This window comes from Streptomyces sp. CB02400, from assembly GCF_001905725.1.
Lineage (GTDB): Bacteria > Actinomycetota > Actinomycetes > Streptomycetales > Streptomycetaceae > Streptomyces > Streptomyces atrovirens.
Genome location: NZ_LIWB01000009.1, coordinates 1 through 225,044, shown reverse-complemented (window position 1 = coordinate 225,044; position 225,044 = coordinate 1). Strand labels below are relative to the sequence as shown.

At 72.9% G+C, this 225,044-nt stretch carries 216 protein-coding genes, 1 pseudogene and 2 riboswitches (1 of these 219 running past the window's edge); of the genes and pseudogenes, 115 read left to right on the top strand and 102 right to left on the bottom strand.

The genetic code is table 11. The features are described from left to right. Positions 1–23: the beginning of an FUSC family protein gene (locus AMK33_RS22735; RefSeq protein WP_073934752.1), read on the bottom strand. It extends 1,465 nt beyond the left edge of the window; the window shows 23 of its 1,488 coding nt (coding positions 1–23); its start codon is at positions 21–23; its stop codon lies beyond the left edge, outside the window. 207 nt (positions 24–230) lie between these two features. Between AMK33_RS22735 and AMK33_RS22730 the strand changes: the two genes are divergently transcribed. The 4 genes from AMK33_RS22730 to AMK33_RS22715 all read left to right on the top strand — a co-directional run bounded on the left by AMK33_RS22730 (position 231) and on the right by AMK33_RS22715 (position 5,220). Then, a complete protein-coding gene (locus tag AMK33_RS22730; RefSeq protein ID WP_073934751.1) occupies positions 231–707 on the top strand; it encodes an Lrp/AsnC family transcriptional regulator in 477 nt (158 codons plus the stop codon). Between the two features lie 20 nt (positions 708–727). Beyond that, a complete protein-coding gene (locus AMK33_RS22725) occupies positions 728–1,423 on the top strand; it encodes an HAD family hydrolase (RefSeq protein WP_073934750.1) in 696 nt (231 codons plus the stop codon). 138 nt (positions 1,424–1,561) lie between these two features. Beyond that, positions 1,562–4,378, top strand: a complete 2,817-nt coding sequence (locus tag AMK33_RS22720; protein WP_073934749.1) for a beta-L-arabinofuranosidase domain-containing protein — start codon at positions 1,562–1,564, stop codon at positions 4,376–4,378. A gap of 92 nt (positions 4,379–4,470) precedes the next feature. Beyond that, positions 4,471–5,220, top strand: coding sequence for a DUF4142 domain-containing protein (locus tag AMK33_RS22715; RefSeq protein ID WP_073934748.1), 750 nt, complete (start codon positions 4,471–4,473; stop codon positions 5,218–5,220). 5 nt (positions 5,221–5,225) lie between these two features. Here the strand turns inward: AMK33_RS22715 and AMK33_RS22710 are convergent, their stop codons facing one another. After that, positions 5,226–5,975 carry a LysR family transcriptional regulator substrate-binding protein gene (locus tag AMK33_RS22710; protein ID WP_073934747.1) on the bottom strand — a complete coding sequence of 250 codons (750 nt, stop codon included), beginning with the start codon at positions 5,973–5,975 and terminating at the stop codon, positions 5,226–5,228. A gap of 58 nt (positions 5,976–6,033) precedes the next feature. Here AMK33_RS22710 and AMK33_RS22705 point away from each other — a divergent pair, with 58 nt between their 5' ends. Together AMK33_RS22705 and AMK33_RS22700 are read left to right on the top strand one after the other, a co-directional pair. Next, positions 6,034–6,432: a DUF5997 family protein gene (locus AMK33_RS22705; protein ID WP_073934863.1), complete on the top strand. Its 399-nt coding sequence runs from the start codon at positions 6,034–6,036 to the stop codon at positions 6,430–6,432. Positions 6,433–6,532: 100 nt separating this feature from the next. Next, positions 6,533–7,021, top strand: coding sequence for a hypothetical protein (locus AMK33_RS22700; RefSeq protein ID WP_073934862.1), 489 nt, complete (start codon positions 6,533–6,535; stop codon positions 7,019–7,021). On the opposite strand, the gene AMK33_RS22695 is transcribed toward AMK33_RS22700, so the two are convergent. Further along, a complete protein-coding gene (locus AMK33_RS22695; RefSeq protein WP_073934746.1) occupies positions 6,987–7,310 on the bottom strand; it encodes a hypothetical protein in 324 nt (107 codons plus the stop codon). The two genes, AMK33_RS22700 and AMK33_RS22695, sit on opposite strands and share 35 nt — an antisense overlap. A 169-nt stretch (positions 7,311–7,479) precedes the next feature. On the opposite strand from AMK33_RS22695, the gene AMK33_RS22690 reads away from it, so the two are divergent. Genes AMK33_RS22690 through AMK33_RS22675 form a run of 4 tightly spaced genes read left to right on the top strand, consistent with a single transcriptional unit; the run spans position 7,480 to position 10,731 of the window. Next, entirely contained in the window at positions 7,480–8,124 is a 645-nt protein-coding gene (locus AMK33_RS22690; protein WP_073934861.1) for a TetR/AcrR family transcriptional regulator, read from the top strand. A gap of 11 nt (positions 8,125–8,135) precedes the next feature. Beyond that, entirely contained in the window at positions 8,136–8,804 is a 669-nt protein-coding gene (locus AMK33_RS22685; protein ID WP_073934745.1) for an ABC transporter ATP-binding protein, read from the top strand. Continuing rightward, on the top strand, positions 8,791–9,585 hold the full coding sequence (locus AMK33_RS22680) for a hypothetical protein (RefSeq protein ID WP_073934744.1): 795 nt from the start codon (positions 8,791–8,793) through the stop codon (positions 9,583–9,585). The genes AMK33_RS22685 and AMK33_RS22680 overlap by 14 nt, the downstream gene beginning before the upstream one ends. A 60-nt stretch (positions 9,586–9,645) precedes the next feature. Then, on the top strand, positions 9,646–10,731 hold the full coding sequence (locus AMK33_RS22675) for a DNA polymerase III subunit beta family protein (protein WP_073934860.1): 1,086 nt from the start codon (positions 9,646–9,648) through the stop codon (positions 10,729–10,731). A 13-nt stretch (positions 10,732–10,744) separates the two neighbouring features. Here the strand turns inward: AMK33_RS22675 and AMK33_RS22670 are convergent, their stop codons facing one another. Further along, complete coding sequence (locus AMK33_RS22670) at positions 10,745–11,992, bottom strand: cation:proton antiporter (protein WP_073934743.1); 1,248 nt, start codon at positions 11,990–11,992, stop codon at positions 10,745–10,747. A gap of 4 nt (positions 11,993–11,996) precedes the next feature. Then, entirely contained in the window at positions 11,997–12,467 is a 471-nt protein-coding gene (locus AMK33_RS22665; protein ID WP_030214560.1) for a cation:proton antiporter regulatory subunit, read from the bottom strand. Between the two features lie 275 nt (positions 12,468–12,742). Between AMK33_RS22665 and AMK33_RS22660 the strand changes: the two genes are divergently transcribed. The 6 genes from AMK33_RS22660 (at position 12,743) to AMK33_RS22635 (ending at position 21,678) form a co-directional block, all read left to right on the top strand. Then, positions 12,743–13,579 (top strand): universal stress protein, encoded by an 837-nt coding sequence (locus AMK33_RS22660; protein ID WP_201263063.1) that lies wholly within the window; start codon positions 12,743–12,745, stop codon positions 13,577–13,579. 52 nt (positions 13,580–13,631) lie between these two features. Beyond that, on the top strand, positions 13,632–14,093 hold the full coding sequence (locus AMK33_RS22655; RefSeq protein ID WP_073934742.1) for an SRPBCC domain-containing protein: 462 nt from the start codon (positions 13,632–13,634) through the stop codon (positions 14,091–14,093). 167 nt (positions 14,094–14,260) lie between these two features. Then, positions 14,261–15,673, top strand: coding sequence for a cytochrome P450 (locus AMK33_RS22650; protein WP_073934741.1), 1,413 nt, complete (start codon positions 14,261–14,263; stop codon positions 15,671–15,673). Continuing rightward, positions 15,648–16,658 carry a (-)-alpha-amorphene synthase gene (locus AMK33_RS22645; RefSeq protein ID WP_107425193.1) on the top strand — a complete coding sequence of 337 codons (1,011 nt, stop codon included), beginning with the start codon at positions 15,648–15,650 and terminating at the stop codon, positions 16,656–16,658. The genes AMK33_RS22650 and AMK33_RS22645 overlap by 26 nt, the downstream gene beginning before the upstream one ends. Positions 16,659–16,856: 198 nt before the next feature. Further along, positions 16,857–19,766 carry an ATP-binding protein gene (locus tag AMK33_RS22640; RefSeq protein ID WP_073934740.1) on the top strand — a complete coding sequence of 970 codons (2,910 nt, stop codon included), beginning with the start codon at positions 16,857–16,859 and terminating at the stop codon, positions 19,764–19,766. 679 nt (positions 19,767–20,445) lie between these two features. Next, complete coding sequence (locus AMK33_RS22635; protein ID WP_235618166.1) at positions 20,446–21,678, top strand: extracellular catalytic domain type 1 short-chain-length polyhydroxyalkanoate depolymerase; 1,233 nt, start codon at positions 20,446–20,448, stop codon at positions 21,676–21,678. A gap of 377 nt (positions 21,679–22,055) precedes the next feature. Here the strand turns inward: AMK33_RS22635 and AMK33_RS22630 are convergent, their stop codons facing one another. From AMK33_RS22630 to AMK33_RS22605, 6 genes are all read right to left on the bottom strand, one after another. After that, complete coding sequence (locus tag AMK33_RS22630; protein ID WP_073934738.1) at positions 22,056–24,014, bottom strand: hypothetical protein; 1,959 nt, start codon at positions 24,012–24,014, stop codon at positions 22,056–22,058. Next, a complete protein-coding gene (locus AMK33_RS22625) occupies positions 24,011–25,171 on the bottom strand; it encodes a VWA domain-containing protein (RefSeq protein ID WP_073934737.1) in 1,161 nt (386 codons plus the stop codon). The genes AMK33_RS22630 and AMK33_RS22625 overlap by 4 nt, the downstream gene beginning before the upstream one ends. Then, positions 25,168–27,501, bottom strand: coding sequence for a DUF5682 family protein (locus AMK33_RS22620; protein WP_073934736.1), 2,334 nt, complete (start codon positions 27,499–27,501; stop codon positions 25,168–25,170). The genes AMK33_RS22625 and AMK33_RS22620 overlap by 4 nt, the downstream gene beginning before the upstream one ends. Beyond that, on the bottom strand, positions 27,498–28,595 hold the full coding sequence (locus AMK33_RS22615) for an AAA family ATPase (protein WP_073934735.1): 1,098 nt from the start codon (positions 28,593–28,595) through the stop codon (positions 27,498–27,500). The genes AMK33_RS22620 and AMK33_RS22615 overlap by 4 nt, the downstream gene beginning before the upstream one ends. 8 nt (positions 28,596–28,603) lie before the next feature. After that, complete coding sequence (locus AMK33_RS22610) at positions 28,604–31,909, bottom strand: DUF4132 domain-containing protein (protein WP_073934734.1); 3,306 nt, start codon at positions 31,907–31,909, stop codon at positions 28,604–28,606. Positions 31,910–32,399: 490 nt separating this feature from the next. Further along, positions 32,400–32,822 (bottom strand): secondary thiamine-phosphate synthase enzyme YjbQ, encoded by a 423-nt coding sequence (locus AMK33_RS22605; protein WP_073934733.1) that lies wholly within the window; start codon positions 32,820–32,822, stop codon positions 32,400–32,402. A gap of 92 nt (positions 32,823–32,914) precedes the next feature. Between AMK33_RS22605 and AMK33_RS22600 the strand changes: the two genes are divergently transcribed. Beyond that, positions 32,915–33,985 carry an NAD(P)-binding domain-containing protein gene (locus AMK33_RS22600; RefSeq protein WP_073934857.1) on the top strand — a complete coding sequence of 357 codons (1,071 nt, stop codon included), beginning with the start codon at positions 32,915–32,917 and terminating at the stop codon, positions 33,983–33,985. Positions 33,986–34,003: 18 nt separating this feature from the next. Here AMK33_RS22600 and mltG read toward each other — a convergent pair whose 3' ends face one another. Together mltG and AMK33_RS22590 are read right to left on the bottom strand one after the other, a co-directional pair. Then, positions 34,004–34,849, bottom strand: coding sequence for an endolytic transglycosylase MltG (gene mltG / locus AMK33_RS22595; RefSeq protein WP_073934732.1), 846 nt, complete (start codon positions 34,847–34,849; stop codon positions 34,004–34,006). 43 nt (positions 34,850–34,892) lie between these two features. Continuing rightward, the gene (locus AMK33_RS22590; RefSeq protein ID WP_073934731.1) at positions 34,893–36,695 is read right to left on the bottom strand and encodes an ABC transporter ATP-binding protein; all 1,803 of its coding nucleotides are present in this window, start codon (positions 36,693–36,695) and stop codon (positions 34,893–34,895) included. A gap of 121 nt (positions 36,696–36,816) precedes the next feature. Here AMK33_RS22590 and AMK33_RS22585 point away from each other — a divergent pair, with 121 nt between their 5' ends. The 5 genes from AMK33_RS22585 to AMK33_RS22565 all read left to right on the top strand — a co-directional run bounded on the left by AMK33_RS22585 (position 36,817) and on the right by AMK33_RS22565 (position 42,298). Next, positions 36,817–37,281, top strand: a complete 465-nt coding sequence (locus AMK33_RS22585) for a MarR family winged helix-turn-helix transcriptional regulator (protein WP_073934730.1) — start codon at positions 36,817–36,819, stop codon at positions 37,279–37,281. A 191-nt stretch (positions 37,282–37,472) separates the two neighbouring features. Then, complete coding sequence (locus AMK33_RS22580) at positions 37,473–39,305, top strand: ABC transporter ATP-binding protein (protein WP_073934729.1); 1,833 nt, start codon at positions 37,473–37,475, stop codon at positions 39,303–39,305. Then, positions 39,302–41,083: an ABC transporter ATP-binding protein gene (locus tag AMK33_RS22575; protein WP_073934728.1), complete on the top strand. Its 1,782-nt coding sequence runs from the start codon at positions 39,302–39,304 to the stop codon at positions 41,081–41,083. The genes AMK33_RS22580 and AMK33_RS22575 overlap by 4 nt, the downstream gene beginning before the upstream one ends. 474 nt (positions 41,084–41,557) lie before the next feature. Further along, positions 41,558–42,028, top strand: coding sequence for a DUF5709 domain-containing protein (locus tag AMK33_RS22570; protein ID WP_073934727.1), 471 nt, complete (start codon positions 41,558–41,560; stop codon positions 42,026–42,028). Between the two features lie 15 nt (positions 42,029–42,043). After that, on the top strand, positions 42,044–42,298 hold the full coding sequence (locus AMK33_RS22565; protein WP_073934726.1) for a type B 50S ribosomal protein L31: 255 nt from the start codon (positions 42,044–42,046) through the stop codon (positions 42,296–42,298). Positions 42,299–42,318: 20 nt separating this feature from the next. Here the strand turns inward: AMK33_RS22565 and AMK33_RS22560 are convergent, their stop codons facing one another. Continuing rightward, positions 42,319–43,113: a metal-dependent hydrolase gene (locus AMK33_RS22560; protein WP_073934725.1), complete on the bottom strand. Its 795-nt coding sequence runs from the start codon at positions 43,111–43,113 to the stop codon at positions 42,319–42,321. A gap of 145 nt (positions 43,114–43,258) precedes the next feature. Between AMK33_RS22560 and AMK33_RS22555 the strand changes: the two genes are divergently transcribed. Both AMK33_RS22555 and AMK33_RS22550 read left to right on the top strand, forming a co-directional pair. Next, entirely contained in the window at positions 43,259–45,772 is a 2,514-nt protein-coding gene (locus AMK33_RS22555; RefSeq protein ID WP_073934724.1) for a DEAD/DEAH box helicase, read from the top strand. Between the two features lie 19 nt (positions 45,773–45,791). Further along, positions 45,792–46,658, top strand: coding sequence for an acyl-CoA thioesterase (locus AMK33_RS22550; RefSeq protein WP_073934723.1), 867 nt, complete (start codon positions 45,792–45,794; stop codon positions 46,656–46,658). Between the two features lies 1 nt (position 46,659). Here AMK33_RS22550 and AMK33_RS22545 read toward each other — a convergent pair whose 3' ends face one another. From AMK33_RS22545 to AMK33_RS22515, 7 genes and pseudogenes are all read right to left on the bottom strand, one after another. Then, the gene (locus AMK33_RS22545) at positions 46,660–47,580 is read right to left on the bottom strand and encodes a DUF6397 family protein (RefSeq protein ID WP_235618165.1); all 921 of its coding nucleotides are present in this window, start codon (positions 47,578–47,580) and stop codon (positions 46,660–46,662) included. 127 nt (positions 47,581–47,707) lie between these two features. Continuing rightward, a complete protein-coding gene (locus AMK33_RS22540; protein ID WP_073934722.1) occupies positions 47,708–48,115 on the bottom strand; it encodes a roadblock/LC7 domain-containing protein in 408 nt (135 codons plus the stop codon). 170 nt (positions 48,116–48,285) lie between these two features. After that, positions 48,286–48,891, bottom strand: coding sequence for a GTP-binding protein (locus AMK33_RS22535; protein ID WP_073934721.1), 606 nt, complete (start codon positions 48,889–48,891; stop codon positions 48,286–48,288). A 106-nt stretch (positions 48,892–48,997) separates the two neighbouring features. Further along, positions 48,998–49,408 (bottom strand): DUF742 domain-containing protein, encoded by a 411-nt coding sequence (locus AMK33_RS22530; RefSeq protein WP_073934720.1) that lies wholly within the window; start codon positions 49,406–49,408, stop codon positions 48,998–49,000. 22 nt (positions 49,409–49,430) lie between these two features. Next, on the bottom strand, positions 49,431–49,802 hold the full coding sequence (locus tag AMK33_RS22525; RefSeq protein WP_235618171.1) for a roadblock/LC7 domain-containing protein: 372 nt from the start codon (positions 49,800–49,802) through the stop codon (positions 49,431–49,433). Positions 49,803–49,864: 62 nt separating this feature from the next. Continuing rightward, positions 49,865–52,466, bottom strand: a pseudogene (locus AMK33_RS22520) (nitrate- and nitrite sensing domain-containing protein). 65 nt (positions 52,467–52,531) lie between these two features. Continuing rightward, positions 52,532–53,305: an MHYT domain-containing protein gene (locus AMK33_RS22515; RefSeq protein WP_073934718.1), complete on the bottom strand. Its 774-nt coding sequence runs from the start codon at positions 53,303–53,305 to the stop codon at positions 52,532–52,534. 150 nt (positions 53,306–53,455) lie between these two features. On the opposite strand from AMK33_RS22515, the gene AMK33_RS22510 reads away from it, so the two are divergent. The 4 genes from AMK33_RS22510 to AMK33_RS22495 all read left to right on the top strand — a co-directional run bounded on the left by AMK33_RS22510 (position 53,456) and on the right by AMK33_RS22495 (position 57,069). Then, complete coding sequence (locus AMK33_RS22510; protein ID WP_073934717.1) at positions 53,456–54,055, top strand: class I SAM-dependent methyltransferase; 600 nt, start codon at positions 53,456–53,458, stop codon at positions 54,053–54,055. Positions 54,056–54,193: 138 nt separating this feature from the next. Continuing rightward, a complete protein-coding gene (locus AMK33_RS22505; protein ID WP_073934855.1) occupies positions 54,194–54,490 on the top strand; it encodes a hypothetical protein in 297 nt (98 codons plus the stop codon). A 138-nt stretch (positions 54,491–54,628) separates the two neighbouring features. Next, the gene (locus AMK33_RS22500; protein ID WP_073934716.1) at positions 54,629–55,501 is read left to right on the top strand and encodes a hypothetical protein; all 873 of its coding nucleotides are present in this window, start codon (positions 54,629–54,631) and stop codon (positions 55,499–55,501) included. Between the two features lie 182 nt (positions 55,502–55,683). Then, positions 55,684–57,069, top strand: a complete 1,386-nt coding sequence (locus AMK33_RS22495) for a tannase/feruloyl esterase family alpha/beta hydrolase (protein WP_073934715.1) — start codon at positions 55,684–55,686, stop codon at positions 57,067–57,069. Positions 57,070–57,073: 4 nt separating this feature from the next. Here AMK33_RS22495 and AMK33_RS22490 read toward each other — a convergent pair whose 3' ends face one another. Beyond that, positions 57,074–57,256 carry a hypothetical protein gene (locus AMK33_RS22490; RefSeq protein WP_030822433.1) on the bottom strand — a complete coding sequence of 61 codons (183 nt, stop codon included), beginning with the start codon at positions 57,254–57,256 and terminating at the stop codon, positions 57,074–57,076. Positions 57,257–57,577: 321 nt separating this feature from the next. Between AMK33_RS22490 and AMK33_RS22485 the strand changes: the two genes are divergently transcribed. Together AMK33_RS22485 and AMK33_RS22480 are read left to right on the top strand one after the other, a co-directional pair. After that, positions 57,578–60,400 carry a DEAD/DEAH box helicase gene (locus AMK33_RS22485; protein WP_107425191.1) on the top strand — a complete coding sequence of 941 codons (2,823 nt, stop codon included), beginning with the start codon at positions 57,578–57,580 and terminating at the stop codon, positions 60,398–60,400. After that, positions 60,397–61,668 carry an SWIM zinc finger family protein gene (locus AMK33_RS22480; RefSeq protein ID WP_073934714.1) on the top strand — a complete coding sequence of 424 codons (1,272 nt, stop codon included), beginning with the start codon at positions 60,397–60,399 and terminating at the stop codon, positions 61,666–61,668. The genes AMK33_RS22485 and AMK33_RS22480 overlap by 4 nt, the downstream gene beginning before the upstream one ends. Before the next feature lie 360 nt (positions 61,669–62,028). On the opposite strand, the gene xylA is transcribed toward AMK33_RS22480, so the two are convergent. After that, entirely contained in the window at positions 62,029–63,195 is a 1,167-nt protein-coding gene (xylA, locus tag AMK33_RS22475; protein ID WP_073934713.1) for a xylose isomerase, read from the bottom strand. Between the two features lie 114 nt (positions 63,196–63,309). Here xylA and xylB point away from each other — a divergent pair, with 114 nt between their 5' ends. From xylB to AMK33_RS22460, 3 genes are all read left to right on the top strand, one after another. Then, on the top strand, positions 63,310–64,755 hold the full coding sequence (gene xylB / locus AMK33_RS22470) for a xylulokinase (protein WP_073934712.1): 1,446 nt from the start codon (positions 63,310–63,312) through the stop codon (positions 64,753–64,755). A 335-nt stretch (positions 64,756–65,090) separates the two neighbouring features. Beyond that, entirely contained in the window at positions 65,091–66,299 is a 1,209-nt protein-coding gene (locus AMK33_RS22465; RefSeq protein WP_073934711.1) for an ROK family transcriptional regulator, read from the top strand. Between the two features lie 271 nt (positions 66,300–66,570). After that, complete coding sequence (locus AMK33_RS22460) at positions 66,571–66,966, top strand: luciferase domain-containing protein (protein WP_073934710.1); 396 nt, start codon at positions 66,571–66,573, stop codon at positions 66,964–66,966. Between the two features lie 21 nt (positions 66,967–66,987). Here AMK33_RS22460 and AMK33_RS22455 read toward each other — a convergent pair whose 3' ends face one another. From AMK33_RS22455 to AMK33_RS22430, 6 genes are all read right to left on the bottom strand, one after another. After that, positions 66,988–67,182, bottom strand: a complete 195-nt coding sequence (locus AMK33_RS22455; RefSeq protein WP_073934709.1) for a hypothetical protein — start codon at positions 67,180–67,182, stop codon at positions 66,988–66,990. A 102-nt stretch (positions 67,183–67,284) separates the two neighbouring features. Next, positions 67,285–68,148, bottom strand: a complete 864-nt coding sequence (locus AMK33_RS22450; RefSeq protein ID WP_073934708.1) for a phosphatidylinositol-specific phospholipase C/glycerophosphodiester phosphodiesterase family protein — start codon at positions 68,146–68,148, stop codon at positions 67,285–67,287. 179 nt (positions 68,149–68,327) lie between these two features. Next, complete coding sequence (locus tag AMK33_RS22445) at positions 68,328–69,404, bottom strand: acyl-CoA dehydrogenase family protein (RefSeq protein WP_073934707.1); 1,077 nt, start codon at positions 69,402–69,404, stop codon at positions 68,328–68,330. Further along, entirely contained in the window at positions 69,401–70,582 is a 1,182-nt protein-coding gene (locus AMK33_RS22440) for an acyl-CoA dehydrogenase family protein (protein WP_073934706.1), read from the bottom strand. Before AMK33_RS22440 ends, AMK33_RS22445 begins: the two co-directional genes overlap by 4 nt. After that, positions 70,579–71,556, bottom strand: coding sequence for an NADPH:quinone oxidoreductase family protein (locus AMK33_RS22435; protein ID WP_073934705.1), 978 nt, complete (start codon positions 71,554–71,556; stop codon positions 70,579–70,581). Before AMK33_RS22435 ends, AMK33_RS22440 begins: the two co-directional genes overlap by 4 nt. A 138-nt stretch (positions 71,557–71,694) precedes the next feature. Then, positions 71,695–72,270: a helix-turn-helix domain-containing protein gene (locus tag AMK33_RS22430; protein WP_073934704.1), complete on the bottom strand. Its 576-nt coding sequence runs from the start codon at positions 72,268–72,270 to the stop codon at positions 71,695–71,697. 77 nt (positions 72,271–72,347) lie between these two features. Here AMK33_RS22430 and AMK33_RS22425 point away from each other — a divergent pair, with 77 nt between their 5' ends. The 5 genes from AMK33_RS22425 (at position 72,348) to AMK33_RS22405 (ending at position 77,067) form a co-directional block, all read left to right on the top strand. Continuing rightward, on the top strand, positions 72,348–73,292 hold the full coding sequence (locus AMK33_RS22425) for an NAD(P)/FAD-dependent oxidoreductase (protein WP_073934853.1): 945 nt from the start codon (positions 72,348–72,350) through the stop codon (positions 73,290–73,292). A gap of 51 nt (positions 73,293–73,343) precedes the next feature. Next, a complete protein-coding gene (locus AMK33_RS22420; RefSeq protein WP_073934703.1) occupies positions 73,344–74,882 on the top strand; it encodes an ATP-dependent DNA ligase in 1,539 nt (512 codons plus the stop codon). Then, entirely contained in the window at positions 74,879–75,343 is a 465-nt protein-coding gene (locus tag AMK33_RS22415) for an NUDIX domain-containing protein (RefSeq protein ID WP_073934702.1), read from the top strand. Before AMK33_RS22420 ends, AMK33_RS22415 begins: the two co-directional genes overlap by 4 nt. Positions 75,344–75,419: 76 nt before the next feature. Continuing rightward, positions 75,420–76,805, top strand: coding sequence for an NADP-dependent succinic semialdehyde dehydrogenase (locus AMK33_RS22410; RefSeq protein ID WP_073934701.1), 1,386 nt, complete (start codon positions 75,420–75,422; stop codon positions 76,803–76,805). A 25-nt stretch (positions 76,806–76,830) separates the two neighbouring features. After that, on the top strand, positions 76,831–77,067 hold the full coding sequence (locus AMK33_RS22405; protein WP_073934852.1) for a DUF6213 family protein: 237 nt from the start codon (positions 76,831–76,833) through the stop codon (positions 77,065–77,067). A gap of 33 nt (positions 77,068–77,100) precedes the next feature. Here the strand turns inward: AMK33_RS22405 and AMK33_RS22400 are convergent, their stop codons facing one another. Next, positions 77,101–77,757, bottom strand: a complete 657-nt coding sequence (locus AMK33_RS22400) for a transcriptional regulator (protein WP_073934851.1) — start codon at positions 77,755–77,757, stop codon at positions 77,101–77,103. Between the two features lie 103 nt (positions 77,758–77,860). Beyond that, a complete protein-coding gene (locus AMK33_RS22395; RefSeq protein ID WP_073934700.1) occupies positions 77,861–79,087 on the bottom strand; it encodes an acyl-CoA dehydrogenase family protein in 1,227 nt (408 codons plus the stop codon). A 173-nt stretch (positions 79,088–79,260) separates the two neighbouring features. Between AMK33_RS22395 and AMK33_RS22390 the strand changes: the two genes are divergently transcribed. After that, positions 79,261–79,902: a TetR family transcriptional regulator gene (locus AMK33_RS22390; RefSeq protein WP_073934699.1), complete on the top strand. Its 642-nt coding sequence runs from the start codon at positions 79,261–79,263 to the stop codon at positions 79,900–79,902. An 89-nt stretch (positions 79,903–79,991) separates the two neighbouring features. Here AMK33_RS22390 and def read toward each other — a convergent pair whose 3' ends face one another. Then, positions 79,992–80,537 (bottom strand): peptide deformylase, encoded by a 546-nt coding sequence (gene def / locus AMK33_RS22385; protein ID WP_073934698.1) that lies wholly within the window; start codon positions 80,535–80,537, stop codon positions 79,992–79,994. Between the two features lie 146 nt (positions 80,538–80,683). Here def and AMK33_RS22380 point away from each other — a divergent pair, with 146 nt between their 5' ends. From AMK33_RS22380 to AMK33_RS22350, 7 genes are all read left to right on the top strand, one after another. Further along, on the top strand, positions 80,684–81,922 hold the full coding sequence (locus tag AMK33_RS22380; protein WP_073934697.1) for a MurT ligase domain-containing protein: 1,239 nt from the start codon (positions 80,684–80,686) through the stop codon (positions 81,920–81,922). A gap of 25 nt (positions 81,923–81,947) precedes the next feature. Further along, positions 81,948–82,679, top strand: coding sequence for a type 1 glutamine amidotransferase (locus AMK33_RS22375; RefSeq protein WP_073934696.1), 732 nt, complete (start codon positions 81,948–81,950; stop codon positions 82,677–82,679). A 199-nt stretch (positions 82,680–82,878) separates the two neighbouring features. Further along, a complete protein-coding gene (locus AMK33_RS22370; RefSeq protein WP_073934695.1) occupies positions 82,879–83,904 on the top strand; it encodes a 6-phosphofructokinase in 1,026 nt (341 codons plus the stop codon). Positions 83,905–84,111: 207 nt separating this feature from the next. After that, positions 84,112–85,062, top strand: coding sequence for a cytochrome c oxidase assembly protein (locus tag AMK33_RS22365; RefSeq protein ID WP_073934694.1), 951 nt, complete (start codon positions 84,112–84,114; stop codon positions 85,060–85,062). A gap of 211 nt (positions 85,063–85,273) precedes the next feature. Further along, the gene (locus tag AMK33_RS22360) at positions 85,274–86,551 is read left to right on the top strand and encodes a PASTA domain-containing protein (protein WP_327379560.1); all 1,278 of its coding nucleotides are present in this window, start codon (positions 85,274–85,276) and stop codon (positions 86,549–86,551) included. 4 nt (positions 86,552–86,555) lie between these two features. Beyond that, a complete protein-coding gene (locus tag AMK33_RS22355) occupies positions 86,556–88,364 on the top strand; it encodes a serine/threonine-protein kinase (protein ID WP_073934692.1) in 1,809 nt (602 codons plus the stop codon). Positions 88,365–88,377: 13 nt separating this feature from the next. Beyond that, positions 88,378–88,566: a hypothetical protein gene (locus AMK33_RS22350; protein ID WP_073934691.1), complete on the top strand. Its 189-nt coding sequence runs from the start codon at positions 88,378–88,380 to the stop codon at positions 88,564–88,566. A gap of 21 nt (positions 88,567–88,587) precedes the next feature. On the opposite strand, the gene AMK33_RS22345 is transcribed toward AMK33_RS22350, so the two are convergent. Genes AMK33_RS22345 through AMK33_RS22330 form a run of 4 tightly spaced genes read right to left on the bottom strand, consistent with a single transcriptional unit; the run spans position 88,588 to position 92,666 of the window. Beyond that, entirely contained in the window at positions 88,588–89,793 is a 1,206-nt protein-coding gene (locus tag AMK33_RS22345) for a sensor histidine kinase (RefSeq protein ID WP_073934690.1), read from the bottom strand. Next, positions 89,790–91,502: a sodium/solute symporter gene (locus AMK33_RS22340; RefSeq protein WP_073934689.1), complete on the bottom strand. Its 1,713-nt coding sequence runs from the start codon at positions 91,500–91,502 to the stop codon at positions 89,790–89,792. The genes AMK33_RS22345 and AMK33_RS22340 overlap by 4 nt, the downstream gene beginning before the upstream one ends. A 20-nt stretch (positions 91,503–91,522) precedes the next feature. After that, positions 91,523–91,882, bottom strand: a complete 360-nt coding sequence (locus AMK33_RS22335; protein WP_073934688.1) for a hypothetical protein — start codon at positions 91,880–91,882, stop codon at positions 91,523–91,525. 10 nt (positions 91,883–91,892) lie between these two features. Then, a complete protein-coding gene (locus AMK33_RS22330; RefSeq protein WP_073934687.1) occupies positions 91,893–92,666 on the bottom strand; it encodes a LytR/AlgR family response regulator transcription factor in 774 nt (257 codons plus the stop codon). A gap of 77 nt (positions 92,667–92,743) precedes the next feature. On the opposite strand from AMK33_RS22330, the gene AMK33_RS22325 reads away from it, so the two are divergent. From AMK33_RS22325 to AMK33_RS22305, 5 genes are all read left to right on the top strand, one after another. Next, positions 92,744–93,247 carry an Lrp/AsnC family transcriptional regulator gene (locus tag AMK33_RS22325; RefSeq protein WP_073934686.1) on the top strand — a complete coding sequence of 168 codons (504 nt, stop codon included), beginning with the start codon at positions 92,744–92,746 and terminating at the stop codon, positions 93,245–93,247. Between the two features lie 123 nt (positions 93,248–93,370). Next, entirely contained in the window at positions 93,371–94,183 is an 813-nt protein-coding gene (ddaH, locus tag AMK33_RS22320; RefSeq protein WP_073934685.1) for a dimethylargininase, read from the top strand. After that, entirely contained in the window at positions 94,180–95,406 is a 1,227-nt protein-coding gene (gene rocD, locus AMK33_RS22315) for an ornithine--oxo-acid transaminase (RefSeq protein WP_073934684.1), read from the top strand. Before ddaH ends, rocD begins: the two co-directional genes overlap by 4 nt. 135 nt (positions 95,407–95,541) lie before the next feature. Next, on the top strand, positions 95,542–98,010 hold the full coding sequence (locus AMK33_RS22310) for a SpoIIE family protein phosphatase (protein ID WP_073934683.1): 2,469 nt from the start codon (positions 95,542–95,544) through the stop codon (positions 98,008–98,010). An 11-nt stretch (positions 98,011–98,021) separates the two neighbouring features. Beyond that, a complete protein-coding gene (locus AMK33_RS22305) occupies positions 98,022–99,251 on the top strand; it encodes a PP2C family protein-serine/threonine phosphatase (protein ID WP_073934682.1) in 1,230 nt (409 codons plus the stop codon). A 5-nt stretch (positions 99,252–99,256) separates the two neighbouring features. On the opposite strand, the gene AMK33_RS22300 is transcribed toward AMK33_RS22305, so the two are convergent. Further along, the gene (locus tag AMK33_RS22300; protein ID WP_073934681.1) at positions 99,257–99,712 is read right to left on the bottom strand and encodes an RpiB/LacA/LacB family sugar-phosphate isomerase; all 456 of its coding nucleotides are present in this window, start codon (positions 99,710–99,712) and stop codon (positions 99,257–99,259) included. 165 nt (positions 99,713–99,877) lie between these two features. Here AMK33_RS22300 and AMK33_RS22295 point away from each other — a divergent pair, with 165 nt between their 5' ends. Continuing rightward, entirely contained in the window at positions 99,878–100,603 is a 726-nt protein-coding gene (locus AMK33_RS22295; RefSeq protein ID WP_073934680.1) for a lysophospholipid acyltransferase family protein, read from the top strand. A 72-nt stretch (positions 100,604–100,675) separates the two neighbouring features. Here AMK33_RS22295 and AMK33_RS22290 read toward each other — a convergent pair whose 3' ends face one another. Both AMK33_RS22290 and AMK33_RS22285 read right to left on the bottom strand, forming a co-directional pair. Continuing rightward, a complete protein-coding gene (locus tag AMK33_RS22290; RefSeq protein WP_073934679.1) occupies positions 100,676–102,277 on the bottom strand; it encodes an alpha/beta hydrolase in 1,602 nt (533 codons plus the stop codon). Between the two features lie 260 nt (positions 102,278–102,537). Continuing rightward, on the bottom strand, positions 102,538–103,167 hold the full coding sequence (locus tag AMK33_RS22285; RefSeq protein ID WP_073934850.1) for a TetR/AcrR family transcriptional regulator: 630 nt from the start codon (positions 103,165–103,167) through the stop codon (positions 102,538–102,540). A gap of 107 nt (positions 103,168–103,274) precedes the next feature. On the opposite strand from AMK33_RS22285, the gene AMK33_RS22280 reads away from it, so the two are divergent. After that, positions 103,275–104,276, top strand: coding sequence for an ABC transporter permease (locus AMK33_RS22280; RefSeq protein WP_073934678.1), 1,002 nt, complete (start codon positions 103,275–103,277; stop codon positions 104,274–104,276). A gap of 118 nt (positions 104,277–104,394) precedes the next feature. Here the strand turns inward: AMK33_RS22280 and AMK33_RS22275 are convergent, their stop codons facing one another. After that, a complete protein-coding gene (locus AMK33_RS22275) occupies positions 104,395–104,682 on the bottom strand; it encodes a type II toxin-antitoxin system Phd/YefM family antitoxin (RefSeq protein WP_073934677.1) in 288 nt (95 codons plus the stop codon). Positions 104,683–104,750: 68 nt separating this feature from the next. Between AMK33_RS22275 and AMK33_RS22270 the strand changes: the two genes are divergently transcribed. The 3 genes from AMK33_RS22270 to AMK33_RS22260 all read left to right on the top strand — a co-directional run bounded on the left by AMK33_RS22270 (position 104,751) and on the right by AMK33_RS22260 (position 106,716). After that, the gene (locus AMK33_RS22270) at positions 104,751–105,386 is read left to right on the top strand and encodes an ATP-dependent Clp protease proteolytic subunit (protein ID WP_073934676.1); all 636 of its coding nucleotides are present in this window, start codon (positions 104,751–104,753) and stop codon (positions 105,384–105,386) included. A gap of 7 nt (positions 105,387–105,393) precedes the next feature. Next, on the top strand, positions 105,394–105,702 hold the full coding sequence (locus AMK33_RS22265) for a hypothetical protein (protein WP_073934675.1): 309 nt from the start codon (positions 105,394–105,396) through the stop codon (positions 105,700–105,702). Positions 105,703–106,049: 347 nt separating this feature from the next. Continuing rightward, positions 106,050–106,239, top strand: a riboswitch (cyclic di-AMP (ydaO/yuaA leader). A 3-nt stretch (positions 106,240–106,242) separates the two neighbouring features. After that, positions 106,243–106,716: a C40 family peptidase gene (locus tag AMK33_RS22260; RefSeq protein ID WP_073934674.1), complete on the top strand. Its 474-nt coding sequence runs from the start codon at positions 106,243–106,245 to the stop codon at positions 106,714–106,716. A 46-nt stretch (positions 106,717–106,762) separates the two neighbouring features. Here the strand turns inward: AMK33_RS22260 and AMK33_RS22255 are convergent, their stop codons facing one another. Continuing rightward, on the bottom strand, positions 106,763–107,224 hold the full coding sequence (locus AMK33_RS22255) for an ATP-binding protein (RefSeq protein WP_073934673.1): 462 nt from the start codon (positions 107,222–107,224) through the stop codon (positions 106,763–106,765). A gap of 212 nt (positions 107,225–107,436) precedes the next feature. Here AMK33_RS22255 and AMK33_RS22250 point away from each other — a divergent pair, with 212 nt between their 5' ends. Further along, a complete protein-coding gene (locus AMK33_RS22250; protein WP_073934672.1) occupies positions 107,437–108,297 on the top strand; it encodes a helix-turn-helix domain-containing protein in 861 nt (286 codons plus the stop codon). A 9-nt stretch (positions 108,298–108,306) separates the two neighbouring features. Further along, complete coding sequence (locus AMK33_RS22245) at positions 108,307–108,531, top strand: DUF397 domain-containing protein (RefSeq protein ID WP_073934671.1); 225 nt, start codon at positions 108,307–108,309, stop codon at positions 108,529–108,531. Positions 108,532–108,584: 53 nt separating this feature from the next. On the opposite strand, the gene AMK33_RS22240 is transcribed toward AMK33_RS22245, so the two are convergent. Continuing rightward, positions 108,585–109,712, bottom strand: a complete 1,128-nt coding sequence (locus AMK33_RS22240) for an 8-amino-7-oxononanoate synthase (protein ID WP_073934670.1) — start codon at positions 109,710–109,712, stop codon at positions 108,585–108,587. Between the two features lie 147 nt (positions 109,713–109,859). On the opposite strand from AMK33_RS22240, the gene bioB reads away from it, so the two are divergent. From bioB to AMK33_RS22220, 4 genes are all read left to right on the top strand, one after another. After that, the gene (gene bioB / locus AMK33_RS22235; protein ID WP_073934669.1) at positions 109,860–111,011 is read left to right on the top strand and encodes a biotin synthase BioB; all 1,152 of its coding nucleotides are present in this window, start codon (positions 109,860–109,862) and stop codon (positions 111,009–111,011) included. Beyond that, positions 111,004–112,284: an adenosylmethionine--8-amino-7-oxononanoate transaminase gene (locus tag AMK33_RS22230; protein WP_073934668.1), complete on the top strand. Its 1,281-nt coding sequence runs from the start codon at positions 111,004–111,006 to the stop codon at positions 112,282–112,284. The genes bioB and AMK33_RS22230 overlap by 8 nt, the downstream gene beginning before the upstream one ends. A gap of 1 nt (position 112,285) precedes the next feature. Further along, positions 112,286–113,002 carry a dethiobiotin synthase gene (gene bioD / locus AMK33_RS22225; protein ID WP_073934667.1) on the top strand — a complete coding sequence of 239 codons (717 nt, stop codon included), beginning with the start codon at positions 112,286–112,288 and terminating at the stop codon, positions 113,000–113,002. 72 nt (positions 113,003–113,074) lie between these two features. Then, on the top strand, positions 113,075–113,776 hold the full coding sequence (locus tag AMK33_RS22220; protein ID WP_073934666.1) for a class I SAM-dependent methyltransferase: 702 nt from the start codon (positions 113,075–113,077) through the stop codon (positions 113,774–113,776). On the opposite strand, the gene AMK33_RS22215 is transcribed toward AMK33_RS22220, so the two are convergent. Both AMK33_RS22215 and AMK33_RS22210 read right to left on the bottom strand, forming a co-directional pair. Then, a complete protein-coding gene (locus AMK33_RS22215; RefSeq protein WP_073934849.1) occupies positions 113,777–114,151 on the bottom strand; it encodes a fic family toxin-antitoxin system, toxin component in 375 nt (124 codons plus the stop codon). 4 nt (positions 114,152–114,155) lie between these two features. Continuing rightward, positions 114,156–114,407, bottom strand: coding sequence for a toxin-antitoxin system, antitoxin component (locus tag AMK33_RS22210; protein WP_073934665.1), 252 nt, complete (start codon positions 114,405–114,407; stop codon positions 114,156–114,158). Between the two features lie 183 nt (positions 114,408–114,590). Between AMK33_RS22210 and AMK33_RS22205 the strand changes: the two genes are divergently transcribed. From AMK33_RS22205 to mug, 8 genes are all read left to right on the top strand, one after another. After that, the gene (locus AMK33_RS22205; protein WP_073934664.1) at positions 114,591–115,418 is read left to right on the top strand and encodes an ABC transporter ATP-binding protein; all 828 of its coding nucleotides are present in this window, start codon (positions 114,591–114,593) and stop codon (positions 115,416–115,418) included. 4 nt (positions 115,419–115,422) lie between these two features. Next, positions 115,423–117,990: an ABC transporter permease gene (locus AMK33_RS22200; RefSeq protein ID WP_073934663.1), complete on the top strand. Its 2,568-nt coding sequence runs from the start codon at positions 115,423–115,425 to the stop codon at positions 117,988–117,990. Between the two features lie 743 nt (positions 117,991–118,733). Next, on the top strand, positions 118,734–119,159 hold the full coding sequence (locus AMK33_RS22195; protein WP_073934662.1) for a GNAT family N-acetyltransferase: 426 nt from the start codon (positions 118,734–118,736) through the stop codon (positions 119,157–119,159). 159 nt (positions 119,160–119,318) lie between these two features. Further along, positions 119,319–120,701 (top strand): hemolysin family protein, encoded by a 1,383-nt coding sequence (locus tag AMK33_RS22190; RefSeq protein ID WP_073934661.1) that lies wholly within the window; start codon positions 119,319–119,321, stop codon positions 120,699–120,701. Next, a complete protein-coding gene (locus AMK33_RS22185) occupies positions 120,698–121,711 on the top strand; it encodes a hemolysin family protein (RefSeq protein ID WP_073934660.1) in 1,014 nt (337 codons plus the stop codon). The genes AMK33_RS22190 and AMK33_RS22185 overlap by 4 nt, the downstream gene beginning before the upstream one ends. Before the next feature lie 58 nt (positions 121,712–121,769). After that, complete coding sequence (locus AMK33_RS22180) at positions 121,770–122,552, top strand: SGNH/GDSL hydrolase family protein (RefSeq protein ID WP_073934659.1); 783 nt, start codon at positions 121,770–121,772, stop codon at positions 122,550–122,552. Between the two features lie 72 nt (positions 122,553–122,624). Then, complete coding sequence (gene purB / locus AMK33_RS22175; protein ID WP_073934658.1) at positions 122,625–124,067, top strand: adenylosuccinate lyase; 1,443 nt, start codon at positions 122,625–122,627, stop codon at positions 124,065–124,067. After that, positions 124,064–124,612 (top strand): G/U mismatch-specific DNA glycosylase, encoded by a 549-nt coding sequence (mug, locus tag AMK33_RS22170; RefSeq protein ID WP_073934848.1) that lies wholly within the window; start codon positions 124,064–124,066, stop codon positions 124,610–124,612. Before purB ends, mug begins: the two co-directional genes overlap by 4 nt. Positions 124,613–124,622: 10 nt before the next feature. On the opposite strand, the gene AMK33_RS22165 is transcribed toward mug, so the two are convergent. From AMK33_RS22165 to AMK33_RS22155, 3 genes are read right to left on the bottom strand one after another with little or no spacing between them, the layout of a single operon-like run. Then, the gene (locus tag AMK33_RS22165; RefSeq protein ID WP_073934657.1) at positions 124,623–125,045 is read right to left on the bottom strand and encodes a hypothetical protein; all 423 of its coding nucleotides are present in this window, start codon (positions 125,043–125,045) and stop codon (positions 124,623–124,625) included. Positions 125,046–125,100: 55 nt separating this feature from the next. Beyond that, complete coding sequence (locus AMK33_RS22160) at positions 125,101–125,826, bottom strand: ABC transporter permease (RefSeq protein WP_073934656.1); 726 nt, start codon at positions 125,824–125,826, stop codon at positions 125,101–125,103. A 2-nt stretch (positions 125,827–125,828) separates the two neighbouring features. Further along, a complete protein-coding gene (locus AMK33_RS22155; protein WP_073934655.1) occupies positions 125,829–126,749 on the bottom strand; it encodes an ABC transporter ATP-binding protein in 921 nt (306 codons plus the stop codon). Positions 126,750–126,857: 108 nt separating this feature from the next. Here AMK33_RS22155 and AMK33_RS22150 point away from each other — a divergent pair, with 108 nt between their 5' ends. The 3 genes from AMK33_RS22150 to AMK33_RS22140 all read left to right on the top strand — a co-directional run bounded on the left by AMK33_RS22150 (position 126,858) and on the right by AMK33_RS22140 (position 129,959). After that, positions 126,858–128,027, top strand: a complete 1,170-nt coding sequence (locus tag AMK33_RS22150) for a sensor histidine kinase (RefSeq protein ID WP_073934847.1) — start codon at positions 126,858–126,860, stop codon at positions 128,025–128,027. Between the two features lie 14 nt (positions 128,028–128,041). Further along, positions 128,042–128,704, top strand: coding sequence for a response regulator transcription factor (locus AMK33_RS22145; protein WP_073934654.1), 663 nt, complete (start codon positions 128,042–128,044; stop codon positions 128,702–128,704). A 97-nt stretch (positions 128,705–128,801) separates the two neighbouring features. Next, complete coding sequence (locus AMK33_RS22140; RefSeq protein ID WP_073934653.1) at positions 128,802–129,959, top strand: ROK family transcriptional regulator; 1,158 nt, start codon at positions 128,802–128,804, stop codon at positions 129,957–129,959. Between the two features lie 308 nt (positions 129,960–130,267). Here the strand turns inward: AMK33_RS22140 and AMK33_RS22135 are convergent, their stop codons facing one another. Together AMK33_RS22135 and AMK33_RS22130 are read right to left on the bottom strand one after the other, a co-directional pair. Next, a complete protein-coding gene (locus AMK33_RS22135) occupies positions 130,268–131,029 on the bottom strand; it encodes a GntR family transcriptional regulator (protein WP_073934652.1) in 762 nt (253 codons plus the stop codon). 160 nt (positions 131,030–131,189) lie between these two features. Beyond that, positions 131,190–132,077: an RNA polymerase sigma-70 factor gene (locus AMK33_RS22130; RefSeq protein ID WP_073934651.1), complete on the bottom strand. Its 888-nt coding sequence runs from the start codon at positions 132,075–132,077 to the stop codon at positions 131,190–131,192. A 163-nt stretch (positions 132,078–132,240) separates the two neighbouring features. On the opposite strand from AMK33_RS22130, the gene AMK33_RS22125 reads away from it, so the two are divergent. The 4 genes from AMK33_RS22125 (at position 132,241) to AMK33_RS22110 (ending at position 137,610) form a co-directional block, all read left to right on the top strand. Beyond that, the gene (locus AMK33_RS22125; protein ID WP_073934650.1) at positions 132,241–133,071 is read left to right on the top strand and encodes an alpha/beta fold hydrolase; all 831 of its coding nucleotides are present in this window, start codon (positions 132,241–132,243) and stop codon (positions 133,069–133,071) included. A 41-nt stretch (positions 133,072–133,112) separates the two neighbouring features. Further along, entirely contained in the window at positions 133,113–134,543 is a 1,431-nt protein-coding gene (pdxR, locus tag AMK33_RS22120; protein ID WP_073934649.1) for a MocR-like pyridoxine biosynthesis transcription factor PdxR, read from the top strand. 117 nt (positions 134,544–134,660) lie between these two features. After that, the gene (locus AMK33_RS22115) at positions 134,661–136,247 is read left to right on the top strand and encodes an alkaline phosphatase D family protein (protein ID WP_073934648.1); all 1,587 of its coding nucleotides are present in this window, start codon (positions 134,661–134,663) and stop codon (positions 136,245–136,247) included. Between the two features lie 97 nt (positions 136,248–136,344). Then, the gene (locus AMK33_RS22110) at positions 136,345–137,610 is read left to right on the top strand and encodes a GNAT family N-acetyltransferase (protein WP_073934647.1); all 1,266 of its coding nucleotides are present in this window, start codon (positions 136,345–136,347) and stop codon (positions 137,608–137,610) included. Positions 137,611–137,889: 279 nt separating this feature from the next. On the opposite strand, the gene AMK33_RS22105 is transcribed toward AMK33_RS22110, so the two are convergent. Then, complete coding sequence (locus AMK33_RS22105) at positions 137,890–139,065, bottom strand: trans-sulfuration enzyme family protein (RefSeq protein WP_235618164.1); 1,176 nt, start codon at positions 139,063–139,065, stop codon at positions 137,890–137,892. A 72-nt stretch (positions 139,066–139,137) separates the two neighbouring features. Here AMK33_RS22105 and AMK33_RS22100 point away from each other — a divergent pair, with 72 nt between their 5' ends. Continuing rightward, a complete protein-coding gene (locus tag AMK33_RS22100) occupies positions 139,138–139,629 on the top strand; it encodes an Lrp/AsnC family transcriptional regulator (RefSeq protein WP_073934646.1) in 492 nt (163 codons plus the stop codon). Positions 139,630–139,661: 32 nt separating this feature from the next. Next, a complete protein-coding gene (locus tag AMK33_RS22095; protein ID WP_073934645.1) occupies positions 139,662–141,350 on the top strand; it encodes a DUF885 domain-containing protein in 1,689 nt (562 codons plus the stop codon). Between the two features lie 6 nt (positions 141,351–141,356). Here AMK33_RS22095 and AMK33_RS22090 read toward each other — a convergent pair whose 3' ends face one another. From AMK33_RS22090 to AMK33_RS22075, 3 genes are all read right to left on the bottom strand, one after another. After that, positions 141,357–142,202 (bottom strand): SDR family oxidoreductase, encoded by an 846-nt coding sequence (locus tag AMK33_RS22090; protein ID WP_073934644.1) that lies wholly within the window; start codon positions 142,200–142,202, stop codon positions 141,357–141,359. Positions 142,203–142,511: 309 nt separating this feature from the next. Further along, entirely contained in the window at positions 142,512–143,024 is a 513-nt protein-coding gene (locus tag AMK33_RS22080) for an immunity 21 family protein (protein ID WP_073934642.1), read from the bottom strand. Between the two features lie 43 nt (positions 143,025–143,067). Then, a complete protein-coding gene (locus tag AMK33_RS22075) occupies positions 143,068–143,544 on the bottom strand; it encodes a rhodanese-like domain-containing protein (RefSeq protein ID WP_073934641.1) in 477 nt (158 codons plus the stop codon). A 94-nt stretch (positions 143,545–143,638) separates the two neighbouring features. Between AMK33_RS22075 and AMK33_RS22070 the strand changes: the two genes are divergently transcribed. Beyond that, positions 143,639–144,085: an Lrp/AsnC family transcriptional regulator gene (locus AMK33_RS22070; RefSeq protein ID WP_073934640.1), complete on the top strand. Its 447-nt coding sequence runs from the start codon at positions 143,639–143,641 to the stop codon at positions 144,083–144,085. Positions 144,086–144,093: 8 nt separating this feature from the next. Here the strand turns inward: AMK33_RS22070 and AMK33_RS22065 are convergent, their stop codons facing one another. Together AMK33_RS22065 and AMK33_RS22060 are read right to left on the bottom strand one after the other, a co-directional pair. Next, positions 144,094–147,087, bottom strand: coding sequence for an AAA family ATPase (locus AMK33_RS22065; protein ID WP_073934639.1), 2,994 nt, complete (start codon positions 147,085–147,087; stop codon positions 144,094–144,096). After that, positions 147,084–148,247 carry an exonuclease SbcCD subunit D gene (locus tag AMK33_RS22060; protein WP_073934638.1) on the bottom strand — a complete coding sequence of 388 codons (1,164 nt, stop codon included), beginning with the start codon at positions 148,245–148,247 and terminating at the stop codon, positions 147,084–147,086. Before AMK33_RS22060 ends, AMK33_RS22065 begins: the two co-directional genes overlap by 4 nt. Positions 148,248–148,669: 422 nt before the next feature. On the opposite strand from AMK33_RS22060, the gene AMK33_RS42230 reads away from it, so the two are divergent. Beyond that, positions 148,670–149,725 carry a hypothetical protein gene (locus tag AMK33_RS42230; RefSeq protein WP_143203852.1) on the top strand — a complete coding sequence of 352 codons (1,056 nt, stop codon included), beginning with the start codon at positions 148,670–148,672 and terminating at the stop codon, positions 149,723–149,725. 67 nt (positions 149,726–149,792) lie between these two features. Here the strand turns inward: AMK33_RS42230 and AMK33_RS22045 are convergent, their stop codons facing one another. From AMK33_RS22045 to AMK33_RS22025, 5 genes are all read right to left on the bottom strand, one after another. Next, positions 149,793–150,974: a PQQ-dependent sugar dehydrogenase gene (locus AMK33_RS22045; protein WP_079194928.1), complete on the bottom strand. Its 1,182-nt coding sequence runs from the start codon at positions 150,972–150,974 to the stop codon at positions 149,793–149,795. Positions 150,975–150,989: 15 nt separating this feature from the next. Further along, positions 150,990–151,184, bottom strand: a complete 195-nt coding sequence (locus AMK33_RS22040; protein ID WP_073934634.1) for a hypothetical protein — start codon at positions 151,182–151,184, stop codon at positions 150,990–150,992. A 207-nt stretch (positions 151,185–151,391) separates the two neighbouring features. After that, the gene (locus tag AMK33_RS22035) at positions 151,392–152,018 is read right to left on the bottom strand and encodes a YigZ family protein (RefSeq protein ID WP_073934633.1); all 627 of its coding nucleotides are present in this window, start codon (positions 152,016–152,018) and stop codon (positions 151,392–151,394) included. A gap of 28 nt (positions 152,019–152,046) precedes the next feature. After that, a complete protein-coding gene (locus AMK33_RS22030) occupies positions 152,047–152,589 on the bottom strand; it encodes a SixA phosphatase family protein (protein ID WP_073934632.1) in 543 nt (180 codons plus the stop codon). Then, entirely contained in the window at positions 152,586–153,311 is a 726-nt protein-coding gene (locus AMK33_RS22025) for a hypothetical protein (RefSeq protein WP_235618163.1), read from the bottom strand. Before AMK33_RS22025 ends, AMK33_RS22030 begins: the two co-directional genes overlap by 4 nt. A gap of 204 nt (positions 153,312–153,515) precedes the next feature. Here AMK33_RS22025 and AMK33_RS22020 point away from each other — a divergent pair, with 204 nt between their 5' ends. Both AMK33_RS22020 and AMK33_RS22015 read left to right on the top strand, forming a co-directional pair. Beyond that, on the top strand, positions 153,516–153,923 hold the full coding sequence (locus AMK33_RS22020) for a CoA-binding protein (RefSeq protein ID WP_073934631.1): 408 nt from the start codon (positions 153,516–153,518) through the stop codon (positions 153,921–153,923). 38 nt (positions 153,924–153,961) lie between these two features. Beyond that, positions 153,962–155,185 carry a 4-hydroxybenzoate 3-monooxygenase gene (locus AMK33_RS22015; protein WP_073934630.1) on the top strand — a complete coding sequence of 408 codons (1,224 nt, stop codon included), beginning with the start codon at positions 153,962–153,964 and terminating at the stop codon, positions 155,183–155,185. 13 nt (positions 155,186–155,198) lie between these two features. On the opposite strand, the gene AMK33_RS22010 is transcribed toward AMK33_RS22015, so the two are convergent. Further along, a complete protein-coding gene (locus AMK33_RS22010; RefSeq protein WP_073934629.1) occupies positions 155,199–155,558 on the bottom strand; it encodes an ArsR/SmtB family transcription factor in 360 nt (119 codons plus the stop codon). Between the two features lie 61 nt (positions 155,559–155,619). Between AMK33_RS22010 and AMK33_RS22005 the strand changes: the two genes are divergently transcribed. Beyond that, positions 155,620–156,648: a cation diffusion facilitator family transporter gene (locus AMK33_RS22005; protein WP_073934628.1), complete on the top strand. Its 1,029-nt coding sequence runs from the start codon at positions 155,620–155,622 to the stop codon at positions 156,646–156,648. A gap of 2 nt (positions 156,649–156,650) precedes the next feature. Here the strand turns inward: AMK33_RS22005 and AMK33_RS22000 are convergent, their stop codons facing one another. The 3 genes from AMK33_RS22000 to AMK33_RS21990 form a co-directional block, all read right to left on the bottom strand. Next, positions 156,651–157,208 carry a YbaK/EbsC family protein gene (locus AMK33_RS22000; protein ID WP_073934627.1) on the bottom strand — a complete coding sequence of 186 codons (558 nt, stop codon included), beginning with the start codon at positions 157,206–157,208 and terminating at the stop codon, positions 156,651–156,653. A gap of 23 nt (positions 157,209–157,231) precedes the next feature. Beyond that, positions 157,232–157,804 carry a helix-turn-helix domain-containing protein gene (locus AMK33_RS21995; RefSeq protein ID WP_073934626.1) on the bottom strand — a complete coding sequence of 191 codons (573 nt, stop codon included), beginning with the start codon at positions 157,802–157,804 and terminating at the stop codon, positions 157,232–157,234. Positions 157,805–157,912: 108 nt separating this feature from the next. Further along, positions 157,913–158,710, bottom strand: a complete 798-nt coding sequence (locus AMK33_RS21990) for an acyltransferase (RefSeq protein ID WP_073934625.1) — start codon at positions 158,708–158,710, stop codon at positions 157,913–157,915. Positions 158,711–158,825: 115 nt separating this feature from the next. On the opposite strand from AMK33_RS21990, the gene AMK33_RS21985 reads away from it, so the two are divergent. Beyond that, positions 158,826–159,356, top strand: coding sequence for a gamma carbonic anhydrase family protein (locus AMK33_RS21985; RefSeq protein ID WP_073934624.1), 531 nt, complete (start codon positions 158,826–158,828; stop codon positions 159,354–159,356). A gap of 93 nt (positions 159,357–159,449) precedes the next feature. Here the strand turns inward: AMK33_RS21985 and AMK33_RS21980 are convergent, their stop codons facing one another. Then, a complete protein-coding gene (locus tag AMK33_RS21980) occupies positions 159,450–160,082 on the bottom strand; it encodes a DedA family protein (protein WP_073934623.1) in 633 nt (210 codons plus the stop codon). An 86-nt stretch (positions 160,083–160,168) separates the two neighbouring features. Then, positions 160,169–160,606 carry a DUF4442 domain-containing protein gene (locus AMK33_RS21975; RefSeq protein ID WP_073934622.1) on the bottom strand — a complete coding sequence of 146 codons (438 nt, stop codon included), beginning with the start codon at positions 160,604–160,606 and terminating at the stop codon, positions 160,169–160,171. Positions 160,607–160,740: 134 nt separating this feature from the next. Here AMK33_RS21975 and AMK33_RS21970 point away from each other — a divergent pair, with 134 nt between their 5' ends. Further along, positions 160,741–161,754 (top strand): hypothetical protein, encoded by a 1,014-nt coding sequence (locus AMK33_RS21970; RefSeq protein ID WP_073934621.1) that lies wholly within the window; start codon positions 160,741–160,743, stop codon positions 161,752–161,754. A gap of 58 nt (positions 161,755–161,812) precedes the next feature. Continuing rightward, entirely contained in the window at positions 161,813–163,111 is a 1,299-nt protein-coding gene (locus AMK33_RS21965; RefSeq protein ID WP_073934620.1) for an MFS transporter, read from the top strand. A 112-nt stretch (positions 163,112–163,223) separates the two neighbouring features. On the opposite strand, the gene AMK33_RS21960 is transcribed toward AMK33_RS21965, so the two are convergent. The 3 genes from AMK33_RS21960 to AMK33_RS21950 form a co-directional block, all read right to left on the bottom strand. Beyond that, positions 163,224–164,069, bottom strand: coding sequence for a spermidine synthase (locus AMK33_RS21960; RefSeq protein ID WP_073934844.1), 846 nt, complete (start codon positions 164,067–164,069; stop codon positions 163,224–163,226). A gap of 97 nt (positions 164,070–164,166) precedes the next feature. After that, a complete protein-coding gene (tuf, locus tag AMK33_RS21955; RefSeq protein ID WP_073934619.1) occupies positions 164,167–165,336 on the bottom strand; it encodes an elongation factor Tu in 1,170 nt (389 codons plus the stop codon). A gap of 306 nt (positions 165,337–165,642) precedes the next feature. Continuing rightward, the gene (locus AMK33_RS21950; RefSeq protein WP_073934618.1) at positions 165,643–166,374 is read right to left on the bottom strand and encodes a DNA alkylation repair protein; all 732 of its coding nucleotides are present in this window, start codon (positions 166,372–166,374) and stop codon (positions 165,643–165,645) included. Positions 166,375–166,423: 49 nt separating this feature from the next. Between AMK33_RS21950 and AMK33_RS21945 the strand changes: the two genes are divergently transcribed. Next, positions 166,424–167,200, top strand: coding sequence for a TVP38/TMEM64 family protein (locus AMK33_RS21945; protein WP_073934617.1), 777 nt, complete (start codon positions 166,424–166,426; stop codon positions 167,198–167,200). Positions 167,201–167,216: 16 nt separating this feature from the next. On the opposite strand, the gene AMK33_RS21940 is transcribed toward AMK33_RS21945, so the two are convergent. Further along, positions 167,217–168,386, bottom strand: a complete 1,170-nt coding sequence (locus tag AMK33_RS21940; RefSeq protein ID WP_073934616.1) for a thiolase family protein — start codon at positions 168,384–168,386, stop codon at positions 167,217–167,219. A 115-nt stretch (positions 168,387–168,501) separates the two neighbouring features. On the opposite strand from AMK33_RS21940, the gene AMK33_RS21935 reads away from it, so the two are divergent. The 3 genes from AMK33_RS21935 to AMK33_RS21925 all read left to right on the top strand — a co-directional run bounded on the left by AMK33_RS21935 (position 168,502) and on the right by AMK33_RS21925 (position 170,332). Further along, a complete protein-coding gene (locus tag AMK33_RS21935) occupies positions 168,502–168,972 on the top strand; it encodes a winged helix-turn-helix transcriptional regulator (protein ID WP_073934615.1) in 471 nt (156 codons plus the stop codon). 167 nt (positions 168,973–169,139) lie between these two features. Continuing rightward, positions 169,140–170,015: an undecaprenyl-diphosphate phosphatase gene (locus AMK33_RS21930; RefSeq protein ID WP_073934614.1), complete on the top strand. Its 876-nt coding sequence runs from the start codon at positions 169,140–169,142 to the stop codon at positions 170,013–170,015. Positions 170,016–170,152: 137 nt separating this feature from the next. Beyond that, complete coding sequence (locus tag AMK33_RS21925; RefSeq protein ID WP_073934613.1) at positions 170,153–170,332, top strand: hypothetical protein; 180 nt, start codon at positions 170,153–170,155, stop codon at positions 170,330–170,332. A 24-nt stretch (positions 170,333–170,356) separates the two neighbouring features. On the opposite strand, the gene AMK33_RS21920 is transcribed toward AMK33_RS21925, so the two are convergent. Next, entirely contained in the window at positions 170,357–171,097 is a 741-nt protein-coding gene (locus AMK33_RS21920) for an SDR family NAD(P)-dependent oxidoreductase (protein ID WP_073934612.1), read from the bottom strand. Between the two features lie 45 nt (positions 171,098–171,142). Further along, a complete protein-coding gene (locus AMK33_RS21915; RefSeq protein ID WP_073934611.1) occupies positions 171,143–171,754 on the bottom strand; it encodes a DUF4291 domain-containing protein in 612 nt (203 codons plus the stop codon). Between the two features lie 94 nt (positions 171,755–171,848). Between AMK33_RS21915 and AMK33_RS21910 the strand changes: the two genes are divergently transcribed. After that, entirely contained in the window at positions 171,849–172,322 is a 474-nt protein-coding gene (locus AMK33_RS21910) for a nuclear transport factor 2 family protein (RefSeq protein WP_073934610.1), read from the top strand. A gap of 78 nt (positions 172,323–172,400) precedes the next feature. Next, on the top strand, positions 172,401–173,966 hold the full coding sequence (gene lnt, locus AMK33_RS21905; protein WP_073934609.1) for an apolipoprotein N-acyltransferase: 1,566 nt from the start codon (positions 172,401–172,403) through the stop codon (positions 173,964–173,966). Here the strand turns inward: lnt and AMK33_RS21900 are convergent. Then, positions 173,890–174,795 carry a Gfo/Idh/MocA family protein gene (locus AMK33_RS21900; RefSeq protein ID WP_073934608.1) on the bottom strand — a complete coding sequence of 302 codons (906 nt, stop codon included), beginning with the start codon at positions 174,793–174,795 and terminating at the stop codon, positions 173,890–173,892. The two genes, lnt and AMK33_RS21900, sit on opposite strands and share 77 nt — an antisense overlap. A 13-nt stretch (positions 174,796–174,808) precedes the next feature. Beyond that, positions 174,809–175,993, bottom strand: coding sequence for an FAD-dependent monooxygenase (locus AMK33_RS21895; RefSeq protein WP_073934607.1), 1,185 nt, complete (start codon positions 175,991–175,993; stop codon positions 174,809–174,811). A gap of 92 nt (positions 175,994–176,085) precedes the next feature. On the opposite strand from AMK33_RS21895, the gene AMK33_RS21890 reads away from it, so the two are divergent. From AMK33_RS21890 to AMK33_RS21880, 3 genes are all read left to right on the top strand, one after another. Then, the gene (locus AMK33_RS21890) at positions 176,086–176,688 is read left to right on the top strand and encodes a TetR/AcrR family transcriptional regulator (RefSeq protein ID WP_201263062.1); all 603 of its coding nucleotides are present in this window, start codon (positions 176,086–176,088) and stop codon (positions 176,686–176,688) included. A 30-nt stretch (positions 176,689–176,718) separates the two neighbouring features. Continuing rightward, a complete protein-coding gene (locus tag AMK33_RS21885; RefSeq protein ID WP_073934605.1) occupies positions 176,719–177,231 on the top strand; it encodes a DinB family protein in 513 nt (170 codons plus the stop codon). Positions 177,232–177,503: 272 nt separating this feature from the next. Continuing rightward, positions 177,504–177,836 (top strand): hypothetical protein, encoded by a 333-nt coding sequence (locus AMK33_RS21880; RefSeq protein ID WP_327379532.1) that lies wholly within the window; start codon positions 177,504–177,506, stop codon positions 177,834–177,836. Between the two features lie 22 nt (positions 177,837–177,858). On the opposite strand, the gene AMK33_RS21875 is transcribed toward AMK33_RS21880, so the two are convergent. The 5 genes from AMK33_RS21875 to fabG all read right to left on the bottom strand — a co-directional run bounded on the left by AMK33_RS21875 (position 177,859) and on the right by fabG (position 182,686). Beyond that, positions 177,859–178,374: a hypothetical protein gene (locus AMK33_RS21875; RefSeq protein WP_073934603.1), complete on the bottom strand. Its 516-nt coding sequence runs from the start codon at positions 178,372–178,374 to the stop codon at positions 177,859–177,861. Between the two features lie 139 nt (positions 178,375–178,513). Next, on the bottom strand, positions 178,514–179,197 hold the full coding sequence (ung, locus tag AMK33_RS21870; protein WP_073934602.1) for a uracil-DNA glycosylase: 684 nt from the start codon (positions 179,195–179,197) through the stop codon (positions 178,514–178,516). 90 nt (positions 179,198–179,287) lie between these two features. After that, the gene (locus AMK33_RS21865; protein WP_073934601.1) at positions 179,288–180,874 is read right to left on the bottom strand and encodes an ABC transporter substrate-binding protein; all 1,587 of its coding nucleotides are present in this window, start codon (positions 180,872–180,874) and stop codon (positions 179,288–179,290) included. Positions 180,875–181,152: 278 nt separating this feature from the next. Then, entirely contained in the window at positions 181,153–181,911 is a 759-nt protein-coding gene (locus tag AMK33_RS21860; RefSeq protein ID WP_073934600.1) for an SDR family oxidoreductase, read from the bottom strand. Between the two features lie 13 nt (positions 181,912–181,924). Beyond that, the gene (gene fabG, locus AMK33_RS21855) at positions 181,925–182,686 is read right to left on the bottom strand and encodes a 3-oxoacyl-ACP reductase FabG (RefSeq protein WP_030865253.1); all 762 of its coding nucleotides are present in this window, start codon (positions 182,684–182,686) and stop codon (positions 181,925–181,927) included. Positions 182,687–182,978: 292 nt separating this feature from the next. Here fabG and AMK33_RS21850 point away from each other — a divergent pair, with 292 nt between their 5' ends. Then, entirely contained in the window at positions 182,979–183,536 is a 558-nt protein-coding gene (locus tag AMK33_RS21850; RefSeq protein WP_073934599.1) for an excalibur calcium-binding protein, read from the top strand. Positions 183,537–183,681: 145 nt separating this feature from the next. Here the strand turns inward: AMK33_RS21850 and AMK33_RS21845 are convergent, their stop codons facing one another. The 4 genes from AMK33_RS21845 to AMK33_RS21825 all read right to left on the bottom strand — a co-directional run bounded on the left by AMK33_RS21845 (position 183,682) and on the right by AMK33_RS21825 (position 187,311). Further along, positions 183,682–184,065 (bottom strand): DUF3037 domain-containing protein, encoded by a 384-nt coding sequence (locus tag AMK33_RS21845; protein WP_073934598.1) that lies wholly within the window; start codon positions 184,063–184,065, stop codon positions 183,682–183,684. Further along, the gene (locus tag AMK33_RS21840) at positions 184,062–184,826 is read right to left on the bottom strand and encodes a HipA family kinase (protein WP_073934597.1); all 765 of its coding nucleotides are present in this window, start codon (positions 184,824–184,826) and stop codon (positions 184,062–184,064) included. Before AMK33_RS21840 ends, AMK33_RS21845 begins: the two co-directional genes overlap by 4 nt. A gap of 392 nt (positions 184,827–185,218) precedes the next feature. Further along, positions 185,219–186,658 carry a sensor histidine kinase gene (locus tag AMK33_RS21830; protein WP_073934595.1) on the bottom strand — a complete coding sequence of 480 codons (1,440 nt, stop codon included), beginning with the start codon at positions 186,656–186,658 and terminating at the stop codon, positions 185,219–185,221. Continuing rightward, entirely contained in the window at positions 186,655–187,311 is a 657-nt protein-coding gene (locus tag AMK33_RS21825; RefSeq protein ID WP_073934594.1) for a response regulator transcription factor, read from the bottom strand. Before AMK33_RS21825 ends, AMK33_RS21830 begins: the two co-directional genes overlap by 4 nt. A gap of 242 nt (positions 187,312–187,553) precedes the next feature. On the opposite strand from AMK33_RS21825, the gene AMK33_RS21820 reads away from it, so the two are divergent. The 6 genes from AMK33_RS21820 to AMK33_RS21795 all read left to right on the top strand — a co-directional run bounded on the left by AMK33_RS21820 (position 187,554) and on the right by AMK33_RS21795 (position 193,024). After that, entirely contained in the window at positions 187,554–188,063 is a 510-nt protein-coding gene (locus tag AMK33_RS21820; RefSeq protein ID WP_073934593.1) for a hypothetical protein, read from the top strand. Further along, the gene (locus AMK33_RS21815) at positions 188,056–189,375 is read left to right on the top strand and encodes a peptidoglycan-binding protein (protein ID WP_235618162.1); all 1,320 of its coding nucleotides are present in this window, start codon (positions 188,056–188,058) and stop codon (positions 189,373–189,375) included. Before AMK33_RS21820 ends, AMK33_RS21815 begins: the two co-directional genes overlap by 8 nt. After that, positions 189,372–190,121, top strand: coding sequence for an ABC transporter ATP-binding protein (locus tag AMK33_RS21810; RefSeq protein ID WP_079194925.1), 750 nt, complete (start codon positions 189,372–189,374; stop codon positions 190,119–190,121). Before AMK33_RS21815 ends, AMK33_RS21810 begins: the two co-directional genes overlap by 4 nt. An 8-nt stretch (positions 190,122–190,129) precedes the next feature. Beyond that, complete coding sequence (locus tag AMK33_RS21805; protein ID WP_073934842.1) at positions 190,130–191,365, top strand: ABC transporter permease; 1,236 nt, start codon at positions 190,130–190,132, stop codon at positions 191,363–191,365. 634 nt (positions 191,366–191,999) lie between these two features. After that, positions 192,000–192,512: a Rieske (2Fe-2S) protein gene (locus tag AMK33_RS21800; protein ID WP_073934592.1), complete on the top strand. Its 513-nt coding sequence runs from the start codon at positions 192,000–192,002 to the stop codon at positions 192,510–192,512. Positions 192,513–192,553: 41 nt separating this feature from the next. After that, positions 192,554–193,024 (top strand): pyridoxamine 5'-phosphate oxidase family protein, encoded by a 471-nt coding sequence (locus tag AMK33_RS21795; protein ID WP_073934591.1) that lies wholly within the window; start codon positions 192,554–192,556, stop codon positions 193,022–193,024. Here the strand turns inward: AMK33_RS21795 and AMK33_RS21790 are convergent. Beyond that, positions 192,999–193,940, bottom strand: coding sequence for a LysR family transcriptional regulator (locus AMK33_RS21790; protein ID WP_073934590.1), 942 nt, complete (start codon positions 193,938–193,940; stop codon positions 192,999–193,001). The two genes, AMK33_RS21795 and AMK33_RS21790, sit on opposite strands and share 26 nt — an antisense overlap. 75 nt (positions 193,941–194,015) lie before the next feature. On the opposite strand from AMK33_RS21790, the gene AMK33_RS21785 reads away from it, so the two are divergent. Then, on the top strand, positions 194,016–194,963 hold the full coding sequence (locus tag AMK33_RS21785; protein WP_201263061.1) for a DMT family transporter: 948 nt from the start codon (positions 194,016–194,018) through the stop codon (positions 194,961–194,963). Between the two features lie 165 nt (positions 194,964–195,128). Here AMK33_RS21785 and AMK33_RS21780 read toward each other — a convergent pair whose 3' ends face one another. Next, positions 195,129–196,466: an aminotransferase class I/II-fold pyridoxal phosphate-dependent enzyme gene (locus AMK33_RS21780; protein WP_073934588.1), complete on the bottom strand. Its 1,338-nt coding sequence runs from the start codon at positions 196,464–196,466 to the stop codon at positions 195,129–195,131. 35 nt (positions 196,467–196,501) lie between these two features. On the opposite strand from AMK33_RS21780, the gene AMK33_RS21775 reads away from it, so the two are divergent. Both AMK33_RS21775 and AMK33_RS21770 read left to right on the top strand, forming a co-directional pair. Further along, positions 196,502–197,182 carry a pyridoxamine 5'-phosphate oxidase family protein gene (locus tag AMK33_RS21775; protein ID WP_073934587.1) on the top strand — a complete coding sequence of 227 codons (681 nt, stop codon included), beginning with the start codon at positions 196,502–196,504 and terminating at the stop codon, positions 197,180–197,182. Next, positions 197,182–197,814 carry an FMN-binding negative transcriptional regulator gene (locus AMK33_RS21770; protein WP_073934586.1) on the top strand — a complete coding sequence of 211 codons (633 nt, stop codon included), beginning with the start codon at positions 197,182–197,184 and terminating at the stop codon, positions 197,812–197,814. The genes AMK33_RS21775 and AMK33_RS21770 overlap by 1 nt, the downstream gene beginning before the upstream one ends. Before the next feature lie 35 nt (positions 197,815–197,849). On the opposite strand, the gene AMK33_RS21765 is transcribed toward AMK33_RS21770, so the two are convergent. From AMK33_RS21765 to AMK33_RS21750, 4 genes are all read right to left on the bottom strand, one after another. Further along, a complete protein-coding gene (locus AMK33_RS21765; protein WP_073934585.1) occupies positions 197,850–198,809 on the bottom strand; it encodes a DMT family transporter in 960 nt (319 codons plus the stop codon). Between the two features lie 225 nt (positions 198,810–199,034). Continuing rightward, complete coding sequence (locus AMK33_RS21760; RefSeq protein ID WP_073934584.1) at positions 199,035–200,036, bottom strand: EamA family transporter; 1,002 nt, start codon at positions 200,034–200,036, stop codon at positions 199,035–199,037. A gap of 46 nt (positions 200,037–200,082) precedes the next feature. Further along, positions 200,083–200,616 (bottom strand): Clp protease N-terminal domain-containing protein, encoded by a 534-nt coding sequence (locus AMK33_RS21755; protein ID WP_073934583.1) that lies wholly within the window; start codon positions 200,614–200,616, stop codon positions 200,083–200,085. A 179-nt stretch (positions 200,617–200,795) separates the two neighbouring features. Next, positions 200,796–201,428, bottom strand: a complete 633-nt coding sequence (locus AMK33_RS21750; RefSeq protein WP_073934582.1) for a PadR family transcriptional regulator — start codon at positions 201,426–201,428, stop codon at positions 200,796–200,798. A gap of 163 nt (positions 201,429–201,591) precedes the next feature. Here AMK33_RS21750 and AMK33_RS21745 point away from each other — a divergent pair, with 163 nt between their 5' ends. Then, positions 201,592–202,401, top strand: coding sequence for a PhzF family phenazine biosynthesis protein (locus AMK33_RS21745; RefSeq protein WP_073934581.1), 810 nt, complete (start codon positions 201,592–201,594; stop codon positions 202,399–202,401). A gap of 54 nt (positions 202,402–202,455) precedes the next feature. Here AMK33_RS21745 and AMK33_RS21740 read toward each other — a convergent pair whose 3' ends face one another. Beyond that, a complete protein-coding gene (locus AMK33_RS21740) occupies positions 202,456–203,256 on the bottom strand; it encodes a CPBP family intramembrane glutamic endopeptidase (protein WP_073934580.1) in 801 nt (266 codons plus the stop codon). Between the two features lie 79 nt (positions 203,257–203,335). Beyond that, positions 203,336–204,853: a glutamate-cysteine ligase family protein gene (locus AMK33_RS21735; protein WP_073934579.1), complete on the bottom strand. Its 1,518-nt coding sequence runs from the start codon at positions 204,851–204,853 to the stop codon at positions 203,336–203,338. A gap of 562 nt (positions 204,854–205,415) precedes the next feature. Here AMK33_RS21735 and AMK33_RS21730 point away from each other — a divergent pair. The 7 genes from AMK33_RS21730 (at position 205,416) to AMK33_RS21700 (ending at position 211,076) form a co-directional block, all read left to right on the top strand. Then, positions 205,416–206,000, top strand: coding sequence for a hypothetical protein (locus AMK33_RS21730; RefSeq protein WP_073934578.1), 585 nt, complete (start codon positions 205,416–205,418; stop codon positions 205,998–206,000). A gap of 314 nt (positions 206,001–206,314) precedes the next feature. After that, a complete protein-coding gene (locus AMK33_RS21725) occupies positions 206,315–206,515 on the top strand; it encodes a DUF5999 family protein (protein ID WP_073934577.1) in 201 nt (66 codons plus the stop codon). A 234-nt stretch (positions 206,516–206,749) separates the two neighbouring features. Then, positions 206,750–207,781: a LacI family DNA-binding transcriptional regulator gene (locus tag AMK33_RS21720; protein ID WP_107425178.1), complete on the top strand. Its 1,032-nt coding sequence runs from the start codon at positions 206,750–206,752 to the stop codon at positions 207,779–207,781. A 31-nt stretch (positions 207,782–207,812) separates the two neighbouring features. After that, positions 207,813–208,208 carry a TOBE domain-containing protein gene (locus tag AMK33_RS21715; protein WP_073934841.1) on the top strand — a complete coding sequence of 132 codons (396 nt, stop codon included), beginning with the start codon at positions 207,813–207,815 and terminating at the stop codon, positions 208,206–208,208. Between the two features lie 165 nt (positions 208,209–208,373). Further along, a complete protein-coding gene (gene modA, locus AMK33_RS21710) occupies positions 208,374–209,174 on the top strand; it encodes a molybdate ABC transporter substrate-binding protein (RefSeq protein ID WP_073934576.1) in 801 nt (266 codons plus the stop codon). Further along, the gene (locus AMK33_RS21705; RefSeq protein WP_073934575.1) at positions 209,171–209,998 is read left to right on the top strand and encodes an ABC transporter permease; all 828 of its coding nucleotides are present in this window, start codon (positions 209,171–209,173) and stop codon (positions 209,996–209,998) included. Before modA ends, AMK33_RS21705 begins: the two co-directional genes overlap by 4 nt. A 4-nt stretch (positions 209,999–210,002) precedes the next feature. Beyond that, a complete protein-coding gene (locus tag AMK33_RS21700) occupies positions 210,003–211,076 on the top strand; it encodes an ABC transporter ATP-binding protein (RefSeq protein ID WP_073934574.1) in 1,074 nt (357 codons plus the stop codon). A gap of 50 nt (positions 211,077–211,126) precedes the next feature. On the opposite strand, the gene gcvP is transcribed toward AMK33_RS21700, so the two are convergent. After that, positions 211,127–214,012 carry an aminomethyl-transferring glycine dehydrogenase gene (gene gcvP, locus AMK33_RS21695; protein ID WP_073934573.1) on the bottom strand — a complete coding sequence of 962 codons (2,886 nt, stop codon included), beginning with the start codon at positions 214,010–214,012 and terminating at the stop codon, positions 211,127–211,129. Positions 214,013–214,186: 174 nt separating this feature from the next. Beyond that, positions 214,187–214,282, bottom strand: a riboswitch (glycine riboswitch). Positions 214,283–214,396: 114 nt separating this feature from the next. Between gcvP and AMK33_RS21690 the strand changes: the two genes are divergently transcribed. Then, complete coding sequence (locus AMK33_RS21690) at positions 214,397–214,771, top strand: PRC-barrel domain-containing protein (protein WP_073934572.1); 375 nt, start codon at positions 214,397–214,399, stop codon at positions 214,769–214,771. 10 nt (positions 214,772–214,781) lie between these two features. On the opposite strand, the gene AMK33_RS21685 is transcribed toward AMK33_RS21690, so the two are convergent. From AMK33_RS21685 to AMK33_RS21640, 10 genes are all read right to left on the bottom strand, one after another. After that, the gene (locus AMK33_RS21685) at positions 214,782–216,173 is read right to left on the bottom strand and encodes a DNA polymerase IV (RefSeq protein ID WP_073934571.1); all 1,392 of its coding nucleotides are present in this window, start codon (positions 216,171–216,173) and stop codon (positions 214,782–214,784) included. 59 nt (positions 216,174–216,232) lie between these two features. Continuing rightward, positions 216,233–216,916, bottom strand: a complete 684-nt coding sequence (locus AMK33_RS21680; protein WP_073934570.1) for a MerR family transcriptional regulator — start codon at positions 216,914–216,916, stop codon at positions 216,233–216,235. Positions 216,917–217,110: 194 nt separating this feature from the next. Continuing rightward, positions 217,111–217,584, bottom strand: coding sequence for a bifunctional nuclease family protein (locus AMK33_RS21675; protein ID WP_004934251.1), 474 nt, complete (start codon positions 217,582–217,584; stop codon positions 217,111–217,113). 84 nt (positions 217,585–217,668) lie between these two features. Beyond that, positions 217,669–218,409: a transcriptional regulator FtsR gene (gene ftsR / locus AMK33_RS21670; protein ID WP_073934569.1), complete on the bottom strand. Its 741-nt coding sequence runs from the start codon at positions 218,407–218,409 to the stop codon at positions 217,669–217,671. Between the two features lie 38 nt (positions 218,410–218,447). Next, on the bottom strand, positions 218,448–219,380 hold the full coding sequence (locus AMK33_RS21665; RefSeq protein ID WP_073934568.1) for an FHA domain-containing protein: 933 nt from the start codon (positions 219,378–219,380) through the stop codon (positions 218,448–218,450). A 61-nt stretch (positions 219,381–219,441) separates the two neighbouring features. Then, positions 219,442–220,341, bottom strand: a complete 900-nt coding sequence (locus tag AMK33_RS21660; protein ID WP_073934567.1) for a DUF881 domain-containing protein — start codon at positions 220,339–220,341, stop codon at positions 219,442–219,444. Positions 220,342–220,346: 5 nt separating this feature from the next. Next, on the bottom strand, positions 220,347–220,679 hold the full coding sequence (locus tag AMK33_RS21655; RefSeq protein WP_003988855.1) for a small basic family protein: 333 nt from the start codon (positions 220,677–220,679) through the stop codon (positions 220,347–220,349). After that, a complete protein-coding gene (locus AMK33_RS21650; protein WP_235618161.1) occupies positions 220,676–221,569 on the bottom strand; it encodes a DUF881 domain-containing protein in 894 nt (297 codons plus the stop codon). Before AMK33_RS21650 ends, AMK33_RS21655 begins: the two co-directional genes overlap by 4 nt. A gap of 126 nt (positions 221,570–221,695) precedes the next feature. Then, positions 221,696–224,191 (bottom strand): mannose-1-phosphate guanyltransferase, encoded by a 2,496-nt coding sequence (locus AMK33_RS21645; protein WP_073934565.1) that lies wholly within the window; start codon positions 224,189–224,191, stop codon positions 221,696–221,698. A 115-nt stretch (positions 224,192–224,306) separates the two neighbouring features. After that, positions 224,307–224,915, bottom strand: a complete 609-nt coding sequence (locus AMK33_RS21640) for a CDP-alcohol phosphatidyltransferase family protein (protein WP_073934564.1) — start codon at positions 224,913–224,915, stop codon at positions 224,307–224,309. Positions 224,916–225,044: the final 129 nt, after the last annotated feature.

The window sequence follows — 225,044 nt, the reverse complement described above, 5'->3', positions numbered from 1 at the left end:
GCCATGAACACCCTCTTCAGCACGTACCGCCCCCTGGGAATTCGTTGGTGTGCGCCGTGGCACGAAAAAGGCGCCACGGAGGTCCGCAGCGCCATCGACCCCTCCATATCAGCATCTCTTCCACCAGTGGCTCAACCGACTCCTGTGGAGGTGGGCCATTGGTACAGTGTTCGCGGCATTCCTACGGCCGTCGAAGTGCCAATGGCCGATACGGGGACACTTCGGATCTCATGGCCGTGGACGAGCTCGACACCCGCATCCTGCGGCTGCTGCTGGAGCAGCCACGCACCAGCGTGCGGGAGTACGCCCGCATCCTCGGGGTGGCCCGCGGCACTCTCCAGGCCCGCCTGGACCGTATGGAGCGCGAGGGTGTGATCACCGGCACCGGCCCCGCCCTCTCCCCCGCCGCGCTGGGCCATCCCGTCCTCGCGTTCGTGCACATCGAGGTCACCCAGGGACACCTGGACGAGGTGGGGGACGCGCTGGCCGCCGTGCCGGAGATCGTCGAGGCGTTCTCCACCACGGGCGGCGGCGATCTGCTGGCCCGGGTGGTGGCGCGCGACAACGCGCATCTGGAGGACGTGGTCCAGAAGCTGATCAGCCTGCCCGGCGTGGTCCGCACCCGCACCGAGGTGGCGCTGCGCGAGCGCGTCCCGCACCGGCTGCTGCCGCTGGTGGAGTCGATCGGCCGTACGGCACGGAAGTGAGCCCTGTCATCCTGGACCCCATGAGCACCCTCGGCACCCTCTCGGTCGTCTTCGATCTCGACGGAACGCTCGTGGACAGCGAACCGAACTACTACGAGGCGGGCCGGCGGACCCTCGCCGAGTACGGGGTGCCGGACTTCTCCTGGGCCGAGCACGAGCGCTACGTGGGGATCAGCACCCGGGAGACGCTCGCCGACTGGAGGGAGCGGTACGGGCTGTCCGCCCCGGTGGAGGAGCTGCTCGCGGTCAAGGACCGCCACTACCTGAAGCTGGCCGGCGCCTCGACGCGGGTGTACCCGGAGATGCGGGCGTTCGTCGAGCTGCTGGCGGCCGAGGGCGTGCCGATGGCCGTGGCCTCCGGTTCCTCGCCCGTCGCCATCGGGGCGATCCTGGCCGGCACGGGCCTGGACGCGTATCTGCGCACCGTCGTGTCGGCCGACGAGGTCGCGCGGGGCAAGCCGGCCCCGGACATCTTCCTGGAGGCGGCCCGCAGGCTCGGCGCGGACCCGGCCGACTGCGTCGTGGTCGAGGACGCGGCCCCGGGCGCCGCCGCCGCGCACGCGGCCGGGATGCGCTGTATCGCCGTCCCCTATGTCGCCGCTCAGGCCGACGCGCCCGAGTTCGCCACCGCCGGTCTGTTGCTGCGGGGCGGGCAGGCGGAGTTCACGGCGCGGGCCGCGCACGCCTGGCTGACGGACTCCGCCCGGCGCCCCTGACCGGCTCCCGCCGTCCGCGCGTCCTCGGCGAACGTCCGGAACCGATCGCTCCCGCACCGTTGACGCCTTTCCGTCCCCTCCCTATCGTCTGGTCGATCATTCGTACAGCGTTCGTGATACCGAACAGAGGAGCATCCCATGGCACGGCCCCTCTCCAGACGAACCCTCTTCCAGGCGGCCGCCCTGACGGCGACCGCGGTCTCCGCCGCGACCACCGGGCGCGCCGTCGCCGCGCCGAGCGCACCGGCCGCCGCTCCCGGCGTGCCGGCCACGTGGACCGTGCGGCCCTTCGGGCTGGAGGACGTGACGCTCGGACCGGGCGTCTTCGCCGGCAAGCGGCGGCTGATGCTCGACCACGCCCGTGGCTACGACGTGAACCGGCTGCTCCAGGTCTTCCGCGCCAACGCCGGCCTGTCCACCCGGGGCGCGGTCGCTCCCGGCGGCTGGGAAGGGCTGGACGGGGAGGCCAACGGCAATCTGCGCGGGCACTACACCGGCCACTTCCTGACCATGCTGGCGCAGGCGTACCGCGGTACCGGCGAGCAGGTCTTCGCGGACCGGATCGCCACCATGGTCGGAGCCCTGACCGAAGTACGGGAGGCGCTGCGCCGCGACCCGGCCGTGCTGAGCGTCGAGGGACGGTTCGGCCGCGCGGCGGAGAACGTGCGCGGCTCGTACCAGTACGTGGACCTTCCGGCGGCCGTTCTCGCCGACTCCCCCGCGCTCACCCTGTCCGCGTGGGTGCGCCCCGCGCACGACGCCGCCTGGGCCAGGATCTTCGACTTCGGCGACGACACCACCCGCTATCTGTACCTGACCGCCCGCAACGCCGGCGGGGTGCCGCGGTTCGCCGTCACCACCTCGGGGCCGGGCGGCGAACAGGGCCTCGACGGCACCGCGCCGCTGCCGATCGGCGAGTGGAGCCATCTGGCGGTGACCCTCGCCGACGGCACCGGCACCCTCTACGTCAACGGCGCCGCCGTGGCCCGGAGCACGGACATCACGCTGACCCCGGCCGCCCTCGGCACCCTCGCCAACAACTGGCTGGGCCGCTCCAACTTCCCCGCCGATCCGGTGTTCGCGGGCGCGTTCGAGGACGTCGACGTGTTCTCGCGGGCGCTGACCGCCGACGAGATCACCGAATTGCAGGACCGCCGTGCCGCCGACGCCTCGACCGGCCGGGGCGATCTGGCGTCGTACGCCTTCGACGAGACGGCCGGGGCGACGTTCGCGGACGCCTCCGGCCGGGATCTCGACGCCACCCTGCGCCGCACCTGGGGCGCGCCCAGCCATCCCGGCTTCCTCGCCGCGTACCCGGAGACGCAGTTCATCGAGCTGGAGTCGATGACCGGCAGCGACTACACCCGGGTGTGGGCGCCGTACTACACCGCGCACAAGATCCTCAGGGGGCTGCTGGACGCGTACCTCGCCACGGACGACGACCGGGCGCTCGATCTCGCGTCCGGCATGTGCGACTGGATGCACGCGCGGCTGTCCGTGCTGCCGGCGGCCACCCTCCAGCGGATGTGGGGGCTGTTCTCCAGCGGGGAGTTCGGCGGCATCGTCGAGGCGGTCTGCGACCTGCACGCGATCACCGGACGGGCCGAACACCTCGCTCTCGCCAAGCTGTTCGACCTGGACCGGCTCATCGACGCCTGCGCCGCGAACACCGACGTCCTCGAAGGACTCCACGCCAACCAGCACATCCCGATCTTCACCGGCCTGGTGCGGCTGCACGACGAGACGGGCGAGGAGCGCTACCTCACGGCCGCGAAGAACTTCTGGGGCATGGTCGTACCCCACCGGATGTACGCGATCGGCGGCACCAGCAGCGGCGAGTTCTGGAAGGCCCGCGACGTGATCGCGGGCACGATCACCGACACCACCGCCGAGACGTGCTGCGCGTACAACATGCTCAAGCTGAGCCGGACGCTGTTCTTCCACGAGCAGGACCCGGCGTACATGGACTACTACGAGCGGGCCCTGTTCAACCAGGTGCTCGGCTCCAAGCAGGACCGGCCGGACGCGGAGAAGCCGCTGGTCACCTACTTCATCGGCCTGACGCCCGGTCATGTACGCGACTACACGCCCAAGCAGGGGACGACCTGCTGCGAGGGCACCGGCATGGAGAGCGCCACCAAGTACCAGGACTCGGTGTACTTCGCGAAGGCCGACGGGTCCGCCCTGTACGTCAACCTCTACAGCGCCTCCCGGCTGACCTGGGCCGAGAAGGGCGTCACGGTCACGCAGACCACCCGCTACCCGGAGGAGCAGGGCAGCACGCTCACCGTCGGCGGCGGCCGGGCCGCCTTCACCCTGCTGCTGCGGGTGCCGTCCTGGGCGGCCGCGGGCTTCCGGGTGACCGTCAACGGGCGTGCCGTGCCCGGCACTCCGGTCCCCGGCCGCTACTTCGGCGTCTCGCGGACCTGGCGCGAGGGTGACACCGTACGGATCTCCGTGCCCTTCCGGCTGCGGGTGGAGCGGACCCTCGACGACCCCGCGCTGCAGGCCCTGTTCTACGGCCCGGTCAACCTGGTCGCCCGGCAACCGGGGCCGGACGCCGTGCGGTTCGGGCTGTACGGCAATGCCGGCCTCTCCGGTGATCTGCTGCCCTCCCTCACCCCGGTCCCGGACAAGCCGCTGCACTACACGCTGGACGGCATCGAGCTGGCGCCCTTCGCGGAGGGGACCGAGGACCCGACGCACGCCTACTTCCGGCGCTCGGAACCGCGTGTGGTCTTCGGCACGTCCGACTCCGGAGTCGCCAACCCGGCCCGGAGCGACGGCACGACGCTGCTCGACGAGATCTGGGCCGGGGCGCCCTTCCGCGGCAAGGGAGCGCTGGTGACACGGGTACGGTCCACCGTGGCCGCCTGGGTGTCCGAGGGTCTGCTGAGCCGCGCGGACGGCGACAAGGTGGTGAGTACGGCGCAGAGGGCCGCTTACGCCGACTGAGGCCGGCCGAAAAATCTTTCCCGGACGGTGATTGTCTCGCGCCTGGCGTCCGTACTCCCTGCTGTTGGGCCGTTCACATCCCAGGAGGCACGATGCGCATCTCGCGCAGCACGGCAGGAACCGCGTTCGTGGGCGGAGCCATGATCCTCACCCTCACCGCGCTCGCCTACCCCACCATGCTGGGCGTACAGAACACATCGACCAAGCAGGACCGGGTGGTGGCCAACACGAACTACGGCCCGCTGACCGAGGCGGACCGCGACTTCGTGGTGAAGGTGCGCGCGGCGGGGCTGTGGGAGCACCCGCTGGGGCTGCTGGCGATGGAGCGGGGGACGACGCCGGAGATGAAGGAGGCGGGCGAGCACCTGGTCGTCGGTCACGGCCGGCTCGACGCGTCCTGCCGCAAGATCTCCGTGGAGCTCGGCATCACGTTGCCGAACGTGGCCTCACCGCAGCAGCAGGGGTTCGTGGAGACCGTGAAGGCCACCAACGGCAAGGAGTTCGACTCCACGGCGGTGAACATCATGCGCGTGACACACGGGCAGATCTTCCCCGCCATCGCCAACATCCGGGCCAACACCAGGAACACCCTGGTCCGGCAGCTGGCCGACCAGGCCAACGACACGGTGCTCGACCACATCACGGTGCTGGAGAAGACGGGTCTGGTCAATCACGAGCAGGTCAACTTCCAGCAGACCAGCCCGCCCAAGATGCCGCGGGAGGCGGTGACGCCGCCGGCGCCGCAGCCGGGTGCGCAGGTCCTCGCGCTGGAGATCCCCAAGGGGCTGGAGGACCTCAACACGGCGTCCCCGGCGCCGTCACCGTCCCCGACGGTCAGGTAGCCGGGTCAGGACCTGCGGCGGGGCTTGCCCCGCCGCGGGTTCTTCGCCGTGCCGCCGGTTCCTCCCCGGCGGCTTCGGCCGGCGGATCCGCCGGCCGGCTGCTGCCGCCGGGCGGCGGGCTTCTTCTCCCCCGCCGGCTCCTGCCTGCGGCCCCTGGTGCTGTTGACGGTCCGGCCGCGGACGATCCCGATGAAGTCCTCGACCCGGTCCGTCGTCGCCGCCTCGGGCCAGGACAGCGCCACGCTCGACTCGGGGGCCCCTTCGAGCGGCCGGTGGGTGAGGTCCTTGCGGTGGTGCAGCCGGGCGAGCGACAGCGGTACGACGAGCACGCCGATCCCGGCCGCGACGAGCTCGATCGCGTCGGCGGTGGTGGCGGGGCGTTCGAGGGCGGGCCGTCCGGGCAGGCTCTCCCAGGTGAGGACGTCGTCGAGCGGGTGCAGCACGATGTCGTCGGCCAGGTCCTCCAGGGACACCGCGTCGGCCGCCGTGACGAGGTGGTCCCTGGGCACCACGACGACCGTCTGCTCGGTGTAGAGGGGGATCGCGCTGAGGACCGTACGGTCGACGGGCAGCCGGACGAGGCCCGCGTCGGCGTCACCGTCCAGCAGCAGCCCCTGCGCCGTGCCGGCGGGGACCTGCGTGAGGACCAGCGGGACGTCGGGCAGCCGCTCGTTCCAGACGCGCACCCATTTGTCGGGCATCACGCCGGGTACGTACACGAGCCGGAACGAGGGGGACACTTCCGAGCCTGTCACCTGGCCAGGTTACCGGCCGTGGTCGGCGGCCGTGCACACGCTCGATACCCTGGACGTCATGACGCAGCACCAGAGCACCCAGACGATGAAGCCCGCGACCGCGGCGAAGAAACTGGGTGTGTACCTCGACGCCACCCCCGCCGACTTCCGGGACGGTGTCGTCTCACGCGCCGAGCTGAACGCGCTCCAGGCGGACCCGCCGCAGTGGCTGCGGGACCTGCGGCGCGACGGCCCCCACCCCCGCCCGGTGGTCGCGGCGAAGCTGGGCGTGTCCATCGCCGGCCTCGCGCGCGGCGGGGTCACCGAGGCCCTCACCACCGAGCAGATCGAGGCGCTGAAGGAGGAGCGCCCCGAGTGGCTGGAGCGGGAGCGCGCCACCCAGGCCGAGGTCCGCAAGGAGGCGGCCCGGATCAAGAAGCGGAACGCGGAGCGCGCGGAAGGCGACGACACCCCCTAAACGCCAGCCCGCGCCACCCTTCCGGTGGATAGAAATATCTACCAGCATGTCCGTACCGCACGCGCCCGCAGCGGCGCAGCCGACCGTGCCCGGGGTGGACATGCACAGCGCCATGTGGAAGCAAGCTGTCGAGTGGCTGGCCGCGGCGGCCACGGACCCGCAGGAGTGCAAGCGCGAGTGGGACCACGGCAAGGGCACGGCGCTGCTCGCGGCGGGCCGGTACTGGGACGTGCTGAGCGTGCCCGACCGGCTCGGGCTGCTCGCCCTGGACATCCTGTGGCGTGACCCCCTGAAGGTGCCCGGGCCCACGCTGGTGGACGTCACGGCCCGCAGAGTGGGGTTCTTCCTGCCGCCCGACCCGGCCAGCGAGTGGGTCGGCTTCGGAGTACGGCACGTGGGCCGTGGGTCCTGGGTCGCCGTACCGCCGCCGTACCGGCCGGCCGGGCGTCTGGAGTGGCTGGTCCCGCCGGACGGCACCGGCACCCTGCACGCCCCCGGCCCGCTCGAACTGGCGCTGCGCGGTGCGACCGGCACGCTCGCCGTGCTGGCGCCGGTCAGCGCGGAGCCGGCGGGTCCGGAGGGCTGGTGAGTTCCTCGCCGGTGCCTTCGCCGGTGTCCTCGGCGGGCGGCCGCAGCAGGGGGACCGGGACGGGGAAGGGCACGGGCAGCACCGTCGCGCGCTCGCTGACCGTGGCGGCGGCGAAGGAGGCCCACAGGCCGTCGCGGTGCTCCGGGACCGTGTGACCCCTGGCCCGCCACTCCGCGACGAGGGCCGTGTAGATCGGCGTATGACCGCCGTACCCGCTGGTGAGTTTGGCGTACAACCGGTCCGCGGCGTCGTGCCCGAGAAGGCGCCGCGCCGTCTCAGTGCTGTCCATGCCGGTCCAACGCGCCCCCGTGCGCCGGTGGTACGCCGGTGGCCGCGGGTCCGCCGGGTCGGGTGAAGCCGTCACCCGTACAGCCGTACAGCCGTACAGCCGTACAGCCGTACACGGGACAGAGGTCCGCCCTGGACACGGGATTGAACAAGCGTTTAACATGCTGTACATGCGTTCAACCCAGGACGACCGGACCACCCGGGCCGTCATCCGTGACGAGGCGTTGCGACTGTTCGCCGAGCGCGGGCCGGAGTCGGTGACCGTACGGCAGATCGCCGGGGCCGCCGGGGTGTCGGCCGGGCTCGTGGTGCACCACTTCGGGTCGAAGGACGGGCTGCGGCAGGAGGTCGACCAGTACGTCCTGGCCGTGTTCGAGGCGATGCTGGGCGAGCTGACCGGTGAGGGCGGGCAGGAGCTGCTCGATCCGGGCGCCGGGTCGGCGTCCCTGAGCGAGGCGTTCGCCCGGCATCTGCCGGCCGGCTCGCCCCTGCCGGGCTATCTGCGCCGGCTGCTGCTCACCGGGGCGGACACCGGGCGGGTACTGTTCCGGCGGCTGTTCGAACTGAGCCGCCGGACGCTGGACGAGCTGGTCGCGGCCGGAACGGCCGATCCCGGCCGCGATCCGGCCGTCCGCGCGGCCGTGCTGCTCGCCAACGACCTGGCCGTGTTCCTGCTGCGCGACCACCTCACCGACGTCCTGGGAACCGACCCGCTGTCCGTCGACGGCATGGCCCGCTGGGCCCCGGAACTGCTCGGCGTCTACGCGGGCGGGCTGAACGCGGCACCGCAAGGAGAGGCGCCCCCACCGCGATAGGGAGATTCCGCATGTCGTCCGGAACCGTACTCGCACCACCCGCGCTCGAAGCGCGTGACCTGCACAAGTCCTACGGCACCCACCGGGTCCTGCGCGGTGCCGACCTCACCGTCGCGCCGGGGCGGCTGGTCGCTGTCGTGGGCGAGAACGGCGCCGGGAAGTCCACGCTGCTCAAGGCGCTGGCGGGCGTTCTCGCCGCGGACCGGGGCGAGGTGGTCCATCACGGGACGCTCGGCTACTGCCCGCAGGAGCCGGTGCTCAACAACAGCCTGACCGTGGAACAGCATCTGCGGTACTTCGCCGCCGCCCGGCGGCTGCCCGGTCTGGAGCGCGGGCACGGGCTCGTCCGGCAGCTCGGCTACGAGAAGTATCTGGGGACCGCGGCCGGTGAACTGTCCGGGGGGACCCGGCAGAAGCTCAACCTCACCCTGGCCCTGCTGCACGACCCGGACGTCCTGCTGCTGGACGAGCCCTACCAGGGGTTCGACTGGGAGACATATCTGCGCTTCTGGGAGCTGACCGAGGAGCTGCGCTCGCACGGCAGGGCGGTCGTCGTCATCACCCATCTCGTCTTCGAGCAGGAGCGCTTCGACCTGCTGGCCGATCTCGTGGACGGACGGCTCGTCACCCGCGCCACCGGCGCCACGGAGGCGGAGGAGGCCCGGCATGCGGACGTCTGACACCGTACGGCGGCCGCCGTACCGGCAGTTCCCCACCGCCCTGCGCTTCTCGGTGCGCGACCAGACCCGCAACCGGCTCGCCGGGCTGCTGCTCGTGCTGTTCGTGCCCGTCTGGTACCTGCTGATGGACGCGATGGCCGGGGGCGAGGTGCTGGAGTTCAGGCTGTACGCGACCGGGGAGGTGCTCCAGGTCGACGGCGGCCGGCTCACACTGATCACGGCCGGGCTCAACTGCGTCACCATGATCGCGGGTTTCGTGGTCTTCGACGCCGTCCGCAAGGCGCTGCTCTTCGACCGGCGGCTGGTGTTCGCCGGTTACGGCCAGGCCGTCCTCGTCGGTGCCAAGACCCTGGCCGTCGTGGTCGTCGCCGCCGCGATCGCCCTCTACACCGCGCTGGCGGTGCTGTTCCTCTGGCGCCCCTCGGTGGGCGGCTGGTTCGCCGTGCTCGCGGGCTTCACGGTCATCGCGCTCACCTACGGCGCGCTCGGCCTGCTGCTGGGGGTGCTGGTCAAGCGTGACCTGGAGGGTTTCTTCCTCATCATCATGGGCGGGCTGATGGACACCTTCCTGCAGAACCCGCTGGGCAATCCGCTGGCCAACGAGCCCGTACTGCGGTGGTTCCCGTCCTTCGGGCCCATGCAGTTCGCGGCGGGCGGCGCCTTCGGGGACACCGTTCTCTGGGGGCACCTCGGGCTCGGGCTGCTGTGGGCGGGCGCGTTCAGCGCGGTGGGGCTGGTGGTGTTCTGGATCAGGACCCGCAGCCGGAACCACGCGCGGTGACCGACCGGGGTTGACCCTCGACCTGGTCGAGGGACCAGGGTCGCGGGTGTGGAGAGCGAGATGCGCAGCATTGGTGAGATGGCCCGGGACAGCGGGCTGGGCGTGAGCGCCCTGCGGTTCTACGACCGTGCCGGTGTCCTGGTCCCCGACCGGGTGGATCCGGTCAGCGGCTACCGCTGGTACGCCCCCGGGCAACTGGAGGAGGCCCGGCTGCTGGCCCGGCTGCGCCGGGCCGGGATGCCGCTGGCGGACATCCGGCTGGTGCTGGCCGGCTGGACGGGCGCCGACACCGATCTCGTACGGCAGCTCCTTCAGGCGCATCTGCGCCGGCTGGAGCAAGGGCTGTCCGACGCCCGCGCCGAGCTCTCCGCGCTCCGAGCCCTACTCGACCACAGGGAGAACCCCATGACCTCGCTCCGCACCGACACCGCCGTACGGCTGTCCCTCTCCGGCCCCGGGCTGGCCGCCGCGCTGGACGCGGTCCGGTTCGCGGCCGGCACCGATCCGGAGCTGCCGATGCTCGGCGGGATCCACTTCGACGTCGAGGGCGACGCGCTGCGCCTGGTGGCCACCGACCGGTACCGGATGGCCGTGGCGCGCGCCGCCGCCGACGGGCACGACGGGTCCCGCGTCCAGGTCACCGTGCCCCTTCCGCTCGCCGACGCGATGCGGGCGCTGCTGGACGGGGAGGAAAGGGTCCGGCTCACCGTGGACGGTGACCGCGTGACCCTGGAGACCGGGGACCGGCAGACGGCCGGCCAGTGCCTCGGCCACGACTTCCCCGACTACCGGCGCCTCGTCCGCCTCCCGGCCGGGCGGCGCGCCGTGGTGGACGTGCCGGCCTTCCGGGAGGCGGTGCGCACGGGTCCCGTCCGCGCGGGCGAGGTGCCCGAACAGGACGGGACGTCCTGCGACCTCAGCGTGCTGGAGGTGGCGGAGGACGGCTCGGTCGCCCTGGCCGGGGACGGTGCCGACGGCCGGGACCTCGTCGCCGTCAACCGCGCGTTCCTGCTGGACGCCCTCGCCGCCGGGTCCGGCGACCGGCTGATCCTCGAGTTCGGCGCCCCCACGGCGCCCCTGGCGATCCGCCGGCCGGACGACGAGCACACGTTCTCGCTCCTGATGCCGGTGCGGCTGGAGAACTAGGGACCCTGGCGGTTCAGCGTTCGGGGCGGCTCTCGTCCACCGGTTCCAGCGTCTCCGCGGCCGGCGCCGTGGCCTGTACGGGCACGGTGTCGGCGGAGGCGGTGCGCCGGGCGGTCAGGCGCAGCGCGATGGGCTCGGTGTAGCGGGCCGTGAGCGGGCCCAGGACGACCAGGACCAGGACGTACGCCGTGGCCAGCGGGCCGAGGTCCGGTTCGATGCCGGCGGTGACCGCGAGACCGGCGATGACGATGGAGAACTCGCCGCGGGCGACCAGGGTGCCGCCCGCGCGCCAGCGGCCCTTGGGGGAGATCCCGGCCCGGCGGGCGGCCCAGTAACCGGTGGCGATCTTCGTCAGCGCGGTGACGACGGCGAGCGCGAGGGCGGGCAGGATCACCGGCGGGATCGACTGGGGGTCGGTGTGCAGGCCGAAGAAGACGAAGAACACGGCGGCGAACAGGTCCCGCAGCGGCGCCAGCAGGTTGTGCGCGCCCTCGGCGACCTCCCCGGACAGGGCGATGCCGACCAGGAACGCGCCCACGGCCGCCGAGACCTGCAACTGCTGGGCGAGTCCCGCGACGAGCAGGGTCAGGCCCAGCACCACCAGCAGCAGCTTCTCCGGGTCGTCGCTGGAGACGAAGCGGGAGATCACCCGCCCGTAGCGGACGGCGACGAACAGCACGAGTCCGGCGACGCCCAGCGCGATGGCCAGCGTGACACTGCCCGCGGCGAGGCTGACGCCGGCCAGCAGGGCGGTGATGATCGGCAGGTAGACCGCCATGGCCAGGTCCTCGAGCACCAGGATGCTGAGGATGACCGGGGTCTCGCGGTTGCCGAGCCGTCCGAGGTCGCCGAGGACCTTCGCGATGACGCCGGAGGAGGAGATCCAGGTGACGCCGGCCAGCACCACCGCGGCGACCGGGCCCCAGCCGAGCAGCAGGGCCAGGGCGGCGCCGGGCAGGGCGTTGAGCGCCATGTCGACGAGGCCGGCCGGGTACTGGGTCTTGAGGTTGGAGACGAGGTCGCTGGCCGTGTACTCCAGGCCGAGCATGAGCAGCAGCAGGATGACGCCGATCTCGGCGCCGATCGCGACGAACTCCTCGCTCGCGCCGAGCGGCAGCAGCCCGCCCTCGCCGAAGGCGAGGCCGGCCAGCAGATAGAGGGGGATCGGGGAGAACTGGAGGCGTCCGGCGAGGCGTCCCAGCAGGCCGAGCCCGAGGATGATCGCGCCGAACTCGATCAGGAAGATCGCGGAAGAGTGCACGCGCTCACTCCCGACCGAGTATCTCGGCGGCGGCGTCGATGCCTTCGCGGGTGCCGATCAGGATCAGCGTGTCACCGCCGGCCAGCCGGAAGTCCGGCGCGGGGGACGGGATCGCCTCGGCCCGCCGCAGCACGGCCACGATCGAGGCGCCGGTGTCGGTGCGCATCCGGGTGTCGCCCAGCAGCCGGCCGTTCCAGTGGGAGACGGAGGACAGTTCGATGCGCTCGGCGACCAGCCCCAGGTCGGTGGTGTGCAGCAGGTTGGGACTGTGGTGGGCGGGCATGAGCGCGTCGATCAGCGCGGCCGACTCGGCGACGGTCAGCCGCATCGAGCGGGCGCAGGCGTCCGGGTCGTCGGAGCGGTAGACGTTGACCGTGCGGGCACCGTCGCGGTGCGCGATCACGGACAGGTGCTCGTGCTCACGCGTGGTGAGGTCGTATTTCACGCCGATGCCCGGCAGCGGCGTGGCGCTCATCCGTGGAGCAGGCACAGCCCGTCCCCTTCCCGGTTCTCTTGTCGATGGTCCGATGCGGGTGCCGGCCGTGCCGTCGGACGGCACGGGTGATCCACCCCCACGGGGCAATGGTGCCATCCCGTCATTCGGCCGGAACATGGGTGTTGTCACGGATGGACAGGGGGCGCGACGGAGCCGAGGATTTCCGGGGAGACCGTATCGCCGCAGTTCGGAAGGGTGGGTACGGGCTCTTGCCCGCGGGTACCCGGAGGAACCGCCGGGGACGGGAGTGAGTGGTGAACGACACGGTGGTCGTAGGAGTGGACGGTTCGCCGTCCAGTCTCGCCGCGGTCGACGTCGCGGCGCACGAGGCCCTGCTGCGCGGCGCGCAGCTGCGGATCGTGCACGCGTTCAGCCGCCCGGCGGATCTCGACCCGATGATCCACGGTGCCCTGGCGGGGGCCGAGCAGCGTGCCCACGACCGTGCGCCGGGGCTGGAGGTGGCCAGGACCGTGGCGTCCGGTGAGACGCTGACGGTGTTGCGGAGCGAGTCGCGGCACGCGGTGCTGACGGTGGTCGGCGGGCGGGGCCGCGGTGGGTTCGGGGATCTGCTGCTGGGTTCGACGGTCGTGCAGCTGGCCGCGCACGGGCACGGTCCGCTGATGGTGGTCCGCGGTCGTCCCGGCCCCGAGGGGCCGGTGCTCCTCGCCGTGGACGGCTCGCCGGCCGGGGCCGCGGCGGCGGATTTCGCCTTCGCCGAGGCCGCGCTGCGCGGGGCGCCGATGGTCGCGACGCATGTGTGGAACACCTGGAGCGAGCCGACGCCGTACGAGGGCCCCGCCGATCCGCTGAACGTGGTGGTGGATCTCGACCGGCTCCGTGAGCGGCACCAGCGGCTGCTGGAGGAGGCGGTGGCGCCGTGGCGGGAGACCCGCCCCGAGGTCGCCGTGGAGCTGCGTCTGGAGCGGGCGCGGGTGCGGCACGCGCTGCTCGACGCGAGCCGGGAGGCCCAACTGGTGGTGGCCGGGGCCCGTGGTCACGGCGGCTTCACCGGGATGCTGCTCGGTTCGGTCAGCCAGGCGCTGCTGTATCACGCCGACTGTCCCGTCGCCGTGGTCCGCGGCACGGAGTGAAAGGGTGTCCCCGCTCCTCGCGGGGGCTTCCTCGTCGCGGCACGATGGGACCATGTACACGACCCGCGCCTCGGGACATGTGAACGCGCCCCGTCCGGCCGTCTACCGGGCGCTGGTGAGCGCGGAGGCGGTCGCGTGGTGGCGGGTGCCGCCGGGGATGCGGAGCGAGGTGCACGTGTTCGAGGCGCGCGAGGGCGGCGGGTTCCGGGTCTCCCTGACCTACGACTCGCCCGGCGCGGTCGGCAAGTCGTCCCCGCGCACCGACACCTACCACGGCCGCTTCGCGCGGCTCGTGCCCGGCGAACTGGTGGTGGAGGTCCTCGAGTTCGAGACCGAGGACCCCGGACTGCGCGGCACGATGACGATCACCACCACGCTCACCGAGGCCGGCGGCGGCACGGATGTGCTGATCGTCCACGAGGGCGTCCCCGACGCGGTGCCCGCCGCCGACAACGAGACGGGCACCCGCTCGGCACTGGCCCGGCTCGCCCGTTTCGTGGAGGCGCACGCCTGAATTCCTGTGCTCCCCCGTGCACCAGTGCGCCCCCTTGGCGACGGCATTCGGTACGTCGGGTGCCGGTCCAGTGTGGGCAGGACGGAGTTCGAGTGCCACATGTATGTGGACTCGTACATGTGGACTCACTGAATTCCGTTTGTGTCGCTCGAGACAGGTGGTATTCGATGAGCAATTGCGTTCATGAACCGGCGTCGGCCTGGAGGTCGGGAATCGCGCCGGGCATATTCCCGTCCGTCGGCCACGGTATCGCCTTGTTCCGGCGCCCGCTGGAGTTTCTGAATTCTTTGTCCGCGTACGGCGATCTGGTGGAGATACGCCTGGGTCCGATGCGTGCCTGGGTGGTGTGCCACCCGCGACTGGTCCACGAGATGCTCAGGGACACCCGCACCTTCGACAAGGGCGGCCCCCTCTACGAGCGGCTCCGGGCCCTGATGGGGGACGGGGTCGTCACCTGCCCGCACGGCGATCACCTCAGGCAGCGCAGGCTGCTGCAGCCCGCCTTCCGCCCGTCCAGCGTCGCCGGCCTGACCGGGGCGATGGGCGAGGAGGCCGAGTCGGTGTGCCGGACGTGGCGGGCGGGGCGGAAGGTCGATGTCAGCGCGGCCATGATGGCCCTGACCACGGGGGCGATCAGCCGGGTCCTGCTCTCCGACTCGCTCGACGCGGCGAGGGCCGCCGAGGTGCGGGACTGCCTGGCCGGGATCGTCCACGGACTGTTCGTGCGTACGGTCCTCCCGGTCGACGCCCTGTTCCGGGTGCCCCTGCCCGCCAACCGCCGGTACCGGGACGCGGTCGCCCGTCTGCACCGGCTCGTGGACGCGGCGATCGCCGAGCGCCGTGCGGGCGAGCCGCGCGACGACCTGCTGGGGGCCCTGCTGGCGGCGGCCGACACCGGTGAGCACGGGGTGACCCCCGGTGAGGTGCACGACCAGCTCGTCTCCCTGCTGCTCACCGGGTCGGAGAGCCCCTCCCTGGGCCTGTCCTCCACGTTCAGCCTGCTCGCACAGCATCCGGAGGCCGAGCGCGAACTGCACGCCGAGGTCGACTCCGTACTGGACGGGCGCACCCTCCCCACCTCCGACGATCTGCCGCGCCTCCCCTACACCCGGGCCGTGATCAGCGAAACCCTGCGCCACTCCCCGCCCGGCTGGCTCTTCACCCGGTCCGCCATCAGGGACGTCGAGTTCGGCGGGCGCCGCCTGCCGCGCGGGGCCACCGTTCTGTACAGCCCGTATCTGCTGCACCACGCGCCCTCGTCGTTCCCCGACCCCGAGCGGTTCAGGCCCGAGCGGTGGCTGTCGGGCGAGCACACCGACCAGCCGTACGGCGCGATGGTCCCGTTCTCCGCGGGCAGCCGGAAATGCCTCGGGGACTCCTTCGCCATGGCGCAGAGCACGGTGGCGGTCGCGACCATCGCCCGGCGCTGGCGGCTGCGGCACCCCCCGGGGCCCGTCGCGCCGGTGCGCCCCGCGGTGACGCTGGGCCCCAGGTCGCTGCGGATGATCTGCGAACCGCGCGGTGAAGGGCTCGGCCGGCGATCCCGAGGGGCGGGTGACAACCTTGTCGACCACACATGAGGACATCACGGCCGGCACCCTGCGCGGAATTCCCGGCTCCGATCTCAGGGACCTGATCGACACCCATCTGCACATGCCGTTCCCGTTCCGGACCAATCCGCACGAACACCGGGTCACGGCGGGCGTCGAGAAGTGGCTGCGGAAAACGGGACTGGCGGACGAAAGCTGGGTTCCGGAAATGATCGCCCGTACCCGCCCGGCCCAGCTCGCCTCCTACAACGGCCCGGAGATGGATTCCGGTCTGCTGCAGATCGTCGCCAATCAGATCGCCTATCAATTCGTCTTCGACGACCGGGCGGAGGAGGTGGGCCGGCAGGGACCCGGCCGGCTGCTGCCCATGCTGGACGAGAGCATCGCCGTACTGCGGGACGACGCGTCGCCGTCGACGCCGCTCGGCGCGGCCCTGGCCGATCTGCACCGGCAGGTCCGCGAGCGGTGCACGCCCGCCCAGGCCGCGCGATGGGCCGTCAAGAGCCGTGAGTACGTGCACGGCCTGCTGTACGAGGCGGTGGCGCAGGCCGACACCGCCCCGCTGCCGACCGGACTGTGCACGTCGATACGGTCACTGACCGCGGGGGTCGAGCCCTTCCATCCGCTGTGCGAGGCGGCCCAGCCGTGCGAACTGTCCGACGCCGAACTCCATCACCCGGTGATGCGGCGGCTGACCCGGCTGTCGGCCGACGCGGCGGTGTGGATACCCGACCTGTACTCCGCGGTGAAGGAACGGCAGGCCGGCGGGATGATCAATCTGGCCCTCGCCCACCAGCGGGCCCACCGCTGCTCCCTGCCGGTCGCCGTCATGCTGGCGATCCGGCAGATCAACCGCACGATCGACGAGTTCGTCGGCCTCTTCGAGGAGATCAGGCCGCGGCTGAGTCCCTCGGCCGTCGGTTACGCGGAGGGCATGGCCGGCTGGATCCGCGGATGCTGCCACTGGTCCCGCACCGTCCCGCGCTACGCCGACACGGCGGCGGCCCCGGCCTGACCCGGGCACCGCCACGGGCCCGCGCCCCGGGCGCGATCCATTCGAATGCCCCTACCCACAGGAGGGATGCCTCAAGCCGTCGCCGCCTTCGATTCACCCGTCCTGTCGTGGTCGTACCGTAAGACGGACACGGTGCGCCGCGGCAGGCATACGCTCGTCTGCCACCCGTTGGCCGAACGACAGGAAGCGGTACGGCACATGGCGATCGAGCGGCGGCAGCATGTCACCGAGTCCCGGCCGTTGCTGGAGCGCCGACGGGAACTCCGGGCGCTGGACGAGGCGTTGGCGGCCCTGCGGGACACCCGGGACGGGGTGCCGCAGGTGCCGCGCGGCGGGCTCCTCGTCTTCACCGGCCCGGGCGGGATGGGCAAGACGGCGCTGCTGGCGCAGGCCCGCTCCCGCGCGCTGGCCCAGGGGGTCACCGTGCTGTCGGGCTGCGGCGGCCAGAACGAGCAGGAGCTGGCGTTCCGTGTGGTGCGCCGACTCCTCCAGCCCTCGCTGGCCGCGATGGACGGCGGCGAGCTCCGCGCCTTCCTGGGCAGCTGGTACGACGTCGTCGCCACCGCGCTCGGCCTGGAGGCGGGGCCCGGCCCCCACGTGCCCGACCCGTCCGGGGTCCGCGAGGGCCTGGACTGGGTCATGACCCGGCTCGCCGCGCGGAAGGCACCCATGGTGCTGCTGCTCGACGACCTGCACTGGGCGGACGTCGAGTCCCTCGACTGGCTCACCTCCTTCGCGCCCCGGGTGGCGGATCTGCCGCTGCTGATCGTCCTCGCCCACCGGCCCGACGACCTGCCGCGCGAGGCGGAGCCGCTGCGCGCCCTGCCGGGCAGTCTCGGCACCCGCCCCTACGCGCTGGAGCCGCTCACCTCCGAGGCGGTGGCGCGGATCGTCAGGGACGAGGTGGGGGACGAGGCCGAGGACGAGTTCTGCGAGGAATGCCGGCAGGTCACCGGGGGAAGCCCGTTCGAGACCGTCGAACTCGCCATCCGCCTGGGCGAACGCAATCTGCGGGGCACCCGGCACGAGCTGCGCGCGATGCGGGACCTCGCCGCGGCGGTCAAGGGCCGCGGACTGGTCGAACGCCTGCGCGCCCTCGGGACGACCACCGTCCGTTTCGCCTACGCCGCGGCCGTGCTCGGCGAGTCCGTGTCACAGGAGCTCGCCGCCACCATCGCCGTGGTCGGCAGTGAGGCGGCCGCCGAGGCGACGGAGCGGCTGCGCGCCGCCCGGATCCTGGCCGAGGACGACGGGAGCGGGGACGGACTCGCCTTCGTCCACCCGCTGATCGCCACCACCATCTACCGTTCCATCGCCCCGGCGCTGCGGGTCGGACTGCACAACGGGGCCGCCGAGGCCATCCGGGCCGCCGGGTTCGGGCCGGCGGCAGCCGCCCGGCACCTGCTGGAGGTGCCCTGCGACGGCCGCGTCGAGGCGGTGGCGTGTCTGCGCGAGGCCGCCCGCGAGTACATGCGGGCCGGCGCCCCGGAAGCCGCCCGGCGGCTGCTGACACGGGCGCTCCAGGAGCCGCCGCCGCCGGAGCAGCGCGCCGAGCTGCTGCACGAACTCGCCTCCTCCACCTTCCTCATCAAGCCCACGGCCACGGTCGCGCACCTCCGTGAGGCGCTGGCGGAGCCCGACATCGACCCGGAGCTGCGGGCGTCCATCGTGTACCGGCTCACGCAGGCGCTGGCGCACATCGACGAGGTGGCCGAGGCCGCGGCCGTCGCCGCCGACGAGGCGCGGCGCACCCCGCATCCCCGGATCAAGCTGCGGATGCAGGCCGACCACTTCGTGTGGAGCTCGTACCGCACCGACGAGCCGGACCCCGCCGCCCGCTCGCGCAGGCTCGCCAGGCTGGTCGCGCAGGTGACCGGCCGTGGCCTGGAGGAGCGGTACATCCTGGGCCTGCGGGCCTGGGAGGCGGTGGTGTGCGGCGAGCCGCGGCAGACGGCCCTGGAGTACGCCGAGCGGGCCCTGCGGGGCGGGCTGAGCTGGACCGACGAGAACCGGGGCTTCGAGGTGCCGGTGGCGGTGGCGATGGTGTTCCTGTACGCCGACCGGCCGCGGCGGGCCGAGGAACTGTTCAGCAAGGGCATGGCGGAGTGCGAGGCGAAGGGCTGGCGCGGCTCCCACCTCGCCCTGGGCCAGACCCTCTCCGGGTACATCCGCTACCGCCGGGGCTCCCTGGCCGAGGCGGAGAACCTGGTCCGGGAGGGGCTGCGCATCGCCGACCGGGTGGAGGGGGCGGTGCCCGCCCAGTGGTTCGCCGTCGGCATCCTCGTCCAGACGCTCCTGGCCCGCGGGCGTACGGCGGCGGCCCGCCGGATCGCCGACCACCACCGCTACGGCGGACTGGTCCCGAACGCCGTCATCTACCCCGACCCGCGCACGGTGTACGCCGAGCTGCTGCTGGCGGAGGGCCGTGCGGACGAGGCCGCCGCGCTGCTCCGTGACGTCGGGGACTGGCTGGACGGGCGGGAGTGGCGCAATCCCGCCTGGTGCGCCTGGCAGTCGGGGCTGGCGTCCGCGCTCGCCCGCAGCGCGCCCGACCTGGCGGTCCGGCACGCGCAGGACGCGGTCAAGCGGGCCCGGGACTTCGGGGCGGCCTCGGCGATCGGGCAGGCGGTGCACACCCTGGCCGAGGTGACCGGCGGGCCGGCCTCGCTCGACCTGCACGCGGAGGCCGTCGGCCACCTGGAACAGTCGCCCGCGGCCTACGAGCTGGCCCGCGCCCTGGTCGGCCACGGGGCGGCGCTGTCCCGCACCGGGCAGTTGCAGGAGGCCGCCGACCGCCTCTACCGCGGGCTGGAGGGCGCCGTGCACTGCGGCGCGGAGGCGCTGGCGGGACGGGCCAAGGACGAGCTCGCCGCGGCCGGACTACGACCGCTGCCCCTGCGCTACGCCCAGACGGACACGCTCACCGCGCCCGAACGGGAGGCCGCCGAGCTGACGGTCCGGGGAGCGTCCACGGCGGTGATCGCCGGGAAGCTGCGCCTCACGGAGCAGGGCGTACGCCATCTGCTCTCGTCGGTCTACCGCAAGATCGGCACGGACGCCTCCGGCCTGGCGGCCGCACTGGAGTCGTTTCCCCGGCCCCGGTCCTGAACAAGCCGCGGCCGAACGGGGCTTCCGTCTCGGCCGACTCGCAGCGGGACGGGGGGCGTCGCCGCCGCGCACCCCCGCGGTCGGGAAGGCGTCGCCGATCTCGAACACCACTTCCAGGTCGGGACCGCCGCTGTACGGCACGACACCGGTGCCGAGTTCACCGACGCCGATGAGCGCCTCCTCCGCCACCTCGGACAGCCGGCGGCCGCGGACCACCGGGCGGGCTGCCGCCTCGGCGCGAGCCCTGGCAGCGGCGGCACGCCGCATCGGACTCAACGAACCACTGACGGTCTGACCCGCCAGGGCGGCAGGGGGTCTTGACCGGCCTTGACCCACGCACCTGAACCCGGGGCCCAGGTGGCCCGATGACCTCCGAAATCTTTCGAATCCATCACCGAAATGTCTGATCGTCCAGCTCCCGGCAGAGCGGCCAAAGGGACTCATGAAGCGAACCACGTGATCAATTACGAAGTGAGTCACTGCTGTTGACTACCCACAGTCCCACTCTTAACTTATCCGCATCAATTCGACAGCGGGACTGAAACTTTCGAAGTGCTCGAGTTGTCACACCCCTCGCATCGGCCACATCGGTTCCATCGCCCCCTGCGGAAAGGACACTCACGTGAAGGCCAGACGAAAGTTACGGATACGCCCACTCCTGCTGGCGTTGTTCGGCGGGGTGATCCCCCTGCTCGCCGGCTTCCTCCTCACCACGCCGAGCGCACGGGCCGCCTCCCTCACCGAGGTGACCAACTTCGGGAACAATCCCGGCAACCTGCGCATGTACGAGTACGTGCCCACCAGTGCCGGAGCGAACCCGCCGGTTCTGGTCGCGGTCCACTACTGCACCGGCACCGGGCCCGGCTTCTACTCGGGCACCGAGTTCGCCTCGCTGGCCGACCGGTACGGGTTCATCGTGGTCTACCCGGACGCCAACGTCAGCGGCCAGTGCTTCGACGTGTCCTCCCCGCAGGCGCTCAGGCACAACGGGGGCAGTGACCCGACGAGCATCGCCTCCATGGTGAGTTACGTGGTACAGCGCCACGGTGCCGACGCCGGCCGCGTCTACGTCGCCGGGGCCTCGTCCGGGGCGATGATGACCAACGTGCTCCTCGGCGCCTACCCGGACGTCTTCGAGGCCGGGGCGGCGTTCATGGGCGTGCCGTTCGGGTGTTTCGCCACCACCGACGGATCGGGGTGGAACAGCGCCTGCGCCAACGGCCAGATCAGCAAGACGCCTCAGCAGTGGGGTGACCTGGTGCGCGCCGCCCATCCCGGCTACAGCGGGTCGCGGCCGCGGATGCAGCTCTGGCACGGCACGACGGACACGACGCTGAACTACAACAACTTCGGCGAAGAGATCAAGCAGTGGACCGACGTGCTGGGCGTGAGCCAGACCCCGGTGCTCACCGACAGCCCGCAGTCCGGCTGGACCCGCACCCGCTACGGCGCCAACAGCACCCAGGCGCCCGTCGAGGCCATCAGCGTCTCGGGCGTCGGCCACAGCCTGCCCACCTCCGGCATGACCACCAGGGCCATCTCGTTCTTCGGCCTGGACCAGAGCACGCCACCGCCCACCACCCCGCCGACGAGCGGTGCCTGCCAGGTGACGAACGCCGTCAGCGCGTGGAACAACGGTCTCACCGACAACATCACCATCACCAACACCGGTTCGTCGACGCTCAACGGGTGGACGCTGACCTTCACGCTGGGCTCCGGACAGACCATCACCTCCGGCTGGAACGCGGCCTTCTCGCCCACCAGCGGTGCGGTCACGGCCAAGAACGTCAGCTACAACGGGACACTCGCCCCGGGCGCCAGCACCTCCATCGGCTTCCAGGCCACTCACACGGGTAACGCCGGAACTCCGACGGACTTCGAGCTCAACGGATCCGCCTGCCAGTCCGGCTGAGCCGACCCGGCTCCCTCGTCCACGGGCCCGGCCGGACGGACTCCCCGGCCGGGCCCGTATCCGGCACGTACGTCGTCGCACTGGCTGCTCGCCCCCGAGGGCACCCCGCAGAACGATCCGTGACCCCGGCGCTTCGGCGAATCCCTAGCCGAGGAAGCTCAGCCGTACCCGGCGGTCGGGGTTGTCGCGGTTGGTGTCCACCAAACTCCGTTAAGGCAACCCCGAGGATAGCTGGCCTCCCTGTCGGCGCCACCAGCCGCCCGCCCCGCGACTACTCCACGTGGACCCGGCCTGTCCCACCGAACCGAGAGCTGATCGAGGATGACGTGCACAAGATGCTGGGGCTCAACGTGCACGCACCGGACCGTCATTTCCGGTCACGGCGATGTATACGGGCCGGTCCGGTGGAGTTCCAGGGTTGTGGCGAGGCGGATGACGGCGGTGTGCCAATGGGAAGTGGCGGGGGCCGGGCCATGGGTGCGGAGGGTGGTTGTCACGGCGGAGACCTTGTCCGCGGTGGTGTGGAAGCCGGTTCGGTGCAGGAGGGCGGCTGCTGATTCGAGGGCGTCGTGGTCGGTGGCAGTCAGGTTCTTCAGGCCGTGGTGGGCGGCCTCGGCGAGGGCGGCGAGGGCCTGTTCCAGGGCGGTGGTGAGGGGGTCGTCCGGAGGGTGCGGGGCGACGGGGAGGGCGGTGTCGCCGTCGCCGGGGGCGAGGTCGGGGACGAGGACGCCGTGTGAGGTGCGGACGGCGAGAGGGGCGAGGAGGACCCTGCCCCGGTCATGGCGGAGGGAACCGCTGATCCGGTCGGCGGTGCCGGAGGCGAGGGCGTCGGCCAGGGCGTCCAGGGTGCCGGGGCAGTGGGGGTTGTGCGCGGTGCTCAGCAGGGCCTCGTTGCCGGCCGGGTCGTGAAGGACGGCTTCGAGGCGCTGTGCGGCCGGGTCGTACCGCACGGGTCCGGTCTCCGCGACGGCGAGGACGCGCATGGACTCGGCCTCCACCCGAGGGCGGACGAGGCGGGGAGGGAGGGTACCTGGGGCGGGGAACTGTGCGGCGAGGTCGGTGACCAGCAGTCCGGGCGGCAGGTCGTCCCAGGCGGCGCCGACGGGGGTGACGGAGGTGGTGGCGATCCGGCCGCGGGAGATCTCCACGGCACGGCCGGCTGTGCGGGAGGTGGCCTCGCTGACCACGTTGGCGGCGGCAAGGGTGCGCAGGTTCGTACCGAGGATCCTGCGGGAGCCGAGGTCGTGGCCGGTGGGCGCCTGACCGTCGGGCAGCTCCCAGCGTTTGTGCAGAACGAGGACGACACCGGCATCGGGGTGGGCGAAGAAGACGTCGGCGGTGCGGTCGTCGGCGGAGCCGTCGACGTGGCAGCCGAGGGCGACGAGGCGGACTCGGCGCAAGGCCGTGCGGGCCGTCTCGGCGGTGCCGAGGACGGCTGCGGGGTCGGTGGGGGCGGCGCGGTGACGGGCGTGGAGTTCGGCGAGGAGCAGGGCGTGGGTCTCGCGGTCGTGGCGGGCGCCGCGGACGGCGTGCTCGGCGAGCTGGTGGCGTATCCCCTCGAGGACCGCGGCGGGCCAGTGGCGGCCGGCGGCCGCGAGGGCGGCGCCGGCACGGCGGAGGGTTCCGTCCAGGACGGGGCCGGCCTGGGGGACGCCTTCGACGAGGAGTTCGTCGACGAGGTCCATGGCTGCACGGTGGGCGCTGTCGCCGTTGTCCGGGGTTGTTTCCCTTCCTCCGACGGTGACTCGGTCGCTGCCCTCGGTGTCGGCGGCCCGGAAGGCCCAGACGGCGAGCACGACCGTCGCGCCGCGCAGCGGCTCGGCGGCGTCGGTGACGGCGAAGCCGGGGCGGTGGGGCACGGGGAAGCGGACGGTGCAGGCGGGGAGTTCGACGGCGGGAACGGGGTCGGCGGGGGTGGGGCGGTGGATGACGGCCCGGTAGCCGCGGTCACGGGTGCGACGGGCTGCGGTGAGGGCGGGACGGCCGAATGCCTCGGCGAGGGCGGTGTCGTCGATGCTTCCGGGGGACCAGTCGGTGAAAGGCGGCGGGGTGTCCGATGCGGTCGCGGTGCGCTGGTAGGCGAGGACGAGGCCGATGCGGTGGCGGCAGACTCCGTGGGCCTCGCAGCTGCAGCGGGCGTCCTGCAGGGTGGTGCCGGGCGGCAGCCGGGTCTCGGTGCCGTCAGGAAAGCGGCCGTGCACGGTGTGGTCGTCGGTGACGTCCAGGTCGGGGCCCGCTCCGGCGTCGAGGTCCTTGGCGGCGCGTTTGACCAGGCCGCGGTTGGCGAGGGCGGCGAGGGTGTCGGGGGTGAGGGCGAGCAGGTCGGTGCGGGTCATGCCGTTCGTCCTCCGTGGGCCATTCTCCCGGCGACGAATTCGGCGAGGTGGCCGGGGGTCATGGCGCCGATGTGGGCGCCGGCCTCGGCGAGGCGGCCGGCCAGGTCGCGGTCGTAGGAGGGGGCGGCCTCCTCGTCGAGGGCGGCGAGGCCGAGGACGGTGACACCCTGACCGGTCAGGTCGCGGACGGTGCGGGTCAGGCGGTGGGCGTCGCCGCCCTCGTAGAAGTCGGTGATCAGGGCGACGATCGTGCGGCGCGGGTTGCCGACGAGGCCGGCGGAGTAGTCGACGGCGCGGGCGATGTCGGTGCCACCGCCGAGCTGGACCTTCATCAGGAGTTCGACGGGGTCGGTGACGTCGGAGGTGAGGTCGACGACCTGCGTGTCGAAAGCGACCAAGTGGGTGCGCAGTCCGGGCAGGCCCCAGAGGCAGGCAGCGGTGACGGCGGAGTGGATCACGGATCCGGCCATGGAGCCGGACTGGTCGACGAGGAGGATCAGCTGCCACTGCTCGATGTGGCGGCGGGTGCGGGAGTGGAAGTGCGGCTGCTCGATGAGGATGCGGCGGTCCTCGGGCCGGTAGTGGGCGAGGTTGGCGCGGATCGTGGCCCTGAAGTCGAAGTTCCGGGCGAGGGGGGTTCGGCTGGGGCGGCGGGAGCGGGCTCCGGCGAGAGCGCGCCGGATCTCCGGCCTCAGCCGCTCGGTCAGGTCGCGCACGACGGCTTCGACGATGCGCCGGGCGGCGGCCAGAACCTGCGGGTTCATCAGGTGTTTGGTGCGCAGCACGGCCCGCAGCAGGCTGGTGCTGGGTTCCACGCGGAGAAGAACGTCGGGGTCGGTGACGATCTCGTCGATGCCGTAGGTCTCCACGGCGTCGCGTTCGAGGCGTTCGACCGTCTCCCGGGGGAAGAGACGGTGGATGTCGTCGAGCCAGTCGACGACGGCAAGCGTGGAGGGGCCGTCGCCGCCCTCCCGGCCGTCGGCGGTGCCGCGGCGTTCACCACGGCGGGCGAGGTCGTCGTCGCGGCCGTAGAGCCACTGGAGGGCGGTGTCGCGGGCGGCGTCCGGGCCGTCGAGGCCGCCGGTGCGGCGTTCGGCGGGGGCGCCGAGGATCAGCCGCCAGCGTTCCAGTCCCGCGCGGGGGTCGTCGGGGGTCATCGGGGTGCTCCGAGGGCATGCCGGTCGAGCAGGAGGTCGGTGTGTTCCTCGAGGGCCGCGGCACGGGCGAGGAGCAGCGGGTCGGCGGTGGTGCGCAGCAGGGTACGGGCGGAGCCGTGCAGGTTCCGGCGGTCGAGGAGGAGTTGTGCGACGCGTTCGCGTTCGCGGGGCGGGAAGAAGGCGAAGGCCTGACGCAGGGCGGGCAGGGCGTGGAGGAAGACGTCGTCGGTCATGGTGGTGACGACGCCGTCCAGGGTGTCGAGCAGGGACTGTTCGCCCTTCGGGGCGGGCCGCAGGACTTCTTCGCGGGCGAGGGCGAGCAGGCCGGCCAGCCAGTCGCCGAGGACGGCGGGGTCGGCCGCGACGGCGAACGCTTCGGCCTCGCCGGCGGGTTCGGCCAGGGCTCCGAGGGCACGGCGCAGGCCGAGGGCGGCGCCGCGCAGGTCGGCGGGGGCGTGCCGGTCGCGGGCGATGCGGGCGGCGGTCGCGGCGGCGGTTTCCGGGGTGAGAGCAAGGGCGGGTGCGGCGTGGAGGAGGGCGTCGCGGGCGGCGGTCAGGGCGCGCAGGCGGGGGACGTCGACGCCGGGCGGGCCGCCGTGGAGGCCCTCTACGAGGTGGAAGAGCCGGTCGACGGCGTGGTCGAGGACGGTGCCGAGCAGCGGGTCGCGGGCGGTACCGAAGACGCGGTCATGGCGCCAGAGGCCCAGGACCACGGCGAGGGCCCGCCCGAGGGGGCCGGGGTCGGCGGTGGTACGGATCCGGTGGGCGAGGCCGTTCAGGAGGTCGCGGGAGAGGGTTCCGGCTCCGCAGAGGACGGCGTCGAAGAGGAGGGCGGCGGTGGTCCCGGCGTCGGCGGCCGTACCGGTGTCGCGGAGGCGGCGGGCGAGGAGGGCTGTGGCGGCCTCGTCGGGGCGGGCTCCGTAGGCGCCGGCCTCGGTCAGTGCGGCGTCGCGGCCGGTGCGGGGGCAGGGTTCCCAGGTTTCGTGGTCGCGGGGGTCGGCTCCGTGGTCGGGGCCGGTGAGGCGGGTGTGGCCGGGGATGCCGAGGATGCGCAGTTGGTGGAGGAAGCGGCTGCGTTCGAGCCCTCGGGGGTCGGTGAGGTCGAGGTCGAGGGTGCGGTCGCCGTCGAGGCCGAGGCGGATCTCCTCGGCCCTCACGTGGTGGATCAGGGGTGGCAGCGGGGTGTCGGGGTGGAGGCGGCCGGTGCGGTCGCCGGTGCAGGCGACGACCGTTTCGACGACGGCGGGGTGGGCGCCGGGCCTCAGGGGGCCGTCGGTGTTCCAGGGGAGCGGCTGGTCGAGGTCGTCGGTGATCAGTGCGGCGGCGAGGCCGTCCAGGACGTCGACGCGGGCAGGACGGGGGTGTCCGCGGAGGGCGGCGAGGCCTTCGGTGAGGGTGTGGGCGGAGATCAGGGCGGCGGTGGAGGCGGGGAGCCGGCGGGCGCGGAGCCGTTCCACGACGGTGCGATGGAGGATTTTCGCGGCCGCGTCGGGGCCTTCGTCCCACAGGTGCTGGTAGTAGCCGGGGGACGGCATGCCGGACTGGTAGCCGGCGAAGGCGTCCATCTGGCGGAAGGAGTAGGGCACCAGGAAGCTGCCGCCCGCAGCCCCGTCGGGCGGGACGGGCACCGGGGGCCATGCGGCGGGTTCCGCGCCCGGAGACGTGCCGGGGGCGGCGGTGAGGGCGCGCAGGGCGGGCTGGTGGAAGCCGCCGGTCACCACCAGGACCGGCCGGCTGCCGGCATGTGCGACTGCGGCACGGACCCAGGAGGCCATGTACTGCTCGCGGGCGCGGTCCCCGTCGTCGGCCTCGGTGTCGCCGCGCACCAGGGCGAAGTAGGCGTCCAGGCGGTCCTGCAGGCCGTCCGGATCGGCGATCTCGAAGAGGCGGTCCCACAGGGCGTCCACGGTGTCGACCCGGTAACGGGCGCGGAGCCGTTCGGTGGCGCGGCTGTAGCGGGCCTCGGCGTCGGCGTAGCGGTTGGCCGCGCCGTCGGGGCGGTCGGTGAAGGCGCGGTGCCAGGCGGGCAGGTCGATGAACCGGACCTCGGCGCCCGCGGTGCGGCCCTCGGTGAGTGCCACCCATTCCGGGGAGTACGCGCACAGCGGGGTCCAGGAGGTGGCGATCCGTTCGGTGTCGCGGTGGTGGCTGAAGACGGCGATGGGCAGTTCGTGTCCGAGGAGCAGTTCGCCGATCCGGTCGTTCATGTCGGCGGGGCCTTCGACCAGGACGTATGCCGGGCGCAGTTCGCGGATCGTGCGGCGGACGAGGCCGGCGCAGGCCGGTGAGTGGTGGCGCACCCCCAGGAAGGTGACGCGGGCGGTGCTCACCGTTGGTCCAGCAGGTGCCGGGCCTCGTGGAGGGCCTGCCACTGGGGGCCTCGGCGCAGGCGGGCCTGCTGTTCGAGGAAGCGGCGCAGGCGGGCGAGGTCCTCGGGGCTGTCCTTGGCGGCGGTGCCGGCGAGACAGGAGACGATGTCGGCGGCGTTGCCGGCCTCGCCGCGCAGGAACCAGCCGCGCAGGCCGACGGCGTGGGCCGTGGAGACGGCTTCGGCGGTGCTCATCACTGCGGAGGGCCGGTCGCCCTGACCGGGTGCGCCGCGCAGTTCGCGGAAGGTGCCGACCAGTACCTCGAGGACGTCCGGGTCGGGTGCCCGCTCGACTCCGGACTCGCGGAGCAGGGCGGTGGACTCGGCTTCGACGAGGGCGAGTTCGGTGTCGAGGTCGGGTATCGGGAAGACGGTCTCGAAGTTGAAACGGCGTTTGAGTGCGGCGCTCATCTCGTTGACGCCGCGGTCACGGGTGTTGGCGGTGGCGATGACGTTGAAGCCCTGGCGGGCGAAGACCATGCCGTCGTCGCCGTCGAGTTCGGGGACGGCGACGACGCGTTCGGAGAGCAGGGAGAGCAGGCAGTCCTGGACCTCGAGGGGGCAGCGGGTGATCTCCTCGAAGCGGACGATGCGTCCCTCGGCCATGCCGCGGAGCATGGGGGCGGGTACCAGGGAGCGGCGGGAGGGGCCTTCGGAGACCAGCAGGGCATAGTTCCAGGAGTACTTGATCTGGTCCTCGGTGGTGGCCGCGCCGCCCTGCACGGTGAGCGTGGAGGTGCCGCTGACGGCTGCCGCGATGAGCTCGGAGAGCAGCGACTTGGCGGTGCCGGGTTCACCGACGAGCATCAGACCCCGGTTGGTGGCCAGGGTCACCAGGGCCCGTTCGACGAGCGAGGGGCTGCCGACGAACTTGCGGCTGATGCCGGCGTCGGGGTCTCCGACCACGAAGCGGAGGGCGGCACGGAGGCTGAGCTGCCAGCCGGGCGGCCGCGGGTCGGCGTCCCCGGCACGCAGCTCGGCGAGTTCGTCGGCGTGGCGCACTTCTGCGGGCGGGCGCTGCAGGCGGGGCGGGTGCGGGTCGCTCACTGTGGTCATGGCGGGGCTCACTTGGCGGTGATGTCGGTCAGGTCGGCGAGGATCTCGGAGGCGATGACGGGGTCGATCTCGCCGAGGCGGTGCGGGTACGTGTGGCTGCCCCAGTAGTCACCGGGGGCGGTGTCGATCCAGATGGTCTCGAGGGTCTGGTCGGGGAACGCGTCGACCATGCCGACGGCGATGCCGTCGTCGAGGGCGATGACGAGGTGGCGGTCGCGGGTGATCGGGCGGGAGAACCAGCGTTCCACGCCGTTGTCCTCGGGCGTGCCGCGTTCCCAGCCGCGCTTGGTGAGGCCGAGGAGCTTGCCGACGGGGACGGTGACGCCCTCGAAGCGGGCCAGCCGGTGGCCGGTGGCCTCCTCGTCGGTGAAGGCGTGCACGGGGCGCCCGAGCTGCGGGAAGGGCTGGAGGATCTCGTAGTCGGCGAAGAGGTCGGCCCAGGCCTCGAGTTCGTCTCCCAGATGGAGGGGGTGGGCGAGGCGCACGGTGGCGTCGGCGGGGAGGGTCCATGCATCGTCGTGGACGTCGGCGAGGGTGAGGTCCTCGGCGACACGGAACGCGGTCACCATGCCGTCGCCGTCACCGTCGCCGAGCCAGACCAGGCGGCGCACCAAGTGGCGCAGAAGGGGGTGCTCGACGAGCAGTTCGCGGAACTCGGCGGCGGTCCAGGAGCGGCCGGTGACCATGGCTGCCTCCAGGCGGCGCAGCTGGTCGGAGGCAATGGTCCGGACCTCCTTCTTGAGGGCGGCGAACCGCTTGCGCTCGGCGGGGGCGAGTTCCGGGTCGTCCTTGACGCCCGGGGCCGGCAGGGCCTTGCGGAGCTTGCCGCTCTCGTCGCGGACACAGGGGCGGAGCTGTTCGTCGAAGGTGACGGTGAAGCGGCGCGGGCCGTAGTCGATGACCGTGCTGCCGTCATCGGCGAGGCCGAGGTCGGGGACCAGCCGGTCGGCGAGCTGGTCGATGGTGAGGCCGAGTCCTTCGGCGACCTCGTCGATCTTCTCCCGGGCCCGCTTCTTGAGGGCCTTGAACGGCACACGCTGGGAGATGCCGTGCAGATGGCGCAGGGCGGTGTCGGTGCCGATCACGGCGAGGACGGTGAGGCCCTCGACGGCCCGATGGTGGGCGTTCTCACCGGGCCAGGCACGCACGAGGGGGGTGAGACGGCGGACGGTCTCGTCGTCACCGAGGAGGCCGAGGGCGTGGAGGGCCCAGCTGTCCTTGGCCGGCATGCCGTGGAACCGCCACGTCTCGAAGAGGGCCCAGGCGAACTCGGCGAGGGAGCCGGCATCGCACTGCTCGGTGACGGTGGCGAGGCCGGGGTAGACGTCACCGGGCTTGGAGATCTGCAACATGGTCGTCACGTGGCGGACGGCGTCGGCGGGCAGGGCGCCGCGGCCGCCGGTGAGCCGGATCTGCGGGAACAGGGCGGGGTCGGCCCAGACACAGGGGGACGGCATCCTCGCCGGGAGGGCGGCCTCCAGCGGATCGCCGGCGAGGAGGTCGGCGACGATCTCCTCGGCCTCGGCGCCGCAGCCGGCGGCGATCTCCCGCACGGCCTCGGCGCCCACCTCTGCGGCGAGTTGCCGCAGGGCGTGTTCGGCGTGGGTGCGGGGCGTGCCCGCCGGGCCGACGGCATCGGGAACGAGGAAGGCGGCCGCGGCCAGGCCGTGGCGGCGGAGCCAGGCGAGAACCGTGGGCCTCAGCGACTGGCGGCGCACCAGCCACTCGGCCATCTGCCGGGCCACCTCGGCGCTGCGGTAGGGCAGCAGCAGGCCGCAGGCGGTGGCCGGGTAGCGGGCGGCGAGCCGGCTCAGCATCGGCAGGGCGTGCAGGCCGTGGCGGGCGGCGACGGGCCTGAGGTGGCTCTCGGTGTCCCAGACGTGCTCGGGGGCGAAGGCATCGAGCAGTGGGCGTACGACGTCCTCGGGACCGGTGACGAAGAGGCGGGCGGCGTGGATGTTGCCCCGCCATGTCCCCTGCTGCATCTGCTGGATCTCACGGGACCAGTCGTGCTCGCGCCACCAGGGGGTTTCGGCGACGACGGTGGCCGCCCAGGCCTCCTGCTCCCCGGGCTTCCAGGCCACCTCGGCCTGCGGCGCCCCGGGGACGTCGCGGGCCACGCGGGCCTTGCGGCTGGTGCGCTTCCGGGTCCACGGCGGGGCGACCAGCAGGGCGGGGAGCGCCTCCGCAGGCGCTTCTGCGTCCCGTTCGCCCCGCTTCAGCAGCGGGGCGACGACAGCTGCGGACGCTTCGGGCAGGGCGGGCAACGTCTCCTTCGCGAGCTCCGGGTGGGTCACCACGTGCAGGGGCAGCAGCATCCGGGAGAGGGACGCCTGTTCGCTGTCGCCCGCCGCGGCGGCGGAGAGCAGCCGCAGGGCCCGCCGAGGGTAGCGGTTCATGGCGTCGAGCAGGGCGGGGCGGACATTGCGGTCGCCGCCCTGCTTCAGCAGCAGGCGGAAGGCGTCGTCGGTGGGCAGTTCGGCGGCCCAGCCCGCGACGTCCCGGTGTCCGTCGGATCCGTAGGCTCCGTCGAACGCGTCCTCCAGCAGGGATCCGACGTCGGGACCGAGCCGGCTCGCGAGGGTGGCGAGCAGCTGGAGGTTCCAGCCGTTCCAGCCGAGTCGTGCTCCTTCGCCGATGCGGGCGATCTGCTCCGGCCGGTACAGGGAGAGAAGGAGCATGCGCCGCAGGACGGAGTCGTTCGGTATCGGGCCGTCGCAGCACTCGTCGACCCAGGCATGCTCCTCGGGTACCAGGTAGGAGACCACGATGCGGCGCTCGGCGCTGTCCCGGAGGCCGGCGAGGGCCTCGACGGTCCGCCGTCGGGTCTCCTCGTCGACCGCCGCGAGCAGGTCCCGGACACGGGTGGCGGTCTCCCGCACGTGGTAGGTCTGGTAACCGGTCGCTCTCCGCAGCGCCGCATCGTACCGTCGGGAACCTGCCTGCATGTAATGGGGGTTGACACATCCCAGCTCCACGACGGCACGGGCGGCGAACGGCAGGCCGTGTTCGGTCACGCAGGCGTCGACGAGCACGTCCACCATCGTGTAGTGCCAGCCGACGGCGATCTCCACGGCGGCTCCGAGCGGAGAGGGACTGCCCTCCCGGTGGGCCCGGCCCTCCTTCACCAGCTCCGGGTCGCTGTCGGAGGAGGAGAACATCTCCTCGAACCAGGCCGCCTCCTGCGCGTAGCGGCGAGCGGCCTTCTCCACCGCGTCCTCGGCCGGCTTCGCGGCGGCCCGGAGCACGGGCAGGGCCCGCAGCCAGGAGGCGGGCATCTCGAACCGGTCCTCGTCGGCAATGTCCTGGTGCATGGCGCTGTTCCTCCCCGTCACCCGTTGCACGGGGACCTCATGAGCAGTTACCGATCACGTTAGACCTCGGCACTGACAACGGTCGGGCCCGTGCACGCCTGGGCGACGGCGCATCCGCATCGCAGGCCCCTGCCCCCCGAGTTCCCGTTCGCCTCGCCCTACCAAAGCATGCCGACGAAGTGGGGCGGACAGATCCCGAACCCTGTCAAATGCGGCGCTCAGGGCGTGAACACACGCGCCGTCAAGGGCAGCGACGGGAAGTGGCGAATGGAGCCGATTCCTGGTTACCACGTTCCCACGTGGACCGAGTCCTGCGGACGTTCCGCCATGTCCTTCAACCAGAATCGAGTGTCCATGAACGTGTACGCGGGTGCAGGCTGCTGCACCGCCAGCAGACGAGGAACCCGTCGGCAGCCTTGACAGCAGCCTCACTCCGGGGGCAGTTGGTGCGGCCGGACCTGCCATCTACAGTCCGCACCGAGTAGGCGCCCTATCCGAGAAAGCTCAACCGCACCTGACGGTTGTGATTCGAGACGTTCGTGTCGACCAGGCACACCGACTGCCAGGTGCCCAGTTCCAACCGTCCGTCCACCACCGGGAGCGTCGCGTGCGGCGGGACGAAGGCGGGCAGGACGTGGTCGCGGCCGTGGCCGGGGCTGCCGTGGCGGTGCTGCCAGCGGTCGTCGGCGGGCAGCAGGGTGTGCAGGGCGGACAGGAGGTCGTCGTCGCTGCCGGCGCCGGTCTCGATGACGGCGATCCCCGCCGTGGCGTGCGGCACGAAGATGTTCAGCAGGCCGTCCCGGCCGGCCGCCGTCTCCCGCAGGAAGGACTCGCAGTCGCCGGTGATGTCGACGACCCTCTCGTCGGAGCCGGTGGCGATGGTCAGGACTCGGGTGGTGAAGGCATCGGACATGTGCTCCATCCTGGCCCATGCGCCGGGGTTCCCGCGGGAGCACCGACGGGAAGATCCACGGCCTCCGCCTGGTTGGTAGAAACGTGAACAACATGCGCGAGGTCGAGGTAGTCGTCATAGGCGCCGGGCAGGCCGGACTGTCGAGCGCCTATCACCTGCGGCGGACGGGGTTCGAGCCGGACCGCGACTTCGTGGTGCTGGACCACTCCCCCGGTCCCGGCGGCGCCTGGCAGTTCCGGTGGCCGTCACTGACGTACGGCAAGGTGCACGGGATGCACGCGCTGCCCGGCATGGAGCTTGACGGCGCCGATCCTGCGCGGGCCTCCTCCGAGGTGATCGGCGAGTACTTCGACCGCTACGAGCGGACCTTCGACCTGCGGGTACGGCGTCCGGTGGACGTACGGGCGGTGCGCGAGGGGTCCGGCGGACGACTGCTGGTGGAGACCTCGGACGGCGACTGGTCGACGCGGGCGCTGATCAACGCCACCGGTACCTGGGACCGGCCGTTCTGGCCGCGCTATCCGGGCCAGGAGACCTTCCGGGGGCGGCAGTTGCACACGGCGCGCTACCCGGGGCCGGAGGCGTTCGCCGGGCAGCGGGTGGTCGTGGTGGGCGGCGGCGCCTCGGGCACCCAGCACCTGCTGGAGATCGCGCCGTACGCGGCGGCCACGACCTGGGTGACCCGGCGGCCCCCGGTCTTCCGCGAGGGCCCCTTCGACGAGGAGGCGGGCCGGGCGGCCGTGGCGCTCGTCGAGGAGCGGGTACGGCAGGGTCTGCCGCCGCGCAGTGTCGTCTCCGTGACGGGGCTGCCGCTCAACGACGCGATCCGCCGGGGTCTGGCGGACGGTGTGCTCGACCGGCAGCCCATGTTCGACCGGATCACGCCCGACGGTGTGGAATGGGCGGACGGACGGCGGGTGGCGGCCGACGTCATCCTGTGGGCGACCGGCTTCCGCCCCGCCGTCGAGCACCTCGCCCCGCTGCGGCTGCGGGAGCCGGGCGGCGGCATCCGGGTCGAGGGCACGCGGGCGGTCGCCGACCCGCGGATCCATCTGGTCGGCTACGGTCCTTCGGCGAGCACCATCGGCGCCAACCGGGCCGGACGCGCGGCGGTGCGGGACATCAGGCGGCTGCCGGCTCGGGAGGAGCGGGCCGCGGCGTGACGGCCGGGGACGTGCCGCTCACTTCTTCGACGGTTCGCTCGCCTTCTTCCCCTGTGCGTCGGACTCGGCGACGTTGCGCTGGTGTTCCGCGTAGTCGGCCGTGAAGCGGGTGTCGCCCGGCTTGACGGTGACGAAGTAGAGCCAGTCGCCCGGAGTCGGGTTGATCGCGGCGCGCACCGCGTCCTCGCCGGGGTTGTCGATCGGGGTCGGGGGCAGTCCCATGCGCTGGTAGGAGTTGTAGGGGCTGTCGATCTCGGTGTCGGCGGCCGTCGTACGCGGCGCCCCGCGGTTCAGGGCGTAGTCGACGGTGGAGTCCATCTGGAGCGGCATCCCGCGCTCCAGCCGGTTGAAGATCACCCGGGCCACCTTGCCCATGTCGGCCTTGGTGGCCGCCTCCGCCTGGACGATGCTCGCGACGGTGACCGCCTGGTAGACGTTCATCGCGTTGCGCTGCGCGCCGGCGGCGATCGGGGCTCCGTTGAACTTCTTGTCGGCGGTGTCGACCATGCGGGACAGCAGCTTCTGCGGGGTCGCCTTCTCCTTCAGCGGATAGGTCGCCGGGAAGAGGTAGCCCTCCGGGTTGCCCCCGGCCTCGTCGGGCAGCTTCAGGTCCGCCTTGGGGAGGGACTTCTCCGTGGTGCCGGCGGGCAGGTCGAGGACCTTGTCGACGGCGGCGTACACCTGGCTCGCGCGCCAGCCCTCCGGGATCACCAGGGTCGTGGGGCGGGAGTCGTCGTCGCCGTTCATGATCAGCAGCGGCACCGCCACGGCGGTGCCGGCCACGACGGCCCCGAGCGCCGCGAGGGCGAGGCGGCCCCGGCGCGTCAGTCGGATCGTGCTCCGTGACGGAGTGTTCGTCTGCATGCGGGCACGGTAACCCGCATACCGTCACAAACCCGGCATATCTTCATCTTGTCGGCTCCAGTTGGGCGTCCCGGCGTACGAGGGCGGCGTAGCGCCCGCCGCGCTCCAGCAGCTCTTCGTGCGTGCCGCGTTCGACCGCGCGGCCGGAGTCGAGGACCACGATCTGGTCGGCGCTCCGGACGGTGGACAGCCGGTGGGCGATGGTGACCGTGGTGCGGTCGGCCGACAGCGCGTCGATGGCCTCCTGGACGGCGGCCTCGGTACGGGTGTCCAGGGCGCTGGTGGCCTCGTCGAGCACCAGGACCGGCGGGTCGCGCAGGATGGTGCGGGCGATCGCCAGGCGCTGCTTCTCACCGCCGGAGAACCGGTGGCCGCGCTCGCCGACCACCGTGTCGTACCCGTCGGGCAGGGCGGCGATGTGGTCGTGGATCTGCGCGGCCCGCGCCGCCGCGTGCAGTTCCTCTTCGGTGGCGTCCGGCTTGGCGAAGCGCAGGTTGTCCGCGACCGAGGCGTGGAAGAGGTACGTCTCCTGGGAGACGACGCCCACCGCGCGGGCCAGCGTGTCGAAGTCGAGGTCGCGGACGTCGACGCCGTCGAGGGTGACCCGGCCGCCCGTGACGTCGTACAGCCGCGGCACGAGGTGGCCGAGGGTGGACTTGCCGGCGCCGGTCGGCCCGACCACGGCGAGGCTGCCGCCCGGGGGAACGGTGATGTCGATGCCGTCGAGGACGGGGCCGCCCTTGTCGTCGTATCCGAAGGTGACGCCCTCGAAGCGGACCTCGCCCTTGACCCGGTCGAGGTGGACCGGGTCTTCGCGCTCGGTGATGTCGATCGGGAGGTCGAGGTACTCGAAGATGCGCTGGAAGAGCGCGAGCGACGTCTGGATCTGGACGCCGGTGGACAGCAGGCTCACGGCCGGGCGGAACAGCCCCTGCTGGAGCGAGACGAAGGCGACGATGGTGCCGATGGAGACCTCGGGGCCGCCCGTCTGCAGGGCGATGCCGGCCGTCCAGTAGATGATCGCCGGCATGGCGGCCATGACGATCGTGATGACGGCCATGCGCCAGCGGCCGGCCATGTTCGACCGGACCTCCAGGTCGACCAGCCGCTCGGACTCGTCCGAGAAGGCGCCGGTCAGGGAGTCGGAGCGGCCCATGGTGCGGCCGAGCAGGATGCCGCTGACCGAGAGCGACTCGGTGACCGTGGCGGCCATCGCCGCCATCTGCTTCTGGCGCTGGGTGGTGATCTTCTTGCGTTCGTTGCCGACGCGGCGGCTGATCCAGACGAACACCGGCAGCAGGACCAGGGAGACCACGGTCAGCCGCCAGTCGAGCGCCAGCATCGCGACGACGGTGGCGACCACGCTGGTGAGGTTGGAGACCAGGGACGTCGCCGTGGAGGTCACGGTGGCCTGCATGCCGCCGATGTCGTTGGCGATGCGGGACTGGACCTCGCCGGTGCGGGTGCGGGTGAAGAAGGCGAGCGACATGCGCTGGAGCCGGCCGTAGACGGCGGTGCGCAGGTCGTGCATCACGCGCTGGCCGACGGTGGTCGAGATCAGGGTCTGCAGCACGCCGAAGACGCTGGTGAGGACGGCGCTGAGGATCATGCCGAGCGCGAGCAGGCTGAGCAGCCCGGTGCGGCCCTCGGGGATGGCGACGTCGAGGATCGCCTTCAGCAGGAACGGGGTGGCCACCGAGACCAGTGAGGCGGCGCCGACGAGCAGGCCGACGATCGCGAGGCGGCCCCGGTAGGGACGGAAGAGCTTCAGGATGCGCCGCACCTGCCGGGGTTGCTCCTTGGCGCCGGCGGGCGGGGTCCAGGCGGGTTCGTGGTCGGGGTGCATGGTCTCCTTCGGTAAGGGTGCCCGGGTTCGCGGGCGGAGGGTGCCCGGGTCCGCGGGCGGGGTGAGTCCAGCTCATTGTTACCTATACTCACAATGAACGGCATCCTGATATTGTTCCCGTATGACCGCCCCCGATCCCGACGGCCTGCTGGCCGAGCAGCTGCTTCGGCTGACCCGCCGGGTGCATCGCATCCAGAAGCGCCATCTGGCGGGGCGCGAGCTCGGTATCACCCCTGCCCAGTCACGGCTGCTGCGCACCCTCGCGCACTACGGTTCGCCGCCCCGCATGGCCGATCTGGCCGAGCGGCTGGAGGTGGTCCCCCGCGCCGTCACCACGCTGGTCGACGGGCTGGAGGCGAACGGCAAGGTGCGGCGGGTGCCGGATCCGGCCAATCGGCGGGTGATCCGGATCGAGCTCACCGACGACGGGCGCGCGGCCCTGCGGGAACTGCGCGCCGCGCGCCGGTCCGCCGCGGAGGAGATCCTGGCCCCGCTGGGGGACGCCCAGCGCGAGGCCCTGGGCGAGTTGCTGGACACCCTGATCGACGGGACGGTCCCCGCGCGGTGCGGCGACGCGTCCGTATGACCCGTGTGACGTGACGGTACGGCGGTGCCGGCCACCCGGACCGCCGGTTCTGTGCGGTCGTGTGGAAAACCGTTTGCCTCCCGGTACGTAGCGGGGTCAACCTGTCACGGTTTGCTGCCGCCGTCCTCGGACTGCGCGCCTCCGTCTTTCTCCCGTTTCCGCCACCCCCTGATCCGAGCCACTGGGACGTCATGCAGATTCAAGGCCTTCCGTTTCCCGACCCGGGGGTGCCCGACGCGCGCTCGGGTCCCCGATTCCTGTGGTGGCTCTTCCGGAATCAGCTGTCCGGGCAGCTCAAGTCGCTGGCCTGGGGCCTGCTGCACTTCGCCTCCGTGGCCTCGCTGCCGTTCTGCGTCGGCGTCGCCGTCCAGGCCGCGGTCGACCGCTCCGGCGGCCGGCTCGCGCTGGCCGGCGGCCTGATGGCGCTGGCCTGCGCGGGCAACGCCATCGGCGACACCTTCCTGCACCGCGCCGCCGTCACCAACTGGATCACCGCCGCCGCCCGCGTCCAGCAGCTGCTGGCCCGCAAGGCGGCGACGCTGGGCTCCGCGCTGACCCGGCGGGTCGCCGCCGGGGAGGTCGTGGCGGTCTCCACCGGCGACGTCGAGAAGATCGGGTGGTTCGTGGAGGCCCTGTCGCGGTTCACCGCGGCGGCGGTCACCATCGTGCTGGTCTGCGTCGGCCTGGTCGTCTACCAGCCGGCGCTGGGCGTCGTCGTCGCCGTGGGACTGCCGGTGCTGGCGATCGCGGTGCTGCCGCTGCTGCCCCGCGCCACCCGGCGGGCGGACGTCCAGCGCGAGAAGGCCGGCCGGGCCACCGAGCTCGCCTCGGACACCGTCGCCGGGCTGCGCGTGCTGCGCGGCATCGGCGGCGAGGAACTGTTCCTCGACCGCTACCGCCGCGCCTCCCAGGAGGTCCGCCACGCCGCCGTGCGCAGCGCCAGGATGTGGGCCCTGATCGCCGCGATCCAGGTGCTGCTGCCGGGGATCCTGCTGATCACGGTGGTCTGGTACGGCGTCCATCTCGCCCGCGAGGGCCGGATCGCCGTCGGTGAACTGGTCACCGTCTACAGCTCGGTCATGGTGCTCACCTACCCGCTGCGGCACTTCGAGGAGATCGCGATGGCGTACTCCTTCTCGCGTCCCTCGGCGAAGCGGGCCGCGCGCGTGCTGTCGCTGGAGCGGGCCACGGACACCGCGGGATCGCGCGCCGCCGAGGACCCGGCCGGGGACCTGTACGACCCGGAGACCGGTCTGCTCGCCCCCACGGGCCGGCTCACCGCCGTGGTGTGCGGGGACCCGGACGCGGCGGGACGGCTGGCCGAACGGCTCGGCGGGCACGCCTCCGAGCGGGGCACCCCGGTGCTGCTCGGCGGGGTGCCGCTCGACGAACTGCCGCTGGACTCCGCCCGCCGGGCCGTCCTCGTGCAGGACAAGGATCCGGTGCTGCTCTCCGGCACCCTGCGCGAACTGCTCGACGTGCCCGCGTCCGGCGCGGTCGACCCGCGCGACGCGCTGGACGCCGCGCAGTGCGGGGACGTGCTGGCGGCGCTGGTGCAGGGCTCGGTGGACGCCGACGACCCGATGGACGCGCGGATCACCGAGCGCGGGCGGTCCCTGTCCGGCGGGCAGCGCCAGCGGCTCGCGCTGGCCCGGTCGCTGGTCACGGACCCGGAGGTGCTCGTCCTGGACGAGCCGACCTCGGCCGTCGACTCGCACACCGAGGCCCGTATCGCCCAGGGCGTGCGCGAACTGCGGGCGCGGCGCACCACCGTGGTGTTCACCTCGTCCCCGCTGCTGCTGGACCGCGCCGACCGGGTGGTGTTCCTGCACGGCGACACCGTCGCGGCGGTCGGCGACCACCGCGAACTGGTGCGCACCGAGCCCCGGTACCGGGCCGTGGTGACGCGCGAGACCGAGGACGAGGCCGCGTCGGCGGAGGTCCTGGACGAGGGCGGCGTCCTGCGCGAGGACGAGGTCCTGCACGGACTGGAAGAACTGGAAGAGATCGAGGAGACAGCATGATCGGCGTGGCGCCACCGGCCTACGACCCGGCGGCCCCGACCGCGGCCAGCACGCTGCCGGTGGGCGCGCCCGCGACCGTCCGCGCCTACGTGGGCGAGCTGCTGCGCAGGCACCGCCGGGCCTTCGTGCTGCTGATCACCGTGAACACGGTCGCCGTGCTCGCCTCGATGGTGGGCCCGTATCTGCTGGGCGGGCTGGTGGAACGGGTCTCGGACCGGGAACGGGAGCTGTATCTGGGGCTCACGGTCACGCTGTTCGTGCTCGCGCTGGTCCTCCAGGCGGTGTTCGTCCGGCAGGTACGGCTGCGCGGGGCGATGCTCGGCGAGCGGATGCTGGCCGATCTGCGCGAGGACTTCCTGGTGCGGTCGGTCGGGCTGCCGCCGGGTGTGCTGGAACGGGCGGGCACGGGTGATCTGCTGTCGCGGATCACGACCGACATCGACCGGCTCGGCAACGCCATGCGCGAGGCCGTGCCCCAGCTTGCCATCGGCGTGGTGTGGGCGGTGCTGCTGCTGGGCGGACTGGTCGTCACGGCACCCGAGCTGGCGCCGGCCGTGCTGCTCGCCGTGCCGCTGCTGGTGATCGGCTGCCGCTGGTACTTCCGGCGGGCACCGGCCGCCTACCGCTCGGAGGCCGCCGGGTACGCCGCCGTGGCCGCCGCGCTCGCCGAGACCGTGGACGCGGGGCGGACCGTGGAGGCGCACCGCCTCGGCGCGCGTCGTGTGGCGCTGTCGGACCAGCGGGTCAAGGAGTGGACGGCCTGGGAGCGCTACACCCTCTGGCTGCGGTCGGTGCTCTTCCCCGTCGTCAACATCACCCACGTCACCGTGCTCGGCTCGGTGCTGATGATCGGCGGGGTGTTCGTCCTGCAGGGCTGGATCGGTGTCGGCCAGCTGACCACGGGCGCGCTGATCGCGCAGATGCTCGTCGACCCGGTGGGGCTGATCCTGCGCTGGTACGACGAGCTGCAGGTGGCGCAGGTGTCGCTGGCCCGGCTGGTCGGGGTCCGGGACATCGAGCCCGACGCCGGTGACGCCGGTCTTGCTCCCGAGGGGCGCCGGGTGCACGCGGACAAGGTGCGCTTCGGCTACCTGGAGGGCGTGGACGTCCTGCGCAAGGTGTCCCTGGAGGTCTCCCCCGGGACCAGGCTGGCACTGGTCGGTCCCTCGGGCGCGGGCAAGTCCACCCTGGGCCGGCTGCTCGCCGGGATCTACGCGCCCCGGGGCGGGCGGGTCACCCTGGGCGATGCCGAGCTGTCGCGGATGACCGCGGAACGGGTCCGGGAGCATGTGGCCCTGGTCAACCAGGAGCACCACGTCTTCGTGGGCTCCCTGCGCGACAACCTGCGGCTCGCCAGGACGAACGCGGAGGACGCCGAGCTGTGGGCGGCGCTCGGGGCGGTCGACGCGGACGGCTGGGCCCGTGCGCTGGACGAGGGCCTGGACACCGAGGTCGGCTCCGGCGGGTTCGCGCTCACCCCGGCCCAGGCCCAGCAGATCGCGCTGGCCCGGCTGGTGCTGGCCGACCCGCACACGCTGGTCCTGGACGAGGCGACCTCGCTGCTCGACCCGCGTGCGGCACGGCACCTGGAACGCTCCCTGGCCCGTGTCCTGGACGGCAGGACCGTCGTCGCCATCGCCCACCGCCTGCACACCGCCCATGACGCGGACGTCATCGCCGTCGTGGAGGACGGCCGCATCAGCGAACTGGGCAGCCACGACGACCTGGTCGCGGCGGACGGGGCGTACGCGGCACTGTGGCGGTCCTGGCACGGCTGAACATGCGCCGCCCCGGCGGGGGCGGGCCTGCGGGCGAGGTCCCCTCCGGCCTGCCGGGGCGACCTCGGGCCGGCCCGGAACCCCGCAGCCCGGACCGGCGGCACCATGCCGCACCCCTAGCCGGCCGCCGGCCCAGGACATCCGACGCCCCCGACAGCAGTGGGACCGGGGAACGCGGCCCGCACCGGCGGCCGTACCCGTGCGGGGCTTCTGGCCCGGGGACGGTTCCGGGCCGTGGGGCGGGGTATCGGCGGGGGTGCCGGGCGGGGCGGGGTGAGGGTCCCGGGCGCGCAGCCCGCCGGGGGTGTGCCGTTGCGCGGTGGGGAGATCCGGTGGAAGGCTGGAGTCAGGCACCGGCTCGGGGGCGCCCGGGGCCCGGTGGACCGGGCACGGACGGCGCCAGTGCCCCGTGCAGCGGCGACCCGCCGCGGTCCGCGGTGAGAAGGGGCCCGTCCCCACCCCCTGGAGGTACCTGTGAACAGCGCCGACGGATGGGGAGACGACGTCTACCAGCCCGACGGTTCCGAGCAGAGGGAGGACACCGGGCTGCTCGACGCGGAGGACACCCTTGAGTACGACGGGGTCGACGATCCCCTCGACCGGGGCTGGTCCCCGCCGGAACGTCCCTGGGCGGTGGAGCACACCGGCGTGACGGCTGGGGAACGCCACCGGGGCGAGACGCTGGAACAGCGGCTCGCCGAGGAGCAGCCCGACTCCCTCGCACCCGACGGCGACGGCCTGGGCGATTCCCAGGACACCGACGGGGAACTCCTGGACGACGAGGTCGGAGCCGCACGCTCCGGCCGGCTCGTGGCTCCCGACGAAGGGGCGCACGAGGACGAGGAGGAGGCCCTGGTCGCCATGGACGTCGGCATCGACGGCGCGGCCGCCTCCGCCGAAGAGGCCGCGATGCACGTCGTCGACGAGGACAACCTGCCGGGCTGACCCCGAGGAGCACCCATGCAGCAGGACAAGCACCCCGACTACCACCCGGTCGTCTTCCGGGACCGTGCCGCCGGATACGCCTTCCTCACCCGGTCCACCGCGACCAGCGACCGGACCATCGAGTGGGACGACGGCGAGACCTACCCGGTGGTGGAGGTGGAGATCTCCTCGGAGAGCCACCCGTTCTACACGGGCAGGGCCCGGACAGTGGACACGGAGGGCCGCGTCGCCCGCTTCGAGCGCCGGTACGGCGGTGAGGGTTCCGGCTGAGTCCCGGACGGGCGCGTCCCTCAGATCACGTTGAGCGCCGCCGCGCAGCCCACTCCGCCCAGCAGCATGAACACGGGCATCAGCACCTTCAGCTCCACCCAGCTGCCCGCCCGGAACCGCATCGCCTTCGGCGGGCCGATCGGGTACCAGCGCTTGCGGCCCACCGGTATCGGCCACAGGATCGGGCAGCCGGAGACGGTCAGCGCGTCCCCGATGTCGTGCACCAGCGCGCCCAGAATGACCGGCAGCCCCAGCCACAGGTACTCCTGGCCCGGCTCGGTGAACAGCCAGTTCGCGCCGTGGCCCGGCTCGTCCAGGACGCCCGCGAGGATCCAGGCGCTGGTCGCGGCCAGCAGCCACACCAGGACATCGCTGCTGGAGCCGCGCGTCGCCCGCCACAGCAGGCCCTCGATGGCCAGCACCATGTGCACGAAGAGGATGGCCAGCACCGCCCAGCGGCCGCCCGTGATCGCCAGGACCGCGGTGCCGGCACCGATCAGCACCGCCCACAGCCAGGTGTGCGTGAGCGTGCGGTGCCCGCCGGAGCGGCGCGGGTCGCCCTGCTTCTTGGTGGCCTTGTAGACGGCGTAGGACAGCTTGTCGACGATCTCGCACAGCCAGCGGGACAGGGGCCCGAAGGCCCGCGAGATGGTGGCCGCCTTGTGGTCCAGGTCGGGGGCGAGCGCGGCACCGGCGCAGATCAGGGCGCCGGCCAGGAGCACCGGCCAGGGCATGGGGTGTCCGGCCGCGGCCGTCGCCGCGCCGACCCCGAGCCAGGCCGCGGCGCCCGACAGTGAGTGTGCTGGTCCCATCATCGCCGTTGCCCGCCCCATTCCTCGTTCGCCGCCGGCCGGTTGACCCGGTGCGTTGACGCCCCGCCGGCGACACAGCGTAGCGTTCGCGATCTTCGCGCCCACAGCCGATTCCCCCATCGGCCGGGCGGGCAGGCAAGATGGGGGCGTGACCCTCATCGATCAGCTGCCGCCGACCGCCGACCCCGACGCCCTCTACGAAGCCTTCGAGTCGTGGGCCCAGGAGCGCGGTCTCACGCTCTATCCGCACCAGGAGGAGGCGCTGATCGAGGTGGTCTCCGGGGCGAACGTGATCGTGTCGACGCCCACGGGCTCCGGCAAGAGCATGATCGCGGCGGCCGCCCACTTCGCCGCCCTGGCGCGCGACGAGGTCACCTTCTACACGGCGCCCATCAAGGCGCTGGTGTCGGAGAAGTTCTTCGAGCTGTGCAAGATCTTCGGCACGGAGAACGTCGGCATGCTCACCGGTGACGCGTCCGTCAACGCCGACGCCCCGGTCATCTGCTGCACCGCCGAGGTGCTGGCGTCGATCGCGCTGCGCGACGGCAAGGACGCCGACGTGGGCCAGGTCGTGATGGACGAGTTCCACTTCTACGCGGAAGGGGACCGCGGCTGGGCCTGGCAGATCCCGCTCCTCGAGCTGCCGCAGGCGCAGTTCGTGCTGATGTCGGCGACGCTCGGCGACGTCTCCTTCTTCGAGAAGGACCTCACCCGCCGCACCGGCCGCCCCACCGCCGTGGTCCGCTCGGCGACGCGTCCCGTGCCGCTGTCCTACGAGTACCGGTACACGCCGCTCACCGAGACGCTCACCGATCTGCTCGAGGCCCGGCAGGCGCCGGTCTACATCGTGCACTTCACACAGGCGCAGGCGGTGGAGCGGGCGCAGGCGCTGATGAGCATCAACATGTGCACGCGCGAGGAGAAGGACAAGATCGCCGAGCTGATCGGCAACTTCCGTTTCACCACCAAGTTCGGCCGCAATCTGTCCCGCTACGTCCGGCACGGCATCGGCGTGCATCACGCCGGCATGCTGCCCAAGTACCGGCGGCTGGTGGAGAAGCTCGCGCAGGCGGGTCTGCTGAAGGTCATCTGCGGCACCGACACGCTCGGGGTGGGCGTCAACGTCCCCATCCGCACGGTGCTGTTCACGGCCCTGACCAAGTACGACGGCAACCGCGTGCGCACGCTGCGGGCCCGTGAGTTCCACCAGATCGCGGGCCGCGCCGGACGGGCCGGCTTCGACACCGAGGGCTTCGTGGTGGCCCAGGCCCCCGAGCACGTCGTCGAGAACGAGAAGGCGCTGGCGAAGGCGGGCGACGACCCGAAGAAGCGCCGCAAGGTCGTGCGCAAGAAGGCGCCCGAGGGCTTCGTCGCCTGGAGCGAGCAGACCTTCGAGAAGCTGATCGGCTCCGAGCCGGAGCCGTTGACCTCCCGCTTCCGGGTCACGCACACCATGCTGCTGTCGGTGATCGCCCGACCCGGCAACGCCTTCGAGGCGATGCGACGGCTGCTGGAGGACAACCACGAGCCGCGCAAGCAGCAGCTGCGGCACATCCGGCGGGCGATCGCCATCTACCGCTCGCTGCTGGACGGCGGCATCGTCGAGAAGCTCGACCGGCCGGACGCCGAGGGCCGGATCGTCCGCCTCACCGTGGACCTGCAGCAGGACTTCGCGCTGAACCAGCCGCTGTCCACGTTCGCGCTGGCCGCGTTCGAACTGCTGGACCCCGAGTCGCCGTCGTACGCGCTGGACATGGTGTCCGTCGTGGAGTCCACGCTGGACGATCCGCGCCAGATCCTCGCCGCCCAGCAGAACAAGGCGCGCGGCGAGGCGGTCGCCGCGATGAAGGCCGACGGGGTGGAGTACGAGGAGCGCATGGAGCGGCTCCAGGACATCACCTACCCGAAGCCGCTGGAGGAGCTGCTCTTCCACGCGTACAACACCTACCGCAAGAGCCACCCCTGGGTCGGTGACCATCCGCTGTCGCCGAAGTCCGTGATCCGGGACATGTACGAGCGGGCGCTGTCGTTCACCGAGCTGGTGTCCCACTACGAGCTGGCCCGCACCGAGGGCATCGTGCTGCGCTACCTCGCGAGCGCCTACAAGGCGCTGGAGCACACCGTCCCGGACGACCTGAAGTCGGAGGACCTGGAGGATCTGATCGCCTGGCTGGGCGAGACTGTGCGCCAGGTCGACTCCAGCCTGCTGGACGAGTGGGAGCAGCTGGCCAATCCGGAGGAGATGACCGCCGAGGAGGCGCAGGAGAGGGCCGACCAGGTCAAGCCGGTCACCGCCAACGCGCGTGCCTTCCGCGTCCTGGTCCGCAACGCCATGTTCCGCCGGGTCGAGCTCGCCGCCCTCGACCAGGTGGACGAGCTGGGCGAGCTGGACGCCGAGGGCGGCTGGGACGCGGATGCCTGGGGCGCGGCGATGGACAGGTACTGGGACGAGTACGAGGAGCTCGGCACCGGTCCCGACGCCCGCGGGCCGAAGCTGCTGCTGATCGAGGAGCAGCCGGAGAACGGGCTGTGGCGGGTCCGGCAGATCTTCGACGACCCCAGCGGCGACCACGACTGGGGCATCAGTGCCGAGGTCGACCTCACCGCCTCCGACGCGGAGGGCCGCGCGGTCGTCCGGGTCACCGATGTCGGCCAGTTGTGAGCACAGGAGAACCCCACCCATGACGAATCCGGCCGAGAGCCTCGTCGCCCTGCTCGACCTGGAGCAGATCGAGGTCAACATATTCCGTGGCCGCAGCCCGCAGGAGTCCCTCCAGCGGGTCTTCGGCGGCCAGGTGGCCGGCCAGGCCCTGGTCGCCGCCGGCCGCACCACGGAGGGCGACCGTCCCGTGCACTCCCTGCACGCGTACTTCCTGCGTCCGGGCAGACCCGGGGTGCCGATCGTGTACCAGGTCGAACGGGTGCGGGACGGCCGGTCGTTCACGACCCGCCGGGTCACCGCGGTGCAGCAGGGACGTACGATCTTCAATCTGACCGCCTCCTTCCACAAGCCTGAACAGGGGAGTTTCGAGCACCAGCTGCCTCCGGCCCGCGAGGTCCCGGACCCCGAGTCGCTGCCGACGGTGTCGGACGAGATCCGTGAGCATCTGGGCGCGCTGCCGGAGCAGTTGGAGCGGATGGCGCGCCGCCAGCCCTTCGACATCCGTTATGTGGACCGGCTGCGCTGGGATGCCGACGACGTCAAGGGCGCCGAGCCGCGCAGCGCGGTGTGGATGCGCGCGGTCGGCCCGCTCGGCGACGATCCGCTGGTGCACACCTGCGCCCTGACGTACGCCAGTGACATGACCCTCCTGGACGCCGTGCGGATCCCGGTGGAGCCGCTGTGGGGGCCGCGCGGCTTCGACATGGCGTCGCTGGACCACGCTATGTGGTTCCACCGTCCGTTCCGCGCCGACGAGTGGTTCCTGTACGACCAGGAGTCGCCGATCGCCACGGGCGGGCGGGGCCTGGCCCGCGGCCGGATCTACGACCTGGAGGGCCGGATGCTGGTGTCCGTCGTCCAGGAGGGGTTGTTCCGGGCCCTGTAGGTCACCGGTTTCCGCGCCACCACCGGCCCAGCAGGCCGCGGGACGTCCCGCGTACCGGCTCGACGGCTTCCGGCGCGCGCTGGACCGGTTCCGGCCGGCGGGGAGCGGGACGGGGTGCCGGCCGGTGTGCCCGCGCCTCCTCCGTCAGCCGGACCAGATCGGCCTGCAGCCAGGCGACCTCGTCCGGGTCCTGGGCGGTCATGAGCTCTTCCGCCAGGTCCGCGGCCGGTGAGCCGGGTGCGCCGTGGGACGGTGGCGGCCGGCGGAACCCGTTGAGGTGGGAGCGGTCGTAGGGATCCGGGACGGCCTCCGAGACGTGCAGCGGGCCGAGCAGTGACGCCACGGCCCCGGCGCGCGCCCAGGGGTCGTCGGCCCGGCGGAGCATGAAGCCCAGCTGCCGGGTGCGCCAGTTGCGCGGGCGCAGGTCGATGCCGGTGTCGAGCTGGCTCCTGAGGTTCTCGGGCGTGCGCCCCGTCAGCAGGGGTGTGTTCCTGTCGTCGGCCGCGAACAGCCGTAGTTCCTCGGCCAGGTAGAGCCAGACCACGGCGCGGTAGCGGTTCAGGTAGAACTTCACGGGCACCAGCAGCCCCAGCCTCGCGAGGCGGGTGAAACGGGTCTTCGTCACGTCGATGAGGGCGGCGCCCTCCGTGGTGCCCACGGCCTGCACGCTCCGGCGCAGGGCCTCCGGGAACCCCGGCCCGGCGCGGAGCCGCTCGATCTCGGCCCGGTCGACCCGCCGGCCCCCTCCGCCGTCGTCGGGGATCGTACGGATCCGCCCGAGCTGCACGGCGAGGTCGAACTCGGTGTTCTTGAGACCGAGTTCGCGGGCCGCGCGGCCCGGGCCTACCCGGACCTCCCGTGCAGTCGCGGGCCGCTCGGCAATGGTGGTGGTGGCGTGCGTGACGGTGTGCTGTCCGGGCATGTTCGTCTTCCCCCCGTGGAGTGTGGGCGGCCGGCGCCGGGTGCGCCGCCGGGAAAAACCGTAGCCGCTTTGTCACTCTCCGTGGCGAGCCTGTGGATAACTCCGCAGCGGAGGACGAACTCGCAGGTCAGAACTCTGTGCCGGGTTTCTGCCGGCGGGCGTCCACGTCCAGATGCTCGCCGACCCGGTTGACCAGCAGGGTCATCTCGTACGCGATCTGGCCGATGTCGGCCTCCGCCCCGCTGAGTACGCACAGACAGCTGCCGGTGCCCGCCGCGGTGACGAAGAGCACCGCGTCGTCGAACTCGATCATCGTCTGGCGCACCCCGCCCGCGCCGAAGTGCCGTCCCGAACCCTTGGCGAGGCTGTGCAGTCCGGACGAGACGGCGGCGAGGTGCTCCGCGTCCTCGCGCCGCAGCCCCGTGCTCGCGCCCGTCACCAGCCCGTCGTTGGACAGGACCAGTGCGTGCCGTACGTGTTCGACGCGTTGGGTCAGGTCGTCCAGCAGCCAGTCGAGTCCCTGGTTCTGCGCCATGTCGTGTGTCTCCCCCTGGTTCTTCCCCGTGGTCTGCCCCGTGTGCCGTTCCCTCCTGGCGGGAGGGCCCTCGCGCCAGCCTTCCCCACGACCGGGCGCCGGGCAAGGAGGACGGGAGCCAAGGGGCGGAAGATGACCGAGGAACAGTGGCGCGAGCCCGGATCCCGCGGTCATCCCACCGAGTCGAGCAGCCGGGCGGTGTGCACGCGTCCGGCGTACTCGACGAGCTTGATCAGCACCTCCTTGCCCGAGTCGCGCTCGCGTGCGTCGCACAGCACGACGGGCGTTCCGGCGTCCAGGTCGAGCGCGCGGCAGACGTCCCCCGTGTCGTGGCGCCGGGCTCCCGTGAAGCAGTTGACGGCGACGACGAACGGGATCCGCCGGTGCTCGAAGTAGTCCACCGCGGGGAAGCAGTCCTCCAGGCGCCGGGTGTCCGCGAGGACCACCGCGCCCAGGGCGCCCTGCGCCAGCTCGTCCCACAGGAACCAGAAGCGGTCCTGTCCCGGGGTGCCGAAGAGGTACAGGGAGAGTCCCGAGCGGATGGTGATGCGCCCGAAGTCCATGGCGACGGTCGTGGTGGCCTTCTGGTCCACGCCGTCGGTGTCGTCCACCGACTGACCGGCTTCGCTGAGCAGTTCCTCGGTGCGCAGCGGCCGGATCTCGCTGACCGCGCCCACCAGGGTGGTCTTGCCCACGCCGAATCCGCCGGCGACCAGTATCTTCAGCGCCAGCGCGGCCGTCTCGTCACCGGGGGCGTCGGAGTGTTCGGGGACCATCGATCACTTCTCTCTGGAGTGCCGGCCGCGGTCGGCGGGGATACGGGTGTGCCGTGGGCCCGGGAGGAGTCGCCGCGCGGCGTCCCGGCCGGGGGAACGGTGTCGCCTACAGGGCCCTCAGGCCCTCGATCACCTCGCGGAGAACGCGCTCGTCGGGCAGGCGGGCGGGCGGTACGGGACGGCTGACGGTGACGCGGCCGCGCTCCAGCAGGTCGCCGAGGAGCACCCGGACCACGCCGACGGGCAGGTCCGCGCCCGCGGCGAGTTCGGCGACCGACTGCGTCTCCGGGCGGCACAGGTCGATCAGGGCACGGTGCTCGGGACCGAGCGCCGGGTCGTCGGCGCCGGGGGCGGCCGGGTCCAGGGTGACGAGGGCGATCAGGTCGAACCGCACCCCGCCGGGGCCGGGCCCGGTGCGTCCGCCGGTCATGGCGTACGGCCGGACCAGGGGTCCGGCCTCGTGGTCGTACCACTGGCTGCCCGCCGCGCGCGGGACGCCCGTCGTGTCCTCGGTCATCTTCCCGGACCGCTTCCTCGTCTCATCCGGCGGCCGGTGGCCGCGCGCCGGCCCGCGGCGGGGTGTGGAGGTGCTCGCCGACGCGCTTGACCAGCCGTGCCATCTCGTAGGCCACCAGGCCGATGTCGGCGGTCACGGCCGTCAGGAGGGCGAGGCAGGTGCCGTCTCCGGCGGCGGCGACGAACAGGAAGCCGTCATCCATCTCGACCATCGTCTGGCGCACCCCGCCGGCCCCGAAGTGCCGACCCGCGCCCTTGGCGAGGCTGTGGAAGCCGGAGGCGACCGCCGCGAGGTGCTCGGCGTCCTCGCGTCCGAGGCCGCCGGAGGCGCCGACGGCGAGTCCGTCGTTGGAGAGCACCACGGCGTGCCGGACGTCGCCGACGCGGAGCACCATGTCGTCGAGCAGCCAGTCGAGTTCGCCGGACAGCCGGCCGGTCCTCGTGCTCGGTTCCTGGATCATGCGGGGTCTCCTTCGGTGCTGTGCTTCACGGGACCGGGGCCAGGACCGGGGCCAGAACCAGGACCGGCACCGCGGCCGGAGGGCCTGCCGCCGCCGCGCGCCCAGCCGTCGCGGTAGGCCGCCATGCGGTCCCGTACGAGTTCGGGGGTGCGGTCGTCCCGGCCGTCGTGCCGCGCGGGCGCGGGCGTTTCCCGGCGGCCGTCGCGCAGTTGGGGGGGCGAGGCTGGCCTGTCGTACGCGGCGTGGGAGGTCGTCGGAGGCGGCGGGCTCCTCCTCCGGGCGGTGCGGTCGCAAGGCGGCGACTCCTGGGGATCGGTTCGCGGCGGTGCCCCGCGCGGTGTCGGTGGTGCGGTCCGGCGGGCCGTAGCCGGTGTCCGCCATGGCGAGGGTGCCGTCCGCCGTGTCGGCGGCCGGAGCCACCAGGGCGGGCCGGTCGTCCGGTGCGGGGACGGCCTCGTGGCGCGCGATGCCGTCGGGCATCCGCGCGGAGGCATGCTCCTCGTGCCGTGCCTTCGGTGCCGTCCCGCCGCTGGGACGTTCCGTCGCGCCGTCGTCCAGCAGGACGGTGGGGAGCAGGACGACCGCGGTGGTGCCGCCGTACGGAGAGGTCCTCAGGTGCACTTTGATGTCGTGCCGGGCGGCGAGCCTGCTGACCACGAACAGGCCGAGCCGGTCGCTGTCGAACAGGTCGAGCGCCTCGGACTCGGTGATGCGGCGGTTGGCCTCGGCGAGGGTCTCCTTGCCCATGCCCAGCCCTCGGTCCTCGACCTCGACGGCGTAGCCGTTGCCGACGGGTTCGCCGGTGACGCGTACGCGCGTGTGGGGCGGTGAGAACTGGGCGGCGTTCTCGATGATCTCGGCGAGGAGGTGGGTGAGGTCGGCGACGGCCGCGCCGACGACGGACGCCTCGGAGAGCTGCCGTACCTCCACGCGCGCGTAGTCCTCGACCTCGGACACGGCCGCGCGCACCACGTCGGTGAGCGGGACGGGCAGGTGCCAGGCGCGGCCCGGTGCCGCTCCGGAGAGGATGATCAGGCTCTCCGCGTGGCGCCGCATCCGTGTGGTGAGGTGGTCGAGGCGGAAGAGGTCGCTCAGCTCGCCGGGATCGTCGGAGCGGCGTTCCATGCTGTCCAGGAGGCTCAGTTGCCGGTGGACGAGGATCTGGCTGCGGCGGGCGAGATTGACGAAGACGCCGGAGATCCCGCCGGCCAGCTCCGCGCGCTCCACGGCGGCGCGCAGCGCGGCGCGGTGCACCGTGCCGAGGGCTTCTGCGACCTGGCCGGTCTCGTCCTGGGCGGGCGGCCCGGACGGGGCCTCCGCGCGGATGTCGATCTCTCCGCCCGAGCGCAGTTTCCGCATGGCCTCGGGGAGTTTGCGGCGGGCGATCTCCAGGGCGTCGTTGCGCAGGCCGACCAGTTCGACCACGAGGCCCCGGCCGATGCGTACGGAGATGACGAGCGACGCGGCGACGGCGGCGAGGCCGAAGAGCACGGCGGCGCCGGCCGGGGTGAGCAGTCCGCGGGCGAACGGATCGGCCCGGTGGGCGGTGCCGGTGGCCGCGTCGGTCTCGACGCTCCGCATGCCGTCCCGCACACGCGCGTGCGCCGTGTCCCAGGTGCCCCACGGGACCGCGTGGGCGGCCCGGGCGCCGGGGCCGGCGGCGAGGATCTCGTCCTCGGCGGTGTGGAGGACGGCGTAGGCGCGGCTGCCGGCGAGGGCCCGCCACTCGGTGCGGGCGGGGTCGCGCAGGTCGGCGACGGCGGAACCGGTGAGTGCGCGGCGCAGCTCGACGGCCCCGGTGAACAGGCGCAGCCGTTCCCCGCCGAGGCCGCCGTGCAGCCGGACACCGGCCAGGATCGCGTCCTCCTGGGCCAACGCCTCCCCCGCGCGGGAGAATTCGAGCAGCACGCGCGCGTCGGAGCCGAGTTCGGCGTCCTGGATGCCGGTGAGGGCGCCGCCGACGCCGAAGGCCGTGGAGACGGTGCTCGTGTACTGGTCGTAGGTCTGCGTCCAGCCCGCGCGGCCTTCGCTCAGTGCCGTCCGCAGCGGGCCCAGCCGTTCGGCCGCGGTGACGAAGGCTTCGAGGCGGCCGGCCACCGCGCGGGGCAGTTCCTCGCCGTCGGCCACGGTCCGGTGCTCGCCCAGCCGCAGTTCCGCGACCGCCCGGTCGGTACGCCGCGCGAGTTCCGTCAGTTCGTCGGAACGTACCGCCGAGGTGTCGGTGGCGCGGCGCACCGCGGCCGCGCGTTCGGCCTGGAGGGCGGTGACGGCGGCGGAGAGCGGGGCGCGGACCGCGGCGTCCACGCGCTGGACCTGACGCAGCCGGGAGACGTCCTGGGCGGTGGTCACGGTGGCGTACGCCCACAGGGCGAGCAGGGAGACGACCGGCACCATCAGCAGACAGACGATCTTGGCGCGCACGGTACGGGGACCGCCGAACCGGCGTCCCGCGTGCGCGGGTGCCGTGTCCGGGGCCGACTCACCCTGGGGGTGCGGGCCTTCGTCGGCCGGTGGTCCGGCGTGCGCGCGCCGGCCGCGCGCGGGAGGCGGGGGCGGCGCCTCCGCGCGGGCTGTCGGGGTCCTCCGGGGTGTGCGCATGGACTCCTCGCTCGGGAGTGGTGCGTGGGGCGGGCCGGAACGGTCGTCGGCACCGCGGGGCGCGGTCAGCGGGCGGTGTGCCCGGCCGGGCGCTGGGCCGAGGCGGACGCCTCGCGCTCCCCGGCCGTCGGCGACAGCGCCACGAAGGCCGAGGTGATGAAGAGGTAGGACCCGAGTCCGACGGCGAGCGGGAAGATGAACTGCATCGCCGTGGCGCCGGGCAGGGGTTCGCCGGAGGGCGTGACACGCACGCTCACCGCGAACATCCCCGTGTAGTGCATGCTGCTGACCGCGGCACCCATGATCAGGGAGGCGAGGGTGACCGCGACGGGCGACTGGATGTTGAGCGCCGCCCACAGGGCCGCCGTGGCCGCGACGACGGCGATGAGGACGGAGAGGCCGACGAGCACCGGGTCGTAGCTCACCTCGCCGTGCAGCCGCACCGCCGCCATGCCCAGGTAGTGCATGCTGGCGACGCCGAGACCGGTGGTGAGCCCGCCGAGCAGCAGCGCCCGGACCCGGTCGCGGCCGTGGCCGACGGCGAACACGCCGGCGCAGACGACGGCCATGGCGACGAGCAGGCTGGCGAGGGTGAGCGGCACGTCGTAGCGGATGTCGGTGCCGCTGACGGCGAATCCGAGCATGGCCACGAAGTGCATGGTCCAGATACCCGTGCCGATCGCCGAGGCGGCGGTGAGCAGCCAGTTGCGGCGCACGCTGCCGGTGGCGGCGAGCGCGCGGACGGTGCAGCGCAGTCCGAGGGCGGCGCCGGTGCAGGCCATCGTGTACGACAGCACGGGGGTGAGCCACCCCAGGGCGGCGTGGTCCAGGTGTCCCATGGCCCCGGGACGCTAGGGGGCGCGGGCGCGCGAAGGGGACGCGTTTCGAAAGCGGCTGAAATATGACGCAGCGGTGCACCGGAACGACCGCGTCACGCTCGAACGTGCGCACAAGGGCGTCGCCCGTCCCGGTGAGGGATCATGCGGAGCATGAGCGACGACCACACACACGTCCAGGAGTTCTTCACCGCGCGTGCCGCCGGCTGGGACCGCCGCTTCCCCGACGACGGTCCGGTCTACGCCGCCGCGGTCGCCGGGCTCGGGCTGCGCGAGGGGGACCGGGTGCTCGACGCGGGCTGCGGCACAGGGCGCGCCCTGCCACCGCTGCGTGCGGCCGTGGGGCCCTCGGGCGTGGTCCTCGGCGCGGATCTGACGCCGGCCATGCTGCGGGAGGCGGCACGGGCCGGACGGGACCGCGACGGGGCGCTGCTGCTGACCGACGTCGCCGCGCTGCCGCTGCGCCCGTCCGCGCTGGACGCCGTGTTCGCGGCGGGCCTGATCGCCCACCTGCCCGACCCGGCCGGCAATCTCCGGGAGATCGCGCGGGTGGTGCGGCCGGGTGGCGTGCTCGCGCTGTTCCATCCGGTCGGCCGGGCGGCGCTCGCCGCCCGGCAGGGCCGCACGCTCACTCCGGACGACCTCCGCGCGGAGCCGAATCTCCGCGCGCTGCTGTCCCGTTCGGGGTGGCGCATGACGTCGTATGTCGACGAGGACACGCGCTTCCTGGCGCTGGCCGTCCGCGCGGACTGAGCATCCGGCCACGCGCCGGGCGCTCGGTCCGAGTCCCGCACCGGGCTGCCCTCTTCTGCTGTCGGAGCCGCAACTCTACGTTGAGCAGCAGGAGATGAACGGTCAGCGAGGACAACCGTGCCGGGGAAGGTGGACCGCATGTGGGGAAGGGTTCGGGGGATCGGGAGCAGAGTGATCGGCAGGTGGCGCGCGGAGGAGCGGGCCGGGCGGGAGGAGCGTCCGCACAATCTGTTCGAGGCCGCCGCGGCGTACGTCTCGGCCTGCGCGGAGGACGACCAGGACCGGATCGACGAGGCGGCCGGCTGGGTGTCGCCGGAGGCGCTGTCGTTCGGGGTGAACGAGCTGGCGTGCCGGGCGGTGATCGCGCTCGCGCGGGAGCGGGACGAGTCTCCGGGGACGGTCGCGCGGGCGCTGCTGGGTCTTCCGGCCGCCTGAACCGTCCGCCGACGCGTGGTCGATTCGCCCTGTCCGGCCGGAAACCCGCAGCTCCGGGCATGGCCGCGGGGGTCGTGACAAGCGGCTCGGGGTCGGCATAGGGTGCGCGCCGGTGGACGAAGCGATGGGGAGGCTGGGATGGCCGGGACGGACGAGGAAGCCGTCGCCGCCGCGGACGACGCGCTCTATGTGCTCACGGCGGCGCTGCTGACGCCGGCGAAGTTCCCGAGCGTGCTGGGCGACGACTACCCGGAGGCGTGTGCGGCGCTCGGCCTTCCGCCCCTCGCCGACGGGTACGGGCTGGTGCTCGGCCAGGACGGCGAGGGCGCCCGGTGGACCGTCGTCGTCGACGACGTCTCGCTGGTCGCCGTCGCGATCGCGTCCTGGGACTGCGGGATGGAGCACGATCTGTCGCCGGACGAGCGCACGGTCGTCGCCGCACTGCCCGGCTGGCCCCTCGCGGTGGCCGTCGCGGCGCCGAACGTGCCCGCGCCGCACGATCCCGGCCCGGACGCCGCGGACGGGCCCCCGCTGGCCCCGCCGGACGCCGGGGCCTGGGGACCGGCCCAGCGCCGGCTGGGTGCCGACGAGATCGCGCTGCAGTGGGCGGTCTGGCGGGAGCAGGTCGACGACGCGGCGTTCCCGGCGCCGGGCGGCTCGGCCCGGGCGGCCGACGACGCCGAGGAGCCCGCGGAGGACGGCCGGACGGAAGAAGCGGGCGGCCGGACGGACGGGCAGCCGGGACACGGCGGGATCCGGCGGGTGCTGGCGGAGGCGCGCGCGTACGTCGACTCGCCGCCGCCGCTCGGCCGGGTCCGCTCGTCCTTCGCCCCGGGTGGCGCGCGCACCCTGCGCGCCGACGGCCCCGGCTGGTCGCTGGTGGCCCGGACCGACGACATCGCGTTCGTCCTGCTCGACGACGAACCCGGCGAGGTCCTGCCGGTGGGCCGGGGCCCGGAGCTGCCGGGCCTGCTCGAAGCGCTCGACCGGATGGCCGTACGGCCGCTCTGAGCACACGCGGCTTCGAAAGGACCGGGAGCGATGGACGTTAGCGTGTGTTGAAACCCCACGTGTGGACGCCGTTCCATAGGGCGCCAACCCATCGATGACGGCGAGGGCGGGCCCTCACCATGGGGCAGTTCCGCGATCGACCCCATGTCCCCCTTCCGCTGCTCGTCCTTTCGGAGGCCGTCATGCGCCCCTCCCGTGGCGTTCCCTTGCTCGTCGCCGTCCTCGCCGCGGCCGCCCTCACCGCTCCGACTCCGGCCGGCGCGGCCGGGGACGGTCACTGCGCGCGCCAGGAACGCGTGCGTGTGCCGGGCGCCGCCCATCAGCGCAGTGCCTGTCTCACCGATCTGACCACGGCGGGGCTGGCCGGTACGCCGTACACCGACATGGCCGACCAGGCGGGACTGACCGCCGAGGCCACCCGGTCGCCGTCCGGCGTGCCCGGGGTGCAGATCGACGGCTACTTCCCGGACTCGTCCCGCTTCAACAACACCCACGGCTGGCGGCACGACGCCCAGTTCGTGATCCGGCTGCCCGACCGCTGGAACGGCGGGCTGGTCGTCACCGGGGCGCCCGGCAACCGCAAGCAGTACGCGACCGACAAGGCGATCTCCGACCAGGTACTGGCGCGGGGCTACGCCTATGCGGCGACCGACAAGGGCAACAGCGGCGTCGACTTCTACCGTGACGGCAGACGGCCCGGTGACGCGGTCGCCGAGTGGAACGCGCGCACCACACAGCTCACCCGCGCCGCCCGGCGCGCGGTGGCCCAGCGCTACGGGCACGCCCCGCGCCGCACGTACGTGACCGGCGTCTCCAACGGCGGCTACCTCACCCGCTGGCAGCTGGAGAACCACCCGGAGCTGTACGACGGCGGGGTGGACTGGGAGGGCACCCTGTGGGCCGCCGAGGGGCGTCACCCGCTGCTCTCCCTTCCGGTGGCGGTGGCCCGGACGTACGGCAGGGCCACCGACGAGGACATGTACGCGGCGGGCTTCGCACGCGGCTCCGAGTTCCTGTGGCCGTACCACGAGAAGGCCTACTGGGGGCTCACGCAGAAGATCTACCGCGCCGAGTTCGATCCGGACCACGACCCGGGCTGCCCCGGCCCCTCCGCCGGGTCGACGACGGAGCAGATCCTCGCGCCGTGCCCGTCCGACGCCGCCTACGACTACGCCTCGCGCCCCGCGTCCGTGCACCGTGCCGTGGAGCGTGTGGCGCTCACCGGGCGGATCGGACGGCCGATGATCACCCTGCACGGCGATCTGGACGCGCTGCTGCCCAAGTCCGTCGACTCCGATGTGTACGACGGCATGGTCGAGGCGAGCGGACGCGGGCGGATGCACCGCTACTACACGGTGCGGGGCGGGACGCACGTCGACGGGCTGTACGACACCCATCCGGACCGGCTGCGGCCGATCCTGCCCTGCTACCGCTCGGCGTTCGACGCCCTGGTCGCATGGGTGGAGCGCGGAGTCGCGCCGCCCGCGGACCGGACGGTCGGCAGGCCCGCGGACGGCGACGTGGTCGACTCCTGCGCGCTGGGCTCCGGTGAGGCGGTGACGCCGTAGCGCCTCAGCGGCCCAGCTCCTTGCGCGAGACGCGGCGCAGCCTGCGCCGCTGTGCGGGGTCCAGGGCGAGGTACGCGGCGGCCGGGACTCCTAGAACTATCAGAAGGGCGGCCCACCAGGGCAGCCAGATGAGCAGGATCAGTCCGGCCGCCACACCCCCCGCGGCGATCTTGGCGTTCTTCGACATGAGTGTCGCCTCCTTCGCGGCCACTGCCGCTCTCTGCCGTGAAAACGGGCCCGCGCCCGCGGCGGTTCCGGACCGCGACCCTGAGACGTCCCTGAGGTGCGACCCCTAAGGTCTTCGAGAGCCCGTCGTGGGCCTCCCGGGCGGGAGGCCCACGAAGCGCCTCCATGGTGACTCGGCTCACAGCGCAGGCATACCCGGTCGGCGCCGCTCGTGCTGTACCCTCGGCGACTCCGGCTTCACTAGTCAAGTTTGAGGACTCCTGTCATCGCTGCGCAGACGACTCCCCCGGCACCCTCCTCCGCACACTCCGCACACTCCGCACTGGCCGGCTGTCCGGCCGTATTCGTACCGGGTGACCCCGCCCGCACCGGCCGGGTCGCGTTCTGGCGCCCCGACGGCTCGACTCCGCCGGCCGTGGACGCGGGCACGGCGTCGGCCGAGGACCTGACCGTCGTGGTGCCCGGCGACGACGGGATCGAGGCGGTACGTGTGCCCGCCACCGTGCTGCCGGTGCGCGACGCGCTCCCGTTCCTCACACGTGCGCGGGCCGGTGGTGCGGGGCACCGGGCCGCCCGGTTCTGGGGCGCCGCCGCCGTGCACGCCCTGCACCTGGTGGCGCGCGGTCTGCTGCTGCCCGGCCTCTCCCCCGCCGACCACGACGCCTGGCGCGTCGGCCCGCTGGACGCGGAGAACGTCGAGGCGATCCGCCGGCTCGCCGCCGCGATGCCGCCGGAGGCGCACGCGACGCCGCTGGACGGCACCGGGCCGCCTCGGCTGCCCGATCCCGAACGGCTGCTGCGCGCCTTCCTCGACGCGGTCGCCGACACCCTCCCCCGCTCCCCCGCCGCCCACCTCGCGACCGGCACCGCCGCCTTCGCGGCACCGGAGCCGCAACGGCTGCCCGCACTGCGGGCCTGGGCCGCCGACATCGCCGCCGGCCACGACGCCGGCGTACGGCTGTCGCTGCGGATCGAGGCGCGCGGGCTCACGGACGCGGCCGACACCGCGGACGTGTCGTTCCGGGCCGTCCTCCAGATGCACGGCGTGAGCGACCCCGCACTCGTCGCGGACGCCGGCGAGGTGTGGGCCGGGGCCTTCGACGCGGCCTTCGACTCCCGCGCGCGGATGGACGCCCTGCTCGCGCTCCGCCGCGCGGCGCGGGCCTGGGCGCCGCTCACCCCCTTGCTGTCGGCGACCGTGCCGGACGCGGTGGACCTCGCGGAGGAGGAGATCGCCGATCTCCTCGGCGACGGCGGCCGGGTGCTCGCCGGCGCGGGCGTCGACGTGCACTGGCCCAGGGAGCTGGTCCGCGAACTCACCACCCGCGCGGAGGTCGGTCCCGCCGACGACGAGCCGGGGCCCGGAAGGGCCGGGGTCGCGGACGGGCCGTCGTTCCTGTCCGCCGACGCGCTGCTCGCCTTCGACTGGTGGTTCGCCCTGGGCGACCGGCGGCTCACGCGCGAGGAACTGGACCGGCTGGCCGAGGCGAACCGCCCCCTTGTACGGCTGCGCGACCAGTGGGTCCTGATCGACCCGCGGGAGCTGGCCCGGGCCCGTGCGCGCCAGGACCGCAAGATCACGCCGGTCGACGCGCTCGGCGCGGCCCTGACGGGCTCCGTGGAGGTCGACGGCGGCCGGATCGAGGTCCGGCCCACCGGGTGGCTGGCGGCCCTGCGGGACCGGCTCGCGGACCCCGAGGCGCAGGAGCCCGTCGAGCAGCCCGCCGCGCTCGCCGCCACGCTGCGGGACTACCAGCGACGCGGCCTGAACTGGCTGGCCCGGACGACCTCCCTGGGCCTGGGCTGCTGTCTCGCCGACGACATGGGGCTCGGCAAGACCATCACCCTGATCGCCCTCCACCTGCACCGCCAGACCGACCCGGAGTCCGCGGGCCCCACGCTCGTGGTCTGCCCGACCTCCCTGATGGGCAACTGGCAGCGGGAGATCGAGCGGTTCGCGCCCGGCACCCCGGTGCGCCGCTTCCACGGCGCGCGGCGGACGCTGGACGACCTGGCCGACGGCGAGTTCGTGCTCACCACGTACGGCACCATGCGGCTGGACGCCTCCCGGCTCGCCGGGGTCCCCTGGGGCATGGTCGTCACCGACGAGGCCCAGCACGTGAAGAACCCGTACTCCTCGACGGCCCGTCAGCTGCGTTCCATCGGCGCACGCGCGCGCGTGGCGCTCACCGGCACGCCGGTGGAGAACAACCTGTCGGAACTGTGGGCGATCCTGGACTGGACGACTCCCGGCCTGCTGGGCCGGCTCGGCACCTTCCGACGGCGGTACGCGGACGCCGTCGAGGGCGGGCAGGATCCGGCCGCGGCGGAACGGCTGGCCCGTCTGGTACGGCCGTTCCTGCTGCGCCGCCGCAAGTCGGACCCCGGGATCGCGCCCGAGCTGCCGCCCAAGACGGAGACCGATCACGCGGTGTCGCTCACCCAGGAGCAGACGGCGCTGTACGAGGCCGTGGTACGCGAGGCGATGGCCGAGATCGCGGGCGCCGGCAGCATGGCGCGGCGCGGGCTGATCGTGAAGCTGCTGACCGGCCTGAAGCAGATCTGCAACCACCCGGCGCAGTTCCTCAAGGAGGAGCGGCCGGTGGTCGCCGGGAGGTCCGGGAAGCTGGAGTTGCTGGACGAACTCCTCGACACCGTTCTCACCGAACAGGCCGGTGTCCTGGTGTTCACGCAGTACGTGCGGATGGCGCGGCTGCTGGAACGGCATCTCGCCGCGCGGGGCGTGCCGACGCAGTTCCTGCACGGCGGCACGCCGGTCGCCGAGCGTGAGGCGATGGTGCGCCGTTTCCAGGACGGCGAGGTCCCGGTCTTCCTGCTGTCGCTGAAGGCGGCGGGCACGGGGCTGAACCTCACCCGCGCGGAGCACGTCGTGCACTACGACCGCTGGTGGAACCCCGCAGTCGAGGCGCAGGCGACGGACCGCGCGTACCGCATCGGCCAGACCCGGCCGGTGCAGGTGCACCGCATCATCGCCGAGGGGACTATCGAGGACCGCATCGCCGGGCTGCTGGAGCGCAAGCGTGAGCTGGCCGACGCGGTGCTCGGCTCCGGCGAGGCGGCACTCACCGAACTGACCGACGCCGAGCTGGCGGAGCTGGTCGAGCTGCGAGGGGGACTGCGATGACCCGGTACGACGGTGACGAGGCCGGCGTGGAGCGCGTCTTCGCCGCGCTGCCGCCCGCGCGGGGGCGCGGTTTCGCGCAGAGCTGGTGGGGCCTGGCCTGGCTGACGGCGCTGGAGGGTACGGCGCTGGACTCCAAGCAGCTCAAGGCGGGCCGCGGGCTGGCACGCGCGGGCGCGGTCGGCGCGGTGTCCGTACGGCCGGGGCGCATCACGGCGGTCGTACAGGACCGGGACCGTACGGCCCACCGCGCGGACGTGCTGCTGCAGGAGCTGTCCGAGGAGCAGTGGGACCGGTTCCTGGCCATGACCGTGGAGCGGGCCGGGCATGTGGCGGCGCTGCTCGACCGCGAGATGCCGACGCACCTGGTCGAGGACGCGGAGCTGGCCGGGGTCGAACTGCTGCCGGGCCTCGGTGATCTGGAGCCGGAGTGCGACTGCGACGCCTGGGACCACTGCGGTCACACGGCGGCGCTGTGCTACCAGGTGGCCCGGCTGCTGGACCAGGACCCGTTCGTCCTGCTGCTGATGCGGGGGCGGGGTGAACGCGCCCTGCTGGACGCGCTCCAGGCCCGGGGCGACGCGTCCGCCGGACGGCCCGCCCAGGGACCGGAAGGAGTGGACGCGGCCGAGGCGTACGCGGCCGGTGACATCCTGCCGTCGCTGCCGGCCGCTCCCGCGCTCCTCGCGGAGCCGGGGGTTCCGCCGTCGCTGGACACGGAGGCGGAGCCCGCGGCCGGGATCGATCCGCCCGCGCTGGAGTTCCTGGCCGCCCGGACCGCCGTACAGGCCCACCGGCTGCTGGCCCGGGCACTCCAGGACGGGCACGGACGGCAGCCCGTGGAACCGGAACCGGCCGTCGCGCGGGACGCGGTACGGCTGGCCGCCGGGGAGCCGCACCGCGCAGTGACGGAGCGGCTCGCCGAGGGGTCGGGGCGCGGCCGGGAAGGGCTGGCCGTGGCCGTACGGGCCTGGCGGCACGGCGGTACGGCGGCCCTGGCCGTGCTCGACGAGGAGTGGACCGTGGACGGCGAACGGCTGGCACGCGCGCGTGCCGCCCTCGACTCGGCGTGGGACGAGGACGAACGGCCGGTGCTCCGGGCCCGGGCCAACCGGTGGACGGTGACCGGCGCACCCGTCCAACTGCGCCTGGACCGCGAGGGGCGCTGGTGGCCGTACCGCAAGGAACGCGGCCGGTGGGTCCCGGCGGGGGATTCCTCCCAGGACCCGGCGACGGCACTGGCTACGGCGGAGAGCGCACCCGAAAGGTAGCCACCCACCAGATCGTCACCACACCAAAGCCACGACCGGCCCCAGTAGCCGTACCGCAAGGAACATGGTCGCCACGCCAGAGCCACGACCGGCCCCGGCGGCCGTGCCGCTCGCGTGCGCCACACGGTCGTACCGCGCGAGGGCGCACCTGCGGGATGCGTACCGAGCCGGCTGGTACGCACGGTTGCGCGCGGGACGTCGGCCCGGACACGTGCCACCGCGCGCGTGATTCCGCGCGGTCGTCGCGTCGGCCGCACCCGGGTGCGAACCACACGTGGGGCACGGTCGCCCCGGACACGTGTGCGAGGGCGTGCCCGTCCCGTGGCAGGGGTGGGACGGGCACGCCCTCGCGGTCGGGGTTCAGCCCCGGGCGCCCAGCAGGTGGTCCATCGCCAGCTGGTCGAGGCGCTCGAAGGCCATGCCCCGCGCGGCGGCCTCGTCGACGTCGAAGTCCTCGAAGGCGGACCGGTCGTCGAGCAGGGCCTGGAGACCGTCGGCCGCCGTGGGCTGGGCCAGCTGGTCCAGCCGGGCCGCGCGCAGCGCCTCCTGCACCTCGGGGTCCGCGCGGAAGGCCGCCGCGCGCTCCTTGAGGATCAGGTAGTTGCGCATGCAGCCGGCCGCCGAGGCCCACACGCCGTCGAAGTCCTCGGTCCGCGGCGGCTTGAAGTCGAAGTGCCGCGGACCCTCGTACCCGGCCGACTCCAGCAGGTCCACCAGCCAGAACGCGGCGCGCAGGTCGCCCGCGCCGAAGCGGAGGTCCTGGTCGTACTTGATGCCGGACTGGCCGTTGAGGTCGATGTGGAAGAGCTTGCCCGCCCACAGCGCCTGCGCGATGCCGTGCGGGAAGTTCAGCCCGGCCATCTGCTCGTGGCCGACCTCCGGGTTGACGCCGTACAGCTCCGGGCGCTCCAGGCGCTCGATGAACGCCAGGGCGTGGCCGATGGTGGGCAGCAGGATGTCGCCGCGCGGCTCGTTCGGCTTGGGCTCGATGGCGAAGCGGATGTCATAGCCCTGGGAGGTGACGTACTCGCCGAGCAGGTCGAAGGCCTCCTTCATGCGGTCGAGGGCGTCCCGCACGTCCTTGGCGCCACCGGACTCGGCGCCCTCACGGCCTCCCCAGGCCACGTAGGTCTCGGCACCGAGCTCGGCCGCGAGGTCGATGTTGCGGATGGTCTTGCGGAGCGCGTAGCGGCGCACGTCGCGGTCGTTGGCGGTGAAGCCGCCGTCCTTGAACACCGGGTGGGTGAACAGGTTGGTGGTGGCCATCGGCACCTTCATGCCGGTGTCGTCCAGCGCCTGCCGGAACCGCTTGATGTGCTCCTCGCGCTCGCTGTCGCTCGAGCCGAAGGGGATGAGGTCGTCGTCGTGGAACGTGACGCCGTGGGCGCCCAGCTCGGCCAGGCGCCGCACCGACTCGACCGGGTCGAGGGCACGCCGCGTGGCGTCACCGAAGGGGTCCCGTCCCTGCCAGCCGACGGTCCACAGTCCGAAGGTGAACTTGTCCTCGGGGGTGGGCTGGTAGTTCATGCCGCGGCTCCTTGCTCGCTGAGACTATTTCGTCATGGCGGTTTACAAATTAGTATGCAGGAACATTTCTGGGAAGAGACACACCCCGCCAAGGCGCGGAAGAGGGAGAGACCGATGTCAGCAGCCGAGGGTCCGCTCGTCGTCGGCGTGGACACATCCACCCAGTCCACCAAGGCGCTGGTCGTCGACGTGGCCACCGGCCGGGTCGTCGCGAGCGGCCAGGCACCGCACACGGTGACCTCGGGGGCGGGCCGGGAGAGCGATCCGCGCCAGTGGTGGGACGCCCTGTCCGAGGCGCTGCGCCAGTGCGGCGAGGCGGCGCACGAGGCCGCCGCGGTGTCGATCGGCGGGCAGCAGCACGGCCTGGTCACCCTGGACGGGCACGGGGAGCCGGTCCGTCCGGCGCTGCTGTGGAACGACGTGCGTTCCGCGCCGCAGGGCCGCCGGCTGATCGAGGAGCTGGGCGGCGCGAAGTTCTGGGCCGAGCGCACCGGAAGCGTGCCGGCCGCCTCCTTCACGGTCACCAAGTGGGCCTGGCTGGCGGAGCACGAGCCGGACGCGGTGCGCGCCACCAAGGCGGTCCGGCTCCCCCACGACTACCTCACCGAGCGGCTCACCGGGCAGGGCACGACCGACCGCGGCGACGCCTCCGGCACCGGCTGGTGGGCTTCGGGGACGGAGGCGTACGACGAGGAGATCCTCGCCCACGTGGGGCTCGACCCGGCGCTGCTGCCCCGCGTGGTGCGTCCCGGTGAGGTCGCCGGGACCGTGCGCGACGGCCACGACCTGCCGTTCTCCAAGGGCACCCTGGTGGCGTGCGGCACCGGTGACAACGCCGCCGCCGCGCTGGGTCTCGGGGTGCGTCCCGGCACGCCGGTGATGAGCCTCGGCACCTCGGGCACGGTGTACGCGGTGACGCAGCGCAGGCCGGCCGATCCGACCGGCACGGTGGCGGGGTTCGCCGACGCGCGCGGCGACTGGCTGCCGCTGGCCTGCACGCTCAACTGCACGCTGGCCGTGGACCGGATCGCGGCGCTGCTGAACCTGGACCGCGAGGCCGTCGAACCCGGGCGCGGCGTCACGCTGCTGCCCTTCCTGGACGGTGAGCGCACCCCGAACCTCCCCCACTCCTCCGGCCTGCTGCACGGGCTGCGCCACGACACCACCGGCGGGCAGCTGCTCCAGGCCGCGTACGACGGTGCCGTGTACTCCCTGCTGGCCGCGCTGGACCTCGTCCTCGACGAGGACGCCGACCCGTCGGCACCCCTGCTGCTGATCGGCGGCGGCGCCCGGGGAACGGCCTGGCAGCAGACCGTACGGCGGCTGTCGGGGCGGTCCGTACAGGTGCCCCGGGCCAAGGAGCTGGTCGCGCTCGGTGCGGCGGCGCAGGCGGCCGGGCTGCTCACCGGGGAGGACCCGGCCGCGGTCGCCCGGCGCTGGGACACGGCGGCGGGCCCGGTGCTGGAGGCCGTGGAGCGGGACGAGGAGACGCTGGCCAGGCTGGCCGGGGTACTCTCCGACGCGGCCCCGCTGCTGGACCGCGGCACGGACACCGACTGACGACACCGCCGGCCGGCACCGGCGGAGAGGCACCGCCGGGCAGGCACCGGTCTGCGGGCACGGCCCGACGGGCACCGACCCACCGGCACGGACCGGCAGGCACCCGCCTGCCGACACCGACCGGCGGGCACGGGTCGGCAGGCACAGATCGACCGGCACCAGCCCGCCGACACGGACCGCCGACCGGCGCCGCCCGCCGACACCAGCCGGCAGGCATGGACCGACCGGCACGAGCCCGCGGGCACGGGTCGACCGGCACCGGCCCGCCGGCACGGACCGGCCGGCGTCGACCGACAGGTCGGCGACGACCGCAGAGACCGAGGAACGACGGAGGAATGAGCGCACCGCTGTACAAGGCCCGCCCGGCCGGTCCGGGGCGCGCGCTGCCCGACACCCAGCAGGGCATGCGCCGCCGCAACCTCTCGCGGGTGATGCACACCGTCAGCGCCGAGGGGCCGCTGTCCCGGGCCGCCGTCGCCTCCCGCATCGGTCTGACCCGCGCGGCGGTGTCCACGCTGGTCGACGAGCTCATCCGCTCGGGCCTGCTGGAGGAGCTGGGCCCCGAGCGGCCCGGACGTGTGGGCCGTCCCGGCTCGGCGCTCGCCGTCAGCGGGCGCGGCCCCGCGGGGATCGGCGCCGAGGTCGGCGTCGACCACCTCGCGGTCTGCGCGGTCGACCTGCGCGGACGGGTCCGGGCGCGGGCGGTGCGGCACGTCCCGAACCGGGGCCGCTCCCCCGGGCCGGTGCTCGGTGAACTCACCGAGCTGACGGAGCGGGTCGTCGCCGAGGCGGAGGGCGAGGGCCTGTGGCCGGCGGGGCTCGCCGTGGCCGTACCGGGTCTGGTGGCGCGCGACGCCCGGACCGTCGTACGCGCCCCGAACCTCGGCTGGCTCGACACGGACCTCGGCGACCTGCTCCCGGCGGGCCTGCCGCTCACCGTGGCCAACGAGGCCAACTTCGGCGCACTGGCCGAACTGTGGCTCGGCGAGGACACCCCGCGCGACTTCCTCCATGTGTCCGCCGAGATCGGTATCGGTGCCGCGGTCGTCGTGGACGGGCGGCTGCTGCACGGAAACCGCGGCTTCGCGGGCGAGCTGGGCCATGTACCGGTACGGCCGGACGGACCGGAGTGCGCCTGCGGCGGACGGGGCTGTCTGGAGCAGTACGCCGGTGAGGAGGCGGTGCTGCGCGCGGCCGGGCTGGAGCCGGGCGAGGACCGCGTCGGCCTCCTCGCGGGCCGCGCCGAACAGGGCGACACGAACGTACGACGCGCCCTGGAGGACGCGGGAACGGCGCTCGGGATCGCCCTGACCGGGGCGGTCAACCTGCTGGACCCCGAGAGCGTGGTGCTGGGCGGGGCCCTGTCCGGGCTCGCACCCTGGCTGCTGCCGTCGCTCCGCTCCGAACTGGCCCGCCGTACCGCGGGGCCGGCCTGTCCCGTCTCCGTGTCCCCACTGGGACCCGAGGGCCCGCTGCTGGGCGCGGCGCACTCGGTGGTGCGGGGAGTCCTGGACGACCCGGCGGCGGTGGCCGAACGGGCCTGACGTGCGCGAGCCCCTCCTCGAGTCCCGCACGAAGTCGCACAGGGCGTCGCCGCCGGCCGCCCGGGAGGCGATGTCGCCGGCGACCGCCTTCCGGCCGTCCCCGTCGCACACGAGGACGGGAACGCCGTACCAGGTCACGAGCTCATCGACTGCCGTGACATGATCGCGTGTCAGGTTCTCACCGGGCTTTCGGCGGTCTCACCACCTCACCGCTCGATTACGAATCGCCCAACATCTGGTAACCGGACGTTGAGCAGGCAACGATGAGGGCATGACACCGGCGCAACGAGCCATGGAGCGACTGCTCACCTGGACCGATCTCACGGCCTGTCCGGCCGGCTGCGGTACGGGGCAGGCCCTCCGCACCGCCCGTGACGAGATCGTCCACTTCCACTCCGCGCGGGACGTGGACCTCCACCTCACCCGTCGCGCCATCCAGCGCTTCCACTACGACCTGGGCGGGTCGAGCGCGATACAAGTGGTCCCGAATTCGGACTGGGTGACGGTGCATCTGGACTGCGCCACCGACGTGGACCTGCTGCTCAGCCTGGTGAGCGTCGCCCTCAAGGCGCACCAGAACAGACCCCCGTCCGCACCGCCGGCACCGGCGGGGTGCAACTTCCACCGCGTCACCGTGCTCCCGCGCGACGCGGTGTCCGACCGCTGAACCACGCTCCGCGCGGTGGCCTCACGGCCGCAGACCGCCGACGATGTCGGCGGTCGCCGTGAGGCCGCTGTGGATCGTGGGCGCGATGCTCGTGCTGGCCAGGTAGAAACCGAGCAGCAGACAGACCAGCGCGTGGGAGATCTTCAGCCCGCCGTTGCGCAGGAAGATCACCGCAAGGACCGAGAGCAGCAGCACCACAGAGATGGAAATGGCCATCGTCAACCTCCTCCGCCACATCCGTTTCGCGGCGTTCGGCCGCAAGTGTGGCGTAACGGAGGGTTCGTCCGGGCGGCTGGCCTGTCCTCCGAACGTGTGGTGTCACGCCCTCCGGTAGGCGTCGAGGAAGGCTTCCAGGCCCGCGAGGTCGTCGGTGTTGAGGTGGTCGACGTCCGCCGCCACCAGTTCGCCCCAGAGCGCGTCGCGGGCGGGGCCCGGCAGGTCGGGGGTGGCCCAGAACCGCACCCGCTGCCCGCGCGCGTGGGCGGTGCCCACGATGTCGCGGAGTTTCCGGCGCTCGGCGTCCGGGAAGGCGCCGACGCCCTGCCAGGTGAAGTTGAGCGTCCAGTTGTCGCTGATCAGCGGGACGAAGGAGGACGGTGCGGTACTGCCGAGGTCGGTGAGCCGGCCGTCGTAGAAGGCGCGGCGCACCCGCTGGGCCTCCATGGGCGCGCGGGCCGCGCGGTCGCCGGAGATGACGGCGGTGACCGGTCCGGGCAGCACCCTGCCGTGGGCGCAGGTGGTGAACAGGTGCCGGTAGCGGCGCAGACGACGGTCGAGTTCGAGGTAGGTGGACGCGCCCTCGGTCTTGATGTCGATCAGCAGTTGAAGCGACTTGCGGTATCCGCGGTACACGGAGCCGTGGTGCGCCCGGACGCGGGCGGCCAGCGGGTCGAGGTACAGGGACTCCAGCGTGCGGGACGGGTCGAGGTCCTCGGGGTCGTGGGCGACGAGGAGTTGGCCGCCGACCAGGTGGATGTCGGCCTCGACGCTGCCGAAGCGGTGGTCGAGGGCGTCGAGGAGGGGGCGGGGGTGCTCGTAGTCGTTGTGGGCGTGGGCTCGCCACAACGGGCGCGGCCGGTGCTTCTGTTCGCCGGCCAGCGCCTGCGTCGCGGGGAGGGCGACGGTGCCGGCGAGGGCGGCGCCGAGGGTGGTGAGGGCTCTGCGACGGGTGGTGAGGGCCATGCTCTGCCTCCCTGGAAGGGCCGTACGGGACCAGGGAGATTATGAGGTCCATGGGTGGTCAAAGAGCAGTGTGATGTAGGGAGTTGGCCGATCCGCCGTCGGTCGTTCACCTCACCGGGGCAGGGCGCACGGAAGAAGCCCGCCCCCGAAGGGACGGGCTTCTTCCGTCGTTCGACCGGTCAGGGTGCTCTCAGATCGACCAGTTCCGCCAGCGCCTCGCGGTGGGCGCCCGCCGTGCCGTAGGCGATCGAGTCGGCCTTGGCGCGCTTGAGGTGGAGGTGCACCGGGTGTTCCCAGGTCATGCCGATGCCGCCGTGCAGTTGCAGTGCCTCCTCGGCGGCCCGGACCGCGACGGGCGCTGCGTAGGCCTGGGCGACGGTGACCGCCACGCCGGTGTCCTCGCCGGTCGCGAGCGCGTCGGCGGCACCCCGTGCGGCCGCGCGGAGGCTGACGATCTCCAGCCAGAGCTGGGCGAGCCGGTGCTTGAGCGCCTGGAAGCCGCCGACGGGGCGGTTGAACTGCTTGCGGTCCTTCAAGTAGCCGACGGTCTCCGTCAGCGACCACTCGGCGGAGCCGAGTTGCTCCGAGGCGAGCAGTCCGGCACCGGCCCGCAGGGCGCGGGGCACGGCGGTTTCCGCGTCGCCCAGCCTGCGTCCGGGCGCGCCGTCCAGGGTCACCCGGGCCACCGGACGGGTCAGGTCCAGGGAGACCTGCGGGGTGACGGTGGCCGTGCCGGCCTCCACCGCGTACAGCCCGCCGTCGTCCGCCGGTACGAGCAGTACGTCGGCGACGGCGGCGTCCGCGATGCCGGTCAGCTCCCCGTGCAACGCTCCGCTCTCCAGCCGTACGGTGGTGAACGCGGCGCCGGGAGCGGTGTGCAGGCCGACGGCGAGGGCGCCGATCCTGCGCCCGGACGCCAGCTCGGCGAGCAGGTCGCCGGCGTCCCCGCAGGCCAGCAGCGCCTCGGTGGCCACCACGGCGCTGGTCAGATACGGCACGGGAGCGACCGCGCGTCCCAACTCCTCCAGTACGACGGCGGCTTCGCGGTGGGTGGCGCCCTGGCCGCCCCGGTCCTCGGGGACCAGCAGGCCGGCGAGGCCCATGCCGTCGGCGAGCGCCTTCCACAGGGACAGGTCGTGCGGGGTGTCCGACTCGGTACGGGCGATCACGCCCGCCGCGTCGCAGTGGTCGGTGAGCAGGTCCCGGACGGCTGCGCGCAGCGCCTCTTCCTCCTCCGAGTACAGAAGATCGCTCATCGGGCCAGGTCCTTCCATGCGACGTCCTTGTCGGTGCGCGGCTCGGCGGGCAGGCCCAGGACGCGCTCGGCGACGATGTTCAGCAGGACCTCGCTGGTCCCGCCCTCGATGCTGTTGCCCTTGGAGCGGAGGTAGCGGTAGCCGGCGTCGCGGCCGGTGAAGTCGACCAGTTCGGGGCGGCGCATGGTCCAGTCGTCGTACAGCAGGCCCTCCTCGCCCCTCAGTTCCACCTCCAGGCCGCTGATCTCCTGGTTGAGGCGGGCGAAGGCCAGTTTCATGCCGGCGCCCTCGGGGCCGGGCTGTCCGGCGACGAGCTGCTGGCGCAGGCGTTCGCCGGTGAGCCTGGCCACCTCCGCCTCGACCCAGAGCTTCAGCAGCCGCTGGTGCAGGTCGTGGGTGCGCAGTTCCGGCCGTTCGCGCCAGGTCTTCGCGACCGGGCCGATCATGCCGCCCTCGCGGGGCAGCCGCATGCCGCCGATGGCGACGCGTTCGTTGTTCAGGGTGGTCTGCGCGACCCGCCAGCCGTCGCCGACCTCGCCGAGGCGGTGGGCGTCGGGGATGCGGACGTCGGTGAGGAAGACCTCGTTGAACTCCGCCTCGCCGGTGATCTGGCGCAGTGGCCGCACCTCGACACCGGGGTCGGTCATGTCGCACACGAAGTAGGTGATGCCCCGGTGCTTGGGCGCGTCCGGGTCGGTGCGGGCGATGAGGATGGCCCAGCGGGCGAGGTGGGCGCTGGACGTCCACACCTTCTGCCCGTTGACCACCCACTCCTCGCCCTCCCGGACGGCACGGGTGCCGAGGGCGGCCAGGTCGGATCCGGCGCCGGGCTCGCTGAAGAGCTGGCACCAGACCTCCTCGCCGGTCCACAGGGGCTTCAGGAAGCGCCGCTTCTGCTCCTGTGTGCCGTACTGGAGGATCGTCGGCGCGGCCATGCCCAGGCCGATGCCGATGCGGCGCGGGTCGTTGTCGGGTGCCCCGGCGGCCTCCAGTTCGGCGTCCACGACGGCCTGGAGCGAGCGCGGGGCGCCGAGTCCGCCGAGCCCCTCGGGGAAGTGCACCCAGGCGAGCCCCGCGTCGAAGCGGGCGCGCAGGAAGTCGAGGCGGTCGGTGTCCGCGGGCGGATGCGCGGCCAGCAGTTCCTTGGTGCGGCGGCGCAGTTCGGTGGCGTCGGTCATGCGGCGGCTCCGTTCTCCAGCGAGGGCAGCACGGCGACGCGCCCGGTGGTGGCACCGTCGGCGACCCGCTGCACGGCGCCGGCGGCCCCGGCGAGCGGCACGCGCTCGCTCACCAGCGGCTTGATCGCGCCCCGCGCGGCGAGTTCGGTGAGCTGCTCGTGGCAGTGCTGGACCAGCTTGGGGTTCTTGGTGTTGTACAGGCCCCAGTGCAGGCCGAGGATCGCGTAGTTCTTGACGAGGGCGTGGTTCAGGGCGGGGCTGGGGATGGACCCGCTCGCGAAGCCGACGACGACGATCCGGCCCTCGAAGGCGACGACCTTGGCGGACTGGGCGTAGGCCTGGCCGCCCACGGGGTCGTAGATCACGTCGGCGCCCCGGCCGCCGGTGGCCTCCTTCACGGCGGCGACGACGTCCTGCTCACGACGGTCGATCACCACGTCGCAGCCCAGCTCACGGGCGACGGACGCCTTCTCGGCACCCCCGACCACGCCGATGACGGTGGCGCCCGCCGCCTTGCCGAGCTGCACGGCCGCGCTGCCGACTCCTCCCGCGGCGGCGTGGACGAGCAGGGTCTCACCGGCTTCCAGACCGGCCCTGCGGTGCAGGCCGAACCAGCCGGTCTGGTAGCCGATGTGCAGGGCGGCGGCCTCGGCGTCGTCCAGCGCGTCCGGTGCGGGCAGCAGCGCGGCGGCGTCCGCGACGGCGTACTCGGCGAAGCCGCCGTACGGCAGCGCGGGATTGGCGATCACGCGGCGCCCGTCCTCGGTCTCGCCGCAGATCTCCACGCCCGGGGTGAACGGCAGCGGCGGCCTGACCTGGTACTGGCCCCGGCACATCAACGCGTCCGGGAAGTTGATGTTGGCGGCACGCACCTTCAGCAGGACCTGCCCGTCACCGGGCTCCGGCCGCGCCACCTCCGCGAGGCGCATCACCTCGCCCGGCTCGCCGAGCTCGTGCACTTGCCATGCCTGCATGCGGGGCCTCCACGGGAGCGTGAACGTCGGGTTCGCCTGACCGGGTCCATCGCATACTAAGCGGTCGCTTGCCCACTGGGAAGAGACACCGGGAAGAGACCCCTGGAAGGCGCACCGGAAAGGGAACGGTCCCGTCCGTCACCCCTGCTTGGGCCGCGCCCGCACATGCATCCGCTCCCCCTGGGGCCCGAACAGGCTGAGGAACTCCACAGGCCCCTCCCCCGTCGACCCGAACCAGTGCGGCACCCGCGTGTCGAACTCGGCCGCCTCCCCCGCCGTCAGCACCACGTCGTGCTCGCCGAGCACCAGCCGCAGCTTCCCGGACAGCACGTACAGCCACTCGTAACCCTCGTGGGTGCGCGGTTCCGGCTCCAGCCGCCGCTTCGGCTCCAGCACCTTGTACGCCTGGAGGCCGCCGGGCTGGCGGGTGAGCGGCCAGTGGGTGCGGCCGTAGCGCTGGATCGGCTCGGAGGCCCGGATACGAGGATCGCCGACCGGCGGAGCGCCGACCAGTTCGTCCAGCGGCACCTGGTGGGCCTGCGCTATCGGCAGCAGCAGCTCCAGACTGGGTTTGCGCAGGCCGGACTCCAGCCGGGAAAGGGTGCTCACGGAGATGCCGGTCGCCTCGGACAGCGCCGCGAGGGTCACCTCCCGCTCCTTCCTGATCCGCCGCAGCCGGGGGCCCACTTCCGCGAGAACGTCGTCCGTAGTCATACCGGTATTGCAGGTTCGGCAAAGTAGTTTGTCAATACGGCAGTGTCCGGGCGACTGTCGTGGTGGAGGTGGTCACGATGAACGAGACATTCGGAAGCGAGACGTACGACGTGGTCGTCGTCGGAGGCGGGGCGGCGGGGCTCTCCGCCGCGCTGGTGCTCGGCCGGGCCCGGCACCGCACCCTGGTCGTCGACGCGGGCGAGCCGCGCAACGCGCCCTCGTCGCACATGCAGGGCTATCTGTCCCGGGACGGGATGGCACCGGCCGAGTTCCTGGCGCTGGGCCGGGAGGAGATCGCGCGCTACGGCGTGGAGCTCGTCCGGGACCGGGTCACGGACGTCACCAGGGACGGGGACTTCACCGTCGTACTCGACGCGGGACCGGCCGTACGGGCCCGGCGGCTGGTCGTCGCCACCGGGCTGAAGGACGAGATGCCGGCGGTCCCCGGGGTCGCCGAGCGGTTCGGGCGGGACGTGCTGCACTGCCCGTTCTGCCACGGCTGGGAGGTGCGCGACGAGCCGTTCGGTGTGCTCGCGTCGAGCGCGATGAGCGTGCACCAGGCGCTGATGGTGTCCCAGTGGTCGAAGGACGTCACCTTCTTCCTGCACGAGGTCGCCGAGGAGGAACTGTCCGACCTGGACCTGCGCCGGCTGGCCGCCGCCGGGGTCCAGGTGGTGCCCGGCGCGGTCGCGGAGCTGGTGGTCGAGGACGACCGGCTCACCGGGGTGCGGCTGGCCGACGGCACCACCCACGCCCGCTCCGTGCTCTTCGTCGGACCCCGCCCGGTGCCGCAGACGAGCCTGCTGGAGCGGCTGGGCGCCGAGATGAACGAGACCCCCTTCGGCGCGTACCCGGTGATCGACTCGACCGGCCTGACCACGGTGCCCGGGGTCTGGGCGGCGGGTAACGCGATCGGCTTCTCCGAGCAGGTGGTGCACGCGGCGAGCGGCGGTTACCGCGCGGCGGCCGCGATCGTCGGGGACCTGCTGATGACGGACCTGGACGCCGCGGTGGACGGGTAGGCGCCGGACGGCTGAGGTGTGGGTCGCCCGCCTCCGGAGCACTATGACTGCATGCTGCTGTCCCGGCTGGCCCGTGTGTCCCAGGAGATCGCCGCCACCTCGGCGCGGTCCCGGAAGATCGCCCTGCTCGCCGAGCTGTTCCGGGAGGCGGAGGCGGACGACGTGCCGGTCGTCATCCCGTATCTGGCCGGCCGGCTGCCACAGGGTCGTATCGGGGTCGGCCGGCAGGTGCTGAGCCGGCCGGTCGCCCCCGCCGCCGAGCCGTCGCTGACGGTGCGCGAGGTGGACGCGCTGCTCACCGGGCTGGCCAAGGTGTCCGGTGCGGGATCGCAGGCCGAGCGGGCCCGCCTGGTCGGCGAGCTGCTGGGCGCGTCCACCGAGGACGAGCAGCGGTTCCTGTCCGGGCTGCTCACCGGCGAGGTCCGGCAGGGCGCCCTGGACGCGGTCGCGGTGGAGGGGCTGGCGCGGGCGACGGGGGCGCCCTCGGCGGACGTACGGCGGGCCGTGATGCTGGCGGGCTCGCTCCAGTCGGTGGCCGAGGCGCTGCTGGCGGACGGTCCCGGGGCGCTGGAGCGGTTCCGGCTGACCGTGGGCCGACCGGTGCTGCCGATGCTGGCGCACAGCGCCTCCTCGGTCGCGGAGGCGGTGGAGAAGCTGGGGGCCTGCGCGGTCGAGGAGAAGCTCGACGGCATCCGCGTCCAGGTGCACCGCGACGGGGACACCGTGCGCGTGCACACCCGCACCCTCGACGACATCACCGACCGGCTGCCGGAAGTGACGGCGGCGGCGCGGGAGTTGCGGGGCGAGCGGTTCATCCTGGACGGGGAGGTCATCTCCTTCGACGGGGACGGCCGCCCCCGCTCGTTCCAGGAGACCGCCGGACGGGTCGGCTCCCGGGTGGACGTGGCCACGGCCGCGCGGGAGGTTCCCGTCTCCCCCGTCTTCTTCGACGCGCTCTCCGTCGACGGCCGCGATCTGCTGGACCTGCCGTTCACCGAGCGCCACGCGGAACTGGCCCGGCTGGTCCCGGAGCCCATGCGGGTGCGGCGCACCCTCGTGTCGGGGCCCGGGGACCTGGGCGCGGCGGAGGGGTTCCTCGCCGAGACGCTGGCGCGCGGCCACGAGGGCGTCGTGGTCAAGGGCCTGGACGCCCCCTACAGCGCGGGCCGGCGCGGCGCGTCCTGGCTGAAGGTCAAGCCGGTGCACACGCTCGACCTGGTGGTGCTGGCCGCCGAGTGGGGCCACGGCCGCCGCACCGGGAAGCTCTCCAATCTGCACCTGGGCGCCCGCACCGCCGACGGCGGCTTCGCCATGCTCGGCAAGACCTTCAAGGGCCTGACCGACGCGATGCTGACCTGGCAGACCGACCGGCTGCGGGAGCTGGCGGTCGAGGAGAGCGGATACGTCGTGACGGTGCGCCCCGAACTCGTCGTGGAGATCGCCTACGACGGCCTCCAGCGCTCCACCCGTTACCCGGCCGGCGTCGCCCTCCGGTTCGCCCGCGTGATCCGCCACCGCGAGGACAAGCGCCCCGAGGAGGCGGACACGGTCGAGACCCTGTTCGCCGCACACCCCGAGGTGCGGCCGTGAGGGGCGCCCGGAGCGCCGGACTGCTGTTGTTCCGACACACCGGTCAGGGCATCGAGGTGTTGCTCGGTCATATGGGTGGCCCGTTCTTCGCCCGGCGGGACAGCGGGGCGTGGACCGTACCGAAGGGCGAGTACGACCCCGGCGAGCCGGCCTGGGAGGCGGCGCGCCGCGAGTTCCAGGAGGAGCTGGGGCTGCCGCCGCCGGACGGGGAGGCGCTGCCGCTCGGGGAGGTCCGGCAGTCCGGCGGGAAGACCGTCACGGCCTGGGCGGTCGAGGCCGACCTCGACCCGGCGGCGGTCGTCCCCGGCACCTTCGAGATGGAGTGGCCGCCGAGGTCGGGGCGGACCCAGGAGTTCCCGGAGCTGGACCGGGTGGCGTGGTTCCCCCTGGACCGGGCCCGCGAGGTGATCGTCGGCGCGCAGACCGCGTTTCTCGACCGCCTGGCGGAGCACTCGCCCTGAGGAGACCTCCCGCGTTGCGCCGCCCACCACCGCGCGGGAAGGTCGAGAGGCACAGCCCGCCCCAGGGAGGTCAGCGATGCACATCGCCACGGTGAACCCGGCGAACGGCGAGACGGTCAAGACGTACCACCCCATGGACGAGGAGGAGATCGGGCACCGGATCCAGCTCGCGGAGGCCACGTTCCGGACGTACCGGACGACGACCTTCGAGGAGCGTGCCCGTCTGATGCACCGGGCCGCCGAGATCCTCGACGAGGACCAGGAGGCCATCGGCCGGGTGATCACCACGGAGATGGGCAAGCCGGTCAAACAGGCCCGCGCGGAGGCCGCCAAGTGCGCCAAGGCGATGCACTGGTACGCCGACCACGCGGCGGAACTCCTCGCCGACGAGGAACCCGACGCCTCCGACGTGAAGGACTCCGGCGCCTCCCGGGTCCTGGTGCGCTACCGGCCGCTCGGTCCGGTGCTCGCCGTGATGCCGTGGAACTTCCCGCTGTGGCAGGTGGTGCGGTTCGCCGCCCCCGCCCTGATGGCGGGCAACGTGGGCCTGCTCAAGCATGCCTCGAACGTGCCGCAGACCGCCCTGTACCTGGAGGACCTCTTCCACCGCGCGGGCTTCACCGAGGGCTGCTTCCAGACCCTGCTCGTCGGCTCCGCCGCGGTCGACGACATCCTGCGGGACGAGCGGGTGAAGGCGGCCACCCTCACCGGCAGCGAGCCCGCGGGCCGCGCGGTCGCCTCCACCGCCGGAGAGATGATCAAGAAGACGGTGCTGGAGCTGGGCGGCAGCGACCCGTACGTGGTCATGCCCTCCGCCGACCTGGACCGGGCCGCCGAGGTGGCGGTCACCGCGCGGACGCAGAACACGGGGCAGTCCTGCATCGCCGCCAAGCGGTTCATCGTGCACACGGACGTCTACGACGCCTTCGCCGAACGCTTCGTCGCGGGCATGAAGGCGCTGAAGGTCGGCGACCCGATGGACGAGGAGACCGACGTCGGCCCGCTCTCCAGCGAGAAGGGCCGCAGCGACCTGGAGGAACTGGTCGACGACGCCGTACGCGCGGGCGCCACCGTGCTGTGCGGCGGCGAGCGCCCCGACGGGCCCGGCTGGTACTACCCGCCGACCGTCCTGGCCGGCATCGGCCGGGAGATGCGCATCCACCGCGAGGAGGCCTTCGGCCCGGTCGCCACGCTGTACCGCGCGGCGGACGTCGACGAAGCGGTCCTGATCGCCAACGACACCGACTTCGGGCTGAGTTCCAACGTCTGGACCCGCGACGAGGCCGAGGTCGACCGGTTCGTACGGGATCTGGAGGCCGGCAGTGTGTATGTGAACGGGATGACAGCCTCCCATCCGGCGTTCCCGTTCGGCGGGGTGAAGCGGTCGGGGTACGGGCGTGAGCTGTCCGGGCACGGAATCCGCGAGTTCTGCAACATCACCACGGTTTGGCAGGGTGCGTGATGTCCGCGCGGCTACGATCCCGACTGTGAACCGCGAAGTGACTCTGCCTCTGATCGTCGACGACCGCGGGACCCTGCAGGTTTCCGCTGCCGATGTCAGCAAGCTGCTGCGTACGGTGGGTGGGCGGTGGGTTCGGCTTGTCGAGGCGGGGGAGGACGGACTCGATGAGGACACGGTGGCCGCGTTGACCATTGAGCTTGCGAAGTTGGCCGATCGGATCGACGTTGCGTGTATTGCCCACAGCAGTGGGGGTGCGTCGTAGTCGGGTGCGGGTGGTCTGTGGCTTGTCGCGCCCCTATCCGTGTTGCCCCAACGTTGACCAGAACATCACCTCGTGTGTCTGGAGCAGGCGGGCGTACTGGTGGGCGCGGTTCTCGTTCAGGCGGCCCTCGTCCAGCGCTGTCTGGACTGCCTTCGTGGCAGCTTCGTCGAGGCCGGGGGACGGTTCTGCGAAGAAGTCGAAGAAGGCGCAGGACTCGTCGGTGAAGCCGTAGTGGGTGCGTAGGGCCTTCGCGATCGTCGCGCAGTAGCCGCCCCAGGCGGAGAAGTTCGCCGTCAGGGCCAGGACCACGTCGGACGGGTTCGCGTTGAGGGCCAGCCAGGCGACGTACGCGGGGTAGGACTGGCAGCCCGGCAGGGGCTCGTACGCGTCCGCCCGCGTCTCGTCCACGCCGCACGCGGCCGTGAACGTCTTCAGGTGTTCCGCCGCCAGGGTCTCTCCCTCGGCCAGGGCGGTGAAGTACGCGGCCGACTCAGGGTCGGCCCGTTCCGCCAGGTGCAGGAAGGCGCGGCGGTCCGCCGGGATCACCCGGCGTTGTTCCAGGGCGAGCGTGGCCAGGACGGCCCGGTCGGCCTCGCCGCGGGCGATCAGGGGGACCAGGGGGTTGGACCCCGGGTCGGGGGCCAGTTCCCCGGTGGTCGTCTCCAGCAGTTCCCGGGCCGTGCGTGTCATCGCGTCCTCCGTCGCGTCGGTCACGCACGAGCCTTTCCCGGGAGCGGGGCAGGGGTAACCCGGCGGTGCCGCCCGCACCGCCGGGTCGTCCGGGTGGCCGGCCTCAGCGGATGGGCATGCCCGACAGGGTGCGGGCGATCACCAGGCGCTGGATCTCGCTCGTGCCCTCGAAGATGGTGTAGATCGCGGCGTCGCGGTGCATGCGCTCCACCGGGTACTCGCGGGTGTAGCCGTTGCCGCCGAGGATCTGTATGGCCTGGGCGGTGACCTTCTTGGCGGTCTCGCTGGCGAACAGCTTGGACATCGAGCCCTCGGCGGCCGTGAACGGCTTGCCGTTGATCGCCATCCAGGAGGCGCGCCACACAAGGAGGCGGGCGGCGTCGATCCGGGTGCGCATGTCGGCGAGCTGGAAGGCGACGCCCTGGTTGTCGATGATCGGGCGGCCGAACTGCTCGCGCGTGGTCGCGTAGTCGAGGGCGACCTCGTACGCCGCGCGGGCGGTGCCCACCGCCATGGCGCCGACGGCGGGGCGGGACGCCTCGAAGGTGGCCATCGCGGCGTTCTTCACGCGCTCGCCGCCCTGCTTCGCCTTCTCGCGGGCGCGGGCGAGGCGCTCGTCCAGCTTCTCCTTGCCGCCGAGCAGGCAGGAGCCGGGGACGCGCACGTCGTCCAGGATGACCTCGGCGGTGTGCGAGGCGCGGATGCCGTGCTTCTTGAACTTCTGGCCCTGGGAGCAGCCGGGGGTGCCGGGCGGGATGATGAAGGAGGCGTGGCCCTTGGAGCCGAGGTCCGGGTCGACGACCGCGACCACGACGTGGACGTTGGCGATGCCGCCGTTGGTCGCCCAGGTCTTGGTGCCGTTGATCACCCACTCGTCCTTGGCCTCGTCGTACACCGCGCGGGTGCGCATCGAGGCCACGTCGGAGCCTGCGTCGGGCTCGGAGGAGCAGAAGGCTGCGACCTTGACGTCGTTGGCGTCGCCGTACATCTGGGGGATCCAGGTGCCGATCTGCTCCTCGGTGCCGTTGGCGAGGACGCCGACGGCGGCCAGGCCGGTGCCGACGATCGACAGGGCGATGCCGGCGTCGCCCCAGAAGAGCTCCTCCATGGCCATCGGGATGCCGAGGCCGGTTGCGTCGAAGTACTGCTGGGCGTAGAAGTCCAGGGAGTAGATGCCGACCTTGGCGGCCTCCTGGATGACCGGCCAGGGAGTCTCCTCACGCTCGTCCCATTCGGCGGCCGCGGGGCGGATCACATCGGCGGCGAAGCCGTGCAGCCAGTCCCGCACCTCCTTCTGTTCGTCGTTGAGCTCCATGGTGAACTCGGCCATGTCCCCTCCAGCGGCGACGCACGTGCGTGTTACTTGCGGTAACCCCGAGTCTGTTACCGGTGGGTAGGAAAAGTCAACTCCCCAGGGCCGGTCGGCATCCCGTTCGATGACCGGATCGCCTTCAGTGTTAGTTTGCGCAGGCGTCACCGAATCAGCACGGGTGGGGAGAGATCATGAACACCACACAGCGGACCGATCAGCAGCGGTCCGCCGACCGACGCCGGCGCGAGCTGCTGGAGGCCGCCGACCGGGTGGTGCTGCGCGACGGCCCGGGGGCCTCGATGAACGCGATCGCCGCCGAGGCCGGCATCACCAAGCCGATCCTCTACCGGCACTTCGGTGACAAGGGAGGACTCTACGCCGCCCTGGCCAAGCGGCACACCGACGCGCTGCTGGACTCCCTGCGGGCCGCCCTGGACGCCCCGGCGGACCGGCGCGAACGGGTCGAGGCCACCCTGGACACCTACCTCTCGGCGATCGAGGCACGGCCCCAGGTGTACCGGTTCCTGATGCACCCGGCGGAGGAGTCGCAGAGCGACCAGGGCTTCGACGTCGGCAAACACTCGGCGCCGCTGCTGCGCCGGATGGGCGAGGAGCTGGCCCAGGTCATCGGGGAACGGCTGGACCTCGGGCCGGACGGCCAGCGGCTGGCCCGGGTGTGGGGGCACGGCATCGTCGGCATGATGCACGCGGCCGGCGACTGGTGGCTCGGTGAACGGCCCTGCTCTCGGGCGGAGTTGGTGCGCAGTCTGGCCGATCTGCTGTGGGGGCGTCTCGCAGCGGCGGGGGACAAGGTGGGAGGCCCGGGGTTCTGATCTTCACAGGTCGCGTGCGGGCCGTGTGCGGCCGGTCGCGCCCACGCGGCGGAGCCGCACCCCGACGCGGCCCCGCACCCCCGAGGGGTTCAGTCCGCCCGGCGCCAGGAGGCCCGGGCCACCTGCCGCATCAGTTTCCGGTGGCGCCGGCCCGTCAGGTGGTCGGCGTAGATCCGGCCCTCCAGGTGGTCGCACTCGTGCTGCAGACACCGGGCGAAGAAACCCGTGCCGTGGACGGTGACCGGCTCTCCGGCCACCGTGAAGCCCTCGACGACCGCGTGGTCGTACCGCTCCGTCCCCGCCTCCAGGCCGGGCAGGGACAGACAGCCCTCGGGGCCGCGCACCACCACCCCGTCCGTCTCCACCAGCCGCGGGTTCACCACATGGCCCAGGTGGCGGACGTCCTCGTCGTCCGGGCAGTCGTAGACGAACACCCGCAGCGGCTCGCCGATCTGGTTGGCGGCCAGGCCCACACCCTGCGCCGCGTACATCGTGGCGAACAGATCGTCCACCAGGCGTGCGAGTTCCGGACCGAAGTCGGTGACCTCCCGGCAGGGCGCGTGCAGCACCGGGTCGCCGAGCAGGGTGAGGGGCCGTACACGTCCGTGGACGCCGGGGATGGAACCTTGTCGCATGACCGTCAGAGTACGGTCCTCCCAGCAACGCCCGTCTCACGATGGTGCCGCGGTTCTGGAGTGCGAACGGATCTCGATAGGCTGAGGTCTCACCACGTGGCCGTCAGGCACAGACGCGGCGCGTACGCAAGGAGGATCGAGAACTGATGGCAGGCAACTCGGACCCGCTCACGCCGCGGGCCAAGCTGGCCGTGACCGCGGGCAAGGCGGTCGCGGCGGCATCCCGCGCCGCCGGGCGCGGCAGCGGTTCGGTGATCGGCGGCCGGGTGGCACTCAAACTCGACCCCGATCTCCTGGCCCGGCTCGCGCAGCACCTGGACGTGACCCTGGTCTCGGCGACCAACGGCAAGACCACCACCACCCGGCTCATCGCCGAGGCCCTCAAGGCCGCAGGACCGGTCGTCTCCAACGCGCTCGGCGCCAACATGCCGGCCGGCATCACCTCGGCGCTGGCCGGCGGCTCGGAGGCCAGGTTCGGTGTCATCGAGGTCGACGAGAAGTACCTCGCGGGCGTCGCCCGGGACACCGACCCCAAGTGCATCGCACTGCTCAACCTCTCCCGCGACCAGCTCGACCGCGCCGCCGAGACGCGGATGCTCGCGGAGAACTGGCGCGAGGGCCTGGCCGGCTCCAAGGCCGTGATCGTCGCCAACGCCGACGACCCGCTGGTGGTGTGGGCCGCGTCCTCCTCCCCCAACGTGATCTGGGTCGCCGCCGGCCAGATGTGGAAGGACGACGCCTGGTCCTGCCCGTCCTGCGGCGGTGTGATGCAGCGTCCGGGCGACGACTGGTTCTGCAGCGAGTGCGGCTTCCGCCGGCCGACGCCGAGCTGGGCGCTCTCCGGCGACCACGTGCTCGACCCGCACGGCTCCGCCTGGCCGATCCACCTCCAGCTTCCGGGCCGCGCCAACAAGGCCAACGCCGCGAGCTCCGCGGCCGTCGCCGCCGTCTTCGGGGTGCCGCCGCAGGTCGCCCTGGAGCGCATGTACCAGGTGCAGGCCGTGGCCGGCCGCTACGACGTGGTCCAGTTCGAGGGCCGTGATCTGCGGCTGCTGCTCGCCAAGAACCCCGCGGGCTGGCTGGAGACGTTCTCGCTGATCGACCCGCCGCCGACCCCCGTGATCCTCTCGGTGAACGCGCGCGGCGCCGACGGCACCGACACCTCCTGGCTGTGGGACGTCGACTACACCCGGCTGACCGGCCACCCGATCTGCGTCATCGGTGACCGGAAGCTGGACCTCGCGGTGCGCCTGGAGGTCGCGAACCAGCAGTTCCAGGTCTGCGAGAACCTCGACCAGGCGGTGCAGCTGTGCCCGCCGGGCCGGATCGAGGTCATCGCCAACTACACCGCGTTCCAGGACCTGCGCCGCCGCGTCGGCAACTGACCAACGACACCCCAGGGGACTTGAAGTGAGCGACAACCAGCTGCGGGTCGTGTGGATCTACCCGGACCTGCTCAGCACCTACGGCGACCAGGGCAACGTCCTCGTCGTGGAGCGCCGGGCGCGGCAGCGCGGCCTGGACGTGGCGCGGCTCGACGTGCGCAGCGACCAGCCGATCCCGACCTCCGGCGACATCTACCTGATCGGCGGCGGAGAGGACCGTCCGCAGCGGCTGGCCGCCGAGCGGCTGCGCCGGGACGGCGGTCTGCAGCGGGCGGTGGGCAACGGCGCGATCGTCTTCTCGGTCTGCGCCGGCTACCAGATCCTCGGCCACGAGTTCATCAACGACCTCGGCCAGCGCGAGCCCGGTCTCGGCCTGCTCGACGTGGTCTCGGTACGCGGTGAGGGCGCCCGGTGCGTGGGCGACGTGCTGGGGGACGTCAACCCGCAGCTGGGCCTGCCCCCGCTGACCGGGTTCGAGAACCACCAGGGCGTCACCCACCTGGGCCCCTCGGCCCGCCCGCTCGCCCAGGTGCGCTTCGGCAACGGCAACGGCACCGGGGACGGCACGGAGGGCGCGTTCAACGAAACCGTCTTCGGTACGTACATGCACGGTCCGGTGCTGGCCCGCAACCCGCAGATCGCGGACCTGCTGCTGAAGCTGGCGCTCGACGTCAACGCGCTGCCGCCGACCGACGACCGCTGGTACGAGGCGCTGCGGGGCGAGCGCATCGCGGCGGCGCAGCAGCAGCCCGCGTGAGTCTCCGTCCGCCTGCGGACGGCCCCCTGGCACCCCGGCGCGACCGGCCCGTCTGACGGCTGGTCCGCACAGGTGAGCGGGGTCGTCCAGCAGGCGGACGCCAGGTGCGGCCCCGCCCCCCGGAGCGGCTAGGGTGGCGGAGATCGAGCCGGACAACGCGGTCCGGTCCCGGCCCACTTCGAGAAGGTTGTTTCGGGCTATGCGCATTGGTGTCCTCACGTCCGGCGGCGACTGCCCCGGCCTGAACGCCGTCATCCGGTCCGTCGTGCACCGTGCCGTCGTCGACCACGGCGACGAGGTCATCGGTTTCCGGGACGGCTGGAAGGGCCTCCTGGAGTGCGACTACCTCAAGCTCGACCTCGACGCCGTGAGCGGCATCCTCGCCCGCGGCGGCACCATCCTCGGCTCCTCCCGGGTCCGCCCCGAGCACCTGCGGGACGGCGTGGAGCGGGCCAAGGGTCACGTCCGGGAACTCGGCCTCGACGCGATCATCCCGATCGGCGGTGAGGGCACGCTGAAGGCGGCCCGGCTGCTGTCGGACAACGGCCTGCCGATAGTGGGTGTGCCGAAGACCATCGACAACGACATCGCTGTCACCGACGTCACCTTCGGCTTCGACACGGCCGTCGGCGTGGCGACCGAGGCCCTGGACCGGCTGAAGACCACCGCCGAGTCGCACCAGCGGGTGCTGATCGTCGAGGTCATGGGCCGGCACACGGGCTGGATCGCACTCCACTCCGGCATGGCGGCCGGCGCGCACGCCGTCGTCGTACCCGAACGGCCCTTCGACATCGACGAGCTGACCGCGAAGGTCGGCGCGCGGTTCTCGGCCGGCAAGCGGTTCGCGATCGTGGTCGCCGCGGAGGGGGCCAAGCCGAAGGCCGGGACCATGGACTTCGACGAGGGCGGCAAGGACGTCTACGGCCATGAGCGGTTCGCCGGCATCGCGCGGCAGCTCTCCCTGGAGCTGGAGTCGCGGCTCGGCAAGGAGGCGCGGCCGGTGATCCTCGGGCATGTGCAGCGCGGGGGGACGCCCACGGCGTACGACCGGGTGCTGGCGACGCGGTTCGGGTGGCATGCGGTGGAGGCGGTGCATCGGGGGGAGTTCGGGCGGATGACCGCGCTCCGCGGGACGGACATCGTGATGGTGTCTCTCGCGGAGGCGGTTGAGACGTTGAAGACGGTGCCGGAGGAACGCTATGCGGAAGCGGAGTGTGTTCTCTGAGGTACCGGGCCCGGCTCGGTCCGTGAGGTGAATCGCGGACTGCGGGCCGTCGGTGGTTGATCGCGCCCACGCGGCGGAGCCGCATGTCGATACAGCCCCGCGCCCCTGAGGGTGTTCCCCTGACCCCGGTCACAGGTGTGGCCGGGGTCGGTCGTACTCTGAGTGCGGACAGATTGCGTACAACCCCCACGAAACAGGAGCCGGTGGATGGATCACGGCGGGCACGGCATGACCATGGATCTGCCGCCGTTCACGCTGGGGCGAGGGCTCGGCTGGTCGGCGGACCCCTTCTTTCTCGTCGCCTGCCTGCTGGGGCTGGCACTGTACGGCTGGGGTGTGGTCCGGCTGGTGCGGCGCGGTGACAAGTGGCCGGTGGGGCGGACCGTCGCGTTCGTCGCCGGTGTGCTGAGCATCGGGCTCATGATGTGCACCAAGCTGAACGACTACGGCATGGTCATGTTCAGCGTGCACATGGTGCAGCACATGGTGATCAGCATGGTGTCGCCGATCCTGATCCTGCTCGGCGCCCCGATCACCCTCGCCCTGCGCGCGCTGCCGCCGGCCGGACGGGGCCGCAAGGGACCGCGCGAGCTGCTGCTGATGCTGCTGCACAGCCGCTACATGCGGATCGTCACCCACCCGGTGTTCACCATCCCCCTGTTCATCGCCAGCCTGTACGGCCTGTACTTCACCCCGCTGTTCGACTTCCTGATGGGCTCCAAGGTGGGGCACATCGCGATGATGGTGCACTTCCTCGCCGTCGGCCTGGTCTTCTTCTGGCCGATCATGGGTGTGGACCCGGGTCCGCACCGGCCGGGGTATCTGATGCGGATGCTGGAGCTGTTCGCGGGCATGCCGTTCCACGCGTTCTTCGGCATCGCGCTGATGATGGCGTCGACGCCGATGGTCACGACCTTCGAGAACCCGCCCGGCTCGCTCGCCGTCGACGCGCTGTCCGACCAGAACGCGGCCGGCGGTATCGCCTGGGCGTTCAGCGAGGTCCCCTCCGTACTGGTGCTGCTCGCGCTGCTGTTCCAGTGGTACGCCTCGGACCAGCGGCAGGCCAGGCGCAAGGACCGTGCCGCCGACCGGGACGGGGACAAGGAACTCGAGGCGTACAACGCCTACCTGGCCTCACTGAACGCGCGCGGGAACTGAATTCACCGTCTCCCCGATCCCCTTGAACGGGGATTTTCCACCGGTAGCATGAATGCGTCGGGGGGAACCGCAGGGGGGAGCGGTGATGGCACTTCGCGCGTTCACGCACAGGGCGGGAAAAGCGGTGATTCGGAAGATCGCCGTCCTGTCGTTATTACTTCTTGTCGCCAGTGGGTGCGATTCGGGCACACCTTTGTTCGATGTGAAGGCGGTGGCCGCGGGTGCCGCCTCCCTCGCGCCGTTCTTCGACGAGAGCGGCGGACTCGGACGGGACGCCGACGTGCGGTCGCGGCCCGCTCGCGGCGGTCTGCAGCAGGGGGACACGCCCGGCCTGTACGGGGGCACCGACGAGGCGGCGATCTGCGACGTCGAGCAGTTGAAGCGGTATCTCGCCGAGCCGCGCAACGACCGCAAGGCACGGGCCTGGGCCGGGGCGCTGGATCTCCGTACGGATGGGATACCGGAGTATCTCGACGGGCTCACCCCTGTTCTCCTGCGTCACGACACTCTGGTGCGGAACCACGACTACAAAAAGGGAAAAGCTGTTCCCTTCAACGCGCTGCTTCAGGCGGGAATCGCGATTCTGGTCGACGAGCAGGGGATGCCGACGGTGAAGTGCTCGTGCGGAAATCCGCTGCGGCCCTTCGAGGGGGACAAGAGCAGGATTTCCGTCTCGTTCGACGACGGAAACGAGAAGTGGAAGGGGTACGACCCTTCCGAGGTCGTGGTCGTACGGCCCGCGTCCCACGAACTGGAGCGGATCGCCCTCGTCGATGTGGAGGATCCCGACCGGGGTGTCGAACGGCCCGTGGGGACGACGGGCGAGGAGGACACCGCCTTCGACACGAGGAAGCGGCAGGCGGTGCCGTCCCTCATCGGGACCACGTTCGGTGAGGCGAGCCGGCGACTGGCCGGACGGGGGCTGGCGGTCGCGTACGGCGGGAAGGAGCCGCCGCCGGACGGCGCGCGGGTCACGGCGTCCGATCCGGCCGCCGGGGCCGAGCTGCGGTTCGGGGCGCACGTCACGCTGAGCGTGGTGGAGAACACGGGGCGGTCCGGTGGCGGGACCACTCCCCCGGACCCGGAGTCGTCACGGCCGACGACGACTCCCGCATCGTCGTCCTCCCCGTCCGCACCGTCCTCCCCGTCCGCGCCATCCTCCCCGTCCGCGCCATCCCCGCCGTCCACGTCGTCCTCCGGTCCGTCGAAGTCCGAGCGGCCGGCGTCACCGAGCGGGACACCGGAAGCCACGTCCCCACCGGCCGACTCGACACCGCCACCCCTACCGAGCACCGCGTCCGGCCCACCACCTTCCACGCGCTCCACGCCTCCGGAGACCCCCGAGACCACTTCCGCACCTCCCCGCACCGCTCCCCCGCCGCCCACCGGCAGGCCCGCGAGCGGCGCTCCGGCCACGAGCGTGCCCGCCACCTCCGAAGCACCCACCACGAGCGCCCCAGCTGAGCGCCCCCGCCGAACCCGGGAGTGACCGGATGCCCTCATCACCGACGTCGGGAGTGGGCCGGGTCATCGCCGGCCGCTATCTGCTGCTGCACCGGCTGGGCAGCGGCGGCATGGGGCACGTCTGGCTCGCCCACGACCAGAGACTCGCGTGCGAGGTCGCGCTGAAGGAGATCGTGTTCGGCGACCCGGCCGAGCCCGGCCAGGAGCGGGAGGCCCGGGTCGCCCGGGCCCGCGCCGAGGCCCGGCACGCGGCCGGTCTGCGCGGTCACCCCCATGTGGTGACCGTGCACGACGTGCTGGAGCACGAGGGGCTGCCGTGGATCGTCATGGAGTACGTGGCGGGCGCCGTCGATCTGCGGGAGCTGCTCGCCCGGAGCGGTCCGCCCGCCCCCGCCGAGTGCGCCCGGATCGGGCTCGCCGTGCTGGACGCGCTGACCGCCGGGCACGAGCGGGGCGTGATGCACCGGGACGTGAAACCGGCGAACATCCTGCTGGCACCGGACCGCACCGGAGCGCCGTACGGGCGGGTGCTGCTCACCGACTACGGCATCTCGGTGCAGCCGGACACCGGGGAGACGCGGTACACGATGGCGTCCGCGCTGGTCGGCACGGCGGGCTATCTAGCGCCGGAACGGGCCACCGGCGGCCCGCCCACCCCCGCGGCCGACCTGTTCTCGCTCGGCTGCACGCTCTACCACGCGGTGGAGGGCAGCGGCCCCTTCGCGCGGGAGTCCCCGCTGGCCTCGGTCACCGCCGTGGTCATGGAGGACCCGCGTCCACCGGTGCGGGCGGGCGCGCTGGAGCCGGTGCTGCGGGGGCTGCTCACCAAGGATCCGGATCTGCGGGCGACGGCGCGGGAGGTGGAGGCCGAGCTGGCGCGGATCGTGACGCCCCAGACGGAGACCTACGCGCGGACACAGACGGACCTCGGCTCCCAGCCGCCCTGGGCCGCCTCCGCGCACCCGGAGCCCGAGGCGGACGCACGGGGCCCCGCCGCCACCGGCACCCGCCGTCGCCCCCGCCCGCACGCGCTGCGCGCGGTCCTCGCCGGCGGGCTGGGCCTGGTGCTGGCGCTGGGCGGTGCCTGGTACGCGCTGGCCGACCGGGAGAGCGGAGGCGGCGGGACGGCGGTGCCGTACGGGGAGGCGGTCGGGCTGGTCGAGCCGCTGGAGGAGGACGACTGCGTGCTGGCCGACTGGCCCGGTGGCTCCCCGTTCGCCGGCACGCCCCGGCTGACCCTCGACCCGACCTGCGCGGACCAGGCGCCCGACGGGCAGGTCGTGGCGTTCGTCGAGGCCGCCTCGGCCGAGGAGGCGCGGGAGCGGGGTCCGGCCCGCTGTGAGGAGCGGACGCGGGAGCTGCGCGGCCGGCTGGCCGACGTACGCGGTCTGGCCGTCGTACCCACGGCGGACGGGTTCGAGGCGGCCGGGGGGCGTACCGCCTGTCTGGTGCTGGGGGCGCACGGGCCGGTGTACGGGCCGCTCGGGGACCGGCGCCGCCTCGGGACGGCGTTCGCCGACACGGCGACGATGCAGCGGCGGGACTGCCTGGACGTACGGTCCCGCCGGGAGGCGCGGCTGGTGTCGTGCGACGGGACGTACGACGAGCAGGTGCTCGGGTTCACCCGGCTGGGCAGGGACGTCACGCTCGCCGAGGCGCGCACCGAGTCGGACACGGCGTGTGCGCGTGCGGTGCCGCCGCGTGACTACGGTTTCGACCCGTCGGTCCACGAAGCGGGGTCGTGGACCAGTGAGGGGCCATGGAAATCAGGCACACATGTCGTCGTGTGCACCGTAAGGAGGCAGAACGGGGGCACCATGGAGGGAGCCGAACCATGAGGAGGGTGTTGCGATGCCCGGTTCCACGAACGGTTTCTCGAACGGTTCCACGTCGACGAAGACCATGGGGGTGCTCACCGTCGGCGGTCTGGTCGCCGTGACGGCGTACACGGTGGCTCTCGGCAGCAACGGCTGGCTGTGGTTCGGCTGGGTCGTCCTGGGGCTGATCACCTTGGGAATGGTGGCCACCCGCAGCACCTGAGAGGCGCCGGGGCGGCCGGCCTCACTTCGGGGTGAGCCGTCCCGTCAGGTGCACGCCCGGCTGGTACTTCGGCAGCCGGACGGTGATCTTCATGCCCGCGCCGACGGCGGTCTCGATGACGAGGCCGTGGTCGTCGCCGTAGACCTGACGGAGCCGGTCGTCGACGTTGGAAAGGCCGATGCCGCCGGTGGGGCTGACCTCGCGGGCGAGGATGCGGCGGAGCAGGCCGGGGTCCATTCCGGCACCGTCGTCCTCGATGACGACGAGGGCCTCGGCGCCGGCGTCCTGCGCGGTGATCTGGATGTGGCACTTGTCGGCCTTGCCCTCCAGCCCGTGCTTGACGGCGTTCTCCACCAGCGGCTGGAGGCAGAGGAAGGGCAGCGCGACCGGCAGCACCTCGGGGGCGATCTGCAGGGTGACGGAGAGGCGGTCGCCGAAGCGTGCCCGCACCAGCGCCAGATAGTGGTCGATGGCGTGGAGTTCGTCGGCGAGGGTGGTGAAGTCACCGTGCCGGCGGAACGAGTAGCGGGTGAAGTCGGCGAACTCCAGGAGCAGTTCGCGGGCCCGTTCGGGGTCGGTGCGCACGAACGAGGCGATCACGGCGAGCGAGTTGAAGATGAAGTGCGGGGAGATCTGCGCCCGCAGGGCCCTGATCTCGGCCTCGATGAGGCGGGTGCGGGACTGGTCGAGGTCGGCGAGTTCGAGCTGGACGGAGACCCAGCGGGCGACCTCCCCGGCGGCCCGGACCAGGACCGCGGACTCACGGGGCGCGCAGGCGACGAGCGCGCCGTGCACCCGGTCGTCGACGGTGAGCGGGGCGACGACCGCCCAGCGCACCGAGCAGTCGGGGGTGTCGCAGGTGAGCGGGAAGGCCTCGCCGCGGCCGGTGTCGAGGGGACCGGTGAGGCGTTCCATGATCTCGGCGCGGTGGTGGGCGCCGGCGCCGTCCCAGACGAGGACCTGGTCGCGGTCGGTGAGGCAGAGGGCGTCCGTGCCCAGCAGGGAGCGCAGTTTGCGGGCGGACTTGCCGGCGGTCTCCTCCGTGAGGCCGGCCCGCAGCGGGGGCGTGGCCAGGGACGCGGTGTGCAGGGTCTCGAAGGTGGCGTGCTCGACGGGGGTGCCGAGTCCGGCGAGGCTGGCGGGGCGGGCGGTGCGCCGGCCGATCCAGAACCCGGCGGCCAGCAGGGGCAGGACGGCGACGAGCAGACCGGCGAGGAAACCGCTCATGCGGACACCTCCGTGCGGAGTTCCTCCGGCAGGTGGAAGCGGGCCAGGACCGCCGCCGTGCCGGGCGGCACCCGGCCGGGGGTGGCCAGGGACACCAGGATCATGGTGAGGAAGCCCAGCGGCACCGACCACAGCGCGGGCCAGGCGAGCAGGGCGTGCCAGGGCCCCGCGCCCGGGTAGCCGGCCATGGTCGCGGCGACGGCGAGGAACGCGGAGCCGCCTCCCACCAGCATTCCGGCCGCCGCGCCCGGCGGGGTCAGCCGGCGCCACCAGATGCCGAGGACGAGCAGCGGGCAGAACGACGAGGCCGACACGGCGAAGGCGAGCCCCACGGCGTCGGCCACCGGCAGCCCGCCGACCAGGAGGCTCGCCCCGAGCGGTACGGCCATGGCGAGCACGGTGCCGAGCCGGAAGTGCCGTACGCCGCGCGTGGGGAGCACGTCCTGGGTGAGCACTCCGGCGACGGCCATGGTGAGCCCGGAGGCCGTCGACAGGAACGCGGCGAAGGCGCCCCCGGCGACCAGCGCCCCGAGGAGGTCGCCGCCCGTTCCGCCGATCATGCGGCCGGGCAGGAGCAGGACGGCGGCGTCCGCGTCGCCGGTGAGGGTGAGTTCGGGCGCGTAGAGCCGGCCGAGGGCGCCGTAGACCGGCGGGAGGAGGTAGAAGGCGCCGACCAGGCCGAGGACCGCGACGGTGGTGCGGCGGGCGGCGACGCCGTGCGGGCTGGTGTAGAAGCGGACCACCACGTGGGGCAGGCCCATGGTGCCGAAGAAGGTGGCGAGGATCAGCCCGTACGTGGCGTACAGCGGGCGTTCCTCGCGGGACTCGGCGCGGGAGGGCGACAGGGCGTCGTCGGCGCCGCGTCCGGCGGCGGGGACCTCGGCGCCCTCGGCGAAGGTGAGCCGGGTGCCGCCGTCGATGCGGTGGGGTCCTGCGGACAGGCCGGTCTCGGTGCCGTCGAGCTCGCGGCCGTCGACGGTGCCGTCCACCGTGACGGTGAGCGGCTCGGTGAGCCGGAGCACGAGCGTGTCGTCGATGCGGACCACCCGCTGTTCGCGGAAGGCGGCCGGTTCGTCGAAGGCGTGGCTGGGGGCGCCGTCGCTCTGCCAGGCGGTGACCAGGAAGAGGGCGGGGACGAGCAGGGCGGTGAGCTTGAGCCAGTACTGGAAGGCCTGGACGAAGGTGATGCTGCGCATGCCGCCCGCGCCGACGATGACGGTGACCACGACGGCGACGATCACCCCGCCGAGCCAGTCGGGCGCCCCGGTGAGGACGGTCAGGGTGAGCCCCGCGCCCTGGAGCTGGGGCAGCAGGTACAGCCAGCCGACGCCGACGACGGAGGCGCCCGCGAGCCGCCGTACCGTCTGGGAGGCGAGCCGGGCCTCGGCGAAGTCGGGCAGGGTGTAGGCGCCGGAGCGGCGCAGCGGGGCGGCGACGAACAGCAGCAGCACCAGGTAGCCGGCGGTGTAGCCGACCGGGTACCAGAGCATGTCCGGGCCCTGGACGAGGACGAGGCCCGCGATGCCGAGGAAGGAGGCGGCGGAGAGGTACTCGCCGCTGATGGCGGCCGCGTTGAGGCGGGGGCCGACGGTGCGGGAGGCGACGTAGAAGTCGGAGGTGGTGCGGGATATGCGCAGGCCGAAGGCGCCGACGAGGACGGTCGCGAGGGCGACGAGCGCGACGGCGGTGACGGCGTAGGCGGAGTTCACGGTGCTGGAGGTCCCTGGTCTCAGCGGTCCTCGACGAGCCGCACGAAGTCGCGTTCGTTGCGTTCGGCGCGGCGCACGTACCAGCGGGCGAGCAGGACCATCGGGGGGTACAGGCCGAAGCCGAGCACCGCCCACTCCAGGCGGCGGGCGTCCGGGGCGGCGGCGAAGACCAGCGGGAGCGGGCCGATGAGCAGGACGAGGACGGCGAACACGGTGAGTCCGGTGCGCAGCTGGATGCGCATCAGGGAGCGGACGTAGGTGTGGCCGAGGGTGGTCTGCTCGTCGATCTCGGTGCGCGGGCGGTAGTAGCCGGAGGAGCGGCGGGCGCGGCGGGGCGGGCCGGTGACGACCACACGGCGTTCGGTCGGGTCCTGGGGCATGCGTCCTCCCCTAGCTCGTGGTCCGGCGCATCAGCAGGTCCCGCAGTTCACGGGCGTGCCGACGGCTGACCTGGAGTTCCTCGGAGCCGATCAGGACGCTCACGGTGCCCGCGTCGAGCCGGAGCTCGCCGATGTGGCGCAGGGCGACCAGATGGCGGCGGTGGATGCGGACGAAGCCGCGGGAGCGCCAGCGCTCCTCCAGGGTGGAGAGCGGGATCCGTACGAGGTGGCTGCCCCGGTCGGTGTGCAGGCGGGCGTAGTCGCCCTGGGCCTCGACGTGGGTGATGTCGTCGACGGCGACGAAGCGGGTCACGCCGCCGAGTTCGACGGGTATGTGGTCGGGGTCGGGTTCGTGCACGGGGATGCGCGGGGCGGCGGTGTCGCGCTGTGCGGCGGCGCGCAGTTCGACGACGCGGCGGACCGCCTCGGCCAGCCGTTCCTTGCGCACGGGTTTGAGGACGTAGTCGGCGGCCTTGAGGTCGAAGGCCTGGACGGCGAAGTCCTCGTGGGCGGTGACGAACACGATGAACGGCGGCCGGGCGAACCCGGTGAGCAGCCGGGCCAGGTCGAGGCCGTCGAGGCCGGGCATCTGGATGTCGAGGAAGACGACGTCGATGGCCTCGGGCCCGTCGGGTCCCGACTCCAGGGCGCGGTTGATGCGGCGCAGCGCCTCGGTGGCGTCGCCGGCGCCCTCGGCGCTGCCGATTCGGGGGTCGGTGTTCAGCAGGTAGAGCAGTTCCTCCAGTGAGGGGCGTTCGTCGTCGACGGCGAGGGCGCGCAGCATGAAGGTGGAGTGTAGGGGTGATTTCCACGTCTGGACATGCCCCGGACGTGGGCGTTCGCGCTGGATACAGTGCCCGCATGAACAGCAGGCCCGCCTCCTTCGACGAACTCGACCGGAAGATCGTCACCGCGCTGATGGCGAACGCCAGGACGTCCTTCGCCGAGATCGGCGCGGCCGTCGGGCTGTCGTCGACGGCGGTCAAGCGCCGGGTGGACCGGCTGCGCGAGACCGGGGTGATCACCGGGTTCACGGCGACGGTGCGGCCGTCCGCGCTGGGCTGGCGCACGGAGGCGTACGTCGAGGTCTACTGCGAGGGGGCGGCGCCGCCCCGGCGGCTGGCGGAGGTGGTGCGCAACCATCCGGAGATCGCCGCGGCGATGACGGTGACCGGGGGCGCGGACGCGCTGCTGCACGTGCGGGCGCGGGACGTGGAGCACTTCGAGGAGGTGCTGGAGCGGATCCGCCAGGAGCCGTTCATCCGGAAGACGATCAGTGTGATGGTGCTGTCCCATCTGCTGCCGGACAGTCCTGAGGCAGGAGTGAGTCAGCCGGCCCCGGACGGCGCATCAGACCTGCGCTGAACGATGGAACCACGCAGTGTTCCTGCGTGAACACGCAGCTTTTGTTCCTTGTCGTCCGTATCACTCGCTTCCTACCGTGGTCTCACCCCTGTCGAGACCGCGTGGAAGCGGAGGAACCCCTCTGTGCACGACTTCCGTGTGGCGTCCCGGCGGCGCTATCTCGTCTGCGAACCCAGACACTTCGCCGTCCGGTACGCGATCAATCCCTGGATGCGTCCTGACCGTCCCGTCGACGTCGCCCTGGCGCAGCGCCAGTGGCGGACGATGGTCGACACCTACCGCGACCACGGTCATACCGTGGAGACCGTGAAACCCGAGCCCGCCCTGCCCGACATGGTGTTCGCCGCGAACGCGGCGGTCGTCGTCGGGGGCCGCGTCCTCGGCTCCCTGTTCCTGGCGCCCGAGCGGCGCCCGGAGTCCGTGCCGTACGAGGCCTGGTTCAAGGCCGAGGGGTACGAGGTGCACCATCCCGAGTCGGTGTGCGAGGGCGAGGGCGACCTGGTGCCCGCCGGGCGCTGGATCCTCGCCGGCACCGGCTTCCGCACCACCCGTGAGGCGCACCGCGAGGCGCAGGAGTTCTTCGGGGTGCCGGTGATCGGCCTGACCCTGGTGGATCCGTACTTCTACCACCTGGACACGGCGCTGTTCGTGCTGGACGAGGAGAACGTCGCGTACTACCCGGAGGCGTTCTCGCCGGGCAGCCGCGAGGTGCTCGCCCGGCTGTATCCGGACGCGGTGCTCGCGACCCGTGAGGACGCGATGGCGTTCGGCCTGAACTCCGTCTCCGACGGGCGGCACGTGTTCGTCTCCCCGGGGGCCACGTCCCTCGCCGCCCGGCTCGCCGACCGCGGCTACGTTCCCGTCCCCGTCGACCTGTCCGAGTTCCACAAGGCGGGCGGGGGCATCAAGTGCTGCACACAGGAGATCCGCTCATGACTGCTGTCGTCCCCGCGCGTACGTCCGCCGAGCTGATCGGCGCGGAGGAGCCGGTCCTCGCGCACAACTACCATCCGCTGCCCGTGGTCGTCGCCCGCGCGGAGGGCGCGTGGGTGGAGGACGTGGAGGGCCGGCGGTACCTCGACATGCTGGCCGGCTACTCGGCGCTCAACTTCGGCCACCGGCACCCGGCGCTGATCGAGGCGGCGCACCGTCAGCTCGACCGGCTCACGCTGACCTCGCGCGCGTTCCACAACGACCGGCTCGCGGAGTTCGCGGAGCGGCTGGCCGCACTGACCTGCCTTGACATGGTGCTGCCCATGAACACCGGCGCGGAGGCGGTGGAGAGCGGGATCAAGGTGGCCCGCAAGTGGGCCTACGACGTGAAGGGCGTCCCGGCGGACCGGGCGACGATCGTGGTGGCGGCGGACAACTTCCACGGCCGTACGACGACGATCGTGAGCTTCTCGACGGACGAGGTCGCGCGGGCCGGGTTCGGGCCCTTCACCCCGGGCTTCCGGGTGGTGCCGTACAACGATCTCGCGGCGCTGGAGGCGGCGGTCGACGAGACGACGGCGGCGGTGCTGATCGAGCCGGTCCAGGGCGAGGCGGGTGTGATCGTCCCGGACGACGGCTACCTCGCCGGGGTGCGGGAGCTGACGCGCCACGCGGGGTGCCTGTTCATCGCGGACGAGATCCAGTCGGGTCTTGGCCGCACCGGCCGTACGCTCGCCGTGGAGCACGAGTCGGTCGTCCCGGACGTCGTGCTGCTCGGCAAGGCGCTGGGCGGCGGCATCGTCCCGGTGTCGGCGGTGGTGGCCCGGCGGGAGGTGCTCCAGGTGCTCCGTCCGGGTGAGCACGGGTCGACCTTCGGCGGCAATCCGCTGGCCGCGGCGGTCGGTACGGCCGTGGTGGAGCTGCTGGAGACGGGCGAGTTCCAGCGCCGGGCGGCGGAACTGGGCGGCATCCTGCGCGAGGGCCTGGAGTCGCTCGTCGGCAAGGGAGTGGTCGGGTTCCGCTCCCGCGGTCTGTGGGCGGGCGTGGACGTCGACCCGGCGCTCGGCACCGGCCGCGAGGTCAGCGAACGGCTGATGCGGGAGGGCATCCTGGTCAAGGACACCCACGGCTCCACCATCCGCCTGGCCCCGCCGCTGACCGTCACGGCGGAGGAGCTGCAGAGCGCCCTGCACACCGTGGAGAAGGTCCTGGCCCGGCAGGCCTGAGCCCCCGCCGTCCCCCGCCGGGGCCCGGCGGGGGACGGCGAGGGACGGCGTATCCCAGGGAGCCCACATCCCGCCCGAAGGGTGAAGATGGGGACAAGAGGGGGTAGACCACTCTCAGCGACAGAGAGGTCGGCCGTGGGCGGACACAAGGAGCAGGACGTTGCCCGGCAGGGGTTCGATGTGGCCGACGCCGTTCCCCTGTTGCTCGATCCGCACGGCATGGTGTCGAGCTGGACCGGCGGGGCCGAGCGGCTGCTGGGGTACCACGCCGCCGAGGCCGTGGGCCGCAAGTTCGCCGAGCTGCTGGTCCCCGAGGACGCCGAGCGGGTGCCGGACCTGGTCGAGCGGTGCCGCTCGGACGGCGACTGGGCGGGGCTGATGACGGCCCGGCACCGGGACGGGCGGCCGGTCGCGGTGATGGTGCGGATCACGCCGACCGTGGGGCCGCGGGGCCGTTCGTCGCTGCTGGTCCTGCTGTCGGAGCTGGCCGGCTCGCCCGGCTGGGACATGAGCCGCGCCGTGCTGGAGCAGGTGGTCGCCGGTACGTCGATCGGCATCGCGATCGTGGACACGGAGCTGCGCTTCGTGTGGTCCAACGCCGCGCTCCAACAGTACGGCGGCGGGCCGGCCGGGCGGCGCCTGGGGCTGCGGTTCGCGGACATCCAGCCGGGGCTGGACGCCGAGGCCGTCGAGGAGCGGATGCGGCACGTGCTGGACACCGGCGAACGGGTGATCGACTACGAGCTTGTCGGCCGTGCCCGCTCGGCGCCGCTGCGCGAGACCGCGCACATGCTGTCGTTCACCCGCCTCGACGACGACCGGGGCCGCCCGATGGGCGTGTACTACACCGTCGTGGACGTCACCGAACGGCACCGCGCCCGTCAGCGCCTCGCCCTGCTCGACCGGGCCGGCGAGCGCATCGGCCGCACCCTGGACATCCTGCGCACCGCGCAGGAACTGGCGGACGTGGCCGTGCCCGATCTCGCGGACTTCGTCATCGTGGACCTGCTGGAGACGGTGCTGCGCGGCGCCGAGCTCCCGCCGGGCCCGCTCACCGACTCCGACCGGGTGCCGCTGCGCCGCGCGGGCCACCGGTCGCTGTACGAGGACCTGCCGCGGACGGCCGTGGAGACCGGGACGGCCGTGTCGTACCCGGCGGGTTCCCCGCCGGTGCGCTCCCTGGCCACGGGCCGGTCCTGGCGCCAGGAGCAGCTCGACCCGCTCGCCCCGGAGTGGGCCGCGACGCCGGGCGGCCGGGAGTCCACCTTCCTGGAGCTCGGCCTGCAGAGCGCGATGACCGTCCCGGTCCGGGCCCGGGGTGTCACCCTGGGCGTCACCACGTTCTTCCGCCGCCGCCGGCAGAACCCCTTCGACGAGGACGACCTCAGTCTGGCCGAGGACCTCGTCTCCCGCGCCGCCGTCTGCGTGGACAACGCCCGGCGCTACACCCGCGAGCGGGACGCCGCGCTGGTCCTGCAGCGCAGTCTGCTGCCCCGCCGGCTGCCCGAGCAGGACGCCGTGGAGGTGTCCGCCTGCTACCGCCCGGCGGACGAGCTGACCGGGCTGGGCGGCGACTGGTACGACCTGATCCCGCTGTCCGGCGCCCGTGTCGCCCTGGTCGTCGGCGAGGTGCCGGGGCACGGCATCGACGCCGCCGCGGCCATGGGGCGGCTGCGCACCGCCGTACGGACGCTGGCCGCGATCGACCTGCCGCCCGAGGAGGTGCTCGCCCACCTGGACGACCTGGCGTCCCGGCTGGCGCGGGACGAGGGCGACGGGGAGTCCGGGGACTTCCCCGGCCGGTCCGTCGGGTCCGGCTGCCTGTACGTCGTCTACGACCCGGTGACCGGGCAGTGCACGATGGCGGCCGCCGGCCATCCCGCGCCCGCCGTGGTGGCACCCGACGGCACGGTCACCTTCGTCGACCTCCCGCAGGGACCGGCGCTCGGTGTGGGCGGCCCGCCGTTCGAGGCGGTGGAGCTGGCCCTGGCCGAGGGCAGCACGCTCGCCCTGCACACGGACGGTCTGCTGGCCGGCGGGAAGCCCTCGTCCGACGGGAGGCCCTCGCCCGACGGGACGGACCGGGAACGGCTGCGGCAGGCGCTGCGGGGCGCCGCGACCGCGCTCGAGCCGAGCTGCCGCGCGGTGGTCGACATGCTGGTCCCGGCCAGGCCGTACGACGACGTGGCCCTGCTGATGGCCCGTACCAAACGTCTCGACCCCGGACGGATCGCGGCCTGGGACCTGCCGGCGGACCCGGCGGTCGTGGCCGAGGCCCGCAGGACCAGCACCCGGCAACTGGCCCGCTGGGGGCTGGACGAACTGGTCTTCACCACGGAGCTGGTCGTCAGCGAACTGGTCACCAACGCCATACGGCACGCCGGCGGCCCCGTGCGGCTGCGGCTGATCCACGAGCGGGCGCTGGTGTGCGAGGTGTTCGACGGCGGCGCCACCGCACCCCATCTGCGGCATCCCCGTGCGATGGACGAGGGCGGGCGCGGGCTGCTGCTGGTCTCGCAGCTCGCCCAGCGGTGGGGCACCCGGTTCGTTCCCGACGGGAAGATCATCTGGGCGGAGCAGTCACTGACCGCGCCACCGGAATGAGGCGAGGGTCCATGGCGGAGGCGTCGATCGACTACGCGGCGGTCTACCAGGCCCTGCCCGGCATGGTGGCGCTGCTGACCCCGGACCTGGTGTACGCGGACGTCAACGAGGCGTTCGTCAGCGGGACCGGGCGCCCCCGCGAGGCCGTGGTGGGCCGCTTCCTGTTCGACGTGTTCCCGGAGAACCCGAACGACCCGGAGGCCGTGGGCGCGCGGCAACTGCGCGCCTCGCTGCGGCGGGTCCTGTCCACGGGTGAGCGCGACACCATGGCGGTGCAGCGTTACGACGTGGAGAACCCGGAGCGTTCCGGGAAGTGGGAGGAGCGCTACTGGAGCCCGGTGAACACCCCGGTGCTCGGCCCCGACGGGCGGGTCGTGCTGATCGTGCACCGGGTCGAGGAGGTCACCGAGCTGATCCGGGTCCGGGGCGGCGCGGGTGACGGCCGGGGGCGGATTCTGGAGGCCGAGCTGTACGCGCGCGCCCGCGAGCTGCAGGAGCTCAACAACCGGCTGCGCCAGGCGCACGCCCGGGAGCGCGAGGTGGCTCTGGCGCTGCAGGAGGCGATGCTGCCCGCCCGCCGGCAGGTCGGCCACCACCGGGCCGCGGTGCGTTACCGGCCGGCGGTGGGCGCGCTCAACGTCTGCGGGGACTGGTACGACCTGGTCGACCTGGTGGGCGGGCACCGTATCGGCGTGTCCGTGGGCGACGTGGTCGGGCACGGGCTGGCGGCGGCCGGGGTGATGGGCCAGCTGCGCAGCGCGCTGACCGCCGCCTCCCGGGTGGCGGACGGGCCCGCGCAGGCGCTGAACGTGGTGGGCCGCTACGCCCATGTGGTGGACGGCGCCGAGTCCGCGACCGCGGTGACGACCTTCGTCGACTTCGACCGGCACACCATCACCTACAGCAGCGCCGGCCATCCGCCGCCCGTGCTGCTCCACCGCGACGGACGCGTGGAGTTCCTCGACCGGGCCACCGACCCGCCGCTCGACGCCCAGCCGGACCCGGCGCCCCGGCCGGAGGCGGCGACCGGGTTCGAGCCGGGGGCGACCCTGGTGCTCTACACCGACGGGCTGATCGAACGGCGCCGGGAGGACATCGACATGGGGCTGCTGCGGCTCGCCGAGGCCCTGCGCCGGCACCGGACGCAGGATCCCGAGACGCTCGCGGACATCGTGCTGCTGGAGCTGCTGCCGCCGGGCGGCGCCACCGACGACACGGCGCTGGTCGTCGTACGGCTGTAGGCGGGTCAGGCGCCGGTGCGCTCCCGGTCGAGGCGCGCGGTGCGTTCCACGTTGCGCCGGTCCTGCGGGTCGTCGCTGGGCGCGCCGGCGAACCAGGCGTCGAGGATCTCCGTCAGCAGCGGCCCGGACGTCAGCCGCAGGCCGATCGCCAGCACGTTGGCGTCGTTCCAGCGGCGTGCGCCGTCCGCCGTGTAGGCGTCCGTGCACAGGGCGGCCCGGACGCCGGGCACCTTGTTCGCGGCGATCGAGGCGCCGGTGCCGGTCCAGCAGCACACCACCGCCTGGTCGGCGGTACCGGAGGCGACCTCACGGGCCGCCGCCTCCGAGCAGACGGCCCACTGCGGGTCGTCCCCGGGGTTCAGGGCGCCGTGCGCGCGTACCTCGTGGCCGCGCTGGCGGAGTTCGGCGAGGAGGGCGCGGGCCACGGGTGCGTCCATGTCGGAGGAGACGGAGATCCGCATGCGTACGAGCCTACTCGGCCGGCCGTCCGGCACGGCGCCTTCCGGTCGCGTCGAACCTGATGCCGGGGCGCACCGCCCGCGCCTAGACTGGCACCCCACGACGTGCCGGATGGCCTGCCGGGATGCGGCGGCACCGCCCGTCCGCCGGAGTCGAGGAGCGTGTCCTTGTTCTACTACCTGCTCAAGTACGTGCTGCTGGGTCCGCTGCTGCGTCTGGTCTTCCGGCCGCGAATAGAGGGCCTGGAGCACGTGCCGTCGTCCGGCGCCGCCATCGTCGCGGGGAACCACCTGTCGTTCTCGGACCACTTCCTGATGCCGGCCGTGCTCAAGCGGCGCATCACCTTCCTCGCCAAGGCCGAGTACTTCACCGGCCCCGGCCTCAAGGGCCGGCTGACGGCGTTCTTCTTCCACAGCGCGGGGCAGATCCCCGTCGACCGCTCCGGCAAGGAGGCCGGGCAGGCCGCCATCCGGGAGGGCCTCGGCGTGCTGGGCAAGGGGGAGCTGCTCGGCATCTACCCGGAGGGCACGCGCTCGCACGACGGCCGCCTCTACAAGGGCAAGGTCGGCGTCGCGGTGATGGCCCTCAAAGCGGGCGTCCCGGTGGTCCCCTGCGCGATGATCGGCACGTTCGAGGCCCAGCCGCCCGGCAGGAAGATCCCCCGGGTCCACCCGGTGGTGATCCGTTTCGGCAAGCCGCTGGACTTCTCGCGCTACGCGGGGATGGAGAACGAGAAGGCGGTCCTGCGCGCCGCCACCGACGAGCTCATGTACGCCATCCTCACCCTGTCCGAGCAGGAGTACGTCGACCAGTACGCGGCCGTCGCCAAGGCGGAGGACGCCGAGCGCAGGGCGGAGGACAAGCGCCGCTTCCCGCGCATGCCGCTGAGCTGATCCCGGTGGGCGCACGGGCGAGGGGCGGCCGGGGAGTTCCGGCCGCCCCTCGTGTGTCGTACGGCGTGGGTGTTACGGCTTCGGCGTGGCGTGCGGTGCGCAGGTCACGTCGGAGCGGTCCAGCTCGCCGGTGAGCAGGTAGGTGTCCACCCGGTCGTTGACGCAGGAGTTGACCAGGCCGGTGACGCCGTGGGATCCGGCGTCCCGCTCGGTGATGAGGCGGGATCCCTTGAGCCGCTGGTGCAGTTCGACGGCGCCCGCGTACGGGGTGGCCGCGTCGCGCTCGGACTGGACGATCAGCACCGGCGGCAGCCCCTTGCCGGACTTGACGTCCACGGGCGTCTGCTGCTTGACCGGCCAGGTGGCGCAGGGCAGGTTCATCCAGGCGTTGGCCCAGGTCATGAACGGGTGGTCCCGGTGCAGCCGGATGTTGTCGCGGTCCCACTTGCGCCAACTGGTGGGCCACTTGGCGTCGGCGCACTCCACGGCCGTGTAGACGGCGTTGCCGTTCTCCGAGGCCGCGTTGCCCGCCGTGTCGGAGAGGTCGGGGGCGGCGGCGTCGACGAGCGCCTGGGTGTCGCCGGCGACGTACTGGCTGAAGACGGCCGCCGTGGGCGCCCACGCGGAGTCGTAGTACGGGGCGCTCTGGAAGAAGGAGATCAGCTCGGCCGGGCCGACGACGCCACCGAGGGGGTTCTTCTCGGCGGTGGCGCGCAGTTCGAGCCACCGCTCCTGGACCTCGGCGCGGGTGTCCCCGAGGTGGTAGGTCGCGTCGTTCTTCGCGACCCAGTCCTGCCAGTCCTTCCAGCGGCCCTCGAAGGCGACGTCCTGGTCCAGGTTGGCCTGGTACCAGATCTTGTCGCGGGAGGGGTTGACGACGCTGTCGACGACCATGCGGCGGACGTGGCCCGGGAAGAGGGTGGCGTAGACGGCGCCGAGGTAGGTGCCGTAGGAGACACCGAGGAAGTTGAGCTTCCGCTCGCCGAGGGCGGCGCGGATGACATCGAGGTCGCGCGCGGTGTTCGGCGTGGTCATGTGCGGCAGCATCTCGCCGCTGCGCTCGTAGCAGCCCTCGGCGTACTCGCGGGCGAGCTTGCGCTGGGCCCGCTTGTCGGCCTCGGAGCGGGGCACCGGGTCCATCTTGGGCGCCTTGACGAACTCCTGCGGGTCGACACAGGAGATGGGCGCGGACTTGCCGACGCCGCGCGGGTCGAAGCCCACGAAGTCGTACGCCTTGGCCGCATCGGCCCAGACCGGGTTCTTGGCGGTGACCCGGGCCGGGAAGCGCAGACCGGAACCGCCGGGACCGCCCGGGTTGTACAGCAGCGCGCCCTGGCGTTCGCTCTTGGTGCCGGTGTTGCCGATGCGGTCGACGGCGAGCTTGATCTGCTTGCCGTACGGCTTGGCGTAGTCCATCGGCACCGAGACCCAGCCGCACTGGATCGGCTTGGCCAGGTTCCAGTCGGCGGGGCAGTCCTGCCAGTCGATGCCGGTCTCCGCGGCCCGGGCGGCGGCGATCGCCACGCCCCTGGCCTCGCGGTCCTTGCCGTGGTGGGTGTCCGCCGTCGCTCTCGCCGTGGGCGCCGCGACGGCGCCGGCTATGAGCGTCGCCGTGACGAGCACTCCGGCCGGACCGAGCGCGGCCGCCCGCCTCTTCGGTCTGCTGTCCCTCAAGTGGGGCCTCCCCGTACGTCGTTGCGATGGGCAGGGGGGATCCTCGCCGCTGTGAGGTAGCTGGGAACAGGGTTCGAGGCCGTTCTTTGCCAATCCGATAACCGGATATTGACACCCCATCAATCGGACGCACTTTTCAGCAGGCCAAGCGCTTCCGGCCCGTCCGGCGTCTGAGGACGAGGCAGTTCAGGCCGAAGGGGGGTCCGGGGACGCAGCCCCCGGGGTGGGGAATGGAAACGGGCGGCGGGGGCGACCCCCCGTCAGGTGTCCGCCCGGGCAGGCCCCACAGCCATCAGCGCCCGCAACCCCTCCCCCAGCGTCCGCTCGGAGATCCCGCCGAACAGCGCCATCTGAGCGGCGAACCCCTGCACCAGCGCGATCATCGCCCGCGCCACAGCGTCCGTGTCCGCGTCCGCGGACATCAGACCGGCGTCCTGGTACCCCTCGGCAACCCTCCCCCAGGCCCTGCGGACGTTGTCGTACCCCTCACCCAGCACAGCCGCCAGTTCGGGACTGCGCGTGGTCTCCGTCCACACCTGGATCATCAGCCGCGGGAACATCCACCCACCGTCGTCCAGAGTGGCCGGCCGCTGCTCCCTCATCCGGGCCAGGGCCCGCGGAACGAGCACGTCCGGGGTGGGCGGCGGACTCTCCTGGGCGGCCTGTTCGAGGATGCCGCGCACCGTGTCGAGCACATCGGTCACGATCGCGGCGATCAGCTCGTCCTTCCCCCGGAAGTACCGGTAGACGGCGCCCGCGGAGAGGTCCGCCTCCTTGAGCACGTCCTGCATCGAGGTGGCGTGGAAGCCGTTGCGGGCGAAGCAGGACGCGGCGCCGTCGAGGATCTGGCGGCGGCGGGCGTCGAGGTGTTCCTGGGATACGCGGGCCATGACCACAATCTAAAACGAACATTCCTTCTTGACAAGGAGCGGACGGAGCGGGACGGTGACGGTGAACCTAAAACGAACGATCCTTCTTTTAGATCGCCGGAGCCCTCATGTCCCTCTCGACACTGTCGCCGCACCGTCGCGTCGTCGCCGTGACACTGCTGATCCCCGCCCTGGTGGCGCTGGCGCTCTGGGCCTTCGCCTGGCCCGCGGCCCGTACGGCGCCCCGCGACCTGCCGCTCGGCGTGGCCGGCCCCACCGCCGCGACCGCACCGGTGGAGCAGCGGCTGGAGCGCCAGGAGGGCGCCTTCGACCTCCACCACTACGCCGACGAGGCCGCCGCCCGGGAAGCGGTCGAGGACCGCGAGGTGTACGGCGCGGTCGTCGTCACCGGGCAGGGACCGAAACTGCTCACCGCGTCCGCCGCGAGCCCGGTCGTGGCCCAGCTGCTGCGACAGGCGGTGACCCAGCAGACCTCGGCCTCCGGCAGCCGGGTCACCACCGTGGACGTGGTGCCCGCCGCCGAGGGGGACCCTCGCGGCGCGGTCCTGAACACGAGCGTGCTGCCACTGGCCCTGGCCGGGATCGGCGCCGGTGCCGCGGTGACGCTGCTGGGGCTGCGCGGCACCCGCGCGGTGGCCGCGCTGGCCGGATCCGCCACCCTGGTCGGCGCGGTGGCCGCGGCGCTTGCGCACAGCTGGCTGGACGCCGTTCCGGGGAACTGGTGGACGGTGGCCGGTACGTTCGCGCTGGCCGCGCTGGCCATGGGGGCGACGGTCGCCGGACTCGCGGCGCTGCTCGGACGGGCGGGCATCGCGCTCGGCGGCTTGGTGATCATGCTGCTCGGCAACCCCTTCTCGGGGGCGTCCTCGGCACCGGAGATGCTGCCCGAGCCGGCCGGGGCGATAGGCCGGTGGCTGCCGCCGGGGGCGGGCGTGTCGCTGCTGCGCTCGGTGTCCTTCTTCGACGGCGCGGCGGCGGCCGGCCCCGCCCTGACGCTGACCTGGTGGGCCGCGCTGGGCCTGGGCGCCGTACTGGTCGGCGGCGCACTGAAGGAACGTACGAGGAACACGCGGTCCGCGTCCGAGCGCGAACCGGCCCCCGTCGGCTGACCGCGGGCCGGCCCCGTCGGCTGCCATCGGCCCGCTCGACGGCCGGCCTCCGGCCGCGTGGAACGACCGTGCGCCCCCGCCGTAGCGGACGGGGGGTGCACGGTTCTGCCGTAAGGGCTTACGAGGTGGCCGTTCCCCGGTGCTCCGCCGCGATGCCGAAGCGCTGCCGTTCGCGGGGAGCGGACGCGACCTCGCGGACACCGGCCACCGTGCTGACCACCTGCTCCTCGGCGGGCTCCGGCGCCTCCCTGAGTTCTTCGAGTCGTCGCAGGTCATCGGCGGAGACAAGGGCGACGAGGGGTTTTCCGTGCCGGGTCACGACGACGCGCTCACCGCCGTACACCACGCGGTTGATGAGGTCGGCGAGCTCAGCCCTGGCTTGGGTAACCGGAATCTCGTAGGCCATGAACCCATCATAACGTCACGTACGTCCTGTACATTTTTTACAGAGACAACCAGACAGGAGGGGCTCTCATGACCCGACCGTCCGCCCGCCACGTCCTGCCCGAGCTCACCGAACGCACGGCATCGGGGAACCGGACGATGGACCCCTACTCGAAGCTGCTCGAGGAGCGGATCGTCATCCTCGGGACACAGGTCGACGAGACCTCCGCGAACGACGTGATGGCGCAGTTCATGTACCTGGAGCACCACTCCCCCGACCGGGACATCTCGCTCTACGTCAACTCCCCCGGCGGCTCCTTCCACGCCATGTCGGCGATCTACGACACGCTGCGCTACGTCTCCTGCGACGTGCAGACGATCTGTCTGGGCCAGGCGGAGGGCGCCGCCGCGCTGCTGCTGGCCGCCGGCACCCCGGGCAAGCGACTGCTGCTGCCCGGTTCCCGCCTGGTGCTCCGTCAGCCCTCCCTCCTGGAGCCGGTCGAGGGACAGACCAGTGATCTGGCGATCCAGGCCGAGGAGTTGACCCGGATCCGGTCACGGATGGAGGAGATCCTGGTCCGGCACACGGGCCGCACCCCGGAGCAGGTCCGGGCGGACATCGAGCGGGACAAGGTTCTCGACGCGCAGGCGGCGGTGGAGTACGGCCTGGCGGACCGGATCGTGCCCGGCCGCAGGAGCCTGTCCCCCGCCTCCGGCGCGAGGTGAGCCGCGGATGCTGCCACCGGAGCTGCCGCCGCTGCCCGCGCTGACCCGCGCGGAGGCCGAGTTGATCGACCGTTACCTCGAGGCCGTCGACCTGCTCGGCCGGGTCAACCCGGCCCTGGGCGGTGACACCTACCGCGGACTGCGCGCGGCTCAGGCGCTGGTCGGCAAGGCCGTCGCGCTGCGCGACGCGCTGACCCTGATGCACCGGCGCGGCGAGAGCGAACTGCACTCCGACACGCTGGCCCGGGCCCTGCGCGTGCTGGACGGCGAACGGCGCACGGCCAGGGTCACGCTGCCGCCGGCCCGCGGCAGTTGACATCCGCGGACCCCGGACGGCGGCCCCGGCCGACGGTGCGCCTCGGCCGGGGTTGAAACGGACCAAACGGCGTACCCCCGTCCGGCGTAGACGAACCTGCTGTTTTCGGGCGCTCGAAGTTGCGCAGCGCGCGTACCGCACGGACGGAACGGTGCTTTCCGCCCCTGGTCCGGGGCTCCCCCGGGTCCTCGGCGAGGGTCCGAACACGGAGGCGTCCACCCGAACGGGTGGTTGGTGAGTAACAACACAAACCCCACGTTCCGTTGGGATTTCGATCGCGCCATGAGCCAAGATCCCTGACTGACGACAAGACCCCGCCGCCGCGGCGGGGCGATCCGGGCGGACGCCGAGTCCTGCCGCCGCCCGGATGACCGGTCGACAGGAGTGGATCGGCAGGAGTGGAGGACCCAAGCACGACGGGCCGCCGGGACGTCAGTTCCGAGCAGTCCTTGGGGTGAAGCCGCACATGTGCGGCCGGGCCACTTCGCCAGCCCGAATCCGACAGGTCATCCTTCACAGGCGGCTGACGAAGGGTTGCGCATGACTGCGCTCAATCGTGTCCCGTCTCTCATGGCCCGGGCCGGCACGGCCTCGGCCCTCACCCTGGCCGCCGTGGGCGGCTCCATCGTGGTCCCCGGAGCCGCCTCGGAGGCGGCCGCCGCGACCTCTGCCACCAAGGCGCTGCGCATCGCCGCCTCCAAGAAGGGATCGCCCTACAAGTGGGGCGCCACGGGTCCGTACAGGTTCGACTGCTCGGGCCTGACGCTGTACTCGTTCAAGAAGGCGGGCAAGAAGCTGCCGCGCACCGCCGCCCAGCAGTACAACAAGACGCGCCACATCTCCGCCGGCAGCCGCAGGGCGGGAGACCTGGTGTTCTTCCATTCGGGCGGCTACGTCTACCACGTCGGCATCTACGCGGGTAAGGGCAAGATCTGGCACGCCCCGAAGACCGGGGACGTGGTGCGCCTGCAGAAGATCTGGACCCGCAGCGTCTCGTACGGCCGGGTGAGGTGACCGCGGCGGGCGGCGGTGCCCCGGGACACCGCCGCCCGCCGCCCGGCTACCGCTCCTGCCGCCTGGCCGCCGTGACCGCTTCGGCGGCCTGGACGGTCCACGGGAGTTCGACCGACACGGTCTTGCCGCCCTCGCGCGTGGGGCGGATCCTGAGCCTGCCGCCGCATTCCGCGGTCAGCCAGCGGATGATGACCAGCCCGCGGCCGTTGTCCTGCTGGACCGCCGCGGGCAGCCGCTTGGGGAACCGCGGGTGGCTGTCCGTGACACCGATGTGCACCCGTTCGTCACGGACCAGGACGACGTCCACGGTGAACGTGGGCGACTGCCCGAACGTGTGCTGCACCGCGTTGGTGGCGAGTTCGGAGACGATCAGCCGGACGGTGTCGCACAGTTCCGCGTCCGCCGGCATGCCCCATTCCTCCAGCGTGCCCACCACATGGGCACGGGCGGCCGAGACCGAGGCTGGATCGCTCGGCAGAGTGACGGATGCTTCCAGATGGTCTGCCATGGCGACGTCGTCCCTTTCCCACGGGACCGCAGTCCGACACGGAGCGGATGGTTCGAGTACGGTCCCGCACTGGTGCTTCGCCGCCAGACTGCCATCCCCGCACGGCGCAGGACGGCGATCCACCAAGATGTGCATATATCTGTCGCTCAAAACGGTGAACTCTGCGACGGGAGACCGTATCCGGGCGACTCGGAAGGAGTAAGGAGAAGTCCATGCAGCACGGTCCCGCGGTGCGCCGCCGGAAACTGGGCGCCGAACTGCGCGCGCTGCGCACCTCGGCGGAACTCACCAGCGGTGAGGCGGCCCGCCTCGCGGGCTGGCACCAGTCGAAGGTGAGCCGGATCGAGACGGGCACGAGCGGGGTGAAACCGGCCGACGTGCGGTTACTGCTCGACGTCTACGGCGTGGCCGACCCGCAGTTGCGGGAGTTGCTGCTGGTGCTGTCGGGCTCCGGTGACGACGACGGACGGCACCACTGGTGGCACGCCTACCGGGGCGTGCTGCCGCCGACCTACCGGGACTTCATCAGCCTGGAGTCGCAGGCGAGCGCGATGCGCACCCTGGAGACCACGGTGATCCCGGGGCTGCTGCAGACGCCGGAGTACGCGCGGGCGGTGACGGAGGCGGCCCTGGAGGACACGTCGGAGGAGCGCCTGGACGCGCTGGTGGAGGTGCGGCTGGCCCGGCAGGACGTGCTGCGGGCGACACCGCCGCTGGAGCTGAGCGCGGTCCTGGACGAGGCGGTGCTGCGCCGGGAGGTCGGCGGTCCCGGCGTGATGGCCCGTCAGCTCGACCGGCTGGTCGAGGCGGCCCGGCTGCCCCAAGTTCGGTTGCAGGTCCTGCCGTTCAGCGCGGGCGCGCACATCGGTGTGACCGGTCCTTTCGTAATCTTTTCATTTTCGCGCACTTCTGATCTGGACGTGGTTGTTCTCGACCACTTGACGAGTAGCCTCCATCTGGAGCGGAAAGAAGACCTCCGGGTGTACTCGGAGGCCTTCGACGCCCTCTCGGTCCACGCCCTTTCACCCGAGGACTCGTTGGATTTCATCGCCGGCACAGCCGCCGGCGCGTAAGGAGGCACGATGCCCGTACCGCCTCGGACCATCCCTTCCGGCCTCGCACTGCGCGATGTGAGGTGGCTGCGCAGCAGCTACAGCACGGGGGCGAACAACTGCGTGGAGACGGCCCGGCCGGCCGCCGGCCCCCTGGCCGGACTGCTCGCCGTGCGCGACTCCAAGGCCCCGGACGGGCCGGCGCTGCTCTTCTCCCCCGCCAGCTGGACGGAGTTCGTGACCGCGGTCGGCTGACGACCCGACCGGTCAGCCCGTCATCGGGCGACGCACGGCCGTGTCCCGCCGACTCATGGCCGCGTCTCGCCGATCACCCGTACAGCGCGTTCGATCTCCGCCCCGGACAGGTCCGCGCGGGCGGTCAGTCTGAGCCGTGAGACGCCGTCGGGCACGGAAGGAGGACGGAAGCAGCCCACGGACAGGCCGGCCGCCCGGCAGTCGGCCGCCCATCGCACGGCCTGCTCCGGGGAAGGGGCGCGCACGGAGACGACCGCGGCGTCCGGACGCACCGCTTCCAGACCCGCGGCCGTCAGCCGGGAGTGCAGTTCCCGCGCCACCTCGCCCGCCCGTGCCGCGCGCCCCGGCTCACGGCGCAGCAGCCGCAGGGCCGCCAGGGCCGCCCCCGCCGCGGCGGGGGCGAGTCCCGTGTCGAAGATGAACGTCCGGGCCGCGTTGACCAGGTGCTCGATCACCCGGGCCGGGCCGAGCACCGCTCCGCCCTGGCTGCCGAGCGACTTGGACAGCGTCACCGTCACGACGACGTCGTCGGCGCCCGCCAGTCCCGCCGCGTGCGGGGCCCCGCGCCCGCCGTCGCCGAGCACACCGAGGCCGTGCGCGTCGTCGAGCACCAGACCCGCGCCGTGCTCCCGGCACGCCTCGGCGAGCCCGGCGAGCGGGGCGGCGTCGCCGTCCACCGAGAACACCGTGTCGGACACCGCGACCGCGGGCCCGTCGTGCCCGCCCAGCGCCTTGCGCACGGCGTCGGGATCGGAGTGCGCCGCGACCTGCGTCGTACCGCGGGCGAGCCGGCAGCCGTCGATCAGCGAGGCGTGGTTGCCCGCGTCGGAGACGATCCTGGAGCCGTGCGGGGCCAGCGCGGTGACGGCGGCGAGGTTGGCCGCGTAGCCGGAGGAGAAGACCAGGGCCGCCTCGAAGCCGCAGAAGGCGGCCAGTTCGCTTTCCAGTTCGGTGTGGAGCCCGGTGGTGCCGGTGACGAGCCGGGAGCCGGTCGCCCCGCCGCCCCAGGTCCGCGCGGCCCGCGCGGCGCCCTCGGTGACCTCCGGATGCCGGGCCAGGCCCAGGTAGTCGTTGCTCGCCAGATCGAGCAGCGGCGTGTCGGCGGCCCGGGGACGCAGGGTGCGTACGAGTCCGGCCCGGCGGCGCAGTTCCGCCTGCTCGTCGATCCAGCCGAACGCCATGGGTCCTCCGGGATTTTTGTAGGCAGTGCACAGACATTAGCGGGAGGCCGGACGGACCACTGTGTGGCGATACCCACACCTCGAAGTGCCTCTGTTGTACGAACTCTCCTTGGCCCGGGCGGGTCGGGTAGGACAGGATCGGCTCTCATGAACCTGCTGAACACGCTGGTGGACAAGGGGCTTCGGCGTGAGACGCCGACCCGCGAGGAAGCTCTGGCCGTGCTGGCCACCTCCGACGACGACCTGCTCGACGTGGTGGCCGCGGCCGGGAAGGTGCGGCGGCACTGGTTCGGCCGACGGGTGAAACTCAACTATCTCGTCAACCTCAAGTCCGGCCTGTGCCCGGAGGACTGCTCCTACTGTTCCCAGCGGCTCGGCTCCAAGGCCGACATCCTGAAGTACACCTGGCTCAAGCCGGACCAGGCGTCGCAGGCGGCCGCCGCCGGTCTCGCGGGCGGCGCCAAGCGGGTGTGCCTGGTGGCCAGCGGCCGGGGTCCGACCGACCGTGACGTGGACCGGGTCTCCGACACCATCAAGGCCATCAAGGAGCAGAACGAGGGCGTCGAGGTGTGCGCCTGTCTCGGGCTGCTCTCCGACGGCCAGGCGGAGCGGCTGCGCGAGGCGGGCGCGGACGCCTACAACCACAACCTCAACACGTCCGAGTCGACGTACGGGGACATCACGACCACCCACACGTACGCCGACCGGGTGGACACGGTGCGGAAGGCGCACGCCGCCGGTCTGTCGGCCTGCTCGGGTCTGATCGCCGGCATGGGCGAGTCCGACGAGGACCTGGTCGACGTGGTCTTCTCGCTGCGGGAGCTGGACCCGGACTCGGTGCCGGTCAACTTCCTGATCCCGATGGAGGGCACGCCGCTCGCCAAGGAGTGGCACCTCACCCCGCAGCGCTGCCTGCGCATCCTGGCGATGACACGGTTCGTCTGCCCGGACGTCGAGGTGCGGATCGCCGGCGGCCGTGAGGTGCACCTGCGCACGATGCAGCCGCTCGCGCTGCACCTGGCCAACTCGATCTTCCTCGGCGACTACCTCACCAGCGAGGGCCAGGCCGGCAAGACGGACCTGGAGATGATCGCGGACGCCGGGTTCGAGGTGGAGGGCACCGGCGAGGTGACGCTGCCCGAGCACCGCGCGGGCGGCGGCTGCGGCTCCCACGAGGGCGGCGGCGCGTGCGGTCCGGCGACCGCGGACTCCTGTGGGAGTGCACCCGAGGAGCCCCGTACGGACCTGGTCGCCGTGCGCCGCCGGGGAGCCGGAACGGACCTCGCGCCCAATGCCTGAGCGGTCCGTCGCCGAGCTGCTGGATCTCGACCGGCGGCATGTCTGGCACCCGTACGGGCCCATGCCGGGCCGTCAGGAACCGCTCGTCGTGGAGTCGGCGAGCGGGGTGCGGCTGAGACTCGCCGACGGCTCGGGCGAACTGGTCGACGGGATGTCGTCCTGGTGGTCGGCGATCCACGGCTACAACCACCCGGTGCTCAACGAGGCCGCGCGCGGGCAGTTGGAGCGGATGAGCCATGTGATGTTCGGCGGGCTCACCCACGAGCCCGCCGTGCGGCTGGCGAAGCTCCTTGTCGACATGTCGCCGGACGGCCTGGAGCATGTGTTCCTCGCCGACTCCGGGTCGGTGTCGGTCGAGGTCGCGGTGAAGATGTGCCTGCAGTACTGGCGTTCGCTGGGCCGGCCGGAGAAGCGGCGGCTGCTGACCTGGCGGGGCGGCTACCACGGCGACACCTGGCAGCCGATGTCGGTGTGCGACCCCGAGGGCGGGATGCACGAGCTGTGGTCCGGGGTGCTGCCGCGCCAGGTCTTCGCGGACGCGCCGCCGGCCGGGTACGAGGAGGAGTACGCCGAGCACCTGCGGTCGACGATCGAGCGGCACGCCGGTGAGCTGGCCGCGGTGATCGTGGAGCCGGTGGTGCAGGGCGCGGGCGGGATGCGGTTCCACTCCCCCGCGTATCTGCGGGTGCTGCGCGAGGCGTGCGACGCGCACGGCGTGCTGCTGGTGTTCGACGAGATCGCGACCGGGTTCGGGCGTACGGGCGCCCTGTTCGCGGCGGAGCACGCGGCGGTGACGCCGGATGTGATGTGTGTGGGCAAGGCGCTGACCGGCGGTTATCTGACCATGGCGGCGACGCTGTGCACCGCGCGGGTGGCCGAGGGCATCTCACGCGGTGAGGTGCCGGTGCTGGCGCACGGGCCGACGTTCATGGGCAATCCGCTGGCGGCGGCCGTGGCCTGCGCCTCCGTCGAGCTGCTGCTCGGCCAGGACTGGCGCGCGGAGGTCAAGCGGATCGAGGCGGGCCTGCGGGAGGGGCTGGCGCCGGCGGCCGGGCTGTCCGGGGTGCGGGACGTGCGGGTGCTCGGTGCCATCGGGGTGGTCCAGCTCGATCACGCCGTCGACCTGCGGGCGGCCACGGAGGCCGCCGTGCGCGAGGGCGTGTGGCTGCGGCCTTTCCGCGATCTGATCTACACCATGCCGCCGTACGTCACGGGTGACGCGGACGTGGCGCGCATCGCCCGCGCGGTGTGCGCGGCGGCGAAGGAGGGATGACATGCCGGTGATGGTGATCACGGGCACGGGCACCGAGGTCGGCAAGACGGTGGTGACGGCCGCCCTCGCCGCGACGGCGCTGGCGGCCGGCCGGTCGGTGGCGGTGCTCAAAGCGGCGCAGACGGGTGTGCTTCCGACGGAGGCCGGGGACGCCGAGGAGGTCGCGCGGCTCGCCGGTGCGGTGACGACGGCCGAACTGGCCCGGTACCCGGATCCGCTGGCACCGGCCACGGCGGCCCGCCGGGCCGGCCGGGCGCCGGTGCATCCGCACGAGGTCGCGGAGCGGGCCGCCAAGCTGGCCACGGAGCACGACCTGGTGCTGGTGGAGGGCGCGGGCGGGCTGCTCGTACGGTTCGACGCGGCCGGCGGGACGCTGGCGGACGCGGCGGCGCTGCTGGCCGCGCCGGTGCTGGTGGTGGCGTCGGCCGGGCTCGGCACCCTGAACGTGACGGAGCTGACGGCCCGTGAACTGCGCGGGCGGGGGCTGGACCTGGCGGGTGTGGTGATCGGCAGCTGGCCCGCCGAGCCGGACCTGGCCTCGCGGTGCAACCTGCTGGACCTGCCGGACGTGACCGGTGCCCCGCTGCTGGGCGCCGTACCGGCCGGGGCGGGCGCGCTGGATCCCGCCGGGTTCCGGGCCTCGGCACCGCACTGGCTGGCGCCCCGGCTCGAGGGGACCTGGGACGCGGAGACGTTCCGGGTGCGCGAGGCGCCCTGACGGCGAGCAGGGGGGGTGTGGATCGTCGGTTCGGGGGAGAATCGCCGTAGGCCCGTTCCGGGGGAGGTCCTCATGCAGCTACGGTCCGGCCGGTCCACGAAGGTGCAGCGGGATGCCGTGCACCATCCGGTGTTCGCGCGGTACTACGCCCGGCTCAGCGTCGCCGCCGAGACCCGCGCGGGGATGGCCCAGGTGCGGCGCGGACTGCTCGGCGGGCTGTCCGGCCGGGTGATCGAGGTCGGCGCGGGCAACGGTCTGAACTTCGCGCACTATCCGGGCACCGTCTCGGAGATCGTCGCCATCGAACCGGAGCGGGAGCTGCGGGCGCTGGCCGTGGAGGCCGCACTGCGCGCCCAGGTGCCGGTGGATGTGGCGCCGGGTACGGCGGAGGCGCTGCCGGTCAAGAGCGAGGCGTTCGACGCGGCGGTGCTCTCGCTGGTGCTGTGCAGCGTCCGGGACGTGCCGCGGGCGCTCGCGGAGCTGCGGCGGGTGCTGCGGCCGGGCGGCGAGGTGCGGTTCTTCGAGCACGGCCAAGGCGGCGGCCGGGTCATGCACCTCACCCAGCGGGCGCTGGACCGCACGGTGTGGCCGCCGCTGGCCGGCGGCTGCCATGTGGCGCGGGACCCGGTCGGCGCACTGCGTCGGGCGGGGTTCGAGCTCGGCCCCTACCGGCGGATGCTGATGCCGGACAAGGGGCCGGCGCTGCCCACCTCGTACTGCGTCATGGGCACCGCGTGGCGGCCGACGGACGACGCGGCGGCCGACGGGAGCTGATCACTCGCACCAGCGGCGCAGCTCGGCGGCGATGTCGTCCACGGTCGCCTCGCCGTCCTTGACCAGGCGGGCCAGATCGCGCACCTGTTCCGGCGAGGTGACGACCTTCAGACCGCTGGCGACGAGATAGGCGTACGCGACGGCGGAGGCGAACAGGGCGTTGGAGCGCTCCAGCGCGGGGACGTGGATCAGCAGCTGGAGGAGCGAGGCGGCGCGGGCGTGCGGACTGTCGTAGACGGGGACGTCGAATATCTCGGCCTCGTGGCGTGCGACGGCGGCGACGAGGGCGCCCCAGTCGGTGACCTGGGGGTCCCCCGGGGTCTGCCGCTCGGCGAGCATGAGCAGCCACGCGAGGTCGATGCGCAGGTCGTTCAACGGCTCAGCGGCGACCTTCGCGCGTGCCTTCACGCATGCCTTCGCGCTCCTTGCCGAATTCTTCGGCGAAGACGCTCTCGTACTGCTTCATGAAGTCGGCGGCGGCCTCGACGAAGGCGCGACCCGCCTCGCCGGTGTCCTGCCGGACCAGTTCCTCGATGTAGCGGTTGACGCTCATCCCGCGCGCCAGGGCACGTTCCCGCGCCGCGCGGGCGGTGCCCTCGTCCACGCGCACGTTCAGCTGGGTCTTCGCCATGCCTCGAAGCTAGCGCCGGGGTGCTAGCAGCGGCAAGTGCCTCGGCGGGACCGAGGAACGCGAAGAACGTGTCCCTTACATCGGTATCGGGGACCTGCACCCACGGGGGATACCGGCTGTGGGCCGGATCACACTACCCTCGGCGCGACGAGCACGACTGACGTCCACTCGGAGGAGGCGGCCTTGTCCACACCTGCTGCGGAGCACGCCCCGGGCCTCGCGTCGGCCGACGGGATCGCGGCCCGCGCCCGCGGCCTGACCAAGGCGTACGGCTCGGGCGAGACGACCGTGCTCGCCCTGGATTCGGTGGACGTGGACATAGTGCGCGGACGGTTCACCGCGGTCATGGGGCCGTCGGGGTCCGGGAAATCCACGCTCATGCACTGTCTGGCGGGGCTCGACACCGTTTCCGCCGGACAGGTGTGGTTGGGAGACACCGAGATAACGGGTCTGAAGGACCGTGAGCTGACCCGGCTGCGGCGGGACCGGATCGGTTTCATGTTCCAGTCGTTCAACCTCATCCCGACGCTGAACGCGCGGGAGAACATCACCCTGCCCATGGACATCGCGGGCCAGAAGGCCGATGAGAAGTGGCTGGACCAGGTCATCGACACGCTCGGCCTGCGGGACCGGCTCAAGCACCGGCCCGCGCAACTGTCGGGCGGCCAGCAGCAGCGCGTGGCCTGCGCCCGGGCGCTGGCCTCCCGCCCCGAGCTGATCTTCGCGGACGAGCCGACCGGCAACCTCGACTCCCGCGCGGGGCTCGAAGTGCTCGGCTTTCTGCGCGAGGCCGTGGACTCGCTCGGACAGACCGTCGTGATGGTCACGCACGACCCGGGCGCCGCCGCCCACTCCGACCTGGTGCTCTTCCTCGCGGACGGCCGGATCGTGGACGAGATGCGCCGGCCCACGGCGGAGTCGGTGCTGGAGCGGATGAAGCGCTTCGACGTGCTCCGCGCCCCCGCGGACACCGCCGGCGGCGCGGACGAGCCGACGCCCGGGAAGGACTGACGCCGTGCTGAGGGCGACTCTGCGGAGCTTCCTCGCGCACAAGGGCCGGCTGCTGCTGTCCGCGCTGGCCGTCGTCCTGTCCGTGGCGTTCGTCGCGGGCAGCCTGATCTTCTCCGACACGGTCTCCCGTACCTTCGACCGGCTGTTCGCCTCCACGTCCGCCGATGTGACCGTGGCGCCCCCGGAGGACCTGGAGTCGTCGGTGCCCACGGGAGCCGTCCGGACGGTCCCGGCCTCGCTCGCCCAGGAGCTGTCCCGCGTCGACGGCGTCGAGTCTGCGCGCCCGGACGTCGAGGTCGACAACATCACGGTCGTCGACAGCGACAACGAGTCGGTGGGGCCGACCACGGGCGCGCCGACCCTCGCGGTGGACTGGTACGTCAGCGAGCGCAGTGTGGTGGAGCTGACCTCCGGCCGCACCCCGCGCGGCGACGGCGAGGCGGTGCTGGACGCGGACACGGCCGACGTCAAGGACGTCGGGATCGGGGACACGCTGTCCGTGCAGGCACAGCCGGGCACGTTCCGCGTGGAGGTCGTCGGGATCGCCACGTTCACCACCACGAATCCCGGTGCGGCGCTGGTCTTCCTCGATCCCGAGGTGGCGGCCACCAGACTGCTGGGCTCGGCGGACCGGGCCACGAGCGTCTCCCTCGACGCGGCGCCGGGCGTGACCGACGCGGAGCTGAAGCGCCGGGTCACCGCGGCGCTCGGCGACGGCGGCTACGAGGTGAGGACGGCGGACGAGCTGGCCGAGACGGCCGCCGACGAACTCGGCGGATTCCTCGACGTGATCAAGTACGTGATGCTCGGCTTCGCCGGGATCGCGGTCCTCGTGGGCGTCTTCCTGATCGTCAACACCTTCTCGATGCTGATCGCCCAGCGGACCCGCGAACTCGGCCTGCTGCGAGCGCTGGGCGCCGACCGCAGGCAGGTACGCCGGTCGGTGCTGACCGAGGCGGTGCTGCTCGGTCTGGTCGGCTCCACGCTGGGTCTGGCGGCCGGCGTCGGGCTCGCCTTCGGGCTGATCCGGCTCATGGGCGTGTTCGGCATGAACCTGAAGACCACGGAGATGGTCGTCGGCTGGACCACACCCGTCACGGCGTACGTCGTCGGCGTGGGCGTCACCTTCGTCGCGGCGTATCTCCCGGCCCGCCGCGCGGCGGGCGTGTCGCCGATGGCCGCACTGGCCGACGCGGAGACCGCCGGGGTGGGACGGCCGCTGCGGACCCGCGCGGTGGTGGGTTCCGTGGTCGGCGTGATCGGCGCGGCCGCGCTGGTGGGCTGCGTACTCGCCGGTGAGACCTCCTCGGCGGCCTCGCTGCTGGGGCTCGGTGTCGTCCTCACCCTGATCGCGACCGTCATCGCCGGTCCGCTGCTGGTGCGGCCGGTGATCCGGGTGCTGGGCGGGGCCTTCCCCGCTCTGTTCGGCCCGGTCGGCCGGATGAGCCAGCGCAACGCCCTGCGCAATCCCCGCCGTACCGGCGCGACCGCCGCCGCGCTGATGGTGGGGCTCGCCCTGGTCGGCGGGATGTCGGTGGCCAGCGCCTCGATGTCCCGGTCCTTCGACGAGCAGATCGACAAGACGCTGGGCGCCGACTTCGTGCTGCAGAACGCCAACTTCGTGCCGTTCTCCCAGGAGATCACCGACCGGGTGCGGGACACGGAGGGCGTGGGGCTGGTCGTGCGCCAGCGGTTCGCGCCGGTGGCGGTACGGCTGCCGGACGGGGAGCGGATCGAGACCACCGCCGCCGGGTACGACGACCGGGCGGACGAGGTCGCGCGCGTGACGTACGCGAGCGGCGACACGGCGGCCGCGCTGGCGGACGGCAACATCGCCATGGACGCGGACTTCGCCGAGGAGCACGGCGTCCGCATGGGCGGCACGCTCCCGGTCGAGTTCCCCGGCGGCCGGAGCACCGAACTGACGGTGGCCGCCCTCACCGACATGGAGGGCGGTGAGGGCTTCGGGATGCGGGGCGGGCTGGTCTTCGGCATCGCGACGGTCGAGGAGTACGTGCCCGGCGGGCAGGACTCCGCGCTGTACGTCAACGCGGCCGCCGGGACGGGCGTGGACGAGCTGCGCGACCGGCTGGAGACGACGCTGGAGCCGTATCCGCAGGTGCAGGCCCGTGACCAGGCCGACTACAAGGAGCTGGTGCACGACCAGATCGCCGTCCTGCTGTACCTCGTGTACGCCCTGCTGGGGCTGGCGATCGTCATCGCGGTGCTGGGCGTGGTCAACACCCTGGCGCTGTCGGTGGTGGAGCGCACGCGCGAGATCGGTCTGCTGCGGGCGATCGGCCTGGCCCGGCGGCAGTTGCGGCGGATGATCCGGCTGGAGTCGGTGGTGATCGCCGTGTTCGGCGCGGTGCTGGGACTCGCACTGGGGCTGGTCTGGGGCCTGTGCGTCCAGCAGGTCCTCGCCCTCCAGGGCATGACCGCCCTCGCCGTCCCCTGGGGCACCATCGCGGCGGTCGTCATCGGCTCGGCGGTGGTGGGCATCGCTGCGGCCCTCCTGCCGGCCCTGCGGGCGTCCCGGATGAACGTACTGGAGGCCATCGCGCACGAGTAGCTCCGCGCGGGTGCGGGCGTCCTCCGTCCGGGGGGCGCCTCCAGTAACCCCGCGCGAGTGCGGGTACGGGGCCTCCTCCACGGCCGGCGGCCCGGTGAGCCGCAGTGGCACCGCACGCATGCGGGTGCGGGCGCCCCCGGCCGCCCGTCCGGGGCATCTCCCGTAGCCCCACGCGGATGCGGGTACGGGGCCTGCTCCACGGCCGGCGGCCCGGTGAGCCGCAGTGGCACCGCACGCATGCGGGTGCGGGCGCCCCCGGCCGCCTCTCCGGGGAACCGTCTCCCGTAGCCCCGCGCGGATGCGGGTGCGGGACCTGCTCCACGGTCAGCAGGCCGGTGAGCCGCAGTAGCACCGCGCGCGAGCGCGGGGCTTCCGCGCGGTGCGGTCGGCAGGACGAGTCGCCGCGCGGGTCGTGCCGGACTCGCGGCCTCCGCACGGCAGCGGTCGCACCGGCGCACGGTTCGTGTGGACGCGCGGCGCCGCGCGGGAGCCGCCGGGCCAGGGCCGGCAGCGGCCGACCGGCCACCACGCGCCGGTACGCCGGGCACGCCCACGGCGGGTCGCGCCGGACGAGCGCACCCGCAGCCCGGCGCACCCGCGGAGCCGTCGTCGGACACGTTCCGCGCGGGACCCCGGAGACCCGTGCGGAGCGGAGCGGACCACCCGGCACGACGAGACGCGGCCGAGTGGTCCGGATCGTGGAATGTCGTGTCGTGCGGGAGCACGCGTGCTGTGATCACCGCATGACCGAGCTGCGTATACGGGCCGCGACGCCCGAGGATCTCGACACCGTGCTGGCCTTCTGGAAGGTGGCCGCCGAGGGCACGAGCATCAGTGACGACCGGGACGGCGTGGAGCGGCTGGTCGCCCGCGATCCCGAGGCACTGATCCTCGCGGAGAGCGGCGGTGAGCTGGCCGGCACGGTGATCGCGGGCTTCGACGGCTGGCGGTGCCATCTCTACCGGCTGGCGGTGCACCCGGACCGCCGCCGTCGGGGCATCGCCTCCGCGCTGCTGACCGCCGCGGAGGAGCGGTTCGTACGGCTCGGCGGGCGCCGCGCGGACGCGATGGTGCTCGAGAGCAACGAGACCGCCCACCATGCATGGGGCACCGCCGGGTACGCGCGGGAGGAACGCTGGCGGCGCTGGGTGAAGCCCCTCACCGGGTGATCCACAGTCCGACAGCACGCCTTTGCCGATCCTTTACCCTTGGAGGGCCACTCGGTCCTCCATGAAAGGTTGTGTGCGTCCGCCCATGGGCGAGCCTCCCGGTCCGCGACATCGCGCATCTGTTCCCGTCCTGTCCGACCATGGGACAGAGGTGACCCGATGACCGAAGTGCTCCTCCTCCTGGTGGCGATCCTGCTCTCGCTCGCCTGCGGCGCCTTCGTCGCGGCCGAGTTCTCCCTCACCACGGTCGAGCGGGCCGAGCTGGAGCGGGCCGTCGAACGCGGCGAGCGGGGGGCCGCGGGCGCCCTCAAGGCCGTACGGAACCTGACCTTCCAGCTCTCCGGCGCGCAACTCGGCATCACGGTCACGAACCTGGTGGTCGGCATGCTGGCCGAACCGTCGATCGCCGCGCTGATCGCGGGCCCGCTGGAGGACGTCGGCGTCTCCGGTTCGGTGGCGAGCTCCCTCGCCCTGGTGATCGGCACGGCCCTGTCGACGGTGTTCCTGATGGTGGTCGGCGAGCTGGTGCCCAAGAACTGGGCGATCTCCTCGCCACTGGCCGTCGCCAGACGGGTGGGCAACGCGCAGCGCTGGTTCAGCGCCGCCTTCCGCCCGTTCATCACACACCTGAACAACACGGCCAACCGCATCGTGCGCCGCATCGGCGTGGAGCCCGCCGAGGAGCTGGAGTCCGCGCGCGGGCCGCAGGAGCTCGCGGCGCTCGCCCGGCACTCCGCCCGGGAGGGCGCCCTGGAGCCGGACACCGCCGAGCTCTTCGTCCGCACGCTGAACCTCGCCGACCTCACCGCCGAGAACGTGATGACACCGCGCGTCCAGGTCATCGCGCTGGAGGTACACGCCACGTGTGAGGACGTGGCCAACGTGACCCGGGCGACCGGGCTGTCCCGGTTCCCCGTCTACCGCGACACCCTCGACGCGGTCGTCGGCACCGCGCACGTCAAGGACGTACTGGCACTGCCCGCGGAGCGCCGCGCCCGGGTGCCCGTGTCGGAGCTGATGCGCGAGCCGCTGCTGGTCCCCGGGTCGCTCACCGTCGACCGTCTCCTCGACCGGCTCTCCGGGCGGCGCACCATGGCCGTGGTGATCGACGAGTACGGCGGCACGGCCGGCGTGGCCACGCTGGAGGACATCGTCGAGGAGGTCGTCGGCGAGGTCCGCGACGAGCACGACCCGCACGAGACCCCCGACCTGGCCCGGGCCGGCACCGACGAGAGCGGGCGCGCGCTGTTCTCGGCCGACGGCTTCGCGCGGGTGGACCAGCTCGCCCGGGTCGGTCTGCGCGCGCCGGAGGGTCCGTACGAGACCCTCGCCGGACTCGTGGCGGCCGAGCTGGGCCGGATACCGGCCGCCGGCGACACCTTCGAGGTCGCCGGCTGGCGCCTGGACGTGGTGGACGCCACCGGCCGCCGCGCGGCACGCGTCCTGCTGCACGCGCCCCTGGACGACCGGCACGCGACGGAACAGCGGACGACGGAACGGCGGACGGCCGGGACCACGGACGACAGGGGGGCACGGCGATGACCGTCGTACAGCTGCTGATCGGTCTGGCGACGCTGGTCGTCAACGCCTTCTTCGTCGGCGCCGAGTTCGCGCTGATCTCGGTCCGCCGCAGCCAGATCGAGCCGTACGCCGACAAGGGCGACCGGCGCGCGAAGAGCGTGCTGTGGGGTCTGGAGCACGTGTCCGCGCTGATGGCGGCCGCGCAGCTCGGCATCACGCTGTGCACGCTGGTCCTCGGCGTCGTCGCCGAGCCGGCCATCGCGCATCTGCTGGAACCGGTGTTCCACGCGGTGGGTGTCCCGGAGGGCGCGGGGCACGCGGTGTCGTTCGTGATCGCGCTGGCGCTCGCGACGTATCTGCACATGCTGCTCGGCGAGATGGTGCCGAAGAACATCGCGCTCGCCGAGCCGGTGCGCAGCGCCCTGGTGCTGGGTCCGCCGCTGGTGGCGCTGTCCCGCGCGCTGCGCCCGGTGATCTTCACGATCAACGCGTTCGCCAACACGCTGCTGAAGCTGCTGCGGGTGAAGACACGGAACGAGGTCGTCGCGTCCTTCTCGGACGCCGAGCTGGCCCAGATCGTGAAGGACTCCGGCGAGGCGGGTCTCATCGACGACCGCGCGCTCGAACGGCTGCACGACGCGCTGGAGCTGGGCCGGCGGCCCGTGCGGGACGTGGTGATGCCGCTGGAGGACGTGGTCTACGCGAGCGTGGGGGTCACCCCGGAGGAGCTGGAGCGGCTGTCGGCGGAGTCCGGGTTCTCCCGCTTCCCGGTGGTGGACGGGCAGCGGCGCATCGTCGGCTACCTGCATGTGAAGGACGCCCTCGACGCCTCACCGCGGGACCTGCCGTTCCGGCCGGGCGACATGCGGCCCATCGCGCGGGTGCGGGAGAGCACGCCGATGGACGACGTCCTCACCGCCATGCGGAGCAGCCGTACGCATCTGGCGGCCGTCCTCGGGACCGACGGGCGGCTGGCCGGTCTTGTGACCATGGAGAACGTGCTGCAGGAGCTGTTCGGGCAGCGGACCTGAGCACGGGGAAGGGCGACCGACCGACGGGTATGTGCCACGGGATACCATCTGTGTCGCCATGCAGACTGATCCCACTTCCCCCTACAGCAGCCTCGTCGCCCTCGGTGACTCCTTCACCGAGGGCATGTCGGACCTCCTCCCCGACGGCACCTACCGGGGCTGGGCCGACCTCCTCGCCGCGCGGATGGCGGCCACCACGCCCGGTTTCCTGTACGCCAACCTCGCGGTGCGCGGCAAGCTGATCCAGCAGATCGTCGACGAGCAGGTCGAGGTCGCCGCCGCCATGCGGGCCGACGTCGTCACCCTGGTCGGCGGGCTCAACGACACCCTGCGGCCCAAGTGCGACATGGGGAGGGTGCGGGATCTGCTGACCGAGGCCGTGGAGCGGCTGGCGCCGCACTGCGGGCAGCTGGTGCTGATGCGCAGCCCCGGCCGGCAGGGGCCGGTCCTGGAGCGCTTCCGCCCGCGCATGGAGGCGCTGTTCGAGTGCGTCGACGAGCTCGCCGAGAAGCACGGCGCGCTGGTCGTCGACCTGTACGGGGCTCCGTCGCTCGCCGACCCCCGGCTGTGGGACGTGGACCGGCTGCACCTGACCGCGGACGGGCACCGCAGGGTCGCGGAGGCGGTCTGGCAGACGCTGGGCCACGCACCGGAGGACCCCGAGTGGCATCTGCCCCCGGAGGCGACGCTGCCGCCGCGCTGGGTGGCCCGGCGGGTCGCGGACGCCCGGTTCGCGCGGCAGCACCTGCTGCCGTGGATCGGCCGTCGCCTCACCGGCCGCTCCTCGGGCGACGGTCTGCCGCCGAAGCGGCCCGAGCTGCTGCCGTACGAGGGCCTGTAGCGCCGCCTTGTGCTTTCCTCCAGGCCACCCGGTGGCGCCGGCCTGCAGGAATCGCCAGTAGACTCCCTGTACGTGACTGCTGCGCCCGCCAAGCCCCGTATCCCGAACGTCCTCGCCGGACGCTACGCCTCCGCCGAGCTCGCCACGCTCTGGTCCCCCGAGCAGAAGGTGAGGCTGGAGCGGCAGCTCTGGCTCGCCGTGCTGCGGGCCCAGAAGGACCTCGGGATCGAGGTGCCCGACACGGCGATCGCCGACTACGAGCGTGTCCTCGACACCGTCGACCTGGCCTCGATCGCCGAGCGCGAGAAGGTCACCCGGCACGACGTGAAGGCGCGGATCGAGGAGTTCAACGACCTCGCCGGGCACGAGCACGTGCACAAGGGGATGACCTCCCGCGACCTCACCGAGAACGTCGAGCAGCTCCAGATCCGGCTCTCGCTGGAGCTGATCCGCGACCGCGCGGTCGCCGTGGCGGCACGGCTGGGCAAGCTGGCCGGTGAGTACGGCGAGCTGGTCATGGCCGGCCGTTCGCACAACGTGGCCGCGCAGGCCACCACCCTCGGCAAGCGGTTCGCCACCGCCACCGACGAGCTGCTCGTCGCGTACGGCCGGGTGGAGGAGCTGCTGGGCCGCTACCCGCTGCGCGGCATCAAGGGCCCGGTCGGCACCGCGCAGGACATGCTGGACCTGCTCGGCGGCGACGCGGGCAAGCTCGCGGAGCTGGAGCGGCGGATCGCCGGGCACCTGGGCTTCTCGCAGGCGTTCACGAGCGTCGGCCAGGTCTACCCGCGCTCGCTGGACTACGAGGTCGTCACCGCGCTGGTGCAGCTCGCCGCCGCGCCGTCGTCGCTGGCGAAGACGATCCGGCTGATGGCCGGGCACGAGCTGGTCACCGAGGGCTTCAAGCCGGGCCAGGTCGGCTCGTCCGCGATGCCGCACAAGATGAACACCCGCTCCTGCGAGCGCGTCAACGGCCTGATGGTGATCCTGCGCGGCTACGCCTCGATGACCGGCGAGCTGGCCGGCGACCAGTGGAACGAGGGCGACGTGTCCTGCTCGGTGGTGCGCCGGGTCGCACTGCCGGACGCGTTCTTCGCGCTGGACGGCCTGCTGGAGACGTTCCTGACGGTGCTCGACGAGTTCGGTGCCTTCCCGGCGGTCGTGGCCCGCGAGCTGGACCGCTACCTGCCGTTCCTCGCCACCACCAAGGTGCTGATGGGCGCCGTGCGCGCGGGCGTCGGCCGCGAGGTCGCGCACGAGGCGATCAAGGAGAACGCCGTCGCCACCGCCCTCGCCATGCGGGAGCGGGGCGCCGAGCGCAACGACCTCCTCGACAAGCTCGCCGCCGACGAGCGGCTGCCGCTCGACCGCGCGGAGCTGGAGGCGCTGATGGCGGACAAGCTGTCCTTCACCGGCGCCGCGGGCGACCAGGTCGCCACCGTGGTCGGCCGCGTCGACGAGATCGTCAAGCAGCACCCGGAGGCCGCCGGGTACACCCCCGGGGCGATCCTCTGACGCGCTTCACCCAGGAGGAGCTTCAGGCCGCCCGCGACCGTCTCGTACCGGACGTGGTCGCGGACGGCCTGCGCGTGCTGTTCTGCGGCATCAACCCCGGTCTGATGACGGCCGCGACCGGCCACCACTTCGCCCGCCCCGGCAACCGCTTCTGGCCGGCGCTGCACCGCTCCGGTTTCACGCCCCGGCTGCTGCTGCCGTCCGAGCAGCGGGAGCTGCTGTCGTACGGGCTCGGGATCACCAATGTGGTGGCCCGGGCGACCGCGCGGGCCGACGAGCTGAGCGCCGAGGAGTACCGGGAGGGCGGGCGGCTGCTCGCCCTGAAGGTGGCCCGGCTGCGGCCGCGGTGGCTGGCCGTGGTGGGGGTCACCGCGTACCGCGCGGCGTTCGACGACCGGAAGGCGCGGGTCGGGCCGCAGGAGCGGACCATCGGCGACACCCGCGTGTGGGTGCTCCCCAATCCGAGCGGGCTGAACGCGCACTGGACGCCGGCGGCGCTGGCGGAGGAGTTCGGCCGGCTGCGGGAGGCCGCGGCCGGGCGGTGACGGCCGGTGGTCAGCGCGGGGGTGTCTCCGTGACCACCGCCAGCAGCTGGACCGCGTCGCCCGGGTCCCGGTCGGCGACCGCCACGGCGACCCAGCGGCCGGTGCCCTGCACCTCCCACACCCGGGCCACGCCGGCGCGGGCGCCGAGCCAGGCCCACGGCTCGGGCGTCTCCTCCCGCTCGGTGCGCGGGTTCCAGGGGTCGGTGTCCCCCCAGCGGGAGGCCAGCACCTCGTACACGGCGTCGTGGTCCTTCTCGAACCGGTCCACCGTGACCGCCCGCCGCGCGGGGTCCCCGTCCGGGCCGCCATCGGTCTCCAGTACGGCGACATGGTGGCCCGGCCCCCCGAAGCCGACGTCCGACGGGCCGTGCTCCGCCGGGAAGGGGCGGAAGCACAGCTCGTCGATGAGGGCGATGTGCCGGGCGATGTTCACGGGTCCAGTAAACCCGTCGGCACGGCCGGGCGGCGGGGCGTCGGCCGACTTCCGGTCAGGCGTCCCGGCGGCGCAGGCTCCACGCCCCGGCCACCAGCGCGGCGGCCGTCCACAGCGCGGTGACCGCCAGTCCCGACCAGGGGCCCGGTGTTCCGTCGTGGGTCTCGTACAGGACCACCTGTCCGGCCCGGTCGGGCAGGAAGTCGGCGACGGTGCCGGCCGCGTCGCCGATCACGAAGGACACGACGAGGATGAAGGGGATCAGCACGGACAGCGTGGCCGCTCCGCTGCGCAGCAGGGTCGCGAGGCCCGCGGCGAACAGGGCCATCAGCGTGAGGTAGACGGCGCAGCCCACGACGCCCCGGATCTGCTCGGCCGGGGTGAGGCCGCTCGCCGCCTCGCCGAGCCCCGCCCGTGCCACGAGGAGAGCGGCGAGGGAGGTCAGCAGGCTCACGACCAGCGTGGGGACGGCGATCGCCGTGGCCTTCGCGGCGAACCAGCGTCCGCGCCGCGGGACCGCGGCCAGTGAGAGCCGCAGGGCGCCGTTGTGGTACTCCGCCGATACGGCCATGGCGCCGAAGGAGATGGCGGCGATCTGGCCCAGTGTGACACCGGACAGGGCCGTGAACAGCGGGTCGAGGTCCGGGTCCGGCGTGCCGTCCACTCCGGCGATGGCGGAGAACGCCGTGGTCGCGGCGAACAGCGCGAACAGGGCGCCGGGGAGCGAGCGGACGGTGCGGATCTTCAGCCACTCGGCGTTGAGCACGGGTGCGAACTGCATGGTCAGGCCTCCTGGGGCTGTGCGGCGAACTCGGTCTCGGCGGCGGTCAGGTCCAGATAGGCCTGTTCCAGCGTGCCCCCGTCCGCGGTGAGTTCGAGGATCGGCACCCCGGCGGCGGAGGCGAGGCGTCCGATGTCGTCCACGCGCGCGTCCGGCACGGTCCAGTGGCCGCCCGGATGTTCCACGGCGTCGTGACCGTGCCCGGCGAGGACGCTCTTGAGGGCGGTGGGGTCGGAGGTGCGGATCCGGACCGTGGGGCACACGCGCGCGTCGATGAACTCCCGCATCGGGGTGTCGGCGAGGAGCCGGCCCCGTCCGAGGACGACGAGGTGGTCGGCGAAGGAGGCGGTCTCGTTCATCAGATGGCTGGAGACCAGGACGGTCCGCCCCTCGTCCGCGAGCCGGCGCAGCAGGGTGCGGATCCACACGATGCCTTCGGGGTCGAGGCCGTTGGAGGGTTCGTCGAGCATGATCACCTCCGGGTCGCCGAGCAGCGCGGCGGCGATGCCCAGCCGCTGGCGCATGCCCAGGGAGTAGGTCCGCACCCGGCGGCGCCCCGCGGAGCCCAGGCCGGTCTCCTCCAGCACCTCGTCGACCCGGCGGTCCGGGATGCGGTGGCTCGCCGCCAGGACGCGCAGATGGTCGCGGCCGGTGCGGGAGCCGTGCGCGGCCTGCGCGTCGAGCAGGGCGCCGACCCGGCGCAGGGGTTCCGCGAAGGTGGCGTAGGCGCGGCCGCCGACGGTGGCGGAGCCGGACGTGGGGTGGTCGAGGCCGAGCACCAGGCGCATGGTGGTGGACTTGCCGGCGCCGTTGGGGCCGAGGAAGCCGGTGACGCGGCCGGGCAGGACGCGGAAGGTGAGGTGGTCCACGGCTCGCCGGGTGCCGTACTCCTTGGTGAGGTCCTGGACGTCGATGCTGGTCATGGCAGCAGCGTGACGGCTCGTACCGGGGCGGGGCCTCCCCCGCCGGTGGAGATCGTCTCCCCCGTGCGGGGGAGGTCCGTCGCCGGTGGCGGCTGGCACGATGACGGCATGATCCGCTTGCTGCGCCCGTTCGGCCGGACGGTGACGTACACACGGTTGCTGCATCTGTTCATCGCGATCGTGTGGCCGTCGCTGTGGCTGTTCCTGGAGGAGGCGTGGTGGACCTGGGTGGCGGCGGGCGTGGCGCTCCTGCCCGTCGGGCTGGTGCCCGCGATGCGCACCGTGGAGGGGTTGCAGGCCAGGCTGCTGCTGACCGGTCAGCGGCACGACAGCGACAGCGCCGGCATCGTCGTCGCGCCGTCCGCCTCCTGGAGCGACCGGGGCAGGCTCGTCGTATGGCTTCAGGCGCGGCTGCTGATCGGCTGCGCGACCTCCGTGTTCACCGCGAACCTGCTCATGGCCGTGGTGGACCTGGTGGCGGCGGCGTTCGGCGGGGACACGGCCTCCGGCGAGTCGTTCCTCCTCGAAGGCCACAGCTGGTGGCACGTCCTCCTGCTGCCCCCGGTGTCGGTGACCCTGGCGGCGACCGTGGTCGGCTCGGGCCGGCTGATCACGGCGCTGGCCCGCCGTCTGCTCGGCCCCTCCCCCGCCGAGCGGCTGGCCGCCATGGAGGAACGCACCGAGCAGCTCCTGGAGCGCACCCGTATCGCCCGGGAACTCCACGACTCCATCGGCCACGCCCTGACCGTGGCCGTCGTGCAGGCGGGCGCCGCCCGCGCGGCCGGCGATCCCGCCTTCACCGAGCGGGCGCTGGACGCCATCGAGGAGACCGGCCGGGCCGCGCTGGAGGACCTGGAGCGGGTCCTCGGCGTCCTGCGCGAGTCCGGGAGGCCGGTCAGCGGCCGCCCTGCCCTCACGGACGCCGACCGGCTGCTGGAGTCCGCGCGGGCTTCCGGCGCCAAGGTCGACGTCGCCATGACCGGGCCCCTGGACACCGTGCCCGGGCCGGTCTCCCGCGAGGGGTACCGCATCCTCCAGGAGGCCCTGACCAATGTGCTGCGGCACGCGGGTGCCGTCCCCGTGCGGGTCCGTATCGCGGTCGACGACGGCTCGCTCGGCCTGGAGGTCCGCAATCCGCTCACCGGGGCGATACCCGAACCCGGCCGGGGCAGCGGTCTGCGCGGCATACGCGAGCGCGCGGCTCTGCTGGGCGGACGGGCGCACACCGGTCCCGACCGGGGTGACTGGCGGGTGCGGGTGGAGCTGCCGTTGCGCTGATCTACGCTGGCCGCATGCCGGTCACCGTTCTGCTCGTCGACGACGAACCCCTCGTACGCGCGGGTCTGCGGGCCGTGTTGGAGGCGCAGCCGGACATCGAGGTCGTCGGGGAGGCGGCCGACGGTGCGGCGGTCATTCCGCTCGTACGGCAACTGCGGCCGGACGTGGTCGCCATGGACGTACGCATGCCGCTGCTGGACGGGATCGAGGCCACGCGCGCACTGCTGCGGACGGTCGACGCGCCGCCGAAGATCCTCGTCGTGACGACGTTCGAGAACGACGAGTACGTGTACGGGGCGCTGCGCGCGGGCGCCGACGGGTTCCTGCTGAAGCGGGCGCGGCCCGCGGAGATCGTGCACGCGGTGCGGCTGGTCGCCGAGGGCGAGTCGCTGCTGTTCCCCGCCTCGGTGCGCCGGCTCGCGGCCGAGTACGCCGACGGCGACGGCAACCGCGCGGCGCGCGACGTGCTGGAGCGGGCGCGGCTGACCGACCGCGAGGGGGAGGTGCTGCGGCTGATGGCGCGGGGCCTGACCAACGCGGAGATCGCCGCGCGGCTGGTGGTGGGGACGGAGACCGTGAAGTCCCATGTGAGCGCCGTGCTGGCGAAGCTGGGGGCGCGCGACCGGACCCAGGCGGTGATCGCGGCCTACGAGTCGGGCTTCGTGGCACCGGGCTGAACCCGCGTCCCCGGGGACGGCCGTGCCCGGAGGTCGCCGGGGTCGGCGGCGCCGAGTACGATCCGCCCAACATGCGCACGAGCTGGGAGGACGGACGGTGGGTCGGCTGACCGGCGGGGACCCCTCGCTGCTGCGAAGGATCAACTCCGCGGTGGTGCTGCACGCGTTGCGGGCGACGGACTGCGCGACGCTGACCGAGGTGACCCGGGTGACGGGGCTGTCCCGGCCGACCGTCGAGGGCGTCGTGGAGGGGCTCATCGAGGCGGGTCTCGTGGTGGAGACGGCGGCCGAGGAGGGCGCCGCGCGGCGGCAGGGGCGGCCGGCGCGGCGGTTCCGGTTCCGGGCGGAGGCCGGGCATCTGCTCGGCCTGGAGATCGGCGTGCACCGGGTGGCCGCGCTGCTGGCCGATCTGGACGGCAAGGTGATCGGCGCACAGTCGAGGGACGTCGACGAGACGGTCGACGCCGACGAGCGGCTGGAGCGGCTGCGCACCGCCATCGCGGAGCTGCTGCGGCGGGCCGGTGTCCCGCGCGGCTCGCTGCGTGCCGTGGGCGTGGGCACGCCGGGGATCGTGGAGGCGGACGGCACGGTGCGGCTGGGCACGGCGCTGCCCGGCTGGACGGGCCTCGGCCTCGGCGAGCGGCTGAGCCGGTCCTTCAAGTGTCCGGTGCTGGTGGAGAACGACGCCAACGCGGCGGTCGTCGCCGAGCACTGGAAGGGCGCCGCACGGGGGACCGACGACGTGGTGTTCGTGCTGGCCGGGCTGAGCCCGGGCGCCGGCTCGCTGATCGGCGGGCGGCTGCACCGGGGGTACGGCGGGGCGGCCGGCGAGATCGGGGCACTGCATCTGCTGGGCCGGGAGGCGACCCCGGAGACGCTGCTGTCCACCACGGACGAGCCGCTGCACCCGCTCGACGAGCAGGCGGTCGCCGAGGTCTTCGCCCAGGCCCGCGAGGGCGACCAGCGGGCGCTGGCGGCCATGGACCGGTTCATCCGCCGGCTCGTCCACGACGTGGCGGCGCTGGTGCTGGCCCTCGACCCGGAGCTGGTCGTGATCGGCGGCTGGGCGGCCGGCCTGGACGGCGTCCTGGAGCCGCTGCGCCGTGAACTGGCCCGCTACTGCCTGCGCCCGCCGAAGGTCACCCTGTCCCACCTCGGCGAGGCGGCGGTCGCCACGGGTGCGGTGCGTCTGGCCCTCGACCACGTGGAGGAGCAACTCTTCGCGGTGGAGGGCACGGTGACGGCCCGTCGGTAGCGGGCACGCCGTATCGGCGCCCAGCGCCCCGGGGGTCCCGGCTCGCCGCGTCCCCGCGCTCCCGCTCCCGCTCCCGCTCCCACGGGCAGTCGTGCCGCAGGGCGGCACGGGTGGGCGCGACGGCACCCCGCTGACGCCGGGCTGCGTGACACCCCCCGCTCAGTGGACACCCCGGCGGCTGCTGGGCGGGGGTGGGTCTGCGCTCGCCCCGCTGGAGGGGTGCCGCTGCGCCCACCCGTGCCGCCCCAGCGGCACGACTGCCCGCAGCGGCGGCGGTGCGGCTGCCCGCGGTGGGGACCTGGGTGGGGTCAGGAGGCGCGGCGTTCCGGGCCGTGGTGGATCTCGACGCCGCCGGAGTCGCCGAAGGTCAGGCGGCAGGTGTCCGCGCGGTACGTGGCCACGGAGAGCGCGGCGGTACGGCCGCGGGCGATGAAGCGGGTGGTGACGACGAGGACGGGCGCGCCGGGCAGGCGGTCCAGTTCGCGCGCGTCGTCCGCGCGGGCGGAGCCGAGCTCCACCGCGTTCTCCTGCCGCTCCAGCTCCAGGCGCTGCAGTTCCCGCAGTACCGCACGCGCGCGTGCCGTGCCGGACGGCGCGTCGATGCCGGACAGGTCCGGTACCGAGTCCGCCGGGATGTAGAGAAGTTCGGCGGCGACGGGCTGGCCGTGGGAGACGCGGGAGCGCCGCACGACGTGCACGGACTCGTCGCGGCCGGTCACCAGCGTCTCGGCGACGGCGGCGGGCGGCACCTCGGGCGCGCAGTCGAGGGTCTGCCAGGCGTCGTGCGGCCCACCGGGCCAGGCGTGCTGTGCCGTGCCGACGGACACGCCCATGCGCGGCGGGGCGACCGTCGTGCCCACACCGCGGCGGCGCTGCAGCCTGCCTTCGAGTTCGAGCTGTTCCAGGGCCTGCCGGAGCGTGGCGCGGGCGACGCCGAAGCGGGCGGCGAGGTCGCGCTCGTTGGGCAGGATCTCGCCCACGGAGAACTCCGAGTCCAGCGCCTCGCTGAGCACGGTCCTGAGGTGCCAGTACTTCGGTTCCGGCACCGTTTCCAGCTGCGTGGTCCCCACCCTGTCCTCCACGATCGCCGTGTCCGGCCGCGTTTTAGCGCCCTTGTTTATTAAAGGTTGTTTCACTTATCTGCGACGATAAGGCGCCCCTCACCCTTGGTCAATACCAATCGGGCACGACGACGGGCCCCGTCGCGACGGGGGCTTCGGTGCGGGGCTCCTACCGGACCTCGGCGAGCGAACGCAGCTTGTCGGGATTGCGGATGACGTACACCGTCCGGACGCGCCCGTCGGCGACGTCGAGCTGGACGACGGAGTCGGGCTTGTCGCCGGACAGGACGAGCACCGCGGGGCCGCCGTTGAGCTCCAGGAAGCGGAAGGAGAGGTCCGGCACGCTCTTGCGGGCGACGCCGAGGAGGAAGCGCCCCACGTGGTCGGCGCTCTCCAGGACCCGCAGCGGGGCGCGCGACTTGCCACCGCTGTCGCCGACCAGACGCGCGTCGGGGGCGAGGAGTTCCAGCAGGCCCTCCAGGTCGCCGTCGGCCGCCGCGGCCAGGAAGCGTTCGGTGAGGTCGCGGCGCTGGGCGGGATCGACCTCGTAGCGCGGGCGGCGCTCCTCGACGTGTTTGCGGGCGCGGCCGGCGAGTTGGCGCACGGCCGGTTCGCCGCGGTCGAGCATGGCCGCGATGTCGGCGTACGGGTAGCCGAACGCCTCCCGCAGCACGAACACCGCGCGCTCCAGGGGCGACAGGGACTCCATGACGACGAGGACGGCGAGGGAGACGGAGTCGGCGAGGACGGCCCGCTCGGCGGCGTCCGGGACGGTGTCGCCGAAGTCGGTGACGTAGGGCTCGGGAAGCCACGGGCCGACGTACGTCTCGCCGCGCGCCTTGATCTGGCGCAGCCGGTCGATGGCGAGGCGGGTGGTGACGCGCACCAGGTAGCCGCGCGGTTCGCGCACCTGGGCCCGGTCGCCGCCCGACCAGCGCAGCCACGCGTCCTGCACCACGTCCTCCGCGTCGGCCACCCGGCCCAGCATGCGGTAGGCGATCCCCAGGAGGACGGGGCGGTGTTCCTCGAAGACGTCGGTCACGGTGTCGGTGGTCACGGCACCATCCCAGCCGACCCGCGCGGCCGTGTCCAGGCGGCACCGGCCGGCGGGCGGCGGGACGCACAGGCCATGGGGCTACCCGTCGGTAGCAATTGCTGACAAGCTGTCTACGACGCCGGGCGGCGTCCGTTTCCGCGAGTCCCAGACGAGGAGCACCCTCATGTCCGCGACCGTCTCCTTCAAGGTCACCTCTCCCCTCGGCCCGCAGTCCGTGACCCTGTCCTACGCACGCGTGGGCCGCGGCGAACCGCTGCTCCTGCTGCACGGCATCGGTCATCACCGTCAGGCCTGGGACCCGGTGGTGGACATCCTGGCGACCGAGCGCGAGGTGATCGCCGTGGACCTGCCCGGCTTCGGCGCCTCCCCGTCGCTGCCCGGCGGCCTCGTCCACGACCTGCCCACCATGAACGCCGCCCTGGGCGCCCTGTGCGAGGAGCTGGAGCTCGACCGGCCGCATGTCGCGGGCAACTCGCTCGGCGGCCTGCTGGCCCTGGAACTCGGCCGGGAACGGCTCGTACGGTCCGTCACCGCCCTGTCCCCGGCGGGTTTCTGGACGCAGGCAGAGCGGCGGTACGCCTTCGGCGTGCTGATCGGCATGCGGCGGATCGCGGAGCGGATGCCGCTTCCGCTGGTCGAGCGCCTCGCCCGCTCCGCGGCCGGCCGGGCGGCACTGACCAGCACCATCTACGCCCGTCCCGGTCGCCGCTCCCCCGAGGCCGTGGTCGCCGAGACGCTCGCGCTCGCCGGGGCCACCGGCTTCGCCGAGACCCTCCGCGCGGGCACCGCCGTACGGTTCACCGACGACGTGCCCGGCATCCCGGTGACCGTCGCCTGGGGCGCCCGGGACCGGCTGCTGATCCCCCGGCAGGGCGTCCGCGCCAAGCGGATCATCCCCCGGGCCCGGCTGGTCCGGCTGCCCGGCTGCGGTCACGTCCCGATGAACGACGACCCGGCGCTGGTCGCGCGCGTCATCCTCGACGGCAGCCGCTGAGGGCGGGGCCGTATCCCCGAACGGCCTAGTGTGGCCCTGTCATGACGTCACCGCAGACCGGCCCCGAGGGACCCGCCGCCTCCTCCGCCTGGGAGTTGCTGCTGCCCGCCGCCTCCGCGCCGGCACGCGCGCGTGGCCGTTCGCTGCAGGCCGCGCTGCGCGAGGCGGTGCGGTCGGGGCGGCTCGCACCGGGGACCCGGCTGCCGTCGAGCCGTGACCTGGCCGCCGACCTCGGTGTGTCGAGGGGGCTGATCACTGAGGCGTACGAGCAGCTGACGGCGGAGGGGTATCTGCGCTCCGGCCGGGGCGCCGGGACGTGGGTGGGGGCGGCGGTACGGGCCGCCCGCCCGCGCGCCCACGACCTCGCCCCGCGCACCCCCGGCGTCCGCGCGGACTTCGTCCCCGGCACCCCCGACCTGTCGCTGTTCCCCCGCGCGGCATGGGCGGCGGCGCAGCGCGGTGTGCTCGCGGACCTTCCGCACCAGGAGCTGGGTTACCCCGATCCGCGCGGGCTGCCCCGACTGCGTACGGCACTGGCCGGACTGCTCGCGCGGCGCCGGGGCGTGGTGGCCGATCCCGAGCGGATCGTGGTGGTCTCCGGAGTGGCGCAGGCGACGGCGCTGCTCGGATTCGCCCTCCACGCGCGCGGGTTGCGCGCCGTCGCCGTGGAGGACCCCGGCAGCCCGCAGCACGAGTCCCTGTACGCCGCCGCCGGGGTCACCGCCGTACCCGTACCGGTGGACGGCGAAGGGCTCGCGATGGAGCCGCTGCGGGCCTCGGGGGCGCGGGCGGCCGTCGTGACGCCGGCGCACCAGTTCCCCACCGGCATCGCGTACTCCGCGCGGCGTCGGGCCGAACTGCTCGACTGGGCGCGGTCCGTGGACGGGATCGTCCTGGAGGACGACTACGACGGTGACTTCCGCTACGACCGGGCGCCCGTCGGCGCCCTCCAGGGGCTCGACCCCGAGCACGTGGCCTACACCGGCTCGGTCAGCAAGTCCCTCGCCCCGGGGCTGCGGCTCGGCTGGCTGCTGGTGCCGCAGGGGTGGGCCGAGGAGGTGGTGGAGCGCAAGCGCACCATGGACCTCGGTCATCCCACCCTGGACCAGGCGCTGTTCGCCCGGTTCCTGGAACGCGGCGACTACGACCGTCAGCTGCGCCGCTGCCAGCGCGCCTACCGCGAGCGGCGCGACGCCCTGGTCTCCGCCCTCGGGGAGCACTTCCCGGGCGCCGGGGTGTCCGGGATCGCGGCGGGGCTGCACGTCATCGTCACGCTGCCCGGACGCTACGGGCCGCAAGAACGCTTCCTCGCGCGGGTGGCGTCCGCCGGTGTCGCGGTGCGCCCGCTCACGGACCACGCCCACCACGAGGAGCCGGAGGAGGGCGTACGGCTCGTGCTGGGCTACGCGCATGTGACGCCCGCGCGGATCCACGAAGGTGTGCGTCTCATGGCGGAGGCCACCGCCGGATAGGCGCCCGCTCGCCCGCGCGGGCGATCGATTGTTCACTTGGGGTTGGTGTGCGCGCCGCGCCGCCCGAGTAGTTGTGGCTGCGCACACTGGCCGGATCCCGTCCCTGGAGGCGCATCCATGTCACACCGTCCGCTCCCCGGCCGTCGCGCCGTGCTGCGCGGCTCGCTCGCGGCCTCGGCGGCCCTGACCCTGCCCACCGCGCTCGGCGCGGCGCCCGCCTTCGCCCTCTCCGGGCGCCCGCGGGCCGAATGGGGCGTGCAGACCGGCGACGTCACCCGTGACTCGGGGCTGGTGTGGGTGCGCTCCGACCGTCCGGCGCGGATGATCGTCGAGACGTCGGCGACCGAATCGTTCCGCCGCCCGCGCAGATGGCACGGTCCGCTGCTCGGCGCGGGCACCGACTTCACCGGTACGACCCGGCTGCGCGGGCTGCCGTCCGGCGAGCAGATCCACTACCGGGTGCTGCTCGCCGACCCCGACGACCCGCGCCGCACCGGTGAGCCGGTCACCGGCACGTTCCGCACGGTCGCCGCCCGGCGCCGGGACGGTGTGCGGTTCCTGTGGTCGGGCGACCTGGCGGGACAGGGCTGGGGCATCAATCCCGACTTCGGCGGCTACCGCATCTTCGACGCGATGGCCCGGCTCGACCCCGACTTCTTCCTGTTCAGCGGGGACACCGTCTACGCCGACGGACCCGTCTCCGCGACCGCCGCCCTGCCGGACGGCGGCGTCTGGCGGAACGTCACCACCGAGGAGAAGGCCAAGGTCGCCGAGACCCTGGCCGAGTTCCGGGGCAACTTCCGCTACAACCTGCTCGACGAGAACCTGCGCCGGTTCAACGCCCAGGTGCCGTCCATCGTGCAGTGGGACGACCACGAGGTGCGCAACAACTGGTACCCGGGCCAGCGGATCGCCGACACGGACGCCCGGTACACGGAGAAGAGCGTCGACGTGCTGGCGGCCCGCGCGCGGCGCGCGTTCGGCGAGTACTTCCCGGTGTCCACGCTGCGGCAGGGCGCCCGGGAGGGCCGGATGTACCGGGTGCTGCGGCAGGGGCCGCTGCTCGACGTGTTCGTGCTGGACATGCGGACGTATCGCAATGCCAACTCCTCCGGTGACCAGACCGTGGACCCGCAGGGCATCCTCGGGCGGGAGCAACTGGAGTGGCTCAAGCGGGAGCTGTCGCGGTCGCGGGCGGTGTGGAAGGTGATCGCCGCCGACATGCCGATCGGCCTCGTCGTGCCCGACACGAGTGAGGGCGGTCGACACGTCGAGGCGGTGGCCCAGGGCGACCCGGGGGCGCCGCTGGGGCGGGAGCTGCAGATCGCGGAGCTGCTGCGGTTCGTCAAGCACCGGCGGATCACCGGCACGGTGTGGCTGACGGCCGACGTGCACCACACCTCGGCGCAGCACTACCAGCCCTCGCGGGCCGCGTTCGACGACTTCGAGCCGTTCTGGGAGTTCGTCTCCGGTCCGCTGAACGCGGGCGCCTTCCCGGCCAGCGCGCTCGACGGCACCTTCGGCCCGGAGCGGGTGTGGGTGAAGGCGCCGAGCGTCTCGAACGTCTCACCCGCCGGCGGCTACCAGTTCTTCGGCGAGGTCGACATCGACGGCGACAGCGGCGAGCTGACGGTGCGGATGCGGGAACAGGACGGCACCGTGCTGTTCACGAAGACGCTGCGGCCAGGTCTGGTCGGTCAGTAACTCAACAAAACGGTCAGAAGCACGCTTTACCCATCAGTCACAGTACGTTCGTGATCACGAAACACGGTTCCTTCACAGTGGCTGTATGAGTCGAGACATGTCTGAAGTGACGAACACCCCGCACGGCGGCCCCACGAACGGCCGCCGGGACCCGGCCGGACTCGCCGCACGGTGCACGGCGGCGTTCCACGCATGGTGGGTACGCCGCCACGGCCACGCACCGCCGGCGCACGATACCGGCGATGCCCCGCCGCCGCCCTCCGCCGGGACCGGCGGCAGCGTGCTGTGGCGGATGCGCACGACGGTGAAGGACGAACCGGGCGCGCTGGCCACGCTCTGCACGGCGCTGGCCGAGCTGCGGGTCGACATCCTGAGCCTGCAGACGCACCCGCTGGGCGAGGAGACCGTCGACGAGTTCCTGCTGCGGGCGCCGGAGGGGACGGACCTCGTCGCCGCCGTGTCGCTCGCCGGGGGCGCGGACACCTGGACCGAGCGGGCCGACGCCCACGATCTGGTGGACGCGCCGACCCGGGTCCTCGGGCTGGCCGCCCGCACCGCACAGGACGCGGCCGAACTGCCGCTCGCGCTGCGCCAGCTGCTGGGCCGGTGCACGATCCGTTCCCTGCCGGGCGGCGGTCACCGGGCGGCCACGACCGTGCCCGAGGAGGGCTCCCTGGAGGACACCGTGATCCGGCTGCGCGCCCCGGAGGGCGGGGTGATCACCGTGGAGCGGCCGTATCTGCCGTTCACGCCCACCGAGTTCGCCCGCGCGCGGGCACTCGTGGAGCTGGACGCCCGGCTCGGTCCGCGGATCCCGCGCGGACGTGACGTCCTCACGCTGCCCGAGGGCAGTGACATCTCCGTGCGCCGCGCGGACACCGGCGATCTGGCGGCCGCGCGGGCGATGCACGAGCGGTGCTCCACCGAGACCCTGCGCATGCGGTACCACGGGCCGGTCGGCGACGCCGACCGCTATCTGAACCACCTGCTCAGCCCGCGCTTCGGCCGCACGCTCGCCGCGCAGACCGCCTCGGGCCGCATCGTCGGCCTCGGCCATCTGCTGTGGGACGGCGACGAGACCGAGGTCGCGCTGGTCGTGGAGGACGCCTGGCAGCGCCGGGGCATCGGCGCCGAGCTGCTCACCCGGCTGGTGACGATGGCCGCCGAGGACGGCTGCGCCCAGGTGTACGCCGTGACGCAGGCGTCCAACACCGGCATGGTCGCCGCGATGCGCGGCCTGGGGCTGCCGCTCGACTACCAGATCGAGGAGGGCACGCTGGTCGTCACGGCCCGCCTGGACGCCGTACCGGACCGCCGCGCGGAGGAGGGGCGGGAGCACGGCGAGCGGGTCGGCCGGTCGTAGCCCGTCACGCGCGGACACGCGGCACCGGCACCGGCACCGCGCGCGAACACGAGGTCATGGCCACCGCGCGGGCGCGGGGTGACGGCCGCAGCGTCACAGCCGACGCACGGCGAGCGCGCGGACACGGGATTCCGGCCGCCGCGCGGCCACGGGACGACGATCACCGTGTGCCGGCCGGCGCACAACGAGCACGCGGACACGGGATCCCGGCCGCCGCGCGGGCGTCCGGGGAGCGGCCCGGCGGTGCGATCCGCCGGTCCGTCCCCCGTGGGCCCGGCCTCAGCCCCGGGCCGACGCCTCCGCCGGTGCGGGCGTCCCGGCCCGCTCCCCCAGGGCCGCGTCCAGATCGGCCCACAGGTCCTCGACGTCCTCCAGGCCGACCGAGAGCCTCAGCAGCCGGTCGCTCACCCCGGCGTCCCTGCGGTCGTCGGCGTCGACGATGCGGTGGCTGATGGAGGCCGGGTGCTGGATGAGGGAGTCCACGCTGCCCAGGCTGACGGCCGGGGTGATCAGTCGTACGCCGGCGATCACCTCGTGCGGGTCCCCGTGCACCTCGAAGGAGACCATCGCCCCGCCGATGCTCGGGTAGTGCACCCGGGCCACGCGCGGATCGGCGGCGAGCCGGGCGGCGAGTCCGGCGGCGTTCGCGGACGCGGCCCGCACCCGTACCGGCAGGGTCGACAGGCCGCGCAGCAGCAGATATCCGGCCAGCGGGTGCAGCACGCCGCCCGTGGCGAACCGCACCTGGCGCAGCCGCCCGGCGAACTCCTCGTCGCAGGCCACCACGCCCGCCAGTACGTCCCCGTGCCCGCCGAGGTACTTGGTGGCGCTGTGCAGCACCAGCCGCGCCCCGTGCTCGGCCGGACGCTGGAGGACCGGCGTGGCGAAGGTGTTGTCGACGAGCAGCGGCACGGAGCCGCAGGCGTGGGCGACGGCCCGCAGGTCGATCTCGGCGAGCGTGGGGTTGGCCGGGGTCTCCACGAGCACCAGGCCGGTGTCGGGGCGCAGCGCGTCGGCGACCCCGGCCGGGTCGGTCCAGGTCACCTCGGAGCCGAGCAGTCCGGCGGTCAGCAGGTGGTCGCTGCACCCGTACAGGGGACGTACGGCGACCACGTGCCGCAGCCCCATCGAGCCCCGGACCAGCAGGACGGCGCTGAGCGCGGCCATGCCACTGGCGAACGCGACCGCCGACTCCGTCCCCTCCAGGCGGGCCAGGGCGGTCTCGAAGCGGGCGACGGTCGGGTTGCCGAGCCGCCCGTAGACGGGCGGGCCCTCCGGCTCGGCGCCGGTGGTGGCGAAGGCGTCGATGCGGGCGGCCTCGGCGCGGCTGTCGTACGAGGGGTACGTGGTCGACAGGTCGATCGGCGGGGCGTGCAGTCCCAGTCCGGCGAGGTCGTCGCGGCCTGCGTGCACGGCCTCGGTGGCGAGTGCTCGTGTGGTGCGTCGCGTGTCCATGCCCAAGTCCATGGACGGAAGGGTGAACACCGAACGGGTCATGGGAGCCGGAACCCGTGTTACGTTCGGCCAGTGGCTGAATCTGTCGTACTGGATCCGGTGGACCTCCATCTGCTGCGGCTGTTGCAGAACGACGCCCGGACGACGTACCGGGATCTCGCCGCGCAGGTCGGGGTCGCGCCGTCGACCTGTCTGGACCGGGTGACCCGGCTGCGCCGTTCCGGCGTGATCCTCGGGCACCGGCTGAAGCTGGATCCCGCCAAGCTGGGGCGCGGGCTCCAGGCGCTGCTGTCGGTGCAGGTCAGACCGCACCGGCGGGAGCTGGTGGGGCCGTTCGTGGAGCGGATCCGGGCGCTGCCGGAGTCGCTGACCGTCTTCCATCTGACCGGCCCCGACGACTATCTGGTGCATGTCGCGGTCGCGGACATGGCGGATCTGCAGCGGCTGGTGCTCGACGAGTTCACCGCCCGGCGGGAGGTGGCCCGCGTGGAGACCCGGCTGATCTTCCAGCAGTGGGACTGCGGCCCCATGCTGCCGCCTTCGCCCACAGCTCAAACCGGGTGACGTGCGAGGGGCCGCGTACCAGGATGGTCCGCATGCCTCAGACCAACAGCGCGCTTCCCCGTCAGGTCGCCGACACCTACGTCGACGAGCTCATCGCCCTCGACCCGGTCACCGGAACGTTCCTCGGAGTGAAGGAGAGCTCCTCCCGGCTGCCCGATCTCTCACCCGCCGGACAGGAGGCGCTCGCCGAGCTCCAGCGGGCCACCCTCGCGCGGCTCGACGAGGCCGAGCGGCAGCCCGGCGCGGACAGCGACATCGAGCGCCGCTGCGCCCGCCTGCTGCGCGAGCGGCTCACCGCGGAACTCGCCGTGCGCGAGGCCGACGAGGGTCTGCGCGCGGTCGGCAACCTGGGCACGGTCGCGCATTCGGTGCGCGAGGTGTTCACCGTGACGCCGGCCGAGACGGAGGAGGACTGGGCGGCGATCGCCGAGCGGCTGCGCGCGGTGCCGGCCGCGCTGGCGGGCTACCGGGAGTCCCTCGCGCTGGGCCTGGAGCGCAAGCTGTACGCGGCTCCGCGCCCGACGGAGACGTTCGTCGGGCAGCTCGGCGAGTGGGCGGACACCGGTGAGGGCCGGGGCTGGTTCGAGGACTTCGCCGCCGCGGGGCCGGACGCGCTGCGCGCGGAGCTGGACGAGGGCGCCCGCGCGGCGACCGCGGCCGTCGTGGAGCTGCGGGACTGGATGCGCGACGTGTACGCGCCGGCCATCGAGGGCGCGCCGAACACGGTGGGCCGGGAGCGGTACGCCCGCTGGGCCCGCTACTACAACGGGACCGATCTCGACCTGGACGAGGCGTACGCGTACGGCTGGTCGGAGTACCACCGGCTGCTGGGCGAGATGAAGAAGGAGGCCGAGAAGATCCTGCCGGGTGCTGGGACGCCGTGGGTGGCGCTGGCGCACCTGGACGAGCACGGCCGGCACATCGAGGGCGTGGACGAGGTCCGCGCGTGGCTCCAGGGCGTGATGGACCGGGCGATCGAGTCCCTGGACGGCACGCACTTCGACCTCGCCGAGCGGGTGCGGAAGGTGGAGTCGCGGATCGCGCCGGCGGGCAGCGCGGCGGCGCCGTACTACACGCAGCCGTCGGAGGACTTCTCCCGGCCGGGCTGCACCTGGCTGCCCACGATGGGCCTGACCCGCTTCCCGGTCTACGACCTGGTCTCCACCTGGTACCACGAGGGCGTTCCCGGTCATCACCTCCAGCTCGCGCAGTGGGTGCACGTGGCCGACACCCTCTCCCGCTACCAGGCCTCCGTGGGCATGGTCAGCGCCAACGCCGAGGGCTGGGCGCTGTACGCGGAGCGGCTGATGGACGAACTCGGTTTCCTCGCGGACGCGGAGGAGCGGCTGGGCTACCTGGACGCGCAGATGATGCGGGCGGCCCGGGTCGTCGTCGACATCGGCATGCACCTGGAGCTGGAGATCCCGGCGGAGTCGCCGTTCCACCCGGGTGAGCGCTGGACGCCGGAGCTGGCCGAGGAGTTCTTCGGGGCGCACAGCAGCCGCCCGGCGGACTTCGTGGAGAGCGAGCTGACCCGCTATCTGACGATCCCGGGCCAGGCGATCGGCTACAAGCTCGGTGAGCGGGCGTGGCTGCTGGGCCGGGAGAACGCCCGCGAGCGGCACGGTGACGCCTTCGACCTCAAGGCGTGGCACATGGCCGCGCTGTCCCAGGGGTCACTGGGCCTGGACGACCTGGTGGACGAGCTGTCGGCGCTGTGAGCCGGTTCAGCGCCGGAAGCCGCCCTCGGAGTCGATGACCTGACCGGTGATCCAGTCCGCCTCGTCCGTGGCCAGCCACGCGATGAGGCGGGCGGGGTCGTCGGGCATGCCCCAGCGGCCGGCGGGGAAGAGGGCGGCGATGGCGTCGTAGGTGTCGCCGGTCAGGTAGTCCGTGTCCACCGGGCCGGGGTTGACGGTGTTCACGGTGACCGCGTGCTCGGCCAGCGTGGTCGCCAGGGAACGGGTGATCGAGGCGAGGGCGCCCTTCTGGAGGGCGTAGGCGATCTCGCCCGGCATACCACCGGCGATGTCCTGCCCGGAGGTCATCATCACCACGCGCCCGCCCGGGGTGCGCGGGGGCAGGGCGGCGCGGTGCCGGGCGTGGGCCTGCACGAGCAGCAGCACCGAGCGGGCGTCGACGGCCCAGTGCGCGTCGAGCATGGTGGCGTCGATGGTGTCGAGGTCGCCGTCGGAGCCGCTGAGGGCGTGGTTGGCGACGAGGATGTCGAGCCGTCCGCCGAGCGCCTCGGCCGCGCGGGCGTGCAGCTCGGCGGGGGCCGCGGGGTCGGTGAGGTCGCCGGGGCCGGCGAGCACGGTCGCGCCGGGGTCGCCGAGGGCGTCGCGCACGGAGGCGGTCACGTCCTCGGTCCGGTCGGCGCCCCAGGGCATGGCGGCGTCGTGCGGCACGTGATGGTGCAGGTAGACGCTCGCCCCGTAGGCGGCGAGACGCCGGGCCACGGCATGACCGATGCCGCCGCGCCGGCTGGCCCCGGTGACCAGCGCGGCCCGGCCCCGCAGGGGCAGGGGGTCACGGCGGAGTGCTTCGGGCGCGGGGTGCGGGAGCTTGGGCATGATCGTCCATCATGCGGGGCCGGGCGGACCGGCGCACGCGAATATCGGCCGGACGCCCCGCCCGCGCGGCGGTGCGGTCACCACCGTGCTCCCGGCCTCGGTCCGTGCGCACGGACCGAGGCCGGCGGGGTCGCCCACGGGCACGACCGCCGTGACGGCCGGCCGCGGGTCAAGGCAGCGGTCGGATTCGGCGGTGCGGTCACCGCCGTGCTCCCGGCCGAGCCGTGCGCGGTGACCGTCCACGGTGGGCACGGACCGAGGCCGGCGGGGTCGCCCACGGGCACGACCGCCGTGACGGCGAGCCGCGGGTCAGGGCAGCGGTCGGAGCTGGACGAGGAGCAGCCAGGTTTCCGGGCCCGGCTGAACCTGCGCCGCGCGGACCGCGTAACGGCCCGGAGTGAGCGTGAGGCTCACGTGGTCGGTGCCCGTGGAGTCGGTGCCGGGCCAGGCCGCGTCGAACAGGACGACCGTGCCGGGCACCTTCCAGTGCACCTCGGGCTGCCACCGCGCGGTGTGCAGCGCGGACGGGACGCTCGCCAGGAGTTCCGCCTCGGAGTCACCGGCGATCCAGCGGACGAGGGTGCCGTGCTCGGGGAGGAAGGCGGTCGCGGCGGGCTCGTCACCCAGGACCAGGGCCGTCGCGTCGCCGACCGGGAGGAGTCCGACGAGTCCGTCGACCTCGCAGGCCCGGTCGTAGTCCGAGGCCGTCTCCTCGCCGTCGGCGCCCGTCCAGAACGGCAGCACCGTCTCCGGCACCGCGATGAGCGGCCCGCCGCCCGACTCCACCCACTCGACCGTGCCCGGCTCCGCGTATCGCACCATGCGCAGAACCTACCGGGTCGACTCCCTTACCGGAACCGGGGGTTCAGCATCCGCAGTCGTCAGCGTCCACGGGTGCCGTCAGCGGGTCGGGGGCACGGCGCTCCCGGCCCCGCCAGGTCTCGAACTCGAAGCCCTCACGCACCCAGTACTCGAATCCGCCGAGCATCTCCTTGACCCGGTAGCCGAGTTCGGCGAGGGCGAGCGCGGCTCGGGTGGCGCCGTCGCAGCCGGGACCCCAGCAGTACGTCACGACCGGGACCGACGGATCCAGGAGCTCGGCGGCCCGCTCGGGGACGAGCGCGGTGGGAAGGTGCACCGCGCCGGGGACATGGCCCTGGTCCCATGCCTCGGTGGAGCGGGAGTCCACCAGGGCGAACCCGGGGTCCCCGTCGGCCGCGAGCGCGGCGGCCACGTCGGAGACATCGGTGTGGAAGGCGAGGCTCGCGCGGAAGTGGGCGGCGGCCTCCGCCGGGGAGGCGGGGGCGACGCGCAGGACGGGGTTCACGGTGGTGGCGGTCATGGGAGAGAAACTACGGCCGCGGGACCGGGGCCTGAAGCGAGGAACCCCGGCCTTCCCCTTGATCGGCCGGGGATTCCCCTGGTACTTCTCAGGAATGACCGCGTATTCCCCGGACGCCACCGACTGGCGCATCCTCGACGTCCTCCAGCGGGAGGGACGAGCCAGTTTCGCCGAACTCGCCCGTGCCGTCTCGATGTCCGCGAGCGCGGTCACCGAGAGAGTGCGCCGCGTGGAGGAGGCCGGGGTCATCCGGGGCTACGCGGCGGTGGTGGACCCGGAGCGGATCGGACTGCCGATCCTGGCCTTCGTACGGCTGCGCTACCCGACCGGCAACTACAAGCCGTTCCACGACCTCGTCGCCGTGACGCCCGAGATCCTGGAGGCGCACCACGTGACGGGCGAGGACTGCTTCGTCATCAAGGTCGCCGCCCGTTCGATGCGGCACCTGGAGGAGGTGGCGGGCCGGATCGGCACGCTCGGCTCGGTGACCACCAGCGTCGTCTACTCCTCGCCGCTGCCGCGCCGCCCACTGGGGCGCTGAGCCGGCCCTCAGCGGGTGCCGCGCTGGCGCAGCTCCGAGCCCGAACGGCCCTTCACGACCTCCAGTTGGGCGTGTATCCGGCGCCGCAGATCGCCGACATGGCTGACGATGCCCACGCTGCGGTCGCGTTCACGCAGGGAGTCCAGGACGTCCAGGACCTCGTCGAGGGTCTGGTCGTCGAGACTGCCGAAGCCCTCGTCGATGAAGAGGGTGTCCAGCCGGACCCCGCCCGCCTCGTCGGTGACGACGTCCGCGAGACCGAGCGCCAGGGCGAGCGAGGCGAAGAAGGTCTCGCCGCCCGAGAGGGTCGCGGTGTCGCGCTCCCGTCCGGTCCAGGCGTCGACGACGTGCAGTCCGAGTCCGCTGCGGCCGCGGCCGGTGCGGTCGTCGGAGTGGACGAGGGTGTACCGGCCGGACGACATGCGGTGCAGCCGTACGGTCGCGGCGGCGGCGACCTGTTCCAGGCGGGCGGCGAGGACGTACGACTCCAGGCGCATCTTCCGTTCGTTGTCCACCGAGGTGCCCGCGGTGAGTCCGGCCATGCGGGCCACCCGGTCGTACTCCTCGCGCAGGGGTCCCAGCCGGCGCACCGAGGCGGCGGCCCGCGCGGAGAGCCGGTCGAGTTCGGCGCGGCGCCGGTCGGCGGCGTCCCGCGCGGAGGCCGCCTCGCGCACCCTGCGGTCCGCGTCCTCGGCGGCCCGCTGCGCGGAGCCGAGGTCGGCGGGCGGCTGCTGTGCGGCGGCGACGGTCTCCGGCTCGGCGAGGACGGCCCGTACGGCGGCCTCCTCGTGCTGCCAGACGTCCAGGCGCCGCTGGAGTTCGCGGTGGGCCGCGTCGTCCAGGAGGGCTTCGGCGGCGGCCCCCGGCGTGTCGAAGCCCGCGCGGAAGGCCGCGTCGGCGAGCCGGGCGTCGGCCTCCTTGAGCCGCTGGGCCGCGTCCTCGGCGGCGCGGGCGGTGTCGGCGGCGTCCGTGAGCAGCCGGACGCTCCGCTCCAGCTGCGCGGCGCGCGCGGCCACGCTGGTGGCGTCCCCCCGCGCCTGCGCCAACTCCTCCTCCAGCGCGGCGCGTTCCCGGTCCAGCCGCTCGCGGTGGCCCACGCGGGAGGCGGCCCGGACGGCCGCCTCGCGCTGGGCGGTGATCCGCAGCTCGTGCTCGGCCTCCGCACGGCGCAGCCGCTCCTGCTCGGCGTGCAGCACGGAGGCGGCGTCCCGCGCCCGCGCGTACTGCTGCTCCAGTTCGTCGACCGCGCGGGAGAGCTGTTCGGTGGCGCCGTCCCCGGCTTCGGCGCTCGCGGCGGCCAGCGCCTCCCGTACGGCGCCGAGCCGCTGCTCGGCCTCCGCGCGGTGGTCGTCGGCGCGCTGGTGGTCGGCGAGGGCGCGTTCCTCCGTCTCGCGGTCGACGTGTCCGGCGACCTTGCGGGCGGGGGCGGGGTGTTCGGTGGCGCCGCAGACCGCGCAGGGTTCGCCGTCGGTGAGCCCGGCGGCCAGTTCGGCGGCGATGCCGTTCAGGCGCTGTTCCTTGAGGTCGAGCCAGTGCTGCTTCGCCGCGAGCGCCCGCTCCCGGGCGGCGCGGGCCTGTTCCTCGGCCGTTTCCGCGTCCCCGGCGAGCCGGTCGCGCAGCCGCGCGGCGTTCAGCCGCTGCCGCGCGGGGTCGCGCCGCACGGCGAGTTCACGGGCCGTGGTCGCGGCCTGCTGAGCCGACTCGATGCCGGCCTGCAGACCCGCGCGGGTCTCCTCCCAGTCCGCGAGCCAGGTCTCCGCGTCCTCGCGCGCCTCCTCGTCGGCGCGTTCCTGGCGGTCCAGGTCGGCGCGCTCGCCGAGGAGTTCCGTCAGCCGCCGCTCGGCGCGGCGGGCCGACTCCAGTCCGCCCAGTTCCTCGGCGGCCCGGCGGGCGGCGGCCGCGAGCCCGGCCGCTCCCGCGTCCGCGAGGGACACCGGGAGCAGGGCACGCGCACGCAGCTCGGCACCGGCCGCCCGTTCGTGCTCGGCTCCGGCGGAGTCCCGCAGGTCCAGGGCGGGGGCGACGGTCTCGGCCTTGCGGGCCCGCTCCATGCGGGTCCGCTCCTCGTGGTGGGCGCCGGCCCGCTCCTGAAGCCGGTCCGCCCGCTCCCGTGCCTCGGCGAACCGCCGTTGCAGCCGGTCCCGTTCGCGTACGACGTCCAGGGCGCGGTCGGCGTCGGCGAGGGCGGACTCGGCGGTGGCGAGGCGGCAGCGGGCGGCGGTGAGCTGTTCCCGCGCGGTGCTGCGGGCGACGGCGGCGGCGGACAGCACGGCCTCGGCCAGTCCCGGTTCGCCGGGCGTCAGCTCGGGCAGTTCCATGGAGTCGCCCGCGGCCTGCTGCATCCGGTGCGCGTCGGCGAGCAGGTCGGCGTCGCCCTCGCGCACCCGGGACTCGGCGGCCCGCCGGCGTTCGGCGAGGCGCTTCTCCACGTCGGCGAAGCGGCGGGTGTCGAAGAGGCGGCCCAGCAGCTTGCCGCGGGCCTCGGCGTCGGCGCGCAGGAAGCGCGCGAAGTCGCCCTGGGGCAGCAGCACGACCTGGCAGAACTGCTCCCGGCTCATGCCGAGGAGCTGGGTGATCTCCTCGCCGATCTCCTGGTGCGAACGGCTGAGGTCCTTCCAGGTGCCCGAGGCGGCGTCACGTTCGCGCAGCCAGGTCTGGGCCTTGTCCAGTGTGGTGCCGGTGCCGCGCTTCTTGGGACGTTCCCAGGGTGGCTGCCGGGTGATCTCCAGCCGGCGTCCGGCGACGGTGAGTTCGAGGGTGACCTCGGTGCGGACGCCCGGGGCGGCGTGGTCGCTGCGCAGGGTCATGCCCTGACCGCTCTGCCGGGCGCCGGGGACGGAGCCGTACAGCGCGTAGCAGACGGCGTCCAGGACGGAGGTCTTGCCGGCGCCGGTGGGGCCGTGCAGCAGGAAGAGCCCCGCGGCGGACAGCTCGCCGAAGTCGACGCTCTGGGTGCTCCCGAACGGCCCGAAGGCCGTCATGTCCAGCCGGTGCAGCCTCACCGCGCCACCTCCCGTACCGCGTCGTCCGCGCGGACCGCGTCGAAGGCGTCCCGCAGGACGGCCCGTTCGTGCGGGTCGGGGCCGGCGCCGCGCACGTGGGCGACGAAGTCCTCGGCGATCTGCTGGTCGTCACGGCCGGCGAGGCGGCGGGCGTAGGAGACCGCGGGGTCGTCCGCCGTCCGGGCCGGGTCGAAGACGAGGCTGAGGGTGTGCGGGAAGCGCTCGGTGAGCCGGGCCATGGGGTCGGCCGGGCGGACCGGGTCGGTGAGGGTCGCCTCGACCCACGCCTCCGTGTGCCGTGCCAGCCCGGGGTCGGCGAGCAGTTCCTCGAGGGTGCCGCGGATCCGGGCCAGCGCGCGCGGCACCGGGCAGTCCACGCGCTCGGCGGTGACCGCCCCGTCGGCGGCCAGGTCGACGAGCCACATGCTCTTGCGGTGCGTGGCCTCGGAGAAGGAGTACGGCAGCGGGGAACCGGAGTAGCGCACCCGCTCGGTGAGGGTCTGGCAGCCGTGCAGATGCCCCAGCGCCACGTAGTCGACGCCGTCGAACACCCCGGCGGGCACGGCGGCCACCCCGCCGACGGTGATGTCCCGCTCACTGTCGCTGGGTTCGCCGCCGGTGACGAAGGCGTGCGCGAGGACGACCGAGCGGGTGCCGGGCGCGCGGGCGGCGAGGTCCGCGCGGACGCGGTCCATGGCGGCGGCGAGCACCGTCCCGTGGCCGGCCTTCTCCACCGCGAACTCGTCCTTCACCAGGGCGGGTTCGAGGTACGGCAGCCCGTAGAAGGCGACGTCCCCGTGCCCGTCGGACAGCACCACGGGCGTGCCGCACGCGGACGGTTCGGTCCGCAGGTGGATGCCGGCGCGCCCCATGAGTCCGGCGCCGACGCCGAGACGGCGGGCCGAGTCGTGGTTTCCGGAGATCATCACCGTCGGCACGCCGAGGCCGGCGAGACGGTGCAGTGCGTCGTCGAACAGCTCGACCGCGGCGAGCGGCGGCACCGCGCGGTCGTACACGTCTCCCGACACGACCACCGCGTCCACCTCGCGCTCGCGCACGGTGCTGACGAGGTGGCCGATGAACTCGGCCTGGGCACCGAGCATGCCGACCCGGTGGAAGGACCGGCCGAGGTGCCAGTCGGACGTGTGCAGCAGTCTCATGATCCCAGCAGCGTAGCCGCCTGGTCCGACAGCACGGGCGGTTACTCCCGTATCGCCCGTCATGACAGATCTCACGAACGCCGTTCGTGTCGGACTCATCGCCGATCACCACTCTGCCGGAAGCCTTCCTTCCAGGGCAAGATGGGCTGTGTGAGCGGGGACACACACAGTGGGGACCGGATCGACTTCCGCAACGGGACGTTCCGGGGCGAGGCGATCGGGAAGAAGGTGGAGCATCATCACCACTACGGCCCCATGCCGCACGTAGAGGACGCGCTTCCGCCGGTTGCCGCCGAGTTCACCGGGCGCGCCGAGGAACTCGACGCGCTGCTGGCGGCACTGGCCCCCGGCCCCGGCGGTCACACCCCGGTCCCGGTGACCGCGGTGGCCGGGCTGGGCGGCGTGAGCGGCCCGCACTGGCCGTGCGGGCCGCTCACACGGCACGGGAACGCGGCTGGTTCCCCGGCGGCGCGCTGTTCGTCGACTGCCACGGCTACGACGAGACGCCCGCCGGAGCCGAACGGCTCGTGGAGGCCCTGCTGCGCGCTCTGGGCGTGGCGGCCGCCCATGTGCCGACGACGCTGGACGAACGAGCCGGCCTCTACCGCTCGGTCCTGGCCGAACGGGCCCGGACGAGCGGTGCGGTGCTGATCGTGGTGGACAACGCCTCGCATCCCGGGCAGGTCAGACCGCTGCTGCCCGGCCACGGCGCGCACCGCGTCCTCGTCACCTCCCGCGACACCATGCCGCAGCTCGGTGCCCACCTCCTCCGTCTCGACATCCTCCGGCCCGAGGTGGCCCGCGACGTACTGGGCGTGACCCTGCGCACGGCCGCCCCCGCCGACCCACGTGTCCTGGACGCCCCCGAGGCGACCGGGAACCTGTGCGCCCTGTGCGGGTATCTGCCCCTGGCGCTGCAGATCGCAGCCGCTCTGCTCATCGCCGATCCGGGCAAACCGGTGACGGAACTGGTCGCGGAGCTGGCCGACTCCGCCACGGTCATCGACCACCTGGACGACGGCGAACGCGGCGTGCGGGCCGCGTTCGACCTGTCCTACCGCCGCCTCGGTCCGGGCCCCTCCCGCCTGTTCCGGCTCCTGGCGCTCGCCCCGGGACCGGAGACGAGCGATGAAGCGATCACCGTGCTGTACGGGGCCGACGCGCTGCCGCGGCCGGAGCTGAACGTGCTGGTCCGCGCCCATCTGGTCGGGCCCGGCAGTGTGCGCGGCTACTGGACCATGCACGACCTGGTCCGCGCCTACGCGCTGGACCGCGTGGCCCGCGAGGAGTCACTGCGGGCCGAGGGCACGCGGGCACGGGCCCGGCTCCTCGCCCACTACCAGCGGCGCTCCGAGGCAGCCGACCGGCACGTGCAGTCCCGTCCCGCCCCCGCCCCTTCCCCCGGGTTCAGCGACCGGCGCCCGCCCCGGGGGACCGTCGACTCGGGGATGTCGCCGTGGTACAGGCGCGGGTCGTGACGGACCGGCGGAGGCGTGCCCCACTGCGCGGCAGCCGGCTCCCAGGTGCCCTGATTCACCAGGGACCTCAGCCCGCCACCGGCATCCGGCGTCGGACGGCCATGGACGACCGCGGGGATTCGGGCAGCCCGCTCCTGCGGACCCGGCTCCTCGGCTGCCCTACCGGGGTTTCCGCACCCGGCAGGACGGGCGGGCCAGGCTGTGGACTCTCCCAGGACCGGGTGGTCGATGCAGCCGGCGTCACCACCTCCGCACAGACCCTCGGGGTCCAGGGTGCTGAGCGGTGCACCGGGGCGGAACCGGGCGGGCAGGTCCGGGTTGGCGAGATGCAGGCCCGTTCGCCGCACCTGGGGTCGGAGAAGTCGAAACCGCTGTCGACCGTCCCGAAGGTGCGGACGGGCTCGGTGAACCGGCCCTTCCAGTCGGTCTCCTTCTGCCGGGACACCGACTCGGGCACCTCCAGGTCGTTGAACGTGAGGTCGGCACACGGGGTCGGTGCGGACGCGGACCATTCACTGAACGTGTAGGCCTTGTCGTCCCGGTGCCCCGCCACGTGGGGCCAGCCGTAGTTGGCCCCCTTCGTCAGGACGTTGACCTCGTCGTCGGTCCTGGGTCCCTGGTCGGTGTTGTACAGGGTGCCGTCCGTCCCGAAGTCCAGGCCCTGGGAGTTGCGGAACCCGTGGGCCCACACGTGGCTGCGTACGCCACCGAGCACGGGGTCGTCCGCGGGGATCGAGCCGTCCTCCGGGTTCAGCCGCAGGGTCTTGCCGCGGCAGGCGATCCGGTCCTTGGACTCGATCTCCTCCTTGGTGGGCAGCCGTTGCGCACGGTTCGGCTCGCAGTAGTGCTGGAGCTGGTTGGCTCCCTGGTCGCCGATCGTGTAGTACAGCTTGCCGTCGGGGCCGTAGCCCAGCCGTGCGCTCTGGTGGTCGCTGCCCGAGGCCGGGCCGCTGATCAGGTTCTTCGGCTCGCCCAGGGTTCCGGTCCTGCTGTCATAGGTGTAGCGGTCGATCCTCAGCCGCTGGTCGACCTCGGCGTCCGACGTGTTCGAGTCGTACGTGTACGAGACATACACGTAGTCGCGTCCCTTGTCCTTGAGCAGGTCCGGGTGGAGGGCCGGGCCCAGCACGCCGCCCTGGGCGCCCTCGGTGCGCACCGCCTTCTCCGTCAGATCGAGGGCGGTGCTCTTCGCGCCTGTCCGCGGGCCGACACGGGTGACCTTCTTGCCGCTCTTCTCCGTCACCCACAGGAAGCTGTCGGGTCCTCATATGATCTCGTAGGGATCGTCCAGTCCGGTGGCGACCACCTGCTTGGTGAACCCGTTGAGCGTGGTGGCGCTTGCACCGGCACCGTCGCCCCCGGTGGGAGCGCCGGCGCCCGCCGGGAGGACTCCGCCCTGTGCGATGTTGAGGACCAGAGCTGCCGGTATGGCAGCCAGTGCGAGGCGTATTCGACGCATGAGTGCTCCTTTCACCCCCATACGCAGACCGACCTCTTGTGGCGTAATAGTCACTCCGTGTGCCCGCCGGTCGGATGACGTGCGTTTCCCATGACAGCGCCACAGGCGTGCGGCCAGGGCCTGACGGACCAGCCGAGAGATGCGGTAAGGAGCGTCGCGGGAAAGGTTCCCCGCCCGGGGCCGCACGGTACGGGCAGTGGACGAGCGTCACGCGTCCCCGTACGCCTCCCCGCCCAGCTCGAACCCGGCCGTTCCGGCGGTCGCGTCGGCGAGCCACGCGCGGAAGGCGTCCACGTCGGCGTCCGGGAGGCCGATCTCGATCGTGACCTCCTCGCCGTAGCGCACGTCCCGCACCTCGCGTCCGGTGGCGCGCAGGTCGTTCTGGACCTTGCCGGCCCGCTGGTGACCGACGGTCACCGTGGCCAGCCGGAAGCGGCGCCGGGTGATCGTGCCGAGGGTGTCCAGCGCCTCGCCGACGGCACCGCCGTACGCGCGGATGAGGCCACCGGCGCCGAGCTTGACACCGCCGTAATAGCGGGTGACGACGGCGACGACGTACCGCATGTCGCGGCGGAGCAGCATCTGGAGCATGGGGACGCCTGCGGTGCCGCCGGGCTCCCCGTCGTCGCTGGCCTTCTGGGTGGAGGCGTCGGCGCCGATGACGTACGCCCAGCAGTTGTGGGTGGCGTCGGCGTGCTCCTTGCGAACGGCCGCGACGAACTCCTGCGCCTCCTGCTCGGTGGCCGCCGGGGCGAGGGCGCACAGGAAACGGGAACGGTTGACCTCGGTCTCGTGCACACCCGCGCGGGCGACGGTGCGGTACTCGTCCTGCATCCGGCCAGCCTATGCGTCCCCGCGCGGACTACCGGCGCCCGCCCCGGGGAACGGTCAGCGACGTCAGGAGGGCGGCGCCCTGGGCGAGGTCCCGCCATGCGGCGCCGCGCCAGGACAGCACGGCGATCGCGGAGGTGGGGAACTTGGCGCGGACGCGGTCCAGGGTGTCGTCCAGGCCGTCGCCGGCCAGGGTCAGGACGAGGTCCTCCAGTCCCGGGTTGTGTCCGATCAACAGCAGCGTCTCGACCTCGGCCGGTGTCTCGCGCACCACGTCCAGCAGCTCGGGGACGTCGGCGTGGTACAGGCGGGGGTCGTGGCGGACCGGCGGGGGTGTGCCCCACTGCGCGGCGGCCAGCTCCCAGGTGCGGCGGGCCCGGACGGCGGTGGAGCACAGCGCGAGGCCCGGCAGGCAGTCGGCCTCGGCGAGCGCGCGTCCGGCGGCGGGAGCGTCCCGGAGGCCGCGCGGAGCGAGGGGACGCTCGTGGTCGGTGACGCCTTCCGGCCGGGCGGACTTGGCGTGGCGCAGGACGACCAGGCGGCGCAGCGGTCCCGGCCCGGCACGCTCGATCATGCCGGGGATCCCAGGTCTCGGGTGAGGTCGAGGCCGAGCAGCCGGTCGGCGTAGGCGTACGTCTCGAAGCGGGCGCCGTCCGCCAGGCCGGGGTCCGTCTCCACCGCGCGGAGGACGCCCAGCACGCCGGCCGTGTCGAGATCGTCCTCCCACGCGGTGCGCAGATCGGCGCGCACCGCGTCGGGGACCGGCTTCGAGGGTCGTCGCGCCCAGTCGGCGACCACGCGGCGCCAGCGGTCGAGGGTCCCGGCGGCGTCGCCCAGGGCGGCCGGGCCGACCGTCACGGGCTCGCTTCTGGGGCGGGCGAGCAGGACCAGGCGCAGGGCGGCGGGGTCGGCGCCGCCCGCGGGGCCGGGTGCCTCCCCGTGCACGGGGGCCACGGCGACGCGCACCCCGTCGGGTGTCGCGCCGCCCTCGCTCACCACGTGCAGCACCTGGGCCTCGCCCAGGCCGGTTCCGGCGTCCCCGCCGTCCTCGAAGGGCCGGACCCCGAGGGCCGCGCCCGCCGCGCGGAGTTCCGCCCGCTGCCGATCCCCGGTGAGCAGCACCCAGACCGGCGTACCGCCGAGTTCCAGGGCGCGTACGAGCAGGTCGGCGACGAGCAGCACACGCAGGTTCGTCGGGTCGGACCCCTGTGTGTGGGCCTCGACCCGGGTCAGGCCCCGCCGGGCGGGGGCGGCGTCCACGGGTTCGCCGGTTCGGGCGTCGGTGATGCGCAGCACGAGGCGAGCGTAGGCGCGTGAGCGGGCGTACGCAGGTATCCGGGCCGCTTTTCGGGTCGCCGTGTGCGGTTCCCGGCGCCGGGCGGCCCGGTGACCGGTACAGTCCACCGCCCCCGGCGGAGGACGGGCGGTTCCGGGAATCACCACGCGTCCCGCTTCGTTGTGCGGGGTGACAGCTCTTTCACGACTCCCGGGAGGCCGACGGTGTACGGCGACGAGGCGACGGTCCGCAAGATCCTCACCGGACTCGGTGACACCTGGGCCGTGGTCGGCCTGTCGTCGAACCGGCAGCGCGCGGCGTACGGCGTCGCCCAGGTGCTCCAGCGGTTCGGCAAGCGAGTGGTGCCGGTGCACCCGAAGGCCGAGACCGTGCACGGCGAGCAGGGCTACGCCTCCCTCGCGGACATCCCCTTCGAGGTGGACGTCGTGGACGTGTTCGTCAACAGTGACCTGGCCGGGGCCGTCGCGGACGAGGCGGTGGCCAAGGGCGCCGAGGCGGTGTGGTTCCAGCTCGACGTCATCGACGAGGCGGCCTACGAGCGGACCCGCGCGGCGGGCCTGGAGATGGTGATGGACCGCTGCCCGGCGATCGAGATACCCCGGCTCGGCTAGGGCCTGTCCCGGGGGCGCCATGCCGCCATAATGGCGCGATGGACGAGAGTTCCCCCCGCCTCGACTCCCTTTCCTCGCAACGCTTTCCGGTCGTCGTCGTGGGTGCCGGGCCCGCCGGGCTCACCGTGGGCAACATCCTGCGGGCGGCCGGCCTGGAGTGTCTGGTCCTGGAGACGGAGAGCCGGGAGTTCATCGAGCGGCGGCCGCGGGCCGGGGTGATCGAGGAGTGGGCGGTACGGGGTCTGGAGCGGCGGGGTCTCGCGCGGAACCTGCTGGAGCGGGCCGGGCTGCACACCGCGTGCGAGTTCCGCTTCGACGGGGAGCGGTACCGCTTCTCGTACCAGGAGCTGACGGGGAGCCACCACTGGGTGTATCCGCAGCCGTTGCTGGTGACGGACCTGGTGCGGGAGTACGCGGACGTGCGGGGCGGAGCCGCACGGTTCGGTGTGCGCGACGTGCGGCTGCACGATCTGGACGGCGACCGTCCGTCGGTGTCGTACGTCTGCCCGGAGACCGGCCGGCGGGAGGTCGTCGCCTGTGACTTCGTCGCGGGCTGCGACGGAGCCCGCGGGGTGACCAGGGCCGCCCTCGCTCCGGAGCGGGCCCGGGTGGCACGGCACGACTACGGCATCGGCTGGCTGGCCCTGCTCGCCGAGGCGCCGCCGTCCGCCGACTGCGTCCTGTTCGGCTGTCATCCGGACGGTTTCGCCGGTCAGATGCCCCGCAGCCCCGAGGTGACCCGCTACTACCTGCAGTGCCCGCCCGGCGACGACCCGGACGACTGGCCGCACGAGCGGGTCTGGGCTCAGCTGCGGCGCCGGCTCGGGGCGGCCGGGGCGGCCCCGCTCACCGAGGGGCGGCTGATCGAGAAGCGTGTGCTGGACATGCACGACTACGTCACCGAGCCGATGACGTTCGGGCGGCTCTTCCTGGCGGGGGACGCGGCCCACCTGGTCGCGCCGATCGCCGCCAAGGGCATGAACCTCGCCCTGCACGACGCGTTCCTGCTCGGCGACGCGCTGGTCGCCCGTCTCACCGAAGGCGACGACAGCGGACTGGCCGGCTACTCCGGGGCCTGTCTGCGGCGCGTGTGGGACTACCAGGAGTTCTCGCAGTGGCTGTCCGAGCTGTACCACGGCACCGCGGCGGGGGACCCGTTCCGCGCGGGCACCACGCTCGCGCGGCTGCGCCGCCTGTTCTCCTCCCCCGCCGCCGCTGCCGCCTTCGCGGAGCAGTACCTGGGCACGGCGGACCGGTACTGAGGCCGCGGCCCCGTCAGTCGTGCGGCGGCCGGTCGCCGATCCGGTGGTCGGCCACGTTCAGCGCCTCGTCCACCAGCCGCCGCAGATGGCCGTCGCGCAGGGAGTAGATCACCCGGCGGCCCTCCTTGCGGGTGTCCACAAGACCCGCGAGCCGCAGCCGCGCCAGGTGCTGGCTGACCGCGGGCCGGGCCGCGCCGCAGGCCTCGGTGAGCGTGGTGACATCGGCCTCGCCGCCGGTCAGGGCGTGCAGCAGGGTCAGCCGGGTGCGGTCGCCGAGCAGGGCGAGCAGCTCCGCCGCGAGCGCGAAGTGCTCCTCGCCGGGTGTGCGCGGGTGCTCATCGTGCGCAGGTGACGGGTGCATGCGTGCGCTCATACGCACATAATGGCGGTGTGGGCGCCGCCGCGTCCACCTCGCGCACCGGAAGGGGACGATCGTGAGCGACCGCCACCACGGCCATGGGCACGAGCACCACCGGGCTTCGCCGCTCCACCGCCTCACCCACCTCCTCACCCCGCACTCCCACGAGACGGCCGACAGGCTCGACTCCGCGCTGGAGTCCTCGGCCCGGGGCATGCGCGCCCTGTGGGTCTCGCTCGCGGTGCTGGGCGTGACGGCGCTGGCGCAGGCGGCCGTGGTGGTCGTGTCGGGCTCGGTGGCGCTGCTCGGCGACACGGTGCACAACGCCGCGGACGCGCTGACCGCCGTACCGCTGGGCATCGCCTTCGTCCTGGGGCGGCGCGCCGCCACCCGCCGCTTCACCTACGGCTACGGGCGCGCGGAGGACCTGGCGGGCATCGTGATCGTGCTGACGATCGCCGCGTCCGCGGCCTTCGCCGGCTGGACGGCGTTCGACCGGCTGCTGGACCCGCGCCCGGTCGAGCACGTCCCGGTGGTCGCCGTCGCGGCGCTGGTCGGGTTCGCGGGCAACGAGTGGGTGGCCCGGTACCGCATCCGGGTCGGGCGTGACATCGGCTCGGCCGCGCTGGTCGCCGACGGGCTGCACGCCCGTACGGACGGGTTCACCTCACTGGCGGTGCTGCTGGGCGCCGGCGGCTCGGCCCTGGGGTGGCGGTACGCGGACCCGGCGGTGGGGCTGGCGATCACGGCGGCGATCGCGTTCGTGCTGCGGGACGCCGCGCGGGAGGTGTTCCGGCGGGTGATGGACGCCGTCGACCCGGCGCTGGTGGACCGGGCCGAGCGGGCCCTGACGGCGGTTCCGGGGGTGCGCGGGGTGGGTGAGCTGCGGCTGCGCTGGATCGGCCATCGGCTGCGCGCGGAGGTGGCGGTCGTGGTGGACGGCGAGGCGACGGTGCGCGAGGCCCATCGCGTCGCCGTCGAGGCCGAGCACGCGCTGCTGCACGCCGTCCCCCGGCTGACCGCGGCCCTGGTCCACGCCGACCCGGAACCGGTGCCCGGCGCGGCGGACCCGCACCTGCCGCTCGCCCACCACGCGGTGCGGTGAGCTCAGGCCGCTCCCAGCCCCTCCAGTACGACCGCTCCGGGCAGCTCCGCGAACGCCTTGCCCGGCACCAGCAGTTTGCCGCGCCGCCGGCCGCTGCCGACGAGCACGTACGGCAGGTCCACGACGGCCGCGTCCACCAGCACCGGCCAGTCACCGGGCAGTCCGACCGGGGTGATGCCGCCGTACTCCATGCCGGTCTCCCCCGTGGCCGTGTCCATCGGGGCGAAGGACGCCTTGCGGGCGCCGAGGTGACGCCGTACGACGCCGTTGACGTCGAGCCGGGTGGTGGACAGGACGACACAGGCGGCGAGCGTGGTCTCTCCGCCGCGCTTGCCCGCCACCACCACGCAGTTCGCCGACCGCTCCAGCAGCTCCCGGCCGTAGTGCTCGACGAAGACGGCGGTGTCCGCCCAGCGCGGGTCGGTGTCGACGTAGAGGATCTGGTCGGCGGGGACGCTGCCGCTCCAGGCGCGGACGGCGGCGGCGACCGGGGCGGTCAGCTCGTCGAGGCAGTCGGGGATGGGGGTGGCGTGGTCGAAGTCTCCGATGGGTGCGCGCATGGCCGCACCGTAACAGGGGTGCCTCAGTGCACGGGCGGCACCGAGACCGTCATGATCATCTCCATCGGGGCATCGCCCCGATTGCCGTACGTGTGCGGCGTGTTGGCCTCGAAGGAGGCACTGGCGCCGGCCGGCACCCGGTGCTCCGCTCCGTCGACGGTGAGGGTCAGTTCCCCGGACGTGACGTGGACGAGTTCGACCGTGCCGGCGGGGTGCGGGTCGGAGTCGCTGCTCTCGCCCGGCATGAGCCGCCAGTCCCACATCTCCAGCGGGCCGGGCGCCTCGGTGCCGGCGAGCAGCCGGCTGTAGCTGCCGCCCTCGGTGTACCACAGCCGCACGGTCTGGTCGGCGGGGACGATCCGGACCTTCGGGCCCCGCTCGTAGTCGAGCAGGGTGGGGACGCTGACGCCGAGCGCGTCGCCGATCTTGACGACCGTGCCGATGCTCGGGTTGGTGCGGGCCTGTTCGATCTGGATGAGCATGCCGCGGCTGACACCGGCCCGCGCGGCGAGCGTGTCCAGGGTGAAGCCGCGCTCGGTGCGCCAGCGTCTGACGTTGCGCGCCAGGGACTGGGTCAGCAGGTCGAGGTCCGACACGTTCCGTCCAATTCGTCCGGCATCATGGGCGACAGAGTTCCATGCGTCCGGCTCCCATGGGGTGAACCCGATCGTCCACCGCACTGTACTGCGACTGGAATCGGCCGCTCAGCCCTCGGGCTCCAGCTCGGCGAGCCGGACCACGCCCTCCTCGTCCAGCTCCGCGAGCCGCGCGACGCCCTCCTCGTCCAGCTCCGAGAGCGCCCGCAACTGCTCCGGGGTGATGCCCTCCGGGATCGGTACGGGCGCCGGGGTGCGCAGCGGCGGCTGCCAGCCGTCGGCGGGGGTCCAGCGGCGTACGACACGGGCGGGGGCGCCCGCGACCACCGCGTGGTCGGGCACCGTGCCCCGGACCACCGCGCCCGCGGCCACCACCACGTTCCGCCCGATGCGCGCCCCCGGCAGGATCACCGCGCCGGTGCCGACCCAGCAGCCGGGGCCGATCTCCACCGGCTCCATCCGCGGCCACTGCTTGCCGATGGGCTCGTGCGGATCGTCGTAGGAGTGATTGGTGGAGGTGACGTAGACGTACGGCCCGAAGTAGCAGTCGCTGCCGATGGTGACCGTCGTGTCGGCGATGACATGGCTGCCGCGGCCCAGCACGACCCCGTCGCCGATGCGCAGGATCGGCTCGGGGCCGAGGTCGAGACCGGGCATCAGACCTGCGGTGAGGGTGACCTGCTCGCCGACGATGCAGTGCGCGCCGATCCGGATCCAGGGCTCGCCGAAGACCGTGCCGAGCGGGAAGGCGAGCCTGGTACCTGTTCCCATCGCCCCGAAGCGGAAGCGGCCGGGGTGCTCGGCGGTCACCGAGCCCGTGCGCTGCGCCCAGGCCCAGCCCGCGTGGACCGCGCGCTGAGCGAGGCGGCGCGGCCAGGACGAGAACGTGTTCTTGCGCTTCGGCACCCGCTCACCGTAGTCGGCGGGCGGCTCGCCGACGGGCCGGTGACCCTGTGATCTTCACCCCACCGGGTTGGCGTACGGTGCGTGGTGTCTACGACGTCGTGTGGAGGAGAGGGCGATGACGCACCGCGCGCTGATCACGGGTATCGGAGGCAAGGAGCCGAAGGTGGACGGGGACGCCTTCGTGGCACCCACGGCCTCGGTGATCGGGGACGTGACGCTGCACGCGGGGGCGAGCGTCTGGTACGGGGCGGTGCTGCGCGGTGACGTGGAGCGGATCTCCGTCGGGGCGAACAGCAATGTGCAGGACAACTGCACGTTGCACGCCGATCCGGGGTTTCCGGTCAGCGTGGGCGAGCGGGTTTCCATCGGGCACAACGCCGTGGTGCACGGGGCGACTGTCGAGGACGACTGTCTGATCGGGATGGGGGCGACCGTGCTGAACGGCGCCGTGATCGGCGCGGGGTCTCTTGTCGCCGCGCAGGCGTTGGTGCCGCAGGGGATGCGGGTGCCGCCGGGGTCGTTGGTGGCGGGGGTGCCGGCGAAGGTTCGGCGGGAGCTCAGCGCGGAGGAGCGTGAGGGACTCACGCTCAACGGGACGATGTACGCGGCGCTGGCGGAGGCACATCGGGAAGAGCACGGGGCGTAAGGGTTGTCGGCGGACTGCGGGTTGACTGTGGTTTCTCGCGCCCGCGCGGCGGAGCCGCAGATCGACACAGCCCCGCGCCCCTTCGGGGCGCTTCTAGTCGGCGGCGATGGCAGGCTCGGGGGTTGTCGCCTTCCTCGCCTTGCGCTTCAGGACCAGCATCGATGTCGCGCCGATCAGCACCGCCAGTACCAGGCCCAGCCAGGAGAAGCGCTTCAGCCAGGACTCGGCGACGATGCCCACGTAGTAGATGACGGCGGTGGTGCCGCCCGCCCAGACGATGCCGCCCAGGACGTTGGCGATCAGGAACTTCCAGTACGGCATCCGCAGCACGCCCGCGAGCGGGCCGGCGAAGATGCGCAGCAGGGCCACGAAGCGGCCGAAGAAGACGGCCCACATGCCCCACTTCTTGAAGGAGCGCTCGGCGGTCGCGATGTGTCCCTCGCTGAAGTGGCGGGGGAACTTGGCGCCCAGCCAGGCCAGCAGCGGCCGTCCGCCCTTGCGGCCGATGGCGTAGCCGATCGAGTCGCCGACGATCGCGCCGGCGGTGGCGCAGGCGCCGAGGACCACCGGGTCGATGTCGCCGTGCTGGGAGGCGAGCAGCGCGGAGGAGACCAGGATGATCTCGCCCGGCAGCGGGATGCCCAGGCTCTCCAGCCCGATGACCAGTCCCACCAGGGCGTACACGGCGACCGCGGGTACGGTCTCGAGCCACTCCTGCACGTGCAACGCCCTGTCCTCCCGGTCCGCCGTTCGTGCGCCGGGTCCCGGCGCACGAACGGGAAGCCTACCGGGCCCCTCCGGTCTGCCGCCGGTCAGCCGTTGGGGCGCAGGGTCCAGACGACGGTCATCTCGCCGGTGACGGCGCCGTCCTCGCGGCGGATGGCGATCGAGACCGGGAACTCGGGGCGCACGCCCTCGTCGAGTTCGGCGACGACCTCGGCGGCCGGGCGGCCGAGGGTCGCGGTGGCGGTGACCGGGCCCATCGCCAGCTTCTTGTAGGCGATCTCGGCGCTGACGGCCAGCGGCACGGCCCGCGCGAGCTGGTCCCCGAACGCGGCGAGCACGATCGCGCCGCTCGCCGACTCACCGAGGGTGAACATCGCGCCGGCGTGCGGCCCGCCCACGTGGTTGTGGTAGTCGGCCTGGTCCGGCAGGGCCACCACGGCCCGCTCGGACGTGGTCTCCAGGAACTGGAGGTTGAGGGTCCGGGCCATGGGCACCGTGGCGGCGAGCATCTCGCCGATGGACATCTGGTCTGCGCTCATGAGCGCAGGTTACCCGCGAGTAGCCTCAACTCGCCATGCCGCGCGGCATCCGGTTTGCTACGTCCCCGTCAAAGGGCGGTGACCCAATCGTGTCCCTGGCACGGCTAGGGTTGCTGCCCATGTGGCCAGGACAGCAGCCGCCCGGGGGCGAGCAGAACCCGCAGTCGAACAACCCGTACCAGCAGCCGGGGTACCAACAGCCGAATCCGTACCAGCAGCAGCCCGGCTACCAGCAGCCGAACCCGTACCAGCCGCAGCCCGGCTGGGGGGCGCAGACCCTGGCGGGCGGGCCGCAGCCACCGCAGGGCGGGGGCGGCGGGAACCGGACGAAGCTGGTGGCGATCGTGGCGGCGACGGCCGTGGTGGTGGCCGCCGGTGTCACCGGGTTCCTGGTGCTCGGCGGCGACAAGGACGACGAGGCCGACGGCAAGAAGGACGCCAAGCCGACCGCGACGGCGACCAAGGACACCTCCGCCGAACCGAGCGCCTCCGCCTCGGACGACAACCCGCGCGGCGGCGAGGGGGAGAAGGCGACCGTTCCGGGCTGGCAGGTCGTCGTCAACACGCGCTTCGGCACCAAGTTCGACGTCCCCGCCGACTGGGAGATCGAGACACCCGGCACCAGCGTGGGCTTCGAGTGGGAGGAGAAGGACGGTGAGATGGGCCGCACCACCGTCACCGCCCCCGCGTACCTGAAGTCCGAGTGGTGCACGAGCGACGAGAACAAGGACGGCCGCGAGGAGAGCACCTCCCTCGCCACCGCCGGTACCCGAGGCGAGAACGGCGCCAAGGACACGGACATGGCCGCCGAGACCCGGGTGCCGTGGTGGATCTACGGCGGGTACACGCAGCCCGACAAGAAGAGCATCAAGTACGGGAAGCCGAAGGCGTACACCACGGCGTCCGGCATCAAGGGCAGCGTGATCACCGCGCACTCGGAGAACACGCCGCAGAACGGCAAGTGCGACAGCGACGGCAAGGCGATCACGTTCGCCTTCAAGAACGGCGCCGGGGACTTCGTCACCTGGAACCTGTACGGCGCCAAGGGCGTCAAGGACGAGATCCCGGACGCGACCGTGCAGAAGATCCTCAGCACGGTGCGCCTGACGGAGGACGGTCCGCAGGGGTCGTAGCAGGTCGGGGGCGGCGGCCTATTTGGCAAGTCGGCCCCGGCCCGGCGATAGTCACGGGGTGCCGACCACCGTCTCCCGCCGCCGGCCCGCCTGGGCCGGCCGCAACTACTCCCTGCTGACCGCCGCCGCCGTGGTGACCAACCTGGGCAGTCACGGCGCGCTGATCGCCGCCGCGTTCGCCGTGCTGGGCACGGGCGGCGACGGCGGCGACGTGGGCCTGGTGGCCGCCGCCCGCACCCTGCCGCTGGTGCTGTTCCTGCTGATCGGCGGTGCCGTCGCGGACCGGCTGCCGCGGCACCGGGTGATGGTCGCGGCCAACGCCCTGAACTGTGTCTCGCAGGCCGCGTTCGCGGCACTGGTCCTGGCGGGCGAGGCGCAGCTGTGGCAGATGATGCTGCTCAGCGCGCTCGGCGGTACCGGTCAGGCGTTCTTCAACCCGGCCGCCGAGGGCATGCTGCTGTCCTCGGTCGAGGGCGAACAGGCCGGCCGGGCGTTCGCGGTGTTCCGGATGGCGATGCACGGAGCGACGCTCGGCGGGGCCGCGCTGGGCGGCGCCATGGTCGCTGCGATCGGGCCCGGTCGGGTGCTGGCGGCGGACGCGGCGGCCTTCGCGGTCGCGGCGGCGCTGCGGGCGTTCCTCGATGTGAAGCACATACCACCGCGCGCCCCCGGCGGCGGCATGCTCGCCGATCTGAAGGAGGGCTGGCGGGAGTTCACCGGCCGGCCCTGGCTGTGGGGCATCGTCGTCCAGTTCTCCGTCGCCAACGCGGTCGTCGGCGCGGCCGACGCGGTCTACGGGCCGCTCGTCGCCCGGGACCATCTGGGCGGCGCCGGTCCGTGGGGCGTGGCTCTGGCGTTCTTCGGCGGGGGCACGGTGGTGGGCGCGCTGCTGATGACCCGCTGGCAGCCGCGCCGTCTGCTGTTCGTCGGCACCCTGTGTGTGTTCCCGCTGGCCCTGCCGTCCGCCGCGCTCGCCGTGCCGGCGCCGGTCGCCGTGCTGTGCGCGGTGATGTTCGTGACCGGCGCGTCGCTGGAGGTGTTCGGCGTCTCCTGGATGACCGCGCTGCACCAGGAGATACCGGAGGAGAAGCTGTCCCGGGTCTCGGCGTACGACTGGTTCGGCTCGGTCGCGCTGGTGCCGACGGCGATGGCCCTGGCGGGCCCGGCGGAGACGGCGTTCGGCCGCCCGGAGGCGCTGTGGGGGTGCGCGGCGCTGGTCGTGGTCGTCACGGCGGCGGTGCTGTGCGTCCCGGACGTACGGAACCTGCGCCGCCGAACCCGCCGGATCACCGGCGCGACCCCGGACACGGACACCGCGTCAGCCGACACCGAACGCCCCGTCGGCGAGCTCGGATGACGGGCGCCCACCACGCGCGAAGTTCCGCAGGACCGACCGGCCGACACCGAACGCCCGTCGACGGGCTCGGGTGACGGCGTGCGCCGCGCGTGGAATCGGTACGGGCGCCGGGTCAACCGATGCCGAACGCCCCCTCCGGAGGTTCCGGGGACGGTACGGCGTCCTCGTCGCGCACCGGGCGCGCACCGCGTGTGAAGTCCCGCAGGGCCGGGCCGTGTTCGACCCGCGCGGGGAAGGCGTCGGCGGCGGTGGCGCGGGACAGGCCGGCGATGTCCAGGGGACGGTGGGCGGCTGCCAGCACCGCGTTGCCGAAGCGGCGGCCGCGCAGTACTCCCGGCTCGGCGATCAGCGCCAGCTCCTCGAACCGCGTCCCCAGGGTGGCGAGTTGGGAGCGGAGGAAGGCGAACGGGGCCGCGTCCGCGAGGTTGGCGAGGTAGACCCCGCCGGGCCGCAGGACGCGGGCGGCCTCCTGCGCGTAGGCGACGGACGTCAGGTGCGCCGGGACCCGTGAGCCGCCGAAGACGTCGGCGACCAGGACGTCCGCGCTGTCGTCGGGGGCCGACTCCAGCCAGGCACGGGCGTCCGCCGCGTGCAGCGTGACATCGGCGTCGGCGGGCAGCGGCAGGTGCTCCGCGACCAGTTCCAGCAGTCCCCGGTCGAACTCCACGACGTGCTGCCGGGAGCCGGGGCGGGTGGCGGCCAGGTAGCGGGGCAGGGTGAGCGCGCCGCCGCCGAGGTGCAGGGCGTCCAGGGGGCACCCCGGCTCGCCCACGGTGTCGAGGACGTGCCCGAGCCGACGCGCGTACTCGAACTCCAGATGCGTCGGCTCGTCCAGGTCGACGTACGACTGCGGTGCCCCGTCGACGGTCAGCAGCCAGGCCCGCTCCCGGTCCACGTCGGGCATGAGTTTCGCGGTGCCGTGGTCGGTGACGCGGCTGACGGGTATGGCTTCGTTCACCCCCTCATTGTGCGGGCGGCCGACGCCGACGGAGGCGCGGGGCACTGCGCGACCGGTCATGCCCCGGCCGGCAGTCCCCCGCACACGAACACCACCCTCACCCGACGGCGGTCACGGTCCCCGCCCCCACCGTGCGGCCGCCCTCGCGGATGGCGAAGCCGAGCCCGGACTCCAGGGGCACGTCCCGTCCCAGTTCGACGGTCATCGTGACCGTGTCCCCGGGCAGCGCCACCGCCGCCTCGCCGAGGTCGACGTCACCCACGACATCCGCCGTGCGGATGTAGAACTGCGGCCGGTACCCGGTCGACACCGGTGTCGTACGGCCGCCCTCGCGGGCCGACAGCACGTACACCCGCGCGGTGAAGCGCCGGCTCGGCACCACGCTGCCCGGCGCGGCCACCACGTGCCCGCGCCGCACCGCGTCGCGCGGCACCCCGCGCAGCAGCAGCGCCACGTTGTCGCCGGCCTGCGCCTCCTCCATGGGCTTGCCGAAGGTCTCCAGGCCGGTCACCACGGTCTCCACCCCGGCGCCGAGCACCTCGACCCGGTCGCCGACGCGGACCGTGCCGCGCTCCACCGCGCCGGTCACGACGGTGCCCCGGCCGGTGATGGTGAGCACGTTCTCCACCGGCAGCAGGAACGGCGCGTCCAGGTACCGCTCGGGCATGGGTACATACGTGTCCACCGCGTCGAGCAGCGCGTCGATCGACGCCGTCCAGCGCGGGTCGCCCTCCAGCGCCTTCAGCCCGGAGACCCGTACGACGGGCGCGGACTCCCCGCCGTAGCCGTGCGCGGAGAGCAGGTCACGGACCTCCAGCTCGACCAGGTCGGTCAGCTCCTCGTCGCCCGCGTCGGCCTTGTTGAGCGCGACGACGATGTGGTCGACGCCCACCTGACGGGCGAGCAGCACGTGCTCGGCGGTCTGCGGCATGATCCCGTCGAGCGCGGAGACGACGAGGATCGCCCCGTCGAGCTGCGCGGCGCCGGTGACCATGTTCTTGACGTAGTCGGCGTGGCCGGGCATGTCGACGTGGGCGTAGTGCCGGGTGTCGGTCTCGTACTCGACGTGCGCGATGTTGATGGTGATGCCGCGCGCGGCCTCCTCCGGCGCCCGGTCGATGCGGTCGAACGGGACGAAACTGCCGGAGCCGCGCTCGGCGAGGACCTTGGTGATGGCGGCGGTCAGGGTGGTCTTGCCGTGGTCGACATGGCCCATCGTGCCGATGTTCAGATGCGGTTTGGTGCGGACGTACGCCGTCTTGGACATGGCGGTACCTCGAAGCCTCTCGGTGATGACGCGTGGTGACGCGTGCCGGCCCCGGGCGCGGCGGATCGGCGCGCGGCCGGGACGGGGACCCCAGGAACCTGGCCGACCCTCCCCCTGGGGGGTCCGCCGGGCGATCCGGGGAGGGTCAGCTTCGGGCGCCGTCGACTGCGGCGAGGAATGTGGGAACGGCAGCCTCCGGGGCATCCGCGACCGCGGATGCTGCGAGGTGGAAGGCGTACCGGAACATGGTGTCGATCCTTGCCGACGACCCGCCCCGCGTCGAATGGTTTTCCGCGCCGGTCCGGGCTACCGGGCGCCGATGCTCTTCAGCGCCTCCCGTACCGACAGCGGCGCGAACCGTCCCTGTTCGCGCGCCAGGAAGGCCCGTACGGCGTCGGGGTCGGTCTTGGCGTACTCGCGCAGGCACCAGCCGATGGCCTTGCGGATGAAGAAGTCCTGGTGTCCGGACCGGCGCAGGCAGTAGTCGAAGAGGCGCGCGGTGTCGGTGCGTTCCTTGTAGCGCAGTTGGTGGAGCAGGGCGGTGCGGGCGAGCCACAGGTCGTCGTCGCCGATCCACTCGTCCATCTCGGCGGTGAGGCTCCGGTCGGCGGCGACCAGCGCCCCGACCACGTGCGCGGCGAGCAGGTCGACGGTGTCCCACCACGGGACCGTGGTGACGAGGTGCCGGGCGACGGGCAGGAAGCCGGAGGAGCAGTGCCGTACGTGGCGGCGCAGGTAGTCCACGGCGAAGTACTGGTACTCGCGCTCGGGCAGCTCCCAGCAGCGCAGGGCGACGGCCGCGCAGTCGGCCTCGCCGGGGCGGGGCAGCCCTTCCACGACGGTGCGGGACAGGGCGCGGCGGGCCGGGGTGGTCAGGCCGAGGAAGGGGGCGACGCCCTTCATGTAGGCGCGCATCGCCACGGCCCGCTCCGGATCGGCCGCGGGCCCGTACGTGGCGGTGAGCCGCTCCAGCACGGTGTCGGCGAGCGGGCTGCCCGGCACACGCGGTGTCGCCGTACCGTCCTCTGTGACGCGCATGAGACGAACACTACGGCGATCACACACATTTGTCGGTTAGTGTCACCGGATGCTCGATGCCACCACCCGCTCTGGGGGCACCGCCGCCACGGCCTCTCCCCGGGCCACCGCCACGGACCTCGCGGTACCGCTCCCGCCGGCCGCCGCCACGGGATTCGCCGCCCGCTGCGCCAGAATCCTGCTGTCGCCGTGGTCACGGCTGTCCCTGCTGGTCGCCCTGCTCCTCACCGCCGCGTCGCTGATGCTCGCGTTCGAGCCACAGCGGCTGCTGACCGACGGCTGGCCCGCACAGCTCGGCGGGGCCGCCGCGGTCGTGGCGTACGCGGTGGCCTACGGGGTGTGCACGGTGGCGTTCGTGCCCCGTCCGCTGCTGAACCTCGCCGCGGGCGCGCTGTTCGGCTCCCAGCTCGGCCTGGGCGCGGCGCTGGGCGGCACGGTGCTGGGCGCCGGGCTGGCCTTCTGCCTGGGGCGGGCGCTCGGTCAGGAGGCGCTCCGTCCGCTGCTGCGCGGGCGCTGGCTGAAGGCCGCGGACGACCAGCTCAGCCGGCACGGCTTCCGCTCGATGCTGGCGGCCCGGCTGTTCCCGGGCATCCCGTTCGCCGCATCGAACTACTGCGCCGCCGTCTCCCGTATGGGCCTGCTGCCGTTCCTGCTGGCGACGGCGCTCGGGTCGGTCCCGAACACCGCCGCCTACGTGGTGGCCGGCGCCCGCGCGTCGACGCCGACGTCCCCGGCCTTCCTGATCGCGCTGGCCTGCATCGCCGTACCGGGTCTGGCGGGCGCGGTGGTGGCATGGCGCAAGCGGCACCAGTTGCGCGGGCGGTGAGCAGGCCGGCGGTGGGTCAGACGCGCTCCAGCACCATCGCGTTGGCGAGTCCGCCCGCCTCGCACATGGTCTGCAGGGCGTAGCGGGCGCCGCGTTCGCGCATCGCGTGGACCAGGGTCGTCGTCAGCCGGGTGCCGCTGGCGCCGAGCGGATGGCCGAGGGCGACGGCGCCGCCGTGCACGTTGACCCTGGCCAGGTCGGCGCCGGTCTCCTGCTGCCAGGCCAGGACCACGCTGGAGAACGCCTCGTTGACCTCGAACAGGTCGATGTCGTCGAGCGACAGGGAGGCGCGGCGCAGCACCTTCTCGGTGGCCGGGACGACACCGGTGAGCATCAGCAGCGGGTCGGATCCGGTGACGGCGAAGCTGTGCAGCCGGGCGAGCGGACGCAGGCCGAGGCGGGCGGCGGTCTCGCTCGACGTGATGAGCACGGCGGAGGCGCCGTCGTTGACGGGGCTGGCGTTGCCCGCGGTGACGTTCCACTCGATCTGCGGGAAGCGCTCGGCGAAGACCGGGTCGTGGTAGGCGGGACGCAGGCCGGCCAGGATCCCGGTGGTGCTGTCCGGCCGTACGCACTCGTCGCGGGTGACGCCGTCGAGCGGTGCGACCTCGGCGTCGAACAGTCCGGCGTTCCATGCCTCGGCGGCCTTGCGGTGCGAGGAGACGGCGAAGGTGTCCATCTGCTCGCGGGTGATCGACCACTTGGCGGCGATGAGTTCGGCGCTGATGCCCTGCGGGACGAGCCCTTCCGGGTAGCGCTCGGCGACTCCGGGGCCGAAGGGGTCCTTGCCGGCGGGCACGTTGGACCACATCGGCACCCGGCTCATGGACTCCACGCCGCAGGCGACGACGAGGTCGTACGCGCCGGACATGACCCCTTGCGCCGCGAAGTGCACGGCCTGCTGGGAGGAGCCGCACTGGCGGTCCACGGTGGTGGCCGGGACGGACTCCGGCAGGCCGGCGGAGAGGACGGCGTAGCGGGTGGTGTTCATGGCCTGCTCGCCGACCTGGTCGACGGTGCCGCCGATGACGTCGTCGATCAGCGCGGGGTCCACGCCGGAACGCTCGACGAGGGTGCGCAGGGTGTGGGCGAGGAGTTCGACGGGGTGGACGTGGGCGAGGGCGCCCTGCGGCTTGCCCTTGCCGATGGGGGTGCGTACGGCTTCGACGACGACTGCGTCACGCATGGTGCGGGCCTCCTTGGCCGGGACCGGTTCAGGACGACGTACCAGTGAGTAGGAAATCCGAACTCACCATAGCCCTATGAGTTGGAAAATCAAACCCTCCTCTAGACTCGGCCGCATGGCCGCCTCCAAAGACCCGCGTCCCTGTTCGATCGCCGACACGCTCGCACTGGTCGGCGAGAAGTACTCCCTGCTCGTCCTGCGCGAGGTGTGCCTGGGCAACGGCCGCTTCGACCAGTTGGTGCGCAACACCGGCGCTCCGCGCGACATCCTGGCCACCCGGCTGCGGCGACTGGTCGACGCCGGGATCCTGGCCAAGCACCCCTACAGCGAGCGCCCGCAGCGCTTCGAGTACCGGCCCACCCAGGCGGGCCTGGAACTGGAGCCCGTCCTGCTGACCCTCAAGGAGTGGGGCGACCGCCATCTGCACCAGGACGGCGATCTGCCCATGGTGCTCGAACACATCTGCGGCAACGAATTCGTCCCGGTCGTCACCTGCCGGGCCTGCGGCGACGAGGTGCGCCACGAGGACCTGACCTCGCATCCGCAGGCACCGGGGTGGACCGTGGGCGGCCCCACGGCGGCCTGAGCCGCCACTTTCCGCCAAGGACGCGGGGCCGTGAAGCCCCTGTACCGAATCTGTTCATCTTGGGGCGCTACGCTTCCCCCTCGGCGCGCCTGATCATCGATCACCGCCCACGGCGGTGCGGTGCGCCGTCGCCCGTCCCACGATCGGCACTTGGACTCCGCTACCTCATGTCTTGGTTCGAATCACTCATCCTCGGACTCGTCCAGGGGCTGACCGAGTTCCTCCCCGTCTCCTCCAGCGCGCACCTGCGGCTGACCGCGGCCTTCTCCGGCTGGGAGGACCCGGGCGCGGCCTTCACCGCGATCACCCAGATCGGCACGGAGACCGCGGTCCTGATCTACTTCCGCAGGGACATCGGGCGGATCCTGTCGGCCTGGACCCGCTCGCTGACGAACAAGGAGATGCGCCGCGACCAGGACGCGCGCATGGGCTGGCTCGTCATCGTCGGCTCGATCCCGATCGGTGTGCTCGGGGTGACCCTCAAGGAGCAGATCGAAGGGCCGTTCCGTGATCTGCGGCTCACCGCGGCGATGCTGATCGGCATGGGCATCGTGCTCGGCGTCGCCGACCGCCTCGCGGCACGGAGCGAGAGCGGCGGCCGGCACCGTGTGGCCAAGCAGCGCAAGGAGCTCGGGGACCTGAGCGTCAAGGACGGCTTGATCTACGGCATCTGCCAGGCCATGGCCCTCATCCCGGGTGTCTCCCGCTCCGGCGCCACCATCAGCGGCGGCCTGTTCATGGGCTACCGGCGCGAGGCCGCGGCCCGCTACTCCTTCCTGCTCGCCATCCCCGCGGTGCTCGCCTCCGGCCTGTTCGAGCTGAAGGACGCCTCGGAGGGCGGGCACGTCTCCTGGGGCCCGACGCTCTTCGCGACGGTGATCGCCTTCGCCGTCGGGTACGCGGTGATCGCCTGGTTCATGAAGTTCATCTCGACCAAGAGCTTCATGCCCTTCGTCTGGTACCGCATCGCGCTCGGCATCGTCATCATCGTGCTGGTCGCCACGGGCAGCCTCAGCCCGCACGCGGCGGAGTCGGCGGGCTGAGTCCCGGCGGGGAACACGCCTCTCGGCGGGAACACGCCTCCCTGGCGGGAACGTGACTCGGGCACGTGACCGAAGACATACGGTGTGCGTAGCCGTCCGGTAGCGCACTGTCAGTCCCTGGCCCTAGGCTTGTCCGCATGTCCCCCGATTTAGTGACCCCTGGTTCCGTGCGGTCCGCCGCCGAGGTCAACGAGCAGATCCGCGCGCTGTGGCTGCGCGCGGGCGGGTCCCTGTCCGCCCAGGAGCGCGAGCAGTACGAACTGCTGGTGGTCGAGTGGGCGGCGGCGATCCGCGGCCGGGTCGTCAAGGCGGCCTGACCCTCCCCGCCCCCGCCCTGCGGCTCAGCGCCCGCCCGCCACTCTCAGCACCGTCCCCGTGGTGTACGAGGCCTCCGGCGACATCAGCCACGCCACGGCCGCCGCGATCTCCTCGGCCTGTCCCGCCCGCCGCAGAGGGATGCTCCCGGCCATCTCCCGGACACGGTCCGGAGCCCCCATCGCGGCATGCATCTCCGTGTCGATCAAGCCCGGAGCGACCGCGTTGACGCGGACGCCGTCCGGCCCCAGCTCCTTGGCCAGACCGAGGGTGAGGGTGTCGACGGCGGCCTTGGTCGCCGCGTAGTGGACGTACTCGCCGGGGCTGCCCAGGGTGGCGGCCCCCGAGGAGATGTTCACGATCACGCCCTCGCCCCGGGGCGTCATGAGCTGCGCCGCCCGCCGCGAGCACAGCAGTGTGCCGATGAGGTTGACGTCGACGACCCTCCGCAGGACGTCCGTCCCGACCTCGGTGAACCGCCCCAGCGGCCCCGTCACCGCCGCGTTGTTCACCAGCCCCGTCAGCGGCCCGAGCTCCCGCTCCGCCGCCTCGAAGAGGCGGTCGACATCCGCCTCGACGGACGTGTCCGCGCGCACGGTCACGGCCCGCGCCCCGGCCGCCCGCACCCCCTTCGCCACGTCCTCGGCGGCCTCGGCGTCCCGGACGTAGTTCACCGCCACGTCGTGCCCCTCCGCCGCGAGCCGCAGACAGGTCGCGGCACCGATCCCCCGGCTGCCACCGGTGACCACCGTGACGAGACGCTTCATGAGTACCTCCAGGCGAAGAGCGCGAAGAGCGCGGAACGAAGATCCTCAGGCTCGCAGATGCGCGAGCACGTCGTCGTCGAGGGGGTAGGGGCGCTCCTCGGGCAGCAGCCCGGCCGCACGGTCGAGCTCCCCCTCCCGCACCAGGGCATGGATCTCGGCGGCGAGCGGTGTCACGTCCTCGATGCCCACGATCCACTCGTCCGCGTACCGCGCCGCCGCCTCCCCCGCGAGCCCCAGTTGCAGCGACCGGTGCGCCAGCGGGTCGAGACGCAGATCCCGCTCCGGGTCCCACTGCACCCGCGCGGGCGCCTTCCGCAGCTCCTGCTTCCAGGTGCCGCCGTCACCGTGCAGGGCGGGCACGTAGTGCGACAGACACGCGTTCCGCAGCGCCCACACGAACCCCTCCCGGCTGATCTCCACGGCCAGCACGGTCTCCTGGTCCTTCTTCGTGCCCCACCCGCAGCGGTACATCATCCACAGGAACGACGGCTTGATCCACGTCATGCGCTCCCGGCTCCAGGACGACGGGAAGCGGCCGTGGCGTGCCGCCGCGTGGCCGATCTTCGGGCGGTAGGCCTGGTAGACGGTGACGGTGGACTCGGTGTGGCGGGCGCGCACCTCGAACTTCGGGCGCTGCTCGGTCGGCTGATCGTTCACGGCGTACAGCCTCGGCCGCGCGATGGGGCGAAGGCCAGTGAATATCCGCGCACGCCCCCTTGGCTGCGCACGTCCCATGGCCAACACTGAGCCGATGACGCAGCGTGTGGAGCTCGCGACCGTGAGGGACCGGCTGGCCGTGGACGGGCTCGTCACCGAGTACGCGGTGGCCGTGGACGACGGTGACTGGGAGGCGTACCGGGGGCTGTTCACGCCGGACGGGCGGGCGGACTACCGCTCGGCCGGCGGCATCGAGGGCAGCGCCCGTGCGGTGGCCGGATGGCTGGCGGACAGCCTCGGGGGCTTCCCCGTGCGGCAGCACCTGATCGTCAACCGGCGGGTGCGGTTCGGGGTCCGGGAGCAGGACACCGGCGACACGGCCCAGGTGCAGGCCGACTACGTCAATCCGATGGGCCGCACCGGGCAGGACGGCGCGTCGCCCGCGCCGGACTTCATGTGCGGCGGCCGGTGCGTCTTCGCGATGCTGCGCACGGACGACGGCTGGCGGCTGAGCGAGGTGGTCGTACGGGAGAAGTGGCGCCGCCCGACCGGCGGGCGGCTCCTGTGATCGACTGTCCCCGGCGTGCGCTGTCCCGGATCACCGGGGGGACGCACACTGGAGGCACCACGGGGTAGGGAGGCGCCTATGAAGACGCTCGGCCACTGGCTCGCCTCCCCCTGGCGGCGCTCGACCGTCGCCGCGGTCGTGGGCGCCCTGCCCGTCCTGGCCTTTCCCGCCCCGTCCCTGTGGTGGTTCGCCTACGTCGCCCTGGTCCCGTGGGTGCTGCTGGCCCGCACCGCTCCTACGGGGAGACGGGCGGCCTTCGACGGCTGGTGGGGCGGGTTCGGCTTCATGCTGGCCATGCACCACTGGCTGCTGCCGAATCTGCACGTGTTCACGTTCGTCATCGCCGCCCTGCTGGGCGCGCTGTGGGCGCCGTGGGGGTGGCTGGTGCGGCGGCTGCTCGGCGGGGTGCCGTCGCGCGGGCGGGTCACGGTCGCGCTCGTCGTGGTGCCGTCGGGGTGGCTGACGATCGAACTCGTCCGCTCCTGGCAGGGGCTCGGTGGGCCCTGGGGCGTCCTCGGTGCGAGCCAGTGGCAGGTGGAGGCCGCGCTGCGGCTGGCGTCGGTCGGGGGGACATGGCTGCTCAGTTTCCTGGTGGTGGCCCTGAACGTCGCCGTGGCCGTGCTGATCGCGGTCCGGCAGGCCCGGGTGCCCGCCCTGGCCGGGCTCGTCGCCACGGCCGCCGCCGCTTCCGCCGCCTGGGTGTTCTCGCCCCGGCCCGGCACCGACGACCGGGTGCGGATCGCGCTCGTGCAGCCGGGTGTCGTCGCCGGACCCGACAGCGCGGACCGCCGCTTCGACCGCGAGGAACAGCTCACGCGCGCGCTCGCCGGGCAGGACGTCGGCCTGATCGTCTGGGGCGAGAGCAGCGTCGGCTTCGACCTCGGGGACCGGCCCGACCTCGCGCGGCGGCTCGCCGCGCTGTCCCGCGAGACGGGCGCCGAACTCCTGGTCAACGTGGACGCCCGGCGGTCGGACAAGCCCGGTATCTACAAGAGCTCGGTACTGATCGGCCCGGACGGTCCGACCGGCGACCGGTACGACAAGATGCGGCTGGTCCCGTTCGGCGAGTACATCCCGGCCCGTTCCCTGCTGGGCTGGGCGACCTCCGTCGGCGAGGCGGCCGGCGAGGACCGCCGGCAGGGCTCGGAGCAGGTGGTGATGGACGCGGGGGACGGGCTGCGGGTCGGCCCGATGGTGTGCTTCGAGTCCGCGTTCCCCGACATGAGCCGGCATCTCGCCGAGGACGGCGCGGACGTCCTGCTCGCCCAGTCCTCCACGTCGACGTTCCAGCAGAGCTGGGCGCCCGCGCAGCACGCCTCGCTCGGCGCGCTGCGCGCCGCCGAGACCGGCCGCCCGATCGTGCACGCGACCCTGACGGGCGTCTCCGCGGTGTACGGGCCGGACGGGGAGCCCGTCGGCCCGCGGCTCGGCACGGACACCGCCGCCGCGCAGGTGTACGAGGTTCCGCTGGCGCACGGCACCACGCCCTACGTCCGCTTCGGCGACTGGCCGCTGTACGGGGCCCCCGTGGTCCTCGTGGTCTGGGGCGTCACCGAGGTGCTGCGGGTCAGGCGGGGCGCTCGTGGATCGCTCGCAGCACCCGCTCGCACAGCTCATGGGTCGCCAGCGCGTCCCGGGCGCTGAGCACCTCGCCCGCGCGGGCCGCGTCCAGGAAGGCGAGCACCGCCTGCTCGATGCCGCGCTGCCGCGACACCGGCACCCAGTCGCCGCGCCGGCGCACGGTGGGCTGTCCCTTGTGGTCGATCACCTCGGCGAGGTTGACCACCTGGCGCTTGGTGTCCTGTCCGGAGACCTCGAGGATCTCCTCGGCCGAGCCGCTGAGCCGGTTCATCACGCCGAGCGCGGTGAAGCCGTCCCCGGAGAGCTGGAGCACCACGTGGTGCAGCAGGCCGTCCTCGGTGCGGGCGCGCACGGTCACGTCGTCGACCGTGCCGGGCACCAGGAAGCGCAGGGTGTCGACGACGTGGATGAAGTCGTCGAGGATCATCGTGCGGGGTTCCTCGGGCAGTCCGACACGGTTCTTCTGCATCAGGATCAGCTCGCGCGGGTGGTCGGCGCACTGGGCGTAGCCGGGGGCGAAACGCCGGTTGAAGCCGACGGCGAGGCTCGTGCCCCGTTCCTCGGCGAGCGCCACCAGTCGTTCGGAATCGGCGAGTTCGTAGGCGAGCGGCTTGTCGACGTACGTCGGTACGCCCGCCTCCAGGAGCCGGGTCACGATCTCGGGGTGGACCTCGGTGGGCGCGTGCACGAAGGCCGCGTCGAGGTCCTGGGCGATCAGGGAGCCGAGGTCCGCGTGGCGCCGAGCGGGCGGGAGGTGGAGGCCGTCGGCGACCCGGTCGAGGGTCGCGGGGGTGCGGGTCTGCAGGTGCAGCTCCACTCCGGGCTGGTGGGCGAGCACCGGAAGATAGGCCTTCTGCGCGATGTCACCGAGTCCGATGCAGCCGACCTTCACGGGGTGTTCTCCTCTAGCCATTGCTTTGCGTGGTGTGCTGCGAAGCATACGGCTGCTGCGGCGGCCGCCAGCCGGCGATCGAGTCGAAGCCGCGCAGGAACAGGGCCGGTCCGGCCTTCGACAGCGCGGCGACCGCGTTGTCGCGTACGGCGATGCCGACGCGGTTGGTCATCAGGTTGAAGCGGGCCACCTTCACGGCCCGGCGGGCGATCCCGGTGGTGCGGGGCAGCCGGGCCGCGGTGTAGGCGGGCAGGTCACCGGCGTGGTGGGCGAGGGTGATCGCGTCCTCGATGGCCTGGTTGCCGCCCTGGCCGAGGGTCGGCGGCATGGCGTGCGCGGCGTCGCCGACCAGGGCCACCCGGCCGTGATGGTAGGCGGGCAGCGGCTCGGTGATGTGGTGGACGTCGTGGCGGAGTACGTCCTCGGGGCGGGCGGCGGCCAGTACGTCGGGGACCGGGGTGTGCCAGTCGCCGTAGAGCCGCAGCAGTTCGGCCCGCTCGTCGTCGGGGGCGTGCTCCCCGGCGGGGGCCACGGCGGCGGCGTAGGCGTAGACCCGGCCGTCCTTGAGCGGATGCGTGCCCCAGATGCGGCCCCGGCCCCAGGTCTCGTGGGAGGCGAACTCCACGCCGGGCAGCGGGATCACCACCCGCCAGGTGGTGAACCCGGCGTACACGGGCCCGGGGTGGCCGGGGAACAGCACGCGGCGTACGGCGGAGTGGATGCCGTCGGCCGCCACCACGAGGTCGGCCTCCAGTTCGCCGTCGGGGGTGCCTACGCGGGCCGGCCGGCCGGAGTCTCCGGGGTCGAGGAGGCGGGCGTCGGTGGCCGTGCGGACGGCGTCCGACGGGAGCAGTGCGACCAGGTGGCCGACGAGGGTGGCGCGGTGCAGCAGGACGAGGGGGCCGCCGAAGCGCTCGGTCGCCGCGGCGGCGCTGGTCCGGGACAGCCACCGTCCGCCGGGCGCGCGCAGCCCTCCGTCGCCCTGCCAGGCGGAGAGGGCGCGGATGTCGTCGCCGAGGCCGATGACGTCAAGGCCGCGCAGCGCGTTGGGTGCCAGGGAGATGGCCGCGCCGACGGGTTCCAGTGAGCCGGCCCGCTCCAGCACCGTCACCCGCACACCGCGCCGGTGCAGGGCGGCCGCCGCGGTCAGGCCGCCGATCCCTCCGCCGATGACGATCGCCCGCTCGATCCGCGCCATGACTCCTCCTCGCACCACACCTGAACTACACCTGTAGTGAACGCAGGACTCCAACGTACTACACCCGTAGTGAGGTGGGTAGTTTGACCTCCATGTCCGTACGCACCGCAGGCGCCGCCCGTGCCGATCTCGTCGCCGACACCGCCCTCGCCCTGCTCGCCGAACGCGGGATGCGCGGGCTCACCCACCGGGCGGTCGACGAGGCGGCCGGACTCCCCCAGGGGTCCACCTCGAACCTGGCCCGCACCCGCCAGGCACTCCTCGAGCTGGCGGTACGGCGGCTCGCCGAGCGGGAGGCACGGGTCCTCGCACTGCACGAGATGCCCGACCCACGGGCCGGCGCCGGCTCACTGGTGGACGCCCTGGCACTGGCCACGCACCGCGCGCTCACGCGGAATCGGACGCTGACCCTGGCCCGCTACGAGCTGGCCCTGGAGGCCACCCGCCGACCCGAACTGCGGGCGTACTTCGACGCGGCCGGCGCCCGCTTCCGCGACCTGCTCACCGCCCTCGTCACCGGGCTGGGCTCGACGGACCCCGACCGTCATTCCCTGTCGCTGATCGCCTGGGCGGACGGGCTGATGTTCTCCTGCGTGGCCGGTTCCTTCAGCGCGCGCGTGCCGAGCCTCGCGGAGGTGCGCGCGGACCTCGGGGAACTGCTGGCGGGGATGCTCGGCACCGAAAAGCCCTGGTGAAGGGGGCTCGCGCCGGGCAAGGATGGCGGCATGACGATCGAACGCAGTGAACCCGCCGTCGACGCCGACGAACGCACCATGCTGGAGGGGTGGCTCGACTACCACCGCAGCACCCTCGCCCGGAAGTGCGAAGGACTGACCGACGAGCAGCTGCGCACCGCGTCGGTGCCACCCTCGGAGCTGTCCCTGATGGGCCTGGTACGGCACATGTCGGAGGTGGAGCGGAGCTGGTTCCGCAGGGTGCTCGCGGACGAGGACGCCGGCCCCCTGTACTACAGCGACGCCGACCGGGACGGCGAGTTCCATCTGACCGAGGCGGACACCTGGCAGGAGGCGTACGCGACCTGGCAGTCCGAGATAGGCGCCGCCCGGCGCAACGCGGCCGGCTTCGCCCTGGACGACCCGTCCCGGGGCCGTCACAGGTTCAGCGACGATCCGTACAGCCTGCGCTGGATCTACACCCACATGATCGAGGAGTACGCGCGTCACAACGGCCACGCCGATCTGCTCCGCGAGCGCGTCGACGGCGCCACCGGCGACTGACGTCACCCGCGAAGCATCCGAAAGCCCCCGTACGGGGCGGGAGATCACCCGTGCGGGGCATGCTGTGCCTGTCCGGCCTCCCCAGGGCGGCCGGAGCCAGCAGAGTGGCGCGGGTGCATCGAACGACGACCACAGCAACGCTTCTGGTGACCGTGGCGGTCTCGGCCCTCTCGGGCTGTATGACGGTCCACCGTCCCCTCGCACCCGGACCGGCGACGGCACCGTCCCGGGGGTCGGATCCACGTCCGGTCGGGGGCGACGAGACGGAGGTCGTGCAGGCACCGGCGCGCGAGGCCCTGGAGATGATCGGCCCGTCCCGGCCCTCGAAGACGCCCGCGCCCCCGTCGCACCGGGCCGCTCCCGGGGCCACGCCGGAGCGGGACGCACCGCCCGACGACCGGAACGGGAAGGCCCGGCCGGCCCGTCCCGGAACCGGCGGGAACGGCCGGCCGCGACCGCCCGCGACGGAACTCCCCGACGTGGCGGAGTCGATGCGCCGCGGCTCCTCCGGCGGAACGGGCGTGTGCGCGCTGGGCAGGCAGTACGGCGGCTGGCGCCCGGGCAGCCCGGAGGCGGCCATCTGCGAGAAGACGTACGGAGGCTGAACCCGCCGGAGCGGTGCCGGTCCTAGGAACGTCGTCCCGGCGGCCACCGGCCCTCGGGTGCCTGGTCCTCGTCCAGCCGGATCTCCAGCCGTCGGATGGCGGCCCGTACGCCCTCGCCGTAGCGGTCGTCGGCCAGGGTGCGGGCGGCGCCCCGGGCCCGGTGGAGATGGGCGCGGGCTGCGTCGGGGCGGCCGAGGCGGGCGTAGTCGGCGGCCAGGTTGAGCTGCAGGGACGGGTAGAGCGCGCGCACGGCGGGGGATTCCCCGTACGCGCCGACGCGGTCGTCCGCGACCTCCTCGGCCGCCGTCAGCGCCCGCAGGTCCCAGGCCAGTTCGTCCTCGGGGTCGTCCTGTGTGTCGGCGAGGTAGTGGGCCAGGGTGCAGCGGTGCAGCGGGTCCCCGTGCTCGCCGATCTCCGCCCACAGGCCGAGCAACCGGTGCCGGGCCTCCTCGCGGTCCCCCGCGTGGTGCAGCATCACGACCTGACCGATCCTCGTCAGTACGGCGTCAGGCGCCGCCTGCTCCTGTCGCTCCGCCACCGCGTCCTCCGCACCGCTCGCCGACTGTCGTCCCCGACGCTAGCCGCAGGCCGGGGCAATACCGGACAAGCCGCTCCGTAGCGCCTCGAGCGGGCCGGGTGCGGGACCGATGGAGCGCTCCGCACCCGGCGGGGCGGCGTCAGCCCAGGTTCGGGACGGTCCAGTCGATCGGCTCGTGGCCCTGCGCGGCCACCGCCTCGTTGATCTGCGTGAACGGCCGGGACCCGAAGAACTTCTTCGCGGACAGCGGCGAGGGGTGCGCCCCCTTGACCACCACATGCCGGCTCTCGTCGATCAGCGGCAGCTTCTTCTGCGCGTAGTTGCCCCACAGCACGAAGACCGCCGGGTCGGGGCGGTCCGCCACCGCGCGGATCACCGCGTCGGTGAACAGCTCCCAACCCTTGCCCTTGTGCGAGTTGGCCTCACCGGCGCGGACCGTGAGCACCGCGTTGAGCAGCAGCACGCCCTGCTCGGCCCACGGCATCAGGTAGCCGTTGTCCGGGATCGGCGTGCCCAGCTCGGCGTGCATCTCCTTGTAGATGTTGCGCAGGGACGGGGGGATCTTCACGCCCGGGCGGACGGAGAAGCACAGGCCGTGTCCCTGGCCCTCGCCGTGGTACGGGTCCTGGCCGAGGACCAGGACCTTCACCTTGTCGTACGGTGTGGCCTCCAGCGCCGCGAAGACCTCCTCGCGGGGCGGGTAGACCGGACCGTTCGCCCGCTCCTCCTCGACGAACTCGGTCAGCTCCTTGAAGTAGGGCTGCTGCAGCTCGTCGCCCAGAACCCCGCGCCAGGACTCGGGCAGCATGGCGATGTCGGTCACGTCAATGTCCTTACGTGTGCGGTCGCTTCCAGACCACAGAACTTACAGGCGACCACTGACAACCGGCCCGGCGAACGGCCGTACCCGGCCCTACCAGCTCGTCTTCCGGGAGAGCTGCCACATCATCATGATCGTGGACGGGTCCAGGGCCCGCTCCGCGCCCGAGATGTCGCGGCTCGCCGCCACGTACGGCCGGCCCTGCCACAGCGGCAGCAGCCGCACGTCGTCGACGAGGATCTGCTGGGCCTCCTCGAACTGCTTCACCACGTTCCCGCGGTCGCTCTCCCGGCGGGAGCTGGGCAGCAGCTCGTTTATGATCTTGGTCGCCTCGTAGGGTGTGCCGAGCGCGTTCTGCTTGCCGACGAACGGGGCGATGAAGTTGTCCGCGTCCGGGAAGTCGGGGGCCCAGCCGCGCCCGAACACCGGGTACTCACCGTTCTGGTAGCCCTCGACGTACGTCTTCCAGGGGCGGCTCTTGAGCGTGATGTCGAACAGCTTCGACGCCTCCAGCTGCCGCTCGAGCTCCTTGAACTCCAGGGCGGTCTCGGAGCCGTAGCGGTCCGTGGTGTACCAGAGGGTGAGCGGGACCGGTTCGGTGATGCCGGCCTCGGTGAGGATCCCCCGGGCCTTGGACACGCTGGGCTCGCCGTAGTCGTCGAAGAAGCCGGTGGTGTGCCCGGTCAGGCCCTTGGGGACCATGGAGTACAGCGGGTCGACGGTGTCCTTGTAGACCTTGTGCGCGATCGCCGCGCGGTCGACGACCTGGGCGACGGCCTGGCGAACCGCCTTCTTGCCGGCCCACGGGTCCTCCGGGTTGAACACCAGGTAGTTGATGTCCGTCCCGGTGCCGTCGATCAGCTGGAGCTCCTCCTCCTTGGAGGTCTTGCCCTGGAGGTCGATGATGTCGTCCGCCGCCAGACCGCGGTAGGTCAGGTCGATCCGGTCGTCCCGCAGTGCCTTGACCATGGTGCCGGAGTCCTGGAAGTAGCGGATGGTCACCGCGTTGTTCTGGCGTTCGGCGAAGCCCTCGTAGCGGTCGTTGCGGGCGAGTTCGGCCTCCTCGCCCTCCTTGTACGACTGGAGGGTGTAGGGACCCGAGCCGACGACGCCGTCGTCCTCGCGCAGGGCGTCGGCCGGGTAGGCGTCGGGGTCGACGATGGACATCGCCGGGGTGGCGAGCACGAACGGGAAGGTGGCGTCCGGCTTGTTGAGATGGAAGACGACCTCGCGCTCGCTGGGCGCCTGCACCCGTTCGAGGCTGCCCAGCAGACCGGCCGGACCGCCGTTGACGTTGATCTCCCGGATCCGGTCGATGGAGTGCTTGACGGCCTTGGCGTCGAGGGCGCTGCCGTCGGAGAAGGCCAGCCCCTCGCGCAGCTCGCAGCGGAACACCTGGTTGGAGCCGTCGGAGAACTCGCAGCTCTTGGCGGCGTCCGGCTGCGGGGTGGTCGCGCCGGCCGGGTAGCTCAGCAGGGTCTGGTAGATGTTGCGGAACAGCTCCCAGGAGCTGTCCCAGGAGGCGGCAGGATCCAGCGTGCTGGGCGAGCTGGTGGTTCCCACGACGATGGGTCCCTCGTCGTCCGAGGTGTCGGACGACAGGACGCCGCATCCGGTCACCAAGGACGATATGGACGCGATGGCCGCCACCCGCCGCAGGCATCGGTTCCGGTTGAACACGCGCACGCTCCTCGATCTGCCGTCCCAAGAGTCGGCAGACCATACCGCAGTGTTCGCCCCGTTGACCCCTCTCTGTACGGCCCTTGAGATCAACTCTCCGATGACTACGTTGTCACGCACCGTCGCGGCCCTGATACGCCGACACGGGCGCCGTTTTCGTCAACGGACGCCCGTGCCGGATCGTCGGACAGGAGCCCCACGCGGGCACTCGCGTCACCCGCGCGGGGCGTGGAGTCGTCCCGCGCGGCACACGTGTCGCACCGCGCGGGACGTCCGGTTCAGGCGACGCCGGCGTTGAGGAAGATGCCGCCGTCGACGACCAGGGTCTGGCCGGTGACCCAGTCCGACTGGTCCGAGGTGAGGAACGCGGCGGCACCGCCGATGTCGGAGGGCACACCGAGCCGGCCCAGCGGGTAACCGGCGGCGGCCTCCGCCTCCCGGCCCTCGTACAGCGCCTGCGCGAACTTGGTCTTCACCACGGCCGGGGCGATGGCGTTGGCCCGCACCCCGGGCGCGAACTCGTGCGCCAGCTGCTGGGTCAGGTTGATCAGCGCGGCCTTGCTGACGCCGTAGGCGGCGATGAACGGCGAGGGCGCGATGCCCGCGACGGAGGCGATGTTGACGATCGCGCCGCCGTTGTCCTTCTGCCAGGCGTGCCAGGTCTTCTGCGCGAAGCCGAGCGCCGAGATCACGTTGGTCTCGAACACCTTGCGCGCCACGTTCAGGTCGAGGTCGGCGATCGGCCCGAACACCGGGTTGGTACCGGCGTTGTTGACCAGGTAGTCGACCCGGCCGAAGGCCTCCATCACGCGCTCGACGGCGAGGGCCTGATGGGCCTCGTCGTGCGCCTTGCCGGCGACGTAGACGGCACGGTCGGCGCCGAGCTTCTCGACGGCCTCCTTGAGGGCGTCCTCGCCCCGGCCCGTGATGCAGACCCGGTCGCCGCGTGCGACCAGCGCCTCGGCGACGCCGTAGCCGATGCCGCGGCTGGCACCGGTGATCAGGGCGACCTTGCCCGAGAGTTCCACAGCAGTCATGTTCCCGGTCTTCCTAGTCGAGCGGTCCGCCGGCGACGTACAGCACCTGGCCGGAGACGAAGCCGGCCGCCTCGCCGGTGAAGAAGGCGATCGCGTTGGCGATGTCCTCGGGCTCGCCGACACGGGCGACCGGGATCTGGGTGGCGGCGGCGGCCTTGAAGTCCTCGAAGCCCATGCCGACGCGGTCGGCGGTGGCCTTGGTCATCTCGGTGGCGATGAAGCCGGGGGCGACGGCGTTGGCGGTGACGCCGAACTTGCCGAGCTCCTTGGCGAGGGTCTTGGTGAAGCCCTGGAGGCCGGCCTTGGCGGCCGAGTAGTTGACCTGGCCGCGGTTGCCGAGCGCGGAGGAGGACGACAGGTTGACGATCCGGCCGAATCCGGCGTCCACCATGTGCTTCTGACAGGCCTTCGACATCAGGAACGCGCCGCGCAGGTGCACGTTCATGACGGTGTCCCAGTCGGAGACGCTCATCTTGAACAGCAGGTTGTCGCGCAGCACGCCCGCGTTGTTGACCAGGATCGTGGGCGCGCCGAGCTCCTCGGCGATCCGCGCGACGGCCGCCTCGACCTGCGCCTCGTCGGAGACGTCGCAGCCGACCGCGATCGCCTTGCCGCCGGCGGCGGTGATCTTCTCGACGGTGTCCTTGCAGGCGGCCTCGTCGAGGTCGATCACGGCGACCGCGCGGCCCTCGGCGGCCAGTCGTACGGCGGTGGCGGCGCCGATGCCGCGCGCGGCGCCGGTGACGACCGCGACCCGCTGCTCAGTGGTGGACATTGCTGCTTCTCCTCGCGCTTGGGATGCGGCTCCTGCGGCCGGACCGGAATCGGTGAGCGACCGCTTAGTACCTTCAGCAGACGTGACGCTAGAAGCCCTGGCACCCGGTGTCAACGGCACACGGCGCGTGTGTGATCCATTCCCCGCGCGGGGGCCCTCTTCCGCCCGCCGTGACCGCCACGCGTCCGGCATCCGCGCGGAGCACCCGAACGGCCCAGCGCTGCGCGCCCTCGCGCCGACCGGCCCCTAGCGTCGAGACGCGAGCCACCCGCGGCCGGAAAGGAGGCGCTCCATGCGCCGTCGCACCGGTGCCATGGGCACGCTGATCGCGCTCGCCGCGATCGTGCCGTTGGCCGACACCGCTCACGCCCAGGACCTGGACTGCAGCGACTTCACCTACCAGGAGGACGCGCAGGTCTTCTTCGACACGGACCGGAGCGATCCGCACCGGCTCGACGAGGACCCGGGTCCGGACGACGGAGTGGCCTGCGAGGCGCTGCCCCGGCGCGGTCTCACGTCGTCCACTTTCCGTCCGGCTCCCGCCACCTCGGCACCGAGCCGGTCGCCGTCACCGGCACCGACCCGGTCGCCGTCCCCGGTGCCGACCCGGTCGCCGTCACCGGCGCCGACAACCGCCGCGCCCACCCGGGCCGTGACTCCCACCTCCGTGCCGACGACACGGACCGCGCCCACGACTCCCGCGTCCGTCGCGCCGACGCGCGGCGTGCAGGGTGGGCTCGGCGGTTCGTCGAAGTCCGGGCCCAGCGGCTGGGACATGGGCATCGGCGCGACGTTCGTGACGGGCGCCGTGGCCGCGACGGGTTACCTGGTGAAACGTCACCGGGCCTGAGTGGGCCGTGGGCGGCTGCGGGCGGTCGGTGGCCGGTCGCGCAGTTCCCCGCGCTCCTTGAGGTAGGTCCAGCAGACCCACCTGAAAAGGGGCGCGGGGAACTGCGCGAGCAACCACGAACCGCCCGCAGCCGCCCACGGCCCGGTCAGCGCACGAGCAACTCCAGCAGCCGTTCCGCCTCCGCCGCCGGATCAGCGGTGAGCCCGGTGTGCACGGGGCCGGGCTGGACGATGGTGGACCGGGGTGCGATCAGCCAGCGGAAGCGCCGTCCGGCGTCGTCCCGCGCCGCCTGCCCTGCCGCGTCCCCGCCCGCGCAGACGCCCTCGACGGCGCGCAGCGCGGCCCGTACGCCGGGCACGTCGGCCTTCGGGTCGAGGGCCAGCAGCCGCGCCTCGTCGAGATGGGTGCGGGCCGCGACGAACGACTTGGGGCGGCAGTACACGAGCACCCCGGCGTTGACGCACTCCCCGCGTTCGATGCGCGGTACGACCCGCAGCAGCGCGTACTCGAAGACGTGCCGGTCGCTCACTGGTCCCCCTCGAGGCCGTGGATGTCGTGGTGGACGGTGGCCGCGCGGGCGATCAGCGGCCGCGCGTAGGCCGACCGGAGTTCGTCCGGGGTGTCGAAACCTGGCTCGCCGGTCAGCCAGAGGTCGGGGATCTCCGCGGTGACCTCGGCGAGCAGCTCCTCGGTGACCTGCGGCGCGAGCCGGGCCGCGGCGGACGCGATGTCCGGCGCGAACGGCTTCAGGGCGTGGTCGGAGGCGTCGTAGGGGCGGGCGGCGGAGGCTGCCGCGCCGGGCCAGTTGTGGTGCCAGATCATGGTCGCGCCGTGGTCGATGAGCCACAGTTCGCCGCGCCAACGCAACATGTTGGGATTGCGCCAGGAGCGGTCGACGTTGTTCACCAGCGCGTCGAACCAGACGATCTGTCCGGCCTCCTCCGGGCTCACCTCGAAGGCGAGCGGGTCGAAGCCGAGGGCGCCGGAGAGGAAGTCCATGCCGAGGTTGGTGCCGCCGCTGGACTTCAGCAGCCGCTGCACCTCCGGCTCGGGCTCGCCGAGCCCCAGCACGGGGTCGAGCCCGACGGTGACCAGACGGGGCACCCTCAGTCCCAGCCGGCGGGCGAGTTCCCCGCAGACGACCTCGGCGACCAGCGTCTTGCGGCCCTGTCCGGCGCCGGCGAACTTCAGCACGTACGTGCCGAGGTCGTCGGCCTCGATCAGTCCCGGCAGCGAGCCGCCCTCGCGCAGCGGCGCGATGAAACGGGTCGCGGTGACCTCGGTCAGCATTTCCCCAGGTTACGCGATCTCTTGACCTTGCAATCCACAGCCTCCTCAGGATCCCCGCGTTCCGGGGAGCTGCGGCCGGCAGACGGACCGGCCACAGGCCGACGCCGCCGGTGCCGCAGCACCGCTCCGGGCCGCGGGCAGCACCCGGCCGGGCTTGATCGGCCAGGGCGCCGGACCGGCCGCCCCGGAGAGGACCGTCCGGTACCGGCGCGAGCTTCCCGCCGGCGACGAGGCGGACGCGACGTGTGCCTTCACCTGGGGCGACGGCAAGACGTTCACGATCGAGCAGGTGGTCCGCGAGGCGGACGGCGCGGTCGCCGCCGAACCGACCGCGTCCGGCGGGCCGACGGACCTCGGGGAGCGGCGGCCGGTGGCCCGGCTGTGGGAGTACTTCAAGGAACTGGTGTCCGATCCGCACCTGTTCGGACCCCGACCGCCTCCGTCCCTGTCTCGGCGTCGGACTCCCGCTCCCTCGGCAGCGTCACCGTCACCGTCAGGCCCCCGCCTTCCCGGGGCACGGCCGTGACCTTCCCGCCGTGGGCCAGGGTGATCGCCCGCACGATGGACAGGCCCAGCCCGGCCCCCTTGCCTGTGACCAGCCGGTCGGCGCCGAGGCGGCGGAACGGCTCGAAGAGGAACGGCACCTCGTAGGGCGCGACGACCGGGCCGGTGTTGGCGACCTCCAGCTCGATCCCGTCCGCGCCGCGGTCCCGGGTGACGACCCGCACCCGGCCGCCGGGACCGGTGTTGTGCCGGACGGCGTTCTCGACGAGGTTGTGCACGAGCCGCTCCAGCAGCAGCGCGTCGCCGAGCGTCGGCGCTTCGGCGCAGTCGTCCCGGACGGCGACCCCGGCCCGCGCCGCCTCCGGCGCCGTCTGGTCCACCACATGCGCCACCACGTCGGCCAGGTCCACCGGCAGCCGCTCCGCGATCTCGTGCTCCGAACGGGCCAGCAGCAGCAGACCGGTGATCAGCCGTTCGTGCCGGGTGTTGATCTCCAGCAGGTTGTCGCCGAGCTGCTTGACGTCCTCCGACGCGGTGGGGCGGTGCATGGCCACCTCGACCAGGGCGCGGCCCAGCGTCAGCGGGGTGCGCAGCTCGTGCGAGGCGTTGGCCACGAAGCGGCGCTGCCCGTCGAAGGAGCGGTCGAGCCGCTCGACCATCAGATCGAAGGTGTCGGCGAGGTCCTTCACCTCGTCGTCCGGGCCGCGCAGCGCGATGCGCTCGTGCAGTCCGCGGTCGGCCGCCGGGGCGCCGGCGATACGGCGCGCGGTGTCGGTGACGCGGTGCAGCGGCGCGAGGACCCGGCCGGCGATCACCCACCCGAGGGCGGCCGCGGCGGAACCGACGACTCCGAGGGCGATGCCGCCCTGGGTCAACAGGGAGGCGGTGGCCTCCGCGCGCCAGTGGTCGCGCTGCTCCTCCATCCACTGCTCCAGGTCGGCACCGGGTGGCGGAGCGGGGAAATCGGGCCCGCCGAGGATGGTACGGGTTTCCTGCGCCGGGGCGACCGGGGTGGTCGTCGTGCCGGGAGCCGTCGCGGGGGCGGAGGGGGCCGGGGACGGCAGGGCGCCGCTCCGGTGTTCCGGGGAGGCCGTCGCACCGGTGTCGCCCCGCGGCGCGCTCGCGTTCTCCCGTGACACCACCTTCGTCCCCGTGACGCCCAGTCGCTGGTCGAGCAGCGCGTAGGTGACACCGAGCAGCAGGACCCCACCGACGAGGAACAGCCCGCCGTAGGTGAGGGTGAGACGGGCGCGGAGGGTCGTACGGCGGGGCAGCGGGCGCGGACTCCGGGGGCGACCCGGGCGCGGGCGGAGGTTCGGGCGGCTCACGGGATGCGGTACCCCACTCCGGTCACGGTCTCCACCAGCGGCGGATCGCCCAGCTTCCGGCGGAGTTTGAGGACCGCGAGGCGGACCGCGCCCGTGAACGGGTCGGCGTTCTCGTCCCATGCCTTCTCCAGAAGCTGCTCCGCCGACACGGCCGTCCCCTCGGCCCGCAGCAGCTCGGCCAGCACCGCGAACTCCTTCCGGGACAACGGGACGTAGCGGCTGCCCCGGAACACCTCGCCGCGCGCCGGGTCGAGGGTGAGGCCGGCCCGGCGCAGCACGGGTGGCGCGGCGGGCCGGGAGCGGCGACCCAGCGCCAGGACGCGGGCCGCGAGTTCGGGAAAGGCGAAGGGTTTGACCAGGTAGTCGTCGGCGCCCAGGGCGAGGCCGTCCACCCGGTCGGTGACGTCGGCCGCCGCGGTCAGCATCAGGACACGGGCGGCGCTCTCGCCGGCGACGACCGCGCGGCAGACGTCGTCGCCGTGTACCAGGGGCAGGTCGCGGTCCAGGACGACGACGTCGTAGTCGACGACGTCGACGCGTTCCAGGGCCGCCGCGCCGTCGTACGCGAGGTCGACGGCGTGGGCCTGGCCGCGCAGCCACTCGGCGATCGCGTCGGCCAGCAGGGGTTCGTCCTCGACCACCAGGACCCGCATCAGGGGCACCCTTCCTTCCGTCCTCCGTGGGGCCGCGCGTCCCGCCGGACGGGCGGACGGCCCAGCGGGAAAGGGTGCCGCAAGGCGTGTTTCCCGGGCGTAAGAGCCCTTCCGTCGCCCGCCGCCGGATCCGGTGCGCGAACGGCTCCGGGCGAACGGAAACGCCCGGGAAACAGCCCACCCGCTTCGCTTCGTGCCGGACATCCCGTCCGAACCCGAGGATCCCGACCCGAGGAGAAGAAGTGACGCGGATACGGACCGGCGGCGCCCGTGCGGCACTGCTGCTGGCGCTGGCCCTGACCGTGGCGGGCTGCGGCTCGCAGGGCGACGACACCGACCCGGCCGCCGAGGCCGTGGCCGAGGAGGACGCCCAGAACGAGAGGCAGGCGAAGTTCGTCGAGTGCATGAGCGAACACGGTGTGCAGGTGGAGCTGAGCGACGGAGGAGGGATGAAGATCGTCGGCCGGTCGGCCAAGGACACCGTCGACGACGCCATGGAGGCGTGCCGCGAGTACAGCCCGGTGCGGGAGGGCGCGAGCGCCGATCCCGAGGCGGAGGAGCGGATGCGGAAGATGGCTCAGTGCATGCGCGACAACGGCGTCGAGGAGTTCCCCGACCCGGAGGCGGGCCGGGGCATCCAGATCGGCCCGGAGGTCGGGAACGACCCGGACTTCGAGAAGGCGCAGGCGGAGTGCGACAAGTACGCGCCGTCCGGCAGCCGACGGTCCGACGGGAGCGACGGCAATGGCTGAGGCGTCGGTGACCGACGATGAGAGGCAGGGGATGGAGCGGCCCGCGGGCACGTCCGCCTCGGCGGAGGGCCGCAGGGCGGACCCCACGGTGACGGCGGGCCCCACGGTGACGGCGGGCCCCCGGGAGGACGACGGGCCGGATGCCGGCACCGACGACAGCGTCTCCCCCGCATCCGGTGCTCCCCGCTCCGGCACGGACGTCGCCCCCGACGCACCCGTCCCCGCCCGCGGCCGCCGTTCCCGCCGCCGCCCCCTGCGTCTCCTCGCCGCCCTCGGCGTCCTCGCCGCGGTCGGCGGCGCGGCGGCCGCCGGGACTCAGTTCGGTGACCGGGGTTCCGGGAGCGAGAGCGAGGACAGCGGCCTTCCCCCCGCCACGGCCGAGGTGGCCCGGCAGACGCTGCGGGACAGCCTCACCGCGGACGGCGAACTCGGGTACGGCACGTCCGTGACGGCGACGGGCCGCATCCCCGGCACGGTCACCCGCCTCCCGGACGCCGACGAGCGGATCACCCGTGGCGAGGACCTCTACCGTGTGGACGACACGCCGGTGGCCCTGATGTACGGCTCGGTACCCGCGTACCGCGCCCTGCGCGAGGGCGTGGAAGGCGCGGACGTGAAGCAGTTGGAGAGCAACCTCGAGGCCTTGGGGTACGACGGCTTCACCGTCGACGACGATTTCACCGGGGGCACCGCCGACGCCGTACGGGAGTGGCAGGAGGACCAGGGGCTGGAGGAGACCGGTGTGGTCGACCTCGGCCGGATCGTGTTCGCGCCCGCCGCCGTGCGGGTGGACTCCCTGGAAACCGAGGAGGGCGCCGCGACGGGCCCCGGCCAGAAGGTGCTGTCGTACACCGCGACCGCCCAGGCGGTCACCGTGGAACTCGACACCGCCGACCAGAGGCTGGCCAAGACGGGCTCGAAGGTCACCGTGGGGCTCCCGGACGGGACGTCGGTCGACGGCCGCGTGTCCGGGATCACGACCGAGGTCGTGGCGGGTGAGGGCGCCGGCGCCGAGCCCACCACCCAGGTGAAGGTGCTCGTCGTCCTGGACGGGGAGAAGGCGCAGAAGGCGGCCGAGTCCTACGTCCTGGCCTCCGTCGACGTGTCCTTCACCGCCGGTGAGCGCGAGAACGTGCTCACCGTTCCGGTCGCCGCGCTGGTCGCGCTCCCCGAGGGCGGGTTCGGCGTGGAGGTGGTCGAGGGGAAGGAGACCCGGTACGTCCCCGTGGAGACGGGCCTGTTCGCGGACGGCCGGGTGGAGATCAGCGGTGACGGGATCGCCGTCGGCACGATCGTGGGGGTGCCCGGATGATCGAGCTCACCGACGTCACCAAGGCGTACCCGGGCGGGGTGACCGCGCTCGCCGGGGTCTCGCTGACCGTGGCGCGCGGCGAACTCGTCGCCGTGGTCGGCCCGTCGGGTTCCGGAAAGTCGACGATGCTGAACATGCTCGGCACCCTCGACCGGCCCACCTCGGGCCGGATCCGGATCGACGGGCACGACACCGGCGCCCTGTCGGACGCGCGCCTGTCCGCGCTGCGGGCGCGGCGGATCGGGTTCGTGTTCCAGCAGTTCCACCTGGCGAGCGGGACGTCGGCGCTGACGAACGTTGCCGACGGACTGCTGTACTGCGGTCTGCGTCCGTCCGAACGCCGTTCCCGGGCCGCCGCGGCGCTGCACCGGGTGGGCCTCGGCCACCGGATGGACCATGCCCCGCACGAACTGTCCGGCGGGGAGCGCCAGCGCGTCGCGGTGGCCCGTGCGGTGGCGGGTGATCCGTCGCTGCTGCTGGCCGACGAACCCACCGGCGCGTTGGACACGGCGTCCGGGGCGGGGGTGATGGCGCTGCTGCGGGAGCTGAACGCGGCCGGCACCACGGTCGTGATCATCACCCACGACCAGGAGATCGCCGCGTCCCTGCCCCGGCAGGTGCGGATGCGGGACGGGCGGATGGTGGAGGACTCGGCGGACCGGGCCCCCTCCGTCGGCGGTCCTGCGGGGCGGGACCCGGCAGGTCCGGCCGGCCCGGCCCGGCTCACGGCGGGAGCGGAGCGATGACCGTACGGATGACCGAGGAACACGTCCCGACGGCGGTACGGCCGGCCGAACCGCCGCGCCCCGCCAGGCTGCGTCCCGCCGACGTCGTACGGGTGGGCGCCGTGGGGCTGCGCACCCGGCCGCTGCGGGCGTTCCTGTCCGCGCTGGGCATCGCGATCGGCATCGCCGCCATGGTGGCCGTCGTCGGGATCTCGTCGTCCTCGCAGGCCGGACTGGACCGGGCGCTGGCAGCCCTGGGCACCAACCTGCTCACCGTCTCCCCCGGCAGCACCCTCACCGGGGAGCAGGCACGACTCCCGTCGACCGCCGAGGAGATGGTGGCCCGCATCGACGGGGTGAAGTCGGTGTCGGCGGTCGGCAGGGTGCCGGACGCGAAGGTGTACCGCAACGACCGGATCCCGGAGGTGCAGACGAACGGCATCGGGGTCTACGCGGCCCGTCCCTCCCTGCGCTCCGCCGTCGGGGGCCGGCTGGCCGACGGGACCTGGCTGAACACGGCCACGGCCCGCTACCCGGCCGTGGTGCTCGGTTCTGCGGCCGCCGAACGGCTGGGCATCGGCCGGGCGGGGCAGGACACCCGGGTACTGGTCGACGGACGGTGGTTCACCGTGGTCGGAATTCTCCGGTCGATGCCGCTGGCCTCGGAGCTGAACTCGGCGGTGCTGGTCGGCTGGCCCGTGGCGGAGCGGGAGCTGGGCTTCGACGGGTACGCCACGACCGTCTACACCCGCTCCGCGGAGGACCGGGTGGAGTCGGTGCGGAAGGTGCTGGCCGCGACGGCGAACCCGGAGGCGCCGAGCGAGGCGGACGTCTCGCGACCCTCGGACGCGCTGGCGGCGCAGCAGGCGACCGACGAGGCGTTCACCGGACTGCTCCTGGGCCTGGGAGCGGTGGCGCTGCTGGTGGGCGGGGTCGGGGTGGCCAACACGATGGTCATCTCGGTGCTGGAGCGCCGGGCCGAGGTGGGACTGCGCCGCTCGTTGGGGGCGACGCGGGGGCACATCCGCGGGCAGTTCCTCATGGAGTCCCTGCTGCTGTCGGCGCTCGGCGGGGCGGGCGGGGCCGTGCTGGGGCTGGCCGTGACCGTCGGGTACGCCCTCTACCAGGGCTGGCCGGCGACCGTCCCGGCCTGGGCCCTGGCGGGCGGGGTGGCGGCCACGCTGGTGATCGGCGGGCTGGCCGGCCTGTACCCGGCGGTCCGGGCCTCCCGACTCTCCCCGACGGAGGCGCTGGCAACGCCGTGACGCGCCGGCCGGGGGTCCGTACGCGGCCGGTGTCCTGCCGCCGGCCGTCGCTTCGCCGTGACGACGCCCGTACCGTGCGGGGCGGTCGGGCGCCGGGGCGGGACACGGAGGTGCGGTGGCGGGACACCGGGGTGCGGTCTGCGCTCGAGGAACGCCCCTCGTCCTGTACGCAGCCGAAAGAGTGGTCGTAGTCCACGGGAGTCCCCTGCGGCCTCTCCGGGACTTCCGGCTGCACCGACGGGTACGGCGGCGAAACAGCCGAAGGACCGTACGCTCAGGCCGGCTACAGGCACAGCCACATCACCGCAGGTCCACGCCGCCATCCGGACAATTTCAGCGCGCACGCGCCGAGGTCGCCGGCCTCGGCGGGTCCCGGCGACGAGCCACCCTCGCGCAGCGGCACGTCGCAACGGGTCGCGGTGACTTCCTTCGGCAGCGCACCAGGCCACCGACGGGTCGCCGCACGTCGGAGGCGACCCGTGCGGGACGGCCCGGGACCCGACAGCGAAACGACAGCCGTGGTTTACGCCCGTCAGACCGCGGACACGCCAAGCTCTCGGCATCGCATGAACAGCGTGGGCCCGCTGACCGTACCTCTCCCCAGATCACGCAACCCCGGAAGGGACACACCGGCATGACCAGCGCATCGCTCACATCCGCGTCGGGACCCGCCCGTCGAACCGTCGTGGCGGCGGCCGGAGCGGCGGGCCTCTCCGTCGCGCTGACCGCGTGCGGAGGCTCCGACGACGACGCGTCGGGCTCCTCCGCGGGCTCCGGCTCCACCGGCGCCTCGTCGGACGGCGACGGCGGCAGCACGAGCGGCGGGGGTTCGGGCGGCGGCGAGAACGCCGGCGCCGGTGCCGACCCGCTCGCCTCGACCGCCGACATCCCCGAGGGCGGCGGAAAGGTCTTCGCCGACCGCAAGGTGGTCGTCACCCAGCCGACGGCGGGCGAGTTCAAGGCGTTCTCGGCGACCTGCACCCACCAGGGGTGCGCGGTGAAGAGCATCGCCGACGGGGTCATCAACTGCCCCTGTCACAACAGCAACTTCTCCATCACCGACGGCAGTGTGCAGAGCGGCCCGGCGACCAAGCCGCTGCCCGCCGTGGAGATCACGGTGAGCGGGGACTCGATCACCCTCGCCTGAGTCGCCGGCGCCGGGCACGACACGAGAGACGAAGGGACCGTATGACCGCCACGCAGCGCCGGGGCCGGAAGATCATGATGACGCCCGGTGAGCTGGACGACTTCCTCACCGTCCAGCGCACCTGCCGGGTCGCCACGGTGTCCGCCGGCGGAGCGCCGCACGTCAGCACGCTCTGGTTCGCCTGGGACGGCACCTCGCTGTGGCTGTACTCCGTGGTGCGCAGCAGGCGCTGGGCGGACCTGCGGCGGGATCCGCGGGTGGCGGTCGTGGTCGACACGGGCGAGGAGTACGACGAGCTGCGCGGCGCGGAACTGTCCGGGCGGGTGGAGTTCGTGGGCGAGATCCCGCGCACCGGCGAACTGCGCGCGGAACTCGACGTTCCGGAGACGCTGTTCGCCCGCAAGAACTTCGGCCTGGACGAGATGCCCCACGACGGGCGGCACGCCTGGCTGCGCCTGGCCCCGGAGAAGATCGTGTCCTGGGACTTCAGGAAGCTGCCGACACTGCCGTAGGGCTCTCGCCCGTCGCCCCGACGCGCTCCCCCGCAGCCCGCAGTGCCTGTACCGCCGCCCGGATCGACGGGCGGCGGTCGGCGTCCGCGCGCCAGACGACGAAGACGTGCCGTCGTACGCGCTGTTTGAGCGGGACGGTCACCACCCCGTCGGGCAGCGGGTTGCGGCCCAGCAGCGGGGCGATGCAGACGCCGAGCCCCGCCGCGACCAGGCCGAGCTGGGTGTGGCTCTCGGCGGCGCGGTGGCCGATGATCGGCTCGATGCCCTTGGAGCGCAGGGTGAACATCAGCCACTCGTGGCAGAACTCGCCCTCGCCCCAGGTGATCCACTCGTCCTCGGCGAAGTCGGCGAGGTCCACCTCGTCGCGGCCGGCGAACCGGTGACCGGCCGGGAGCGCCACATCGGCCGGGTCGTCCAGCAGCGGCGCCTTGACCAGGCCGTCGGGCAGCGGCATCGGCTTGTTGTACCAGTCGAGCACCACCGCGAGATCGAGGTCCCCGCGCACCACTCCCCGGATGCCCTGTTCCGGTTCCTGCTCGCGGGAGCGCACGCGCAGCGCGGGGTGCCGCTCGCGCAGGTCCCGCAGGGCCACCGGGAACAGTCCCCGCGCGGCGGTCGGGAACGCCGAGACCCGCAGCTCACCGGCGACCTGTCCGCGCTGTGCCTCCAGGTCGGACTGGGCGAGCTCGACCTGGGAGAGGATGCGCGCGGCGTGTTCGGCGAGCAGCCGGCCCGCGTCCGTGAGCCGGACGCCCCGCCCGTTCTTGGCCAGCAGCTGCTGGCCGACCTCGCGCTCCAGCTTGGACATCTGCTGCGAGACGGCCGAGGTGGTGATGTGCAGTCCCTCGGCCGCGCCGCTGACCGAACCGTGCCGGGCGAGGGCGTCGAGGGTGCGCAGGCGCTCCAGGTTCAACATGTAAGCGATGCTACGAGATACCGCGTGCGAAATCTCGATTGTGCTACGAGATGGATGTCCCGCATCGTTGCGTCCATGAGCAGCGTCACCGCGACCACCACCGCACCGGCCCCGGCCGGCCCCGCCCCGGAGCGTCCCCGCCCCCGCCTGGACTGGCGGCTGCGTTTCGGCGCGCTCTCCCTGATCTGGGGGTTCAGCTTCCTCCTCATCAAGGTCGGCACCCAGGGCTACGCCCCCTTCCAGGTCACCTTCGGCCGGCTGGCCTTCGGTACCGCCGTCCTGGCGGTGGCGATGGCGGTACGGCGGGAGGGGCTGCCGCGCGGTGCGCGCACCTGGGGTCATCTCGCGGTCGCCGGGTTCCTGCTGAACGCCCTGCCGTTCTCGCTGTTCGCCTTCGCGGAGCTGACCATCCCGTCCACGCTGGCCGGTATCTGCAACGCGACCTCGCCGCTGTGGGGCATGGCGCTGTCGCTGGTGGCGCTCTCCGAGGACCGGCCGACCCGGGTGCGGGTGGCGGGGCTCGGCCTGGGCTTCCTCGGGGTGCTGACCGTGCTGGGCGCCTGGCAGGGCTTCGAGGGCCTGGACGCCCGCGGCACGACACTGGCCCTGCTGGCCTCGCTGAGCTACCCCGTCGGCTGGATCTACGTCCGCCGCACCCTGGCGGGCAGCGGCCATTCGAACCTGTCCCTGACCGGCGGTCAGTTGCTGCTGGCCACGGTCCAACTGGCCGTCGTCACCCCGCTGTTCACCACCCTTCCGGCCAGGTTCGCCGTCGGCCCGCTGCTGGCGATCGCCGCGCTGGGCATGCTGGGCACGGGTCTGGCCGTGCTCATCCAGTACGGCCTGGTCGCCGAGGTCGGCCCGACGACCGGCCAGATGGTCACCTACTTCGTCCCGGTGATCGCCGCCGCGGCCGGCATCGCCATCCTCGGCGAGACCCTGACCTGGTCGACGCCGATAGGCGCGGCGATCGTCCTGGCAGGCGCGGCCCTCACCCAGGTGAGGCCGAGGAAGCCGGCGTAGCCGCCCGCCCGTCACTGCGGGCAATCACCCCACCGGCCCAACACCCACCCCGCCCGTCACTGCGGGCAATCGTGCCGCTGGGGCGGCACGGGTGGGCGCAGCGGCACCCCGCAAACGCCGGGCCGCGCGACACCCCCCGCCCAGCACACGCCCCGGACACCCGCCTCAGGCATACGTCCGCACCACCCCCCCGGCAGGGTCGACCGCCGCCGCGATCGTCTCGGCCAGCGGCTCGATCTCGTCCTCAGTAAGCGTCGATACCGTGACCCGGATCCCCGGCGCCGCGTTCATCCGGAAGCGAGCCCCGGGGGCCACCGCCCAGCCCGCGTGCAGCAGGCGGGCGACCGCACCGGTCTCGTCGGGGACCGGCACCCACACGTTCATGCCGCTGCGCCCGCGCGCCGCGACCCCGCACCGGGCCAGCGCCCCGATCAGCGCCTCCCGGCGCCGCCCGTACCGCGCGGCCACGGCCTCCGGATCCACCGCGCCCTCGCTCCACAGCCGCACCACCGCGCGCTGGACGATCCTGCTGACCCAGCCCGGCCCGAGCCGCTGCCGTCCGCGCACCCGGTCGAGGGTGACCGCGTCCCCGGTGAGCACCGCGAGCCGCAGGTCGGGTCCGTAGGCCTTGGCCGCCGAGCGCACGAAGGCCCAGCTCCGGGTCGTACCCGCCAAGGCGTGCAGCGGCAGGTCGACGATGTGATGCCCGTGGTCGTCCTCGATGAGCAGCGTCTCCGGATGGTCGGCGAGCACCGGGCGCAGGGCACGCGCGCGTGCGGCGCTCAGCGCGGCGCCGGTCGGGTTCTGCGCCCGGTCCGTGACGATCAGGGCCCGCGCCCCGCCCGTCAGTGCCCTCCGTACGTCATCGGGCAGCGGACCCTCGTCGTCGACCCCTACGGGAACGGTCCTCAGCCCCAGCGCCGGGACCAGGTCCAGCAGACTCCCCCACCCCGGATCCTCCACCGCGACCGCGTCCCCGGGCCTGAGGTGCGCCACGAGCACCCGCTCCATCGCGTCCAGCGCGCCCGAGGTGACGGCGACGGGCCCGTCGGGAACACCGTCGGCGTCCAGCCCGGCCCGCGCCAGCCGCGCCAGCTCGGGCTCCACGGGCGCGTGCCCGTACAGCACCGGCTCCCGGTCGCCCTCCCCGGCCGCCGCCGCGAACGCCCCGGCCAGCGCGGGCAGCAGCGCCGGGTCCGGGTTGCCCTCGGACAGGTTCCGCACGCCCGGCGGGACCTCCACCCGGATGAGTTCGCGCGCGGTGGTGGCCGGTTTGGACCGCACTCGGCTCCCCCGCCGGCCCGCGGTCTCGATGACCCCGCGCTCGCGCAGGGTCCGGTACGCGGCGGCGACGGTGTTCGGGTTCACCCCGAGCCGCTCCGCCAACTCCCGCATGGGAGGCAGCAGTTCGCCGGGCCCCAGCGCCCCGTCCCCCACCGCGCGCTCGATGCTCGCGGAAATCTCCGCCGCACGCCGCCCACTGATCCGATACTCTCCTAGCACAAAGTCAATTATGCACTAGTGCAATGGAGAGCGCCATGCAGGGGACCCCGCAGCAGCGGCCCGCCGACACCTACCCGCCCACCGAGCGCACCGTCCCCACCCGCTCCCCCGAGCGTGCCGCGTACGACAAGGAGCTGGTGCACGCGATACTCGACGAGGGCTACGTCTGCCACCTCGGCTTCGTCCGGGACGGCGCGCCGGTGGTGCTGCCCACGCTGTACGGCCGGGTCGGCGAGGTCCTCTACGTGCACGGTTCGACCGGCTCGCGCCCGCTGCGCGCGGCGGGCCAGGCCGACCCCGGCCTCCCGGTCTGCCTGACCGTCACCCACGTCGACGGGCTGGTGCTGGCCCGCTCGGCCTTCCACCACTCGATCAACTACCGCTCCGTGGTGGTCCACGGCCTGGCGTACGACGTGACCGACCCCGAGGAGAAGCGGCAGGCCCTCGACGCCCTGGTCGACCACGTCGTACCGGGCCGCGCCGCCGACTCCCGGCCGGCCAGCAAGAAGGAACTGGCCGCCACGGCGGTGATCCGCCTCGACCTGGACGAGGTCTCCGCCAAGCTCCGCACCGGCGGTGTCAACGACGAACCCGAGGACCTCGCCCTCCCCCACTGGGCCGGCGTCGTCCCGCTGCGCAAGGGCTACGACACCCCGCTCGCCGACCCGGGCCTGGCCCCCGGCACCGAGCTGCCCGGCTACCTGACGGCCCTGTGATGCTGATCCACCCCTGGGACGCGCCCCGCGACGACGACGAGTGGCAGCGGTGGCTGGCCACGCACGACTTCGGACAGCTCGCGGTCAACGGCCCGCCGGGCGAGCCGCCCCACGTCCAGCCCCTGCACTTCGCCTACGACGCCGAGCGCGGCGAGGCGGTCACCCACCTGGCCCGACCCAACCCGCTCTGGCACGCCGTCGAGGCGGACCCGGAGGTCGTGCTGAGCGTGGTCGACGACTACGTCTACGTCCCCGGCCCCTGGCAGGCCGAGTCCGGCACCCCGCCCGAGCACGGCGTCCCGACGAGCCTCTACGCGTCCGTCCAACTCCGCTGCCGCGCCCATGTCGTGGACGATCCGGTACAGAAGGCCGCGCTCCTCAACCGCCAGGTCGGCCACTTCCAGCCGGAGGGCGGCTCCGCGCCGGCGGCGGCGGGCGAGGCCCCGTACGGCAGGCTGCTGTCCGGGATCCGCGGGCTCCGGCTCGAAGTGACGGGCGTACGGGCGAAGTTCAAGTACGCGGGCAAGCGGTCCGAGGCGGTACGGGAACGCATCGCGGCCGGGCTGGCGGACCGGGACGGCGCGCGTGACGCGGAGGCACGCGCGCACGTCCTGCGCCGGCAGTCGGTCTGAACCGGGGCCCTCCCGCCGGGGAGGGCCCCGGACCGTCACGCGGGTACGGCTTCCGGCTCCCCCTTGCGGGCCCGCGCACCCCGTGCCTCGCCCACCGCCAGCCCGGCGACCGAGCCCAGCATCAGCAGGGTTCCGGCCAGGGTGGCCGCCGTGAGCCGCTCGCCGAGCAGGGCGACCGCGAGCACCGCCGCGCTCACCGGTTCCAGCAGCATGATCACGGACACGGTGGCCGACCGCACGACGGCGGCACCCGCGAAGTAGAGGCCGTACGCGAGCGCCGTCGGGACGGAGGCGACGTACGCCAGAAGGAACAGCAGCGTGCCGGGCGCGTCCGTGTGCGGCACGAGGCCCTCCACCGCGGCGAACGGCAGCAGCACCAGGGTGGTGACGGCGAACGCCCCCACGGTCCTGCCGGAGGAGTCCGTACCGCCGTCGCGCCCCCACCAGCGGGTGAGCAGGGTCATCGCCGAGTATCCGGCCGCGGACAGCAGGGCGAGCAGGACGCCCCACGGGTCCACGGTCGTCTCCCCGCCGCCGAGGACCAGCACGACGAGTCCGGCGAGCGCGCCGGCGACGGCGGCCAGCCCGCCGCGCCCCAGCCGCTCCCCCATGGTCAGTCGGGCGCCGAGTGCGATCAGGACGGGTCCGGCGCCGAGGGTGACGACGGTGGCCACGGCGAGTCCCGTGGCGGAGACGGCGGCGAAGTAGGCGGTCTGGAAGACCGCGAGCCCGATTCCGGTGGCCCCGGCCCGCAGCACTCGGCGTCCGAGCGGCTCGGGGGCGGCGGTCCGGGGGCGGCGCCGCGACAGCGGCCGGACGGCGAGCAGCAGGACCAGGCCGACGGCACAGCGCCAGAAGGACAGGGTGACCGGGCCCATGTCACTGGTCCGGTAGACCAGCGACGCGGCCGCGCCCGCGGTGCCCCAGGCGGCACCGGCGACGATCAGATAGAGGAGGCCTCGCCCGACGGGCAGGCCGGAGACGGCGTTCGACACGTGTTCTCTCCGCAGATGCGCGCACCACACCCCTCGGGCGCGGCACGGAAGTTCGGGAAGGGATCCCGGATCAGGCCCGGTCGGGGCCGAAGCGGCGGGATCCGCGGACTTCGTCTGCGGGCAGCACCGTTACGCCCGGCGACGTGCCGGGCGGATGTACCGGAGGGCCCGCTTCAGGCGGCCGGAGGCGGAAGAACGAGTGCGCGCGCATGCATGATCAGCACCTTATGCGGTCGTTCCCGGCGCGGACAACTCTCTTTCGGGACCGCCGCTCGCCACCGGCTTCCCGGAACCCTTCGCCGGGGCCGAGGACTGGGCGATGAAGGCACCGGCCAGGACCACCGCGCCGCCCACGATCTGGGGTGCCGACAGGTGTTCGCCGAGCAGCACCCAGGCGAGGACGGTGGCGATGACCGCCTCGAGACAGGCCACGACACCGGCGACCTGCGGGGAGAGCCGGCGCACCGACACCACCCCGGTGACGTACGCGGCCACCGTGGCGACGAGGACGATCCAGGCCAGCAGGACGAAGGCGGCGACCGGGGTGCCGTCCATCTCCGCGCTGCCGGCGATCACGGACCACTCCATGGACCAGGGGCGGGCGACGACGGTCAGGACGACGGCGCCGATCAGCAGCCCGTAGGCGATCACACCGAGCGGGTCGGGGGCCTCGTCGCCGTCGCTGCCCTGGTCGGACAGGACGAAGTAGCCGACCTGGCAGCAGGCCGCGCCGAGCGCCAGCAGCAGACCGAGCGCGTCGAAGCCGAGGCCCGACCACACCTCCACGACGCAGGCGAGCCCGCCCACCGCCAGGACCACGCCGACCGCGGCGGCACGGGTCACCGGCCGCCGCTGCACGAACCGCACCCAGCCGAGCACGAGCGCGGGCGCCAGATATTCGACCAGCAGGGCGACCCCGACGGGGATGCGGGAGAGGGCGGCGAAGTAGCAGGCCTGGACGCCGGCCACGGCGAACAGGCCGAACCCGGCGAGCAGTCCGGGCCTGCTGCGCAGGAGTCCCCGGTGGCGCACCGCCAGCGGCAGCATGACGAGCGCCGCGCCCGCCACCCGCAGCCACACGACGTGGAGCGGGTCGAGACCCGCCTCGATCAGCGGCTTGGCCGCCACACCGGAACCCCCGAAGGCCAGCGCGGACAGCAGCGCGAGGCCGAGCCCGACGCCCTTCCGGTGGTCGCTCGGGGTGATGACAGAGGTAGGCACCGGCACATGATGACAGGCCCCGACAGGAGCGTCACCCCTTGTGGCACCTGTCTCACCGACCGGACGGCGCCTCAAGTCGGACGAACAGTTCACGGGGGTCGATCCCGGCGCGTTCGAGCACCTCGACGGCGCGTGCCCGGGGGTCCACGACGATCGCCGCGAACAGGTCCGTACCGCACGCCGGGCCGCGGCCGTGACGGGCGGCGCGCTCGTGGGCGTACTCCATGCAGCCCGCGGCGAGCGGTGAGAGGCCCGCGGTCTCGGTCACCACGGGGACGCTTCCGGAGTCCTCGACCGCGCCCTGCCAGCGCAGCCCGTAGCCGATGCTGCGCTGGACCAGGTAGCCGAGCAGCCGGGCGATCCGCGGGCCCTCACCGAAGAGGGCTCTCACGTCGGCGTCGGACTCCAGGAGCGAGTGCAGCAGATGGGCGGTGTCGATCTGCCGGTCCCCGTCCCGGACCGCTCTGCGCCGGGCACCGGACACCACCGCTGCCAGCTCGGCGCCGAGCCTGACATCGTTCTCCGCGCGGTGGATGCCCTGCTCCTGGAGCTCCTGGGCCTGCTGCCGGGGGATACGGGGTTGCACGTCCCCACCCCATCAGCCGCGCGGGCCCGGGGCATCCCCGGCGGGAAGCATCTTGGCGTCCGACGGAAAGTGGACGTCCCGGTCCGGGATCTCCTCCTTGCGAAGGACATCAGGGTGTTTCCGCCCGAGGGGCGCGCGCCGGTTTGCGTCACGCCCCTCGGCGGTCCTCACCGACCCCGTCAGTCCTCGTCGGCGAGGATCAGGTACAGCTTCTTGCGGGCCTCGTTGATGACGGCGAGGGCCTTCTCCCGCTGCTCCTTGCTGCCCGTCTTCCAGACCTGCCCGAAGGCCTCCATCAGGCCGAAGCCGGCCTGCCGGATCTCGCTCAGCGCCTCCCAGTCGACCCCGCGCGAGGCCTCCTCCCAGGGAGCCTCGGGGCCTTCCTCGGCCGCCGAGCGGCCGGCGTCGGTCAGCGAGAACAGCTTCTTGCCGCCCTCGGACTCGCTGGCGATCAGCCCCTCGTCCTCCAGCAGTTGGAGGGTGGGGTACACCGAGCCGGGGCTGGGCTTCCACGCCCCGCCGCTGCGCTCGGCGATCTCCTGGATCATCTCGTAGCCGTGCATCGGACGGTCCTTCAGCAGGGCCAGGATCGAGGCCCGTACGTCACCGCGCCGCGCCCTTCCCCTCGGTCCGCCGCGTCCTCGTCCGCCCCAGGGGCCGCCGTGCCCGAAACCCGGGCCGAAGGGACCACCGGGACCACCCGGGCCCCCCGGACCGAAGGGCCCGAAGGCCGCCCGCAGCCGCTCGAAGTCGCCACGGCCGCCACGCGGGCCGCCATGACCGTGTCCGTGCTCGTGACCATGGGTACGCATCGCAACCACTCCATTCTGTCGTTGATCTGTCGCGATGCTTCAACGATATATCGGAACTGCTCGTCCGACAACCCTCTCCGGCCGGGCGACAGCCGCGGCGAACGGTCCAGCACCCTCGAATTGGCCTTGGCCTGCGGCTTCGCGGGGCCCCTACCGTCAGGACATGCGGATTCGAATCGTCGACGCCTTCACCGACCGGCCCTTCGCCGGCAACCCCGCCGGGGTGCTGCTGCTGGACGCCTTCCCGGACGACCCCTGGCTGCAGAACGTCGCCCTGGAGGTCAACCACGCCGAGACGGCCTTCGCCCACCCGCTCCCCGCGGGCGGCGAGGCCGACTGGGCGCTGCGCTGGTTCACCCCCGCCACCGAGGTCGCGATGTGCGGCCACGCGACGCTGGCCACCGCGCACGTCCTGCACACCACCGGCGCGCACCGGGGCCCGGTGCGGTTCGCCACCCGCAGCGGCGTCCTCGTCGCCACGCCCGGCGAGGACGGCGCCGTCACCCTGGACTTCCCCACCGCCCCGCTCACCGCGGTCGACGTTCCCGAAGGCGTCGCCGAGGCGCTGGGCACCCGGCCGCTCACGGCGTTCGACACCGGCCCGAACATCGGGGACCTGCTCGTCGAGGTCGCCGACGAGCGGACCGTCCACGCCCTGCGGCCCGACCTCAAGGCCCTGGCCGCCTACTCCGAGCGCGGCGTCATCGCCACCGCCCGCGCCGAGAACCCCGCCCTCGGCTACGACTTCGTCTCCCGCTGCTTCTTCCCGAACGTCGGCATCGACGAGGACCCGGTCACCGGCAGCGCGCACACCGCTCTGGCCCCGTACTGGTCCGAGCGCCTCGGCCGCTCCGTCCTCACCGGCCTGCAGGCCTCACCGCGCTCCGGTCGCGTCCGCACCGAGGTGCGCGGCGGGCGCACCCTGCTGGGCGGACGGGCCGTGACGGTCATCGAGGGCGACCTGCTGGTCTGAACCCGGTACGGCGAAGGGGCGTGCGGCCGTGCCGCACGCCCCTTCGCCGCCGCCTCACGCCGTCGGCAGCCAGTCCACCTTGCCGGCCAGCAGCGCGTACCCCACGAACGCCCCGATGTCGAGCAGCGTGTGCGCGACCACCAGCGGCCCGACGCGCCCCCAGCGCCGGTAGAGGTACACGAACACCACGCCCATCACCATGTTCCCGATGAAGCCGCCGATGCCCTGGTAGAGGTGGTACGAGCCGCGCAGCACCGAACTGGCCGCCAGCGAGGCGCCGGGGCTCCAGCCCAACTGATCGAGCCGGCGCAGCAGGTAGCCGACGACGATGACCTCTTCGAGGATCGAGTTCTGCATCGCGGACAGGATCAGCACGGGGTACTTCCACCACACCTCGGGCAGCGCCTCCGGCACCACGGTGAGGTTGAAGCCGAGGCCGCGCGCGGCCAGGTAGAAGGCGATGCCGCTGCTGCCGATGACCGCCGCGACCGCCGCTCCGCGGCCGAGGTCGGACCAGGGCCGGGTGCGGTCGAAGCCGAGGGTGCGCAGCCCCGCGTCCTCGCGCAGCAGGAAGTGCGCCACCAGCGCGACCGGTACGAGCGCCGTGGTGATCCCGAAGAGCTGCCAGGCGAGGTCCAGCCAGGGGCGGCCCGGTGCGGCCGACGCGTTGAGGGTGGCCGCCTGGTCCTTCAGGCCGCCCGGTTCGGTGACCGAGCCGACGAAGCTGATCAGGGCCGACACTCCGCTCGCGCCGAGCGACAGCGCGAGCACGAGAAGCGTCTCGTTGCGGAGCGTCGTCCGCGAGGGCCTCCGCTCAGGGTACGAATCGGCCGCCGGGCCCGCCTCCGCCTGCACACCTGCCTCCACATCACCGATCGGTCCGATCAGTATGAGGGCAGCGGCTGTGCGCCCGGCCGGGGGGCCGGTGACGGCGTCAGCCCGTGGGCACCGGTTCCGGCAGCCCCACCGGCCAGCTGTGCACCGGATCGCCCTGCTTCATCAGCTCGCGGTAGCGGCGGGTGGTGGCGGCCAGGGCGGCCTCCCGGCCGAGGCCCAGGTCGAGGGCCCGGTGGAAGGTCGCGGCCTGCCAGGTCGCGCCGTTCACCCTTCGCCGGCACCGCTCCTCGATCACCCCGAGGTACAGATCCCGGTCGGCGGGCTCGATCCCCCACGCGTCCAGCCCTGCCTCGGCGAGCGGCAGCAGTTCGTCCCGTACGAGGGTGACCGCGTCCACCTCGCCCAGCCCGCCGAGACGGCCGCGCCGGGGCCAGGTGAGGCGGGCGTCGATGCCGTGCTTGCAGGCGGCGTCGAAGTTGGCGGCCGCCGCCTCGAACGGCAGCCGGGTCCACACCGGCCGACTGTCCTCGGCGAGGGCGCGGACCACGCCGTAGTAGAAGGCCGCGTTGGCGATGACGTCGGTGATCGTGGGGCCGGCGGGCAGCACACGGTTCTCCACGCGCAGGTGGGGGACGCCGTCGGCGATGCCGTAGACGGGGCGGTTCCAGCGGTAGACGGTGCCGTTGTGCAGGACGAGTTCGGCGAGGCTGGGGACGCCGCCCCGGTCCAGCACCTCGAGCGGGTCCTCGTCGTCGCAGAGGGGCAGCAGGGCCGGGTAGTAGCGCAGGTTCTCCTCGAACAGGTCGAACGCCGAGGTCACCCAGCGCTCCCCGAACCAGGTGCGCGGCCGCACACCCTGGGCCTGGAGCTCGGGCGGGCGGGTGTCGGTGGACTGCTGGAACAGCGGGGGCCGGGACTCGCGCCACAGTTCGCGGCCGAACAGGAACGGCGAGTTGGCGCCTACGGCGATCTGGGCGGCGGCGACGGCCTGGGCCGCGTTCCACACACCGGCGAAGCGCTCCGGGGTGACCTGGAGGTGCAGTTGCACCGAGGTGCAGGCGGCCTCGGGGGCTATGGACTTGGAGGTGCAGCTGAGGCGTTCGACGCCGTCGATGTCGAGGGTGAACTCCTCGCCGCGCGCGGCCACGATCTGTTCGTTGAGCAATGCGTAGCGGTCGACGTCGGAAAGATTCGAGGAGACCAGGTCGTCCCGGTCCAGCGTCGGCAGGATGCCGATCATCACGATCCCCGCGTCCACCTCACCGGCTTTCCGGTCGGCGTACGTGAGCGAAGTGCGCAGTTCCTCGTCGAGCCGGTCGAATACCCGCCCGCCCAATCGGTGGGGGGCGATGTTCACTTCCAGATTGAACATGGCGAGTTCCGTCTGGAAGTCCCTGCTGGCGATCCGTTCGAGGACTTGCGCATTCAACATTTTCGGCATGCCGTCGGCACCCGCGAGATTCAATTCGATCTCCAGCCCCATGAGGTTCTTGGGGCGGTCGAACCGCTTCTCCGCCAGCAGTCGCTCCAAGCCCGTCAGACAGCTGCGGAGCTTCTCACGGTAGCGCTGGCGATCGGACAGGTCGAACTGACCTGCCACGACCTTCTCCCCCATCGAAGGGTCCTTCCTCGCACGGGCGGGCCGAAGATCGGCCACCGGGATCCCGGTCCACAGGGGAGGATGCCCCGTCGATGCGATCGATAACGCCCCGGACGGAACCGTCGACCGCTAGTCTGATCGAGGTGACCAGCGGCACATTCACGAGGCATGGCACAGAAGGCGACTTGCGGGTCGGTTGCGAACTCGTGAAAAACGCCGACGAGAATTGGCCGACCGCTTCACGGCCATTTTCCGAGGTCATCGGCGTGCACCCGGCCTGGAATCGGGATGATTTTCACATTTCACCGGCCAGAAGTACCCTTGTTCCGCCGGTCGAAAACAGCTAGAAGAAACACAGTCTGAACACATGTCGTATAAACTTCGCGCACAAGGCAGAAGCTTGGCGCCCACGGTTCGAGCGATCCAGCCGGGAGGTGGCGTGCGGCACTCCTCGCCCCCGTCTCCCGGGCTCGGCCCCCGGCCCCTGCCTCTCTGACCTTCGCGAGCTGACAGCGCCGTCCGCCCCGCCACGCCCCGCCCTCGCGCCACTGTGCCTTCGAATGAGAGGCGACCCACCATGCCGCTGCATGTTCCCCCGGCTCCCGCGCCCGCACTGCGTTCCGTCCTCACCGCGCTCTCCTCACCGACCGCGGTCCGCGAAGCCCGAACTCCCTCTCTGCTCGTCACCCAGGGACCCGCCTCACCCGAGCTGCCCCTTCCCGTGCACGTCCTGGACCGGACCACCCCCGACGGCGGAACCGCGACCCGGCTGGCCGGCTGGCGTTTCCTGATCCGCACCGGCGACCGCGCGGTGGCCGCCGCGGACACCGTGCTCACCGCCGACGGCTGGACGTTCTCCCGCTTCTTCGAGGGCCCCTACATCACCTCCACCGAGCTCGCGCTGCGCCAGGCCGAGGCCATGGCGCAGCCGTACCAGCCCCGGCTGCTGTCGGTGCCGAGCCTCTACATGCTGGCGCTCTGGCTGCACGGCGATCCCACCGCGGACGGCGCCACCGGACACCCGGCCGCCACCGATCTGCTCGTCCCGCTCGCCCCGGCGCCGCCCGGCATCGCGGCCCACCGCCCGCACCGGTTCACCGACCTGCTCCCGGTCCTGACGCACCGGGTGGCACCGACCCGCCTGCTCGGCTCATCCGCCTGAGAGCTCACCGTGTGCCCCGCCGCCCGGACCTCCGACGCGGCGGGGCACACGCGTCTTCCGGAAGGACTAGCCCCATCCGGCCACGGCGAACCACCCGAAGTGACAGTGCAGTTGAGATGAACCGTCCGCGCGGGTGACGCGTCCTCAAGCTGTGAGGGGCGGTGCCGCGAAATCCCTGCGGATCCTCGCCCATGGGGCAACACTGGTTTCCGACCGACCTATCACAACGGGGGGCGGCCATGAACGAAGCTTCACGCCGCGGAACTGAAACGACAGCCGACTCACAGGTCATCACAGAGCGAGAGATCCCACCCATGTGCCAGCACCAGCCACCGTGCCCCTCAGCAGACTCCGCCGACCGGGAATCCGCCCGTCTCGTGGCGCACCACCCGGAGCAGGGCTGGAGCCTGCTGTGCAACGGTGTCGTGTTCTTCGAGGACACCGGTGAACTCCTGCCCGACGGCAGGATCATCGCCCCGCAGCGTCCCCGGGGCGCCAGCCTGACCACCGCCTGAGCACGACCGGGCGGAACAGGGCCCGCCCGGGGTGACGAGGGGCCGGACGCAGGACCTCCTGCGCGCCGGCCCCGACGCGTGTCCGGGGTCGATCACCCACCGTAGCCCGGCACGTGGGAGGGGTGACCGGCCGGCCCCTCCGGCAAGAGTCCGCCCCGCGACGCCTTCCCACGGGCGCCCGCTTTCCGGAAGACTCCTGGAAGTTTCGCGGGTTTCGTCACGGAGGTGGGGCAAGTGGCAGCACATGGGGCCGACGCCGGGGGCAGAGTCACGATCACGGAGATCGCCCGGCAGGCCGGCGTCTCCGTGCCGACCGTCTCCCGCGTGGTCAACGGCCGCTCCGACGTCTCACCGGGGACCCGCGCCCGGGTCGAGGACCTGCTGCGCCGTCACGGCCACCGCAAGCGCCCCAACGCCTCCACCTCCCGCGCGGTCCTGCTCGACCTGGTCTTCAACGACCTCGGCAGCCCTTGGGCGGTGGAGATCATCCGCGGTGTCGAGGAGGCCGCCCACGCGGCCGGGGCGGGCACGGTGGTGTCGGCGATCCACGGGCGTTCCGGCGACGCCCGGGAGTGGACGCGCAATCTGCGGGCGCGCGCGTCCGACGGCGTCATCCTCGTGACCTCCGCGATGAACACACTGCACGAGGAGTTGCAGATCCTGGGCGTCCCGCTGGTGGTCGTGGACCCGGCCGGCTCCCCCGCCGCGGACGTGCCGACCATCGGCGCCGCCAACTGGTCGGGCGGCATGGCCGCGACCGAACACCTGCTGACCCTGGGGCACCGCAGGATCGGGCTGATCGCCGGGCCGTCGCGCCTGCTCTGCTCACGCGCGCGGCTCGACGGCTACCGGGCGGCGCTCGAGGGCTCCGGCATCGTGCTCGACCCATCGCTGATCGTCCCCGGCGACTTCCGCCCGGAGTCCGGCTTCGCGGGCTGCAACACCCTGCTGGACCTACCAAAGCCACCGACCGCGGTATTCGCGACGAGCGACCAGATGGCACTGGGGGCGATCGAGGCGCTGCGCGGCCGGGGGCTCAGGGTCCCGGAGGACATGAGCGTGGTCGGCTTCGACGACCTTCCGGAGGTCCGCTGGTCGGCGCCGCCGCTGACCACCGTCCGCCAACCCCTGGCCGACATGGGCAAGCTCGCCGTCCGTACGGTGCTCCGTCTCACCCGCGGCGAACAGCCGGACTCCCCCCGCGTGGAACTGGGCACGGACCTCGTCGTCCGGGCGAGCACGGCCGCCCCCTCCGAGCGGGGCTGAGGCGCCTCCGGCACCACCTATCGTGACCGGCATGCAGTCCTACACGATCGGCCAGGCAGCGAGGCTGCTCGGCGTGAGCCCGGACACCGCCCGCCGCTGGGCGGACGCGGGACGTATCACCACCCACCGCGACGACGGCGGACGCCGGCTCGTCGACGGGCGGGACCTGGCGGCGTTCTCCGTCGAACTCGCCAGGGCCGGTGCCGTCGAGGAGGGCACCCCGTACACCTCCGCCCGCAACGCCTTCCCCGGCATCGTCACCGCGATCAAGCTCGGCGACGTCGCCGCCCAGGTCGAGATCCAGGCCGGCCCGCACCGCCTCGTCTCGCTGCTCACCCGGGAGGCCGTCGAGGAACTGGGGCTGGAGATCGGCATGGAGGCCACGGCCCGCGTGAAGTCGACGAACGTCCATATCGACCGCACCTGACGGCGGAAGCACATCTGTGTGAACGCACATGCACACCCTCCTGCTACTTTTCCTGGCTCATGCGATGAGACAGGGAGTGAATGCCTGGCAGATGCGCCAGTATGATCGACGTATCGGGAGGGCTCTGCGGGCTCTTCCACAGGCCCACGGAGGGAGTGCTCCGCGATGACTCGTTCCCCGCACCGGACACGCCGGACCGCCGGCGTCGGGGCGGTCGCCGCCGTACTGGCGCTGAGTGCCTGCTCCACCTCCGGCTCGGAGCCGTCCCCGGATTCCACCGGGGACGGCCTCACCGGCACGGTCACCGTCTTCGCGGCCGCCTCGCTGAAGGAGAGCTTCACGACGCTGGGCGAGCGGTTCGAGAAGGAGCACCCGGGGACCGAGGTCACCTTCAACTTCGGCGGCAGCGACGGCCTGGCCGCCGGCATCGACAGCGGTGCCCCGGCCGACGTCTTCGCGGCGGCCAGCGCGAAGACGATGAAGCTCGTCACGGACGAGGGGCTCACGGCGGGCAGCCCGAGCACGTTCGTCCGCAACCGGCTGGAGATCGCCACCGTGCCGGGCAACCCGCACGCGATCGACTCCCTCGACGACCTGACCGCGTCCGGCCTCAAGGTCGTGCTGTGCGACGAGACGGTGCCCTGCGGAGCCGCCGCGCGGACCGCCCTCACCGCCGGCGGCGTCGAGCTGGAGCCGGTCTCGTACGAGCAGGACGTCAAGAGCGCCCTGACGAAGGTCCGGCTGAAGGAGGCCGACGCCGCCCTCGTGTACCGCACGGATGTGAGGGCGGCCGGTGACAAGGTGGAGGGCGTGGAATTCCCGGAGTCCGCCGAGGCCGTCAACGACTATCCGATCGCCCGGCTCGAGAACGCGCCCAATCCGTCGGCGGCGAAGGCGTTCGTGGCGCTGGTGAAGTCCGCCGAGGGCCAGAAGGTCCTGGGTGAGGCGGGATTCCTGAAGCCATGACCACCGGCCGGGAAGCCCCCCGGAAGGCACGCCCCCGCGCCCCCGGCCGCGGTGTCCCCCTCGCCCTCCTCGCGCCCGCCCTCCTGGGCCTGGCGTTCCTCCTGGTGCCCCTCCTCGCCCTCCTCCTCCGCGCCCCCTGGCGGGACCTCCCCGAGCAGCTGACCAGCCCCGAGGTGTGGGAGGCACTGCGCCTGTCACTGCTGTGCGCCACGACAGCGACCGCGCTGAGCCTGGTCGTCGGCGTTCCGCTGGCCTGGCTGCTGGCCCGTACGGACTTCCCCGGCCGCGGCCTGGTCCGCGCCCTGGTGACGCTCCCGCTGGTGCTGCCCCCGGTGGTGGGCGGTGTCGCCCTGCTGCTCGCCCTGGGCCGCAACGGCGTCGTCGGCCAGTGGCTGGACGCGTGGTTCGGCATCACCCTGCCCTTCACCACCACGGGCGTCGTCCTCGCCGAGACGTTCGTGGCGATGCCGTTCCTCGTCATCAGCGTCGAGGGCACGCTGCGGGCCGCCGACCCGCGCTACGAGGAGGCGGCCACCACCCTGGGCGCCTCCCGCTTCACCGCGTTCCGCCGGGTCACGCTGCCGCTGATCGCCCCCGGCATCGCGGCCGGTGCCGTACTGGCCTGGGCGCGGGCCCTCGGGGAGTTCGGCGCGACGATCACCTTCGCCGGCAACTTCCCCGGCCGCACCCAGACCATGCCGCTCGCGGTCTACCTCGCCCTGCAGAACGACCCGGCCGCCGCCATCGCCCTCAGCCTGGTCCTGCTGGCGGTGTCCATCGCCGTACTGGCCGGACTGCGGGACCGCTGGATGAGGACCGCCTGACACCATGCCGAAGAATCCCGGGACCGTGCCCGACGCCGCCGAGGGCCTGGACGCACACCTCGTCGTGGACCGCGGCTCCTTCCGCCTGGACGTCGCGCTGACCGCCGCGCCCGGTGACGTCGTCGCCCTGCTGGGCCCCAACGGCGCCGGCAAGACCACCGCCCTGCGCGCACTCGCGGGCCTCGCCCCGCTCGGTGCCGGGCATCTGCGACTGGACGGCGTGGATCTGCGCCGTACGCCGCCGGAGTCGCGCCCGGTGGGGGTGGTCTTCCAGGACTATCTGCTCTTCCCGCACCTGACCGCCCTCGACAACGTGGCCTTCGGACCGCGCTGCCGGGGCGCCGGCAAGACGGAGGCACGCGCACAGGCCGCCGAATGGCTCGACCGCATGGGGCTGGCCGGACACGCGGGCGCCAAGCCCCGGCGGCTGTCCGGCGGCCAGGCCCAGCGCGTGGCCCTCGCCCGCGCCCTGGCCACCCGTCCCCGGCTGCTGCTCCTGGACGAACCGCTCGCCGCCCTGGACGCCCGCACCCGGCTGGAGGTGCGCGCACAGCTCCGCCGCCATCTGGCCGCCTTCGAGGCCGTCGCCGTCCTGGTCACGCACGACCCGCTGGACGCCATGGTGCTCGCCGACCGCCTGGTCGTCGTGGAGCAGGGCCGGATCGTGCAGGAAGGCGCGCCCTCCGACATCGCCCGTCACCCGCGCACCGAGTACATCGCCCAGCTCGTCGGCCTCAACCTGTACCGCGGGCAGGCCGACGGCCACACGGTGCTGCTCGACGCGGGCCCCGCCGTGAGCACCACGGAGGACCTCTCCGGGCCCGCCTTCGTGGCGTTCCCGCCCGGCGCCGTCACCCTGTACCGGGACCGGCCGACCGGCTCCAGCGCCCGCAACCTCTGGCGCTGCGAGGTCGCCGGTCTGGAGACCCACGGGGACCAGATCCGCGCGGAGCTCACCGGCGGCCTCGCCCTGGCCGCCGACCTCACCACGGTCGCCGCGGCCGAACTCGACCTGCGTCCGGGCGCGACGGTCTGGGCGGCGGTCAAGGCGACGCAGACGCACGCGTACCCGGCGTAGCCGCACACGCCGAAGGGGGCCCCTTGTGGAGGGGCCCCCTTCGGCGTGTGTCAGTCCTCGTACGCGTCCAGCGGCGGGCAGGAGCAGACCAGGTTGCGGTCGCCGAAGGCCTGGTCGATGCGGCGCACCGGCGGCCAGTACTTGTCGGCGGCGCTCACCCCGGCCGGGAAGACGGCCTCCTCACGGGCGTACGCGTGCTCCCACTCCCCGCCGAGCGCGGCGGCGGTGTGCGGGGCGTTGCGGAGCGGGTTGTCGTCCGCGGGCCACTCGCCGGAGCCGACCTTCTCGATCTCCGCGCGGATCGCGATCATCGCCTCGCAGAACCGGTCGAGTTCGGTGAGGTCCTCGGACTCGGTGGGCTCGATCATCAGCGTGCCGGCCACCGGGAACGACATCGTCGGCGCGTGGAAGCCGTAGTCGATCAGGCGCTTCGCCACGTCGTCCACGCTGACGCCGGTCGCCTTGGTCAGCGGGCGCAGGTCGATGATGCACTCGTGCGCGACCAGCCCGCCGGGGCCGGTGTAGAGCACCGGGTAGTGCGGCTCCAGGCGCTTGGCGATGTAGTTGGCGCTGAGCACGGCCACCTGGGTGGCCCGCTTGAGGCCCTCGCCGCCCATGAGACGGACGTACGCCCAGGAGATGGGCAGGATGCCCGCCGAGCCCCACGGCGCCGCCGAGATCGGGCCCACGCCGGTCTCCGGGCCGGCCTCCGGCTGGAGCGGGTGGTTCGGCAGGTACGGCGCCAGGTGCGCCCGTACGCCGACCGGGCCGACGCCGGGGCCGCCGCCGCCGTGCGGGATGCAGAAGGTCTTGTGCAGGTTCAGGTGCGAGACGTCACCGCCGAAGTGGCCCGGCTTGGCCAGACCCACCAGCGCGTTGAGGTTGGCGCCGTCCACGTACACCTGGCCGCCGGCCTCGTGCACCTCGGCGCAGATGTCGGCGACGTGCTCCTCGAACACGCCGTGCGTCGAGGGGTAGGTGATCATCAGCACGGACAGCTCGTCGCGGTACTGCGCGATCTTGGCACGCAGGTCCGCGACGTCGATCTCGCCGTCGTCGGACGTCTTGACGACGACGACCTTCATGCCGGCCATCACGGCGCTGGCGGCGTTGGTGCCGTGCGCGGAGGACGGGATCAGGCAGACGGTGCGCTGCTCGTCGCCGTTGGCCCGGTGGTAGCCGCGTACGGCGAGCAGACCGGCCAGCTCGCCCTGGGAGCCGGCGTTGGGCTGGAGGGACACCTTGTCGTAGCCGGTGACCTCGGCGAGACGGTCCTCCAGCTCGTGGATGAGCGTGAGGTAGCCCTGGGCCTGCTCGGCGGGCGCGAAGGGGTGGAGCTGACCGAACTCGGGCCAGGTGACCGGCTCCATCTCGGTGGTCGCGTTGAGCTTCATGGTGCAGGAGCCCAGCGGGATCATGCCGCGGTCCAGCGCGTAGTCGCGGTCGGAGAGCCGGCGCAGGTAGCGCAGCATCGCGGTCTCGGAGCGGTGCTGCTGGAAGACGGGGTGGGTCAGGTACTCGTCGTTGCGCAGCAGGGCGTCGGGCAGCGTATCCCGCGCGGCCGCGTCCAGGGCCTCGGTGTCGCCCTCGACGCCGAAGGCGCTCCACACGGCGGTCAGCCGCTCCCGGGTGGTGGTCTCGTCGCAGGCGATCGAGACGTGGTCGGCGTCGACGAGACGCAGGTTGACGCCGTTGTCGCGGGCCGCGGCGGCGACCTCGGCGGCCCGCCCGGCGACGCGCACGGTCAGCGTGTCGAAGTAGGAAGCGTGCACGATCTCGGCCCCGCCGGCCCGCAGGCCCTCGGCGAGGACGGTGGCGTACCGGTGGGTGCGCCGGGCGATCAGCCGCAGCCCTTCCGGGCCGTGGTAGACGGCGTACATGCCGGCCATGACGGCGAGCAGCACCTGGGCGGTGCAGATGTTGCTGGTGGCCTTCTCGCGGCGGATGTGCTGCTCACGGGTCTGGAGGGCGAGGCGGTAGGCCTTGTTCCCGTCCGCGTCGACGGAGACGCCGACGAGCCGTCCGGGCAGGCTGCGCGCCATCTTCTCCTGCACGGCCATGTAGCCGGCGTGCGGCCCGCCGAAGCCCATCGGCACACCGAAGCGCTGCGTGGTGCCGACCGCGATGTCCGCGCCCAGCTCACCGGGCGACTTCAGCAGCGCGAGGGCGAGCAGATCGGCGGCGACGGTGACGAGCGCGCCCAGCTCGTGCGCCTGGTCGATCACCGGCTTGATGTCGCGTACGGCACCGGAGGCACCCGGGTACTGGATCAGTACGCCGTTGATCTCGCGCCCGGCGACCTCGGCGGGGATGCCCTCGCTCAGGTCCGCGACGACGACCTCGACGCCGGTCGGCTCGGCACGGGTCTCGATCACCGCTATGGTCTGCGGCAGCGCGTCCGCGTCGACCAGGAACAGGCCCTTCTTGTTCTTGCCCATGCGCCGCGACAGCGCCATCGCCTCGGCGGCGGCGGTGCCCTCGTCGAGCAGCGAGGCGCCCGAGGTCGGCAGGCCGGTCAGCTCGGCGACCACGGTCTGGAAGTTCAGCAGCGCCTCGAGCCGCCCCTGGGAGATCTCCGGCTGGTACGGCGTGTACGCCGTGTACCAGGCGGGGTTCTCCATCACGTTGCGCAGGATGACGGGCGGGGTGAAGGTGCCGTAGTACCCGAGCCCGATCATGGAGCCGAGCACCTCGTTGCGGTCGGCCAGCGAACGCAGCTCGGCCAGCACCTCGGCCTCGCTCCGGGCACCCGGCAGGTCCAGCGCGTCGGCGTTCTTGATGACGTCCGGCACGGCGGCGGCCGTCAGCTCGTCCAGCGAGCCGTAGCCGACCTGCGCGAGCATCTTGGCCCGGGCCTCGTGATCGGGGCCGATGTGGCGCTGCTCGAAGGGGATTCCCTGTTCGAGCTCGGAGAGCGGAGTGCGAGGGGCGGTCATTGAGGAGGCCTCCTGGTCCGACGACCTTCGAGGGGCACCACGGCGCGGGTGCCCGGACGGCCTCCCCCTCTGTCATCTCAACCTGAGAGCTTCACCGGACGGCCCGAAGGCGCCCGGCTTTCACCGTCGGTGAGAGCGGAAGCCGTCGACACCCGCCCTGCTTTCCAGAGTGACCTCGTCCGTGCGGTACGTGTGCCTGAGAGATTCCGGGGAGGATTTGCTCCTTCGGCGCCCCCGATGGTGTCCGGAGGGCTCTCCCGCACGGGGTCAGCAGCCGTCTGCCAGCGTACCAGCGAGCACCCCACCAGAACTTTCGAGTGGCCGTCCAGCCGATTGTGCCGTTTTGTAGTGCTTACGGATGAGTTTGCGACCAGTGGAGGGCCCGTGCAGACCGACATCGATCCGCGCCACCTGATCGGCCGCAAGGCATTCGACCGCAACGGAACCCGGATCGGCACCATCGACGAGATCTACCTCGACGACGCCACCGGCGTACCGGAGTGGGCGGCGATACGAACCGGTCTGTTCAGCAGGGACGCCTTCGTCCCCCTGGAACCCAGCGACCTCATCGACGGCGCCCTCCACGTCCCCTTCGAACGCGCCCTCATCAAGGACGCCCCCGACTTCGGCGTGGGCCGCCACCTCTCCCCCGAGCAGGAACTCCAGCTCTACCACCACTACGGCCTGGACCTCGCCGCTCCTCCTCCCCTCCCGGACCGCGACTTCGGCAAACTCGCCGGGAACGACAAGCCGGCCTGATCCGCCCCGCTCACCGGCTCTCCGTCCGCATCCCTCCGCCGGCCCTCGCGCCCTCGTCCTCCCCGGGTCTTCGGGACACCAGCGGCAGCGGCTGCGCCGGTTGCAGAGCCGGGTCGTCGACGCGGAAGGTCTTCACCCGGCCCGGCTCCGAGTCGGGTGTCTCGAAGCGCGCCGTGACCCGGCCCAGCCCGCTGCCCTGCACCCATCCGTGCCCGTACACGGCGTGCCGTACGTCGTGCCCCGCCGGCCAGCGCCGCTCGGCGGGCGTCTCCGGCTCCGGCGCGGGCGCGGCCTCGGCCTCCTCGTGCGGGAAGTCGTCGGCGGGGACGCCCGCCGCCTGCGCGAACAGGTCCTCCTGCGTGTAGTCGGCCAGCCCGCTGACCCCGACGCCCAGCAGCCGCACCCCGCCCGTCGTGTCGACCGAGTCCAGCAGCCGCGCGGCCGCCTCCCGCACCACCGCCGGATCGTCCGTGGGGCCCCGCAGCGTCTCGGACCGGGTGAGGGTCGAGAAGTCGTACCGGCGCACCTTCAGCACGATGGTCCGCCCCGACAGGCCCGCCTCCCGCAGTCTGCGCACGCACCGGTCCGCGAGCCGCCGCACCTCCGTCCCCACCCGCACCCGGTCGTGGATGTCCACGTCGTACGTGTCCTCGACCGACACCGACTTGGTCTCCCGCTCGGCCACCACGGGCCGCTCGTCCCGGGCCAGCGCCATCGCGAACAGCGCGTGGCCGTGGGCCTTGCCCAGCAGCCGTACGAGCTCGTCCTCCCCGGCCTCGGCGAGTTCGTCGACCGTGTGGATCCCCGCCCGCCGCAGATGATCACCGGTCGCCGGCCCGACGCCCGGCAGGGTGCGGACCGGCAGCGGCCCCAGCAGGGCCCGCTCCGTGCCCGGCTCGATCAGCACCAGTCCGTCCGGCTTCGCCCGCTCCGAGGCGATCTTCGCCAGCATCTTGGAGGCCGCGAGCCCCACCGACCCGGTGAGCCCCGTGACCGCCCGTATGTCCGCGCGCAGCTTCGCCCCGGCCAGCCGCGCCGACCGCTCGTCCCAGGCCGTGCCGCCGGCCTCCAGGTCCACGAACGCCTCGTCCAGACTGAGCGGCTCCACCAGCGGTGACAGGGCCCGCAGCAACCCCATCACCTGCTCGCTGATCGACCGGTAGAGAGCGAACCTCGGCACCAGGTACGCGGCGTTCGGCGCGCGTCGCCGGGCCTGCGCCATGGGCATCGCCGAGTGGACGCCGAAGACTCGTGCCTCGTACGAGGCGGTGGCCACCACACCCCGCGGCCCGAGCCCGCCCACGACGACCGCCTTCCCGCGCAGGCTCGGCTTGGACGCCTGCTCCACCGAGGCGAAGAAGGCGTCCATGTCGAGATGCAGGATCGTGGGCGCGGATCTCACATCTCCGATGCTGCCCTACGCCACTGACAACGGCCGTTCCCGGGCGGCCCCGGACGGCCTCAGACCGCCTTGTTCCGCCGCCGCGCCAGCTCGTCCATCGGGTTGTGCCCGACCAGGGTCTCCCCGGTGTCGACGCGCTCCCCGTGCAGCTGGGACAGCGCGCTCTCCACGTCCCGCCACACCACGCCCACGGCGATGCCGAAGACGCCCTGGCCGCCCTGGAGCAGGGCGTGCACCTCGTCGGGCGAGGTGCACTCGTAGACCGTGGCCCCGTCGCTCATCAGCGTCATGCGCTCCAGGTCGCTGAAGCCGCGCTCACTCAGATGCCGGACCGCGGTGCGGATGTTCTGCAGGGAGACGCCCGTGTCCAGGAACCGCTTGACGATCTTCAGCACGACGACGTCGCGGAAGCTGTACAGCCGCTGCGTGCCCGATCCGTGGGCCGGCCGCACACTCGGTTCGACCAGGCCCGTGCGGGCCCAGTAGTCGAGCTGCCGGTAGGTGATACCGGCGGCGGCGCAGGCCGTGGGCCCCCGGTAGCCGATCTGCTCGGACGCCATGGATGTCGCCCCTTTGCTGCTCGGCACAGCCGTCGGTCGCTGCGGAGCCTGATCGATCGCGCCGCCGTGCGCGGGATGCCCCCCGCTCGGACGGAACCGGGAGCTCTGGGGAGGGTACGGCCCGCTCGCCCCGAAACCGCGTCCGGGGGCACCCCCAGCCGTACCGTCGCCGCTGCTTCTCACGCCGACCTCCGTCCTTGACCTGCCTCCTCGAAGGTAGGCAGTCACCAAGGGTGCGTCAACGATCGCCACACTCGGCACGCCGAGTGATAATCACCCTAAGAGTGGTTTCCCGTACCTCGCCGCGGGGAAAGGCTAGCCGAATGCTCTCGGCGCGAGCCCCGGCTGCCGGCCGGGCCGACGGCCACCGGCCGCCCTCACTGGTTGCTGGTTCCGAAGTCCTCCGGCGAGATCTGGTCGAGGAACTCGCGGAACTTCTCCACCTCGTCCTCCTGCTCGTCCGGGATGGCGATCCCGGCGTCGTCGAGCACCGTGTCACTGCCGTAGATCGGCGTACCCGTGCGCAGGGCCAGCGCTATGGCGTCGGAGGGGCGGGCACTCACCTCGACCCCGCTGGCGAACACCAGCTCCGCGTAGAAGACGCCTTCGCGCAGATCGGTGATGCGTACTTCCGTGAGCTCCTGTCCGACGGCTTCCAGCACGTCCTTGAACAGGTCGTGGGTCAGCGGCCGTGCGGGGGCCATGCCCTGCTGGGCGAAGGCGATGGCCGTCGCCTCCCCCGGTCCGATCCAGATGGGGAGGTAGCGGTCGCCGCCCACTTCACGCAACAGCACGATCGGTTGGTTGGAGGGCATCTCGACCCGGACACCTACGACATCGAGCTCGTTCACACAGCAACCCTAGGCCGTGCCCGGGACGTTTGGGTAGTCGGGCAGGGAACGGGTGGCCGATCCGGGCCCCCGCGCCGCTCCGTCTCAGGGCAGCCGTATCCCGAGCGCCGCCTGCACCAGCGCCGCGTGCAGCTTCACCGTGAGCCCCGCCAGCTCCTTCGTACGCGCCTGCGCGTGGGCCCTGGTCTGCGGGTTCCGGTGGCGCTTCAGCGGGGCGACCACCTGGTCCACCAGACCGGCCTCACGGTCGGCGGCGGCCTTCATCGCCCTCAGATGACGCGGCTCGATCCCGAACCGCCCCAGCTCGGTGATGAGCCCGGCGACGGTGACCGACTCGGCGTCGTACAGGCCGTCCTCGACCGGGGCGAGCAGCCCGTACGACTCCCACTCGGCGAGCGTCCGCTCCTCGATGCCGGCCGCCGCCAGCAGCCGGCCGCGCCCGATACGCGCCGCCGTGGGCCCCTCGGCGGCGGGCTCCTGAACGGTGTCCCCGTCCCCCGGACGGCCCAGCACCGGCAGCTGGACGGCCTCGCCGCGCTCCATGGCGTCGAGGTGCTCGCGGATCACCTTGAGCGGCAGGTAGTGATCGCGCTGCATGCGCAGCACATGGCCGAGGCGCTCGACGTCCCCGGCACTGAACTTGCGGTACCCCGACGGGGTCCGCTGCGGCTCGATCAGCCCCTCCGACTCCAGGAAGCGGATCTTGGAGATGGTGACCTCGGGGAACTCCTCGCGCAGCACGCTCAGCACCGTGCCGATGCTCATCAGTCCGGTGCCCGCGGCGGCGGCGCCGTCGCCGGCACCGCCGCTCGGTGTCTGAACCATGAACCTTCCCTGGGGTCCCCCGGACGGATCCGGGGTGGTCAGTAGCCCCGCTGGCTCGCGTAGAAGACCAGCCGGTACTTGCCGATCTGCACCTCGTCGCCGTTGGACAGGGCGACCTGGTCGATCCGCTCCCGGTTGACGTACGTGCCGTTCAGGCTGCCCACGTCGGCCACCGTGAAGGAGCCGTCCGGGCCGCGCCGGAACTCCACGTGCCGGCGGGAGACCGTCACGTCGTCCAGGAAGATGTCGCTCTGCGGGTGACGCCCGGCCGTGGTCAGGTCGCCGTCCAGCAGGAAGCGGCTGCCCGAGTTCGGCCCGCGGCGCACGACCAGGAGCGCGGAACCCATCGGCAGCGCGTCGACGGCCGCCTGCGCCTCGGGAGAGAGCATCGGCGTCGGCGTCTGGCCGGTGGCCTCCGCGTCGTAGGCCTCGAGACCGGAGATCGAGATCGTGGACGTCGTCTCCGAGGGGCGCTCCGGGGTGACTCCGGGCCTCAGCGGCGCGCCGCAGTTGGAGCAGAAGCGGCTGTTCTCCGCGTTGCGGTTGCCGCACCTCGTACACACCAGGGCCGACATGGACGGATCCTCCTGCCGCGGCTGCCCCCCGGGGGCGTGGGACGCGTACGGGTCGGAGAACCCTCCACCCGTACCTGAGGTCGACGGTTGCCCGAAACCTATGCCGCTCGACTGTGCGGGGTCAACGGACGGCGCACCCTGACCCACCTGGTCCCGGTACAGCGGACGCTGACCTTCCGCCTCAGGCTGTGCGCGATGACGAGCGGTCGCGTTGTCGCTGCCCTCTCGCCGCGCGCTCTTGCCGAACAACTTCGCAAACAACTTCACGGGCGATTCCCCTTGACCGAAACAGACCCGCCCGTGGGGCAGGACGAACCCTGACTGAACACATTGGCCGACCCGGACATCTTCACAACGTCCGCCTCCGCCAGACAGTTTCCACCACGCACCACCCATTCGGTGCGCCGACCCCCCGCAACCTCATGCCCTCGCCGGACGCCCCGCATGCACCCCCGGTTCACCGGGAGGACGACCGAGCGTAGTCAGGCCGCTTCACCACCCGCAAGGCATCCACGACGATCTTGGTCGACCGCTCCACGGTAACGGTGGCCTGTTCCTTTTCGAGAGTCTGCACCACGCCTCCGGGGATGTTGAGCGCCGGCTCGAGGTCCTGCGGCTTGCCGATGACCTTGAAACGATAGGGCGTGGTGATCTTGTTCCCGTCCACGCCGACACCGTTACCGGAGTCCGTCAGGTAGGTGCCCGCCACCACCCGCACATCGTTCACCTGGATCGCCTCGGCACCGGCCGCGCGCAGCTCCTGGATGGCGTCGAGCAGCATGTCCGCCTCGACCGTCCCCTTCGTGTCCTCGATGGTCATCGTGATCCCGGGCCCCTGCGCGGCCACGGTGCCCGCCAGCACGCCGAGTTGCCGTTCCTTCTCGATCGTCTGCTTACGGGCCTCCTCGGCCTGGTCGGAGCTGTTCTCCAGCTCGTCGCGCTGCTTCTCGAGTCCCTGCTTCTCGTCCTCAAGACGCTCTGTGCGGTCGTCGAGTTCATCGAGGATGCGCACGAGATCTTCCTGACGTGCCCCGCGCAGCGCGCTGTCACTGTCGCTGTTGGACGCCACCTGGACGGCCAGGCCGAAACCGAGGCCGAACAGCAGCAGGGCGACGATGAGTTGGGCCCGGGTCACCCGCGGCGGCCACAGCCCCTTCACCAGCCGCTGCCGGCCGGTCAGACCGGGCGGGGGCTTCGGAACGTCTCCCTCCGCGGGGGCGGGCGCCCTCGTGGGCGCCCCGGCGGGCACCTCCGCCGGCAGTTCCCTGCGCAGGCCGGCCGCGGGCGAGGCGTCCGGAGCGGGCCTCGGCGGGGACACCGCCGGGCGTGTCGTCTCGTTGTGCTCGTGCTCACTCATCGGCCTCACGCCCGGAACACATGCCGGCGGATCGCCGCGGCGTTGGAGAAGATGCGGATGCCGAGGACCACCACGACGCCCGTCGACAGCTGGGCCCCCACACCGAGCTTGTCGCCGAGGAACACGATCAGGGCGGCGACGACGACGTTCGACAGGAACGACACCACGAACACCTTGTCGTCGAAGATGCCGTCGAGCATGGCCCGCAGCCCCCCGAACACGGCGTCGAGCGCCGCGACGACGGCGATCGGCAGGTAAGGCTCGACGACCGCCGGAACCTCGGGCCGGACCAACAGTCCGGCCACGACTCCCACGACGAGGCCCAGTACGGCGATCACGATGTGCCCTTCTCGGTTATCGGCTGTGCGGTACGTACGATCACACTCGGTGCGGCGGGCAGCCGGACGTCGTCCTCCACCGAGATGGCCGTCCGGATCCCGTAGTTCTCTTGCAGGGCATGCAGATACAGCCCGTCAGCGCTGTTCTGGAACCGGTCGCTCAGCTGCCCGCCGTCCCCCACCGCGAGCACCGTGTACGGCGGCACCAGCGGCCTGTTGTCGACCAGTATCGCGTCTCCCGCGGCCCTGATCGCCGACAGGGCGGTCAACCGCTGCCCGTTGATGGAGACGGCCTCGGCGCCGGACTCCCACAGACCGTTGACCACACGCTGCATGTCGCGGTCACGGACCCGCCCGGTGTCGGAGAAGCCGGTGGTCGATCGCGGGCCGCCGTCGCCGCCCGTGCTCGCGTCCTTGGCGTCGTTCACCACGAGCCGCACGCCGGGCCCGTGCACCGCGACGGCGCCGGACAGGATGCCCACCAGCGCGGACCGGTCGCCTCCGCTGTCCCGGAGCGCCTCGCGCTGCCGCGCGCTCACGTCCGCGCGCAGTTCGTCGACGCTGTCCTCGAGTTCGTCCGCGGCCTCGGTCTCCTGGTCGATCCGGTCGATCAGCTCCTCGCGCTCCTTGGCGACGACAGGAGCCGCGACCCGGGCCTGAGCGGCCCCGACGGTCACGATCAGGGCGGCGAACACCAGGCCGACGGCGAGCCCCAGCTTCGCCCTGAGGGTCTTCGGCATGCCGCCCTCACCGGAGGTCTTCCTCCGCGCGGCGGCCTCGGCGTATCCGTCGTCGAGGCTGTGGTCCATGACGTTGGTGAGCAACGACATGGAGGCGTCCGGGCGCGCGGGCCGCGCGGGTGTGCTCCGAACGGGGGGTTGCTGCGGCATGCCGCACATCGTCGCACGCCGCGACCACTACCTCCGAACGGACCTACCGGCGTGCCGGACAGGCCCCGTGGGGACACTTGTCCGGCACGCACGCGTACCGTTCGTTCTACCGCTCGCGCCGGCCGCTCACCGGCCCGCGCTGTCCACGACCGCGGACCACTCGTCGAGCAGGGCCTGCGCGGAGGCGTCGTCGGGGCCCTCGGCCCACAGATGGGTGACCGCCTCGGCCGGGTCGGGCAGCACCATCACCCAGCGGCCGTCGGTCTCCACCACCCGCACGCCGTCGGTGGTGTCCACGAACCGGTCTCCGGCCGCCTCCACGACCCGTCGCATCACCAGTCCCTTGACGGCCCACGGGGTCGCCAGGTCCCGCTTGAGCACATGGGCCCGCGGGATGCGCGCGTCGATCTGGCTGAGCGTGAGCTGGGTGCGCGCCACCAGCCCGATGAGCCGCACGAAGGCCGCGGTGCCGTCGTAGACACTGCTGAACTCCGGGACGATGAAGCCGCCCTTGCCGTCACCGCCGAAGATCGTCCCTTCCTCGCCGCCCACGCGCGTGAGGTCGTCGGGCGAGGTGGTCGTCCACTCGACCTGCGTGCCGTGGTAGGCCGCGACCTGCTCGGCGATCCTGGTGGTGGTCACCGGGAGCGCCACCCGGCCGCTGCGCCGCTCGGAGGCGATGAGGTCGAGCATCACGAGCAGCGACCTGTCGTCCTCGATGATCCGCCCCTTCTCGTCGACGAGGGACAGCCGCTCACCGACGGGGTCGAACCGTACGCCGAAGGCGGCGCCGGAGGACGCCACGATCTCCCCGAGCCGGACCAGCCCGGAGCGCCGCATGTCGGCCGTCTCGGTCGGCCTGGACTCGTCGAGACCGGGGTTGATGGTCAGCGAGTCGACGCCCAGCTTGCCGAGCAGGCTCGGCAGCACCAGGCCGGCGCTGCCGTTGGAGGCGTCGACGACCACCTTGAGTCCGGACTCCGCGATACCGGTGGTGTCGACGTTGCGCAGCAGTGAGCCCGTGTACGAGTCGAAGACGCTGGCCGGGAAGTGCAGGTCCCCGATCTCCCCGGGGAACGCCCGCCGGTACTCCTGCCGCGCGAACACCCGGTCCAGCTTCCGCTGGCTGCCCTGGGAGAGGTCGGCGCCCTGTCCGTCGAAGAACATGATGTCGACTGAGTCCGGCACTCCGGTCGTGGTCCGGATCATGATGCCGCCCGCGCTGCCCCGCGCGGTCTGCTGCCGCGCCACGGGCAGCGGCACGTTCTCCAGGTCCCGTACGTCGATGGCGCTGGCCTGCAGCGCGGAGATGACCGCCCGCTTCAGCGCACGGGCACCGCGGGAGTGGTCGCGGGCCGTGGTGACGGTCGAGCCCTTCTTCAGCGTCGTCGCGTACGCGCCGGCCAGCCGCACCGCGAGTTCCGGTGTGATCTCGACGTTCAGGATCCCGGACACGCCCCGGGCCCCGAAGAGGTGCGCCTGTCCTCTGGACTCCCAGATCACCGAGGTGTTGACGAACGCGCCCGCCTCGATGGTCTTGAACGGGTAGACCCGCACATTGCCCTGGACGATCGATTCCTCACCGATCAGGCACTCGTCACCGATGACGGCGCCGTCCTCGATCCGTGCCGCGCGCATGATGTCGGTGTTCTTGCCGACGACACAGCCCCGCAGATTGCTGTGCGGTCCGACGTACACGTTGTCGTGGACGACGGCCTTGTGCAGGAAGGCGCCGCTCTTCACGACGACGTTGGACCCCACGACCGTGTGTTCGCGGATCTCCGCGCCGGCCTCGACCTTGGCGTAGTCGCCGATGTAGAGGGGTCCGCGCAGCACGGCGTCGGGGTGCACTTCGGCTCCCTCGGCGACCCAGACTCCGGGGGAGATCTCGAAGCCGTCGATGTCGACGTCGACCTTGCCCTCCAGGACGTCGGCCTGCGCCTTCACATAGCTCTCGTGTGTGCCGACGTCCTCCCAGTAGCCCTCGGCGACATAGCCGTAGACGGGCTTGCCTTCCTTCATCAACTGCGGGAAGACGTCACCGGACCAGTCGACGGGCACGTCGGGTTCGACGTAGTCGAAGACCTCGGGCTCCATGACGTAGATGCCGGTGTTCACCGTGTCGGAGAAGACCTGCCCCCAGGTCGGCTTCTCGAGGAAGCGCTCGACCTTGCCTTCCTCGTCCACGATGGTGATGCCGAATTCCAGCGGATTGGGGACGCGGGTCAGGCAGACCGTGACCAGGGCGCCCTTTTCCTTGTGGAAATTGATCAGATCGGTGAGGTCGAAGTCGGTGAGGGCATCGCCGGAGATGACGAGGAAAGCATCGTCCTTCAGTGCCTCCTCGGCGTTCTTCACGCTCCCGGCGGTACCGAGTGGCTTCTCCTCATTGGCATAGGTGAGCTCCATTCCGAGCTCTTCGCCATCACCGAAGTAGTTCTTGACGAGCGACGCAAGGAACTGGACGGTCACAACGGTTTCGTTGAGCCCATGCTTTTTGAGCAACCGCAGAACATGCTCCATGATCGGCCTATTGGCCACCGGCAGGAGCGGCTTGGGCATGCTTGAGGTCATGGGGCGAAGGCGGGTGCCTTCACCCCCGGCCATCACGACGGCCTTCATGTCGGAAGCGTCCTCCTCGAAGAGACGACGGTCTAGCCGACTTCACCCACCAGGATTGTCCCGCACTTTTCCACTGCGAGCCATCGCACCACCTTGTGCGTGCCAATCAGCGAGTTCAATCGGCCACGGCGTCCGCACGAACCAGGCGGCGGACTTGAACCACGTAGAGCACTCCTGCCCACCAATACAGAGTTGTACCCCATCCGGCGAACGCCCAGCCGAAAATAGCAGCGAGTGACGAGATCCAGCCAGTTCCGTCACTGAGCAGGAGCAGTGGGAAGGCATACATCAGGTTGAAGGTGGCTGCCTTGCCCAGGAAGTTCACCTGCGGCGGCGGATAGCCGTGCCGCCGGAGGATGCCCACCATGACCAGGAGAACCAGCTCACGCGCCAGCAGGACGGCGGTCAGCCAGAGCGGCAGAATCTCGCGCCAGGTGAGGCCGACCAGCGTCGAGAGAATGTAGAGCCGGTCGGCGGCGGGGTCGAGCAGCCGGCCGAGGCTGCTGATCTGGTTCCACCGTCGCGCAAGCTTGCCGTCCAGGTAGTCGCTGACTCCGCTGAAGGCCAGCACCAGGAGGGCCCAGCCGTCGCTCTTCGGGCCGCCGAACTCCGGCCTGAGGATCAGCCACAGGAACAGCGGTACGCCAACGAGCCGTGCCATGCTGAGCATGTTCGGGATGGTGAGGACGCGGTCTGTCTGGACCCGCGTCTCCTGGACCTCCACCCGGGATCCTCCTGTGGGAAACGTGTCGGTGATGCCCCGACCTTACCTCAACGCAAAAAAGCTCTGGCTCTCGGGCTGTACGCCCAAGAGCCAGAGCTCTAAAAGGAGTTCGGCGGCGTCCTACTCTCC

Bases quoted from the DNA above. Each gene is read 5' to 3' on its own strand.
- AMK33_RS22530 (WP_073934720.1), bottom strand. From the start codon at position 49,408: ATGACCGAGGACACGACGGGCGTCCCGCGCGCGGCGGGCAGCCAGTGG.
- AMK33_RS22300 (WP_073934681.1), bottom strand. From the start codon at position 99,712: ATGCGGATCTCCGTCTCCTCCGACATGGACGCACCCGTGGCCCGCGCC.
- AMK33_RS22060 (WP_073934638.1), bottom strand. From the start codon at position 148,247: ATGAGACTGCTGCACACGTCCGACTGGCACCTCGGCCGGTCCTTCCAC.
- AMK33_RS21930 (WP_073934614.1), top strand. From the start codon at position 169,140: ATGTCTTGGTTCGAATCACTCATCCTCGGACTCGTCCAGGGGCTGACC.
- AMK33_RS22725 (WP_073934750.1), top strand. From the start codon at position 728: ATGAGCACCCTCGGCACCCTCTCGGTCGTCTTCGATCTCGACGGAACG.
- AMK33_RS22305 (WP_073934682.1), top strand. From the start codon at position 98,022: ATGGCGGAGGCGTCGATCGACTACGCGGCGGTCTACCAGGCCCTGCCC.
- AMK33_RS22240 (WP_073934670.1), bottom strand. From the start codon at position 109,712: ATGGCGTTCGGCTGGATCGACGAGCAGGCGGAACTGCGCCGCCGGGCC.
- AMK33_RS22680 (WP_073934744.1), top strand. From the start codon at position 8,791: ATGCGGACGTCTGACACCGTACGGCGGCCGCCGTACCGGCAGTTCCCC.
- AMK33_RS21910 (WP_073934610.1), top strand. From the start codon at position 171,849: ATGACGCAGCGTGTGGAGCTCGCGACCGTGAGGGACCGGCTGGCCGTG.
- xylA (WP_073934713.1), bottom strand. From the start codon at position 63,195: ATGAACTACCAGCCCACCCCCGAGGACAAGTTCACCTTCGGACTGTGG.
- AMK33_RS22700 (WP_073934862.1), top strand. From the start codon at position 6,533: ATGCACAGCGCCATGTGGAAGCAAGCTGTCGAGTGGCTGGCCGCGGCG.
- AMK33_RS21650 (WP_235618161.1), bottom strand. From the start codon at position 221,569: ATGCCGCAGCAACCCCCCGTTCGGAGCACACCCGCGCGGCCCGCGCGC.
- AMK33_RS22245 (WP_073934671.1), top strand. From the start codon at position 108,307: ATGCCCGTACCGCCTCGGACCATCCCTTCCGGCCTCGCACTGCGCGAT.
- AMK33_RS22450 (WP_073934708.1), bottom strand. From the start codon at position 68,148: ATGGCCCTCACCACCCGTCGCAGAGCCCTCACCACCCTCGGCGCCGCC.
- AMK33_RS22230 (WP_073934668.1), top strand. From the start codon at position 111,004: ATGCCTGAGCGGTCCGTCGCCGAGCTGCTGGATCTCGACCGGCGGCAT.
- AMK33_RS21745 (WP_073934581.1), top strand. From the start codon at position 201,592: ATGCGGATTCGAATCGTCGACGCCTTCACCGACCGGCCCTTCGCCGGC.
- ftsR (WP_073934569.1), bottom strand. From the start codon at position 218,409: ATGGTTCAGACACCGAGCGGCGGTGCCGGCGACGGCGCCGCCGCCGCG.
- AMK33_RS22105 (WP_235618164.1), bottom strand. From the start codon at position 139,065: ATGGACACGCGACGCACCACACGAGCACTCGCCACCGAGGCCGTGCAC.
- AMK33_RS22535 (WP_073934721.1), bottom strand. From the start codon at position 48,891: ATGGTCCCCGAACACTCCGACGCCCCCGGTGACGAGACGGCCGCGCTG.
- AMK33_RS22090 (WP_073934644.1), bottom strand. From the start codon at position 142,202: ATGCCCAAGCTCCCGCACCCCGCGCCCGAAGCACTCCGCCGTGACCCC.
- AMK33_RS22610 (WP_073934734.1), bottom strand. From the start codon at position 31,909: ATGCACCAGGACATTGCCGACGAGGACCGGTTCGAGATGCCCGCCTCC.
- AMK33_RS22565 (WP_073934726.1), top strand. From the start codon at position 42,044: ATGCAGCAGGACAAGCACCCCGACTACCACCCGGTCGTCTTCCGGGAC.
- AMK33_RS22510 (WP_073934717.1), top strand. From the start codon at position 53,456: ATGAGCGACGACCACACACACGTCCAGGAGTTCTTCACCGCGCGTGCC.
- AMK33_RS22505 (WP_073934855.1), top strand. From the start codon at position 54,194: ATGTGGGGAAGGGTTCGGGGGATCGGGAGCAGAGTGATCGGCAGGTGG.
- AMK33_RS22155 (WP_073934655.1), bottom strand. From the start codon at position 126,749: ATGACCAGCATCGACGTCCAGGACCTCACCAAGGAGTACGGCACCCGG.
- AMK33_RS22150 (WP_073934847.1), top strand. From the start codon at position 126,858: ATGATCCGCTTGCTGCGCCCGTTCGGCCGGACGGTGACGTACACACGG.
- AMK33_RS21645 (WP_073934565.1), bottom strand. From the start codon at position 224,191: ATGAAGGCCGTCGTGATGGCCGGGGGTGAAGGCACCCGCCTTCGCCCC.
- AMK33_RS21795 (WP_073934591.1), top strand. From the start codon at position 192,554: ATGACCGCCACGCAGCGCCGGGGCCGGAAGATCATGATGACGCCCGGT.
- AMK33_RS22380 (WP_073934697.1), top strand. From the start codon at position 80,684: ATGGCAGGCAACTCGGACCCGCTCACGCCGCGGGCCAAGCTGGCCGTG.
- bioD (WP_073934667.1), top strand. From the start codon at position 112,286: ATGCCGGTGATGGTGATCACGGGCACGGGCACCGAGGTCGGCAAGACG.
- AMK33_RS21665 (WP_073934568.1), bottom strand. From the start codon at position 219,380: ATGGGTGGTGCGTGGTGGAAACTGTCTGGCGGAGGCGGACGTTGTGAA.
- AMK33_RS22540 (WP_073934722.1), bottom strand. From the start codon at position 48,115: ATGGCGCAGAACCAGGGACTCGACTGGCTGCTGGACGACCTGACCCAA.
- AMK33_RS22110 (WP_073934647.1), top strand. From the start codon at position 136,345: ATGTCTGAAGTGACGAACACCCCGCACGGCGGCCCCACGAACGGCCGC.
- AMK33_RS22255 (WP_073934673.1), bottom strand. From the start codon at position 107,224: ATGGCAGACCATCTGGAAGCATCCGTCACTCTGCCGAGCGATCCAGCC.
- AMK33_RS22035 (WP_073934633.1), bottom strand. From the start codon at position 152,018: ATGCAGGACGAGTACCGCACCGTCGCCCGCGCGGGTGTGCACGAGACC.
- AMK33_RS22210 (WP_073934665.1), bottom strand. From the start codon at position 114,407: ATGGCGAAGACCCAGCTGAACGTGCGCGTGGACGAGGGCACCGCCCGC.
- modA (WP_073934576.1), top strand. From the start codon at position 208,374: ATGACTCGTTCCCCGCACCGGACACGCCGGACCGCCGGCGTCGGGGCG.
- lnt (WP_073934609.1), top strand. From the start codon at position 172,401: ATGAAGACGCTCGGCCACTGGCTCGCCTCCCCCTGGCGGCGCTCGACC.
- AMK33_RS22000 (WP_073934627.1), bottom strand. From the start codon at position 157,208: ATGCGCGCACCCATCGGAGACTTCGACCACGCCACCCCCATCCCCGAC.
- AMK33_RS21700 (WP_073934574.1), top strand. From the start codon at position 210,003: ATGCCGAAGAATCCCGGGACCGTGCCCGACGCCGCCGAGGGCCTGGAC.
- AMK33_RS22560 (WP_073934725.1), bottom strand. From the start codon at position 43,113: ATGATGGGACCAGCACACTCACTGTCGGGCGCCGCGGCCTGGCTCGGG.
- AMK33_RS21885 (WP_073934605.1), top strand. From the start codon at position 176,719: ATGACGATCGAACGCAGTGAACCCGCCGTCGACGCCGACGAACGCACC.
- fabG (WP_030865253.1), bottom strand. From the start codon at position 182,686: ATGTCCACCACTGAGCAGCGGGTCGCGGTCGTCACCGGCGCCGCGCGC.
- AMK33_RS22455 (WP_073934709.1), bottom strand. From the start codon at position 67,182: ATGGCCATTTCCATCTCTGTGGTGCTGCTGCTCTCGGTCCTTGCGGTG.
- AMK33_RS22125 (WP_073934650.1), top strand. From the start codon at position 132,241: ATGTCCGCGACCGTCTCCTTCAAGGTCACCTCTCCCCTCGGCCCGCAG.
- AMK33_RS22040 (WP_073934634.1), bottom strand. From the start codon at position 151,184: ATGCGTCGAATACGCCTCGCACTGGCTGCCATACCGGCAGCTCTGGTC.
- AMK33_RS21790 (WP_073934590.1), bottom strand. From the start codon at position 193,940: ATGTTGAACCTGGAGCGCCTGCGCACCCTCGACGCCCTCGCCCGGCAC.
- AMK33_RS22330 (WP_073934687.1), bottom strand. From the start codon at position 92,666: ATGCTGCGCGCCCTCGCCGTCGACGACGAACGCCCCTCACTGGAGGAA.
- AMK33_RS21815 (WP_235618162.1), top strand. From the start codon at position 188,056: ATGGCTGAGGCGTCGGTGACCGACGATGAGAGGCAGGGGATGGAGCGG.
- AMK33_RS22605 (WP_073934733.1), bottom strand. From the start codon at position 32,822: ATGTCCGATGCCTTCACCACCCGAGTCCTGACCATCGCCACCGGCTCC.
- AMK33_RS21705 (WP_073934575.1), top strand. From the start codon at position 209,171: ATGACCACCGGCCGGGAAGCCCCCCGGAAGGCACGCCCCCGCGCCCCC.
- AMK33_RS22495 (WP_073934715.1), top strand. From the start codon at position 55,684: ATGCGCCCCTCCCGTGGCGTTCCCTTGCTCGTCGCCGTCCTCGCCGCG.
- AMK33_RS22430 (WP_073934704.1), bottom strand. From the start codon at position 72,270: ATGACTACGGACGACGTTCTCGCGGAAGTGGGCCCCCGGCTGCGGCGG.
- AMK33_RS22095 (WP_073934645.1), top strand. From the start codon at position 139,662: ATGCCTCAGACCAACAGCGCGCTTCCCCGTCAGGTCGCCGACACCTAC.
- AMK33_RS22280 (WP_073934678.1), top strand. From the start codon at position 103,275: ATGTCCCTCTCGACACTGTCGCCGCACCGTCGCGTCGTCGCCGTGACA.
- AMK33_RS21920 (WP_073934612.1), bottom strand. From the start codon at position 171,097: ATGAAGCGTCTCGTCACGGTGGTCACCGGTGGCAGCCGGGGGATCGGT.
- AMK33_RS22370 (WP_073934695.1), top strand. From the start codon at position 82,879: ATGCGCATTGGTGTCCTCACGTCCGGCGGCGACTGCCCCGGCCTGAAC.
- AMK33_RS22335 (WP_073934688.1), bottom strand. From the start codon at position 91,882: ATGCCCCAGGACCCGACCGAACGCCGTGTGGTCGTCACCGGCCCGCCC.
- AMK33_RS22575 (WP_073934728.1), top strand. From the start codon at position 39,302: ATGATCGGCGTGGCGCCACCGGCCTACGACCCGGCGGCCCCGACCGCG.
- AMK33_RS22705 (WP_073934863.1), top strand. From the start codon at position 6,034: ATGACGCAGCACCAGAGCACCCAGACGATGAAGCCCGCGACCGCGGCG.
- AMK33_RS22365 (WP_073934694.1), top strand. From the start codon at position 84,112: ATGGATCACGGCGGGCACGGCATGACCATGGATCTGCCGCCGTTCACG.
- AMK33_RS22480 (WP_073934714.1), top strand. From the start codon at position 60,397: ATGACCCGGTACGACGGTGACGAGGCCGGCGTGGAGCGCGTCTTCGCC.
- AMK33_RS22545 (WP_235618165.1), bottom strand. From the start codon at position 47,580: ATGCCCGGACAGCACACCGTCACGCACGCCACCACCACCATTGCCGAG.
- AMK33_RS22465 (WP_073934711.1), top strand. From the start codon at position 65,091: ATGAGCGCACCGCTGTACAAGGCCCGCCCGGCCGGTCCGGGGCGCGCG.
- AMK33_RS21725 (WP_073934577.1), top strand. From the start codon at position 206,315: ATGTGCCAGCACCAGCCACCGTGCCCCTCAGCAGACTCCGCCGACCGG.
- AMK33_RS22325 (WP_073934686.1), top strand. From the start codon at position 92,744: ATGAACAGCAGGCCCGCCTCCTTCGACGAACTCGACCGGAAGATCGTC.
- tuf (WP_073934619.1), bottom strand. From the start codon at position 165,336: ATGTCCAAGACGGCGTACGTCCGCACCAAACCGCATCTGAACATCGGC.
- AMK33_RS22580 (WP_073934729.1), top strand. From the start codon at position 37,473: ATGCAGATTCAAGGCCTTCCGTTTCCCGACCCGGGGGTGCCCGACGCG.
- AMK33_RS22195 (WP_073934662.1), top strand. From the start codon at position 118,734: ATGACCGAGCTGCGTATACGGGCCGCGACGCCCGAGGATCTCGACACC.
- gcvP (WP_073934573.1), bottom strand. From the start codon at position 214,012: ATGACCGCCCCTCGCACTCCGCTCTCCGAGCTCGAACAGGGAATCCCC.
- AMK33_RS22395 (WP_073934700.1), bottom strand. From the start codon at position 79,087: ATGGCCGAGTTCACCATGGAGCTCAACGACGAACAGAAGGAGGTGCGG.
- AMK33_RS22655 (WP_073934742.1), top strand. From the start codon at position 13,632: ATGTACACGACCCGCGCCTCGGGACATGTGAACGCGCCCCGTCCGGCC.
- AMK33_RS22260 (WP_073934674.1), top strand. From the start codon at position 106,243: ATGACTGCGCTCAATCGTGTCCCGTCTCTCATGGCCCGGGCCGGCACG.
- AMK33_RS22525 (WP_235618171.1), bottom strand. From the start codon at position 49,802: ATGGTGCTCCGCGTCGGCGACGTCCGGCACGCCGTGGTGCTCTCCAAC.
- xylB (WP_073934712.1), top strand. From the start codon at position 63,310: ATGTCAGCAGCCGAGGGTCCGCTCGTCGTCGGCGTGGACACATCCACC.
- pdxR (WP_073934649.1), top strand. From the start codon at position 133,113: ATGACGTCACCGCAGACCGGCCCCGAGGGACCCGCCGCCTCCTCCGCC.
- AMK33_RS22435 (WP_073934705.1), bottom strand. From the start codon at position 71,556: ATGCAGGCATGGCAAGTGCACGAGCTCGGCGAGCCGGGCGAGGTGATG.
- AMK33_RS21785 (WP_201263061.1), top strand. From the start codon at position 194,016: ATGAGCAGCGTCACCGCGACCACCACCGCACCGGCCCCGGCCGGCCCC.
- AMK33_RS21975 (WP_073934622.1), bottom strand. From the start codon at position 160,606: ATGTCCATCGGCGAGATGCTCGCCGCCACGGTGCCCATGGCCCGGACC.
- AMK33_RS22355 (WP_073934692.1), top strand. From the start codon at position 86,556: ATGCCCTCATCACCGACGTCGGGAGTGGGCCGGGTCATCGCCGGCCGC.
- AMK33_RS22665 (WP_030214560.1), bottom strand. From the start codon at position 12,467: ATGAGCGCCACGCCGCTGCCGGGCATCGGCGTGAAATACGACCTCACC.
- AMK33_RS22220 (WP_073934666.1), top strand. From the start codon at position 113,075: ATGCAGCTACGGTCCGGCCGGTCCACGAAGGTGCAGCGGGATGCCGTG.
- AMK33_RS22615 (WP_073934735.1), bottom strand. From the start codon at position 28,595: ATGACCACAGTGAGCGACCCGCACCCGCCCCGCCTGCAGCGCCCGCCC.
- AMK33_RS22590 (WP_073934731.1), bottom strand. From the start codon at position 36,695: ATGCACCCCGACCACGAACCCGCCTGGACCCCGCCCGCCGGCGCCAAG.
- AMK33_RS22010 (WP_073934629.1), bottom strand. From the start codon at position 155,558: ATGAGCGCACGCATGCACCCGTCACCTGCGCACGATGAGCACCCGCGC.
- AMK33_RS22080 (WP_073934642.1), bottom strand. From the start codon at position 143,024: ATGGTGCGATACGCGGAGCCGGGCACGGTCGAGTGGGTGGAGTCGGGC.
- AMK33_RS22630 (WP_073934738.1), bottom strand. From the start codon at position 24,014: ATGACCCGCACCGACCTGCTCGCCCTCACCCCCGACACCCTCGCCGCC.
- AMK33_RS22685 (WP_073934745.1), top strand. From the start codon at position 8,136: ATGTCGTCCGGAACCGTACTCGCACCACCCGCGCTCGAAGCGCGTGAC.
- AMK33_RS22550 (WP_073934723.1), top strand. From the start codon at position 45,792: ATGACGAATCCGGCCGAGAGCCTCGTCGCCCTGCTCGACCTGGAGCAG.
- AMK33_RS21825 (WP_073934594.1), bottom strand. From the start codon at position 187,311: ATGCGGGTCCTGGTGGTCGAGGACGAACCCCTGCTGGCCGACGCGATC.
- mltG (WP_073934732.1), bottom strand. From the start codon at position 34,849: ATGCAGACGAACACTCCGTCACGGAGCACGATCCGACTGACGCGCCGG.
- AMK33_RS21985 (WP_073934624.1), top strand. From the start codon at position 158,826: ATGACGCACCGCGCGCTGATCACGGGTATCGGAGGCAAGGAGCCGAAG.
- AMK33_RS22145 (WP_073934654.1), top strand. From the start codon at position 128,042: ATGCCGGTCACCGTTCTGCTCGTCGACGACGAACCCCTCGTACGCGCG.
- AMK33_RS21890 (WP_201263062.1), top strand. From the start codon at position 176,086: ATGTCCGTACGCACCGCAGGCGCCGCCCGTGCCGATCTCGTCGCCGAC.
- AMK33_RS22625 (WP_073934737.1), bottom strand. From the start codon at position 25,171: ATGACCCCCGACGACCCCCGCGCGGGACTGGAACGCTGGCGGCTGATC.
- AMK33_RS22285 (WP_073934850.1), bottom strand. From the start codon at position 103,167: ATGGCCCGCGTATCCCAGGAACACCTCGACGCCCGCCGCCGCCAGATC.
- AMK33_RS22390 (WP_073934699.1), top strand. From the start codon at position 79,261: ATGAACACCACACAGCGGACCGATCAGCAGCGGTCCGCCGACCGACGC.
- AMK33_RS22715 (WP_073934748.1), top strand. From the start codon at position 4,471: ATGCGCATCTCGCGCAGCACGGCAGGAACCGCGTTCGTGGGCGGAGCC.
- AMK33_RS22515 (WP_073934718.1), bottom strand. From the start codon at position 53,305: ATGGGACACCTGGACCACGCCGCCCTGGGGTGGCTCACCCCCGTGCTG.
- AMK33_RS22675 (WP_073934860.1), top strand. From the start codon at position 9,646: ATGCGCAGCATTGGTGAGATGGCCCGGGACAGCGGGCTGGGCGTGAGC.
- AMK33_RS21730 (WP_073934578.1), top strand. From the start codon at position 205,416: ATGCCGCTGCATGTTCCCCCGGCTCCCGCGCCCGCACTGCGTTCCGTC.
- AMK33_RS22585 (WP_073934730.1), top strand. From the start codon at position 36,817: ATGACCGCCCCCGATCCCGACGGCCTGCTGGCCGAGCAGCTGCTTCGG.
- AMK33_RS21750 (WP_073934582.1), bottom strand. From the start codon at position 201,428: ATGCGTACCCATGGTCACGAGCACGGACACGGTCATGGCGGCCCGCGT.
- AMK33_RS21840 (WP_073934597.1), bottom strand. From the start codon at position 184,826: ATGCTGACCGAGGTCACCGCGACCCGTTTCATCGCGCCGCTGCGCGAG.
- AMK33_RS21970 (WP_073934621.1), top strand. From the start codon at position 160,741: ATGTGGCCAGGACAGCAGCCGCCCGGGGGCGAGCAGAACCCGCAGTCG.
- AMK33_RS22460 (WP_073934710.1), top strand. From the start codon at position 66,571: ATGACACCGGCGCAACGAGCCATGGAGCGACTGCTCACCTGGACCGAT.
- bioB (WP_073934669.1), top strand. From the start codon at position 109,860: ATGAACCTGCTGAACACGCTGGTGGACAAGGGGCTTCGGCGTGAGACG.
- AMK33_RS22690 (WP_073934861.1), top strand. From the start codon at position 7,480: ATGCGTTCAACCCAGGACGACCGGACCACCCGGGCCGTCATCCGTGAC.
- AMK33_RS21770 (WP_073934586.1), top strand. From the start codon at position 197,182: ATGCTGATCCACCCCTGGGACGCGCCCCGCGACGACGACGAGTGGCAG.
- AMK33_RS22695 (WP_073934746.1), bottom strand. From the start codon at position 7,310: ATGGACAGCACTGAGACGGCGCGGCGCCTTCTCGGGCACGACGCCGCG.
- AMK33_RS22015 (WP_073934630.1), top strand. From the start codon at position 153,962: ATGGACGAGAGTTCCCCCCGCCTCGACTCCCTTTCCTCGCAACGCTTT.
- def (WP_073934698.1), bottom strand. From the start codon at position 80,537: ATGCGACAAGGTTCCATCCCCGGCGTCCACGGACGTGTACGGCCCCTC.
- AMK33_RS21735 (WP_073934579.1), bottom strand. From the start codon at position 204,853: ATGGGGGAGAAGGTCGTGGCAGGTCAGTTCGACCTGTCCGATCGCCAG.
- AMK33_RS22070 (WP_073934640.1), top strand. From the start codon at position 143,639: ATGACCGCGTATTCCCCGGACGCCACCGACTGGCGCATCCTCGACGTC.
- AMK33_RS21950 (WP_073934618.1), bottom strand. From the start codon at position 166,374: ATGCGCGTCACAGAGGACGGTACGGCGACACCGCGTGTGCCGGGCAGC.
- AMK33_RS22730 (WP_073934751.1), top strand. From the start codon at position 231: ATGGCCGTGGACGAGCTCGACACCCGCATCCTGCGGCTGCTGCTGGAG.
- AMK33_RS22500 (WP_073934716.1), top strand. From the start codon at position 54,629: ATGGCCGGGACGGACGAGGAAGCCGTCGCCGCCGCGGACGACGCGCTC.
- AMK33_RS22180 (WP_073934659.1), top strand. From the start codon at position 121,770: ATGCAGACTGATCCCACTTCCCCCTACAGCAGCCTCGTCGCCCTCGGT.
- AMK33_RS21805 (WP_073934842.1), top strand. From the start codon at position 190,130: ATGACCGAGGAACACGTCCCGACGGCGGTACGGCCGGCCGAACCGCCG.
- AMK33_RS21940 (WP_073934616.1), bottom strand. From the start codon at position 168,386: ATGCGTGACGCAGTCGTCGTCGAAGCCGTACGCACCCCCATCGGCAAG.
- AMK33_RS21925 (WP_073934613.1), top strand. From the start codon at position 170,153: ATGTCCCCCGATTTAGTGACCCCTGGTTCCGTGCGGTCCGCCGCCGAG.
- AMK33_RS22190 (WP_073934661.1), top strand. From the start codon at position 119,319: ATGACCGAAGTGCTCCTCCTCCTGGTGGCGATCCTGCTCTCGCTCGCC.
- AMK33_RS21775 (WP_073934587.1), top strand. From the start codon at position 196,502: ATGCAGGGGACCCCGCAGCAGCGGCCCGCCGACACCTACCCGCCCACC.
- AMK33_RS22410 (WP_073934701.1), top strand. From the start codon at position 75,420: ATGCACATCGCCACGGTGAACCCGGCGAACGGCGAGACGGTCAAGACG.
- AMK33_RS21800 (WP_073934592.1), top strand. From the start codon at position 192,000: ATGACCAGCGCATCGCTCACATCCGCGTCGGGACCCGCCCGTCGAACC.
- AMK33_RS22265 (WP_073934675.1), top strand. From the start codon at position 105,394: ATGCTGCCACCGGAGCTGCCGCCGCTGCCCGCGCTGACCCGCGCGGAG.
- AMK33_RS21850 (WP_073934599.1), top strand. From the start codon at position 182,979: ATGCGCCGTCGCACCGGTGCCATGGGCACGCTGATCGCGCTCGCCGCG.
- AMK33_RS22720 (WP_073934749.1), top strand. From the start codon at position 1,562: ATGGCACGGCCCCTCTCCAGACGAACCCTCTTCCAGGCGGCCGCCCTG.
- AMK33_RS22185 (WP_073934660.1), top strand. From the start codon at position 120,698: ATGACCGTCGTACAGCTGCTGATCGGTCTGGCGACGCTGGTCGTCAAC.
- AMK33_RS22075 (WP_073934641.1), bottom strand. From the start codon at position 143,544: ATGACCGCCACCACCGTGAACCCCGTCCTGCGCGTCGCCCCCGCCTCC.
- AMK33_RS21810 (WP_079194925.1), top strand. From the start codon at position 189,372: ATGATCGAGCTCACCGACGTCACCAAGGCGTACCCGGGCGGGGTGACC.
- AMK33_RS22445 (WP_073934707.1), bottom strand. From the start codon at position 69,404: ATGAGCGATCTTCTGTACTCGGAGGAGGAAGAGGCGCTGCGCGCAGCC.
- AMK33_RS22275 (WP_073934677.1), bottom strand. From the start codon at position 104,682: ATGGCCTACGAGATTCCGGTTACCCAAGCCAGGGCTGAGCTCGCCGAC.
- AMK33_RS21935 (WP_073934615.1), top strand. From the start codon at position 168,502: ATGGCCGCCTCCAAAGACCCGCGTCCCTGTTCGATCGCCGACACGCTC.
- AMK33_RS22420 (WP_073934703.1), top strand. From the start codon at position 73,344: ATGCTGCTGTCCCGGCTGGCCCGTGTGTCCCAGGAGATCGCCGCCACC.
- rocD (WP_073934684.1), top strand. From the start codon at position 94,180: ATGACTGCTGTCGTCCCCGCGCGTACGTCCGCCGAGCTGATCGGCGCG.
- AMK33_RS22440 (WP_073934706.1), bottom strand. From the start codon at position 70,582: ATGACCGACGCCACCGAACTGCGCCGCCGCACCAAGGAACTGCTGGCC.
- AMK33_RS22350 (WP_073934691.1), top strand. From the start codon at position 88,378: ATGCCCGGTTCCACGAACGGTTTCTCGAACGGTTCCACGTCGACGAAG.
- AMK33_RS21660 (WP_073934567.1), bottom strand. From the start codon at position 220,341: ATGAGTGAGCACGAGCACAACGAGACGACACGCCCGGCGGTGTCCCCG.
- AMK33_RS21715 (WP_073934841.1), top strand. From the start codon at position 207,813: ATGCAGTCCTACACGATCGGCCAGGCAGCGAGGCTGCTCGGCGTGAGC.
- AMK33_RS22650 (WP_073934741.1), top strand. From the start codon at position 14,261: ATGAGCAATTGCGTTCATGAACCGGCGTCGGCCTGGAGGTCGGGAATC.
- AMK33_RS21895 (WP_073934607.1), bottom strand. From the start codon at position 175,993: ATGGCGCGGATCGAGCGGGCGATCGTCATCGGCGGAGGGATCGGCGGC.
- AMK33_RS22345 (WP_073934690.1), bottom strand. From the start codon at position 89,793: ATGAGCGGTTTCCTCGCCGGTCTGCTCGTCGCCGTCCTGCCCCTGCTG.
- AMK33_RS22640 (WP_073934740.1), top strand. From the start codon at position 16,857: ATGGCGATCGAGCGGCGGCAGCATGTCACCGAGTCCCGGCCGTTGCTG.
- AMK33_RS22600 (WP_073934857.1), top strand. From the start codon at position 32,915: ATGCGCGAGGTCGAGGTAGTCGTCATAGGCGCCGGGCAGGCCGGACTG.
- AMK33_RS22490 (WP_030822433.1), bottom strand. From the start codon at position 57,256: ATGTCGAAGAACGCCAAGATCGCCGCGGGGGGTGTGGCGGCCGGACTG.
- AMK33_RS22425 (WP_073934853.1), top strand. From the start codon at position 72,348: ATGAACGAGACATTCGGAAGCGAGACGTACGACGTGGTCGTCGTCGGA.
- AMK33_RS21945 (WP_073934617.1), top strand. From the start codon at position 166,424: ATGCTCGATGCCACCACCCGCTCTGGGGGCACCGCCGCCACGGCCTCT.
- AMK33_RS22270 (WP_073934676.1), top strand. From the start codon at position 104,751: ATGACCCGACCGTCCGCCCGCCACGTCCTGCCCGAGCTCACCGAACGC.
- AMK33_RS22400 (WP_073934851.1), bottom strand. From the start codon at position 77,757: ATGACACGCACGGCCCGGGAACTGCTGGAGACGACCACCGGGGAACTG.
- AMK33_RS22115 (WP_073934648.1), top strand. From the start codon at position 134,661: ATGTCACACCGTCCGCTCCCCGGCCGTCGCGCCGTGCTGCGCGGCTCG.
- AMK33_RS22160 (WP_073934656.1), bottom strand. From the start codon at position 125,826: ATGCAGTTCGCACCCGTGCTCAACGCCGAGTGGCTGAAGATCCGCACC.
- AMK33_RS22030 (WP_073934632.1), bottom strand. From the start codon at position 152,589: ATGATCGAGCGTGCCGGGCCGGGACCGCTGCGCCGCCTGGTCGTCCTG.
- AMK33_RS22250 (WP_073934672.1), top strand. From the start codon at position 107,437: ATGCAGCACGGTCCCGCGGTGCGCCGCCGGAAACTGGGCGCCGAACTG.
- AMK33_RS21860 (WP_073934600.1), bottom strand. From the start codon at position 181,911: ATGACTGCTGTGGAACTCTCGGGCAAGGTCGCCCTGATCACCGGTGCC.